This window comes from Streptomyces sp. SudanB5_2050, from assembly GCF_964272335.1.
Classification (GTDB): Bacteria; Actinomycetota; Actinomycetes; order Streptomycetales; family Streptomycetaceae; genus Streptomyces; species Streptomyces rochei.
This window is the reverse complement of the sequence record NZ_OZ186760.1, coordinates 7,551,748-7,776,394: the sequence shown is the minus strand read 5'-3', so window position 1 is coordinate 7,776,394 and position 224,647 is coordinate 7,551,748. Positions and strand designations below refer to the sequence as shown.

Below are 224,647 nucleotides of genomic sequence, written 5' to 3'. Positions count from 1 at the left end.
AACGCTGCCACAGAGGCGAACTGCGCGTCGATGTTGACGCCGTGGACCCAGCGCCACACCTGAAGCGGCGTGCGGTCGACCGTCGTGCCGCCGTTCACGCCGGCGACATTGCACAGGATCGAGATCGGTCCGAGCGCTTCCTCGGCGCGGTGGGCCATGCTCTCCCACCGGTCGGTCTCACTGATGTCGAAGGGCAGGGCCAAGACCGTGCCGCCGGCGTCCCGCAGGGACTGCTCGGCTCCTGCCAGCCGTGCTTCGTCGATGTCGACCAGCGCGACCTTCGCACCGGCGGCGACGAGCGCGTGGGCGACCCCGAAGCCGATTCCGGATGCCGCGCCGGTGACAAGTGCCGCTTCGCCTGTCGGCCAGTTCATGATCGTCTCCGCTTCGTCGAGGGACGGTTGAATGGGACGACGCCCCGGTTGCCCGAAGTCACGCGTGGGCAGGCCGAATCGTCAGTCGGGAAACGCGTGGTGAATTCCAGTGCCACGCTAGTGACCGCCGATCGCATGGTCGCCCGCCGACTGTGGCGCGTTCGAGCCCTGTCCCCCGCCGCCTGGCGGGGGACGCTGGCGCCGGTTCGCCCTCTGTCCCGTGCGGCCGGACCGACTACGTGTTCCAGGGGCTCCCGGGGCGTGTCGCGGTGACGGGGTCGGTGAGGCGCAGCAGCAGGGCGGCGGCGATGTAGCGCATCCTGCCGACGTTGCTGCGCGGGTCGTAGCCCAGGGTGTGGGTCAGCGCTTCATGGCGGGCCTGCACGGTCGAGTGGTGCATGCCCAGTTCTGCCGCCGCGGAGCGGACGCTGTCGGCCTCCACCAGCGTGCGGAGCACGTCCGCGGAGCGCCGGTCGAGGCGGGCGAGGGCGCGGACGTCCTCGTGCGGGTGCTCCGGGTCGTAGGTCTGGGCCAGCAGAAGCATCGCTCCCAGGTCCGCCGCGTCGACGGCCGGTGTGGAGGCGTCCGTCAGTCGCAGCGCCACGATCGCCGCCTCCCAGGATTCGGGGGCGCGGTCGGCTCGTACCCGGGTTCCGAACCCGGCCGGTTCCGGCGGGCGGCGGATGGTGCCCGAGAGATCGAGGGTGGCTCTCAGAAGTCCGTACCGGGTCGGCACGATCGCGGAGGGGGCTTCGCTGATCTCGGGGGCGTCCGCGGCGGTGGCCAGGACACGCACCGGTGTCGCCGGGTCGATCCGCCGCTTGGCGAGGAGCGCGGTGCGTTCGGCGACGGAGCGGGCCTGATCGACGATGGCGTCGAGGCCGCGCTCGGGACTGCGGCGCGCGTCAAGGAGTTCCACTCCCAGCGCGAGCCGCTCCACGATCATCTCGTCGGCGGGCTCCGGCTCCCCGTCCCGCTCGAGCCACACCGTCCAGTCGGCGTGGGACCTGCGGGAGCTGTGGCGCCGGCGGTCGGCGTCGTCGGTGACCGGGTGTCCGTCCGGGTCACGCCGGGTCACGCGCCCTCGGATCTTCGCGCCGGCGACGGTGCCGGAGAGGACCGCGGCACCGCGCAGGAGTCCGTCGAGTCCGGCGCCCCGCGTGATGAGGACATCGAAGTACGACACGATCCGAAGCGTTTCGCCCGCCTGCGGGTCGAGTGAGTTCAGTCGTCCGACCAGCTGGTGCATCTGTACTCCTTCGCACCTTTCCCTCAGCTTACCGAGGCCCGGGGACGTCGCCTCAGGACCCGAGGATGCGGGCGACCCAGGCGTTACGGGCGGCGGTCATGGCGTGCGCCAGAGCGGTGTGGGGTGCGGTCAGGTCGAACCCGTGGAAGCCACCGGGCCAGATGTGGAGTTCGGCCTGCACGCCCGCGTGCCACAGGGCCGTCGCGTAAGCGACGTCCTCGTCCCGGAACACCTCGGCCGAGCCGCAGTCGATGAACGCGGGTGGCAGTCCCGTGAGATCGGTGGCGCGTGCGGGAGCGGCGTAGGCCGATACGTCGTCGGTTCCGCGCCTCTCTCCCAGCAGCGCGGTCCAGCCCATGACGTTGCTCCCGCGGTCCCATACGCCGACAGCGTCGAACTGGGCCGAGGAGACCGTCTGGTCCCGGTCGTCGAGCATCGGGTACATGAGGACCTGGCCGATCAAGGCCGGGCCTTGCCGGTCGCGGGCCATCAGTGCGACGCCGGCGGCGAGACCGCCCCCGGCGCTCTGTCCGGCGATGATCAGCCTGTCGGGGTCCATTCCGAGCTCCCGGGCGCGCTCGGCCGTCCACAGCAGACCCGCATAGCAGTCCTCGACCGGATAGGGATCGGGGTGCTCGGGTGCGAGCCGGTAGTCGACGGTGACCAGGACGGCGTCGTGCTCGATCACCCACGGGAGGGCCTGGACCAGGCCGGAGAACTGATCACCGGAGACCATGCCGCCGCCGTGCGTGTGGTAGATCCCCGGCCCGAGCCCCTGATGATCCTCCCGGGCGATCACCGAGACGGTGATTTCGTCGCCCAGGTACCCCGGGATCGTGACGTCGCGTCGGGTCAGACCGGAGGTCGCGAGCATCTCGTCGGTGACCTCTGCCGGTGCCGCCCGGCGCATGTCGGGGATCATGTCCGCGGTCAGGGTCGGCGGGATCTGGTCCGCGAGGGCCGCGAGTACGGCCTCGAGCTCCGGGTCGAACGGGGGGCGTGGAACGCTGCTGGACATGGGGACTCCTGGTTCTTCCGCACCGCATGGTTGCGGTGTACATCAATCGTGCTGGGTGGGCCGCCTCGTGCGGAACCGCCGAACTCCGCAGTCTCGGACCGTGTCCTCCGCCGCTCGCGCGTCTTGTCCGTACCGGGCGGGCGAAGCCCGGTACGGACAAGCCCTCGAGCCGTCCGTACCGGGGTGTTCGGGAGCCTCAGCCCAGGCGCAGAAGGGTCTTCCCGCCGATGCCGTGGCGCAGCGAGTGGAGGGCGTCGACAAGGCTCTCCAGCGGCAGTTCCCGCACCCAGCCGGTGGTGTCGTAGAACCCGTCGGCCATGGCCGCGATGACCTCGTCGAACTCCTCGGGCCGGTAGCCGACCGCGCCCACGATCTCGGTCTCGCCCATCATGAGCCGGGTGGGCTGGAAGTCCATGGTGTGTTCGTGCAGTGCGGCGACCACCAGGCGGCCGCCGGGGACCAGGCCCGCCATGGCGGAGGTGACCGCAGCGCCCGCGCCGGCGGCGTCCACCGCGGCGTCCACTCCGTCACCGTCGGTGAGCGAGGCGACGGCGTCCGCGAGATCCTCGTTCACGGGGTCGATGACACGGGCGCCCAGCGTGGCCATGATCGCGCGGCGGTCCTCGCTCGGCTCGGACACCAGCACCTTCTCCACCCCGCGGGCCTTGAAGGCGAACCAGGCACCGATTCCGATCGGTCCGGCCCCTGCCACGAGTGCGCTGCCGCCCGGTCGCACACCGCTGCGCGCGACAGCGTGCCAGCCCACCGCCATGGGCTCGACGAGCGCGCCCATCCTCAGGTCGACCCCGTCCGGCAGTACGTGCACCTTCGACGCGTCGCACACGGTGAACTCCGACAGACCGCCGCCCTCCACGTTCGACCCGAGCGAGCCCATCAGCGGACATGAGAAGGGCAGCCCCCGACGGCAGGCCGTGCACTTGCCGCAGGAGACCGCCAGAGGGAAGACGGCACAGCGGTCGCCGACCCGCACGTCCGTCACGCCCTCGCCGGTCTCGACGACAGTGCCGGAGAACTCGTGACCGAGGATCTGCGGCAGGGTGGCCCCGGTGAGGGGGTGCGGCTCGTCCAGGGAAAAGGGCAGCGACTCGGGGTAGAAGAAGAAGTGGAGGTCGGAGCCACAGATGCCGGCGAACGCGTTGCGCAGCTTCACCTGCCCCGGGCCGGGACTGGGCTCCGCCGCCTCTTCGATGCGGATGTCTTCCCTGCCGTAGAACCGTGCTGCCTTCATGTTTCTCCTTCGTTTTCTCTGTTCCGTGGCCACCGGTGACCGGTGGCCGTTCCTGTCGGCGCGGACCGTCTCGTCGTGTGCCGCCAGGTGTGCCGACCCCACGCTCAGCCCGGGCCCGGACTGCTGAGGCGACGACCCTGCTTACCGCCCGCTCGTGCCCGGAGACGGTGCGCCGAGAGTGCGGGCGACCCATCCGTTCCGGGCCGCGATCGCTGCCCGTGCGATGGCGGAGTCCGGCGCGAGCATGTCGAATCCGTGGTAGCCACCGGGCCATACATGCAGCTCGGCCTGCACGCCGGAGTTCCATAGAGCGTTCGCGTAGGCGACGTCCTCGTCCCGGAACACCTCGGCCGAGCCGCAGTCGATGAACGCGGGCGGCAGTCCCTCAAGGTCGCTCGCGCGAGCGGGCGCGGCGTAGACCGACACCTCGTCGGTGCCCCACCGGTCGCCCAGCAACGCCGCCCATCCCGTCCGGTTGCTCTCCCGGACCCAGGTGCCGGCGTCCTCGTACTGGGTGCTGGAGACGGTGCGGTCCCGGTCGTCGAGCATCGGGCAGATCAGGACCTGCCCGATGAGCGCGGGTCCCTTGCGGTCGCGGGCCAGGAGTGCCGTGCCCGCGGCGAGCCCGCCTCCGGCGCTGGCGCCGGCGATGATCAGGCGGCCGGGGTCGATGCCGAGTTCGGCGGCGTGTTCAGCGGTCCGCACAAGGCCCGCATAGCAGTCCTCGACCGGACAGGGGTCCGGGAACTCGGGCGCGAGCCGGTAATCCACGGTCACGGCCACGGCGTCGTGCTCGACGATCCGCGGGAGGATCTGGCTCACCCCGATCACGCGCTCGCCGGCGATCATCCCGCCCCCGTGGATGTGGTAGATGCCCGGACCCGTGCCGGTGTGACCGGAGCGGGCGATCACGCTGGCCACGAGCTCGGCACCGTGGTGGCCAGGAACGGTCACATCCCGGCGCGTGACCTTGGCGGCGAGCAGGATCTCGTCGGAGACGACGGGCAGAGCAGCTTGCCGTAGGACCGGGATCGACCCGGGTGTGACGGCCGGCATCGGTTCGGCCAGGGAGGTCAGAGCTGCCTCGGCTTCGGGGTCGAACGGCGGCCGCGGGTGCGTGGGCATCGGGCTCCCTCGGTATCTGTCAGGTGCCCATCCGGGTGGGCTCCTGCCATGGTCCGGCGGGAGAACAGGCCGGCGGCACCGCCGCACAGGGCAGATGTCGGGCAGTTGCCCCGCCATCCGCGCGCCGTATGCCCGTGGAGAGCCGCGGGCAGGGGCAGCGGCCTCCGCGCGAAGCGCGTGAACGGCGGGACAAGCGGTGGGCATCCGCCGCGAACGGGGGTGTCGTCAGGCGACGCCCCGGTCCACCGTGGGCGTAGTCCGCCGCGAACCCGAGCGGCGGTACACAAGCGAGCGGAGAAGCAGAAACGGGCCGGCGGGGGCAGCGGCGTTCGTCACCGGCGCGGCATCGGGAATCGGCCTGGGCGTCAGCCGGGCACTCATCACCACGCGGGCGGAGGTGGCGCTCGCCGACATCGATGAGGAGCGGCTCGACGACGACACGAAGAAACCGGCCGGTGCCGGCGGCACCGTGACGGCCATACCGCTCGACGTGAGCGACGCCGACAGCTCGGCAGCCGCAGCCGACCGCGCCGAGGAGGCACTCGGACCGATCTCGATCCCGTGCAACAACACAGCCGCTCCCACAAGCAGGTCAGAGCCCGCATCGAGCACCTTCGCCCGTATGAAGGGGATCCTCCGCGACTTCCGTCTCAAGGGCAACAGCGCGCACTACGCCATGCTCAGCATCGCCCGCCTGCACAACCTCGCCCTCACAGGTGAACGAAGACTCCGCACCGCAGGCCACCTCACCCGCGTCCATTGGGAGATCATTTCCGGGACAGCCCTTTAGTCGCGGCTGGCGACCACCAGGTACCCATCGCTCTCGGGGTCGAAAGTGGTCGACTCCACCCTGAGCCCGACGCTCCGCAACTGCACCACGAGGTCCTCGTACCGGTAGGGCCAGATGGACAACCGCTCCGAGCAGGCTCGCACTGCCCCATCCGGCTCGATCTGGGCAACGACGATCTCGAGGAAGTGTTCTTGTTCCCAGCGCTGCTCGATCTGCCAGTAGTAGCTGACGACCGCATCGCGGTCGTTGCGGCGGACGAGTCGGTCGCGGACGTCTACCCGTGAGCCGGCGGAGCGCACGAGCTCCCAGTTGCGTGAGTGGAGCACAAGGCGTCCGCCCGGTTTCAGCAGCCGCGACATCGCTTCCAGCGCGGCCAGGCGCCCGGCTGCCCCCTCGGCGTGCCCGAGTGAATTGCCGACACAGAACACCAGATCGAACGTGGACTCCTCCAGGTGGTCGGGCAGCTCGGCCCAGCTCGCGTGGAGGGCTCGAAGCGAGACACCCTGCTCGTCGGCGGCCTTCTCGGTCCGGCGAACCATCCCATCACTGGCGTCTGCGGCGACCACGTCAAGGCCAAGACTCGCGAGACCGACGGCGAGCTGGCCGGTTCCACACGCGCAGTCGAGGACGCGTGCGCTGGGCGGCACAGAGCCCACGACATCGCTGTAGTAGACCGCGGCTGCCTTGGCGGGGGTCAACCTGTCGTCCCCGATCAGCCACTCGTATACGTCGGAAAGCGCCCCATACCCAGCCACCGCGACAACCTCCACCACTCGACGACGCGCGGGCTGGACCACCCGGCGATTCGGACCTTGCGCCTCGCACTGTCCCGGGCCGTGTCAGCGAAGCATCGAACAGGACCCAACCACGTTTAGCCGCTGAGACTCCACCGGATTTCGTGGGAAACCGCGACACGACGCACCGATGCGATTGCCCTCTCACCGGCACCCATCAGTCACCGCGGGGACCACGGTCGGCAACGATGTTGGGGAAGCCGAACAATGCACGGATCGCAGCCCTCGCATCAACCTGGGGCAAGTCCGCCTCCGTGACGGTGACGTCAGGCGCGAATCTCAGCGCTCCAGTCTTTTCGGAGCAGGACCAGCCCGGGAGAACCACCCTAGCTGCCCTGACCTGCGCCCAGTCCGGTGGCAGACTGCACCGCACTCGCCGAAGCGGTGTGCGGCGCGGCGTGATCGGCTGACTTCGTCACCGAGAGTCGACACCGTTTGTCACGCAGTGCGGGCAGCGCTTGTCGATCGCAGAGCCGGAAAACGTTGGTGAGAACTGACACCGGCGCGAGATGAGTGAACCCTGTGTCGCGGCGCTGCGCGGCTCTTGCTAAAGGGGCCCGTCACATAGGGAGGGAGAACAGCCGTACTGGCCCTGAGGGCCACTGGGCATCGTCGAGCAGGGGCGTCACCATGGTCCGCAGCGGCATGGTCACGAGGCGGCCTTCGGGTTGTTCGACGAGTACGTCCTTGTCGAGCGGGTGCCATCCGAGGCGCTGGTAGAGCGACACGAGAGGAGGCCGGCAGAAGAGGAGTGCGTGTTGAGGACCCATCGTTCGGGCGTGCTCCAGGGCAGCCGTGACGACGAGGCGAGCGAAGCCCTGCCCTTGCATGGCGGGTGAGACGGCCACCCCGCCGACGCCCACCACCTCTGTCTCGGCGTCGCTGATCGCAACAGGCAGTCGCCGCAGGCCGGCGTGTGCCACGAGGCGGCCGTGGTGCCGGATGCCGAAGTGCTCTTCTTTCGGCAGCCAGGTCAGACCGGTCCAGGCGACGCCGAAGGGATCATCGCTGTTGCCAAGGATCTCCTCCTGGTCCGCCTTCGTGTACTGGGCGAGCCGCACCACAGTCGGTGCCACAGTGGACTGGTTCTCAGACATACCCACATGATGATCTCTCCGCCGACCACTGGCCAGAGTGCCGTGCCCGCGATGGCTCACCGGGTTCGCTGGCCGCTGCGACCGCTGGACTGGTTGGATTACGGCTGATCCAGGCGCACGCGGTGCGGCTGTTCACCGACCACGGCTACGACACGGTGACGGTGGCCGACGTGGCCAAGGCTGCCGGCGTCTCCTCAATGACCGTCTACCGACACTTCCCCACCAAAGAGGACCTCGTCCTCATTGACCAGCCCGCCCAGCTCATCGCCAAGCACGTTGCCGCGTCGTCCGCAAGGCAACCCCTGGTGCGTCGCATCGGCAGCGCCCTCATCGACGCGGCCACCGCCTCGACCAGCGGCAACGGGGACGAACAGGCGGCGGACGAACGGTTCCTGCTGGACTGCCTCCGGCTCATGGTCGCAACGCCTGCGCTGCGGGCACGGCATCTCGACAGCCAGTACGCGCTCCAACAGGCCATCGTCGAAGCGCTCGGGAAGGACGCGGCCGACCCCGACGCCGCGTTCCGTGCCCAAGCCGCTACCAGCGCCTGCCTGGCCGCGATGCACACTGCGCTGACGCGCTGGGTCGAAGACGACGGACGCACCAGACTGCCCGACCTGATCGCACGGGCACTCACCGCATCCTTCGGTGACGACGCCGTCGCCACCCACCGGAAGGACTGAAGCACCCGGATCGGGCGCTGTCACCTCCCTTGACCATCGACCACACCGCGGTGTCAATGCTTTTAGAAGGGCGGAACAATCGCTGTCGACACTCGGAACAAAGCCAGCCGTCAGGTGCTGCCGGGGCCGGCTGCTGCCAGGGCCTCCGCCGTCACCTGCCGCAATGCACGGCTGGTGATCCAGCGGTTCTTCCCGCCAGCCAGGTACGCCGCGGCACGCCCCACCCATTCCGGGTCGCCGAGGAGATGCAGCTTTCCCTCGGTGGTGAGCTGCCGCAGCAGGGACTCCAGCCGGAGGGCGTCCACTGCCCGGTACGGGCGCGTGTGCTGGTCGAAGCGCAGCGGGTGGTCCTCGTACGGGTGGCGCAGTGTCGTGTGCATCCAGCCGCCGTCACGCGTGGCGACCGTTCCCTTCAGCGTGTACTGGCCTCTGCTGTTTGTGTTCCAGGAGTGCTCGCCCCAGGTGATCCAGATGCCGTTCATGATCCTGTACCACGGGATCAACTGGCCTTCGGAGTCCGGCTCGTGCTGGTGGAGCCCGTCCGGGCGGAACTCCACCCAGTGGGTGTCAGGTCGGGTGGCGTCCCCGACTCCCCAACGGCCGTTGGTCAGTTCCAGCGGCCCCAGAAAGGTACGGTCCTCCACCATGTAGTCATTGAATCACGTGGTCTGTGAACTCTTCTTCCACCTCCGCCAGTACCTTCCTCCCGCCAGTGTCCCGGCAAAACGCCAGGCCGGCGGCGACCGGAGTGAGGGCTCGTGTCACGGTGCCGTCCAGGGTCTCGCACATTGGGGCGCCGTGACGGCGGGCCACGTAGGCCAGGTACCTGTTCCGCTCGGGGTTGGGGCAGTTGGCCGGTAGGCCGAGGACGGCCCGGCCGGTTCTCACGTCGAGGCCGAATTCCACGTTCGTCGTCATGCCCGGCATCGTGCGCATGTCGCGGGGAATGCAGAAGAGAATCGCCGTGGCGCCGGCGCGGGCGTCGGTAGAACGGTCAGCGGCTGCACGCCAGCCCACCGGGCGGTGATGAGGTCAAGGGTCTTCGGCCGCCAGGACGGGACCGGCGTGCTCCTGTCGGGGGTCGGTCCGGCCAGGAAGATCTTGGGGCCGGCGGGGATGGGTTCGCGTGCCATGACGAGGCGGACCGTGCTCATCGGCTCTCCGGTCTACGCGGCGCCGGGGCGGGCGGTGTGCTGCGGCGTCCAGGGCAAGGGCAGACCGTCGCCCTCCTGACGGGGCACGACGTGGACATGGAGGTGGAACACGCTCTGTGTCGCCGCCTCCCCCTTGCTGGTGATCAGGTTCACGGCGGGGTGTCCGGCCATCAACCCGGCGGCCCGGCGCATCACCACGACGGTCACCTCCGGGGCGGTGCCGGCGTCCTCGACGCGGACGCGCGGCAGGACGAAGACGTGCCCGGCGCGCACACCGCCGCTTCGCGGACGGACCACCAGGACGTCGGGCCACTCGCTGGACGATGACGGCAGGGGCCTCCCCGCCGCGAACGCACAGAAGACGCAGTTCCTCATGCCCTCCACGACTCCGGCCCGGCAGACGCACCGGAAGGAGATGCCCGTTGCGTCTTGACGGCCCATCGTGGACGGGCCGCTGAGGACCGACTTCCCGATGTGCTGAGTGCGAGTTCTCCTTGGTGAGGGTGTTTGGTTGGCCGGTGCCTGTCCCACCTGCTTCGGCGGACTGAGGGCACCTGCCGCCCTACGCCTTCAAACCGCAGGAGAGGCGTGCCGACGGAAAGCGCAGACGGCAGGGGCTGTACGCGCCCGACATTCCACCGGGAGAGGGGTGTCAGCGTTCGTCGACCTGCGGTGGCGTCAGCAACCGCCGTCGTGTCGGGCAGCCGACCAGGCCCGCTTCACCGGGACGTGCGTCCGGGGCAATGCCGGCCGTCAGGTCGTCGTCGTCATGGTCCACGTCGTCACCGCGCTGCGCAGCAGCTGGCGCATCATGCGAGCCCCGGCCACCGAGACCCGAGCGCCGACGCCCGTACAAGACCCGGACTGGTCCCCCCCCCAGACAGACATGGGAGCGACCAGGTGAGCACCGAGCACCACGTCGCCGACGCGTACGGCCAGGAGCTGGCCCGCATCAGCCACCGCGCGTACTCGCGCCCGTGTTCCCGCCGTCGAATTCCCGGTACTTGCGTTTGTCCTGATACGTACCTCGTACGACTTTCGAAGTGCTTTGGCGTGTCGGTGAGTGAGCGCAATGGGACTGGCAGAAGATCACTTCAAGATCCAGAACCTGGTTGAGGGAGTGGCCGATGGCGGAGACGAAGAAGACCAGCCCCACGAGGAAGAAGACGGCGGCGGCGAAGGCGCCGGCCAGGAAGCCGGCTCCCAGCGGGCCCGGCCGCGCGGACTCCAGGCCGTCCGTACCGGATGTCCCGCTCATGCAGGACGTCCCGCTCGCGCCGGGCCCGGGGGACACGTCCAAGCAGGTCGATCTGGGGGCGGAACTGTCGCTGCCGTTCGAGCAGATCATCGGCGGTCCGCTGCAGGGGGTCATCCGGTCCAGCGCGCTGGCCGCGAACGAGACCGCGCAGTTCATCAACAACATCGGCTTCGACGAGAACAAGCGCGCCAGAACGGTGGCGTTCTCCTACACCTCGTTGGAGCCCGAGGCAGCCGACGCCACTTCCAAGCAGAAGAAGATGGTGACGGAGGTCGAGGTGCCCCTCCTCGCCGTCGTGCCGATCCCCTATCTGCAGCTCTCCAAGGTGACGCTCGACTTCAATGTGAAGATCGATTCGGTCTCGACCAAGAAGAACGAGCAGAAAATCGGAGGCGAGGCGTCGGCGAGTGGCGGCTTCTGGGGTATCTCGGCCTCGGTCAAGGCCAGCTACGACTCGAGCAGTTCGAGTTCCGACACGGTCAGCCGGAGTGCGTCGATGTCGGTCCACGTGGAGGCTGAGCAAGGACCGATGCCGGGCGGCATGGAGAAGATCCTGTCGATGCTGACCGACAATGCCGTCACCGTCCAGCAGAAAAACGCATAGACGGTCTGACGGACTCAGACGCCGGATCCTCACGGATTCGTCTGCGGACATCCGGGTGCGGCACTGCATCGCCCCCGTTCCAGTGCCGTCCCCGACCGCAGACAGCATCCGGACGCCGCGTCGCGCATGAGGGTTTTTGTCTACCATGCCCGGCCGCTCCTCACCTACCCCCCATTCGCATGGCTCGCGATTGCCGGGGCGCTGTTCATCACCGAAGAGGGCACGGTCCGGGAATTTACCAAAGGGAGTGCTATGAGTGAGTTGACGATGCGTGACCTTCTGCAGGGCCTGCAGCAGGCCGTGGCCGAAGCCGACCAGGCGGTGCGCGCGGCCCAGGAGCCGGACAGCGACTGTGTGGGAATCCAGCCGCAGATGGCCATTGACGATGTTTCCTTCACCCTCTCCTTTGTGACTGAGCAGGTCGCTCCGTCCGCTCCCGCTTCCGGCCAGGTCAAGGAAGACATCCGTATCGCCGTCGACCAGCAGGCCCTCGCCGACGCCAAGCACGTACACGAGGTCAGGTTCACCGTGAGCAACCGGCCGGTGGAGCGGCTCGAGGTCAACGGCCGGTATCACGTCGTCCCCGCAGGAGCAGCGGGGGACCAGCGATGAGCGACGACGACGTCCCGGTCAGCGCGCTGCTCGGCGCTGCGTACGAGGCGGTGGTCCACGGGCAGGGCCTGGCCGCGCGCGAGGCAGTCGAACTGGTCAAGGACCTGGGATTCGAGAGGAACGGCACCGCGAAGCCGTTCCGCTTCGCCTACCAGCACACCGAGGCCACGGAACACGGCCCCCAGGTGCGTACCGTGCACGCCACCGTGCCACTGCTGTCGCTGATCAACCCACCATCCATCAGCATCGACAGCGCCAAGATCAACATGAGTCTGCACCTGATCAGCCAGGACATCGAAACCGAGCCTGCCAAAGCCCCCACCGCGAGCGGTGAAACGCCGACGACGGCCAAGATGCCCAAGTTGAAGGGGCGCATTGTCCACCAGTCGGACAAGAACGCTGTCATGACCATCGAGTCCACCCTCAAGCAGCGCGACCTGCTGGCAAGCAGCCGCCTGTCCCAGTTGCTGGACGCGGCGGTCAGCGACCGCGACAGTGTCTGGTACCTGGTACTGGAGCGGGCAGAGCCCTTCCGCAAGGCCGCCACCGAGTTGATCGACACCGTCGCCCAGGACGGCTCCAAGGGCAAAGGCGTGGGGGTACGGGAGTGGTTGCAGCAGTTGTGGGAGTTGAAGGAGGCTGTCACGGACGCCGTGAGCGCCTTCCGTGACGGGCTGCCGGAGAAGATTCCCCCGCTCCACCAGAGCTGGAACGCCCGGTGCCAGAGCCTGTCCTGGATCGACCGGCACACCGAGCAGGAGGAGATGGCTGCTCTGCGGCGGGCCTTCATCGCCGCCGCCAGCAACGTGTGGCAGGCCCTCCTGCCCGGCGCACAGGTCGCCGAATTCGGACCGCCCACCGTCGAGCAGCTGCGCGACAGGTTCAACGCCGCCGTCACTGCCCTGATTGCCGCTCCGACCCGCCTGGCACAGCTGCCCGAGCGGCTTCACCATCTCGAAGGGACCGTCGCACTGGGGTGCACTGCCCACGCCTACAAACAGTCGAAGACCGCCGCCGACGCCCTGGCCCGCTACAACGAGACCGCTGCGGAGATCCGGAAGATGTGGCGCCCGTTCGCCCAGAACGCCGCCTCCCGGGCCGCGCAGGACGGCTTGGCCGCGGCTGCCGAATCGATGTGGGATGCGCTGACGCCCGGCAAGACGGTGGTCGACTTCCGCGTCACCCACCGGCTCAACGCCGAGGAGCTGGAAGCAGAGTTCTCGCAAACGCTGAACATCCTCACCACCCAAGCGGGCCGGGTCCTCTCCAGGAAGCTCTCAGCGCCACCACCACTTCAAGGGGTCGCTCGCTTGTGCGTAGAGGTAGCACCAAAAGCCCTGGAGGCTTTTCAACGCCCTGAGCAGGATGGGCTCGCGGAGTATGTCATCGAGGAGCTCAAGAAGTTCAACGACCTGATCGACACAGTCAATGCACGGGATGCCCCTGCCGAGATGAACCAGCGCCCGGAGTGGTGGCGGTCCGTGGCGCAGCCGTGGAACGAGGCGGCTCGTCAGTTCTGGGGAAACCTCATCGACATCACGAGCCACCCAGTAGCCGCTCTCGTCTGCCCGGAGGTTACGTGACCGGCGCAGACGACGCCGACACCGGTCAGGAGCCTGCGCGGCGCTCAGAACATGGGAAGGGCCCGGGACAGGCCGCGCCCCTGGCCGCGTTGCTCGCCCAGGGCTGCCACACGGTGCTGGACGGACAAGTCAGCGCGGTCAGCGCAGCACTGGCGAGCGCGGCCCGTACCCTGCTCACAGCCGGCGACGACGGACAGCCGCAGCCCGTCGTACAGATCGCGGCCGCCGCGGTCCCGGCGCGCAGCGCCCGGCACATCGCCCTGGCCGACCTCCACGGATGGCCCCTCTACAGCGTCGAGTCCGCTCGCATCACCCTGCGCCTGGCCATCCCGGCACCGGCCGGACCGGACGAAGTCCTGTGCTCCACCGTTCCGGCACCGGACGCCACCCGGATCATGACCGCCACCATCCGGCTGAGTACCCGTCCTGGCCCCCGGCCCCTCGTCGACGACCTCGTCGCGGCCGCACTCGCCCCCACCCCACCCAGCGTCGACAGTGACCGACTGCCTTCGCCGGCCCAGCGGGCCATCGCAGCCTGGAGACACCTCCCCGCCCTCTACCGCTGGGCCAGTCAGCTCTCCGACGAGGCCCCCGACCACCCGGCCGCCACGGCGGCCGTCCAAGCCGCGGAAGACCTGGCCGCAGCCGTATGCACATGGTGCGCAGGCGGACCACCGGTCGACACCCGCCTCATCACACGCGCACCCCACCCCGAAACCCTCGACCCCAACGCCCCACCCGCCCTGACTCCACTCGCCCTCACGGTCTCGAAAATTCGCCACGTCCTCACCACACGAGAACCGGCCTGACCCGGTCGGCCGGGTCATACGAGGAACCAGCAAGGGCCTCGCCACAGCTTCCGCGACCATCCCGGGAGGCGCTCGAGCACAGCCGGCGGTACCCGGCCACCTACGACGGCAGACAAAGGTGACAGACCTCGCAATGGACCGGTGCGTCGACCTCCAGTGATCTAAGTCGGAAATGCGCCGACAGTAGGCGGCGACACTCCCACTTGGATCACTCAATTCCCTCGACGGTCACGCGCACGATCACGACATTCGTGACAGGGCGGTCGGCTGGACTGCTCCCGTCCCGCATTCCAAATACCGTTCGCAAATTCTTGGGCCCGCGCCCACGACCTGGCTGACGACAAGCACATCATTCTTCAGCAAAGGGGCCGATGACGGGTCCGCTGACGTGGTGGACGCCATCTCGCACACACCGACCAGGAGCCGGATGTCCCGTTCCGCGGGGTGCAGGACGTGGAGAGAGTCGTCAGCCATGGACAATGCCCCCTGCTACAGCGGCAACCGACCCGATGGCGTGCCGCCCTCGGACGGCTGACGTGGCAGGCTCCGTAAGCGATCACCCTACAGGGTGCGGTCACGCTCCCAACGACGGTACAGCGTCCGGAGACAGTTCAAGGCACGGACGGTCAAGGTGTAGGGGGTGGTCACCGGCCGACAGCATTCCGCGTGGTGCCCACGGCAGCCTCCGCCTCCAGATGGGCGTCGATGAGCACGTCGTCCAGGCCGTGACGGCTGCACCGCTCAGTGAGAATGCGCATCTCACCCGTGCGACCGCCGCAGTGCGAGCCCGTCCACCTTTGTCCGGCCCACCCAGCGCGCTCCTCACGCTTTTGCTGCACCCTTCCGAGGCCACGGGTGTGCGCTGCTTCGTCGGCCGCATCGGTTTCGCTGAGTCAAGCTTCACCTACGGGCGGGATCGATCAAGGAGCGCCACAGGTCGCTTTGGGTGTACTGATTCACCTTTGTCTGGTAGTCGACGAAGGTGAAAGATCCAGGGTGCCCGGCTTTCTGGGGGAGATAGGCGATCTCTCCAGTTGTCCGGTGGCCCTCGAATTTGTAGCCGCACGCTGTGAGGCCGATCAGCTCTCGGGAGAGCACGGTGAAACCGGGCCTGAACTGCCTGGTCTTCTTGAACCAGTCGGGGCGGACCGTCCGGCAGAGGTTTTCAGAGGTCCGGGGGGAGGCGAGGAAGAACTGTGCGATGTAGTGCGCGCCACCGAGCAGCCAGGCGTCGTTCACGAGGATCGTCCACTTGCTGGAGTCCAGGACCTGCCCTACCCCACGCTCGGTGGCCTCGCTCATGGTTCTGAAGTTCTTGATCACTTCGGCGTCGATGCCGGGGATCTTCTCCGTGGCGATCACTTCGTCCTGGTCCAGCCGGTTCCCGGCGATCAGTCCCTTGTCCTTGTGGCTTTCCATGGCCCACTGGGCGGCCTTGTAGACGTTGAAAGCCACGCGTACGCGCTCTTCGGAGAAGGCGGTTTCCAGGCCCTTTTTATCCTCTTCTCTGGCCGAGTTGATGTACAGAGGGCGGGCTTCGGCCGCCGCCCGCTTGAATTCATCCCAGTTCTGGAACATTTCCGGTTTCCTCTCCTGAGCGCATTACTGGGTTCCGTTGCCTTCCCGGCGGACAACCGTCGGGTATGCCGACATCGCCCGCACGTACGTGGCGAGCGTCCGTCCCCGGCCGGGCGGGAACGAGCATGCCCAGACCGCAGAGATGCAGCGGGCATCGTTTGGCTCCCGTCACCCCATAGAGGTCAGAGAAAGCGTTCCTGCGTGCGGCACCTACCGCAGCGCACAACGGAACCACCCAGGGGGCGCACAAGTGATGCTGTCCGGCACCGTTCGCTCTCTCTGCGCCGCCCGTCCGGGGCAGAGGGTGGACCGGCATCCGCATTCATGGTGGAAGAAGACCACGACGAAGCGGCAGGCCACGGCGCGTTCCTCGCCGCCAGGCGAGAGTGACGCTGGCTGCAGCCCCGTGAAGACGCGTTCCCACCGTCCCTCGAGGCCGACCGTCTTCCTCTTCTGGAACGGGACCTTGAGGGTTTCTCAACCTGCTTCGTTGTCCCGTGCCATCGAATTCTGATCGACATCGCCCCCGGTCAGCGCGCTGCAGTGGCGCGCAGCCCTCGGAGCCTCGCACTGGCCTGGTGGCGGGCGGCTGACCGCCCACCGCTCCTACGTCCTTACGGTCGACCGGCGCGCATTGCTATCGACATGCGGCGTTCTCGGCGCCAACCAGGCATACCGAAGGGCCGGGACGAGCGGCGTGGCACCTCGCAACGTTGTATCAACTATGGGTGAATACGACAAAACGGTACCGCTGAGGAAGGAGCAACATGCCCGATTCTGAGGAGAACCGCCCCGACGAGGACGGGATCATTGGAGGGTTCGGTGGCCTCGACAACATCGCGTCCTCGTCCTCCCATGACCACGACGTGTTCGTCACGGTGCACGACGTCTCACTGGTCGACGAGGGTGCCTTGAAGGCCGCCGGCGCCACCAACATCGATAGGCTTGACGGCAATTTCAAGATCACTGTCGGCCCCCACGCGGACGACGTCGTCCGGGTCATCCAAACTTAACCCGCACGCCCGGCGCGTTTCAGGGGCCCTTTCCGACCAAGACCTGCGGTGATCAGACTTCGACGACACGAACTCGCGTCCGTCAAAGTTCGATGGCAGACGGTCAAGGTTCGATGGCAGAGGACATTCGTGAACTTGCCGGTTGAAGTGACAGCATGACGAAGCCCCTGGTAGATGGGTTTTCGACCAAGAGAACCGTCTCCACCAGGGGCTGACCTTGTACAGGTCGGCGCTGGCATGCTCACCCAAGGCCACCGTCCGTGCCCGAGCTGCGGCTCGGCAGCGCTGCCGAGCACAAGTGGGACGGATTCCGGGCGCTGGTCTCCGTCGACGCGGGCCGGGTGGCCTTACGCTCGAGGCGCGGCACCGAGATGGGGCCGTCGTTTTCGGAGACTGTGGGCGCGACCGTGCAGCTGCCGGACGCGACCGCGCTGGACGGCGAGTTGGTCGTAAGGGAACCTGCCCGGTGATCTTTCCGCGGACCAATCACAGTCGCAGCGCGCCAACTACTCGCTGGCCGCCATGATCGCGTTGATGAGGTCGCCGCCGCTCTCTTTCAAGGCTCTGACCGCCTTCGCCCTTGAACAATTGACCTGGGCCATGACCAATTCGATGTCCTTGGGGTCAACTCCGGTCTCGTCGATGGTGTCATCGGTGGAGTGGTCGTCAGGCTCAGGGATGTCTTCGAATTCTTCTGGCATGGAGTCCTCCAAGGAGCGAAGAAGTACCGATCAGCCCTTCCACTGCTCAGGCACCTTGAAACAGGTGCCCGCACCGTCATCGGCGGCGTTCCCCAGCCACTGTGCGTGAGTGCTGCCAGCCAGCCGCCGGGCGGTGCTGGGCTCGGTCGATTGATGAGGCCCGCAGCATCGGCGACCACCACCCCGGCGAGCTGAGGAGCTGAGCCACCCGAGGCTCGCGTACGAATACCGCGGACTTGGAATACGTACCTGGCATCAGCTGCCTGTCCCGGACTCTCCCCCACCGACGTCCCCTGCCTGACGCCGCCGCCGCGCTGACGGCGGCCAGCGCGGCGGCCTCGGCCGACGCGCAAACGGCTGAGCGCACCCCCGATCCCCGGCTGCGGCCGCGACGCCCATCCCGCCCGTTCCTTCCTCCTTCACTCCAGCCAAGGGACATGGGCAGAGCAGCCGCAACGGGGATGTCAGCGACCCGACCACGGCAAAACGATGCGGTGACCTGCGCGGACAGAGGGACGGTCCTGTGGGCCGGGCACCACAGCCTCTTGTCCGAGCTGCGGCACCCGCCGTCTGGCGGGGCCTGCTGAAGGCTCACACCGCCGGACATGACGTGAGTACCCGCCACTCGCGCGGGCGCGCCGGGCGCTGGGGAGCAGCAAACCGAGACGGATGAGCGGCCCAGTTCGAGAAGCATGTCGCCTCACCGATAGCCTGCAGCACCATGATGCGCGCTTGGGTTCTGCCGATACTGCTTGTACTCAGCGGTTCCGTCGTCGCGACTGGGCAGATCTTCAGGGGGAACCCCGGCATCGCCGCAGCACTACTGCTGACGTTCCTGGCGCTCGCCGGCGTGAACTCACCCCTGATCTTCCCGAGGTCGACCGGTGCGCAGGAGGCACAACGCCGCAGCGCGGTCGACGGCCGACCGGTCGTGTTCTGGCGTCCGGGCTGCAAGTACTGCATACGACTGCGCATCCGGCTGGGCGGCAGCGCCCGCCAACTGCATTGGGTCAACATCTGGCGCGACCCGGAAGGAGCCGCAGCGGTCAGAGCAGCCAACGACGGAAACGAAACCGTGCCGACCGTCCTCGTGGCGGGTCAGCCATACACCAACCCAGACCCCGCATGGGTCCGCAAACAACTCTCCCCTTCCGCGTGAACAGCAACCGCGCCCGAGGAAGGGGAACCCGGCAGACACAAGCACACAGCAGTTGAAAAACAAGCTGAGCCCATTCCCGTGACGGTGGCGTCCGACGCGATCTTCAGCGCTGGCACGGTTCTCCTCCTCGTTCGCGGGTCAGTCACGTCATCGGTGTCGGGCGCCTGCATGGTGACGGGCGAGGGCCGCCGGCGTCGCTAGAATGCGCCGGCGTGTTCGGTGAGATGGAGACGGAACGCTTCCAGGCGTTCCCTTCGGGCCTGGCCCGCAGAGACCGTTGCCGCTGCGGCTTGAGAGGGTCAGCGGCCGGTGAGGCAGGCTTCCAGGGCGGCTCGCTGTTGTAGTGGCAGATGGTCGCCGAGGGGCACTTTGCGGAGGCTGTGATCGACCTCGTAGAGCCAGCTCTGTTCGTCATCGTCGAACCACCTGTCCTCGGCGCCCCACATGGGGTGCCCTCAAAACAGGTGTCTGGCCAACGCCTCCCTCGCCTCGGGCGCCCCCTCTGCGCGACCAGGGCCTCGACGACCGCGGTCACAGCCTGCTCCGGAACTGCCGCGTCACCGAGAACCGGCAGGAGAAGAAGGAGCCGGGCGTGGGAGTCGGTGGCGCCTGCCGCACCCAGTGGTGCCACCAGCAGGACGGCGAGCTCGGCCCAGCACAGCTCCAAAACCGATGCGGTCCTCATCGTCGCTGGCCAGGACGAGATCCTGGCGCCAGTTCAGGATGCGGAAGGAAGTAGTCCGTCGTCGTGCACTCCTCGCCGCTGTCGGCGTGCACGACGATTGCGAAACCGCCGGCCAGCGGCACCACGAACCCCGGCCACGCCGACCGGTCCTGGAGCGTGCCCAGCATGGTCTCCGCTCGCCCGCGTCCGACCCGAAAGCTCCGGCCCGAACCCGTCAGTCAGATCCGCCAAGCACCCAGGCCAAGCACCCGGCTCCTCCAGGAGCGGGAGCTCGTCCACGACAGGCGACGAGGAACACCAGCGCCGTGCCATCACCATGCCCCATTCTCTCCAACCCCGGACAGCACACTTTGACCTCCCCGGCCTCACATCCGACCGGCACGACCGCGTGACAACGTGCCGTGACCGCCTCAACGCGACCGAACTCACCCCAAGGCGGTCTTGGCCACCTCCCCTGACTTGACTGCACTCGCCGAGCACGTACGCTCTGCCGCCTGCATGATCACCGAGCTGCAGGACGAGCGACCGCCGAGGTGGATCGAATGCGCACAAGCCGCCGCCGTCCCGACCAGCCTCAGCCGGTTCGCCCACATCCTCGGACGCGACCTCGATCCGAGCATCACTTGTCTTGCGCAGCCGCGGAACTCCGTGTCCTTGAAGGTCAGGACAACCGGATCAAGGCGCTCACACTCCAAACGTTCGAACGCACAAGACTCGAACTCCTCCGCAGGCAGGCCCTGCTCCATGGATGAAGCAGCTCAGGAGTCTGCCTCAACCAGGCCGACCCCGAACCCCTCAGGGAGACCTTCCCAAAACACGCGACACGAGGGATCGGTCTCCTCGGGCACAGCCCGTCCAGACGGGGGCGGAGGCGCCGTCGGGCCGTGGATCCAGCCGGTCGAGCGTCGTTGTCGAGCGCCGTTGCGGGACGGCTGGTGCACGGCCCGGCCGGGACTACGGTCGAGTCCAGCCGTCGGCGAAGTCGCATTGGAGGCCCGTCCAGCGGCGCTGTTCGGCGGGGCTGTGGCTGGGGTAGCCGAGGCGTCCCACGCCCTTGACCCACTCGTCCCAGAGGCCGTCGGGCTCTGTGAAGCGGTCGGTGTGGTGGGTGCCGAGGTGGGCGTCGAGGCGGAGGAGGGCACCGAGGGCTGCGGGCTGGTCGTAGTGGAGGTCGGTGGGGGGGGGCGTGAGGTAACGATCAGGGGCACAGTCGTCGTTGGTGGCTGCCTCGGACCACTGAAAACGGTCGAAGACCGGTCAGGGCGCGGCCCCGTGGTTGTCGCTGGCCTGCGAGGTGCACCGCTGATACGTCGCCGTGGATGGGGTAGAAAGCTGGGCTGGGGGCTGACGGCCGGCAAGGCGGACACGGCAGTATCCCCGTGTTGCTCTCACGCGCCTGCGGCTGCGGCTGCGGGCCGCGTGAGGCGACGAGGTGTCTGTCCAGGCAGCATCCGACGCGGTGCGGGCCTGGCGGCCTCTCCTGACCGGCGCTCCCTGGTCTTGTCGGAGATCATCAGATGGGTCGAGTCCACCGACACCGACATCCGCATGGCCGGGGCTCACACCTTCCTGGCCCTGGCCGAAGCCGGCGACGTCCTCCTCCCGGCGCCCGATGAGCAGGAGAGCCCAAGCAGCCTCCCCACCACACTGCCCGGACAGTTGTTGTGCGCGGCTGGCGGGCAGCGCTGCAGGAGACGGCCCTGGCCGAGAGTGCCCACACGCGCCTGGCTTCCTGGCTGGACTCCTCCCAACTGTCCGACGAGGCGGTACTGCCGCTCGCAGCCGAAGGGCTGCGCGGGTATCTCGGCCAGGTCGGAGCAGCCGCACTACTGGTGGGATCGTCCACCAGCTCCGGCGTACCACGAAGCCGCCGCAGGCAACGAGCCGCCCTCCCTGGCCGGGGTGAGCATCCTGCCGTGGCGCAGCCGGGCCACCCAGGACAGCCCGCACGCCGGAGACATCGGCATGGCACATCCGTTCGTCCTGCACGGCGAGCGGTTGGCCAGCCGCATCTCCAGTGTCTTCTTCACGGACAACGTCAGCGGCTCGTGGCACCACATCGGCGCTGCTCTCACGCCTCATCGAGACACCTCGGCCCTGGCCCGTGATCATCTGCGCCGCCAAGCAGCCCAGGCCGTTCGTGAGTACTCCGTGCTCGACGCCGCCGCAGCTAACGCCGCACTGGCACAGCCATCGCGCGAATGCCCGCTGGAAGTCACCGGCAGCATCCACGAAGGTCGGCACGACGTCGGTCGCAGTGGCCTCGTCGAGCAGCAATACAGTCGCCCGGCCGTCGGGATCGACTCAATGCACCCGCTGGAGGCGCCGGATTGCCAGGCGGCTGGCCACGGCCGCAATACGCGGTCCGCACGGCGGCTGTCCGGCAGGTCCGCTCACAGCGTCGGCGTCACCATACGTGGCCGGGTTCGAGTCGCTTACTCCCTGCGAAGGAAGTCGTGCATGCCCCTTCCTTCAGGGCCGACGAACGGGATCAGTCCACGTACTCGCGAGGCGCTGAGGACAAAGGGTCGATCGCAAACGCCAGTAGATCGACGAAGGTCGGGAAGAAGAAGCTGCTGCCCTCACCGATCCACCACCATCGCTCCGGAAGGGCATCCGGCCGGTGCAGCATGAACACTCCCGCTGGCACGTCTTTGTTCACCGACACCGGGAAGAGTGCCACGTCCTCGGGAAGGCCCACGTCCACCGGAGTGCCGGCTTCCCAGAGACCGTCCAGGTAATGCAGTGCGGCCGTACCCGGGCCGTCCTCCTCCGCCCAGTCCTTACAACCGAAGAGGGGCATGGTGAGGCCAAAGCCGTCCAGGCCGTCAGTGAGGGAGAGGAACTCACGGTACCCGGCTTCCAGTGGTTGCCGCGCCCTCTCCTCCAGTGCACGTACCGCGACCGGGCCCGCTGGCGGATACAGGCGGGGAGTCGGGAAGAGGCCGACGGGGTCCCCCGCCAAGTATTCGGCTATGCGCACACTCATCAGCTGGCCGGTCAACTGACGCATGTCCAAGACGTACTACCTCCTGAGGTCGGCTGATTCGGTACATAGATGCCGTGTGGCCCTTCACGACCGTGCCGGTCACGGCCGAGTCTCCCGGATGGCTCGATGCCGTTGCGGGCGATGCGGTGGCGGATAGGACGCTCACGAAGCCATTTCTGCAGGTGGCCGTAGTCATAGGCTTGTCCGCATGGAGCTTGGCCGAACGCCGGCAGCGCGGACCGCGACGGGGGCGAATGGGCGGGGCCCCACGCGTGAGCCGTCATTTGCGAAGTCGTGAACGGTACTCGCCCGGGGCCGTGCCTCGGGCGCGTTTGAAGGCGCGGCTGAAAGCGTGCGGAGAGCCGTATCCGACTGCGCCGGAGATCGACTCGACCGGCTCATCGGTGTCGCGGAGCCTGACGGACGCCAGGTCGATGCGCCACTGCGTCAGGTAGGCACCCGGCGTCTGTCCGAGGGCGGACCGGAAACGCCTGGACAGCGTCGCCCGGGAGACGCTCGTCGCGGCGGCCAGGGTCTCCGTGGTCCAGGGGTGTCCCGGTCGGGCGTGGACACATGCCAGAGCGTCGCGCACGACCTGATCACGCATCGCTCCCAGCCATGAGCCGGACTGCTCCTGCGGGTGGCGGGCCAGCCAGGCACGAACGAACTGGACGAGCAGAAGGTCGACGATGCTGTTGATGGCGGCGGTGGTGCCGATCTGCGGCTGTGCGAGTTCAGCAGCGAGGAGTTCGACGCTCCTCTTGAGCTGTGCGTTCTCCTGAGCTGTGACGTGCATCGGCCGGGCAAGGGAGGTAAGCACCGGTGTGCGCACCTCCGGGTCCTGCTCGTAGTGCAGGACGATCACTTCCGTCTGCACCGGAGCCGAGCCCAGCCGCAGAACCCGGCCATCACCAAAAGCCCGGGCCGCCGCCTCACGGTCGCAGGAGCCCATCTTCACGCCGGCGCCGCCGGCTATCCCGTGTGCGGTGCCCGGCGACACCAGGACGGCGTCTCCGGCCTGCACCTGAAGAGGCTCCTCGCCCGTGACATGGAGCCACACACTGCCGCGGGACACCACGTGCAGGGCCGCTCCTGGATAGGAGTCCAGCCACAGGCCCCAGGTGCCTCCGGCCTTCAGCACGACTCCGAGCGCCCCACGCGCACCCGAAACACGCAAGACCTCCGCCAGCACATCCATAGGTCCATTCTCGTCCACCACCGCGAACCGCCCACCGGAGAGCGAAGCGCATGTGTCCTCGTCCACAGCTTCAGGCCACGTCAAGTACGACTTTTCCGCGCACCTTCCGCGCGAACAGTGCCTGGACGGCGTTGCCCACGTCCTGCCAGTCGCCTCGCAGTCCGACCGGTGCCGAGAGCCTCCCGGCAGCCATGAAGCCCAGCAGATCCGTCAGCTCCTCGCTGGTCGGCGTCATGTCCCCGTAGGTGGCGATGCTGCGAGGCTCACCGAAGCCGAACAAGGCCCCTGACGGGAACGTGGTTTCCTGTCCCGAGGAGTAACCGACCAGGTGGATGGTGCCGCCCTCGGCGAGGGAACTCCACGCCTGGGCCACCAGCGGCCCGCCGACCGTGTCCAGGACCAGGTCGAACCGGTCCCCGGTTTCGGCCAGATCGGTCAGGACCCTGTCGGCGCCCAGTTCACGGAGTCCGGCGGCCCGCTCCGGCGAACCGACGAGTGCCGTCACCCGGGCGCCCGCCAGCGCCGCCAGCTGGACGGCGAAGTGCCCCACGCCCCCGCTGGCGCCGGTGACGAGAACGTTGCGCGCCAGCAGGGAATGCTTGCGAAGCACCCGGAATGCGGTGACTCCGGCGATCCCGAGCGCAGCGGCGTCGGCCAGGTCCACGCCCTCGGGGACGGTGCCGAGCGAGGCGGGGCTGACTGCCACCCGTTCCGCCCACGCGTGGGGCGCCATTCCCACTGCGACGCGCGTACCTACGGGCGGCCCCGAGCCGTCGGACGCGGCACGCACCACGACGCCGGCCGCGTCGTGACCGTGCACAGCGCCGGCCGGCCACTGGCGCACGTAATTCAGCTCTCCGAAGTTGAGACCGATGTGTCGTATCTCCACCAGCGCCTCGCCGGTGGACGGTACGGGCTCATCGACATCGGCGAACCGGACGGGTCCGGCGTCACTGTGATCGACCACAAGGGCGCGCATAGGCGGTGTACATCCTTCTGTCGTGGACGCGGGTGAACACTCGGGGCGGCAACAGATCGAGTGCGCAGATGCGCACCGCCGCCTTCTTGGAAGCCTACGCAGGACCGGGACAGCGGCCAGACCCGTGAGAATCAATCAGTTGACGATCTGTGTCAGTGCAACTCCCAGCGCGTCGAGCCCCGCACCCGCCCGGTGATCGACGCTGTGCCCGGCAAAGGCGTGCCCGGCAATGTGTTGATCTTGGGCATCAGCACTTCCGTCGGGCGGCGGGTCGCGCTGGTTGGCGTTCCGGGTGACCGCGCCGACGCCGGGCTGGGCGTACCGCTTCGGAGAGGGGGCCCTTGGCCAACCTCGTCGCGTGGGATCGGTTCGACGGCTGACATCGCGAGACACACCCGCTTCGCCGACAGACTCGACAGAGGTCTGTGTACGCGGCTTGACGCCGGGTGGTCAGCGTCGAGCGGCATCCTCGTTGTTCCCCGCAGGGCGGCGGGTCCAGAGGGACAGGTCACTGCTCGTGGCGACGGCGATGGTCTGTCCGGAAGGAGAGAAGCCGAACGCTCGAAGTTCTGAGTATGTGGCGTGGAAGATGTGCCACCACTGCTCTCCATACGGACCGCAGTGGGGAAGTCCACCGTCGACCGAGAGGAGGACGCGATCGTTGGGCCAAGCCGGTGTGACGGCCTCCAGGATCCAGCCGTCTTCGGCCTTGGTGTGCAGCCCTCCGCCGAAGAGCCCGGCGATGTGTACGCGGCTGCCGGCGATCGGTCCCAGTCCCGGACAGGTCAGGTCAGGTCGGGGACACCATCGGGGGTGCTGTCCTCGGGGTCGGGGTCGCGGTCCCTGGCGATCTTCTCGCCGGTGACGGCGTCGAAGAGACCGTGACCGTCGTGCGAGACGACCATGACCAGGTCTCGACCGCTTGCGGGGTGCGATGCGAAGCCGATGCCGAGCAGTCCGCCGACAGGGACGCCGTACGCGTAGTCAAAGACAGGGCGCCAGGGCGCGGGCGGGGCAATGACTGGGGCGGCGAGCAATCGGTCGCGCAGCGCCCGCTGATAGGCGGAGAGCACCGGCTCACCGACGGCTTGCCCCGCTGGAGGCGCCTCATTGTTCTCGTTCCTCATGTCTCATGATCTCGTGCCATGCAGCTACCTCGCCAAGCAGGTCGGTTGAGAAGATCACGGCATGACAGCCTCTGGCGAGCACCCCCTGAGAGCTGGGCCTTCCTCGGTGTCGGAGACCTGTTCCAGGTCGTCCACGACGAGCAGCGCGGCCTCCTGGCCGTTGCAGGCACGCCGGCACACGGCAGACCAACGCCGGTCGCGGTTTACGACAGCCGCTCCTTCACCCGGCGCGCGCTCGTTCGCTCACGCTTCCCCGTGCACGCCCTGGCCTTCCACCCTCGGCGCCCGCTGCTCGCAGTAGGTACCGGTAAGTGCGACGGTGACTACCTCTTCGAGGGAGAGTTGCTACTCCTGCACCTGAAATCGGACGCAGTGGCTTCTCTCAGCGAGAACGAGTTCGGCCGTCAAGTTCTGGGACTGGAATGGCTCGACGAGCGGACGCTGCGCGTCCTCATGGCACCGCCGGACGACTGGCAGGACGAAGCTGCCCACGAGTACGGGCACGTAGCCGCCGTGGACCGCGCTGACTGGGCCGCGGTCCCCGCCCGTTCACTCAGTGGTCGGGACCTGGCGGGCCCAAGGGTCCACGCACCCCGTCCACGCCTCACGAGGCAGCGCAGCGAGCGGAGGCCACACTGCGATCACTCTGGCAAGCCCAACGAGGTGCTGGGCTGATTCCCACATGGCGCCCCGCGAGATGAGACGGTGGGCGTCCACCCACCGCCGCCACAACGACGTTGTGGTGCATGACCGGACTCGGTGCGAGAGGGTGGCGAACGCATCCAGGAGTGGATCGCTGACTGCAGGGGATGAGGTGTCGCACCGTGAGACGACCTCCACCCAGCCGGCAAGCCGGACGATCACGTCATCTGCCAGTCCCGCGGCGGACTCCTGGCCGAGCTGGCCGCCTACGGATTCGAGAGGTACCTGACCGAGAAAGGGGAGGCACTGGCACTGACCCCGGACGGCCCGGCCGCCGGCCTCTAACGCGGCTGGGACCGGCACGTCAGCTTCGCACTGCGACACCCCGCGTTCCGCATGCTCATGTACGGCACCGTGCAGCCCTGGCGACGGCCCCCGGCCGCGGACGAGACGCACGCCCTACTGGTAAGACTGCTGCGCCGTGCGGCCGAGGCCGGGCGTCCTCGCATTCCGGTGGATCAGGCGACACGCGTCATTCACGTGGCGACGACGGGCGCCACGCCGGCGCTGATCGGCGATAGGCCGTCGCAGCGGGACCTGACGACTTCGGCACGGCGGCGAGACACCGCCATCGCCTCGGACACCACGGGCAGGCCCGCCTCATCCGGGTTGGACCTGGCCCCACACGCACTCGCGCTCGATGCCGCGCTGGAAATCGCGCTCACCACCAACCCTCACGTGCAGACACCGGGGTCCCCCTGCGGGACACCGAGACAGCGCTGCTCCACGCATGGCTCCTGCAGCTGGCAGGCTGAGCCGGGCCACCTGCTTCGCAGGCGGTGGACGCGCAGTCACGAAGGTCGACTGCGACCCGAGACCGCTATGGGCCGTTGTTCCAGGCGGTCATAGCGCTAACTGCCGATGGGTCGTCGGCCGAGGACGTCGCCCGGGTGATCGCCAAGTCCGTGACTGCCAGGGAGCCATGCACGCGCAGGACTGGCAGTAGCTGCCCGCTCAGAGCCTCACGTGGCTGAGAAAAGTGGTGCGGCTGGGGCAGGTGGCGTGGGGGAGGTAGAGCGCGTGGAGTGGCGCGTGAATGGGGGGTTCGAGGGTGAGGACGTGCGCTTGGCCGCCCGCCGCGGGACCCGGTGGTGTGGTGACGAAGGCGATATTGCGGGTGCCGATGACTGCTGTGATAGGGGGCGTGCCTTGGCGGGCGGTGCGTTCGGTGTCTGGTTCGAAACCGGCGTTGCGGCAGTGGTCGATGAGGAGGTCGGCGTAGCCGGAGCGGCCGGGGGTGCCCCAGACCAGGAAGGTCTCATGGGCGAGTTCAGGCAGGGTCACGGATGTGCGGGCGGCCAGGGGATGGTCGCTGGCGACGGCGATGTGCAGGCGATGCTGGCCGAGGGTGGTGCGGGTCAGACCGTGGGCGGGCGTCATTGCGCGGCACAGTCCGATGTCGAGGTCGCCGGCAAGGAGGGCGGCGATCAGCTCGGAGGGGTAGCGCTGGTGGATCTCGGGGGTGATGTCGGGGTGGGCTTCGGTCACCGGTGCGAGCAGGGTGACGAGTTCGTCGCCGGTGACGGCGGGGGTGTAGCCGATGCGGAGCGCCTGGGTCTCGCCGCGCCCGATGTGCCGGGCGCGCCGCAGGGCTGCGCGGGCCACGCCGTTGAGGACCCGGGCGTCCTCGATCAGGGCCGCTCCGGCGGGCAGTACGGTGACGCCCGCGCTGCCACGCTCCAGCAGCGGAACCCCGACTTCCCGCTCGAGGACCCGGATGGAGGTGGACAGGGCCTGCTGGGACAGGTGAAGCCGGGCGGCTGCGCGGGTGAGGCTGCCCTCCTCGGCGACGGCGATCAGGTGATCGAGTTTGTTCAGGTCCAGGCGCACCTCAACCCCTTCGGATCGATGGCGGACAGTCTTGTCGCCGGCGTTGACGGCGACAACGAAGGCGGCCACCGCGGGGTCATTCGGATGTGTCGGAAGTGCGGTCATCACGACCTCCTGGTGTTTCGCGCCAGGCGCCGACGCGGGCGAACCCGGCCGTGCCCCGGGGGGGTCGGCCGGGAAGCCCCGCCGGATGACATGTGGGGGATCAGCGGGTGGTGTAGCCGCCGTTGGGGAACATCGTCTGACCGGTGAACCACCAACCCTCGGTGGCCAGGAACCTGATGATCGGCACGATGTCCTCGATCTGGGTGAGCTGGTTGCCCATCGCCTGCGACTTGTGGAACTCCACCCGCTCCGGGGTCTCCTGACCGTAGAAGAACGGTGTGTCCATCGGTCCCGGGGCCACCATGTTCACAGAGATACCGCGGTCCGCGAACTCCTTGGCCGCCGCCCGGGTGAAGTGCTCCAGCGGCGCCTTGCCGCCGGCGTAGGTGGAGTAGCCGTCGGTGAAGGCAGCCAGCAGAGACGTGCCGAGACTGATGATCTTGCCGTGGTCGTTCAGCCGGCGACCGGCTTCCTGGATGAAGAAGTACGCCGCCTTGGCATTGATGCCGAACATGCGGTCGTACTCTTCCTCAGTGGTCTCCAGGATCGGCTTGCGCAGCACCATCCCGGTGGTGTTGACCGCGATGTCGGCGCCGCCGTAGGTGTCCACCGCCGTGTCGAAGAGCCGCCGCACGTCGGCCACCTTCGTCAGGTCACCCTGGACGGAGACGGCCTCTCCCCCGGCCTCCTGGATCGCCTTTACCGTCTGCTCAGCGTCATTCTCGGAGCTGTGGTAGTGCACGACCACCTTCGCCCCGGCCTCCGCGAACGTCCTGCTGATCAGCCCGCCCAGGTTCTTCTCGCCACCGCCGACGACAGCGACCTTGTCCCGCAGCGTGTTCTCAGTCATGCTCCGCACTCCTCACGTCCTTGTCGGCGATCATCTTGATCACGTTCCACAGACGAGCCTATGCAGACATTCCGGACACCGGGTAACAGAAGTTTTGGGTCGCTCCACAAGCATCATCGGTACCCCCAGTCAGCGGACCGTTTCGGAGAGCGGCTGACGCCTCCCTTCTTCCCGACGTCGCCCAGGTGCCGTCAGAGGCCATATCCGCAGCCGGCTGTAGACGCCCCGCAAGTTGCCGCACTGCTGCGGCAGGTGAACCTACTGCGTGCCTGTCTGGAACTTGTAGGCGATCGCGGCAATCACCTCGCGAAGCCACGCCGGCGGCACCCCGCCTCGGCGTCCGAACCGGGAGCACGGCTCGGTCCACGCCCACTGTGCATCAGGGAAGGCACACCCGGACCAACGGCCCTACACCCAGCGGTTCCGGCCGGTCGGCGCCAGGCCGGAGGCGGGCTCGGCGACCTTGGGACCGAGCGGACCCACCGGCCGAGGTCTTCGCCCTGGTGCACGACGCCGCCCGGCGACGTGGGTAGCGGACAAGGGAGCCGTGCGCGTCCGGCCGCACCCGGTCAAGGGATCGGCCGACGGCGGCGCACCGGTGCAGTGCGGAGCGTCGAGTGCGGCGCACCGGGCTCGCGAGAGAGAGCCGGGCATCGTCGGAATGGTGCGGTGCCGCACCGACTCCCGCACGATGTCATCCGCTCCTGAGAGCGGCACATCGCCGGTGTCAGCCGGTCCGTAGACCGTCGAGAAGAACGGTCAGCACCACGTGGTGACCGTTTGCAGGGTCGGGCTCGAGTCCCAGGACGCATCCCTGCACCGCTGGGGCGCCGGTCAGCCGCAGCACGTCCTGCCAGGTCAGGTCCCGGCGGAGGCGTCCCTGGACTTGAGCGCGTTCGACGACCCTCCGGGTGAGGTCGAGGAGCTCGTGGCGCTGCTGGGCGACAGCGGGCCCGCCGTGCTGATCCAGGGAGCCGGACAGTCCCGCGTTCTGAGCGGTGCGCAGGGCAAGGCCGCTGAACAGCGTCGAGAAGCCATCCCAGGCGTCATCACAGTCCAGAGCCTGGTGTGCGGTGTCGATCAGTTCGGTGAGGATGTCGCTCAGTACCACCGCCATGAGCTGGTCGCGTTCGGGGTAGCGCCGGTAGACGGTGCCCACACCGACGCCGGCCTCCCGGGCGATCTCGTGGTAGCTGACGTCCAACCCGTTAGCGGCGACGGCACGACGCGCGGCCGCGAGAACCCGCGCGGCATTGCGCTGGGCGTCGGACCGCACGGGCATCGCCGTTCCCTGGGGCGTCGCAGGCCGCTCCGCGTTCATCACCCCATCGTATCTAAGTGGACAGCTTCTGTCCGCATCCCCTACTCTCAAGAAACGGACAAAGTTGGTCCGTTTATTGCTGGACCGCCTATTGGGCTCGTGCGAGAGGTGTGAAGCATGGGGTCTCGCGTCTGGCTGGTCACCGGCGCGCCCGGAGGGTTGGGCCAGCCTCTGGTCAGTGAGGTTCTGAACGCAGGTGAGCGAGTGATCGCGGTCTCGCGTGACGACAAACCGCTGCAACCGCCGGCCTCCCTCGACGTCATCGTCAACAACGCCGGATACACGCTGGCGGGCCCCTTCGAGGAACTGGACGACGCCGGAGCAGCCCGCACCGACTTCCGCGCCAGCTGGGCGAGTCGGCTGCCCGGCAGCGCCGCCCTCCCCGATTGCCTCCCGGTGCACGACGCGCTGGCGCGCTCCGCCGACACCGCGGCACGGCAGGTCGGCGACCCCGCCCGTACGGTCCAGCCCCTCGTCGCCCTCGCCGATAGCCGAGCCCCCGCTGCGTCTTCCTCTCGGCAGTGACGCCCTCGCCGGCATCGGGAACGCCCACAACGACCAATTCGAAGACCTAGGCCGATTCGCGACGCTGAGTGCTTCCACCGACCACACAAAGGCAATCTGACATGTCCGAGCACCGCACCACCAGCCGTTTCGCCGTCGTCACAGGCGGCAGCGAGGGCCTGGGCCTGGCCATCGCCGACGCCCTCGCCCGCGACGGAGCGAACCTTATTCTTGTCGCCCGCAACCGCGGCAAGCTCGAGACCGCCGCGAAGGAACTTGGCCGGCGGGGCACCGTCGTCCACACCGTGCCTGCGGATCTCTCCGCGCCCGATGCCCCCGCCCTGATCGCCAGGCACGTCGGAAACCTGACCACCCGGGTCGACACCCTCGTCAACAACGTCGGCACCGCACACTTCGCCTCCCTCGCCGACACCACGGTCGAGGAGATGAACACCATGTGGCACCTCAACGTCCAGGTGCCACTGCTGCTGAGCCAGCAACTCCTGCCCGCCCTCGTGAACGCTCGGGGAAGCATCATCAACATCAGCAGCTACTGGGCCCGAAAAATGGTCGCCGGCCGTCATTCAGCCGCCTACTCCGCCACCCGCGGAGCGCTCAACTCCATGACCCGGGCGCTGGCCAGTGAACTCGGCCCCCAAGGAGTCCGCGTCAATGCCATCGCTCCCGGCGCCGTCCGCACTCCCCAGTACGAACGCTCCTACATCGCCCCCATGACCGCGGAGGAACGCGCCGCACACGGCCAGCAGATCGAGCGCTCCTACCCCCTGGGACGTCTGGGCACCGCCGATGACGTCGCCGCCGCAGCCGCCTATCTGGCCTCGGCCCAGTGGACCACCGGCACCATCCTCGCCGTTGACGGCGGGCTCACCACCCGCTGACTTCCGCTAGGTTCCTCAGGCTGCGTCAACCTGACGGCTGGTCTTACTTGTTGAGTGTTCAGTTGCCGCTCGCGGCAGGCGCTCCCGGAGGCGACCTGGAACGCGCTCAGTGGAGCCTTCGAACGCATGGCCCGCCAAGGTGCGCCGGGGATACGTGCCTCAGCCGTGGTGCCGCACCGCCGCGAGGCACTGGTCATAGAGGTCTGCCAGGTCGACCCGTCCGTCATGTCCGGCCCAGAGTTCGGTTGCCGTGTCGATACAGGCGAAGACCGTCGCGACGATCGCCTTGGCCTGCGTGTCGGGAGCCGGCTGGCCGGGGCCGTTGCCCAGCCGCGCCCGGACGACGGGGACGAGTTCGGCCTGCCAGCGCAGTCGCTTCTCGATGTAGCGGGAGCGCAGCGAGGGCGTGTCGAAGATGAGGCGGGACAGTTCCAGCGCACGCTCGGGGGGGTGGTTGGCGGTCAGAATGACCTCGAATCCGGCGCGCAGGGCATCCCAGGCGGACATCTCGGCCGGTTGCTGCTCGACGGTCCGTTTCAGCAGCTCGCCCAGCGCCTCCTGGTCGCCGCAGACCAGGTCCTCCTTGGTTCCGAAGTAGCGGAAGAGGGAGCGCTGCGAAATCCCTGCTTCGCGCGCGATCTGCGCGATCGTCGTCTGCTCGTAGCCCTGCTCGGCGAACAGGCGTACCGCCGTATCCAGGACCGTCTGGGCGGCGACCTGCCGCGAACGCTCCCACAAGGTCGTCATGAACGTCAGGATACGCCACTGGACAGCGACCGCCTACTTGGCATTAACTGCCAGAAAGGCAGCGACTGATAGAAGGATGACCATGCGAGCCGTCGACTACCACGGACACACCACCCTCGTCACCGGGGCCAGCGCGGGCCTCGGCGCCGAGTTCGCCCGCCAGCTCGCCGCACGCGGCTCCGACCTGGTGCTGGTCGCCCGCCGCAGGGACCGCCTGGAGAAGCTGGCCACCGAACTGCGCGAACAGCATCGGATCCAGGTCCACGTGGTGGAGATGGACCTGGCCACGGAACGCCCCGGGCAGGCGCTGGCCGCGCAGGTGGCCGAGCTCGGCCTGCACGTCACGAGCCTGATCAACAACGCCGGGTTCGCCACCTTCGGTCCCTTCCACCAGGCGGACCCGGACCGGCTGCGCCGGGAGATCGCGGTCGACGTGACCGCGGTCGCCGACATCAGCAGAGCCTTCATCGGCCAACTGCGCAGCGCGGGCCGCGGGGTACTGGTCAACGTGGCGAGCATGGCCGCCTACCAGCCCAACCCGCGCATGGCGCTCTACGGGGCGACCAAGGCATTCGTGCTCAGCCTCACCGAGGCTCTGTGGGAGGAGTCGCGCGGCACCGGTCTGCGGGTGCTGGCCCTGTCCCCCGGCGCGACCCGGACCGAGTTCTTCGACGTCGTGGGGACCCCGCAGGCCGCCGGAGGGACCAGGCTCGCCTCACCAGCCGACGTCGTCCGCACCGCGCTGGCCGCCCTCGACCGCAGGAACCCGCCGCCCAGCGTCATCGCAGGCCGCATGAACCGGGTGATGGCCTTCCTTGCCCGACGCCTGGCCAGCCGGCGCCAGGTCATCCGGGCCATCGGCCGGCTCACCGCCAAAGATGTATGACGATGGGAGGAAAGGCCGTCATGGCTCCCGAACTTATGCCGACCATGTCCGTCCCTGTGGGGTTGCCGCTCCGAGGGCGACGCGCCGGTCGGGCGGGTGGACAAGACAGTGACGGGGCTTCCGGACCAGGCGCCTGAGACACGCTCGTCCGGCCGCGCGCACGGCGGCTCTGCCGACGAGCCGACAAATCTCAGACAGGACAGCCGATGAAGTCAGGCCGGAAGACCTCTCCCTAACGTTGCTGTGGCAGCTCGGTGCCCTGGCAAGGCAGGACGAGAGCGTGTCGGAGTGGCCTGCACGTGATCGACACCGGCGGCATCGACGTCTTCCTCGGCCTGGACGTCGGCAAAGGCGAACACCACGCCACCGCCGTCACACCGACCGGGAAGAAGGCCTTCGGCAAGCGCTGCGGCCGCCGTGTCCGCACTGTCCGGTGACGTCACCAGGTGCGTGCGGTGCGGTGCAGATCGTCAAAGCTTGCGTGGATGTGCTGCCCGAACGTGCCGTGCTGCGGATCGGCCAGCCACCGGGCCGCGGCACTGTGGTACGCGGTAACAGAGACGGCTGCGGTCAGCGTGGCAGCAGGGTCGGGAACACCCCGTGCGCGCAGCGCGCTGGTGATCGCAGCAGCGAGGGCCGCCAGTTTCGCCCATTCACGTTCCCGCAGGTCAGGGTGTGCGTCGAGGATGTTCCTGCGGCACTGTGCCGCGTTCCGGCGCTGGTCGAACCAGTCACTGTCGGCAGTGAGGACCGCGCGGATCGCGTCGAGGGGAGACTGCTCGGCGGGTGCGCTTCCGAGCGCGTCCCGTACCCCAGCGATGAACAAGTCCTGTCCGGAGAAGAGCACTTCGCGCTTGTCGGCGAAGTGGTTGTAGAAGGTGCGCTCGGTCAGACCGGCGTGCTTCGCGATCTCGGCGACGGTTGTGCGTTCATAGCCACGCTCCGTGAACAAGTCGATCGCGGCTTCCTGCAGTCGTTCCGGCGTGCCGCCCGGCCATCGTGCCATGACACGCAGAGTAGGGACTGCAGGTTCTGCAATCAAGTTGTACAGTGATTGCAGAACCTGTAATCACCGAGATGCTGCGCGGGACGATGCACGCCGCGGCGGTGAAGCCGACGGGCCCTGCGGCCCCGACCAGGCGAAGGAGCTCGACATGAATACTGTCGGGAAGAAGATGGGAGTGTTTCTGGGAGGCACGTTCGCGCAGGACCCCGGCCTGACCAACCTCGTGGACCGGGCTGTGGAACTCGCGCACGAGGTGGCCGACGCCGGGATACGCACAGTGTGGTTCGGGCAGGCGGCGGACTACGACGCGCCCCAACTCGCCGCGCTGGTGGGCCGGGCGGAACCCAGAATCGGCGTAGGCACCTCGGTCGTGCCGACGTACCCTCGCCACCCACTGCTGCTCGCGGCGGCGGCGAAGACGGCACAGGCGGCTACCACGGGGCGCTTTCGGCTCGGCGTCGGGCTCGGCGCGCGCACGGTACTCGAGCCGCAGTTCGGCCTGCCGTATCCGCCGCAGATCAAGCACCTGCGCGAGTACCTCATCGCGCTGCGCCCGCTGCTGGACGGCGACGACGCTCCCTTCGTAGGACAGACACTCACGTCGCGCCCGGCCGGCCCGACGACCGTGGCCGGGGCCGTGCCGCAAGTCCCGGTCCTGGTGGCCGCGATGGGGCCGCGGGCCCTCGCAGCGGCGGGAGAGCTGGCCGAGGGAACGATTCCCTTCCTCGCCGGGCCTCGCACCCTGGCCGAACAGATCGTGCCGGCTATCACCGAAGCCGCCGCCGCGGCCGGGCGGCCGGCCCCGCAGATCGTGGCCGGGGTTCCCGCAGTGGTCACCGACAACGCTGCGGCCGCCCGCAGCCGCGTCTCGACCGCCCTCGGCTTCTACGACAGCATCCCTTCCTACCGGAGGGTCATCGCAAGCGAAGGACTGTCCAGCGCGGCGGACTTGCTGATCGCCGGCGACGAGGACACCGTCACCGCCGGTTTGCGCCGCTACTTCAACGCCGGGGCCACTGAAATCATGGTCACCCATACGGACCTCTTCGACGCCCGGGACCGCGCTCGCACCTGGGCAATCGCCCGGAACCTGTGACCCGGGACCACATCCGTCCCTACCGGTTCGTCCCGCTGCGATCGCCGTACGGTCCTTAGCCACCAGCACACCACCGTGGGAAGGCAAAAGCCCACCGAACAGGCCCCGGGCGGGGCCCGGATGGGCAACGGTGCACTCAACATCCCCGACACGGTGCCTGCTTGATCGGGAACGACCCCAAAGATAAGGGTCCCCGGCATCACCCCGCGCAACCAGCCGGGAAGCACTTTGTGCACCGGCGCACCAGCCAGATCATCAAGGCGCTGAGCCGCCCACCTTGTCCAAGGAGGCACGATGCCCAATGAGCTGAACCACATCATCGTCCACTGCCGTGACCGGCGGAAGTCCGCCGCGTTCCTGGCGGAGCTGTTGGGAGGACCGGCCCCGTGCGACTGGGGTCTGTTCACCCAAGTGGATACAGCGAACAACGTAGCCATCGACTTCGCCGACGCCTTGGTCCCGCCGGACCGCATCAACGAGAGCCACCTCGCCTTTCTCGTGACCGACGACGAGTTCGACGGCATCCTGGCGCGCCTGAAAGATCAGGCAATCACGTACTGGGCAGACCCACAGAAGTCCGAAGAGGGAAAGATAAACCATCTGTTCGGCGGACGCGGGGTCTATGCACTCGATCCCGGCGGCACGGTTCTGACCGAATTCATCACCGCCCCCTACCCCTATTGCTGACTGAGGGCTTCTGCCATCAAGGGCGCGGCCAGCTCAAGCCGGAAAGTGGCGCCGAGGCAGAGCGTTACAGTAAATGGCCGACCGGGCGCGTGAACGTGCTGGTGAGTCTGACCTGGGCTTCCTCCCGAGTTGGACCCTCCACGGCAAGTATCCACCAACCCGGCAACGGTGTTACCTGGGTTCCCAGCTGGCTCTGACTGCGATTTGTCGTTTCACGTTCTCGCGACCCCATTCCTGGGGCGCGAGCTGATCGACCGAGCCAGAGGATGTCGATGACATACAGGCGCACGGCGGGGCAGTTGGCCCAGTGCACAGCGGTGAGTCCCCATCAGGCTCCCTTCCCTCCGCCTTGCGAGCCGGTGCCCGACGGTCCGAGGCGCGTCGGCCCCGCCGAGGTGGGCGACCGCGCTGGTGCGGGCCCTGCTGGTGCTGACGAGGCGGGAAGTCGCCCGCTGACACATCACCTTGTCGGTGGGCCGGCCGCGGCGTCGGTCACGCACCGCCCGGTACGGCCTAACGCAAGGTGTCCCACAGCCTGCGCCGGTCCGCGGCGGGATCCTCAAGCACGATAGATGCAGCACCGTCGTCCAGCCGCATGACGGACCGCCGTCCGGCGTAAGCCGGCCAGTGCGGCAGCCCGCCGCCCGGAGGACGGGCAGCAGTGGGACGTCCAGTGCGGGCGAAGGAGCTCCAGGCTTCCCGTACGCGATCGGAAAGTTCTTGGGGAGCGTCGGGTCCGGCAAGCGGATGGGCAGGATTGCCGAAGACAAAGCCGATCTCCGCCATGTGGCAGGCGCCGAGAGCACCATCAAGAGCGGGCGATGGCCACGCGAACTCGTAGACGAACGTCTCCGCTCCGTGCGCGGCACGAGCCTCGGCCACCCGTAGAGCAGGGATCCGGTAGGCGTAGTCGGTCATGACCTCCGACAGCAGGTCGCCCGGGGCCGCCCCCGGATACGCGTATGCCTTGCAGGCCTCGACGGGGTCGAGGCCGAAGCCGGTGAGGAAGCCGTGAAGCACCTGGTCCGTGATCCGCGGGCCGATCCCCAGCGGGACGAGGAAGAGGCGGAACTCGTCACTCGTCGTGCCGGTGAGCAGATCGATGTCCCGGCCCGCTCCGTCGGCAAGCGCATCGATCGGACGCTGTGGCAGGGTGACTCCGTCCACGACGGGCAGCACGGTGGTGCCGCCACCTACCGACTCACCCCACTGTGTGAGGTCGGTCGCCTGCGCGATCTCCTGGCCCAGGGCAGCGTCGGCGGCGATGAGCCGCTCGCAGGGCACCGCGGCCAGACTCTCTCGTGTCGGCTCCGCGCCGGCGAGGGCGGCCATCCGCTCGGTGACGCGTCGGGCGATGTGCTCGGGGTGGCTGTGGTGGCCGGCGCCGCTCTGCGTGATAGCCCGGCGGAACAGGCCCTGAGCCTGCGGCATGGTCATGAGCGCGGTGATGCTGATGGCTCCTGCGGACTGACCGAAGACGGTGACATTGTCCGGGTCGCCGCCGAATCCGACGATGTTGTCACGGACCCATTCCAACGCGGCGATCTGGTCAAGAAGACCGAGGTTCGAGGGGCTGTCCGGCAACAGGAGGAAACCCTCCGCGCCGAGGCGGTAGTTCAGCGTGACGCAGACGACGCCGTCGGCGGCGAGCCGCGCGCCGTCGTAGGAAGGCAAGGCGCCAGATCCGTTGCGGAACGCGCCGCCGTGGATCCACACCATGACCGGAAGCCGTCCTCCGGTGCGGCCCGGAGCGGGCGTCCACACGTTGAGGTTCAGGCAGTCCTCATCTGGCGCCACCGCTTCTTCCAGCAGGCCGGTCATCGCAGGGAGGTAGCCGGGCTGGGGCGCGCTGGGGCCGGGAACGAACGCGTCGCGCACTCCAGTCCATGGCTGCGGCGGCTCGGGAGGCAACAAGCGTCGCGGACCGAACGGCGGTGCCGCGTAGGGGACGCCCATGAACGCTGCCACTTCACCCTTCCACTGTCCGCGAATGCGGCCTGCAGAGGTGGGGACGGTGATGTGCATGGGGCCTCTCCACATGGTGCTCGTACCCGACCATGCTCACCTGCCGCCGAACGGCAGAACAACTCAATATTCGAGCGGCGCTTCACAGCCTGCAGCAAATCAGCGGGACCGCCCGCCCTCAGTGCACCGGACCGGCCAGCCCAGCGGGGGCTGAGGTCGTCAGCCCTGCACAAAGTACCTCCGTGCGACCCTTCTCCCTGGGCGGGTCACTGCCGCCTGCGAGGTGCGCCGTACCAGCGCCAGCTCGTGCGCCGGGGGCGCTCAGGGCTGCCGATGCGTCCGGTGGCCCACAGCAGGGTTGACGAGGCGTCGCCGATAATGGGCACATCGGGAAACAGCCGGACGAGGGCCCGGCGGCTCAGGTCCTCCGGCGGCTTCCCGTCACGTTGGGCCCCCTGGGCGATGTCGTAGGTGTGGACGAGTGTTTCGACGACTCCCATCGCCGCGAAGCCCTCCGGGTCGGAAGCGCCGAAGACGTGCGGGGCCAGCACCGTCGGGGCAGTGCTGTCCACCATCGCAGCGAGCACGCCGCCGCACGCCTCGACGACGGTCAGGAGCCCCTCGGCCCCCGCCGCCGCGTCCCCGAATATCACGTTCACGGGTCCGTCGGCGCGGTCGCTGGACAGGCGCAGGGGCACGCGCCGGACGTCCATGGGATGTCCGAGCCCGAAGCGCAGCGCGTAGGTGAGCAGATCGTCCGCGAGATGCTCCAGGGTTTCCCAACACGTCCAGTCCAGGTCACCGGCTGGAGCACTCCATCGGGAGGGGGGAACGTCGGACAGGACCTTGACGCAGTGAGCGACGGCCTCGCGCACATGCTTCCCGCTCACCAGCGCATCAGTTGCTTCGGAATGTGACATTCAGGCAGGCTACCGGGAACGGTGCCAAGCAGCAGGCTGCAGGACCCGCTGATCCGGCTCGATCGCTCACCGGCCGCTCTGCCCGGTCGTCTTGGACAATGAACACATGGACATTCGATCCCCGCGTGTGAACGAGTTGCCCGTTCTGCAGGACATCGAGAGGGCGGCCGGCCAACGCTTCCACGACATCGGTATGCGGGAGATCGCCGATGACGATCCGCTCCCCCTCGACGAACTCGTCCGGTACCAGCGGAGCGGGCTCGCCTGGGTCTCGGTCGATGCGGCCGACGTCCCGATTGCCTACCTGATCGCCGATCGTGTCGACGGCGGCATCCATGTTGAGCAGGTTTCGGTGCTCCCCGACAGCGCGGGCCACGGGATCGGCAAATCGCTTCTGGACCACCTGGCCGGTCACGCTCAGAGTGAGCACGCTCCCGCGCTGACGCTCACCACCTTCAGCGAGGTGCCGTGGAACGCCCCCTACTACTCGCGTTGCGGCTTCCACGTTCTGCCCGACAGCACGCTGACACCTGGCCTGCGGAAGATCCGCGAGCGTGAAGCGGCAGACGGTCTGGACCGCTGGCCGCGCGTGTGCATGCGGCGGCTCCTGTGACGCAGCTCGCTGCCGTGGCGAGCAGCGTCTCAGGTCCTCAGCGCGCCATTGTCCACCGGAAGCGGCGGCCATGCGTAGACGAGGGTGTCGTCCACGGAAGCCAGAACCGACAGGCATCATCACGGAGATGGGCGGTGAGCGGGCAGCACGGTGGGAGAGCAGTACTCACGGTCGGTGCGCACGTCCGCTTCCGCGACGGCACCTGGCAGGTGCTGGCCATGACCCTGCTGACCAACCCGATGGCCTTCGCAAAGGCGTCGGCTGGCTCACGATTTCGGGTCCGCGAATGCGGGTCGCGTGCCGTACTTCTCGACCGCTTCCGGGTCGAGGGACACTCCGAGTCCGGGGTCGGAGGGGATGTCGAGGTATCCGTCGGCGTCGAGTCGCCACTCTCCCGCGACCAGGTCGTCGACATAGGCCGACCCGGTTTTGTACTCGACGAGGTCGGTGGATGCGAGTGCGGCCGAGAGCTGCAGATCGGCGGCGAGACCGATGGCCGTGTTCCATCCGTGCGGAATCAGGCGGATGCCGAGGTCCTGGGCCTCCCAGCCGATTCGGCGCGACTCGCTCAGCCCGCCGCCCTTCGTCGTATCGGGCTGAACGATGTCGAAGGCGCGGCGTCGCAGGTACGGGGCGAAGCTCTGCCTGCGCGTGAGGACCTCGCCCCCGCTGATGGGGACGGGTGATCCAGCGCGCAGCTCTGCGAAACCCTCGAGGTCGTCCGGCGCGAGGGCCTCCTCGAACCAGGCGATGTCGTAGTCGGCGAGCATCCGCGCGGTTCGCTTCGCCCATGCCAGACCGCCGGGGAAGAAGCCTTCGGAGCCGCCGGCGTCGACAGCGAGCAACCGGTCGCCGATGGCGGCGCGGGCGGTGGCGACGGTGTGCTCGTCGGTGGCGGCGTCCACCCGTCCGAATTTCCACCAGCCGATCTTGAACGCGTTGAATCCCTGCTCCACGAGTCGGGTGAGGTTGTCCGTCATGGGGCCGGCGTCGTCCATGAGTACCGACGCGTAGGGGCGCACCCGGGTGCGGTGGCGCCCGCCGAGCAGTCGGCCGACCGGCTGGCCGAGCGCCTGGCCGGCGATGTCCCACAGGGCGATGTCGATGGCGCTCGTCGCGTGGGTGAGCGCGCCGCCCCGGCCCATCCAGAACGCGGTCTGGTGCAGCGTTTCCGTGATCCGCTCGACTTCCACCGGATCCTGTCCGACGAGGTGCGGGAGCAGGAGGTCGATCGCTCCCCGGACGAGGTTCTCGGTGGTGAACGCGCTTCCGATACCTGTGATGCCTTCGTCGGTGTGGACGGCTACGAGCGTGTGCACGACATCGTTCGGGCGCAGTTCGTTTGACCAACCGCCTTCAGGGGTCGCCCCACGAAGACCGCATGTCTCAACCCTGGTGATTTTCATGAGTGAGTGCCTCTCGTCACGGGTGCCCTGGCCGCGTACGCCGACGAGGCGGCGGCTATGTGGGGAACCGTAACCTACTGAAGGTCGATTGTCGACAATCGACTATCCGGCTACAGTCTACCGAGCACCCCGCCCTCAGAGCGCCGGACCAGCACAGGAGCACCCATGGACGACGAAACCACCTCCAGGGCTGCGCTCACCGAGCACAGGAGCCACGACCGAGATTGTCGACAAAGTACAATCCTGTTACGCTCCGGCCATGTCCGGTCTTTCCGCGCTTCCCGCACTCCCCTCCGCCTCTCTCGCCTCGCGCCGCGAAACCGTGGCGGAGGTCCTGCGCGAGGCCATCACCTCGGGCCGCCTCCAAGCGGGTCAGAAGCTCACCGAGTCAGGAGTCGCCGAACAGTTGGGAACCAGCCGGGCGCCGGTCCGCGAGGCACTGCGCCAGCTGGAGCAGGAGGGCCTCGTAATCTCCTATCCGTACCGCGGTACGGAGGTGCTCGGCGTCTCCCAGGAGGAGATCGAGAATGTCCTGGTGCCGGTCCGTATCTCCCTGGAGAAATTCGCCTTCCGCAAGGCGATGCCCCTCCTTACCGACGCGGACTACGCCCACCTCCAGTCGCTCGTCCGCACCATGGAAGCAGCGGCCGATGCGTCCGACGCCGCGCTGCTCGCCGACGAAGACATCCGCTTCCACGAAGCGGTCGTGACTTGGTCGGGGCAGCAGCACTGCCTGCAGATCTGGAGGTCGATCCAGCCCCGCGTGCGCGCCTACTTCCGGCGCGACGCAAGCCACTACTCAGACGCGACCGTGGTCGCCAGGCAGCACCGCGAGCTCATCGACGCACTCCGCGCAGGTGACGAGCGCGCGCTGGACCGGGCCGTCACCGCCCATATCAACACTCATTCCAGAGCCACCGAGGACCCTTCCGAATGACCAAGACGATCTTGATCACCGGCGGCGGAAGCGGCATCGGCCACGCCACCGCGTCCGAAGCCGCACGCCGTGGCTGGGCCGTCGGCATCCTTGACCGTGACAGCAAGAGCGCTGAGCGGGCGGCCGCCGAAGCCCGGCGCGCCGGAGCCCACAGGGTCTGGTCGGCCGCGCCGGACGTCACCGACGAACGGGAGCTCATCGACGCGTTCGGCGCAGCGAGCACCGCACTGGGCCCGGTGGACGGGGTGACCGCGAGCGCCGGCATCGAGATCAATACGCCGCTACCACGGATGTCCCTCGACACCTGGCGCCGCGTTCTCGACGTGAATCTCACCGGCACCTTCCTGACCGTACGCACGGCCGCCCGAGCCCTGCGGGACGCCGGGAGGCCGGGTTCCATCGTGTGCTTGTCGTCCCCTTCCGCCTTCGTCGGCTTCGCTGGCGGCTCGAACAGCGCGTACGGAGCGTCCAAGGGTGGAGTCTCTGCGTTCGTGAGGGCTGCCGCCATCGATCTGGCCCCTCACGGCATCCGCGTCAACGCGGTCGTCCCCGGCGCCACCGATACGCCCATGCTCTACTTCGGCCTTGACGGTGACGAGCTCAAAACGGAGCGCGCGCGCCTTCGAGACGCCGCAGCACGGCAGATCCCGCTCGGACGGATGGCCGATCCCGTCGAAATCGCGCGTGCCGCTGTCTGGCTGCTCTCCGACGACGCCTCGTACGTCACGGGCAGTCACTTGGTGTGCGACGGCGGCCTCATGGCCAAGAGCGCGAATGACTTCTGACCAAGCCCCCGTTGTCTTCTTCGCGGCTCCGCAACGGAACCGCGGCAAATCGCGGGCGCGGGATTGCTCGTATGTCCGCGATACGCCGCCGACGCGGGCCGAAGCGGTCAGCGCGCCTCGTGTGCCCCGCGGGTGCTGCCCCTGACCAGTAGCTGGTACGGAGCCTTGGCGTCCGCGGGCGGCGGTGCGGTGCCCTCGATGCTGGCGACGAGTGTGCTGACCGCCGTGCGGGCGATCTGCGTCTTGTCGGGCGCGATGGTGGTGAGGGTCGGTGAGCTGTACTCACCCTCCTGGATGCCGTCGACACCGATGACCGCGACGTCCTCGGGCACCCGCACGCCGGCATCGGCCAGGGCGTGCATGGCACCGATGGCGAGAAGGTCGTTGTAACAGAAGACCGCGTCGGGCGGCTCGGGCAAGGCGAGCAGGTGCCGCATGGCCTCGGCGCCGAGCCGGCGGTGGAAGTGCGGGGTGGACACGATCAAGCTCTCGTCCACGGACAACCCGGCACGCTCCAGTGCCTGGCGGTAGCCGATGGTACGCAACTGCGCCGTCTCGCCGGTGCTGTAGGGCTGGTCACCGATGGCGGCGATGCGCCGGCGGCCCAGGGAGACGAGGTGTTCGGTGGCCTCACGGGCGGCTGCGACGTTGTCGATGGCGACGTGGTGAAAGTCGCCGTTGAAGATGTGCTCGCCGAGCAGGACGACCGGCACCCGGTTGGTGCGGTCGCGCAATTCGTCCTCGGAGATGCTCAGCGGGCTCAGCAGCAGTCCGTCGAACATGGTGGCGCGCGACTCGCGGCCGAGCAGTTCGCGCTCACGCTCGGCGTCTCCGTCGGTCTGGTCGAGCATGACGACGTATCCGTGCTCGCGGGCGGCGGTGATGACCTCGCGTGCCAGTTCGGCGAAGTACGGCACGTCGAGCTCCGGCACGACGAAGGCCAGCATGCCGGTGCGTCCCCGACGCAGGTTACGGGCGACCAGGTTGGGCCGGTATTCGAGTTCCTTCAGCGCCGCTTCCACCCTGGTCCGCAGCTCGTCGGAGACGGGGACCGACTCGTTGACCACGTTGGAAACCGTGCGAATGGAGACTCCGGCGCGTCGGGCGACGTCGCGGAGGGTGGCACCGGCCATCCAGGGGCCCCTCTCTCTGGTGCTGTCGGCTGTACGCCGCCCCGGTGAGGCTGTCTCCGAATCGCGGCAACTTGATGGTACCCAGGTATTGCATCGTTGCAAAAGGCGACGCATCATCTCTGCATCGTTGCAATCGAGGCGGCGCACGCGCTGCCGGAACCCCGCTGCGCGCTGAGCCTGCGCCCTTTTGCGGATCCGGTGACCGCAGCGCCGCAGAGGAGCCGCGCACATGTCCAGACCCTCTGTTCCCCGCCGCAGTGTTCTGCGCGGTGCCGTGGGATTCGGCGCCGCCGCCGGCCTCGGCCCGCTCACCGCCTGCGCTCCGGGCGCGACCGGGAGCGAGCCGCGCAAGCTCACCGGGACGCCGAGCGCCTCAGTCAAGGGTGAAATCACCATCTGGAACCGCTCGGGTGATCTGTTCAAGGTCTTCGACGCGGCCATCGACGAGTTCCGCAAGGCCCATCCGAACGTAAAGGTCAACCATCAGGCCGTCGACATCGACGCCAAGCTGGCCAACACGTTGATCACCGGCGCAGATCTGCCCGACGGCAGCTTCTGGGACGACGCGAAGATCGGCGGACAGGCCGAGCACCTGTACGACCTCACGGACCTGATCGAGCCGTACCGCAAGGACACCTCCCCCTACAAGCTCTCGGTCAACACCGTCGACGGCCGAATCTACGGCGTCCCCTGGGACCTGGATCCCGGGCTGCTGTGGTACCGGGAGGACCTGCTGGAGGACGCAGGCGTCGACCCGGAAGGCATCGCCACCTACGACGATCTGCTGGACGCAGCACGGGCGTTGAAGGAGAAGAACCACAAGGCCGGCCCCATCCACCTGGAGAAGGACCCCTTCCTCGGCCAGCTGTGGCTGGAGATGCTCGCCAACCAGCAGGGCACCAGCCTCGCCGACGCCGACGGGAAGCTGCGCCTGGACTCCAAGGAGTACCGGACGATCCTCAACTGGGTGCGCACGGCCGTTCACGACGGCCTGGCGACGCACGCCGAGTACCTCAAGCAGGGCGACCTCGCCGCTCTGGAGGACGGCCGGCAGGCGCTCGTGCCCTGGGCGGTGTGGTGGTCCTTCGCCCCCCAGCAGCTGCTGAAGAAGACCAGGGGCAAGTGGCGTGCCACCCAGCTGCCCGCCTGGACGCCCGGAGGCGCGCGCAGCGGCGCCATGGGCGGCAGCAGCTTCATCATCCCGGCCAAGGCGAAGAACCCGGAACTGGCCTGGCTGCTCTATGAGTTCCTCTGCTTCAAGCAGCCCGGCTACAGCGCGGTGTACGGACCGAGCAGCGTCTACCCGGGCGGTCTGAACACCTCCGTGCCCAGCTACACACCCGCCCGCAAGGCCGACGCACCGCTGTTCGATCCGGTGGCGGCCCTCGGCGGCCAGGACCTGTGGAAGGTCACGGTGGACGCGGCCGCCGCCATCCCCGCCGCCGCGCCGATCCCGTCCTGGTGGGCCAAGTCGGTCGACTACCTGGGCAACAACGTGCAGCGGCTGATGGAAGGGGACATGACCCCCGACGACGTCATCGACGATTCCGCCCGCAAGATCCAGCGGAACCTGGTGGACCGCGCGTGACCTCGGCAACCCTCTCCCCCGTGCGCGACGGTCACCGGGCGTCGCCACCACCGCCCCGTGCCCGTCGCCGGCTGTTCCTCACGCCCTATCTCTTCGTCGCCCCGTTCTACGTGGTCTTCGCCGCGTTCGGGCTGTACCCCCTGGTGTTCGCCTTCCAGCTGAGCTTCACGGACTGGAAGGGCGCGGGAGAGGCACACTTCATCGGCCTCGGCAACTACACCTACCTGCTGACCAGTCCGGAGTTCTGGTCCTCACTGGGCAACAGCGCCGTCATGTGGCTCCTCATCGTGCCGGTGCAGATCGTCGGCGGTCTCGCCGTCGCGGTACTGCTGGCCAACGCCCGTCTCAGAGCGCGCGGGTTGTTCCGGGTGGTGTTCATCGCCCCCTTCGTCACCCCCCTGGTGGCCATGGCCCAAGTGTGGATCGTGGTCTTCGACACGGACTACGGGCTGGTCAATTCCCTGCTGAACCTCGTGGGCCTGCCCGACGTCGCTTGGCTGACCTCGACGGCGTGGGCGAAACCCACCCTGGCGCTGCTGTTCCTGTGGAAGACCACCGGCTTCGCGATCATCATCCTCCTCGCGGGACTGCAGGCGGTACCGGCCGACGTGTACGAAGCGGCGGCACTCGACGGCGCCTCGCGCCGACGCCAGTTCTGGTCGCTGACGCTGCCACTGGTACGGCGCAGCATCGCCTTCCTGATCGTGGTGCAGACCCTGGCCGTGTTCCAGATGTTCGCCGAACCCTTCGTGGTCACCCAAGGCGGGCCCTACGGCTCGACCACCACCAGCGGCCTCTTCCTGTACAACCACATCACGTCGTCCGACCTCGGGACCGGAGCGGCCAACTCCTTCCTGCTCGTCCTGCTCGTGTTCGCCCTGTCCCTGCTGTCCGTGCGCCTGCTGCGCTCCCGAGACGAGTGACCCGATGAGACACAAGAGCTACTCCCAGACCAGACCGAGCCCTTGGCAGTACGTCGTCCTCGCGGGCCTGGCCGTGCTGTTCGTCTACCCCATCTGGTGGGCGATCAGCTCCTCCCTGAAGCCGGCGAACGACATCGTCCGTAGCCCGCTGTCGTTCTCCCCCGGCTCGCTCACCCTCGACAACTACCGGGCGATGCTCGACGACGTGCCCCTGGGCACCGGGTTCCTCAACACGCTGCTGGTGGTCGCGGTCAAGGGCACGCTGACCATGTGCCTGTGCCCGCTGGCCGGGTATGCCTTCGCCAAGTACCGCTTCCCCGGCCGGAACCTGCTGTTCGGCATCCTCATGCTCACCCTGATGCTGCCGACGCTCGTGCTGATCATCCCGTTGCTGCTGCAGATGAGCCAGCTCGGCTGGGTCAACACCTACCAGGCCCTCATCTTGCCCGGCAGCATCGACGCCTTCAGCATCTTCTGGATGCGGCAGACCATCGCCGCCGTGCCGGACGAGCTCCTCGACGCGGGACGAGTGGACGGGGCGGGCGAGCTGAGGATCTTCGCCCGCATCGTGGTGCCGGTCATCCGGCCGGGCATCGCCGCACTCGGTGTACTGACCGTCATGAACATCTACAACGACTTCGTCTGGCCCGTCGTCGCCGTCAACGACGAAAGCCACCAGACTCTCCAGGTCGTCCTGTCCACCCTGGCCCAGAACGTCACGGGGAACCGCATCGGCGCCGACTTCAGCACCGTCTGGGGCGAACTGCTCGCCGCGGGCAGCCTGGCGTTGCTGCCCGTCCTGCTGCTGTTCGTCCTGCTGCAACGCCACTTCATCAACGGAATCCTCGCAGGCAGCGTCAAGGGCTGACCCCGCACCAGGCCGGCTCCCGCAGCCGGCAGCATCCCCCGCGATCCGATACCGCCGCCCCCTCCCGTAGTGCGGGTCGAGGACCGAACCACCCCGCAAGCTGAAGATCGGAGCACCCACACCCATGCCCACCCCCCGCCCGGAGTACCCCCAGCCGCACTTCGACCGCTCGCACGCCTGGCTCAGCCTCAACGGCACCTGGGACTTCCGTGCCGACGCCGCCGCCCGGCACACCGCGGCCGGCCCCGACGGCTACGACCAGCAGATCACGGTGCCGTTCGCCTGGGAGACCCCCGCCTCCGGCATCGCCGCGCACTGGCTGCAAACCGCCTGGTACCGCCGCGCGTTCACCGTGCCGCCCGCCTGGCAGGGGCAGCGTGTCGTCCTGCACTTCGGCGCCGTCCACCACGAGGCCACCGTCTGGGTGAACGGCACGCAGGTCGCCCACCACGAAGGCGGCTACACCCCCTTCGAAGCCGACGTCACGGACGCCCTCAGCGACGGCGAGCAGCGGATCGTCGTCCGGGTCCACGCCCCGGCCGACAAGCTCGACCTCGTCCACGGCAAGCAGCGCAGCATGCCCCGCGACGACTACGACGGCGTCTGCTTCACCCCCTCCTCCGGAATCTGGCAGAGCGTGTGGCTCACCGCACGCCCGGCCACCCATCTCGCCGCACTGCGGCTGCGCCCGGCAGCGGATCTGGACGGCATCGCCGTCGACGCCACCGTGCGGGGCCCGGGCGCCGACGGCGCGAGGCTGACCCTGCGAGTGCGCGGCGAGGACACCCCCGTCACCGTGGACGTCGGCGCGGACGGCCGGGCCAGTGCCCGACTGCCGCTGTCGGAGCCCCGGTCGTGGACCCCCGATGATCCGCACCTGTACTACGTCGACGCCGAACTGACCACCGCCGACGGCATCGACCGCGTCACCGGCTACACCGGACTGCGCTCGATCACTGTGGACGGCGAGGACCTGTACCTGAACGGTCGCCGGTTGTTCGTCCGCGGCGTTCTGGACCAGGGCTACTGGCCCGAGACCGGGATCACCGCACCCGACGACGCCGCGCTGCGCCGCGACCTGGAACTCGCCGCACAGGCCGGCTACAACCTCGTCCGCAAGCACCTGAAGCTGGAGGACCCCCGCTACATCCACCACGCCGACACCCTCGGCATCCTGCTGTGGGCCGAACCCGCCTCACCGGGCCGTTTCTCGGCCGAGTCCACCGCCCGCTTCGCCGAGCAGATCGAACCGATGGTGGGACGCGACGGCAACTCCCCCGCCATCGTCATCTGGGGCCTGTACAACGAGGAATGGGGCCTGGACTGGGACGTCCCCGGCGACCCGGCCAAGCAGCAGGCGGTGCGCGACGCGTACGACCGGCTCAAGGCCCTCGACCCCACCCGGCCCGCTGTCGACAACTCCGGCTGGACACACGTCAAGACGGACCTGCTGGACTGGCATCACTACGACGAGAGCGCCGCACAATGGGCCGACACCGTCGCCGACCTGCTGTCCGGCGCACGCGACGACTTCCCCGTCAAGCTGGGCCCCGACTGGGTCGTGCACAAGCGACTCGCCGTCCCGGGACAGCCGTTGCGGGGCCTGCCGAACCTCAACAGCGAGTACGGCGGCGGTTTCACCGGCCTGGAGCGCGCCTGGCTCCTGCGCTGGCAGACCCAGGAGCTGCGCCGCCACGACCGGCTCGCCGGTTACGTCTACACGGAGCTGTACGACATCGAGCACGAGAGTGCCGGGCTGCTGGACTTCCACCGCGGGACGAAGGATCTCGCGGGTGTCGACCCGGCCCACGTCAACGCGCCCACCACGCTCGTGCTGGACGTCATCCCGGTCGCACCGGGCCGTGACCTGCTCGCCTCCGCGCGGGAGTTCACCGTGCCGGTGCGGGTTTCCCATCACGGCACGGAACCCGTCGCGGGCACCCTGCACACCACGTGGACACCCGTGTACGGACCCACGCCCGCGTCCCCGGGCGACCCCGTGCCCTCGGGCCGCGCCGAGGCCAAGCCCTATGTGCTCGGTGAGCCGGTCACCGTGTCCGCCGCGCTGCCCGACGGCTGGACCAGCGGACGGTTGCACCTGGCATTGGTGACGACCGCCGGAACGGTCGTGGCACGGACCGCGCTCGACGTGGACACCCGCACCGCACGGCACATCGGGGACGACGACCGGGCCCGCGCCGCGGACTGACCCGGAACAACGCGGCGGCCGACGGAGCGGCCCGCGCCGGGAGGCGTCCGCCGCGTCTCTCGCTCCCGGCGGGTCGCGGAACCCATGGGTGCCGCGACCCGCCCCGGCCCATGCACCACCGACCCACCGCCCGCCCACAACCGACCAGTGCACCACCCGGTCTCCACCCGGTCTCCACCCGCAAAGGAGTCGTACCGTGCGCACCACCCAGGTCATACGCAGATCACCGAGATCAACGGCCGTGCTCGGCGTCCTGACGCTACTCGCGGCTCTGATGGCCCTGTGGGCCCCGTCATCTTCGGCGGCGCCCGCCGGTCAGGTCCTCGCCTCCCCGGACCTGACCACCTACCCGCAGGGCGACAACAGCTACCCCCGAGCGGTCCGCCTCGACCACGACGGGTCCTCGGGCCAGACCATGCTGGCCACCTTCGCCCGGCGCAACCAGGGCGCACCCAGCTCGCTGCCCGTCTACCGCAGCACCAACGGCGGTCAGAGCTGGTCCTCCACCCCCATCTCGACCATCACCTCACACACCTCCGGCTGGGACCTGGAGGCTCCCGTCCTCTACGAAGTCCCGCGCACCGCGGGCGGGCTGAACGCCGGAGACCTGCTCGCCGCCGGCACCGCCTGGAAGGCGGGCGACTACACCGCCCAGAAGATCGAGGTCTTCAAGAGCACCGACCACGGTCAGAGCTGGCAGTACCTGTCCAACTGCACCCAGACCAGCGGACTGCCCAACACCATCGGCCACGGCATCTGGGAGCCGTGGTTCCTGCTCGCCCCGAACAACACCCTGGCCTGCTTCATCTCTGACGAGCGCCCCGCCAACACGGCGACCAACAACCAGGTCATCGGCCACTACACCTCTGCCGACGGTGGCCGCACCTGGAGTTCGACACTCACCCAGGACGTCGCCTTCCCCGCCGACAACCTCGCCCGGCCGGGCATGTCGATCATCGTGCCCCTGCCCAACGGCCGGTTCATGATGTCCTACGAGCTGTGCCGGGACGCCACGGACGCGGACCACGCCTGCGAGGTGTACGTCAAGACCAGCAACGACGGCCTCAACTGGGCTCCCAGCGACTCACGCGGCACCCTCGTGCAGACCAGCGACGGACGGCAACTGCTGCACACCCCGTACCTGGCCTGGCAGCCGGGCGGCGGCCCCAACGGCACACTGCTGATCTCCGGTCAGCGCGTCGTCACCGGCCCCACCGGCAACAAGGCGATCATGTCCGAGTCCGGCACGGTGGTGTTCGCCAACACCGACCTCGGCACCGGCGAGTGGACCGAGATCGAGGCCCCGGTCAAGACGGACCCGACCGGCGGCTACAACCCCGGCGAGCCCTCCTGCCCCGGCTACAGCTCACCGATCGTGCCGCGGGCCGGCGGCACCGACTTCCTGTACCTGACCGCCATTTGGGTCGGCATCGGCAATCAGTGCCAGGTCCGCTTCAACACCGGCAGCCTCGGCGGCCCGGTGGGACAGGTGACCACCCCGTGGGTGGCGGGCAAGTGCCTCGACGTCGACACCAACACCAGCGGCAACGGCCGCGCCGCACAGCTGTGGGACTGCAGCACGGCCACGGGCCAGCGCTGGTCGGTCGCCCCTGACGGCACCCTGCGGGCCTTCGGCCGATGCCTGGACATCGACGGCAACGGCACGGGCAACTTCACCAAGGTGCAGCTGTGGGACTGCAACGGTTCCGGTGGCCAGCAATGGCGGCATCAGTCCGACGGCTCGTTGCGCAACCCGCAGTCCGGTCGCTGCCTGGACATCACCTCCGGCGGCACCGCCAACGGCACCAAGCTGCAGATCTATGACTGCAATGGCCTGAACACCCAGAAGTGGAACATCCCCTCGTAGCAACCTGCTGCGTCCCCTCACGCGAGACGACCAGAACCGGCGACCCCGCTCCCGACCACAGTTCCACGGAAGCGGGGCCGCGGTGCGGCAGGACGCGACGCCCAGCGCGTGCCGCTGTACCTCAACGCGCCTGACCCTCGACGTAAGGGCGTTCACCGAGTCCGCCCGCGTCGCGGTGGCACCATCCCTGCCGCAGAGGGGCAGCGCCGTGTCGACGGCCAGGGGCCGCGCGTCGTGCGATCGACCGGAACGAGCCCCGCGGGGCCGTCTGCGCAAATGTGGAATCACAGCGACCGGCCCCGTCCCCGCGGATCGCGTGCGTGACTGCCACAAGCTCGGTACCGTGGCGACCGAGCTGCTCTCGGTCCTCAACGAGTTGCTGGGAACGCCGCCTTGGAGTAGTCCAGCATGCGCATGGCGTCCGCAGCTGGCGGTGACAGCACTGCGGTGCCCCGTACGTCGCTCAGGGGCCCGCAGGTCTGCGCGTCGCGGAGCCCGATGAGGTTGCTGGGCGGTCCATACGGAGTGACGGCTCGGTGCCGTGAGGGTTGAGCCTCGGCGGGTGGCATCGGGCTGTCTTGCTCAGGCGCCGGCGCCGCCGTCGACCGGCAGGATCGCGCCGGTCACGTACGAGGCGCGGTCGCTGAGCAGCCATGCGGCCGCCTCGGCGATCTGCCGGGGCTCGCCCATCCGACCGAGCGGGATCGACTTGGTCATCTGCTCGACGATGCCGGGGGTCGCCGCCTCCCAGGTGTCGATCATCTCCGTGGCGGTGCCCCCGGGGGTGATGCCGTTGCCCCGGATACGGGTCACCGGCCCAGTTCACCGCGGCGGTCTCGGTGAGGCTGTTGAGCGCGCGCTTCATGGCACCGTAGGCGGGCAGGGCCGGGTTCGCGCGGCGGCTGCCGATGCTGGAGGTGTTGACGATCGCCCCGCCGCCGTTCTTCCGCATGAGAGCGGCCTCGGCGTTCATGGCGGTCCAGTGCGCGCGGAAGTTCACGGCGAACTGCTCGTCGATGTCCTCGTCGCTGGTGGTGTGGACCGGGCCGAACTGCTGCTGGGGGACGGCGCCGTTGTTGAAGGCGCCATCCAGCCGTCCGTGCAGCTTTTCGACCTGGTCGACGGCGGCGCGGATGCTCGCGCTGTCGGCGAGGTCCAGGGGGACGGCGTCGGCGCTACCGCCGACGGCGCGGATCTCCTTCACGATGGTCTCCAGGGCGTCGGTGCTGCGGGCGGCGAGCACGACGGCGGCGCCCTCGGAGGCGAAGAGCCGGGCCGCGGCCGCCCCGATGCCGCGGCTGGCGCCAGTGATGAAGACGACCTTGCCAGTGAGCAGGCCGACGGGTGCGATCTCAGTGGTGTTCGTGTTGTTCGTGGTGTTCATGTTGTTCGTCATGGCAACAGCGTCCAGTCGGCCGCCGCCCGGATACAGGCACAACCAGTACTACGGTCCGCCGCCAGGTGGCGCGCACACTGGCCGTATGGACAAACAGGAGCTCGGGGTATTCCTGAGGAGCCGCCGTGAGCGGCTCCGCCCCCAGGACGTAGGTCTCCCCGTCGGCCCGCGGCGCCGCACCCCAGGGCTGCGCCGCGAGGAAGTGGCCGTCCTCGCGCACATCTCCACCGAGTACTACATCCGCCTCGAACAAGGCAGGGCGCCACGCCCCTCAGGCGACGTCCTGGCCGCGATTACCGGCGCCCTGCGGCTCACCGACGCCGAGTCCGACCACCTCCACGTCCTCGCCGGCACCGCGCCGAACCGCACCGGACTGCACCGGCGCGACGTCCGCCCCAGCATCCTCGCGCTTCTCGAACGAATGCCGCAAACAGCCGGCTTCGTCATGTCCGCCGCGTGCGAGGTCCTCGCCTGGAACGACCTCGCGGCCGCCCTCATGGAAGACTTCGCCCCGCTCACCTCCCATGAGCGCAACCTCGCCCGCCGGGCCTTCCCCGGACCGCAGTACGCCGAGGAGACGCTGTACGGGATCTCCGACGCCGCCGACTTCCGGGCGAGCGTCGTGATGCAACTCCACACCGCCCTCGCCCGCTACCCCACCGATCCCGCGGTAACCGGCCTCGTCGACGAGCTCCGCGACACCAGCCCCGAGTTCGCCCGGCTCTGGGACCGCCACGACGTACAGCCCGTACCGACGCTCACCAAGACCTTCCGCCACCCGGTCGTCGGCGACGTCACCGTCGACTGCGACATCCTCACCCTCACCGACCGCGACCAGCACCTCGTGCTCTACAGCGCACCGCAGGGATCCCCTGGCGCAGAGACCCTGGCTCTTCTGAACGTCCTCGGCAACCGGGCGAGCGACTATCTGCCCTGAAGGGTGTTGCAGAAGGCCCTGACCTGGGCATCTCCCATGAACGCCTGAGCTGTTGAGGGCCGGACGAGTGTGGGTGGACAGTTCGGTCGGCTGCTGAAGGCAGTGCGGGAGCGCGGTGGCGGGGGTGTGGGTGGGCTCGTCCGCGGCGGCTTCCGCTGGCCAAGCGGGTGCTGCTGGTGGGCGTGCCCTACCGCACGAACCTCACCATGCGGCAGTTCGCGATTCGACCGGCCGTGAGGGGGCAGCGGCGGTCCTACAGCGGCGCCACGGCCCAGGCGCTCCGTCCTGTGCGGAGTGAGGATGGCCCGTCAGCGCGGACAGCCTTCCTGACGGTGCGGACGGGGTCCGTCGCTTTGGCGGACCCCGCCCGCACCCTGACGAGGGGCTGAAGGGTGATTCTCCGCACCATATGTACTTCGCCGGTGGTCGAGGTCGGCCGGACACCGGGTCCGGCAGGGGTTGCTCGTGGTCTGGGCATACGAGCACTTAGGCGACCCCGTCGAGGTCGGCGTGCTCGTCGTACTTGTCGACGGACACGGCCGTGACCCGGGAGGCCCGGTCCGCGCCGACGGCCTCCCGCAGGAAGGGGTCGTTCGCCAGAGCGAGCAAAACGAAGCTCCAGCAGCCCGGGCGGGGCCCAGCCGTGCACCGCGGCGGCCGGTTTCCACCCCAGGTTCACCAGGTCGGCCACCGACTACGGAAAGGCCGACTGGCCAGGGCCGGGTCCGGGGTCCGCCCGGCCCGGGTCGGGGCACGCGGAGGCGGGACATCACCGTCTCGACGGTCGCCGTCCACCCGGCCTCGACAGCGAGGCCTGCAAGCAGCGGAACACCGTCGAGCGGTGCATCAACCGCCTCAAGCAGTGGCGCGGCCCGACCACCCGGACCGACAAGCTGACGACCGTCTACCAGGCCGCACTCCACCTCGCGGGCATCCCCATCTGGACCCGACGCTGACCAAAGAGACGGAACCTAGCGCGCCCGCGTCCGGTACCTTTCCGCATCGTGAATGCAGCGGAACTCGTCGAGTGTCAGGGTGACGCCCAGTGGCGTGCCGGGGTCGATGTAGAGCAGCAGGCCGCCGCGATTGTGGCGGCGGATGCCGTCGATGTCCGTGGTTTGATGGCGCCATTCGTCGCCCAGCATGATCCGCATGGTCGCCGTCGAGGTGAACACCACCTGGCACTCTGCCGTGTCAGGCAACGGCCTGCGGTACGGCCAAGCCGGGGGGCGGTTGGTGAACGCTCCGCGGAGCAGTGAGCGCAGCGACAGCGTCGGCAGCAGGAGCTGAGTGCTGGAGATGAGTTTGGCCCACAGCAGGTCGTTGTGGGCGCGCAGGGCCTCGAGCAATCGAATTTCCCCGTCGTCCCCCGGTGCCCAGTCGGCCGACGGTGTGCCTGGTTCCAGTTCGGCCCCGTCGGGTGGGATGCCGTCGTACCAGGTAGCGATGGCCTCGTAGCGAGGCGGCGGGACCAGTCCGTTACGGCGCAACAGGGCGGCGCTCTCTGTCTGTCTGCCGGTGTCCTCCAGGAGTCGTGCTTGGACCAGGAGGGCTGTGTCCAGTGCGTTGTACAGATGCGGATGCCGGGCAGTGAGACGGGCGTACGCCGCCGTCGTCTCTGTTGCCACGGCGCACGCCTCCCGGGCACGTCTGGCGCGCATGAGCTGGTTGCGGAGGTTGGCCAGACAATCGGCACGTGGCACGGCGTGGGCGGCAGGGTCCGTCTCCCACAGCGCCGTCCACAGCCGCAGTGCCTCCCGGGTCGTCTCCACGGCCTCGTCGTCCCGGAGACGAACGGATAGCCGCGCGCCCAGGTTCATTAGCGCGGACGCCAGCGCTTCCTGGTCGGCCAAAATGTTCGAGCCGGCGAGGCGGCGAGCCAGGGAGACGGCCTCCTCGCTCGCACGCAGGCCCTCCTCGCTGCGCCCCGCCCTGTCCAACAGCAATCCCGCATCCGACAGACATGCGCTCAGCCTGCGCCCGTAAACGGCGGGGTTAAAGCTGGCGAGTCGCCGGAAGACCCCGGTCGCTTCCTCGCTGGCCAGTACGGCTTCCTCATATCGTCCCACGTCCGCAAGGAGCAGCGCTTGGTGGTAGAGGATGTCGGCGAGGAAGGAGCTGCCCTGAGCGGGGTTGGCGAGGGCGAACCCGCGGGCGAGCGGGACAGCGCGCGCAGCGTCTTCCCGTGCTTCGGCGCCCCGGGCCAGCAGCCGCCGCGCCTCCGCCCGATACCCGAGTGCCTGGGCCAGGGCGATGGCATGTTCCGCCTCCGCGGGGGCGCCGGGAGCGGGCGGGCCCAACAGGTCGATGAGGCGCGTCAGCAGCTCGTCGGCATACAAGGCATCCCCGGTGGCCTTCAGCGCGTGCACTGCCGCGTTGAGCAGTGCGGTTTCGGCGATCCTCAGTGCGTTGTCGTCGATGTTCTCGAGTTCCGCGAGCAGTGCCAGCGCCTCGCGGGTGTGTCCGTATGCCTCCTGTCTGCGGCCCTCGCCCTGCGCCAGCGCGTTGGCCTGGAGCAGCAGGGCCGACACCAGCAGTTGCCGGTGCTCGGGGTGCTGGCGCGCCAGGGACTGGAGTTCGGCCAGCAGAGCGAGCGTCCTCTCGTAGTCACCGGCGTTCCCCAGCCGTCGTGCCGCCTCGATCAAGAGAGCCGCCCGGCGCGGACCCTCGGCCGGCTGGTGGTGAACCCACCGGAAGGTGGTCGCGGCCATGCCAACGTCGAGTTCCGGATGCGCTCCCTCCGGGAGGCACGTTCTGAGGGCGTCCAGCACCCCGGAAGCGGCGGCGTCGTCGGTGGCCAGGGAGACCAGCGCCGGTGATCCGGCGGCGACAGCGAGTCCGGGGTCGCGCAGCAGTGGTGGGAAGAGGTGCCGACGGCCTACGTGGGGCCAGCGCTCCCCGGCCGCCGCGAGGAGCGTCACGGTGCTGGCCGCCGAAACTGGGACCGTGCCGTCCGGATTGCGGGCCAGCAGCCGGACCACGGCCTGCTCAGCCCAGTCCGGTTTGGGATAAGCCTCCTTGTGGCCGGGCAGGGTGAGGGCCACGAAGTCCTCGGCCAGCCGGTCGGGGTAGAGCGGTTGCAGCGCCAGCCCGTGTAGCGGCGGCGGGTAGCACCGGGCGTGGTCGTCGAGCACAGTCCGGGCCTCGAGGCCGGGGTAAATTCGCGTAAGCAGCGGCTGCGCGTCCCATATCGGTCGGACACCGACGAGGCAAGCCAGGAAGACCGCCTGTTTCATCCGCTCTGGCGGGATTGCCGTCGGTCCGCGCGCCGAGACCCGGCCGTCGGTGCCCTGTCCGTACCGCAGTGCCCAGTAGCTGTGCTCCCGGTCCAAGAGGTAGACGGTGAGGCCCACCATCGTCTCGGGCGGCGTGACGCCCCGCAGGGCGGCGTCTACACCGACCAAGGCGGCCATGTGCACAGCGAGGGTGAGTCCGAAGTCAGGGCCGTCCAACGACGCCGGCAGGCCGATCAGGTCGGGGCAGTGGTGGCCGCGCAGCCGGGCATATGCGTCGCGCGCGGCCTGGAACATGCGGATGCGGTGCTGCCCTTCAGGCGGCAACGGTTCCAGTTCCATGTCGAAGACCGGGCCGCGTTTCCGTGCCTCGGCGCGGATGGCCGGCCAGGAATCGAGGCTCCGACCGATCAGTAGCACACGTGTCCGCTTGTCCGGGCGCGCGAGCATCGCGTTGCTCAATAGCCAGTGCAGATGGGTGACGGGCCAGCGGTCCGCGTAGTCGACGATCAACAGTACGCCGGGGGCGTCGCCGGGGCGGAGGTCCTGGCTGCCGGGTTCGGGCAGCAGAGTGCCGCCGTGCAGTGCGGTGGACACCTTCCAGCCGGCGGCGGCGCACTCGTCGGCAAAAGCAGCGGCCAGCCGGGACTTGCCCTGCCCTCCCGGTCCGTGCAGCCAGCACACCGCCGCCGCGGTGCCGCCACCGTCCCGCCACTGCCGCAACCGCGCCAGTTCGGCCTCGCGGCCAGTGAACGGAACGACCCCGCTCTCAGCGCGGAGAGCGTAACTGGGCGAGCCCTCCTCCGGCAGCGGTCCTGTCCCAAGGCGAGACCGCCACTCGTAGAGGACATAGACCGGCTGGCCATCGACGTAGACGTGGATATCCGCGCCGTTAGCACCGTAGGCGAAGCCGTTCTCGGCACGCACAATCTGCGTTACGTGCCGGGAAGCCGAGGGCTCCTGCGTCACCGTTCGCCAACCGCTCCCTCACCGGGATCGTCGACTCTCGTGACGTGGACAGAGCCGCCCTGCGCCGCGAACACCTGTCCCTGGTCACGGGCGATGTTCGTCTGGTGCCATGTGTTGCCACGTTCGGTGAGTGCCTGCCGGACCTCCTCCAGAAGCGTTCGCAGCGCCGCCGCAGCCCGCTCCCGGTCCTGCTCGTCGAGGCGCTCCAAGTGAGCTTCGAACCGGGTCTGCCAGGTGCCCTCCTGCCTGGCCAGTGCCCCTGTCGGGTCATCCGAGGCGCCCAGGACCCGCGCGGTGCGGTCCAGTTGGGCCAGGGCGTCGCCCTCCTCGTCGCCCCGTCCGAACCACGCCGCCACGCGGCGGCGAACTACGTCCCAGGCATCCGTGCCGGCAGCCTGCACCACCGCAGTGCCGGCCGACGCGGCCAGCACGATCAACGCCTCGGGAAGCATGCCCCTCCTCCCCGGCGACGGCCGACTCGCCGTGCTCGTCACCGGTACGGGTGTGTACTCCAGCGATCGATTACCGAAGGTCGCCGGTAGATTACACCTACCGTGCTGGTACGAGGGAGAGAACGGTCCCCGAACAGCCATCGGCCTGGGGCAAGTCCGCCTCCGTGACGGTGGCGTCTGGCGCGATCTTCAGCGCTCCTACGGTTGCCCTCCCTATTCTTCGCCTGCATGATCACCGATCCGCGGGGCGAGCGACCGCCGGAGTGAATCGAATCCGCCACGAGCCCCCGCCGACCCGCCCAACCTCAGCCGGGCCACCCCAGAGCCCCACAGCCACGGACGCCACCTCGATCCGGTCATCACCTGTCCTACGTCACTGTGAAACTCGGCGGCATCGAAGGTCACGCCAACAGGATCAAGGCGCTCACACGGCGAGAGACGCGCTGTCGTACGCCATCTACCGGCGAGAGCGCCAGGTCACGATGGAGGAGGTCACTTCAGCAACGATGACCGGCCTGCCTCTCCGCACCGTATTTCGCGTCGGCGCCACTGCCGTCGACTCCGAACGGTCAGGACGCGTTGACATGCCTTCGAATCCAGGGTCAGCCCTACGGGTTCGCCTCACCGACGCGCACCGTGGCCCCAAGGCCACTCCTCCCCGCCGACGGGCTTGCAGCCATAGTGCGGTACCGGTCGGCCACCTACACGGTTCTGCGCCGGACAACGCTGTGACACCTCCGGCTTCACGAAACATCCACGGTTGCGCTCGGTGCGTACTACAGTTTTCCCGCGCGACTCGTCACCTGTTTCGCGCAAGAGACAGATGGGCTGGAATTTTTCGCATGCCCAAGGTGCGCCGGGTTCTGGGGGCTTTGTGCAAGAAATGATCATGGGTTCGAACGTGGCCCTGGCGGACCTGAGTGACGACGTCAGTTCAGTGATCGTCAGTCTGGGCTGGGCCAGCCCTACCGGTGAGGGCGACGCGGATGTGTCGGTCCTGCTGCTGGACGCGAACGGCAAGGTACGCAGCGACGGCGACTTCTACTTCTACAACCATCCGGTCGCCGACGACGGGAGCGTGCAGCTTCTGGGCAAGACGCCGACGGCGGACGGAAGTGAGGACCGCATCAGTTTCGACCTCACCGCCGTGCCGTCCGGGATCGACCGGATCGTCGTCGCCGCGAGCAGATACGGCGAGGCCCGATTCGGTGAGCTGGACGACGTGAGGATCACGCTGGCAGACGCGGCCGGCGAGGGCCTCCTGCGGTTCGCCGTCGACAACGTCGACTCCGTGACGGCAGTCATCTTCGGTGAGCTGTACCGGCGGGGTGAGGGATGGAAGTTCCGTGCCGTCGGGCAAGGCTACGAAACAGGGCTTGCGGGGCTGGCCACGGACTTCGGGGTCGACATTGAGGACGACGCGGCTGGGCAATCCGAAGCGACGCTCGACGGTACAGAGGCCGACGAGCAGGCGGATGCGACGGCTCTGGCGCCGACCGAGACCCTTGCCGAGAAGCCCGACAGGCAGGCGCCGCTGGAGGCCGTCCCCGCCCCTCGCCGACCCGAGGACGGAACCCGCGAGCCGAGGAAGCCGGCCGCCCGTCCTCGCACCGCCAAGAAGAAGGTCACCCTTCCCAAGACGGTCAAGAAGACCCTGGCGGAGAACGACTCCTGGAAGTCGGCCAGGCTCTTCCCGGTCTCGGTGCTCAAGAGCGACCGGGACCGTGAGATGCGCGCCACCTCGGTACTGCTGTCGGTGATGGCGCAGGTGCCGGAGTTCAGCAGAAGGCTCACGGCGGGGTTCGGGGCCCCGGCGGGTCGCATGGAGACGTTCACAGAGGTCTCTCTGCCTCATGGGGACACTCCACGGCGCCCGGACGGGGTGATCCGGGTGGAGCGGGCCGGCAAGCTGTGGACCGCGCTGGTCGAGACGAAGACCAATGGCAACGCGCTCAAGGTCGACCAGGTGCAGGCGTACATGGACATCGCCGCGCGCCGCGGTTACGAGGCCGTGATTACGCTGACGAACGACGTCGCGCTGGAAGGCAGCCCGCTCGTAGACGTCAAGATCGACAAGCGGCGCAAGCACAAGGTCGCCCTCTGGCACCTGTCGTGGGCCGAAGTCGCTCACCAGGCGCAGATGCTGATCAGGCATGAGGGCGTGAGCAACGCCGCGCACGCCTGGCTTCTACAGGAACTGCTCCACTACCTGCAGCACGAGAATTCAGGCTGCCACGGCTTCCAGAACATGGGGCCCGCGTGGGTCCCCGTGCGCAACGGGATCGACGACGAAACCCTGTGCCAGGGAGACGCCCGGGCACTGGAAGTGGTCGAGAACTGGGAGCGGCTCATCCGCCAGGTCTGTCTGAGGCTCGGCGGCGAACTCGGGCAGAAGGTCTTGCCCGTCCAGCGCGCCAAGCGCGGAACGGACCCCAAAGAGCGCCGAAACCGCCTCGCCGACCAGCTCTGCCTTCATGGGCGGCTCCAAGCGGACCTGCGCATCGACGGCACCCCCGGCGTCCTGACCGTCAGCGCCGATCTCCGCACCGGCAAGCTGCGCACAGGCATCGACATCCCGGCCCCCGAACAGGGCTACCCCCTGAGCTGGGCCAAGCGACTCATCCGCCGCCTGGCCGAGGCACCGGCGGACCTGCACGTCGAAACCCTCGTCGACAGCGAAGCCGCAGGCCCTCGCGGAACCCTGGAGCGGCTGCGCCCCGAGCCGGCGGATCTGCTCCCCAAGGACAACAACGCCAAGATCACCGGGTTCCGTCTGTCTCTGCTCAAGAGCATGGGGAGCGGCCGCGGCAACGCCGAGACCGGTTTCATCCGCAGCGTCGACGACGCCGTGCACCGCTTCTACACCACCGTCGTCCTCCACCTGGACGCCCCTACAACGCGCCGGACGCCGACCAAGGAGCGTACGACGGCCGGATGACACCCGGGTACAGACGGCAGCAGCGCCGCCTGTGCCCGCCGCGAGCGTCCTCTTGCGCAGACCCGCCACCCTGACCTGCGCAAGAGGCCGCTCACGGGACGTGGCGTGGTGCGCCCAATCCGCAGCCAGATCAAGCCCTTTGTCGAGGTACTGATCGCCGAGACCGCCCGGCACGCACAGCTTGAGCGTGACGCTGTCGTCCCGGGCTCCGGGAGAAGCGGTCCGTGCGGGGTGGCTTGCCGACCCCGTCCGCGCCTCAGGTTTCGCTTCCGGCGCGGACGATGCGGGCGACGATCTCCTCGGCCGCGGCCGGCAGGTCGGCGTGGGTGACGAGACGGACTGGTTCTCGACCGTGACACGTCCGCGTTCGAAGGCGTAATAACCGGACGGAGCTTCGAAAGAGCGGTGATCGGGTCGTGCGGAGTGGTACAGCTACGGCCCCCTCCAGGGCGAGCGCAGCGCCGTAGAGACCGGCGAGGCGGATGGCTTCGATGCAAGGCTCTCTACCTGGAAGCGGGTCGTGGTCTCCAGGCCACTGGCGACCACGAGGAGCCCTCGGCCTCGATGCGGGCGGCAGTGACCTCGCTGAGGATGTTGGGCTCGGGCTTGGCCTCCGGGCCGAAGGAGCCGCCCATCAGGTAGACGCTGCCCACGGCTTCGGCGAAGACCCCGGGGCGCTGGATGGTCCGGGCCAGGTTGGCCAGCGATCCCAAGCAAGCCGTCACCGCCCCCGCTCGCCGACGCGTCAACGTCCTGAGGGCCACGATCCGCGCCCCCTTCCAAACCGCCCCAGCCGCTGGTTCCTACGACGGCATCTAGGCATCCGCCCCCAGTCCCTGTCCGAGCGCCTTGATAGAACCTCTTCATGACGTTCCGATTTACCGCCCGCGTCGCCGGAGTTGAGGTCGATCCCGACGGCTACTTCACCGAAGCCGGCCTCTCGGAGACCGAGGACGGCACCGGCTTCATCCTGTCGTTCATGTCAGGCGAGGAAGATCCCGATGACCAAGAGGTCGCCCTGGGGATGGACACCCATTGCCTGGTCACAGCCGGGCAGGGGACGGCCTATGGCTGCGTGCGCGAAGCCGTCATGGAGGGCAATGTCCTCCGTGTCGTGCTGGACCCCGAGGCAATGGAGAGCCTTCGGCTGGAGGACAGCGAAATCGAAGCTGTCATTGAGGCACCGGCGCAGGATGTGGCACGGTTCCGGGAAATACTCGCTCAGGTGCTCGCCTATGGGAGGACGGATGCCTTGCCTACCCGGGTAGCGGTCTGATCCGAGAGGTAGGGCCCTACCCGGCTTGACAGTCTGGCCCCTGGCGCGTCGAAGTCAGCAACCGCACCACGGGTACAGCCGCCACCCCGGCCGAACGACCATCCGTGTGCCGTCGTCCACGTTACCCGCTGTGCGTAGGCAGGCGACGGCTCAGAGATCGCCGGACAAGTCCTCCAGGCGTTCGCGGGCTCGGATCCGCCCGCCACTCCGGTTGAGGTGAGGCGGGCGCATCCGCAGGGAGGACTGCACCAGCCGGTTCAGGCCATACCCGCCAGTTGCTGCTGCTCGGGCTCGTCGGAGCTGTTTCCACCGGGGTCGTCGGCCGTCGGCTTGGAGAGCCAACGCAGGGCGGCGGCCCCGAGCGCGGCATGCAGCAGAGCGGCCACCACGACGGCGGCGTGCAGGCCGGTGACAAAGGCGCTCTTCGCATCCTCAAGCGCCGCAGGCAGGAGGAGGGGCAGGTGGCGCGTCTCGTCCAGGGTGGGAGCGAGGTCCGGCCCCTGGAGGCGGAAGATCAGGGCGGCGAGCGACCCGAGGATCGCGATGCCGAGGGCGTTGCCGATCTCGTTGCTGGTCTCCGCGATCGCGCCGGCCGAACCCGCACGCTCCGCGGGGACTGCGCCGACGGCGGTGTCGGCGACCACGCTGAAGGAGATGCCGTAGCCGACTCCAGCGATCATGGTCGAGGCGACGTACCAGCCGATGCCACCGGTGATGGTGGTGGGCAGGAGCAGAAGCAGGCCGCCGGCGATGGTGAAGTGGCAGATGATGAGCGCGCTTCTCTTGCCGATACGGTCGACGAAGGCGGGGGTGAAGATGCAGGTGAGGGTGAGGACCGCCGCTCCGGGGAGCGCGAGCAGTGCCGCGTGCAGGACGCTCAGGTCCAGGACGGATTGAAGGTAGATGCCGGACAGGTAGGCCGCCGCCGACCATGCCGCCAGCGGCAGCAGCCCGGTGATGATCGCGATCGTGAAGGTGCGGTCACGGAACAGGGAGAAGTCGATCAGCGGGTGCTCGAGATGCCGCTGGCGGAGCGCGAAGAACGTCAGGATCGCAAGGCCGAGCAGCCCGGTCACGGCCGGCAGGACCATAAAGCCGTCTGCGGCCAGGTGCTTGATGCCGTAGATCGTGAGCAGCAGGCCCCCGGCGGAGGCCACGACGCTGAGCAGATCGACGCGGCCGGTCCGAGTCGCCCGGACCTCGCGCAGCAGGGCCGGCGCGAGCACCAGGAAGACGGCGATGACGGGCAGGTTGACCAGGAAGACCGAGCCCCACCAGAACTGTCCGAGCAGCGCGCCTCCGACGACCGGACCGATGGCGAACCCGGCCGCGAACGCGGCGGCGAAGACTCCGATCGCCCGGGCACGCTGCTTCGGGTCGGGGAACAGTTCGCTGAGCACCGCGAGCGCCGAGGGCAACAGGGTCGCGCCTGCCACGCCCATGAGGGCCCGGCAGGCGATGAGAAGCTCCGGGGTCGGCGCGAACGCCGCCCCGGTGGATCCGACACCGAACACGGCCGCACCGATCATCAGCAGCTTCAGGCGACCGTAGCGGTCACCGATGCTACCGAAGGCGACCAGCAGGGAACCGACGGCGAAGCCATAGATGTCCAGCATCCACAACGCCTGGTCGGCGGTGGGAGAGATGGCCTCGGTGATGCTCGGCATCGCCAGGAACAGGATCGAACCGTCCATCGAGACCAGCAGGACCGGCCAGAGGATCACCACGAGTCCGAGCCAGGCCCGCAGGCCGGGTGAGGTGTGTGCATGCTGTCGAGTCATGCCCTCGACAGTCCGGCACCGTGAGTGGCGCAACCATCCCCGTGCTGTGGGTACACCCGACAGGTACACCCACGGGATTGGTGCGCGACTTAAGCTCGAACGCATGGAGAGCCTCGGAACGTTCCTGAAGAGCCGCCGCGACCGGGTCACCCCGGCCGAGATCGGCCTGCGCACCTACGGCACCTCCCGCCGCGTTCCCGGCCTCAGGCGTGAGGAACTCGCCCAGCTCGCCGGAGTGAGCGCGGGATATTACACGCGCCTGGAGCAGGGCCAGGCCGACACGGCATCCGAGCAGGTGCTGGACGCGCTGGCCCGCGTGCTCAGGCTCGACCAGGTGGAGACCGCCCACCTGCACAACCTCGCCCGACACTCCGCGAAGCCCGGCCTGAGCCAACCGCCTTCCGAGGAACCGCACGCGCGTGTCCTCACGCTCCTGAAGTCCCTCGGCGAGACCCTCCCCGCGCTCGTCCTCGGCAGGCGCGGGGACGTGCTCGCCTGGAACCGCACCGGGCACGCACTCTTCGCCGAGCACATCTCCTACGAGGCGCCACGCGACCCGGAGCAGCGTCCGTCGATTCCCCGCCTGTTCTTCCTCGACCCCCACACCCGGGCCATGTACCGCAACTGGCACGAGCTGGCCCGCGTCCACGTCGCCTATCTGCGGCTCACCGCGGGCCGGTACCCGACCGACGCACGGCTCGCAGGCCTGATCGGAGAACTCACCATGCACAGCGACGACTTCGCGACGATGTGGGCCACCGGCGACGTCGCCGACTGCACCGTCGGCTCCATGCACCTGCAGCACCCCACCGTCGGCGCCGTGAACGTGGACTACCAGGTGTGGCTCCAGCCCGACAGTCCCGACCACCGGGTCGAGGTCTACACCGCGAACGACCCGGCCTCGTCCGACGCGCTGCGGGTCCTGAACCAGCAAGTCGGCCGGGCCGACGAACCGGAGCCGCTCCGACAGAGTTGACCCGACCGTACTGAGCGTTCGCCGTGCGCCGAACGGCCACTCCCGTAAGACGCCCGGAAGGGGTGGGCTTCGTACAGGAGTTGGCATGACGGGGTGTGTGCCGTGCGCCGGGGGTCAGGAAACGGCCTGTTCCTGTCTGCGCGGGAGCTCCTCGGCGGCCGCGTCCGGCTCCTCGCGGCAGTCAGCGCAGCGTGAGGAGGCCGAGCGCGAAGGTGGCGACTCCCGGCACGGCCACGGGGCCGAAGCGGCACCGCTCCTCCGCCTCGCCCTCGGTGAGCCCTTCCGCGTCCGCCGGGTCGAGCGTGGCGCCCTCCGCCTTCGCGGGCACACCGGCGCCCTTCGCCTCCGCGAGCACACCGGCGGCCACCGCCTCCTCCGCCCCGGTGGCCGCGCCGAGCCCGAAGAAGTGCGCCACCGGCGCCTCCGACACGGAGGCCGTGCAGAGCGGTTCGACCTGGACCGCCCGTCGCGGTGACACCGTCGCCTACACCGGTGAGGACATGGCCGCGGCCATCACCTCGGCCACGGCGAGCCTGGATGCGGACCGGATCAGCAAGCAGCGCGTGGTGGTGCGGGGATCGGGCAGCATCCCCGGCTCCAACCAGTCCATCGCGGCCCAGGACAGCGCGTCGATCTGCACGGCGACGGGCGGGTCGTCGGAGCTACACCGCGTTCGGCGTCCCCTGCGTGCAAGGGCTACCGCTTGGCGGGGCGCTGCTGGTTCAGCGCGTTGATGCCGGAAGGTGCAGGCGTCCGTCGTGGACTTCGGCGATCTGGTCGGCGGCGGTGAGGTGAGCGCGGTCGTGGGTGACCAGGATCGTGGCGGTGGCCTGCTGGTGGGTGAGGCGGGTGATGAGGTCGAGGACGGCTCCGCCGCGTTCGTGGTCGAGGGCGCTGGTGGGTTCGTCGACCAGAAGGACCTTGGGGTCGTTCATCAGGGCGCGGGCGATGTTGACGCGCTGGCGCTGGCCGCCGGAGAGCTGGTGAGGGCGGCGGCCGGCCTGGTCGGCGAGTCCGACGGCGTGGAGGAGTTCTCTCGAGCGGTCGCGTGCGGTGCGGGGTTTGCGGCCGCCGATCTGGGCCACGACCTGGAGTTGTTCGGCGGCGGTGAGCGAGGGCAGCAGGTTGGGCTGCTGAAAGACGATGCCGATCTTGTGGCGGCGCAGTTCGGTCAGTTCGCCGCGATCGAGGCCGGTGGTGCTCTGGCCGTCGATGGTGACGGTGCCGGCGTCGGGGGTGATCAGGGTGGCGGCGACCGCGAGGAGGCTGGACTTGCCGGAGCCGGAGGGGCCCACCACAGCGGTCAGGCTGCCCTGGGGGACCTCCAGGCTGACCTGGTCGAGCGCGGTCAGTCGGGTGTCGCCGTCGGGGTAGGTGAGGGTGATGTCGGTCAGGGCCAGGGTCATCGGACACTCCCCAGGGCGGTCAGCGGGTCGACGGAGGTGATGCGGCGGATGGCCAGGGCGGCCCCGAGCGCACCGAGGAGGATGATCACGGCGGCCGGAAGCAGGACGGTACCCGGGGTAAGGAGGAACGGCACGGCGGAGTCGGCCATGAGTGCGCCCAGGGCGGCGGCGGTGCCGGTTCCGATCAGGGTGCCGCCGACGAGCAGGACGACGGCCTGGCCGAGGGCGTCCTTGAGCAGGCCGGTGGTGGAGGCGCCCAGCGCCTTGAGGACGGCGACGTCACCGCTGCGCTGGACGGTCCAGACGGTGAAGAAGGCGCCGATGACGAGCGCGGAGATCGCGAAGAGGAAGCCGCGCATCAGTTGCAGGGAGCCGTTCTCCGAGGTGTAGGAGCCGATCGCCGCCAGCGAGTCGTCGGTGGAGACCGTCTTGGTGCCGACCCGACGGTCGGTGGCGGCCGTATCGGCCTCGGAGGTGGTACTCAGGGCGATGACGGTCGCGCTCGGACCGTCGTCGGTGCCGGTGGGCGGCGCGGTCTTCTGCCAGGTGTCCAGACTGGTCCACAGCACCGGGGTGTGACTGAAGTGGGCATCGCCCGCGACGGCGGCCACCTTCAGGTGTCGGCCTGCCAGAACCAGGGCGTCCCCGGCTTCGACGCCGAGGTCGTCGGCGGCTGCGGTGGACAGCACCACCGCTCCGCGCGTGATCCCTTCGCTGTCCGGGGCGAGGCGGGAGCCGGGCTCGACACCGAAGACCGAGACCCCGGTGCTCCTGTCTCCCGCGGTGGCTCTGGTCGTGGTGATCCCCAGCGGCTCGGCGCTTTCGACCCCCGGCGCCTTCGACCACTTCTTCCACTGCTGTTCGGTGACGGTGGAGTCGGAGTACGACAGGTCCTGCCCGCCGCCGGGAGCCTGGAAAGCGATTTTGTCGACGGGCAGCGACGTGATCGCCGAGATGTTCTGCCGGCCGAGTCCGGCCGTCAGCCCGGACAGCAGCCCGACCAGCAGGGTGATCAGTACGATGACGGTCCCCATCAGGGCGAAGCGCCCCTTGGCGAACTTCAGGTCTCTCCAGGCGACGAACACGGCCCTGACCTGTCCTTTCCAGCGGTGGATGCATGGTATGGCTCCACCCTCTCCCCGGGCCCCCCGCGTGCGCGTCTGGCGCAGGACGGCACCTCACGGGCCGGAAGACGGCACGCGGGTTCTAACTTTCGATGGAGGCATTCCGGCGTTCGCCTTCGTAACCTGGACACACTGTGAACTCTGCCGCCCCCGCCCTGACCCCGACCACCCGGGCCCTGGCCTGGTGCCTGCACCTCTTGGTCATCGGCCTGCTCTCCCTGGCCGCCGTCCGGGCCGTGACCGGCGAGCGGCCCCATGCCGGATGGATCATCGCCGCGTCGGTGCTGTGCGGTCTGACGTACGCGGCCGGCCCCGTACTGCCTGGCGTACGTCGCTCGCGGCGGGCCGCCGCGCTGTGGCTGACCGCCGTGGGTGCCTGCTGGACAGTGCTCCTTGCCCTGTCCGCCGACGGGGTGTGGGTGGCGTTCCCGCTGTACTTTCTCCAGCTGCACCTGCTGCCCCGCCGTGCCGGCGTGGTCGCCGTCGTCGCCACGGCGGTGGTGGCCATCGCCGGATTCGCCGTGCACCAGGACTCCTTCAGCGCCGCGATGGCGATAGGACCGGCCCTCGGCGCCGCCGTCGCCGTCGCCGTGGTGTGGGGATATCAGGCCCTGTACCGGGAGAGCGAACACCGCCGTCGTCTGATCGAGGAACTGACAGCCACTCGCGCTGATCTGGCCGCCGCCCAGCACACCGCCGGCGTGCTCGCCGAACGCGACCGCCTGGCCCGGGAGATCCACGACACCCTCGCCCAGGGCCTCTCCAGCATCCAGCTGCTGCTGCGCGCCGCCGAGCGAGCACTCCCCCAGGCCCCACAGAACGCAGCCCGCTACGTCGACCAGGCCCGGCAGGCCGCCGCCGACAACCTCGCCGAGGCCCGCCGCTTCGTCGCCGCCCTCACCCCGCCCACCCTGGAAGGCACCACCCTGGCCGACGCCCTGGAACGTCTGTGCACCACCACCTCCGCCCGGCACCGGATCACCGCACGCTTCCACCTCACCGGCGACCCCGCCCCCCTCACCACGGCACACGAGGTCGCCCTGCTGCGCATCGCCCAGTCCGCCCTGGCCAACACCGTCCGCCACGCCGGAGCCACCACCGCCGAAGTCACCCTCAGCTACCTCGGCGACCATGTCGCCCTCGACATCGTCGACGACGGCCACGGCTTCGACCCCACCCTCCTGCCCGCCTCCGACCCGGAGACCGGCGGGTTCGGCCTGGCCGTCATGCGCGCTCGCACCCAGGCCCTCGGCGGCGCCCTCACCATCGAATCCGCCCCCGGCCGCGGCACCGTCCTGGCCGCCCGACTGCCTCTCTCCCCGCCGTCCGCCACCGAGCCCGAGGCCCACCCGTGACCGACGACACCCCGATCCGCCTGCTCCTGGCCGACGACCACCCCGTCGTACGGGCCGGACTGCGTGCCGTGCTGGAAACCGAACCCGGCCTCGTCATCCTGGCCGAAGCCGCCACCGCCGAGGACGCCGTCGCCCGCGCCGCCGAGGGCGACATCGACGTCGTCCTGATGGACCTGCAGTTCGGCAAGGGCATGGGCGGCGCCGAGGCCACCGCGCAGATCACCGCCCGCCCGGGAGCCCCTCGCGTGCTGATCGTCACCACCTACGACTCCGACGCCGACACGCTGCCCGCCATCGAAGCCGGCGCCACCGGCTACCTCCTCAAAGACGCCCCGCCCGAAGACCTGGCCGCAGCCGTGCGCACCGCGGCCGCCGGCCGCACCACCCTCGCACCCACCGTCGCCGACCGGCTGATGAACCGGCTGCGCACCCCGGGCACCGCCCTGACCCGGCGGGAAACCGAAGTCCTCGCCCTGGTCGCCGACGGACTGTCCAACCAGGCCATCGGCGTACGCCTCCACCTGACCGAAGGCACCGTCAAGTCCCACCTGGCCCGCATCTACGCCAAGCTCGACGTCGACTCCCGCACCGCCGCCGTCGCCACCGCAACCGACCTCGGCCTCATCCGTCGCTGACCCGAGCGCACCCGAATGCCGGGAGCCGCCACCAAGCGACCCGTAGCACCGAGCGTGAGCTTGTCGTTCAACCCCCGCCCCCTCCTGGTAATTGTCGAACGTGACAGGCGTCGACAGGATGACAGGCATGGCCGTGTCACCAGCAACACGTCAGCTTTGCGACGCCACATTCCCGGAGATCGACGCCGCGAGCGCCCTGTCACTTCTCGATCTCTATGCAGGCGCGGAGCGTGAACGGGTGCATCAGGCTGTCGTCCGGCTGAGCGGAGGACGACTCGGCAGGCTTCGCAGGTGGCTCGATGAGGCCAAACGCAACCCGGAGACGGTCCTGTGGTTCGGCGAGTCGCCCTCCGACACCTCTCAGGACACACACGCCTTCGGAGTAGAGTTCATCAACGCCTTTCTGGACAAGCACCTCGACACTCCTGCGGAACCTACGGGCGAGTGACAGACGTCTGCCGGCACACCGCGCCGCGACATCGACCGCGGCAAGTCCAGCCTCCAGCGCACCGTCTACCGTGTCCTGCCCCCCTCACTGGCCAGCTCCGGGTCGGCGGAGACGACGCCTGGGCGCTGCCGGTACGGCAACTGGCACGCACCGTGGCGGCGGTGGTCCGGGACTCGGCCGCCGACTTCCACCTCGTCGCCGATCTCGACGGGTAGGCCACCCTAGGCAGGCGCAGAAACCAGGCGCGCCCCCGTGCATTCTCGTGGCGGGCTCTGGCCGGATAACGCCTCTAAGGATCACTTCCTCATCAGCCAGACTTGTTCCCTCACGCCACATGCGAACCGCTGCTGCGGTGGCCCGTGCCCGGGAGGCCCTGGTGACGTCAGAGACGAGCCTGGACGAAGACGGGGCAGGAGCCGGAGCCTCGCCCGGACGGCAACGGCCTCCCGGTGACCGCGTCGCGCTGCGCGGCGACCTGCGGTCCGCCCTGCCCGACGCCACCGCGGCGGTGATGGTCACGTCACTCGTGTTCGCCCTCCTGTGGGCGCGCATGGAGTCGGGTACTTCGGACACCGTCGCGATCATGCCGTTCATGGACGATGCCGGCACCTACTGGATGTACTTGCTCAGCCAGGCGTTCGGCTGGTCGGGGCTGCTGTGGGCCTGGGGCACGGTCATGCTCGGCCTGCTGCTGTCGGGGCCGCGCCCCGCCCGGCTGCCTGTCTCCCGGCAGGTACTGGAGCGCTGGCACCGCACCACGAGCCTGACGACCATGGCGCTGATGTTCGCTCACGCACTGATGTTCGCGGCGGAACTCGTTCGCTACGAGACGAAGGTGGATTGGGCGGAGCGGCTGTGGGTGGGCTTCGCCGACAGCTTCGTGCCTGGCTGGTACGACTCCGGAACCGGCAGGATCGCCATCCCCATCGGGCAGGGCGCCCTCTATCTGGCGATTCCGCTGGGGCTGCTGTTCTACGTCCGGCACCGCATCGGAGCGAATACCTGGCGACGGCTCCACCGGTTCGTGATCGTCGTCTACGTGCTTAGCGTGTGGCACACGCTGCTGTACGGGACCAACGTCTGGTACGGAGAGTGGCCGCGCACCGTTCTGTGGCTGCTGCAACTCCCGGTCGCGGCGCTCCTGTTGCTTCGCCTGCTGAGACCTGCGCGGCGAGCCGAACGGCTGCGCTCTCCGAGCGAGGGCGCGGCCCGGCCGGGATGGTGGGTGCGGGCGGCAGGACGGGTCGTCGCCGGAGCCGTCGCCATCGGGCTGGTCATCGTGGTGGCGTCCGGCCGCGACGGCGGACGGGACCGCCCGACCCATCCGCCCGCGACGGCCCCTCACACCCAGCAAACGGACTGATGGCCGGCACCGGGCGGGCGGCACGCCGTCCCGAGTTGGATGACGGTTGGTGACAGGGGCGGCGGAACGAGGAGGCCGGTGTGAACCCGGCGCGGTCCCGCTACTGTGCTCGGCGAGCGAGTCCTAACGGGCACTGCACGGCAACGGATGGGAATACGGGGACGAATGGGTCGCCCAACTGATCAGAGAGGTTGGCGAGGTGCCGCGAGTACGTCTCTGAGTACCTTCTCGAGCGTGACGCGGGCCAGTTCGTGTCTCAGGGTCTCCTCAATGCCCTCGTAGATGCCCTGCATTGCCGGCTGGATGCCGTGGCCCACCACGCATCCCTGGTCCGGGGTGGCGCGGTGCATGGCGAACAGCGGGCCGGGTTCCACTGCCTCGTACACGTCGAGCAGGGTGATCGACCCCAGCTCGCGCGCCAGCGACCAGCCTGCGCCCACGCCCCGCCGGGACTCCACGAGGCCGGCCCTGCGCAGCTCGCCGAGCAGCCGCCTGATCACTACGGGGTTGGTGTTCGCACTGGCGGCGATCTGCTCGGAGGTCGCGACCTCATGTCCCTGGCGCTGGTAGAGACCGATCCAGGCAAGCGCATGGGCTGCAATGGTCAGCCTGCTGTTGGCGCTCATGATCCCCCTTTCGGTCGCAACACTCCATGTTACAACAGCACGGTCGTAACAGTGAAGGTTGCGACAGCTTGCTGTAACAATTACAGTTACGTCAGCCAGGTGCGCGGACCGTGAGCGTGTTGCGAACTCAAGGGAGAACAGGAATGGAAAGTAACGAGAAGACCATTCGCGAGGCTTACCGACTCGCGGAAGGGAACGTTCTCGACGGTGACGGTTTCCTGGCCTTGTTCACCGAGGACGGGTCGTTCAACGACATGTCGACCTCGCAGAGTTTCCGCGGAGAGCAGATTCCTCAGGTGATCGCGGGCCTCGCCCGCTCGTTCCCCGATGTACACCGTGAACTGCTCGAGGTACACGCATTCGGTGATGTCGTCGCCGTCGAGTTGCGAATCCAGGGCACGCATCTCGGAGCGTTTCCGACTCCAGTCGGCGAGATCCCACCGACCGGGAACCGGATCGACGTGCCGGCGGCGGACCTCTGGTACCTCCGTGACGGAAAGATCGAAAGGTTCAATTGCTACAACTCGATGAACGTGTGGCTTGATCAAATCGGCGTCCACCCTGATTTCAAGTCCGCAGTCGAAGCCACCGAGACAGCGGCCACGACTGCATAACTCTGCCGCTCAGCGCCGAGTATGCGACAAGCCACTCCCCTCTTCGGGCCGCATACCCGGCGCTGCTGCTTGGCCGGCAGGTAGGGCAACGACACATCTCGACGCCTTGCGAGCCACGGCATCCCGAGGGACAAGGCCTTCAGCGAGGAGATCAGCACCCGCATCCGCGGAGGGCCCAGCTCGAGGAGGTGCTCGTACGGAGCGCGAGGGCAAGGCCCGCGCCCCGCGCTGCCGTGTCATCAATGCCCTGTACGAGATGAAGCGGCTCGGCCGCGACGCCGCCGAACTCGCCGCGCTCGCCGACCACGGCCTGGCCCTGGAGGTGAACGCAAGCCGGCCGCTTTCTCGCCTCCACGAGCATCGCCCGCACTCTCATCTGTTACCGGCGTTTGGCCCGGTGATGTGGGCTCGCAGCAGCTGTACCGCCAGGTCGTGGCCGTAGTGTTCGGCCATGTCCATGGGCGTGCGACCGTCAGGATCTGCATGCTCCGGGTCAGCGCCGAAAGCCAGCAGCACCGCAGTGGTATGCACGGTCAACGGCTGGCCGCTCTGGAGTGAGCCATCACCCTCGACATCGATCGCATGCGTCAACAGCGTCAAGTTGCTGAAGACCTCATTGGGGTCGGCGCCACTGGCCAGCAACCGCGCCAAAGTCTCCGCATCCTCGTGTTCCACCGCGTGATGGGCAGGCGTCCAGCAGTCGCTCATCAGGGCATTCAACCGCCACCGCAGTGCGTCTGCCAGCGACTATCCACACCGGTAACCACCCTGAGTTGCGGGGACACCGGTCGGGCCCATGGTCGGACCGACCACGTGCCGCGTGCGCCTGTATGCCTGAAGTTCGTGGCCGTCGGCCGCCGCGCCCCGGCCGTGCCGGTGCCGGTCTCAGGTGCTGGGAGGTGTGGTCTCTCGCAGTCGGTCCAGGCGCTTCACGACCGGGCCGGCCGTGACACCGTGCAGGACGACGGAGGCGAGGACGGTGAACGTCACCACCGCCCACAGCTCTCGCGCCGGCACAGGGAAACGGTGCTGTCCCAGGGCGTAGGCAAGGTAGTAGAGCGAGCCGATACCCCGGATGCCGTAGACGGCTGTCACCCATCGCTCGCTGGACCGCATCCGGCTACCGAGCAGACCAACCCACCCGGACAGCGGCCGGATCACGAACAGCAGAAGCAGCCCGGCGACCATGCCCTGCCAGGTCAGCGAGTCCAGGCCGCCCAGAGCGATGAATCCCCCCACCAGGAACAGCAGCACGGCCGTGAACAGACGCTCAACCTGTTCGACGAAGTCGTGCAGGACGTTGTGGAAGCCGTGGGCGCGTTCCTCCGCCCGGATCGAGCAAGCGGTGACGAACACGGCGAGGAAGCCGTAGCCGTGGAGCAGTTCGGTCACGCCGTACGCCAGGAAGGTGGCGGCCAAAGCCACGAATCCCTCTCGGTGCTCGGACAACCGCAGCGCCTTCGAGCGACTCTGGAAGAACAGCCACCCCAGCAACCTGCCGATCAGCCAACCGCTGAGCAAGCCGATCCCGCTCTTGAACACGAGGTCCTTCAGCGCCCACCCGCCCACCCAGTCCGCGGACCAGCCTCCTCCGGCCGCGGCCACCAGGGCGACCGCCGCGTAGGTGAGGGGGAACGCCAGGCCGTCGTTCAGACCCGCCTCACTGGTCAAGGAGAACCGCACGTCGTCCTCGTCATGCTCGTCCTCGCTCGGCTCCCCCACCCGGACCTCGGAAGCGAGCACCGGATCGGTCGGCGCCAGAACCGCGGCCAGCAACAGCGCTGCCGCGGGCGGCCAGTCCAGCAGCCACCAGGCCGTCAGCGCGGTGAAGACGACGGTCAACGGCATGGTGACGCCCAGCAGCCGCCATGTCGCAGCCCATCGGCGCCACCCCACGGGCCGGTTGAGCGCCAGTCCGGCACCCATGAGGGCGATGATGACGCAGATCTCGGTAATGTGCTCCGCCATCAGCCGGTCGTCCACCGGGTCGATGACCGGCAGGGGCAACGGCAGCAGGTACACGCCGATACCGCCCCCCAGGAAGACGAGAGGGAGCGACAACGGCCGGCCGGCGACCACCCGTGGCAGGACCGCGGCGAGCAGCGCACCCGCGCCGAGCCACGCGAACACGGCGTCTCCGATCGTCACCGCGCTGTGAACTCCTTTCCGGTCCCCCGTCGATGGTCACGGCTGTGCCGCCCAGAACTCCGGCCCACGGCCGCTACCCCCGCCTTCACGCCGATGGCTCCGGCGACGCCGCGCGCACCCGGCGACCGCCGCGTCGCCTGCCGCAGCCACCGGTCCAGCAGTGCCCTGAGAAGCCGGCAGCGCGCAGACCGGCAGGGTGCGCACTACGGCGCTGACATTCCACGAGGCGCCCCTCTCCTTCACCGGCCGCGATGCCCCGGTCGTGTATCCACAGCCCACCGCACACAAACCGCCAGGTCGTTCGGCTGGTCAAGTTCACAACGCCAGATCCGACGGCGAGCCGAAGCCAAGGGCGGGCAAGAGCGCACGACAGTGACCTCACACCTATCAGGGCGTCTGGCAGCGGGTGTTACGGCGGGGCGGGGCGGCGGTGTGGGTCCCGGGGCCGTTCGGCTTCCCGGCGGATTACCGTCCCCGCGCTGGCTGTGCCCACGCATGCCAGGGCCGCCCACTGGGCCGTCCTCAGGTGTTCGTCGAGGACCAGCACCCCTGCGAGGCCCGCGCTCGCCGGCTCGAGACTGGCCAGCACGCCTGCCGTCCGTGCCGGCAGGCGTCGTAGGGCCGCCAGCTCCAGTGAGTACGGCAGCACGGCCGACAGCACCGCCACCACAAGGCCCGTCAGCAGTATTCGGGGGCTGAGCAGGTGCGTTCCTTGCTGCATCATGCCCAGGGGCACTGTCAACGCCGCCGCCCAGGCCAACGCCAGGGCAAGCGCGCCTCCTCCCGTGCTCTTGGTCCCCGCTTGCTTGCTCAGCAGCAGGTAGGCGGCCATGCAGGCTCCGGAGGCCAGAGCGAGAAGCACGCCACCGAGCGGGAAGCGGGCGCCGCTGGGAGTGTAGAAGAGCCACACGCCGCCCGCGGCCAGGACGGCGCAGCCCGCGTCGAGGACACGGCGGGAGGTGAGCAGGGCGAGGGTGATCGGGCCGAGGAGTTGCAGAGCGCTGGCCAGGCCCAGAGGCAAGAGGGTCAACGCGGGGTAGATCAGGTTCATGCCCGCGATCGCCGTGCCGAAGCCGAGTATCACGCCTATGTCCGTGCGGCTGCGCGGCAGGGCAGGGCGGTGGAGGAGAAGCAGGAGCGCTGCGGCCAGTCCGAGGCGCAGTGCCACCACCCCGGCCGCTCCCACGGAGCCGGCAAGCTGCTTGCCGATGGCCTGTCCGAACTGGATGCTCAGCACGCTGCCCAGCATCAGCGCGGGAGCGGGAAACCTGTTCATGGCTCCAGGCTCGACGCCCGTAAGCATCCACGTCCAGCGAAGGTTTTTGGCGGTAAACGTTTAGGCTCGACTTTATGATCGACCACCGGCTGCACGTCCTGCGGACACTCGCCGAGCACGGGACAGTGACCGCCACCGCTGCCGTGCTGCACCTGACCCCCTCGGCCGTCTCCCAGCAGCTGCGCCTGCTGGCCCGTGATCTCGAGGTGGAACTGCTGCGTCCGGAGGGCCGGCGCGTGCGGCTGACACCCGCCGCCCACATCGTGCTCCGGCACGCCGACGCGCTCCGGCTCCAGTGGGAGGCGGCCCAGGCCGAACTGGCCCAGCACAGCGCGGCCGTCCAGGGCACACTGCGGTTGTGCGGAGTCTCCTCCGCACTGGCCACGCTCGCCGCACCGGCCGTCACCGCCCTGCGCACAGCCCATCCGCTGGTGGAGCCACTGATCATCGAGGAAGAGAGCACCGACAGCTACCGGCTGCTGCTCGCCGACGAAGCAGACATCGCCCTGGTCCTGCCCGGACCGGACGCACCGCCCGTCACCGACGCCCGATTCGAGCAGACCCCGTTACTGACCGACCGCCAGGACCTGCTGGTCGCCGCCGGCCACCGGCTCGCCCGACCCGAGGGGGTCCACCTCCTCGAAGCGGCCGATCAAGCGTGGATCGTGAAGAAGCACAACAATGACTCCTACCCCCTGCTCCTGGCAGCGTGCGCAGCCGCCGGCTTCACTCCGCGCATCGCTCACGAAGTGAAAGAGTGGTACGCGGTTTCCTCGCTCGTCGCCGAAGGACTCGGCGTCTGCCTCCTGCCGAGAATCGTGCCCCTCCCCCAGCACCCGGTAGTACGCGTCCCCTTGCTGGGCGAAACGATCCCCGTACGACAACTCCTCACCGCCGTACGACGCGGCAGCACCAGCCACCCCGTCATCAACGCAGGCCTTCAGGCCCTGCACCACACCGCGGCCAGCATCGGCACCTGACAGGTGTGCTTTGCCTGACACACGGTACGGTCGCGCTGCGGATGGTCCCCGATGCCCCCTCGTGGTCGCTTGCCCCGATCCGCCACGCCGCGACGATCCCCGTGAACGGGGAAGAGCCCGCAGGGCAGGCCAGGCCGCACTCAGTGCGCCAGCTGCCTGGCCGCCGACTTCGAATCAGTCGGCGGCGTCGTGGCGGTGGACTCACGCCCCGGAAGGGATCCGCTGGGGCGGACGCACCGCACCACCGCAGCCTGACCAACCGCGAACCGCAGCCTCTGAACGCCGGAGGGGCAGGTACAGGAGAGGTACAGCGAAAGCAGGAGGGCTCAGGACGCGGACGATTCGATCTCCCCCGCAAAGACGATGATCTGGTCGATGAGGCTCCGCCGCAGATGGACGACGTCCGTTCCCGCCAGGCGGGGGCCTCCATCCGGCGTGGTGAAGACCCACCGGTATCGGGCCCACTCGTCAGGCATGTCCACCGCTGAGCAGCGCACCATCGTGCCGGTCCCCGCCGGGTGGCGCCGGATGTCCCGCACGAACTGTTCAACCGCCGCGATTCCCTCGCTGCGACCCAACGGCCCCCAGAAGACCACGTCCGAGGTCAGAGCCTGCGAGAGCAGGTCAGTCACATAGTTGTCGTCCGAGGCGTTGAACGCGGACATGAACGTGTCGATCGCGGAGCGTGCCGTCTCTTCCTGCATGCCCCAGTAATACCAGCCGGCGCGCCTGCGCCAGCCCCGCGAGCCGCCTTCCGATCCCGGCGCACCACCCCGGTCACAGCACCGGAGATCAGGATCCGATCGTCGAGGCGCTGCGAAACGGAGCCGGCAACCGGCCGGTCTCAGTCGGACTCAATCGGTCTTCTTGATCACCCGGGCGGGCACACCCGCGACCATGGTGCCGGCAGGGACGTCGTGGGTGACCACCGCGCCGGCAGCGACCACGGCGCCTGCACCGATGGTCACCCCCTGCGTGATGACGGCAGCCGTACCGATCCAGACGTCGTCCTCGATGACGATCGGGGCGAAGGAGAGATACTCGCGGCGTTCGGCCAGGGGCAGTGGATGCCCTCCGGTGATGAGACTGACCCTCGGCGCGATCATGACTCCGTTCCTGATACGGATACCTCCCTTGTCCATGAACGTGCAGTTCTGGTTGACAAAGACGTTCTCCCCGAACGTCGTGTTCAGCCCGTACTCGGTGAAGAACGGCGGATAGATCGTCACCGATTCCGGCAGCGGGCCGCCGAACACAACGGAAAGTAGTTTCTTCCGGCCTTGAGTGTCGCTGAACGGAAGCACGTTCAGTCGCGACGTCGCATCGGTCACCTCCACGATCCGCTCCGCGTGACGCGTGAACTCCGGCGTATGAACATGCATGATCTGCTTTGTGCGGGTGGACATGCGTTGATCTCACCACCGCGCAGAACAGATGATCAAACAACTCTGAGACGGACAGACACAACCATTGGTTGTGGCGATATGGTGAGATCGTGGATGTTGAGGCGCTGCGGACGTTCGTGGCCGTCGCGGAGGCCGGCCAGTTCCAGGGTGCGGCCGACGAACTGGGGGTCAGCCAGCAGGCGGTCTCGAAGCGGATCGCGGCCTTGGAGCGGCACATCGAGGCCACGCTGCTGGTGCGCACCCCCCGGGGCTCCCGGTTGAGCCTGGATGGGCAGGTCTTCCTGCCGCACGCCAAGAAGGTGCTGGCGGCCATCGCGCTGGCCGAGCAGGCCGTGCGCCCAGGAAGCCGTCCCTTGCGCGTCGATGTCCTCAATCGGCGTATCGCACCCGCTCAGGCCGTATACCGGTTCTACCGCTCCCACTCCGAGGTGGAACTCGACGCGGTCACGTTGAGCACGGAGAACGCCGCCCAGGCCGCCCAAGCAGTGCTCGAAGGGACCATCGACGCGTCCTTCCGTGCCGTGCCGGCCCATCAGGTTCCCGCCGGAATCAGCACCGCACGACTCCTGGACGCACCCCTGGAGCTCCTGGTCGGTCCCGGCCACCCGCTGGCCGACGCGTCCTGGGTCAGACCCACGGACCTGACAGGCCACCGCATCTGGATTCCCGGGATCACACCGGGCACGGAGTGGGCGGCGTTCTACCAAGCGCTGTCCGAGAGCTTCGGCCTGAGCATCGACGCCCTCGGCCCCAACTTCGGTGACGAGGTCCTGATGGACGCTCTGGCCGACTCAGCCGCGCTGGCCACCCTCGTCGGCAGTGGAGACCGGTACGTGTGGCCCCAGACCCACGACCTGCGGCGCATCCCGTTGCACGACCCGACCCCGGTCTACCCGCACGTACTGCTGTTCCGCAACGAAGACCAGCACCCCGTCCTTTTCGCGCTACGCGAGTATCTGCGCGCCACGCGCCCGCCCTCTCTCCACGACATGTGGACACCGGACTGGGTCGACCGCCGACTGGACGACCACGAGAACAGAGACGCCCCAGGAGCACGTGCGCCGCAATGAAGAGGCACAGGCAGCTGACCAAGCTCAGCGCAGTTGGCGCTTCGGCGCGTCGGAGACGTACGTCTGCCACTCCCTCCGGGTGACGGCTCGGCGCGGCCTGCGCGCCGCTCAGGCTATTGAAGTTGACTGGGCGGGGCGGTAAGGGCCCGGTGGTATCGGGTGTAGGTCTCGAAGACCTCGGCGACTTCGAAGCCGAGGCGGGTCAGCACGGTGCCGCTCTTGCCGTTTCCGTGGGTGACGCCCGCGAACACGTCGGTGGCGCCCAGCTCGGTGGCTCCGTACTCGATCAGCACACGGCAGGCCGCCGTGGCGTACCCGTGTCCCGTGGCGTCGTGGTCGAGCCAGTATCCCAGGCCGTACTTGGGCGGGTTGACAGCCACAAGGTCAACGCGGCCGACGAGGGCGCCATGGAGGACGATCCCGCAGCGGAGGGACGGGTGGGGATCGTTGAGCAGCTCGGCCCGTGCCGTTTCGTAGTCTGATGCGGCCAGCGCCTGGTAGTCGCCGTGCTGGGTGAGATGTTCCCGGTTGCGGTCGATGAGCGCGTAGTACTCATCAGCTTGCTCAGCAGCGAGCACCCGCAACGTCAATCCGGCGACGTCGGTTGCGAGCTCGGGGAAGACCCGTTTTTCGTGATGCCTACCGGCCATGCCGACCAACCCTACGGTGCCTGGGCCTCTCAGTCCGTCCGTGCGGCTGCGGCGGGGAGCAAGAAGTGGCACTAGAGCCTGTCTGACAAATGATCACCTGGCCGCTTCACGGAGCCAGAGGATCAGGGAGGCCAGGACAACCCCCGCGCGGTACCGGTCTGCGAGCTTGTCGAACCTGGTTGCGATCGCACGGAACTGCTTGAGGCGGGCGAAGCATCGTTCGACCACGTTGCGGTCGCGGTAGATCTCCTTGTCGAAGGCGGGTGGCCGGCCACCGAGGCGCCCCCGGCGTCGGCGGTTGGCCACCTGGTCGCGGCGCTCGGGGATCGTTGCGGCGATACCCCGACGCCGCAGCAGATGGCGGATGGCCCTGCTGGAGTAGGCCTTGTCACCCAGCACGCGGTCCGGTGTCGTGCGCGGGCGGCCCGTGCCAGCGCGCGGGGTGCGGATCTTGTCGAGGACCTCGGCGAACGCAGTGGCGTCGTTGACGTTTCCGGGTGTGAGCACGATCGACAGCGGCAGACCCCGGCCGTCGACGGCGAGGTGGACCTTGGTGGTCAGCCCGCCCCGGGACCGGCCGAGGGCCTGGCGCGTCTGCGAGCGGCCCGGATCTTCCAGTTCGTCCCCGTCCGTGTCCCCCTTTTACGGGCGCCCGCGGCGTGCTGGTGGGCCCGGTTTCCCGTGGAGTCGACAGCGACGGTCCACTCCACCCGGCCCACGGCGTCGTCACGGACCTGGACGTGCTCCAGCAGCTTCGCCCAGGTGCCATCAGCCTCCCAGCGGGCGAACCGCTCGTAGACGGTCTGCCACGGCCCGTACCGCTCGGGCAGGTCGCGCCAAGGAGCCCCGGTCCGCAGCCTCCACAGCACCCCGTTGACCACCTGCCGGTGATCACGCCACGGACGGCCGCGTCCGTCCACCTGCGGCAACAGGGGCTCCATTCGCCCCCATGCCGCATCCGTCAACACCTCGACCTGCCACAAGATCAATTATCAGACCGGCTATAGAGTCCTGCCCGTGGCGAATCATCAGGACGAGACCAGGGCGGCCTACGACGGAGTCGTCGAGCTGTACGCATCGCTGTTCGCAGGCCGGCTGGAGACTCAGCCGTTCGCCCGGGCCATGATCGGCACCTTCGCCGAACTGGTGCGCGCGACGGGCAACCTGCGGGCAGCGGACGTCGGGTGCGGGCCCGGACATCTGACGGCCATGCTGCACGAACTGGGCTTGGACGCCTTTGGACTCGACCTCTCCCCCGGCATGGTCGACCACGCCCGGCGGGCCCATCCGGCGCTGCGCTTCCAGGAGGCGCGGATGGAATCCCTGCCGATCGAGGACGGCGCGCTCGGTGGCGTACTGGCCCACTACTCGACGATCCATACCCCTCCGGGGGAACTGCCGGAGCTGCTCGCCGAGCAGGTACGCGTCCTGGCGCCGGGTGGTCTGCTCCTGGTCTCCTTCTTCGGGACCGACGGACCGGAGCCGATCCGGTTCGACCACAAGGTGGCACCTGCCTACAGCTGGCCGACGGATCGCCTCGCCGAACTGCTGGCCGATGCCGGGCTCGTTCCCTTCGCCCGGCTGCTTCACGATCCGGCCTCCGAACGGGGCTTCCTCGACGCCCACCTGCTGGCCCGCCGTTCGTAGGTCCTGCCCGGCGCTACCCGCCAGACGGTCGGCGCACCTCCGGACTGCCAGCTCGGCGGACACTCGCTGACACGACGGGAATTGTCAGACAGGCCTTAGGGTGCTCGCTGCGCCGAGCCCTGGGAGGATCATGAAGATCGTCGACGAGCCGCCGAAGCCGATCCGTGCGCTGTTGAGGGTCGCGACGTTCCGGCGGTTCGCGGCCGCCAACCTCATCTCGGCCACGGGGTCTGCGATGGCCCCTCTTGCCCTGGCTTACGCGGTCATTGAGCAGGGCGGTGGAGCAGGGTCTCTCGGTGTGGTGCTTGCCACGAACACCGTCCCTACGATCGTGTTCCTGCTCGCGGGCGGCTTGTTCGCGGACCGCCTGTCCCGCAGCCTGCTTCTCTTCGTGGGAAACCTGCTGGCAGCCGGCGCACACGGTGCGTTGGCCGTCACCGTGGCGACCGGACATGCGACGACCGTGTCCATCGCGGCCTGCGGTTTCGTCTCGGGGACGGCAGCGTCGTTCGTGGTGCCGGCTGCGCAAGGAGCTGTGGCGCAGATCGTTCCGGCGCAGCATCTGCAACAGGCCAATGCGTTGCTCAGGCTGCCGGGCAATGCGGTCAAGGTGCTGGGTCCGGTCGTCGGTGGTGTCCTCGTCGCTGCCGGCGGCGCGGCCTGGGCGCTGGCCTGGGATGCGGTCACGTTCGCCGTCGCGGCTGTCCTGCTTCTCGGCCTGCGGCTGGACGCCCCGCTCATTGCACCGGGCGGTGTGCTGAGCGACCTGCGGGCGGGGTGGGCAGGGTTTTGGTCGCGTACCTGGTTGTGGACCTACACGGCCGTCGGCACGGTTCTGGTCGCCGCGTGGCTGGCGGGTTTCCAGCTTCTGGGCCCGCTCGTGGCGGCCGAGCAGTACGCCGGAGCCCGCGACTGGGGTCTGATCCAGGCAGCCTTCACCTGTGGTCTGCTTGTGGGAACCCTCGTCTGCCTGCGCTGGAAGCCGTACCGACTGCTCACGGTCGCGGTCGTCGCGGCCGGTGCTCTCGCACTTCCCCTGGCTGCCATGGCCTGTACGGTGCCGCTGCCCCTCGTCCTGCCGGCCACCGCACTTGCCGGGGTCGGGCCCGACGTGGCCGTCGTCGCCTGGGCCACTGCGTTCCAACAGTGTGTTCCCCAGGCGGAACAGGGCCGCATGAGCGCCTTCAACGGCGTCGGGGAGCGTCTCGCCATCCCGATGGGCTACCTCATCGCCGCTCTTGCGGCGCACTCCTGGAGCAGCCAGGCAGTGCTGTTGGCCTGCGCGGGGATGATTGCAGCTGCGACCGTCCTGAACCTCTGCGTGCCGGATGTGTACCGCATCAATTGCCTGACGGAGCAGGCGTAGCGGCTGTCCCCAGTTGCTGGCAGTCCAGTCTCGATTCGCCGAGCGGCGCCGGACGTATGGTGTGCGGGTCAGTGGTCGGCTGTGCGGCGCAGGGGCCGCCTGTCCAGTGCCCTCTCCTGCCCTCTGTCGTCTCCACGCTTACGCCAGGCGTCCCCGACCCGGCCCCCTCCCACGCAGCCTCACTGCTCCCTGCCCAGCGTGCTGGCGACCAGGGCCAGGGCCAGGGCCCATATTCGACCGGTTGACCTCTACGGCAGGCAGACCCGGGCGCAGGGGCAAGGGTGTTACCTCATTCTCTCAGGCCGGCATGGATGGCTTCGCTGATGGTCCGCACCGCACGGTCAACGTGTCGCGCCGTGGTGTCGGCGGTGAGCTGGTCGGATTCGTAGATGAACGCTGTGGATCCGCGCCGGCTGCCGCAGTAGTCGATGATGCCGTGCTCGATCTGCGTGCGCAGTGCGCTCTCGTATCCGTGGCGCTCGTACGCACCGGAGTCGGCACCGGCGATGGGGAGGAGATGTGTGGTGAGACCCTGCAGCTTCGGCTGGAGGCCCGAAGCGGGAGAGTGCTCGAAGGCCCAGCCGTTGACGAAGACACGGTCGATCCACCCCTTCAACAGTGCAGGCATCGACCACCAGTACACGGGGAAGACCAACACGAGATCGGTGGCGCGCTCGAGACGACGGTGCTCAGCCATGACGTCAGCGGGGTAGTTGCCGCCGTCGTGGTAGGCCCGACGGTCCGCCGGAGTGAACCGGGGGTCGAAACGCTCCTCGGCCAGGTCGGCGATCTCGACCGAGACGGGCTGCAGCGCTGCCTCCAGTCTTCCCAGGACATGATGCGTCAGTGACCGGGAGTCGGGGTTGGCGGTGACCAGCAGGGCATGCATGGATGGCTCCAGTGACGTGCAGAACGGGCGTCGAACAAGTAGGTGGGATGTGTGCGGGAGGCGTGCGGTGCTACGCCTCCTGGAGCCCAGTGCGCCATGACTGGGCCCGCGGGACTCGACGTCGACCGGCGTACGGCGTCCTCGGCCGAGTGCATGTCCGGATCGAGCCTGGAACGGGAGGCGGTGCGTACGGGCGTGTCGCGCAGTCGTAGCCGGGCGGCCACACTTCGGCGGTGTTGCCCGTCATGCAGAGGACGAGGGTGACGTCGTTGCTCACGACATCGAGTTAACGGCACGCACCCCGGACGGTTCCATAGGTGATACGCCAGATCACCTGGGTGATCGTCTGAGTCGTTTACTCTTTGCGGGTGGATGCTTTCGGTGACCTGCTGCGCGGAGTGCGGGCTCAGGGCTCGTTGTTCGGCAGCTCGACCCTGACCGCGCCCTGGTCGCTGCACTTCGTGGACGGCGCACCGCTGACCTTGTGCACCGTCCTCTGCGGAGGCGGCTGGATCGTGCCCGAGCGTCGCCCTCCCGAGCGTCTGGGCGTCGGCGACACGGTGATCGTGCGGGGCCCCGCCCCGTTCCTCTTCGTCGACGAGGTGGGTACGCGGGCCGAACCCGTCGAGTGTGGCGCGTTCTGCTCGACGCCCGAGCAGGGCGGGACCCGGTACCGGCTCGGCTGGCACGACGCGGGCACTGGCGGTGAGAACACGACGACCCTGGTCGTCGGTGCCTATCCAGTGCGCGGCGAGATCAGTCGCAGGCTGCTGGACGCGCTGCCCGCCGTACTGCGCGTGGCGTCCGGCGGCGGGCCCGGCTCCGTGTGGGACCATCTCGCCGCCGAGGTCGCCGCCGACACGCCGGGCCAGCAAGTCGTCCTCGACCGGCTGCTGGACTGGATGCTGGTGTGCACGCTGCGCGAGTACTTCGACCGGCCCGGCGGTACTCCGCCGGGCTGGTACTCCGCCGGACGTGACCCGGTGGTGGGTGGCGCCCTGCGCCTGCTGCACGAGGACCCGGCCGCACCGTGGACGGTTGCCTCCCTGGCCAGCCGGACCGGGGTGTCGCGGGCCACGCTGGCGAAGCGGTTCACCGAATTGGTCGGCGAACCGCCGCTCACCTACCTCACCCACTGGCGCATGACGCTCGCGGCGGACCTGCTGACGGAGCGCGAGACGGAGACTGTCGCGGAGATCGCCCGTGCCGTGGGCTACTCCGACGCGTTCGCGTTCAGCGCGGCGTTCAAACGGACCCGTGGCATCAGCCCCAGCGCGTATCGGCGCGCGGCGGCGGCCCCGTCCCCGCAGCCGGCCGGCACACCCCTATGACGCGTACTCCGGCATCTGCCCCGCCCAGATGAATTGCAGGTGCTTCGACTGGCCGGAAGTCAGCAGCGATGGGAACGTCGTCTCCGGGTGTCAGCGCCGTCGTGCCTGCGCTTCGGTCTTGGCCCGTTCGAGTTCTCGGGTGACGGCCTGTTCGCCCTGGCCGTGTACCGCCTTCTCGAGGCTGTGGTCGTCCTTGCGGGAGAAGCGTTCGCCGCGAGCGACGTCTTCCTTGCTGAGGGTGCGTCCGCACCATTCCCCTTCTCCGACGGTCTGGTGGTCGAAGGGGACAGCGGCGCCTTCTCCGAGTACGGTCCACTGACCGGTGACCCAGCGCAGGGCGAGGAGGTAGGTGTGGCCGGGTTCGAGGCGAGGAGCCGCAGCGGTCGTTCGCTTGGTGCGCTCGCCGCTGTCGCGGGAGACGTTCCAGCCGGCGCTCACCATGTCGAAGTCCTGCCCCATCTGCTGCCGGGGACGTGCGGAAGACCAGAGGATCTTGTCCGTGCGGAACGCCACCGCTCGGTCGGTCTGGTACTGGATGGGGCCCTCGGTGAAGTTGCGCCGATTGGTGTCCTGTTCGGCCGTGGGTGTGGCCACGACGACGTGATCGGCGTTGGTGATCCAGTCCTCCGCTGTCCGGGAGGGGTGACTGTCGCTGGGTATTCCGCAGCCGACCACCGTGTCGAGGCCGCCGTGGCCGACCAGGACGCCGGCGGCGACTCCCGTCAGGGCGACGAACGCGGCGACGGGGCCACTCGTCAGGCGGTCAGTAAGCGTTGTTCGCACGTGAATCAGGACTCCTGAGCGAGGACGACGGTGGCGACTGCGGTGTAAGCGGCTCCGACGCGGCAAGCCGCAGGGGTGTCACGGGGGGCCTGGGCGGCCTCCGTGACGATGCGGACGCGAGGCGCGGAACCTGCGCACCCGATGGGAGCGTGGCCGTCACTCACCGGGCCGTTCCGACGCCGACCCGACGCCATACGGTGCGCGAAGCAGGCAGCGACCAAGGGGGCGGAACCGAGCACCGCCCACGCCGGAGTGCGCGCGGCGACCGGCACCGGCAGCGCCTCGGAGCCAGGCTCCCCGCCGCCCGTCGGCAGGTGACGGCGAACGTAGAAGGAGAAGAGGCGACTGCTCGACCTGCCGGGACGCCCACGGGCCGAAGATGACCTCGTCGTACAGGTCTTCCAGGTGGAGCGCTTGACAGAAACAACTGAGGACACGGTTCTCACAACAGGGACAGGGCGGGGATGCGCCACACGGTGCACCCCCGCCTCAAACGATGTGGCACTGATGTAGACGATCAGTCGCCCCTGTTGGTGTCAGACATTCCTCACTCATCACGGCGCGGTGAAACGCGACCCGTTGAGGTGGGCAATCGGGCGCTGAACCACCCTCAGCACCCCTTCGAGGGGCGGCTGGCAACCCGACCTGGCCGTCGACCCCCTCGCGACTCCGCACAGAAGCCTCGTGCGGGTCCGTGGCGGCAGCGGCAGCGGCAGCGGCAGCGGCAGCGGCAGCGGCAGCGGCAGCGGCAGCGGCAGCGGCAGCGGCAGCGGCACATCCAACGAACGTGGCGGTCGCCGGGCTTCCCTCGCCAACCCATCGCCCCGGTCATCCGCCGTTGACCCGCTAGCCGCAGCCCGAGAGCGCGCCCTCGTCACCGCCGTGGCCGAGCACCGCCGGCACGGAGTGAGCGTTCAGGTCGTCACCGACCCCGCGGACGAGGGCCGCGATAGCTCGAGTTGGCCAGGACGATACGCCTCAGTGTGTCGAAGTGGACCTCGATCGGGCCCAGGAGGCGTAGGCCGGGGTGAGGCACATGTCGACTTTGCTCTTCTTCACCCAGCGGAGGACGTTCGCGGCAGTGCGGGCGGACAGCTGTCCCGGACGATGTAGATCGGGGCGCCAGCGTTACAGAGGCGGCGGATCGTCTTCAACGCGGCCGGGCTGCGGCGGTGCCTCGTGACGGCGGTTGGCACCCCACCAGCCAGCGTTCCCGACTGACTAGCAGCCGGGGAAGAAGTCGCCCGAAGGCCGTCGGGCTTGCCGTGCTTGAGCGTCCCTTCTTACGCACAACGAGGTGGGCTTTCAGCGCTGTTGTGGCCCCCGCGGGCTGCCGAGCGCGTGTGCCCAGGCCAGCACTTCGGGAGCGTCCAGTGACGGTAACCACCAGTCGGCCCGGGTGGGACCGTCGCCCTGCGGCCGGGGCCCGACGCCCAGGACCCGCAGGCTTGCCCGGCGTGCTGCTTCCACACCGGTCAAGGAGTCCTCCACAGCCAGCGCCCGGTGCGGAAGGACACCGCAGAGCCGGGCCGCCACGGCGTACACGTCGGGATGCGGCTTGGGGCGTACGCGGTCCCCGACATCGGGGACGACGAGGTGCTGGAAGTGCCCGAGCAGCCCGGCCCGTTCCAGGCTGCCTTCGACCACGACCCTCGGGCAGTTGCTGGCCACCGCCAGCGGCAGGCGCTCGGAGAGCAGCCGTACGAGCCGGACCGCACCCGGCATCGTCACCGGTTCGCCGGTGACCAGTGCCAGGAAGTGGTCGAGAAGAGCGGCTGTCAGGTCCTCGGCCAGTTCGGGTTTGTGCACGGACTGCGCCATGAGCCGGCCGCAGTCCTCATAGTGCAGGCCAAGAGCCTGCTTCGCGAACCCGGGCGGTGGCTGAAGGCCGTGCTCCCGGAAGGCCCGGATGCGAGCCTCCTGCCAGTGGCGTTCGCTGTCCATGAGGGTGCCGTCGCAGTCGAAGACGACGGCTTCGGGCGACCAGTCGAGCGGAACGTGGGCCGTGGTGGTCACTGGGGCCTCCCATGCTTTCGCATGTATGTGGCATTCCTGCCTCCGCAGGAAAACGGAAAGATAGTTTCCGCTACGTTATTTCCGTCCGGGCAAATCCGGCAATAACCCTTTTCAGTGAGTTGACGGGCGCCGTAAACAGGCGTGCGGCTGTGCGGCATCGGGCATGGCGCAACCCTGAGGGCCCTAACACCCCAGGTGGGGCCGCAGGTTGACACGCGCACTTGACCGGCCGAGGCCCGATGCTTCGGGTTCCATTACCACTCTCACGCGTTCGCGTCCGAAAGAACGATGCAATTTCCGTCCGGAAGTGCCTGTTTGAGCTCCGGGCGTACGCTGGCGCATTAAATTCGTGGCCCGACATCAGACAGACGGGCGGACGGAACGTTGCAGGAACGGGCGAAGGCAACCCGTAGATCATTGCTGGAAGCGGCAGCTCAACTGTTCGCCGAACAGGGGTACGCGGCGACCAGCGTGAACGACATAAGCGCGAGGTCGGGCCGGACGAGCGGCGCGGTCTACTTCCACTACACCAGCAAGGAAGGCATCGCCGTCGCCGTCGTCGAGGACCGGTTCGCCACCTGGCCCCAGCTCGCAGCACGCTATGGAGACGAGACCGTAACGCCGCTCGAACGACTCGTCGCCCTCAGCTACGACATCGCCCACGCTCTCACCCAGGACCCCATGGCGCGTGCCGGTGCCCGTCTTTGGACCGAGCGCACCGTGATCAAAGCTCCCGTTCCCGACCCCTTCGCGCTCTGGACCGCCGCCACCACGCGGCTGCTCGCGGAAGCCAGGGTGGCAGGGCACGTCGACGAGGGCGTCCGCCCCGCCCGAGCGGCCCGCGCACTCGTGCCCGCGTTCTTCGGCCTATGCATTCTCACCGAGGCACTCGAGGGCGCGACCGCCCTCGACGACCGCCTGACCGACTGGTGGCACCTGACCCTCCCCTCCCTCCGGCCGCAACCGTCCCCCGGGAACACCCAGACGGGCCGGCGGGGCACCTCCTCCAGACCGGCCCGCTGACCCGGTGCGGTGGTCGTGGACGCTGGTTGATCGCCTGGATGCTCCTTGACGCAGAGTCCTCGGCAGTCTGCGCCTACGGGCGTCGTGCACCGGGCCGTAGCCGGACTCGGCCGGGCGCTGCACTGCCCGACAGGCCCTTGGCGTGGCTTCCCGCCTTCGGCTTTCTCTACAGGGAGGAGGTGACGACGCCCGCGAAAGCGTCGCCTTGCCGACTCACTGCTCGTTCTTCCTGCGCAACGCCAGAACAAGCATCAGGACTGCAACGGCACTGATGACCACGGCAACGAGCCAGGTCGGCAGAAAATCACCGCCCTTGTAAGCAACGACGCGCAGGCTATCGGCCGAATACACGCTGCCCCCTGAAGCTGCTCACCACAGATCGCGGCGTCGGTCAGAACGGCAGACGACCACGGGCTCGCCGCCCGGCGGACCCGCTGCGGCCGACGGCCTTTGAACTGCTGCGAAACGGCTTGCTCAGCGCTCGGCCGAGGAAGCCGGGGGCCTTCCCGCCGGCCCGTGACCCGAGACCGAGTGTGCGCTGAGTACCGCGTTGCGGATGGTGGGACAGGCGTGGCAGGAGGAAGGCCAGAAGGGCAAGGACTACACACACTGCGACAATCCCGACGATCATCATGATGGGCTCCTGAACGTGAGAGGTGCCTGTCGGATGCCCCGAGGGCAAGGCACCATGCGCGCATGACCGTCCTGGCGCGTCGCCGCAAGGTGGATGTTGATGCGGCGGTCGAGGGGCAGCGGGTCTGAGGGGAGCCGGCCTCCCATGCTCGGCCACGACACTGCTCCAGGCGCAGCGCGGGTCGTACGGGCACCACGAGGGACGCCCAGGCGGACGGGGATCTTCCAGGCCGGGCCGAGCCGGGCGTACCCCCGCTCCCCGAGCTGTCTTCAAGGCGTTCACCGTATATCGTATTGCGGAAACTTCATTTCATTGTGCAGAATATCGGGGGTGGGGCGTGCGATGGTCGGCACGAGCCCGGTGGTGGGAGCGTTCAGCACACGAGTCGGGCTTCTGCACTCAACTACTGCGCGGCTTGGGCCAAGTGGCCTTCCAGGCGAGCGCACGGACGGGGGCCGCCTTCGCCGCGGCCCTGTGTGTGGCCGACTGGCGGCTCGCCGCGTACGCGGTGGGGGGCGCGGCCCTGGGCACCTGGACCGCCCGCGCGCTCGGCGGGCCACGCGACCGGCGCGAGGCCGGTCTCGAGGGTTTCAACTCCGCGTTGCTCGCCCTCTGCTTCGCCGTCTTCCTCGGACGGGACCGGCCCACGACGGCACTGCTCGCCGCCGCCGGTTGCATCGTGGTCTCCATCGGCACGGCGGCTGCGGTGCGTCTGCTCAGCGTCTGGGAACTGCCGCCGCTGACCCTCCCGTACTGCCTTCTGGCGGTCGCGGTGACCGTGGCCGCGCCCGCGTTCCGGCGGATCTGGTCCTTCGGGAACAGCCTTGCCGCACTGCCCGGCTCGGCCTCCGGACGGACCACCCTGCATCTGGACGAGCTGGCGCTGGCGTTCCTCCACAACGTCTCCCAGCTCTTCTTCCTGGAACGGTGGCACGTGGGGGCACTGCTGCTGGTGGGCGTCTTCCTCGCCAGCCGGACGGCCGGACTGATCGCCTGCGCGGGCAGCCTGACGGGGATCGTGACCGCCTGGGCTCTCGGTGCGCCGGCCGAGCGGATCGTCAACGGCACCATGGGCTACAACGCGGTTCTGGTCGCGCTCGCCCTGTGCGGGGTGTTCCTGCCGGCGGCGCCGGTCACGCTGTTCTACGCCCTGCTCGGCGCCGCGACCGCGACGGTCCTGACCCCCGCCGTCGCCGCGCTGCTCTCGCCGTCCGGCGGGCACGCCTTCACCTGGCCGTTCGTGCTGACGACGCTCGGCTTCCTCGCCGCCGCCCGCTCCTTTCCGCGGCTGTCCGCAACAGATCGCGAGCGGGCCGCCGGTCCGCCCCTGGGTGCCCGTGGTCGTGACGGTAGTCGTCCGTGTCTCAGGTCCGTGCCGGCCGGTCGTCGGCCGGTCGGACACGTGAGCGGCGCGCGGAGGATGCGGAGTCGTTCACGTGCACGGTGATGTCGGTTCGGCTTGGATGACGGAGGAGCGACGGCGCGGTCCTGAACTCCCCAGCCCGTCTCAGGCCGCAGCGACGATGCACCCCCTCCCCGGAGCAGGGTCCGTCTGACCCCACTCTCGGTCTCTGGTCCCGGACGTTGAGGGCACGGGGTCGTCCTCCGCTCCCCTGCGGCGGAGGTCGCCCCCGTGCCCTTCCGAGGGCGTCCGCCCGGTCAGTACAGCTTCTCGACGGCCGTCCTCGTGGTCTTCTTGAACGCTGCCACGGGCGCGCCCTCGAAGCCGCCCATCTGGCCCCACTTCACGACGGTGACGGTCCTGCCGTCCCGCCCGACCGACAACAGGGCGATGTCCGTGGCGCCCCAGGACGTCTCGGTGTGCAGGCCGCGGACGTGCGCGCCTTCCTCCACCCGCACCTTGCCGTAGTCCCGGCCTTCGGCCTCTACGTCGGGCGATGCTTCCTCGATGCGGTCGGCGCAGGTGCGGACCAGGTCGTCGTAGTGCTTCGCCAGGGCCTTGGCCTGGGCGGCCGTTCCCGTCACGACGGTCAACTGCACGGCGCCGGTGTCCAGGTCGGTCCGGAACTCACGGTGCCGGTAGCTGTAGGCGGGTACGCCCTCCGTGCTCACGCAGAGGCCGAGCGTTTCGGGGAAGCCGTCGGTGACCGGTCCGGCGGTCCAGGACGACGTCGGGTGCGGCGGCAGCTCGGACGCCGACAGGAACTTCGGCGCGGGCGCCTTCGGTGTGGCGCCGGCTGCCGGTGCCGTGAGAACCGCGCCCGTCGCGAAGGCTGCGGCGGTGAGTGCGGCGAGGACGCCTGTGGGGACGCGCTGGGACATGGGATTCCCCCTGGATGAGTGTGTGGAAGGTGACGCACCCGGCGGGGCCGGCGGGTCGGTCCGGGCCTGGACGGTGCGGCACCAAGAGCATCAACGGGAGCGGCCGCCCGGCGCAACGGCAGACGGCCGATCGGCAACGGTGGAACCATCCCAGCCCCTCTGACGTGCAGGTACATGGGGTGCCTGGGATACCGTCCCGGGGCCGGGCGGGTCGTGCGAGGACGGACGGGGGCACTTGTGCCTGCACAGAACGACGGCGACGGCACCGACGAGGTGGCCGAGTTCGCGGAGCAGTTGCGGTCGCTGAAGGAGCGCACGGACCGGAGCTACGGCTCCCTGGCGCGCCGGCTGGGCATGAATACCTCGACGCTGCACCGCTACTGCGCGGGTGACACGGTGCCGCTCGATTTCGCAGCCGTGGAACGCTTCGCGGCTCTCTGCGGCGCGACGTCGGAGCAACGCCTGCAGCTCCACCGCCGGTGGCTCCTGGCGGTGGCAGCCCGACAACGCCCTCGCACGCGAGGGTCGACGCAGGCCACGCCCGGCATCGACACGGCGGGACCGGCCGACGACACGGCGGCCACACCGGACAAGGCGGTAAGGGACGTCCCTCGACCGGCCACCACCCCGAAGGCTCACTGCGGCACGGTCCCCTCACATACGGATCCCAAGGCCACCGGCGCCCCTGTCTCCGGAACGGCCCCTGCGGACGAAACTCCCGACACGCCAGTACCCCCCTCTCCGCCCTGCCCCCGGTACCGCCGGAGACGTCTCGCGGCCGGACTCGCCTCTGTCTGTGCCGTGGCCGCGACGCTCGGGGCCCTGGCCGCACAGCCGGACGAACGGCGTGTGACCGCCGACCGTCCCGCCCGGGACACCAGTTCGGCGGCGACCGGTACGGCGGAGGCCGGGGCACCGGAGCGACGTGCCGCCTCCCCCAGCCCGCACACCCCTCCCACATCCGAACGACCGTCGGCCTCCGCCACCCCGAGGACGACTTCGGACGTCTCTCACCCGCCCGGCGGGACATCCGCCCCGACCCGCGACGAACGGCCCGCCGTGCCACCGCTCACCTGGACCGTCGACTCCCATGCCTGGGAACTCGGTTGTGGTCACGACTACGTCATCGTCAAGCCGCCGAGCCAGGTCCCCCCTCCCCCTGCCCCGCAGGACGCGGCGCCTTGGGCGGCGACGCAGAGCGCGGTGCACGGTGGCAAGACGCTCGTGAGGCTGTCGACGCAGGGGCTCTCCGACACGGCCGTCGTACTGGAGGCGCTGCGCGTGCGCGTGGTCGGCCGCACAGCACCGGCCGAGGGCAACGCCTACGCCATGGACCAGGGCTGCGGCGGCTCGATCACTCCCCGCCACTTCGCCGTGGACCTGGACAAGGACCGCCCCATCGCCCGCGCGGTCGCCGGAAACGACGCCGGGTCACCGATCCCCGCCGTACGCATGCCGTACCGCGTCTCGGCGAAGGACCCCGAGGTTCTGCTGGTCGCGGCGGAGACCGGTTCGTGCGACTGCCGCTGGTACCTGGAGCTCGACTGGTCCTCCCAGGGGCGCCAGGGCACCGTGCGCATCGACGACGACGGCCGTCCGTTCCGCACCAGCGCCATCGAGGGCCTGCCCCGGTACACGTACAACACCCTGGGGCGCCGGTGGGAGCCCTATGGCTGAGGACCGGACGCAGGCCAGGAGGAGGGCAGGCCGACTCGGACAGGGGTACGCCTGGTTACCACGGCATGCGCGCATTCGAGGGCGTCGACCCGGCGGGCGCGCCTCTCACTCGTCGGTCGAGCCGTCGCCCCCGTGCCGATTCCCGTCCTTGGCCGCCGTACGCCGACCGTGTGTCACCGCGAGCACACTTCCCACGACGGCGATCAACGCGATGGCCAGCGCGATACTGATCCAGCCCTCGGTGTCCCAGTACACGTCCTCCAGGCTGATCAGCAGCGCCGCCTCGTCGACGACCAGGGCTGTGCCCACACCGTAGGCGAGCCCCATCCAGGCACGCGCGCGTGCCGAACGGTTCACGAGGCCCGCCGCCCCGACCACCGCGAGCAGGACGATGCCCCACACGTAGTGGTGGATGTGTACGCCGCCGGCCTGGACGTCTCCCACGCCCGCCACGTCGATGTGGATCAGCCAGGTGAGCAGGCGCATGCCGCCGAAGGTGAGGGCGAATCCCCACCAAGCCAGGACGAACCCTCGGCGCTGGGAGGAGATGCCGGGCAGCAGACGCAGCCACGGCGACCTGTGGGTGGTGCGGGCGGACGGCGGACGACGTCGGGTGCGCGGGGACGGGGAACGGTCGGACGGAGCCGGTGGTGTCATGGCGTTTCCCCTGCCGCGAATCGCTCGATCAACTCGGCCACGGCGTCCGGCGTGCTGTAGTGGGCCGCGTGCGCGGCGCCCGCCATGTCGGCCGCGCGCCCGTCAGCGACCAGACGTGCCACACGCCGGACCCATGCCTCGGAGGCGATGGTGTCACCAGTCCCGCGTACGACGAGGGTCGGCACGGTGACCCTGGCCAGATGGCCCTCGAACGCCACGGTGGCGTCCCGCAGCGCGTGGCGCAGGGACGCGACGAAGCGCAGGGGGCCGGTGAGCAGGTAGTCCGCCGCGGCCACCCGGATCAGGGCGAGCGGTTCTCGCGAAGCGTCCTTGAGCAGTCGGCCGCCCTGACGCCAGGCGGATACTCTCGGCGTGAGTGCCGGGCCGAGCAGTACCAACCGGTCGACCAGACTCGGGTGGTGGCTCGCGAGGGCCGCGGCGACCTGGCAGCCCACCGAGTTGGCCACCAGCAGACTCGGCCCCGGGACGAGCCGCCGGTGCCAGCGGGCGAGCGCGTCGGCGGTCTGCTCCACGTCCGGCATCCGGCGTACGGTGTGCCGTGACCGCGCGTTGCCCGGGAGGTCCGGCACCAGCACGGTGACACCCGTGCGAGCCAGCCGCCGCGCCAGCGGCACGAAGTAGCGGCCCGAGAGTCCGAGGCCGTGCACCAGCACGACCGTCGGCGTACCCGCGTCCGGCTCAGGGCCGAAGGTACGGGTGAAGCAACCGGCGTGAACGCGCTCTTCCATCCGTCCACTATCGCCTCTGCGAGGACTCGTACGCGGCAGCCGCGGCCCGAGTGCCGGACCATCACGTCCTGGTTCCGCTGGACAGCGTCGCGGACATCAGCAAGCAGCCCACGCCCAAGGGCATCGTCGTCCGTCTCGAACCCGACCGTCCTTCCGATCGACGACCACCGCGTGAGCGCCCTGCTCGGTGAACCGCTCGGACCGACCGCGCGCCTCTTCGGTGAGGACCTGATCATCCGTGCCCAGATCGAGAGACATATGGCCGGGCGTCCGGGCAGCTCCGACGGGCCACTGGGCGTCGCGCCTGCCTGCCACCGCACCGGACGCCGACTGGTGCGGTGGGCGATGCTCGACAGGCACCTGCGGCCGGCCTCTGCCCAACGGGCGACGCTGTGAGGACTGCCCTGGCCCGTGCGCGAGGTGAGCGATCGACCTCGCGATCAACGGGCGGGAGTCGGGAAGGACTTGTCGCCGAAGAGGACCCGGCTCGCCGCGGCCCGGCCGACCGGCGTACGGAGCAGTGTGAAGGCCGCTTGGGCCATGGTCGGTGTGCGCACCTGGGCCAGTCCCCTGCGCAGGGTCAGCCGGCCTCGGAATGCGGCGCGCAGTGCGGCTCCGTCGTAGGAGGACAGCGCGTTCGGCCGCCCGGTGCGGAGCGCGTGGTCCAGGATTTCGGCCGCGAACTCGGACAGCCGCAGGCACGGATCCAGGCCGCCGGCGGTGAGGGGGGAGACCGCGCCGGCCGCGTCCCCCACCAGAAGGCCGTCAGGGCAGCCGATCCGACGCAGGACGCCTCCGACGGGAATCGGGCCGCCGCGCCGTTCCACCGCTTCCGGACGGTTCACGGCGGTCATACCGGGCGCTGACGCGCTGAACCGCTGCAGTGTTCGGCGGAGTCCGCCCGGGAAGCGGTCCGCATAGCCGGCGACACCCACATGCGCGTGCTGCCCGTCGTTGACCACCCAAGCCAGGTAGCCGGGAGCGAGCGAGGGGTCGAGCACGCAGTGGAAGGTCGGCGGCTCGTCGTGTCCGGCAAGCTCGAAGACCTCCTCGGCTCCGACCAGCAGGTGCCGGTTGCGGTCAAGGGCGAGGTCGCGGGCGACGCTGGAGCGAGCGCCGTCGGCACCGACGACGAACCGCGCCCGGACTGCCGTCGGCCCGTCGCGACCGAGCAGATGGAACGTGTCGCCCTGGCGCCCGGCATAGCGCGCGCCCAGGACGATCCGCACGCCGGCGGCCGTCGCAGTGGCCGCCGTTGCCGTGTAGAGAGGCCCCATGTCTCCTACGCGGTACTCGTCGCGGCCGCTGACCAGGGTGACCGGGCGGCGCAGGTCGGGCGGGTAGAGCACGACCCGTCGGATCGGTGGGCCGAGGTGCTCGGGAGGCAGGGGGAAGTCGTCGAGCGTCTTCCGCACGAAGATGCCCGTGGTGCGGACCGCGGCGGCGAGGCTGTTTCGACGGTCGATCAGGAGGACGTCGTGGCCCCGTCGTGCGAGGAACGTGGCGGTGTGGAGGCCGGCCAGCCCGGCGCCGACGACGAGGACGTCGGTACGGGCCGTGGACCCGAGGCGGTCGGTATCGGTCGGTTTCGTCACCGGTGCCGCCCTACGGTCGTGGCCTCGCCCGGCAGGCTTTCGGCCTCCCCCCGCAGCAGGTCTCCGGGCCGGCAGTCCAGTACCTCGCAGAGCGTGGCCACCAGCCGCCATACGCAGACCAGGACGGCCTGGGCCGCGCCGATGCCCAGGACCACGATCAGCAGGAGCGGCAGGCGCCCGTCCGCGAGCACACCGCCCTCCATGTCGTCGGCCGGCAGCGCGACCATCACGGTCTGTACGAACAGCGAACCGGCGAGCACTACCACGAGCACGGTACGCAGTGCCGGCACGGTGGTCTTTCCCATCAGCGCCCCTTCAATCGAAATACGATGGGAATCTATCGATATTCGATACGTGAGGCAAGACGGGGGCCTCGTCCGGGCCGGAACCGGTGGTGGGTCAGACCGACGGAGTGAGGGCGAGGATGTGGTTCAGGGCGCTGTCGGGGCGGCTCGTGAGTTCCTCCCAGGTTCCCTCTTCCGTGATGCGGCCCCTCTCGAGTACGGCGATGCGGTCGGCCCGGCGGATGGTGGCCGGCCGGTGTGCGATGACGATCGTGGTACGGCCCTCCTCGCGCAGTGCGGCGGCGAGTTGGGCGTCGCCGGTGTTGTCGAGGTGGGCGGTGGACTCGTCGAGGATGAGGACTCTCGGGCGGACCAGCAGTGCTCGGGCGAGGGCGACGCGGGCCCGTTGGCCGCCCGAGAGCGTCGTACCGCGCTCGCCGACGAGGGTGTCCATCGGGGCGATCCGGTCGATGCCGCACAGGCGGGCGGCGTCGGCGAGCAGGTCGTCGTCCGCCTCGGGCGCGGCGAGCCGCAGGTTCTCGGCGAGCGTGCCGTGGAAGAGGGGTGTCTCCTGTCCCACGAGTACGACCGCGGACCGCAGTTCCGCGTCGGTCACGTCCCGCACGTCCACGGGGTCGGCGTCGGCGTCGGCGGGCACCAGCTGGACCGCTCCCTCGGACGGGTCCCAGAACCTGGCCAGCAGGTGGGCGCAGGTCGACTTGCCGGCGCCCGAGGCGCCCACGAGCGCGAGCGTCTGTCCCGGGGGGACGGCCAGCTCGACGCCGTCCAGGACGGGCCCGCCGCCGTAGTCGAACCTCACCCGGTGCAGCCGGACACCCAGCGGGCCGGGCGGCAGGGCGCGGGGCGCAGGGGGCGGCGGGGCGAGAGCGGGAGCCTGGACGGCCGCGTGGACGCGGGCGGCGGCGGCGCGCAGTGCCACGGCCTGGCTCAGGGACCGGGCCGACTCCGCGACCGGACCGAGGACGGACAGGGCCAGGGCCATCGCCGCCGGAGCCCATGCGCCGTCCAGGCGTCCCGTGGTCACGGAGTGCGCGGCCGCGGCGACCACGCCGAGGACCGCGGCCACGATGAGGAGGTCCCGGACCGCGCCGGCGACGGCCTCCCGGGTGGCCTCGGCCCGCTGGGCCTCCCCCACCTGTCGCCCCCGTTCGGCGAGCCGGCGGCGGCGCTCCGTCAGAGCGCCGAAGGCGATCAGCTCGCGCAGTCCGTCGACGGTCTCCACCGTGTCGGCCGACAGTCCCGCGATCGCGCTCCGGGTGCGGCTGCCGCGCACCGCGCGTCCGCGTGCGTCGGCGAAGGGCGCGGCGGCGAGCAGGGCCGCGACCGGCAGCACGACTGCCAGTAGCCATGGTTCCACGAGGGCGAGGACCACGGAGCCGCCCGTGAAGACAGTGCTAGCCGCCAGCAGTTGGGCGAGGGTGTGGGCGTAGAAGAACTCCAGGGCCTCCACGTCGGCCATGGCCGTGGCGGCGAGGTCTCCGCTGCGCCGGCCCGCGACGCGGGCCGGCGCGCTGCGGGCGAGTCCGTCGAAGACGCGGACGCGCAGGGCGGCCAGTACCCGGTAGGCGAGGTCGTGGGAGAGGTCCATCTCGCGCCAGGTCATCAGGACGCGTACGACGACCAGGGTGACGAGCGCGGTGGTGGCGGCGGAGGAGGGGGCGTGGCCTTCGATGACGGCCGTTCCCACGGTGTGCGCGGCCAGGGTCAGCAGCGCGACGAGGGAGCCCTGTTCGAGGAGGGCGGCGGCACAGGTGCGGACCGCCATGGCGCGGTGGCCGGCGAGAGCCGGGAGCAGGGCGCGCAGTGAGCCCCGCGCGGGCACGTCCGTGTCAGTCGTGGCGCCGTCGGTCGGGGCGGTGCCACTCGCGGCGGCGTCGGTCGCGGCGGTGTCGGTCGCGGCGGTGTCGGTGGGGGTGGCGGTGCTCATGCGGCGTGTTCTCCTCGGTGGGCGTGGCCCGCCTCGACGAGCCGTGTGTAGACGCCCCCGGCCCCGATCAGGTCGGCGTGCTCGCCGACGGCGTCCACCCGCCCCGCGTCGAGGACGACGATGCGGTCGGCGTGCCGGACGGCCGCGAGCCGGTGGGCGACCACCAGGACGGTGCGGCCCGTCACGGCGTTCAGGAGGTCCCGGACGATGTCCGCCTCGCGGCGTTCGTCGACCGCGCTGGTGGCCTCGTCGAGGACGAGGACCGGGGCGTCGGCGAGCAGGGCGCGGGCGAGGGCGAGGCGCTGGCGCTGTCCGCCGGAGAGAGTGGCGCCGCGTTCGCCGAGGACCGTGGCGTAACCGTCCGGGAGAGCGGTGATCTCGTCGTGGATCCCGGCGACCCGCGCCGCCCGGATCAGGTCGTCGTCGGTGGCGTCCGGCCGGGCCAGACGCAGGTTGTCGGCGATGGTGACGTGGAAGAGGTACGTCTCCTGCGAGACGACGGCGATGCCCCGGCGCAGCGCGTCGAGCGCGATGTGGGTCGTGGGACGCCCGTCGAGGGTGATCCGGCCCTCTTGCGGGTCGTGGTGGCGCAGGAGCAGGGCCAGCAGCGTGGATTTGCCCGCGCCGGACGGGCCGACGATCGCGGTGGTCCGGCCCGCCTGCGCGGTGAAGGTGACGCCGTGCAGGGCGGGTGCCGGCGCGCCGTCGTAGCTGAAGTGGACGTTGTGGAAGCTCAGTTCGGGCGGCGCCTGCCAACTCGCCGCGTCCGTACCGGTGTCGGGGACGGTCGGCTCGGCGGTGCGCAGGGCCGCGAGTCCGTCGGCGGCCGACGCTCCCAGGTATCCGGCGTGCCACTCGCGGGCCAGGTCACGCACCGGCCGGAAGCATTCGGAGGCCAGCAGCAGCACCAGGTAGGTGCCGGTGGCCGTGGTGGAGCCGGTGACGGCCGACCAGCAGGCGAGGAGCGCGGCGGCGGCGGTGCCGCCCTGGATGGCGAGGTCGGTGATGCCGGTGTCGACCAGGGACACGCGCAGTTTGGCGACGGTCGCCCGGTGCAGCGCCGCCGAGCGCTTCTCCAGGCGGACGCGGGTACGGCCGACCGCGCCGGCGGCGCGCAGGGCGGGCATGCCCTGCAGGGCCTCCAGGTAGTCGGCGCCCAGTGCTTCGTACGTGTCCCAGTGTTCCTTTCCGCGGTGGGCGAGGAGCCGGTCCCAGGCGCGCGGGCCGAACAGGGCGAGCAGCAGGGCGGGGGCGAGGGCGAGGAGGGCCACCGGTTCCACCGCGAGCAGGCCGGCGAGCAGCAGGGGAGGCACCGTGAGGGTGATCAGCAGTTGGGGCAGGTAGCGGGAGACGTACGCGTCGACGCCCTCGACGCCCTCGACGAGGGTGGTGCGGACGGCGCCGGCGCGCGCGGTGGTCAGGTGTGCGGGTCCCAGGCGGCCGAGGTGGCTGAGGAGTTCGTCCCGCAGCGCCACTCTGACCTCGGCCCCGGCGCGGGTGGCGGTGCGCCGCTGCCAGATGCCGAGCCCGGCGCGAGCGGCGACGACGGCGAGCACCGCGCCCAGCAGCCACGGCAGCCCGCCGGTGTCGCCGCGGGCCAGGCGGGCGAGTGCGAGGGCCAGGAGTACGGCCTGTGCCAAGTGGGTGAGGGTGACGGCGCCCTGCAGCAAGGTGGCGGTGAGCAGGGGGCGGCGTGCCCGACGGGCCGCGCGGCGCAGCTCGGGATGGACGATCATGTGGTGTTCTCCTCGTCGGCGCGACTGGCGGATGCCGAGGGCCAGTTCACGCATGCCTCAGTCCGGCACCGGTCCGTCCAGGTGCTCCACGCCCGCGCGGGGCACGTCGGGCAGGCCCTCCGCGCCCACCGGTGATCCGTTCTCGTCCTCAGGGGGTGGTGCGGGACACGGCGGTGATTCTCCGACGACGACGGGAGTGGGCCCGCCCGGAAGACGATGGCGGGCCGGGCCCACGGTCGTGGGAGCCGAGACCTCGCTTGCGCGCCGCGTCACCACCCTAATGACTCTGATTTTCATATTCCAGAGCGGGGAGAGGGTGATCCGGGTAACACACCGGCCAGCCCCCCTCCGGGTCTCTGCCGACCCGGCCGGACACCCTCAGCACGTCCGCCAGCAACCCCGGCGTGACCACCTCCTTCGGCGGCCCGTCGGCGAGCACGCGGCCGTCGCGCAGGGCGACGACGCGTTCCGCGAACCGGGCGGCGTGGGCCAGGTCGTGCAGCACCATCACCACGGTCAGACCTCGCTCCTCGCGCAGGCGGACCACCGTCTGCAGCACGTCGAGCTGGTGGTGCAGGTCCAGATAGGTGGTCGGCTCGTCGAGCAGCAGGACGCGGGTGTCCTGGGCGAGGGCCATCGCCAGCCGTACCCGCTGCCGCTCCCCTCCCGACAGCGCGTCGACGTCCCGGTCGGCCCACTGTTCCACGCCGACGTCACGCAACGCCCGGCGCACGACCGGATCGTCGGCCTCGCGCAGCATGCCCAGGGGGCCGCGTGCGGCGTACCGCCCCTGACGGACGAGGTGACGCACCGTCATGCCCGGTACGGCAGGTGCGGCCTGGTGCAGCAGCGCCACTCGCCGTGCCGTGTCCCGCCGCGAGAGCCGCGCGACGTCGTCCCCGCCGAGCAGCACACGCCCCTTGTCGGGGGTGAGCAGCCCGGCCGCCAGCCGCAGCAGGGTCGACTTTCCGCAGCCGTTCAGGCCGATGAGAGCGGTCAGTTCGCCCGGCCGGACCGTCATGTCGACGCCTCGCAGCACGGGACGTGCGGGGTAGCCGAAGTGGACCCCCTCGACGTGGATCCCCACGGACTCGGTCATGCTCTGTCCTCGATTCGACTTCAGAAGGTACGGCTCGGCGTGCGGCGCACGACGACGAGCAGCAGCGCCGCACCGAGGCAGGCGGTGAGCGCCCCGACCGGCAGAGTGAGGCGCCCGGCGTCCAACGTCACCGCCAGCAGCCGTGAGGACAGCTGCGCGGCCGCGTCCGCCCCGCACACCACGACCGCACCCAGCAGGGCGGCGCCCGGAAGGCTCACCCGCAGGTCCGCGCCGAAGACGGCCACGGCCAGGTGCGGGACGAGCAGCCCCACGAAGCCCAGCGCCCCGACGGCGGCCACCGCGCCCGCCGTCAACGCCACCGCGCACAGCAGGGCGAGGGTCCGGGCCCGCCGGGCGGCGAGGCCGGCTGCGAGGGCGATGTCGTCCCCGCAGCGCAGCAGGGTCAGTGGGCCGGCCAGCAGCCAGGCCACGGCTCCCCAGGCCAGTGCCCACGGCCACAGCAGGTGCCAGTGCTGCCACACCCGGCCCTCCGTGGTGCCCACCAGCCACTGGACGACGCTGCCGAGCCCGCCGGGCTCCACGAGGAGCACCATGGCGGTGAGCCCGCCGAGCACCGCCGACACGAGTACGCCGTGGACGGCGGTCTGCGCGGGGTCACCGCGGCCGCGACCGGCGAGCAGCCACAGCAGCGCCGCTCCACCGCATCCTCCCGCGCACGCGGCGAGGACCACGGCCAGGGGCGAGTCCCACCCGGCTAGTCCCAGGGCCGTCGCGGCGACGGCCCCGAGTACGGCTCCCGGCGTCACGCCCGTCACCTCGGGGCCGGCGAGGGGATTGCGCAGGGCGGACTGCAGGACCAGCCCGGCCACGGCCAGGCACGCCCCGGCACCGAGGGACACCAGCATTCTGGGCAGGCGCAAGTGGAAGAGGATGTGGCGCTCCGTCGCGTCCCCACCCCCGTTCAACACGTCCCAGGCGACGCCCGGGGACATGCCGCGCCCGGCCACCATCTCCACAGCGGCGCATACGAGGGCCAGTGCCGCGAGCGCCGTGAATCGCCGGGTCACCGTGCGTCCTCCGTTCCGGCTGTCCCCGAAGCGGGCGGGACGGCGCCGCTGGGACCGCCGCGCCCGGGTTCGCCTCCGCGCACCTCGGTGCAAGCCCCGGCGCGGGGGAATCCGTCCGCCGTACCTGAAGCCGTTCTTCTCGATCCGTACAGCGGCTCGCGCGCGTCGGTCGGCGCGGCCGGCCGACGCCGGGCCGCCCCGCCACGGTCACGGCCACGGCTACCCGACCGCATCAGCGCGACGCCGGCCAGCACACCCAGCAGGGCCGTCCAGGCACCGGCCGGCGTCTCCACGGGCGCCAGCGCCAGCCTGGCCGGGACATCGGCGACCACCACGACGACGGCACCCCAAGCGGCGGACCAGGGAAGCCAACGCACGGCCCCCGCGGTGGGGTTGAACCACCGAGCCAGGTGCGGGGCGAGGAACCCCACCCATGCGACGGGCCCGCACACGGCCGTCACCGGGGCGATCAGGACCACGGCAATGGCCAGCGCCGCCAGCCGTGCCCGCTGGGCGCGCACACCCAACGCCTCGGCGTCCTCGTCGCCCAGCCGCATCACCGACAGCACCGGGGCGCAGAGCACCAGGGCGGGCACGGCGACGAGCAGCCACGGCCACAGGCCCGTCACGTCGTCCCAGGTCCGGGCGGAGAGCGAGCCCAGCAGGTAGCGGTAGATCAGCTGGAGATCCAGCTGATCGGCCATGACCATCAGGACGAGCAGCGCGGCCTGCAACGCGGCGGCCACCGCGGCGCCGGTCAGCAGCACGGCGGAAGGACTGCGGCCCAGTCCGGCGGCGAGCAGCGTGAGCCCGCCGCCGAGCGCGGCCCCGCCGATGGCCAGCAGGGGCTGAACGGCGGCGGGCAGCGACAGGGTCAGCACCAGCGGCGCGGCCACCCCCAGCGCGGCCCCGGACGACACGCCCAGCATCTCCGGCACCGCCAAGGGATTGCGCAGAGCCTCCTGGAGCACCAGCCCGGCCGCGCCCAGACAGGCCCCGGCGATCAGCGCCAGCACCAGGCGGGGCACGCGGAGTTCGGTGACGACGATTCCGGCGAGGGTGGTGTCCCCGTCCAGCACGGAGGCGAGCAGCCGGTGCGGGGGGACGTAGGGGGTGCCGAGACTGAGTGCGCACACCGAGCAGGAGGCCAGGAGTACGACGACCAGGAGTGGTTGCCATCTGCGTGCGCCGCCCGAGGGCCGTGGTCCGTGCGCCGCGACGGGTTCCGCCGCGGCGGGCGCCGAGAGGGACGTCCTCACCGCAGCGCGGCCGTGGCCTCGTCGAGGACGATGCCCAGCGAGCGGGTGCCACGCCCCTTCGCCCACACCTCTGAGTTCACCTCGTGGACGTCGCCGTTCTTCACGGCCGGGATCTTGCTCCAGAGGGGGTTCTCGGCCAGCTTCTCCGACAGCTTGCCGTCCGCCTCGCCGAAGCTCATGGTCTCGACGAACAGCACGTCGACGCCCCGGGCGAGGATCTCCTCGAGGCTGTAACTGCCCTCCACACCGCGCGACTTCCACGGATAGTCCGCGATTTTGGGGAACAGGCTGGCGGCCACGTCGCCCTCCGGGGTGGCGACGCCGAAGTTCTCGTCGCTGCCGTAGATGACGAGAGCGGTCTTCTCGCTCGGGGTCTTCTCGGCCGCGGCGAGCTTGGTCCGGAAGGTCTTCTCGGCCTTCTCCCCCTCGGCGGTCCGGCCGGTGAGCGCGGCGACGTTGCGCAGATACCCCACGCTGTCTTCCCACGTCTCGGGCTGCATGGCCCAGAACGTGGTGGCGCCCTTGAGCGCCGGGGCGAGCTTGCCGTGGGTGTCGCCCAGTCCGATCACGAGATCGGGCTTGTGGGAGAGGATCGCTTCCACCTCCGGGGCGATGAAGCCGCCGGGGATGACGTCTACCTCCTTGGCCTTCTCCTCCCCCAGGAAGTCCGGGTGCGCCAGCAGCGCGTTGTTGGTGGCCGTCGGGACGATGCCGAGTTCGGTCAGGATGTCGTCGCAGAGTCCGAACAGGCAGACGATGCGCTCGGGTTCCTTCTTCAGCGAGATCTTGGTGCCGTTCGTGTCGGTCAACTCCGTCGCCGCCTTGATGGGTTCGACGGTGACCTCGGTCTTCGCCGCGGGCTTGGCCTTGTCACTCGCGGGTTCTTCGGAGGACGAGCCGCAGCCGACCAGGACGGAACCCACCACCGCTGCGGTGATCCATCTGCGGACGAATCTCGACCGTGAGCGCAGCATCGATGCCCTCGCTTCTCTCAAGTACCGGGAACGCGTAGAACATACATGATAATCGTTTTCACCAACTGCTTCTTGGGCGTCGTGGTCCGCTGCCCCGGGCTCTCGCCACTCCCCCACGGCGGGGATTTCCCCTTGCCCGACGCCACGGAAGTGACGGAACCGGAACGGGCTGTGTGGCCGCCGGAAGACGCCACCTGCCGCGAGCGCCGTCGAATCTCAGCCAGCGTGGCCCCGAGGCCCCGAACGCGGTCGAACGGGGCTCGGACGCCTGCCCCAGGGAGGGTGACACGTGACATCCGCCGCCGGTCGCCGGCCAGACAAGTGGTCATCGTGCAACAGTTTTCAAAGGCGAAAACCGCAATTTACTTGCGTGTTGGCGGTCGCTGCGCGCTGTCGTCTGAAATTGCTTGCAGGAAGTTGCGCAACCTTAGTCACCGCCCCAAAGATGCGGCGCATGACCAACCTCATGAAGCGCATGTCGCGTCCCGTCACCCTCGCCGCCTCGACGGCGGCGGGCCTCCTGATGCCCCTGGCCGTCACCGCTCCGTCCGCTGCCGCGGCCACCGGGGCCCCGGTTGCGGAGTGCGTGGAGTACTTCCAGAGCTGGCGTTACACAGACGTTCACAACGGGTGCGCCGATGCCGTCTCCGTCACGGTCGAGTACACGCACGGCCAGTGGGCCCCCTGCCGCGTGATCGAGCCCGGCGGCTGGGCGACCTTCGCCGGCTACGGAACGGACGGCAACTACGTCACCGGGCTGCGGACCTGCGACCCTGCCACGCCCAGCGGCGTCTGAGTCCGCGGGACTGGGCACTGTAGGGGCCGGAAGCTCACGCGAGGAGCGTGGGGCCCCGGCCGCGCCTGACCGACGGCTGCGGTCACATGGGAGTTTCATGGGAAGTCCGGGGCGTTCGACCGCTGCACTCGGCGTTTGGCCAGGTCAGAGGGTCGGGGCTCCGACGAGGCTTTCATGTTCGTCCAGATCCGGCACAGGTTGTGCGGCCACGTTGGTGGCGTGCGGGTGGCCTTCGCTTGCACACCACCACCGGGTCTGGAGTTCCGATGATCGAAGTACGAGGTCTGACCAAACGCTACGGCGAGGTCCTCGCCGTGGACGATCTGACCTTCGCCGTGCGCCCCGGGGAAGTGACCGGCTTCCTGGGACCCAACGGTGCCGGCAAGTCGACGACGTTGCGCATGATCCTGGGGCTGGACGCCGCCACGTCCGGTACGGCGACCGTGTCCGGGCTGCCGTACCCGGATCAGCCCTCGCCCTTGAAGGCGGTCGGTGCGCTGCTGGATCCGAGCGCCGTGCTGCCCAGCCGTACGGCCTTCCACCACCTGCTGGCGCTCGCCGCCGGCAACGGCATCCCGCGCGGCCGGGTGGACGAGGTCCTCGCGGAAGTCGGGCTGGAGAAGGTGGGACGACGCCGTGCGGGGGCGTACTCCCTGGGCATGCGTCAGCGGCTGGGTATCGCCGCCGCGCTGCTGGGAGACCCTCCCGTGCTGGTCTTCGACGAACCGCTCAACGGGCTGGACCCGGAGGGCATCGTGTGGATCCGCTCGCTGATGCGGAGGATGGCGGCCGAGGGTCGCGCCGTGCTGATGTCCAGCCATCTGATGAGCGAGATGGAGCTCACCGCCGACCACCTCATCGTCATCGGCCGCGGAAAGCTGATCGCCGACATGCCCATGAAGGACTTCATCGCCGCACACTCCGAGCGCGAGGTCCTGGTCCGCACCCCGCAGTCCGAAGCGCTGCGCGAGCTGCTGGTCACGGCCGTCGAGGTAGGGGACGAAGACGACGACGCGCTGGTCGTGACCGGGCTGGAGGCAGCGGAGATCGGCGCGCTGGCGTCGATGAGTGGCGTGGAGCTGCACGAACTCACCCCGCGGCGGGTGTCCCTGGAAAGGGCGTTCATGGATTTGACCAGCGAGGCCGTGGAGTATCGGACGGAGTCGGAGAAGGTGACGGACCGATGAGACAGCCGATGAAGCAGCCCATCGTGCGGCCGGCCTCCGAGCCGACGAGGTTCCCGCCCGTACGGCGGCTCCGGTCGGTTCCGCGTCGCGGGCGTGAGCGGGGCGAGGCGGCGACCTTCGCGCACTGCCTGCACGCCGAGTGGATCAAGATCCGGACGATGCGGTCGACGCTGTACGTGCTGCTCGGCACCCTGGCCTTCTGCGCCGGGCTCGCCGCGTTGAACGGCTGGTCGGCGGGCGAGGAGTTCGCGGGCATGAGCCCGGCGGACCAGGCCGTCTTCGATCCGCTCGCCACCAGCCTGCGGGGCTACCTGATCGCGCAGATCACCCTGGGCCTGCTCGGCGGTCTGGTCATCACCTCGGAGTACGGCGCGCGTACGATCGTCTCCACCCTCGCCTCCGTTCCCCACCGCGGGAGGGTGTTGGCGTCCAAGGCCGTGGTGCTGGTGGCCGTGGCGTTCCCGACCGGACTGGTGGTCTCGCTGACCGGGTTCCTGGTCGGGCAGGCGGCGCTGTCGGGAGCCGGCGCTCCGCATCTGGCGCTGTCCGACGGCACAGCGCTGCGAGGCGTCTTCGGCGGTGGGCTCTACCTCTCACTCGCCGGGCTGTTCGGACTCGCCCTGGGGGCGGTGATCCGCTCCACCACGGCGACGGTGACCACGTTGTTCGGGGTGATGCTCATCGTCCAGGCGTTCGCCCCGGCGCTGCCCGGCGGACTCGGGGACTGGGTGTCGACGTACTGGCCGCCCATCGCCGGCGGCCAGATCATCACCGCCTACCGGGACCCGGCCCTGCTCACGCCCTGGGCGGGCCTTTGCGTCATGGCCGGGTGCGTGGCGGTCATGATGGGAGCGGCCCATGCCGTCTTCCGCAAGCGGGACGCCTAGCGGGGCGCGACAGTGAAGGCAGAGCCACCGACCGGGGACGGGTGCCATGACGGTGAGACAACGACTGCTGCTGGTGGAGGACGAGCCCACACTGCGTGAGCTGCTGTCCGCCAGCTTGCGCCTGGCGGGCTTCCAGGTGATCCCGGCCGAGACGGGCGCGCAGGCGCTCGCCTCGGTCCGCGAGGAGCGGCCCGACCTGATCGTCCTGGACGTGATGCTGCCCGACTTCGACGGCTTCGAGGTGGCCCGCCGCCTGCGGGAACAACCCGCGGGCCACCACGGCACACACCCGCCGATCCTCTTCCTGACCGCCCGGGACGCCGCCGAGGACCGCATCAGCGGCCTACGGGCAGGCGGGGACGACTACGTCACCAAGCCCTTCAACCTCGAAGAACTGGTCCTGCGCATCCAGGCCGTGCTGCGCCGCACCAGCGGCCGCCGCACGGACGGTCTCCTGGTCGTGGACGACTTGGAACTCGACCCGGACAGTCATCAGGTGACCCGGGGCGGCCGGCCGGTCGCTCTCTCCCCGACCGAGTTCAGCCTGCTCCGCGTGCTGATGGAGAACACCGGGCAGGTCATGTCCAGGGAACAACTCCTGGACCGGGTGTGGCACTTCGACTTCAACGGCGACGACTCCATCGTCGCCTCCTACATCAGTTACCTGCGCCGCAAGATCGACACCCGGGAGCCGAAGCTGATCCACACCGTGCGCGGCACCGGCTACGTCCTGCGCAGGCCACGCTCATGAGCGTCACGGCCTCGCGCTGGTCCCTCAGCCGGGTGTCGCTGCGCGGACGAGTCGTGACCATCAGTCTGCTGCTGGTCGTCGCCGCCCTGCTGACGAGCAACGCCCTGCTCGTCACCCTGCTGCAACGCCAACTGACGCAGCAGTTGGACGACCGTCTGCGCGCCATCACCACCACGGCCGCGCGCCTTCCGGTTCCCGCCGACACACCGGACGGGGCCCCCTCCGTGGCGCCTGACACGGCGGGGCGCGAGCTGGTCGGCGACGTCTACGTGGCGTACCTCGATGCCGAGGGCCGGGCCCGGCGTACGTTGCGCCCGGCCACGGAGAGCCTCCCGCAGATCCCCACGCTCGACTCCGAGGCCGTCGCGGCCCACGACGATCGCCCCTTCACGGTCTCGGCCGAGGACGGCGGCACCTGGCGTGTGATCGCCATGCCGCAGCAACCCGTACAGTCGCCGGTGGCCGACCCGTCCGCCGCCACCGGCAGCGTAGTCGTGGCCGGTTCGCTGACAGAGGTCAATTCGACGATACGGCACCTGGGCGTGTGGATGCTGGTCATCGATTCCCTCGTTCTCGTCCTGCTGGGTGTCGTCGCCTGGTTCGCGCTCCGGGCCGGTCTCGGACCGCTGCGACGCATCGAGACGACCGCGGCGGCCATCGCGGGCGGCGACCTCACCCGGCGCGTCCCCCAGCCCCTCACCACCCGCACCGAACTCGGCCGTCTGTCCGCGGCGCTCAACGGCATGCTGGACCGGATCGAGGCCGGCGACGCCGCCCGCGCCGCCACCAACGAACGCATGCGCACCTTCATCGCGGACGCCAGCCACGAACTGCGCACCCCCCTGTTCGGCATCAAGGGCTTCACCGAGCTGTACCGGATGGGCGGCATGCCTCGACGCGAGGACGTCGACTCCGCGATGAGCCGGATCGAGCGCGAGGCGGCCCGACTCGTGCGCATCGTGGAGGATCTGCTGCTCCTCGCCCGTCTCGCCGAGGCTCCCACCGCCGACGCGCACCTGCCGCTCCAGACCACCCCGATGGACCTGCGCTCACTGGCCGCCGACGCCCTGCACGACCTGCGGGCCCTGGCTCCCGAACGTCCCGTCACTCTGACCGGCCCGGACGGCGGCCCACCCGGTGGTGCCCCGGTACTCGGCGACGAGTCGCGTCTGCGTCAGGTGACCTCCAACCTCGTCGGCAACGCCATCGCCCACACACTGCCCGGTACACCGGTACGCATCGGAGTCGGGACACTGGGAGACCGGGCGGTCCTCGAGCTGAGCGACCAGGGACCGGGGATGACGGCCGAGCAGGCCACCCACGTCTTCGACCGCTTCTACCGCGCGGACACGGCCCGTACCCGCGCCCACACCGGAGGAGCCGGGCTCGGCCTGTCCATCGTCCATGCCCTGGTCACCGCACACCACGGCCGAGTCGACGTCCGCACCGCCCCCGGCAAGGGAGCCACCTTCCGCATCCTGCTGCCGCTGCACACCGACACCGGCGACTGAAGCCCAGCACCCACGCCCCCGTCTCCGAGGCACCTGAGGACTCGGCGTCCCTGCCGGGGATCGAATCGACCGTGAACGAGGCGGACGAACGGGAACTGATCCAGATCACGCCGTCGCCGAGGCTGGTCAGCAGGTCGAGGGTCGATTGCGGGCCCGCGGTGATATCGCCGGTGAGCACGATGTGGCCGGCGGTGCTGACATCTGGTTCGGCCGGAGCGCGACGTTCGCACGCTGGTCCGGTGTTCACGGCTCCACCATCACCCGCGCCATCGGCGAGGTATGCCACTGCTACCGCCGGCACGGAGACACGGATCCGCCGACCGGTCACCGGACGCAAGAATAGGGACACTCAACTCCGGAAAGCACAGACAGAACGAGCTGCGCGGTCACCGAAATGGCAACATGCCACGCACACTCTCCCAGGCTGAACCCGGTCAGACGGTGAGCTCCGTCTGCGCTGTTGGCGCGGCAGTCGAGGCTTGGCGGATGAACCATTCCGTGGCGAACAGCCGGTGCCGAGTGTCCGGCGGAAGGCCGGCGATCACGCCGGGCAGGGCTCCCCGCTCCACCTCGGAGCGGTGCGCCAGTACGGCGGCGATCTTCTGGTCCAGCCAGGGGCTGACGTCAACGGTAGCGTTGACCTGCCCGTCCGGGACGCTGTAGACCGCCTTGCGCGCGCCGATGACGTCTTTGAGGGCCGGTACGGCTGAGTGCGGGTGTGTGGCCAGGTAGAGAGCCCGCGGCCGCCAGGGGTCACCTGCGTCCGGGTAGAGCCGTTCAAGTCCCGCTGCCTGGGCAGCAAGCATGGTCACCCGGTGGGTGTGCACGTGGTCGGGATGCCCGGGCAGCCCGCCGTATGCGTCATGGGTCACGAGAATGTCCGGGCGGAACTGCCTGATGTGTGTCACCAGTCGACGCACCGCCTCATCGAGCGGCGCGTCGCACCACCGCACACTGCCCGGGGCCGAGTCCGGTACACGCGCATCGGCGTACCCCAGCATCCGCGGTTCGCCGGCGCCGAGGATGCGCAGCGCCTCGGCCAGCTCCCGAGCCCGCACCGTGCCTGTGGCCCAGGTTGCCGTGACGACCGCGGTGCGCGCGCCCGCAGCCGCATGACGGGCCAGCACACCGCCCGCGGACAACGACTCGTCGTCCGGGTGAGCGAACACCGCGAGCAGACTCGGTACCGTCACGAGTCAGACCACCTCCCAGCGCGCGGGCGAGGGCCCTGATCGTACGCTGACCAGGGCAGGGCGAGCGAACGAGTCGTGACCACCTTCGCCCCACACAGTGAACTGGGCGTACTCGACCAGTTCAACGACACGCTCCCCTTCGGTGAAACGCATGGCCACCGCCGACCTGGCCCGTCTCCCCTCCTGGCCTCCTCGGCCGCTGCGCTACTCGCGGCGCGACGATCTCCGTCAGCACGGTCCGCATCACGGGCGCGGCGGCCCGCGCGGCCGGCCAGGAGACGTGCTGCTGGTGTCCTTGCTGCACGAGCCCCGGAGGCATGCTGGTGCGCGCGGGCGATGGTGGAGCTACCGGATATCGTCCACTTCACCGTGCCGGCTGCGTCCTGGTGTACCTGGACGTGTTCGAGCAGCTTCGCCCAGGTGCCGTCCGTCTCCCAGCGGGGGAAGCGTTCGTAGATGGTCTGTCAGGGGCCGTAGCGGTCCGGCACGTCCCGCCAGGGTGTGCCGGTTCGCAGGCGCCACAGCACGCCGTTGATGACCTGCCGGTGGTCCCGCCATGGCCGTCCCCGTCCGTCAGTTCTCCCCGGCAGACGGCAGGATTCATGCTCGGACACGTCCTCGTCCGTCCGGGACATACGCGTGCTCACTGGCCGGCGTGGGGCTGCGCGTCTTGTCGTGCGGTTGCGGGCGCGAGCTTGACGGTCCTGGTGGCGGGGGCAGCGGGTTCGGGCAGGGTGCGGAAGAGGAGCCAGCTCAGGGCGGGCATGGCGATCAGGGGAGTGAGGGCGGTCTGGAGGGTGGTGGTGTCGGCGAGGTGTCCCAGCAGGGGGCTGATGAGGCCGCCGATGCTGACGGTGAGGCCGAGGGTGATGCCGCTGGCGGTGCCGATGCGGGAGGGTAGGTAGTCCTGGCCGAGGGTGACCTGGAGGGAGAAGGGGACGTACAGGCCGGCGGAGGTGAGGGCCACGAAGAGGAACATGGCCGGCCCGGGTGTGTAGATCACGCCGGTAACGGCGGCGACGGAGAGCAGGTAGGACCAGCGTGAGACGCGGACGCGGTCGTAGCGGCCGGCCAGAGACCCGCCCAGGACCGAGCCGACGGCGCCTCCCAGGAACAGCAGGAACAGGGCGACGGTCCCCGCGGTGGGGCTGCCTTGCATTCGCTGCTGGGCGTAGAGGGAGATGAAGGTGCTCAGGCCGGTGAAGACGACGGAGCGGAAGACGACCGCGAAGGACAGCTTCACGAACGAGGCCACGTCGTCCGCGCTGCGGGGCGTCTGGGTCTTGGCCGTTCCGGTCTGGGGGCGGGCGAGCATCCGCAGGACGGGCACGCACAGGGCGGCGCCGACGAGCGCGGGCAGGACGAGGACGGGTGTCCAGTGCAGGGAGCCGTGTCCGATCGCGGCCGCCACCATGAGCGGGGCGAGCGCGAAGCCGATGTTGCCGCCGAGGGAGAACCAGCCCATCGCGCTGTGACTGCCCTGGCTGGCCTGCCGTGCCGCGCGGGCGGATTCCGGGTGGTAGGCGGCCACGCCGATTCCGGAGACGGCGACGAAGAACAGGGTGAGTCCGTAGGAGCCGCTCAGACCGCTCAGCGCGATGCCCACTCCGCCCAGCAGGGTGCTGACCGGCAGCAGCCACGGCATCGCCCACCGGTCGGTGAGCAGCCCGAACAGCGGTTGGGCCACCGACGACAGCAAGGAGGCCGCGAGCACGATGCCGGAGGCGACCGCGTAGGTGTAGTCCCGTTCGGCCACGAAGAACGGGATCAGCGCCGCGACGGCGCCCTGGTAGATGTCGACGCAGGCGTGCCCCACGGCCAGCAGCACAATCGATGTATTCCTCTGCACCTCACCCATGCTGGAAGGACCACCCGGTGTCGCGCTTTCGATAGATTGACAAGTGATGCAGAAAATCCGCCACACTCCTGTCGCGCCGACCCGGACCCAGCGCCTGGCTCCCGGCGGCGAGATCGACGCGCACCGCCACGACGACCATCAGATCGCCTACGCCAGCCGCGGCACCATCGCGGTGACCACCGACGCCGGCTCCTGGATCGCCCCCGCCACCCGCGCGCTCTGGATCCCCGCCGGCACCGTCCACCAGCACCAGGCCCACGGCGAACTCGACCTCCACCTCGTCGGCCTGCCTATCACCGACAACCCCCTCGGCCTGGACAAACCCGCCGTCCTCGCCGTCAGCCCCCTCCTGCGCGAACTCATCGTCGCCTACACCTGCGACCCCAGCAACGACAGCCCGTCCCACCGTCGCCTGCGCGCCGTCATGCTCGACCAGCTCGCCCTCGCCCCCGAACGCCCCCTGCACCTGCCGGCACCCACTGACCCCCTGCTGCGTGAACTGCACGACATCCTGCGCACCGACCCGGCCGACAACCGCTCCCTCGACGACCTCGGGCGCCAGATCGGCGCCAGCGCCCGTACTCTCTCCCGCCGCCTCCGCGGCGACCTCGGCCTCACCTACCCCGAGTGGCGCACCCAGATCAGGCTCCACCACGCCCTGATCCTCCTGGCGGACGACACCCCCGTCACCACCGTCGCCCACCACTGCGGCTGGTCATCAGCCAGCACCTTCATCAGCGTCTTCCGCCGCACCTTCGGCCACACCCCCGGCGCCCGCCTCATCACCTGACTACGCCACTCGGCCAGCGCATGAACTGTCAAGGTCCTTTGTCAGACAGGGCCTAGTGGTCGGCCGGACAGGCTGCCGTATTGCGGCAGTCAGTTGAAGGCGTCGGTCATGCAGTCCGCCCAGCAGTCGGAGGCCTCATAGCGCCGGCGGAGGGCGGCAGCTGCTTCTTCGCGCTCCACGACGAGGTACCCGTAGTGCCGACGCGCCACCCTGGTCACGTCTCCGACCGTGACGATGGCCGGTTCGTCATGTGCGGCCCGGCGGCGCGCTTCGGCGATTGCCATGTCCGCGGAACGCAGCAGGTTTCTGGAACGGTCCCGGACCCCGGCTGCCTGGGCCCGTTTCACTGAGAGGGGGCGCAGGACACGCCCCCTCCAGATGTAGCCGGCGGCGACAAGGATGAGACCGAGCGCTACGAACAGGAGTCCGCCGGGGGCGTGAGGTCGCATCTGCCCAGTGTTCACCACTCGCGTGGTGATCGTCATGCCCACGTCGCTGCACCCTAGTTGAGGGTGCGAGTGGAGAGTGACAGACGGTACTGGTAGACGAGCGGGCGGCCTGCTCTTGGGCTCCCCTCACGCAGTACCCAACGGCTTCCGGAGGCACCGTTGTTACGTTCGCGCTGCACGCATTCCAGGTTGCTCTTGTCGGGCTTGCCCCGAGCGCCTGTACCAGTCAGCAGGTCTGCGGGGTGTCGCCGTCCTGGTCGGCAGAGTGAAGCAGTTCGATGACACGTTCCTCGTACCGGACGCGGGCCGGGGAGAAGTCGTACGGCATCTTGCCGATGGCCTCCATCGGGCTCATCCTCGCCGCGCCTTCCTCCGCGCCGGCGTGCTCGTCCTCCTGGTCCAGGAGACCTTCGAGAGCCTCGTCCAGGCCGGACCTGTCGATGGCGGCTCCCAAGGCGGCCTCATGGGCACACCGCTGGGCAGCCAGGTCTTCGATGCGGGGGTCGTCGGGGGACATGGTGTCGTCCAGGGCCGCCTCGGCCTCGGCCAGGCGGTCTTCCTCGGCCCGCAACTCGGGGTGGGTGGCCAGGACGATGAACCGGTCGGCCTGGACGGCGGCGCCCAGGGAGCCGAAGGTGCGCTCCGTGACCAGCAGGGTATCGAGATCAGCCGGGCGCAGGGACCCGGGCGGCAGAGCATGCAGGCGGCCACTGACCAGCGGTGAGAGCAGGCCCAGGGGGCTGCCCACCTCGCGGAGCCGGTGTACGGCGGCCCGCTGGGCTTCGATGGCGGCCGCCTTGGAGACGAGGGACTCCTCCAGCCGGGCCAGGGACTGCTCGATGCCGGTGGCGCCCTCGAAGCCGGACCGGATGTCGTCCAGGGAGATTCCCGCGTCAGCCATCCTGCGGATCCACAGCAAGCGGATCATGTCGTCGTGTCCGTAGCGGCGGCGGTCGTCGCTGCCGCGTTCTGGTTCGGGGAGGAGCCCGATGGCGTGGTAGTGGCGGATGGCGCGGGGTGTGGTCCCGGCGAACGCGGCGGCATCGCCGATCTTGACCCGTCGGGGGAACGCAGGAAGGGGCATGCGCGGGAACCTCTCAGTGTCGTGCTCGCCGCCTACTGGACCACATGCCGCTACGGCAGGTGCAAGCCCCGCGCCCGTAGGCGCGCCCCGCGCTCGGCCGGCCCGACCAGCACGAGCACCCCGGTACACGGTCACAGCCCTGCGGACTGGCGATGCTCAAGTAGGCGGAGGCTGACTGGCTGCATGGGGATCCCAGCCCGGAGCGGATGGACGAGAACACTGAAGTGGCTGCGAGCACGGCTGCGATGACTTTTTCCGGCCCCGGGGGTCTACCCTTCCGACAGCGATGATCAGAGATCACCGAACGGGAGCAGGTAGCACCATGACGCAGTTGCTGCGGGTCCAGAACTTCACCGTCTCGAGCGATGGATTCGGCGCGGGCGAGGGACAGAGTCTGGAGCGCCCCTTCGGCCACGCCGATCCGATGAGCTTGCTGAGCTGGGCCGGCACCACGGCCAGCTGGAACATGCGGACGGAGCCGGGCGGCACCCGCGGATTGGACGACTACTTCATCCGCGACTATGACCACAACATCGGCGCCGAGATCATGGGCCGCAACAAGTTCGGCCCGCTGCGCGGCCCCTGGGAGAACGAGGAGTGGCAGGGATGGTGGGGCGACGAGCCTCCCTTCCACACGCCGGTCTTCGTCATGACCCACCACACCCGCCCGTCCTTCACCTTGTCGGACACGACCTTCCACTTCACCGACGAGGACCCCGCCAAGGTCTTGGAGCGGGCGAAGGAAGCGGCCCAGGGTAAGGACGTCCGCGTCGGCGGCGGCGCCACGACCATCCGCGCCTTCCTGGAGGCGGACCTGATGGACACCCTGCACGTGGTGGTGAACCCGTCGATCACGCTCGGCACCGGTGCCCGCCTGTGGGAGTCCCCGGATGAGCTGACCGACCGCTTCCACCTCGACGTGGTCCCCAGCCCCAGCGGGGTCGTCCACCACCTGTTCTGGCGGAAATGACGCACTGAGAACTGTTCAGGCGCCGACGAGCACGGGCGCCTTTGACGGAAGGGGCCGGGCCGGCTGTGACCTCGTCTGGAGGGCAGGGCCGGCAGGCGCCACCTGCCCTCGGCAAAAGCAGTGACAGGCACGCACACCGGCAGATCTACAGGGCGTGTGGGGGCGTCCTCGGCTCGAACGCGCTCCTCGGTGCGCTCGGCGGGTTGGCGGCTGTCCGGTGCAGGACGTGTGCGAGTTCCCGACGTATGCGGTCGGCTTCGCCGCGGACCTGGACGGGGACATCGCCGCGTTCGGCGACGAGGCGGTCGTAGACGGGGGTCTCCTGGAACACAGTAGGACGGTTTCCTTTCAACGGACGGCTCGCCGGACCGGAGCAGCCTACGGTCCCACGGACGCGAACCGAACGACCGGCCCGCCCTTCGCCTCTGGCACGACGCAGGCAACCTTCCCCAAACGGCGCGCCGGCAGGGGCAGATGGTGGAGTGGCGGACCCGCCGGTGTGCTGCTCCCCCTCTACCGAGCCGCCCCTGTGCCCGTAACCAATGACGCATGACTGGGCGCGACACGGCCCCCTCGTCGATGCGACCGCCCTACGAGCCAGATCTACGTAAACTTTGGTTCCCATCTGTCGATGGGTAAACTATAGTTGTCGCATGACGGATTATGAGATCACTCCCCAAGAACAGGACGAACTCAGCAAAGCGCTGTACGACGCCCTGAATCCGCTGGCCTCGGCGATCCGCTCCCGGCAGAGCGGGCTGCCCGCTGACCGCATGTGGGAAGCGGAACCCGTCGAAGTGGCCCTGTCCGTCCTGGCCGCCTGGAAGGTGATGGATGCCGAGGTCAAGCGCCTGACCGCGCACGCCGCGGCGACCGCCGGCTCCTACGGCGCCAGCTACGAGCAGATGGGAGCCGTCTGGGGCATCACCCGGCAGGGAGCCCGCAAGAAATGGCCCGACGCCGTCAGCCGCACAGCGACCGCAACAGCAGGCAGGAGCACGCTCGCGCTGTTCGGAGGGACTGCCGAACTGCTGCAGGCGCCGTCCGGCGACTGGGGTTGGACGGGCGTGGGCGCTGACGGAGCGTCCGCCACGGCCGCCGAGGGGGCGTGTCACGCGACCGCGGAAGAAGCGGCAGCCCATGCGGGCGCCTTCCTCAAAGAACACGCCCTCGACCGTTCCCCACAAGCCCGTACGCGGTGAGCGATGGGACGACCGCACCGCACTGCTCATCCGGCCGTCTGATCCGAGACGAGGAGCGTCGCTCCTGAGGTGCTTGCGCTCAGCCAGTCCGCGCGCGACGCGACACTTGCCAGAGCTACCTCACCAGCGGAATGACCATTTGTACGGTATGCCTTAAAGATCCCCTGATGAGAGGTTCCGGCATGACCTACGACGAACTGGCCACCACAGGCTCCGGCCTTTCGCTGTTCGGCATCGCGCTGGGGCAGACCTGGCTGGTGGCGGTCGCCTTCGCTCTCACGCTCGCCGGCGCGCTCCTGGTCCGGGTCACGTTCCGGCGGGGCAAGGGCGCAGATGAGGTATAGAACTGAGGGCTCCCGTGCCCGAGCGGGCCGGGCCCGCCTTTCCCTGCCCGGGGCACGGTACGTCCGCGTGGGCGGGAAGGGCGCGCTCGTCGCCTTGCCCTTCGTCATCGTCACCGGCTGGGCCACCTGGCATCTGCTGGAGCTGACCGTGTGGCGTGACGGCACCGATCCGGGTCTGGGTGTCGTCTGGCTGGTCTCCTTCCTCCTGCTGTGGTGGCTGCCCATGTGCTGGCTGGAGCGTCCGGCCACCGTCACGGAGTCCGAACGGCCCGGCATCGACGGGCTGCGGGTGACCGTCCAGATCCCCGTCTACAACGAGGACCCTCAGGCGCTCCGCGCTTGTCTGGAGTCCGTGCTCGGCCAGTCCCGTCGTGTGCAGCGGGTGCGCGTCGTCGACGACGGCTCCGTCGACGGCGCGACGGGTGCTCCGCTGCTCTACGAGGCCGAGCGTGCCCTCCTCCTCCGCGAGGCCGGGAGGCTCGGCATCGAGGCAACGTGGGACCGCACCCCGAACCGGGGCAAGCGGTGGGCCCAGATGCATGTGCTGCACGAGGATGACGCCGATGTGTTCGTCACCCTCGACAGCGACTCGGTTCTCGACGAGCACGCGGTGGCGGAAGGGCTGAAGCCGTTCGCCGATCCGCGGGTGAAGTCCGTGGCGGGGCTCGTGGTCCCGCTCAACGTGAAGACGAACCTCCTGACCCGGCTCACCGCGGTGCTGTACCTCCCCTTCACCCGGGGCCTGCGCAGCGCGCAGTCCGTGCTCGGCTCCGTCCTGATCAATTCCGGCACGCTCGCCTTCTACCGTGCCGAGGTCGTGCGCAAGCACGCCGGGGTCTACGAGCGGGAGAGCTTCCGCGGCGTTCCGATGCAGATGAACGACGACTCGATGCTGACCATGTACGCGCGCCTGGAGGGCCGGACGGTGCACCAGCCGTCCGCCGTGTGCTTCACCCTCGTACCGGACAGGCCGCGGCACTACTTCCGTCAGCAGCTGCGCTGGATGCGCGGTACGACCGTGCGGCACCTGTGGTGGCTGCGTCACATGCCGGTACGCTCGCTGGCCTTCTGGATGCCCGTGGTCGAGTACGCCCACCTCGTCCTGGCCCTGCTCGTGCCCGTCACCGTTCTGTTCACCCCGCACCTGCGTGAACAGACGGGATCGCTGGCCTGGTACACGCTGATTCTGGGCTGCGCCCTGAACTACCTCGTCAGCCTGCGCCTGTTCGCCGTCCGCAGGACCGACGAGACACTGGGACATCAAGTCCTCATGTTCGTCCTCTCCCCCGCTGCCGGGCTGTGGCGGCTGATCGTGCTTCGCCCCCTCTACCTGTACGCCATGGCGACCTGCTGGCGGATCGGCGACTGGGGCACCCGCACCGCTGTCGAGGTGCGGGTGGCTCCCGCGTAGACGGTCGGGTGGTCCCGCCCGGTTCCCCGTGTGCGCGGGCGCCGGGCGGGGCCGGCCGGTTGCCTCATTCCGCGCCGACCGAGCGCTGGTGTCACAGTGCGGCGAGCTGACCGCCGTCCACCGGGACGCAGAAACCCGTCTGGAAGTCGTCGCCGACGGCGGCGGCATGAACGTCACCAACCGCGTCCAAGCGGCCATGGCCGGCGGCCGGGCAAGCGTTCTCGCTCGCGAGCTATGCGGGAAGAGGAGCCCCTAGTAGGCGAGTTGTCCGATGCCCCCGTCGACGCGCAGCACGGTTCCCGCGGTGTAGGCGGATTCGTCGGAGGCGAGATAGACCGCCGCCTTCGCCAACTCGGTGGCGGTGCCCAGGCGGTGGAGGGGGACGGTCTGCCGGAGTTCCTCGTAGAGGGCGGCCTGGCGCTCGGGGCCGAGGGACGCGAACGCGTTGGTGATCGTCGGCCCCGGGCTCAGCCCGTTGACGCGGATGCCCCGTCCCTTCAGCTCATGGGTCAGCCCGCGCGTGTAGGAGAGCAGTCCCGCCTTCGCGGCGCCGTAGACCGTCGCGTTCTCGTGTCCGATGTACGCGGAGACGGAGCCTACGAGAATGACCGAGGAGGGGTGCGCGAAGAGCGGCAGCAGGTTCCTGATCAGGAAGAACGGCGCCTTGAAATTGGTCGCGACGAGTCGGTCGAACGCCTCCTCGGTCCACTCCTCGATGGGGAGGTGGGTGACGTCGGCGGCGTTGCTCATCAGGATGTCGAGTTTCGGCCATTGCTCCTGGAGCCGCGCCGCGAGCGCGGCCTGGCCGGGTACGTCGCCGGCGTCACTGACGATGGTCAGCAGCGGCCCGTCCAGTTGCCGGGCCGCGGCGTCCAGCCTTTCCTGAGAGCGGCCGGTGATGGCGACCGTGGCTCCCTCGGCGAGGAACTCGCGGGCCGTTTCCAGGCCGATGCCACTCGTCCCTCCTGTGATCAGGGCGTGCTTTCCCGCAAGACGGTTCATGGGTGTCTCCTCCTCAGATCGCGGTGCGGCCACCGTCGGCGGCCACGATCGCTCCGGTCATGTAGCTGGCCCGGTCACTGGCGAGGAAGGCGATCACCTGGGCCACCTCGGCCGGGTCGGAAGTGCGCTTGAGCGCGGTGGTGAGCCCCATGCCGCCCAGGTCCGGGCCCATCGCCGCCACCACCTTCGACGTGCGCATCGGACCCGGAGCGACGGCGTTGACCCGCACGTTCGACTCGGCGAACTCCGCCGCCCAGGTGCGGGTCAGCGATTCGAGCGCCGCCTTGGTGGCGCCGTAGACGGCCATGCCCGGCATGCCCAGGCCGGCGGCGGTGGAGCTGACGTTGACGACGCTGCCGCCGCCGCGCGCCGCCATCTTCTCCGCGAGCAGCGCCGTGAGCAGGAACGGGGCCCGTACATTGACCGCGAAGGCGGCCTCGTAGGCGGCGGGATCCTGCGCGGTGGTCGGGGAGAACGTCAGCACGCTCGCGTTGTTGACCAGGATGTCGACGGCTCCGGCCTCGGCGGCCAGCTGCCGCACATCGGCCACGTCGGCCATGTCGGCAGCGACGAAACGCACCGTGCCGGTGGACTGGCCGGCGACTGCGGCGAGGTCTTCCGCGACCCGCGCGCCGCGCTGTGGGTCGATGCCGGTCAGGATCAGATCCGCGCCGCCCTCGGCCAGCACCTTGGCCGTCGCGTGCCCGAGTCCGCCGACCGCTCCGGATCCGGTGACGAGTGCCGTCTTGCCTGCGAATTCCATTGTCGCGCCCTTCGCGTCGGCCAGGACGACCGACTTCTGTGCGTCCGTTCAAGAAGTGATGCGACGGAAGCTACGACTTCTTGAACGCCAAGTCAAGAAGTCGTAGTATCGAGGACGTGGCACGAACCGGACGCCCCCGCGAGTTCGACAAGGAACAGACGCTGGAGCGCGCACTCAAACTGTTCTGGTCCCGGGGATACGGGGCCACGTCGATCCAGGACCTGGTCGACGCGCTGTCCGTCGAGCGCGGCAGCCTTTACGGCACGTTCGGCGACAAGCGTCGCTTCTACCTGGAAGCCGTCAGGCTCTACTGGGAGGTGTACGAGCGGCGTCTGATCGCCACGCTCGACACCAGCCCGCTCCTGCCCGCGCTGCGCGAGATCCTGACCCATCCCGCGCGGCTGGACGAATTCATCTCCGACGTGGGTGTGCCGCAGGGCTGCCTGGTCGGCAACACGACCGCCGAACTGGTCCCCCAGGACACCGAAGCCACGGAGATCGTCGCCCGCTCGTACTCCCGGTTCACCGAGATCGTCACCGCCGCGCTGGAGCGCGCCCAGGCCGCAGGAGAGGTCACGGACAAGGCCCGGCCCGAGGCCCAGGCAAGCATGCTCCTCTATCTGGTCCAGGGTCTCTCGCTCGTCTCGCGGGCGGGGCTCGACCGGACCGCGGCCCTGGCGGCGATCGACACCGCGGTGGACGGGTTGCGGGCCTGACCGAGACTCGCGGCACCGCGGACCGGCCCTGTTCGCACGTCGATCGCGCGGGCGGCTCGCGGGCGACGTGCGGGCGGCCCCCGGCCGTACTTCCGCTGATCGCCGCGAACCGGTCGGCGTCAGTAGACGATGGACACGACCTGGCACGCTGCCTCGGCCAGTTCACGGTCTCCCTCGATACGGGCGCGAGCCACGGCGGCGTCCGGTTGGATGCCGCGGGTGCACAGGCGCCAGGCTGTTTCGGCGTCCAGGCGGACGCGCGCGGCAGGGCCATCGGCGTCCGGCTCGTCGAGCGACCAGCGGTCCTCGGTGGCCGTGACCGTCCAGGTGCCGCCGGCCGGTCCGTCGACCCGCACCTGGACCCGCGTACCGACCGACGCCGTGACCTCGCGCAGCGTGTGGGGCAGGGCCCGCATGAAGGTGTCCAGGACGACGGACAGATAGCGCGGATCGTGATCGGTACCCTGGCCGACGGCGTGGCGGATCTGCTGGCGGTGAGTCCAGAACTCGGTGAAGTCGCGGGCGCTGTCCAGCCACATCGGCGCCGGATCGATCCCGGCCCAGGACACCCCCAGCGACGGCGAGTCGAGGTCAACGGCTTCGAAGAACGAGGCCACCTGCCCGCCGATCAGGTCAAGGGTGTCGATGAGCGCCGTCGGGCTCACCCGGCGGCAGGCGTCGACCCATTCCTGGTTGATGCGGTGGATGAACGCCTCCAGGCTCTCGCCCCGCGCGAAACCAGGGCCGCCCCGGTAGCCGTCGCGATCCCGAGCGAGACGCCCGTAAAAGTCGCCCAGAAGGTGCGCGGCAAGATCCCGGACCGTCCATCCCGGGACCGCCTCCTTGTCCCAGTCGGCCGGCGCCAGGCGACGCAGCGTTGCCATCAGCGCGTCCTGCTCCGGGGCGAACAGAGAGCGGGCGTCGATCGGAGCGCCGAGCCAGGAATGGCCCGGCACCTCTGCGGACTGGGCGTTCATGGATCGAGCCTGCCAACCGGACGACCGTTTCGCCAACCGATTTCGGGCTACCGCGGCTCGGTGAGCGTGAAGCCTTGGACGCGATCATCTACGTGGCGGCTTCGAGTTGTACCCGGCGGCGACCGCCGCCGGCTCACCCGGCGGGACGAGGACCGGGTGTGGGCCGGGGTCTGCCGTCCGGCAAGAGCTGCGACAACGACCGCCCGTGCCGCCGTCTCCGACCGGGTGAGCGGCCTACGGTCGGGCCGGCCAGAGGAGCGCCTGGGCGACGATGACGCTTTCACCGTTGAAGGTGACGGCGGGACCTCCGTGCAGTTCGTAGCCCAGATCCAACATCTCGCTCACGCGTCGGCAGAACGTGGCGTCGTCCGGACCGGTCAGGACTCGGTAGACGGGCAACCCGTCTGGTGGTGTGCTCATGAGACCAAGGATCGCAGGCACGGCCGCCGCTCAGAACATCGCGGGGAGGGGAGGTACGAACTCCGGTTCCCTCAGAGTTTGCCTGCCATGAGGACCGTGCGATGCCCCCCGAGCGCGCGGGAGAGCCCTTCGAGGAATCCGGGGCTGAAGTCGGGCCAGTCCCAGAACTCGAAACCGAGATACCCGAGGGCGAAGTAGTCATCCGACCAGGTCCACGCAGTCAGGTCGCCAGTGCGCCGACAATGCGGGCAGGTGACTGCCGCGCTGCCCGTGTCGCTCCAGGCGTTGATGGCCTCACCGAAGGGTTCCCACGCACCCTCGATCTCCTCCAGCCGGTCGGTGTAGAAATCCGCCCGCCCGGCACAATGGGGGCACACCGCGAACCTTGGGTCGCCCTGACCGCAGTGGAAGACGGTGCGGCCGGTCTCGATCGTGAGTCCGCCGCTGGGCTCCCAGTCCTCCTGATCGACCGCCTTGGCCCAGGACGGACCGGGCGGATGCCCCGACGGTGCCCCGAGAACACAGTCGGTGAGCTCGGCCCGGACTATCCCCTCTCTGACCAGCCAGTCGAGTCCGCTGTCTGCAAGGGTGCGGGCGTCCGCAGGTGTGGCGTCGAGGTCGACGACGGTCTGGAAGTAGTTCCCCATGAGGCAACAGTAGAGCCGGCCACCGACAGCGCCTCCCCCACCAGTTCATCCCTCGCGGCCCGGCAGCATGGCCAGAGCCCGGGAGCGCTGGGCGACAAGGTCGTCGTAGGTGCCGTCGCGCTCGGCCCAGCGGTGCATGAGGACCCCCTTCACCAGGACTTCCCGAGGGGTGGGCTCCTGTGCGAGCAGGTCCATGACCTCGGTGGCGAAAGCGTCGAGCGGGAGCGCGCGCGGATTCACCTTCTCCTGGCCCGCCGTGGCGACCGCCGGAGGGACGAGTTCGACGACGTCGACGCCCGTGCCGTCGAGCTGGGCGCGAAGCGCCTCGGAATAGGCGTGTACGGCGGCCTTCGAAGCGGCGTACGTGGGCATGGGCGGGAACGGCAGGAACCCGATGCCGGAGCTGACGGTGATGAAGGCTCCTTCTCCTCTCCGGACCAGGTGCGGGGTGAAGGCGTCGATGACCCGGATGGTGCCCACCAGGTTGGTGTCGATCGTCGTCCTGGTCGCCTCGAAGTGCGCGGGGTCGCGCAAGTCCTCCATGAGCATGACGCCCTGCATCGTCACCACGGTGTCCAGTTGGGGATACCGAGTCAGCACCGCGTCGCGGGCGGCTTCGACGGAGGCGCCGTCCGTGACGTCGATGCCGAACGCGCCGAAGCCTTCACCGACGAGTTCCGCCAGGGCCTGCGGGCTGCGGCCGCCGACGGCCACGGTGCTGCCCGCTGCGGCGAAGCGGCCGGCCAGTTCCCGGCCGATGCCGGAGGTCCCGCCCACGACGAGAACGGTGCGGTCGGAGAGATCCACGAGGTCTTCCCTTCGGTCCAGGGCGCCGACGGCCTGCAGGCTCACGGCGCAGTGCTGTTCCGTGTCCTTCGAAGGGCACGGGTGACCCAGCCTGCCGGAACCCGCCCGGTGTGGGAGGGCTCCGGTCTTCCCTGGTCCTGTCAGGGCCCCCTCAGCGTCACGCACCCCGCGTTACGGTGTCGGCATGAAGGACGAGGACTCCGGCAACCGGCTCGGCAGCTACCTTCGGGCCCGGCGTGCGCTGGTCACCCCGGAGCGGGCGGGGCTCCCGGCCGGGGGTAACCGGCGGGTGCCCGGCCTGCGCCGTGAGGAAGTCGCCCTGCTCGCCGGAATCAGCCCCGACTACTACCTGCGTCTGGAACGCGGCCGCGACAGGAACCCCTCCCCCCAGGTCCTCACGTCACTCGCGCGCGTCCTGCAACTCGACGACGTCGAGCAGACGTATCTGCTCGGACTGGCTGCACCCCGTCCCAGGGCACGGCGCCGCAGGCGAGCGGAGCACGTGCCGGCACGGGTGCGTCAGCTCCTTGCCCACCTGCAGGTTCCCGCGTTCGTCGAAGGCCGCACCTTCGACGTTCTGGATTCCAATCCCATGGCCGTCGCACTCTCCCCTCGCCTGCGAGCCGGTCAGAACCGGCTTCTCTCCTTCTTCCTCGATCCGGAGGAGCAGGCCTTTCACCAGGACTGGGCCGAGGCCGCGGCCGGCTTCGTCGCCGCGCTGCGCACGACCATCGGGGACGACACCGACAACCCCCGGTTCGTCGAACTCGTCGGCGAGCTCGCACTGAACAGTCAGCGGTTCCGCACCCTGTGGGCCCGCCACGACGTGCGCGACCTCACGGGGGGAACGACCACCGTCCACCACCCCGTGGTCGGTGAACTACGGCTGCACCGCGACAAACTGCCCATCGACGACGTCCTGCTTGTCGTCTACTACCCCGACAAGGACAGCGACAGCGACGAGAAGCTGCACCTTCTCGCCGCGCTCTCGTCCACCGGCACCGCATCGGAGGGATCGTGCAACGTGGCGAAGTCTGGTGGGTCCGGTTCGACGAGCGGAGGCTCGTCGTCCTGCTGTCAGGGGACGAAGCGTCCGGGTTCCGAGTGATGCAGGTCGTCGCTCCGGCGGGCGTCGACATCAGCGGTCTGGGGATCGAAGTGGCGGTCGGCGCCGATGAAGGACTGCCGCTCGAAGGGGTGCTGCGGCTCGCGTTCCGGCGTCCGGGCTTTACACCGTGCACGTGGCTGACCACCGTGTCCCGGGACGACCTGATCGAGCGGGCGGCTGTCCTGTCCTCCAGGAAGCTCGACGAGATCGACGAGGCCCTCCGACTCGCCGAGCAGGCACCGGAGCCGACCCCGGCGACGACCGCGAAGCTCAGCGAGATGAGGGAGGCCCTCCGTCGCGGTGAACTCGGGTAGCCGGAGAGGGAGCCGACACCCGCGACGGCATGGGCGACGGAGGCCGTTCGGTGCGGTCTCGCGTACGGTGATCCGGCAGCCCGGCGTATCGGCGGGCGGGGTTCGCCGAGGGCATGCGGGCGGCCGCCCGTCCGGGCTGTGTTGCGCCGGCGGTGACCGCGGGGCCGGGGGCTCAGGTCTCCGCCGGGGGCAGGAGCACCTCGAAGCGGCAGCCGCCGGGGATGTTGCGGACCGTGGCGCGGCCGCGGTGAGCCTCGACGATGCCGCGCACGATGGCCAGGCCCAGACCCGCGCCGGCCGGGGGCGTACGGGCGTGGGAGCCGCGCCAGCCGGTGTCGAAGACCCGGGGCAGGTCCTCCTCGGGGATGCCGCCGCAGCCGTCGGTCACCGAGACCACCACCCCCTCCCGGGAGCGCTCGGCGGCGACCGCGACCGTGCCGTCGGCAGGGGTGCGGCGGATCGCGTTGACGAGGAGGTTGCCGAGGACCCGGCTCATTTCCTTGCCGTCCACCTCGACCGGTACGGCCGCCACCGCGTCGCCGACCAGCCGTACGCCGTGCTCGCGGGCCAGCGGGTCCGCGCCCGCGAGGGCGTCGCCGACCAGATCGTAGAGGGAGATCCGGGCCGGAGCGAGGGAAAGTGTGCCGGCGTGTATGCGGGAGAGTTCGAAGAGGTCGCCGACCATGTCATTGAGGCGTTCCACCTCGGTACGGATCTGACGCAGATAGCGGTCGGGGTCGGCGGCGACGCCGTCCTCCAGTGCCTCGGACATGGCGCGCAGGCCGGCCAGGGGGGTGCGCAGGTCGTGCGAGATCCAGGCGACCAGTTCCCGCCGGGAGGACTCCAGGGCGCGTTCCCGGGCGCGTGACTCGGCCAGGCGGGCGCTGGTCGCCGCCAGCTCCCGGCTGAGCGCGTCCAGTTCGGCGGTGGCCGGGGTGGTGGGTGCGGCGTAGTCGCCGCCGTCGCCGAACGAGCGGGCCGCCTCCGCCAGTTCGCGGCTTCGGGCGACCACCCAGCGGCCGAGCAACAGCGCGGTGGCGAGGGAGACGACGGCGGCCATCGCCACGACGGTCGTGACGACGGTCAGGTCGTGGGGGGACAGGAACATCGCCCAGGCGACGGCGAGGGTGCCCGCGAGCATCGCGAGGACGGCGACGGCCGCCACCACGGCGAGCGACGCTGTCAGTGAGCGACGCCGGATCAGCCGCAGCACGCCCGCGCCGACCAGGCCGGCGGCGGCGGCACCGGCGAAGGCGTAGAGGGCGATGAGGAGGGTGTCGCGCACGTCAGTCCGCCTCCCGTCCGGCGGGGTCGAAGCGGTAGCCCACGCCCCATACGGTCTGTATCAGCCGTGGCCGGGCCGGGTCGTCCTCGATCTTGCCGCGCAGCCGCCGTACATGGACGGTGACGGTGGACAGGTCGCCGAAGTCCCAGCCCCACACCTCGCGCATCAGCTCCTCCCTGGTGAAGGCCTGCCCCGGGTACCGGAGGAAGAAGGCGAGCAGGTCGAACTCGCGCAGGGTCAGTGTCAGTTCGGCTCCGTCCTTGGTGGCCCTGCGGGCGGTGGGGTCGACGGCCAGGCCGGCCGCGGAGGCCGGGCACGGGGCGGGGGCCGGCCGGGTGCGGCGCAGGACCGACTCCACTCGCAGCACCAGCTCCCGAGGGCTGAACGGCTTGGTCACGTAGTCATCGGCGCCGACTTCCAAGCCCACGATCCGGTCGTCCTCGTCCCCGCGGGCGGTCAGCATGACGATCGGCACCGGTCCCGTACCGCGCATCCGTCGGCACACCTCCAGACCGTCCATGCCGGGCAGCATCAGGTCCAGCACCACCAGGTCCGGCCAGTGGGCGGCGGCCCGGTCGAGCGCGGTCGGACCGTCGTCGGCCCGGTCGACGATGTGACCCGCGCGTTGCAGGTAACCGGAGACGATCTCCGCGACCGTCGGGTCGTCGTCGACGACCAGAATGCGGGCGGGGACCGCCGGGGGTGGAGCGTCCTGGGGCCGGCTGGGGGACGCGTCCGCGCGGGCGGACTCGTGGGGCTGCTGCATGCGCACAGCCTCGCATCGCATGCCCGCGGGCGTCGCCGCCGAGGGCCGACCCGACGGCGATGTCCGCGTTCCGTAAGGAACAGTGGTCCGATTCGCGCGTTATGCGCTCGTGGGAGGGGGGTGAATATCGTGACCACCTTGCTCGTCCCGAGCGTCGATGCGTATCCCGGCGCGGGGCGTAAGGGTTTCGTCATCTGCCGGACGGCCCGTGCGGACCTCTCCTCGCATTGAATGGTTCCCGGTCAACTACTGCCGGGAGGAATCATGATGAGACGTCTTCGAAGTGTGCTGGGCAGACCGTGGGTCATCGGTGCGCTCACCGTGGCCGTCGCGGCGGGCGGTTTCGGCGCCTACTGGTTTCAGCCGTGGAAGCTCTGGCAGGAGGAGACCGTCAACGAGGCGCTGCCCGGGGCCGTGTCCGCACCGGTGCCGTCCACCGGGGAGCCGGCCGACGGCACCCCTTCCCCGTCGGCCTCGGCCGCCGGACCGCTGACCCTGGCGAGCGGCGGGCTGATCAGCCACGAGCACACCACTTCGGGAACGGTGAGGCTGCTCCGGCTCACCGACGGCTCCCACATCGTGCGCGTCGAGAACCTCGCCACCAGCAACGGTCCGGACCTGCGGGTGTGGTTGAGCGACGCGCCGGTGAAGTCCGGCACGGCCGGCTGGCATGTGTTCGACGACGGGGAGTACGTCAGTCTGGGAAAGCTCAAGGGGAACAAGGGCAGCCAGAACTACGAGGTACCGGCCGACGTCGACCCGTCCCGGTACACCAGTGTGAGTATCTGGTGCGACCGCTTCGACGTCTCCTTCGGCGCCGCTGAACTCACCCGCGTTTGAGACGGACGGCCCGAGGGACAAACGGCACGGCCCCGGCTGGCGCCGTGCCGGCGCACGACAGACCGACCTCCTCATCATTTCGAGCTACCCCGGTAGGGGGCGGAGCGGGGTGGGGTGGGCCTACTCGCCCGGGGTCACCAGCCCCGACTCGTAGGCGAAGACCACCGCCTGGGCGCGGTCGCGCAGATCGAGCTTGGTGAGGACGCGGCTGACGTGCGTCTTCACCGTCTGCTCGGCCAGCACCAGCGTCTGCGCGATCTCCCCGTTCGACCGGCCGCGTGCCACCAGGGTGAGGACCTCGGTCTCGCGTTCCGTCAGACCCTTGAGACGCAGCGCGGGCTTGCCGCGATCGGCGGGGCGCTGCTTGGCGAAGTCCGCGATGAGGCGGCGCGTCACGGAAGGGGCGAGCAGCGCGTCGCCCGCGGCCACGACACGTACCGCCGCGATGAGGTCGGCCGGCGGCGCGTCCTTGAGCAGGAAGCCGCTCGCGCCCGCCCGGAGCGCCTCGTAGACGTAGTCGTCGACGTCGAAGGTGGTGAGCATCAGCACGCGCGGCCGGTGTGTCACCCCCGGCGGCGGTTCCAGGAGGCGGCGCGCGGCCTCCAGGCCGTCCATCTCGGGCATCCGGACATCCATCAGCACGACGTCGGGATGCGTGCGCCGGCTCAGTTCGACGCCCTGCGCGCCGTCGGGAGCCTCGCCCACCACGTCGATGTCGCTCTGGGCTGCCAGCAGCGCGGCGAAACCGGCCCGCACCATGGCCTGGTCGTCGACGATGATGACGCGCGTCGTCATGTGAAGTCCTTTTCGGTCAGGGGAAGCAGCGCGGCGACCCGGAAGCCGCCGTCCGGCAGCGGCCCCGCGTCGAGGGTGCCACCGATGATCCGTACCCGTTCGCGCATGCCGACGAGACCGTGCCCGGTGCCGCTGGCCTCGAGCGGCTCGGCGGACGGCTGTGGCGGCGGGCCGTTGACGATCAGGACGGTGAGCTGTGCACCGTCCCGCTGGTCGTCCTCCGACACCGACAGCGACACCCGCGTGTGCGCGCCCGGAGCGTGCCGCACGACGTTCGCGAGGGCCTCCTGGACGATCCGGTACGCGGACAACCCCACCGCCTCCGGCACGTCGACGTCACAAGGGGTGAACTCCACCGGCCCGCCTGCCCGTGCCGTCGCCTCCACCAGTTGCCCGATCTGCGCCAGGCCCGGCTGCGGCACCAGTTCGCCGCGCGTCTCCTCGTTGCGCAGCACGCCGAGGAGGCGCCGCATCTCGCCGAGCGACTCACGCGCGGTCGCCGCGATGGACGTGAACTCCTCCCGCACGTCCGGCGAAAGCTTGTCGAGGCGGTACTCGGCGGTGTCCGCCTGCACCGTGATGACGGACATGTGATGCGCCACCACGTCGTGCAGCTCGCGGGCGATCCGGGCGCGCTCCTCCAGCAGCGTGCGCCGGCTCCGCTCGGCCTCGCTGATCGTCTCTTGCTCGGCCAGCCTGCGCTGCACCTCGGTCCGCTCCCGGAGTACACCGCCCAGCAGCAGCGCGACGCCCCCGAGGATGGTGAACAGCAGACCCTTGGCGCCGAAGCCGTGGGGCGCGGCGAACCCCAGGGCCACGTTCGCGACCGCCGTGGCCGACCACACCAACGCCAGCGTTCGGCGCCGCTCGCGCAGGCCCAAGGCGAGACAGAGGCCGACGTACCCGACGATCTCCATGGGCGGGAACGGCCACAGCAGCCGCTCCTCGAAGTCGACCGTGAGCAGGGCGAGCGCGCCGGCGACGTCCGCGACGAAGACGACGCACCAGACCTGCAGGGGCCGAACGACGGCGAGCAGCAGCGGCGCGGCCTGTACGACGGCCAGCCCGGCGGCAACACCGCCGTTCAGGCCGTAGTCGGCGGTGAGGACCACGATGGTCGTGGGCAACAGGGCGACGCACAGCACGAACGCCACCGCCCACGGCAGCAGCCGCACCCACGGACGTGAGGCGTCGGCGAGCAGCGCGCGCGGGCGTTCCTCCTTCGCTGAGGTCATGCGCACCAGCCTATGTGTCCCGCGCCGACGGCCGGACAGGCGCGGGTCGCCGGCTCATGTGCCGCAGGGTCTGACGGTAGGAGTGGACGAGGTCGGTCCGCGACACGTGCCGTGAACGTCCCGAGGCGGAACATCCACCCGTCTCCCTCCGCCTCGCCCGTCGTGACGAGCCGAGAGTAGGGGCAGGACGGTCGTCGGCGCGTCACACCGGGGAGCCAAGCCGACGTGATACCGGGGTAGGGGGTGGGGTACGCACACCTACCGCGGTCACGATCAGGCGCCGGACCCTGCCGTCTGATCGTGACCGCTCACCTGCGCCCGAGCCCCGAGCAGCACACCTCGACATGTCTCGGCCCGGCGGGCCGCAGGTCACCCGATTGCTTCGCTGTTGGTGTCTGCGGGTCCCGGAGAGTGTTCACGTTGGCTCAACGCATCACTCACGACATGGCCGAGACATGAGGAAGTGACATGGTCCAGGGCTTCTCCAGCGAACCGGGCGTCCAAGGACCAGTCACCGAAGTCTCTCGCGAAGGGCAGCGGAAGATCACCTTCTGGGCGGCCGCGATCGCCTTGGGCGGCTTCCTCTTCGGATTCGACACGGGCGTGGTGTCGGGCGCCCTGCTCTATGTCAAACAGGACTTCGATCTGAACTCCTTCGAGCAGGGAAGCGTGGTCAGCGTACTGCTCATCGGCGCGGTGATCGGTGCCAGTTCCGTCGGCCGGCTGTCCGACAGATTCGGCCGGCGAAAGACCCTGGGCGTGATCGGCGTGGTGTTCGTCATCGGTACGGCGACGGCCTGCGCGGCGAACGGGTACGCGCTGCTCATGGCGGGCCGTGTCGTTCTCGGTCTCGCGGTCGGCGCGGCGTCGGCGACGGTGCCGGTCTATCTGTCCGAGATCTCGCCCTCGAAGGTTCGCGGGCGGCTCCTCACGATGAACCAACTGATGATCACGCTCGGCATCCTGGTCGCCTACCTGGTCAATCTCGCGTTCTCGGCCGACGGGACGTGGCGGGCGATGTTCGCCGTCGGCGCGGTCCCGGCGCTCTTGATGGTGGCGGCCACCCTGTGGTTTCTCCCTGAATCGCCGCAGTGGCTCATTTCCCATGGCCAGGACGACAGGGCGCGCCGGGCGATCGCCTCGGTCACCGACGAGGCCACGGCGGACCGGCTGATCGAGCGCGCCCGGCGCCGGATCGCCGAGGAGCGCGAGAAGCAGAAGACGGACCCCGGGGCAACCGGCCCAGGCACCAGAAAGCTCCTCATGCCCGACGTCCGGCCGGCTCTCGTGGTCGGGCTCGCCCTCGCCGCCGTCCAGCAGTTGGGCGGCATCAACACGATCATCTACTACGCGCCCACCATCATTCAGCAGACCGGCCTGGACGCGTCGAACTCCATCTTCTACTCCGTGTTCATCGGCGTGATCAACCTCGTCATGACGCTGGTCGCGCTGCGCCTGGTCGATCGGGCGGGCCGTCGTGTTCTGGTCCTCGTCTCGCTGGCCCTCATGGCCGTCTCGATCTTCTTGCTGGGACTCGCGTTCGTGGTCGGCATGAACTCGGTGCTGACGCTGCTGTTCATGGTCGTCTACATCGCCGCGTACGCGGGCGGCCTCGGACCGGTGTTCTGGACGCTGCTGGGCGAGATCTTCCCGCCGTCCGTGCGGGCCGCGGGATCGAGCGTGGCCACGGCGGTCAACTGGGTGTCCAATTTCGTCGTCAGTCTCGCCTTCCTCCCCCTGGCCTCCGCGATCGGTCAGGGCGAGACCTTCTGGATCTTCGCCGGCATCTGTGTGCTCGCGTTCCTCTTCGTCGGCCGCTACCTGCCCGAGACCCGTGACCGCGACGCCGAACAGATCCAGCGCGCCCTGCACGCCCGCTTCGGACACGAGCCCGACCCGTCGTCACCGGCCGCGGGCCCCCGCGGCCGGTGACGTTCGAGAAAGGACGCTCACGATGAGCGACAGCCCCCTCAGCCCTGCCGGCATGGAACGCTCCGACGCCCTGGTGCTCTTCGGCATCACCGGCGACCTCGCCAAGAAGATGCTGCTCCCCGCCCTGTACCGGCTCACCGAGTCCGGCAAGCTGACCGTGCCCGTCATCGGGGTGGCGGCCGGTGACTGGGACGACGACGCGCTGCGGAGGCACGCGCGCGAGGCGGTCGTCGCCGCGGGCACGGACATCGACGAGGCGGTCTTCGAACGGTTCGCGGCCGGTTTGTCCCTCATCACCGGCGACTTCGCCGACGACACCACCTTCGCCCGGTTGCGCGACGCCGTGGCCGGGTTCGGGTTCGTGACGCACTACCTGGCGATCCCGCCGTCGCTGTTCACCACGGTCGCCGCCGCGCTGGCCGCGGCGGGCCTCAACCGCGACGCCCGCCTGGTGGTGGAGAAGCCGTTCGGGAACGACCTCGACTCCGCGCGGAAGCTGCAGGACGAGCTGAGCGCTCACTTCGACGACGACCACCTGCTGCGCGTCGACCACTTCCTGGGCAACCGCGCGGTCGAGAGCCTGATGGTCTCCCGTTTCGCCAACACGCTGCTGGCGCCGATCTGGCACCGGGCCTACGTGGACAACGTCCAGATCACCCTCGCCGAGGATTTCGACGTCGCCGACCGGGGTTCGTTCTACGACCGGGTGGGCTGCCTGCGCGATGTGGTCCAGAACCACATGCTGCAGGTCCTGGCCTTCCTGACGATGGACCCGCCGAGCGCCGGCAACGCCCGCGCCCAGGGTCTGGAGAAGTGGCGGGTCCTGCACGCGACCCGCACCATGGACCCCGCCGACACCGTTCGCGGCCAGTACGACGGCTACCGGGACGTAGCGGGCGTCCAGCCGGACTCCGTCACCGAGACGTACTTCGCGACCCGCCTGTTCATCGACAACTGGCGCTGGTCGGGAGTGCCCTTCTACCTCCGCAGCGGCAAGGCGCTGGCCCTCACCGCCACCGAGGTCGTGGTCGAGCTGCGCGAACCACCCCTGGAACTCTTCGGCGGCGAGCACTCCCGGACGCCTGCGAACCTCATCCGTTTCCGCATCGACGGCGACACCGGGATCAGGGCGGACCTCATGGTGGGCAAGCCGGAGAAGGGCACCGGCCCGCTGACCGTCCCCGTCGGCGTCGACTACGCCCAGGTGCTGGGACGGCGGGAGCTGCCGTACGAGAACATCCTGTACGGGGCCGTCGAAGGCGATCCCGAGTGGTTCGCCTTCTTCCCCACCGTCCTGGAGTGCTGGCGCATCGTGGAACCGCTGCTCGACCCGGCTGACCCTCCCGTGGCGTACGCGCGCGGAAGCTGGGGCCCTCGATCGGCCGACCGGCTCCCCGGCCTGCGGGGCTGGCACGAGCTGGGAACCCGTCTGTTCGACGCCGGCCAGGTGCACTGACCACGGGCGCCGACCGCGATGCACCGGGCATGGCTGCGCGCCAGGGACAACCTGTGGCCTGTGCTCCAGCAGGCCGCAGCCGCCGTGCTCTCCTGGTGGTCGGCCCGGAGCGTCTTCGACCATCACGTCCCGCTCTTCGCCCCGATCGCCACCCTCGTCGCCCTCAACACGCCGGTCGGAGGGCGGGGCACCAACGCCGTACGGGTGCTGTCCGGGGTCGTGGCGGGGGTCGTCGTCGGGCAGCTGGCATTCCGTTTCCTCGGCCACGACGCCCTGTCCGTCGGTGTGGCCGTCCTGTGCGCCCTGCTCGTCGCGCTGCTCATCGACGGGGAGCGCATCACGATGGCCCAGGCCGCCGTGGGGGCGGTGATCTCCGTGGCGTCCGGACAGCAGGCCGGCGTCGACCGGGTCCTGGACGCCCTGCTGGGGGCCGGCGTGGCGCTCGTGTTCAGCCAGTTGCTCTTCCCTCCGCATCCGCTGGCCCTGCTGAGACGCGCCGAGAGCGCCACGCTGGAGGGGGGCTAGGCCGTGCGCTGGCACTGACGGCGCGGGCGCTGGGCGAGTCCGAGGAGGATCGCGAGGCACGGCAGTGGGAGGAGGTACGTCCCCTCTACACACTGCTGAACGATCTCGCCGGGACCCGGGAGGACGCCATCGCCGTCGCCCGGCGCACCCTGCTGTGGCGGGGACGGCGCGAGCCCGTCGTCCAGGAGATCGCGACCACGAAGTACCTCGACCTGCTCGGCAACAGCTGTCTCACGCTCATCCGGGAGGCCTGGGCCCTCGACGCCGGTGACCGGGAGACCTTCGCCCGCGCCGTACGGGGACTGTCCGGTGTCCTGACGGTGCTGGCGACCGCTCCCGCCCACCACGCCGTACGGCTGCGCGCGGTCCGGGGCGCCCTCGGCGTCGCCCGAAGCATCCCGGAGGCGGAGGGCGGCCCGGCTCTGCCGGTCGCCGTGCGGGAGAGCGTCCGGATGGTGGCCGCGGACATCCTGGTCTTCGCCGGCGCCGACGCGGAAGAGGCCGGACGCGCCCTGCGCGCGGGAGCCACCGATGTCCCCATCAGCGTTCGTCCGAGGCTGCGGTGGTCGCTCCGGGCGCGGCGTCGGCGGCGGCCGGAAGTCTGAGGCGGCCGCCACCGAAAAGGCGGCATTCGTGCTGCGCCGCGAGCCCTCCGGGTCGCCGACGGGCACATCTCGGCCGAGACTGCGGGGAGAGCGAGCCTTTCGAGAGCAGGACGAGCATGAGATTCCCCCGCACCCCGTGCGCCATCGGCGTTCCGCCCGCGTCGGCAGTGGCCGGCCGGCTCCCCGCCGTCGTGGCCGTCGGCCGGCTCGGCGTCGCCCCCGGCCACCGGTAGGCGCCGTGGCGGAGGACACCGGCCCGGCCGACCGGGGGAGCACCGGCGAGGGCGAGGAGGAGCCGCACCGGTCGGTCGACCGCAAGGGCGGGCCCGGGCACACGATCCTCCTGGCACTGGCCCTCGCGGTACCGGTGACGAAGGTCGCGTACACGGTGGGGGGCGGTGACGCGGCCCGCGACGTGTTCGTCGCCATGGAACCGGAGAACTGGCCGAACGTACTGATCGGCATGGTCCTCACCGATCCGCTTCTCGCCTCCGTACTGGCTGTCGTCACCTCACGTGTCGTGTTCGCCCTGTTCGCGGCGCGCGGCGCGGTCCCGGTGGCGGGTGGAGTCCTGCGGGCGCTCCAGAGGACCGCGCTGACCATCGTCAACCCGGTGGCGGTAGGGGTGGTGGACGCGTGCTTCTTCGGTCCCTGGTGGGGACTGGGCACCGGGCTGGCCGCCTACGCGCTGCGCCGGGGCATCGTGGTGGAGTACCGCACCGGCAGACGGCGGCATCACGGACGAGGTGCCGCGCACCGCACGGTTTCCGGACCGGCCCGCGACGGCCGTGGCTACCGGCCGGCGCCCTGGCTACGCCGTGCGGCGGCCCTCGAGCAGTGGGTGGCACTCGGTCTGACGGCCGTGGTGCTGCCCGTCCTGGGCTTCGTCTCGGCGCTGGACGGGCAGGCCTGGACGTCGGTCGTCCGCTGCCAGGTCACCGAGGGTACGCGGACCGAGGACAACCGCCTGATCGAGCTGAGCCGCAAGGGGGCCGGCGTCGTCGGCTGGAACCTGGACACGGAGGAGATCTCCAACGGCGCGGGGTGCGCGGGCGAGGAGAGCCTGTACGTGCGGGAACCGTGGTGGCACGGCTGACCGCCCGCCCGAGGGCCGCCGGCTCGCCGTGCCCGCCGCGGCCCTCTGGGCCCGCTCACCTCGCGGGATGGGGCCGTATTCACGACGAGGATGTGGGTTCCGGCAGGGTGAGTGCCGAGTGGGCCGGGCGCCCCTCCCCTGGCGGCATGGCGCTGAGACGGCGCAGCCTGTCGTTGCGTTCCTTCAGGGCCTGGGGCGTGGTCGGGAAGAGAGTGGCGCCCCCCTTGCCGACCAGCGCCTGGTTCATGGTGACGAAGTCGCGGGTGGCGTGTTCGTAGGCGGCGAAGCCCTCGGTGTGGTCCCGGCCGGCCAGGGAGTGCGCGAGCATGTAGGCGCCGACGAGGGAGAGGCTGGTGCCCTGGCCGGTGAGGAACGACGGCGCGTACGCGGCGTCGCCCACCAGCGCGACCCTGCCGCTCGACCAGCGGGGCATACGGATCTGGCCGACCGCGTCGAAGAACGCGTCGTCCGCGTCGCGCAGGACGGCCAGCATGCCCGGGACCTGCCATCCGGCATCGGCGAAGACCCTGACGACCAGGTCGCGTTGGGCCTGGGGGTCCGGGGACGCGTCGAACGGCGGCTCCGGGTGGACGAAGGTCAGGAAGCCGTGCACGTCGTCGTCGTTCCCCACGGCGTAGAGGGCCGCGGCCCTGCCCGGCGCGTTCCACATCACCGTCTCGTGGGAGAGACCCAGGGTGTTGGGCATGGTGAACACGGCGAAGCGGTATCCGAGGTAGTGGTGGAACTGCTCCTCGGGGCCGAAGAGCATCTCCCGGGTACGTGAGTGCATGCCGTCCGCGCCGAGAACCACGTCGAAGGTACGCCTGCTGCCCCCGCGGAGGGTGACGTCGACCCCGTGGCCCGACTGGTCGAGGGTGTCGATCGAGTCGTCGAACAGGAACTCCACGTCGTCACGGACCACCGTGTAGAGGGCGTCGGTGAGGTCCCCGCGCCGCACCTCGAGATCCTTTCCCGCGACACCGCCGGTGACGGTGTGCGGGTGGAGCGAGGCCACTTCGCTGCCGTCCCCCTCGAGGAAGGTGAGCCGGCGCAAGTCGATGTGGGCTTCCCGCAGACGGGGCAGGAGCCCCATCCTGCGGACGACTTCCAGGGCGGTGCCGCGCACGTCGACGGGGTAACCACCGCTGCGCGGCGCGCCCGCCTTCTCCACCACCGTGACCGCGTATCCGTAGCGGTTCAGCCAGTAGGCGAGGACGGGACCGGCGATGCCGGCTCCGGAGATCAGGGCCTTGCGCCTGGGCGTGGTGCGGGTATCCGTCAGCCGGTGGTTGGGGAGGGTCATGCCTTGACTCCTTTGTTCATGGTGCGGACGACGAGCAGGGACAGCACCGCGACGACTCCTGCGATGAGGAAGCCGCTGGTGAAGGCCGATTCGGCCGGTATCTCCGATCCGGAGGAGGTCTTGGCGGTGAGGAGAGCGCCGCCGAGCATGCCGCCCACGGCGGAGCCCAGCACGCGGGTCACCAGGACCAGGCTGGTGGCGATGCCGGTGTCGCCTTCGTCGACGGAAGAGGCGATGCTGGTCACCATGGCCGTGACGCACAGGCCGTTGGCCAGCGCTATCAGCGCCTTGCCGAGGGCGATCTGCCAGACCTCGGAGTGCGCGACCGACAGGGCGAGCAGGGCGGCGGCCATGAGGACGGCCGCGGTGGTGACCACGATGCGCGAGCCGAAGCGCCGCTCCCCGATTCCGCCGAGCGGCCCGGCCAGCGTCGCGGCCACGGCGCCGGGGAGGAGGACGAAGCCGATCTCCGTGGCGCTCAAGCCGAAGCCGTATCCGGCCCCGGACGCGTCGAGCAGCTGCGGAACGAGGTAGACCCCCATCGCGGTGCCGAGGCATATCACGAACGTCACCACGCACGCCTTCCAGATCTCGGGCCGTGCCAGCATGCGCAGATCGATCATCGGCGCGGCCGCCCGACGTTCCACGGTCGTCCATGCGGCCACGAAGGCGGCCAGCACCGCGATGAGGGTGACGAACACGAGTGGCTGCGAGCCCGCTTCGGGCGCCATCGCGAACACGAGCATGAGGGTGGCCAGGATCCCGCTCAGGAGAAGCAGGCCGGGCCAGTCGATACCGGCGCCGTCCGACCGTCCCGGCGGATCGGACGGCATCAGCCGGTTCACCAGCAGGGTGAACCCGATGACCGCGAAGGTCGGCACCGCGAACATCCAGTGGCGGGAGAGCGCCTCCGCCACGGGCCCGGCCGCCAGCAGTCCCACCATCGAGCCACCCACGAACATCCCGCTGACCAGCCCGATGGCCGCCTTGGACTCTCCCGCGGGGAGGTGCTTGCGCACCACGATGAACGACAGAGGCAGTGCGCCCACCATCGCCCCCTGCAAGATCTGGCCGAGCAGCAGCACCGGGAGGTTGGGCGCCAGCGCGGACACCAGGCCACCGGCCGAGACCACCGCCATCAGCCGGATCAGGACTCGCTTTCCTCCGTAGCGGTCCCCGAGCTTGCCCGCGAACGGTGTGACGAGCGTGCCGGTGATGGCGAGCACGATGTTGAGGAGCGCCCCTTCGGCCGGACTCATGCCCAGCTCGCGTTGGAGGAGCGGGAGCGTCGGCGCCACGACCGACTCCAGGGCGCCGGTCGAGATCGCCAGCATGCCGAGGGCCGCGACGGCGGCTCTCCCCATGCGGACTGGAGGAGGAGCCAGGGCTGTGGTCATGAGTGTCCCTTCCGTTGGTGCCGGGCGAGTGGGAGGCCGGCCGCACGCGAGGCCGTGCCGGGCGGCGCCGGCGCGCGACCGGCGCCGGTGGCGACCGGTGCGTAGGGCGTGGCCGGTCCCGGTCGTGGCCGGTCCCGGTCGTGGCCGGGCTGTGGAGTCGGCGTGGTCGGTGGAGTCGGCTGACATGCGGCCGATGAGGTTCACGGCCGGCGCGACGAGCACTGCCGGGAGTACCGCGAGACCTACGCGCACCCGGCCCCGGCGCGGCGCGCCGCCGGTTGTGCGGGCTCTACGTGCGGCGGCGCAGCGCCGCCGCGGCCGGCAGCGTCACCGCGAGCAGGGCCAGGCCCACGCCGGCGGCCGCGAAGGAGCCGTACAGCAGCGGCGGCGCGTAGGGCGCCTGGCCGGTGACACCGCGCATCATCGGGATCAGGGTGGCCGCGGCGATCGCGGAGCCGATGACCAGCCCCGCCGCGGAGACCAGCAGGCTCTCCCAGCCGAGCATCGTCAGGACCTGGCGTCGGGTGGTTCCCACCAGGCGCAGGACGCCCAGCTCGCGACGGCGGTCCAGGACCGTCATCACCAGCGTGTTGACGGCGGCGATGGCGGCGAAGCCACCGAGGACCGAGGCCATGGTGTTGTTCATCCAGGCGCCCAGTTCCGCGTCGAGGCTCTTCTCGGTGGCGTAGCCGGTGGCGTCGGTGACCTGGCCCAGGGCGGTGAGCGACTTCGCCGAACCACCGCTCACCAGCAGCGTGCTGTCGAAGCCCGAGGTGACATGGCCGGCGAGGGACGCCCGGTCCATGGTCACCGTGGCCAGGCCGAGTCCACGGCCGTAGACCGCGACGACCTCGGGGCGGGCCTTCGTGCCGTCGGGGAGGTGGAGCGGAAGCCGGTCGCCGACGCCGACGTCCGCCGAGTGCGCCAGGGTCTTGTCGATGGCGATACGGTCCTGGCCGAGCCGGTCGAGGCTGCCCTCGCGTACGTCCAGGTCCTGCACCTTCGCGAGTTCGGCGCCCGAGCCGCTGACTCCCTGGGTCGCCGCGCCCTGCAGCGACTTGAACTCGCCGGAGCCGATCGGCACCAGCACCTGCGTGTTCAGCAGGCCGACGGCCGTGTCCACACCCGGTGCCCGCGCCGCCTGCGCCACCGCGTCCACCGGAAGCCCGGCCGGGTCCGTGACCACGTGGTCCGCGGTGATGCCCGCGCGCAGTTGCCTGTCGGCGGCCCGGCTCTCGCTCGTGTGCATGAAGACGAGGGTGGAGGCGAAGGCCATGGCGAGCACGATCGGGGTGATCGCGGAGGCGAGGCGGCGTGCGTTGGTACGGGAGTTGGCGGCGGCGAGCTGGGCCGCCGGGCCCGCCCCGCGCAGCGGAAGCCCGAAGACGCCCGCGCTCAGCCGTGCCACCAGCGGGCCGAGCAGCGCGACGGCGAGCATGAAGAGCATGACGACGCCGAGGGCGGCGCCCGCCGCGTCGTCTCCCACGGAACTGGCGGAGACGCCGGTGAGGACTCCGCCGCCGACGAGGGCGGCGATGCCCAGCGTCGTGCGGATCAGGCCGGGCCGCAGCCGCTCCACCGACGCCTCGGCGAGCGCCTGTCCGGGCTTGATCCTGGCGGGCCGGCGGCCTGCCGCCCATCCGGCAGCGAGCGCGGTGAGCAGCCCGACGACGACGGCGGCGAGCAGGGGCAGCGCGGACACGTGCAGGTCCACGGCGTGCGGGACGGCCCCTCGGTCCTTCAGCTCTCCGAACCACCAGTGCGCGAGCCCCATGCCGGGCAGGCAGCCGAGGATCCCGGCGAGTGGCGCGATGAGCAGTGCCTCGGAGGCGACGGCCCGGCGGACCTGCCGCGGGGTGGCGCCGACGGCGCGCAGCAGCGCGAACTCACGGGCCCGTTGGGACACGGACAGGGCCACGGTCCCGGCCGCGGTGAGGACCGCGACGATGGCGGCGATGCCGCCGAAGGAGCCGCCGATGCCGAACAGGGTGACCTTGGCGTAGCCGAGGCCGGGGTCCTCGACAGCGCCGCGGTCGTCACCGGTGTGCACCTCGGCGCCGGAACCGGCCAGCGCCTTCCGCACCGCGTCGGCGAGCGCGTCGGCGTCCGTGCCGTCCTCCGCCAGCACGGCGATGGCGTCGGCCTTGCCGGGGTGCCCGGCCAGCTCGGGTGCCTGGGAGTCGGCGAACCAGACCAGGGCTCCGGCGGTGCGGGCGATGTCCGCGGCTCCGGCCCTGGCGACGCCGGCGACGCGGAAGTCGTGTTGTCCGGAGGCGGTCTGCAGGAGGACGGTGTCGCCCACGGCGGCCTTCGCGGCGCGGGCCGTACCCGCGTCGAGCACGACCTCGCCCGCGCCGGGCGCGGAGCCGTCGGTCAGCTCGGTCCCGGTGAAGACGTGCGCGCCCCATCCGTGCGCGGTGAGCGCACCTCCCTCGACAGGCAGTCCGCGGGTGCCGGGAGCCGCCCCGTCGGGCGCAGGGCGCACCGGGAAGGTGAAGTCCGCGACGGCGCCGGCCGCACCCGGCACCTCCGCGGCCCTGGCCGTCAGTCCGGTGTCCAGCCGGGCGGTGTCCGGCAGCGGGACGGCCTCCCTCTCCTCGTCCTCGCCGCTGCCCGTGACGACGTACTCGTACTGGTCCGCGGCCGCGACGACCGGCGCGTTCGCGTACCGCTGCGCCGGCACCGACGCGCGCAGGCTGGTCTCCAGCAGGATTCCGCAGGCCGCGACGATCAGTGCGGACATCAAGAGCGCGAGGAAGGTCCCCGCAAAGGACGCGGGCTTGAAGCGGACGGCCTCACGTGCGAGTCCATTGGGACGCCTCATGCCGCCGCACCTGCCATCGCACCCGTACGGGAGGTGAGCTCGGTCATCCGCGCCGCGATCTGTTCCGCCGAACCCCGTTCGAGGTGGTCGGCGAAGGCGCCGTCGGCGAGGAACAGCACGCGGTCCGCCCAGGCTGCCGCGACCGGGTCGTGGGTGACCATGACAACGGTGGCGCCGAGGGTGTCCACCGCGTGCCGGAGCAGACCGAGCACTTCGGCGGCGGTGCCGGTGTCGAGGGCGCCGGTCGGCTCGTCGGCGAAGATCACGTCGGGGTGGGTGACCAGCGCACGGGCGACGGCCACGCGCTGCTGCTGGCCGCCGGAGAGTTCGCCGGGCCGGCGCCGGGCCTTGTCGGCGAGCCCGACCCGCGCGAGCACCTCGGCCGCCCGGCGGCGGTCCTGGCGCTCCCCGGCCAGCCGCATCGGCAGCAGGACGTTCTGTTCCACGGTCAGTGAGGGCAGCAGGTTGAACGCCTGGAAGACGAAACCGAGGCGGCTGCGGCGAAGCTCGGTCAACTCGTCCTCGTCCATTCCGGTGATCTCCGTGCCGCCCAGGACCACCGACCCGGACGTGGGCCTGTCGAGCCCGGCGGCGCACTGCAGGAAGGTGGACTTCCCGGACCCGGACGGGCCCATGACCGCGGTGAAGGTTCCCCTGGGGAGAGCCAGGTCGACACCGGCGAGGGCGTGCACGGTCCCCGCTCCACGGCCGTACCGCCGCTGCACACCGCGCAGTTCGACGGCGAGGCCGGGGGTGGTGGCCGGAGCCGCCGGCCTCTCGTCCGGTGTCCGCCGCTTGCCCTTGCGTAGCCCCATGTTCTGCCCTTTCGCGATCTTCTCGTTCCGACGGGCTACACAGTGCGGGGGCGGCTGCGCGCTGGGCGTCATACCCGGGAGCCAAAGTGGAGGTACTACCCCGGTAGGGGGTGGAGGAGGCGGCAGGCCCGCGGCTTGCGGGGTGCCGTCCTGCTCCGAGGGGGTGACTATCCGTGTGCACCGCCCACCGAAGTCGCCGTGCGGACCAGCGCGGCAGTCGCCCTGGAGCGGGACTGTTGGGGCCAGGCGATCGACAGGGTGGCCGGGGGTGCGTCCGGGACCTCGCGGTACTCGACGCCCGGGCGCGGGTAACGGGCGCAGACGGATTCCGGGAGCAGGGTGACGATGTCCCCGAGTTCGACGAGTTTGAGCAGTTGGGCGAGGTCCTGGATCGCGTATCGGTCGACGATGGCGTCGAGTTGGCGGGCCAGGCAGCCCTGCGCGTCGTGCTCGGTGCGCGGGAGACCGAGATCGGCGAGAGCGACGCGGTCATGGGCGGTCAGGGGATGGCCGGCCGGGAGCGCGGCCAGGCGGCGTTCGACGGTGACCGGTTCCGCGTCGAGGCCCGTGCGGTCGAACGGTTCGTAGATCAGGGCCGCGTCGGCTTCGCCCCGGCGCAGCAGGCTGGGCTGGTCGCGCCAGCCGGAGAGGCGGATCGTGACCGGCTCCGCCTCGGGTTCGGCGGCGTAGCGGGCGAGGATGGACTCCAGCAGGCCCCCGTCGCCGTCGGCCTTCACGGCGAGCACCAACTTCGGCTCGGCGGCGCGTTGGGCGCGGCGCCCGGCTGCGTGCAAGGCGTCCAGCGCGGTCCGCGCCTCCGCCAGCAGCACGGTGCCGGCCGGGGTCAGCGCGACGCTGTGCGTGGTGCGTTCGAAGAGGGTGACGCCCAGCTCCGCTTCGAGGTTGCGGATGGCGCGGGACAGGGGCGGGGCGGAGATGCCGAGGCGTTCTGCCGCACGGGCGAAGTTCAGTTCCTCGGCTACGGCGACGAAATAGCGCAGGGGGCGTGACTCCACGGCCTGACACCTCCAACTGGTATGTCCCTGAGGGTAACAAGCCGGATCACTGCGATCCTTCCGTCGTGCCGGGCCGGGGCAGATGCTTCTTCCATGATTGTCATCACCACTCCCACCGGCCAGATCGGCCGACAGGTTCTCGACGCCCTGCTCGACGGCGAGCGGCAGGTCCGCGTGATAGCCCGTGACCCTTCCCGGCTCTCCGCCCGGGTGCGCGAGCGTGTCGACGTGGTTCCCGGCTCGCACGGCGACCGCGATGTCGTCATGGAGGCGTTCGCCGGCGCGGACAGCGTGTTCTGGCTGGTGCCGCCGGACCCCCGGACGGACAGCGTCGAACGCCACTACCTGGACTGGACCCGTCCCGCATGCGAGGCGATCACCCGTCACGGGGTCGAGCGCGTCGTCGCGGTATCGACCCTGGGCACCGGGATCGAGAAGAACGCCGGGCACCTGACGGCGTCCGTGGCGAAGGACGAGCTGATCAAGTCCACGGGGGTGGGTTTCCGGGCGCTGCGGGCGGCGGCCTTCATGGAGAACCTGCTCGGGCAGGCCGATTCGATCAGGGAACAGGGCGCGTTCCACCTCCCGTCGCGGGCGGACCGGGTCCTCGCGACGATCGCCACCCGCGACATCGCCGCGGCGGCCGTGCGGCTGCTGCTCGACGACTCCTGGAACGGTCAGGCCGGCGTCCCCCTGGTCAGCCCCGATCGCCTCTCCCCCGACGACATGGCTCGGATCATGTCCGAGGTCCTGGAGCGTCCGGTCCGTTGCCGGCCGGTCCCCCTGGACGCGTACAAGGAGGCGGCTGTGAGCCGCGGGGCCAGCGAGGGCTGGGCACAGGGCCTGGTCGACATGGCCGCGGCCCAGATCGACGGCGCGTACGACGCCGAGCACCACTCCGCTCAGCCCTCCCCGACCGGCTTCCGGCAGTGGTGCGAAGAGGTACTGAGGCCGGCTGTTCTGGCCTGAGACCACGTCCCGCAGGGGAGCCCGACGCCCCAGGGAACTTCTGTCGATGTATCGACTCACCTGCCGTGCGAGCGTGCCGGCCCCTGGCCTGCCGACCACCTGGCCGTCGCGGCGTTCCTCAGGGCCGGGGAGGGAGTGCCGTTCCCTCCTGAGGCGGTTTCCCGGCGATGTTGGTCAGGAGTTCCACGCACAGGTCGCGCATCTTGACGTTGCGATGCTGGGACGCCTTGCGCAGCAGGTCGAAGGCGTCCTCAGCCGAACAGCGCTGTTGCGCCATGATCACGCCGATGGCCTGGTCGATGGCGCTGCGGGACCGCATCGCCCGCTGGAGGTCGGTGGCGTACGCCTCGGCGTCCGCGAGGCGCTGGGCCAGAGCGATCGCCCCGGTGGCCTCGGCTGCCAGGGTGCGCAGGTCGTGGAGGCCGACGTCGGAGAAGCCCGCCGCCTCGGCGAAGTACAGGTTGAGGGCGCCTGCCGTGTGCGTGCCGGGGGCGACCGGCAAGGAGACCGAAGAGCGCGTACCGCAAGCCACGGCGTAGGCCGGGTAGGGCCCCCATCGCTCCTCGCCCAGCATGTCCTCCACGATGATCTCCTGGCCCGTACGCAGAGCCCGGAGACAGGGGCCGTCGTCCTGCCCGTACTGGGCCTCGTCCAGGTCGGGAGCGCCCGTTCCGGCGCTCACCACGGTCGTCGGCCGGTGCTGACGCTCCAGGGTGAGGCCCGCGCCGTGCGCGGCGGGCGCCGTGGCCAGGGCGTTCTCCACCAGGGCCTGGAGGAACCGCTCCAGCGAGTCGGTCTCCAGCAGCAGGGATGTCATGTCCGGTGGTCGGGACGTCTTGTCACTCATACTGCTCTGTACCCTTCCCGGCCCCGACAGCACGGTCCGTCACCGCCCCGGTCCCGGTGCCCGCGCGGGGACGGACGCTGACACCCCCACTCCATCACGCACGGGCGTGCCGCGCGAGACGCCCGCTGTCGCCGCTGGTCAGCGGCCTCCCCGTCGGCGGGGACCGCCGGGCCGCCGCTCGTTCACCGCGGAGCGTTGCCCGGCCGGGATTCCTTCGGGGTGCGCAGGGTGAGGAGGGCGACGTCGTCGAGTCCGGGGGGCTGGACCCGGCGCAGGAGCTGATCGGTGAAGGAGGGCAGCGGGCGGTGCGCGAGGGCGGCGGCGTGATGTCTCAGGCGGTCCAGACCGTCGTCGATGGTCCGGCCGGGTGCCTCGATGAGGCCGTCGGTGTACAGCAGCAGTGTGCAGCCGGGCGGCAGCTGAACCGTGGCGTCGGGGCGGCGCACGCTGACTCCCGTCCCCAGCAGCAGACTGTGCCCGTCGGTGAGGTACTCGGTCAGCCCGTCACGGGTGACGAGCAGCGGCGGGGGGTGCCCGGCGTTGGACCAGGTCACCTGCCAGGTCCCGTCGCTCGTCCGGGAGACCCGGGCGCAGACCAGGGTGGCCATCGAGACGTCGGTGATCGGCATGATCGCCTCGTCCAGACGCTCCACGATCCGGCTGGGCGGTGTCTGCTGGGACCACGCGTAGGCGCGCAGCATGTTGCGCAGCTGGGCCATACCGGCCGTGGCCTCCAGGTCGTGACCGACCACGTCGCCGATGGCCAGCGCGGTCGCGCCGTCGGACAGACTGAAGGCGTCGTACCAGTCACCGCCCACCTGGGAGGCGTCGGGGGCCGGCAGGTAGCGCACGGCCAGCTGCAGTCCGGGTACGCGGGGCATCTGCGGCAGCAGGTGGTTCTGCATGGTCTCGGCGACCGCGCGCTGGCGCTGGTAGAGACGCGCGTTGTCCAGCGCCAGACTGGCACGGCGGGCGATGTCCTCGATCAGGGGCAGGTCGGCGGTGGTGAAGTTCCCCGGCTTGTCCGCCCGGCCCAGCGTGAAGGCTCCCAGTACCTCCCGGGTACCCCGGAGGGGGACGACGACGGCCGAGCGGATGCCGGTGGCGTCGAACAGACGGCGCTGCTCGACGGCGATGCCGGAGTCCGGAGGGCTGTGGTAGACGTCCGGATCGACCAGCGCCGAGGCCACCCCGCGCAGGGCGCGCGACAACGGCATCGGTGAGTGTTCGGGCACGGGCGGCATCGGTCCTTGGAGTTCTTCGTGCGCCACGAGGCTTCCCTCCTCCGACTGGACGACGGCGGTTCGCCACACTTCGTCGTGCTCCGTGATGAGGTCCACGACGGCCCAGTCCGCGAGCCTGGGCAGAACCAGGTCGACGAGCCGGCGCAGGATCTCGTCGACGTTGAGGGTCGAGGTCAGCCGGGACGTGGTCTCGGCCAGGAGGGCCAGCCGTTCCAGTTCACTCAGCGGTTCCGCGGCTCCCTCCGGACGCGGCTCGGTGGAGCCCGTCCGCTCTCGCGGGTGGAAGATCACCAGTGTGGTGGGGCTTCGGTCCCCCGAGGAGTACGGGACGATGAGCCAGGAGACGGGCAGGACGGAGCCGTCCGCCCGGGAGAAGTAGTCGTCGTCGCCCTGCGCCGGCTGACCGGCGTGGAACGCCTGCCGCATGGCGCACTGGCTGACGTGGAGCGGCTGCCCCTGGGCCCCGCGGTGCAGCAGTTCATGGGCGTCCTCCCCGAGGAGGTCTTCGGCCCGGCGGCCCAGCAGCCGCTCGACGCCGCTGTTGGCGGCGAGGATGCGGCCCTGCTCGTCGACGAGGTACGCACCGGTTCCCAGGGCCTCCAGGGCCTCGGTGATACCCGGCCGTCGAGTAAGCCTCGCCGTCTCGTCGTGTGCCCCAGTCATCGCCCCGTCTCCTCCCGGCCGGTGCCCGGCCGCCGTTCCCCCTCAGCCGCGTTCCTGAGGGTTCCCCCAGACATATGCCCCTCCACGATCGGAAATCCGCCTGGTGACGGCGATGGGCCTCACCGCTTCCCACCGATGAGTTTGCCGCTCCCGGCCGGTCCTGTCTCATGGCACCTAGGAAAGGACATTGCCATGTCGGAGCTTCTCGTCGACTTCATCACCTCCCTCGACGGTTACGCGTCAGGAGAGGGGTGGCCCGGGTTCTGGGGCCTCGAGGGCCCGGAGTACCTCGCATGGCTGGGCGAGCAGCCCGAGGTCACCTACTTGATGGGAGCGAACACCTATCGTCTGATGTCGGGCTTCGCCGCGGGCGAGGTTCCGGAGGGCCAGGACGAGTTCAGGCCCGAGGAGGAGGCGTCCGTCGACGAGCTGTCGCGAGCGTCCAAGGTGGTGTTCTCGTCTTCCCTCGAGGAGCCGCTGAGCTGGGCCAACTCCACGCTCGTCCGCGGCGACGCCGTCGAGGCGGTCCGCTCCATGAAGTCGGACGGCCCGGGCCTCCTCAGCACGATCGGCAGCCTCAGCCTGTGCCGGTCCCTGCTGCGGGCCGGACTCGTCGACCGCTTCCGAGTCGTGATGTTCCCGGTGATCACCGGGGCCACGGGCGCGGAACGCATCTACGACGGCTATCCGGACGTCGCCCTGGAGATGATCGAGCACCGCACCTTCGACGGCCGCATCCAGCTGGTCGAGTACACGCCCCGTGTGCTCGAGCACCCGCCGCTCGGCGCCCCCGCCTGACGTCGCCCCGTCCGCCGGTCCGGACGGCAGCCGCCGCCCACGCCCGGCAGCCGATGACGGATCGGCGGGGCGTCACACGCCCCGCCGGAGTCATGTACCGCCGGAGTCACGCGCCGCCGGAGTGCCGCCCCGGCACCTGGGAGTGGTCCTTCGATCTTGCCGAGGTCACGGAAACCCGGTCGAGTTCATCCCGGCCGGGCCGTAATCTGGCCGGCGTGGCCCACGCGAAGACCTCCTATGTCTGCCTGCCTTGTCGTTCCTCCTACAAGCAGCCCTACCTCGGCGACCACGACCGGCTCTGCCCGCGCTGTGCCGAGCCGTTGATCCACGTGGGTTCCGCCTTCGCGCCGCCGCGGCGACGCGACACCGCCGCCTGGCGGACCCTGTCGGTGCTTCTGCATGCCGGTGTCCGCTTCCACAAGAGCTGCTGCGGCGGTCCTGGCTATCGTCCGCGCACACTCGGTGAGGTGCGCGAGCGCATGGCGTACGCGCGCAGGACCGGTGAACCGTTCGCACGTGCCTTGGTGCGCCGCGAGCTGCCGTAGCCCTCGCCAGGTCTCGTGCCGGGTCCGCGGATCCCGGCGCTCCCGCCAGGGTTTCTACCATGGCCCGCATGTCCGATACGCATGTCACTGACCGCTGGGAGCAGCGCACCCAGCTGCCGCTGCTGGCGCTGGCCGTCCTCTTCGCCGTGGCCTACGCGCTGCCGGTGGTCGATCCCGACGCGCCCGCGCGGGTCCTGTTCGCCTGCCATGTAGCGAACTGGGTGGTGTGGGCGGCCTTCGCGATCGACTATGCCGTACGGCTGTGGCTGAGCGAGGACCGGCTGCGGTTCGTGCGGCGCCATCCGCTGGCTCTGCTGGCGGTGTTGCTTCCGCTGCTGCAGCCGCTCAGGCTGCTCAAGCTGGTCTCGATGCTGCTGCTCGCGGGGCAGCGGGCGCGGATGGCCTCGCAGGTCAGGGTGACGACGTACGTCACGGGATCGTGTCTCGGACTGCTGGTGTTCGGAGCGCTGGCGGTGCTGGAGGTGGAACGCGGGCAGCCCGGGGCGTCGATCCAGACACTCGGGGACGCCCTCTGGTGGGCGTTCACGACGATGACGACCGTCGGATACGGCGACATGGCGCCGACGACCGGTCTCGGCCGGGTGCTGGCGATCGGGCTGATGCTGTCCGGGATCGCGCTCCTCGGTGTGGTCACCGCGAACATCGCGGCGTGGTTCATCTCCCGCTTCGAAAGGGACGATGCGGAGGAGCGGCGACAGACGGCGGCCATCGAGGCGCTGACCGAAGAGGTCCGGGCGCTGCGGGCCCAGGTGGATCTGCTGCGGGACCCGCAGGGAGCGCTGGGCGAGCGCAAGGTACTGGCGACTCCGAGGCCGGAACATGACTGAGCGGAGGGGAGCGTGGACGAGACCGGGAGGTGAGCCCACCGAATGGGCGACCGGTGGTGCGTGGTGCTCTGCGCGCTATTGGGCGCTCGCGGTGGGCCGGACCACGATCTCGTTGACGTCGACCTCCGAGGGCTGGGAGACGGCGTAGGCGATGGCCTCCGCGATGGCGGAGGCGGGCAGTGCCACGGCGCGGTACGCCTTCATGGCCTCCCTGGCCGTGGGATCGGAGATGTCGTCCGCGAGTTCCGACTCGGTCACACCCGGCGAGACGAGGGTGACCCGGATCTTTCCGGCGGACTCCTGGCGCAGTCCCTCGGAGATCGCGCGGACGGCGAACTTGGTGGCGCAGTAGACCGCGGCGGTCGGCGAGACCTCGTAGGCGCCGACGGAGGCGATGTTCACGAAGTGCCCGCCTCCCTGGGCGCGCATCATGGGCAGGGCGGCGGCGATGCCGTGCAGGACTCCCCGCACGTTGACGTCGATCATGCGGTCCCACTCGTCGGTCCGCAGCGCGTCCAACGGCGAGAGGGGCATCACTCCGGCGTTGTTGACCACCACGTCCACTCGGCCGTAGCAGTCGCGTCCGGCGGACACGAAGGCCCGTACGTCATCGGCGTCCGTGACGTCCAGCCGCTGGAACGCCGCACTGCCTCCGGCTGCGGTGATCTCCTCGGTCAGCGCTTCGAGACGATCGGTGCGCCGCGCACCGAGGAGCAGACGGTGGCCGTCGGCGGCGAGCCGGCGGGCGGTCGCCTCGCCGATCCCGCTGCTCGCTCCGGTGACCGCCACGACCTTGGCTGCGTCCGTCATACCCGCGTTTCCTCTCGGTAGAGCACCAGGTGCTCGTGGTGGAGCCCGCCCTCGCCGACGTCGCCCGTCGCACGCGTCCACGAGTGCGGATCTCTCCTGCTCGACCGAGTCTGGTCAGGTCGGCGACGGCCCACCAGGCTGTGTGGTGCCTGGGTGCAGCGCACCCAGGCAGCACGCCGGGCGGGTTGCGACCGCGGGGTGTCGGGATGCCGAGTCATGGCATGCGCCGGGTCATCGGACCGCGGCGTGAGAAAGTCCCCGGGTCGCCGTCCGGCCGGTGTCAGTCCTCGTCGGGCGGGGCGGCGGGTTGGAACGCGATGGCGACGAGGTCGTCGCCCAGGGTGGGCGCCCACCGGGCGACGTCCTCCTCCAGAAAGGTGACGAGACCCGTGGGGGAGATCGGCCAGGCTCGGCCGGCGCAGTGGCCCTGGAGGCGTTCGCGCAGCGGGTAGAAGGTGCCGGCGCCGTCGCGCGCCTCGGTGACCCCGTCGGAGTAGGCGATCAGGATGTCACCGGGAGCCAGAGTGTGCGTCACGGTACGCGGGGGCGCGGGCAGCAGGTCGCCCATGCCCAAGGGGAGGCTGTGGTCGGTCTCCACGACGGATGCCGTGCCGTGCTGGACGGCGAGCAGAGGCTGATGGCCTCGGTCCAGGATCCGTACGGCACACGCGTCCTCGGAGAACTCGAGCAGGACGGCCGTGGCGAAGACCTCGTCCGCCGGTCCGGGGGTGTCCCCGGGCATGTAGGCCGGCCGCCCGTTCCCCATCGGCTCCATCGGAGGGTTGTCGCGGTCCAGTTGCAGGGCCACGTCGATCCGCTCGGCCACCTGGCTCAGCGACGGATGGAGCAGCGCCGCCTCCTGGAACGAGGAGATCACCGTGGCCACGGTCTGCGTCGCGCTGATGCCCTTGCCCTTGACGTCTCCGACGATCGCCCGGATGCCGAACGGCGTCGGACGGACGCTGTAGAGGTCACCGCCGATGAGCGCTTCGTCGTCGGCCGCCCGGTAGAAGCCGGCCAAGCGCAAGGAGCCGATCCGTTCGGGCAGTGGGCGCAGCAGGGCCAGTTGCACGGCCTCGGCGACCGCCTGTACGCGGCGGAAACGGCTCTCGGTCCGGCGGCGCACCACACACAGCGACGCCGACAGCACCGTGACGGTGGCCAGAACGGTCAGGGCCACGATGGTCATCGGACCGATGTAGTCCTCGAGCCCTTCGGTGACCACCAGCAGCACACATCCGGCGGCGCCGATGGCGAGCACACCGACGGGCGGATAGGTGAAGAGGGACAGCACCACCGAGGCCGCCAGCAGGGAGCCGAAGAAGTAGCGCGACGGTGTCAGCTCGTCGAGCACCATGGTCGCGACGATGAGAGCGGGCGGGACCCAGCGGAGCCATGAGGGTGGCCAGGGATGCTGCTCGTCCCACTGTCTGTGCTCCGTCGCAGCCCGCCCCACACCCACTCTGTCACCCCGTCTCTCGCAGGTTCCCGGCCCATGACCTCCGTGAGCATCATGCATGAGTGAGCACGTCCTGAAGGGCACCAACCCACCGCGGACCGGTGGCCGACGGCAGGCGGTGCGATACCGGAAGGCGTCCGGTCAGGTGAGGTAGTCCGCGCGTCCCTCGTCATCCAGTTCGAAGGCGCCTTCGGGGATGATGCAGAACTCGTTGCCTTCGGGGTCCGCCATCACCAGGAACCCGCCGACGTCGTACTCCTCCAGCCGGCGTCCGCCGAGCGCCTCGACACGCTGTTGCTCCGCGGCCGGGTCGGGTGAGGTGACGTCGAAGTGCATACGGTTCTTACCGGACTTGGGCTCGCCGGATCGCTGGAACCCCAGGCCCAGGCCGTTCTGCCGCTGGAGCCACACATAGGGTCCCACGCGGCCCACGACCGGTCGGCCCAGCAACTCGGACCAGAAGACGGCCAGCCGCTCAGGGTCGGCGGCATCGACGATGAGGGCGTTGATCTGCATAGGTGAGTCCGCCATGCCCTGATCCTCTCAGAGCGCACAGGGCAACGCCGTGCCGGCCGCGGCCCGCGCGGTGCCGGGCTCGGTGAACCGGTTGCGCGGTCAGCCCTCGACGCGCTGTCCCGGCCGGTCCACGGCGAGTTCGACGGGGGCGCCGGTACCGGTTTCGCGGTGATGGGATGCGCGGGTCCCGGCGGCAGGGGCCGCGAGGACGGCCGTGGCGACGAACGCCAGGACCACGATCATCGCCGGACGCAGTCCGTAGTGATCGCCCAGGAAGCCGAGGGTGGGCGGACCCACCAGGAACGCGATGTAGCCGATCGTCGCCACGAGGCTGACCCGGGCGGTCTCGTCGGGCCCTGAGTCGCCCGCCGCCGAGAGGGCCACCGGAAAGCCCAGGGACGCGCCCAGTCCCCAGAACAGAACGGCGGCCGCGGCCACGACGGCGTTGTCGGAGAAGATGACCAGGCACAGACCGATGGCCCCGGAGACCGCGCTGGCGCGCACGACGGTCGCCCGACTGTAACGCCTGAGGAAGAAGGCACCGCCGAAGCGTCCCAGGGTCATCGCGGCGGCGAACCCCACGAAGACGAGCGAGCCGACGGCGGCGTCGAGACCGTGGCCGTCGACCATGAGCAGCGGCAGCCAGTCGTTGGCGGCACCCTCGGCGAGGGCCATGGCCAGGACGATGGCGCCGATCATCAGGAGTCGCCGGTCCTTCCACACCTTCGGGCCCGCGGGCCGCGCGGCATCCGAGGCGGGCGGCGTGGCACGGACCCCCGTCCCGGCGGGGACGGCGCCGATGGCGTACCCGAAGATCGCGGCCGTCACCGCGGCCACCGCCAGGAGGTGCCAGTGGGCGGGGAACGCCGTAGCGGTGGCCGCCATGCCGGCCAGGCCGCCGATGACGGTGCCCAGGCTGAAGCACCCGTGCAGCGTGGGCAGGACCGCCGTGCCGGTGATCCGTTCCACGTCGGCGCCGTCCACATTGATCGCCACCTCGCCCGAGCCGACCCCCACGCCGAACACGCACAGCCCCGCGGTGACCAGGGGCGCGGAGCCGAGGGCGCTGCCCGCGCCCACGATGACCACGCTCGCGATGACGAACAGCGTGGCGAGCGCCGTCACGGGTCTGGTCCCGAACCGCGACACGAATCGGCCGGAACAGAGGATGCCGACCATCGAGCCGACGGACAGACCGAACAGCACCAGCCCCATCTGCCCCGTGGACACGTCCAGACGGTCACGGACGTCCGGGGTGCGCGTGATCCATGAGGACATGGCGATGCCGTTGAGGAAGAAGAAGAGGTACAGCGCCCGGCGGCGTCGGCGTACGGCACGGTCTGTCAAGGTGGGGCTCCGCCGGGGTTGGAGACAATGAGGGACGGGCAGGCGACGGTCCCGCGCCACCGACCGAGTATGAACAAATGTACACATCGGGTCGGCGATCGAGAAGACAAGGCGGACAACGGCGATGACAGGCAGCACTCGTGGTCCCAACGACCCCCGGCGCCGCGAACGCATCCTCGATGCCGCGCTCGACGTCATCGCGGAGCACGGCGCCATCAAGGTGACCTACCGCAAGATCGCGGAAGCGGCGGGTGTACCGCTCGGGTCACTCACCTACTACTTCGACGACATGCAGCATCTGTTGACCGCTGCCTTCACCCGGCTCGCGGAGACCGTCTCCACACGCTACGGCGCCCTCCTGGAGGCCGCGCGGACCCGCCGGGAGGCCGAGGAGGCGGTCGTCGAGATCATCTGCGGCAAGGTCTGGGGTACCGACCGCAACCTCCTGCTCAGCTACGAGCTCTACGCCTTCGCCACCCGCAATCCCGAGGTGCGCGCCGTCATGCGCTCCTGGATGGAGGCCAGCCGGTCCTCCCTGACCAGGCATTTCGACCCCCTCACCGCTCGGGCCCTGGACGCGCTGGTCGAGGGATTCTCCATCCACAACTCCGTCGACCTGCGGCCCACCGACCGCGAGGAGGTCGCCGTCGTCGTCCGTGCCGTCGTCGACAGGCACGGTTGACGCGGTCCGGGCAGGTCGCGCGCCCGCCCCTCGGTTGCCCGGTGTGGATGCGACGCCGTCAGCCCACCGCGGGCTCGGTCGGTCGCTGGGGGCGGGCCTCGGCGAACGAGTACGGCGGCCAGGGGCCGAGGAAGCGGATGCGCAGCGCGGGCTCGCCGGCCTGTGCCTCGCTCAGGACGGCGCCGACGGCCTCGACGTCCTGGTTCCGGACGAGCAGCGCCGCGGACAGAACGTCCGTCTCTCCGGGGACACGGTGGGCCGGTCCCCGGTCGCGAAGGTCCTCGGCGACCGCGAGCAGACGGCGCCGGAGCCCGGCGTGGAGCGTGTCCGCGAGTCGTCCGGCCGTGTTCTTCTCCCGCTGTTCGCGCTGTTTGGCGAGCAGGCGCCGCATGCCGGGCGACCGGTCGCCCGCCTCCGTCCGCTCCGGGGCCGACGACGTTCCGTCGGCCGTGGCGGCGGCCGCCCGGTCCAGGGTGACCTCCACGCGAAGCTCGCAGCGCCCGGCGAGCGCCCTCAACTGGCCGGTGATATCGGCGTGCTGTTCCGCGACCCACTCCCCCAGGCGCTGCTCCGCGCTCCGCCCGGCGTCGGTGTCCTCGGCCACCAGAACGTTGAAGGTCATCGGCAGCAGAGTGCCGACGCGTTCCCAGACCGTGGTGACCGCCTCGTTCTGTTCGGCAACCCAGCGCCGTACCTCGGCGTCGCCGCCCTGGTAGGGGGCCGGCGTCGCGTCGTGCACCAGCGCGGCGACGCCCGTGCCCGGGACTTCGGCGAGCCGCAGGGGACGCCCGTCGAGCCCGGTGACGCCGTCGGCGGCGCCCTGCCGGTCGGGCAGCAGGGCGTACACGTACAGTGCGGTGTTCTCGGTCATCGCCCGGCCTCCTCCGCCCAGCGCTGCGGGTTGATCAGCTTGTCCACGACGTCGTCGACCACGTCGTCGAGCCCTCGGTGCAGGTCGGCGACCGAGGCGACGATGCCGTGGTCCTCCTTGATCTGTTCCATCGCCTCGTCCAGTTCCAGCAGGGCGTCGGCGAGGCGTTCGGCTTCCTCCGGGTCGAGGTCACCGCCGTCGATGCGGCGCATCGCCTGGCGGTCCAGGGCTTCCTGAATCACCTCGACCAGGGTCACGACGAGGGACAGCACACCGTGCTTGAGGCTCTTCTCGTCGACGGTCAACGGCATGGTGCCTTCTCCTCTTCCCGCAGTTCCGCAGTTCCGCAGTTCCGCTGTTTCCGCAGTTCCGCTGTTTCCGCACTTCTCGCCCGTGCCGTCCGGCCTGCTTCCGGGCCGCTCACGCGGGGGCCGCCGCGGGGCTCGTCGACGAGAGCCGCCGGGCCCAGCGGTCCGGGTCGTCGGCGGCGAGCCGGATCTCCTCGCCCGTGGTGGTGCGCAGTACCAGGACGCTCCCCTCACCGCCGGGGCCGTATCCGGACACGCGTCGCACCCCGGCCAGGTCGGTCAGGGGCAGCACCAGTGCGGGCCGCGCGTCCACGGGCGACTTCCAGGTCAGCCGCCCTGCCGTGAGCCGTGCCTGTCCGCCGCGCCACAACGGGCCGGACCTGCGCGGTTCCTCGTACCACAGGTGTCCCTCGGCGATCGCCGGCTCCTCTTCGGGGACGGCCCCGGACGGGAGGGCGGGTGCGAGCCGTCCGGCGCGGACACGGTCGAGCAGGTCGTACAGGGTCTCCGGCTCCCCGGCGGAGAGCAACTCCCGCCGTCCGTCGGCCAGCGACACCTCCAGGCGCAGGCGTTCCTCGCCGCCGACCGTCCGCTCCGGTGCGAGCCGCACGTCGCGTACGGTGTCGAGATCGGCCTCCCAGAGCACTTCCCGGGGTTCTTTGCGCAGGACGACGAGGCGCTGGTCGGTGAGGTACACGGTCCCGGGACGCCAGCCGTGGTACACGCCCTCGGTGAGCAAGTGGCCTCCGCTCATCCGGCGGACGACGCTCTCCCCCTCGCGCAGGTCGAGGGCGCGGTGCACGGTGGAGCGCTCGGCCCACGCGCGCGTGGCCTCGTCCCAGTTCCGCATCATGCCGTACTCCAGCATCGTCTCCATCCCGGCGACGGCCGCGCGGACCGAGACACCGATCAGCGGGATGTCGGCGACGGCGACGATGAGGTCCAGATGCAGCACCGCGCCCTTGTTGAGCAGGACCTCCACCAGGTCGTCCAAGGTGACCCGGGGTTCCCGCGTGGGCCGCATCGGAGTCCGGTCACTGTCCACGCCGCTCGGCCTCCCGATCGGCGCCGGCCTGGTCGGGGGCGTCGTCCGCCTCACCGTTCGCCGGGTCGTCGGCCGCGGAGTGGGCCGTCAGGGCGGCTTGCCCGGAGTCGTCCCGCAACCGGGACTGGGCGCTGCGCCAGCCGCACCACGGGCACCACTGGTCGAGCAGTTGCGCGACGGGGACGCGCTTGCCGCATGCCGGGCAGGTCTCCCTCTCCTCCCGGGTCTCCCGCCAGGCAGCGGTCTCCGTGTCCGTGCCGGAGGGGAACTCGAGTCCGTAGCGGGCGGCCGTCTCGAAGGAGGCGAGGGCAGCGCGCAGCCGGATGCCGAGCAGTTCGACCCCGGCGACCGAGACCATGATGTCGGCGTTCAGCACCAGGCCCTTGTCCAGCAGTGTCTCCACGACGTGCGCGAGGCTTCCCTCGCCGTCCCGCCGGGGCTGCATGGGGGCAGCGCCGACCGCCGGCACCGTGCGCGCCGCCGGGTCGTGTCCGGGGGCGGCCGCCGGGAACCGGCCCTCGCTCGGAGTGGTCCTTCCGGTAAAGCTGCTCATCCCAGCCGCCTTACCGGTCTTCCACCATTCACACACCGCGAAGTGACGTGCCGGGCGAGCGGTCGCGCCGCTCGACCGCCGCTGTACGGCGATGACCGCGCGCGGAGGCGTCATCGGCTCCCGCCGCGCGCACGGTCGGCGCGAGCAGTTCGTGGAAGGTGCCGAGGGTGAAGGCGGGGAGTGTCAGATCACTCATGCGCGGGTGCCGGGCCGGGACGGTCGCCCTCGATGGCGTCGGTGCCGGCCTCGATCATGCCGAGACTGCGCGGAAAGTCGTGGAGCTGGTCGGCGAGGATCCGCAGACCGGTGACGAGCGAATGGGCGGGCACGCCACGCGCTTCCAGGATGCCGGCCGTCCACGTCAGGAAATCGGTGAAGAGGCTCGCGTCGTCCAGGTAGAGCGCCGTGACGAGGAAGTCGACGAGGTGGGCGATGTCCTCGGCGGTCCGCTCACGCTGGGCGTCGCTGTAGGCGCGCATGGCCGGGAACCGGCTGTCCAGGTCGGTCAGGACCTGTTTGACCAGTCGCGGCCGCGACTGTGCGACCGTCGTGTACTCCTGGTCGACCAGGTGCGGCAGGTCGTCCACGGCCTGCCGGGTCACCGACGGGGCGGGCCGGCGCAGCCCGGCTTCCAGGACCGCGGCTGCTTCTCGGGCGTCGGCCGCCCACCGGTCGGCGCCGAGCGCCCGGGCGTACCGTCCGTCGGGCCCGAAGGCGCGCCCGCCGGTGACCACGGGGACGCCGATCGCCTGGCACGCCGTGATCGCCGTGTGGGCGGCGGGCAGGTGGGTGGGGATCGACCCGGAGAGCAGCATGGCGTCCGGGTTGGTGTGGTGCAGGTGGGCGATCAGGTGCGGCGTCGGGGTCTGGGCCCCGAGGAAGTCGACACGCCACCCGCGCAGCCGGAGGACTTCCGAGACCAGGCGGGCCGGGAAGGCGTGCCATTCGCCGTCGACGCAGCTGACCGTCACGCGCCCGAGCCGGCCGGTGCGGCGCTCGGCCGCAGGCCGGCGGTGGGCGAGGGCGGCGACGACACGTTCGTTGATGGCGGTCGCCGCGTGCTCCTGCGCGACGGTGATGCGGTTGGCCGCCCACTCCGAGCCGATCCGCTCCTGCACCGGGGCGATCACCTCCAGGAGCAGCGTCTCCTCGTCGACGCTCTCCGCCAGGGCCGCGTCGACGACGTCGACGGCGCCGTACTCGTCGCCGTCCACCACCGCCTCCCACAACCGCCGACGAAGCTCGCTCACGTCGGTGAGATCACTCACCCCTACCTCCTGGCGTTCTCTTCCGTCGGCGACGGACAGCGGACCGGTTCTGACGCGGAGCTTCGCAGCCCGTCACGGAAGCGGAGGCACGCGTCGTGCGCACCTCACCACCTCACTGCTCGGCCAAGACGTTTCCCCGGCAACCGTCCCGCAGCCATCGCGTCGGTGCAAGGCGCCCAGAAAAGGACCACGCAAACATCATGCTCGGTGGGGACCGTCAAAGCCTCCTGGTCAGAGCCGCAAGCAGGCGTCCGTCACCGCGTACGGAACGATACAGCGGAGCCTGTACTCGCGTGGTGAGAGGGACGGCGGCGGGTACAGGGAGACCGTCAGGACACGAACTTCGCCTGTGAGGAACCGGGATGACCGACGACGCCTACCTCGTCCTGCTGACCGAATCGGCCGCACCCCTCGGCACGCCGCTCGCGGCCGTGGGGGACGTGGCCTGCATGGACACCCCCGCGGTCCGCGGATGGCTCGACGCGCAGGGTGTGACCGCGTCGTCTCCGTGGCTCCGTCTGGTGCCGCCGGAGGAGACGTCGGCCGTCCCCGAGGACGCCGAGCGGCTGCCGGTGCCCCTCAGCGAGGAGGAGCTCAGTCGCCTGCGGCACACGGTCGCACCGGAGAGCGTCGCCCGACTGGAGGAGGAGCTGCTGGCCTACCGTTCCTGTGCGGAAGGCCGTGAAGCACTGCTGACCCGTGCGCTCGCGGCCGGTGTGCCGGCGCACCGCATCGCGGAACTGACGGGCGAGGAACTGAGCAGCGTCAAGGCCGCCGCCCGGTGAACCCCGGTTCGCGGTAGCTCTCGGCCTTCGGCGGGTGGAGCTTGCGGAAGTAGGTCCAGCTGGTCTCGTTCGGCTCGGTCCACGTCTCCGGGGCATGGGCGAATTCCGGATGGTGGCCGGCGACGTAGGCGCGGGTGCGTTCGGGTACTTCGGCGTACGAGCCGAGCTTGCGGCCCCGGCAGTGGAAGGTGAGACCGCCGGGCCGCTGCCCGCGCGCCATCCACGGCAGCCACGGGGACATCCGGGTCCACGACATGGTGGCCGGCACACTGGGCGCCCCTCCCGCCAGGTCCGCACGGCGGGCGAAGAACTGGAAGCACTCCAGCGCCTTGTACGTGTCGCCGGACGAGTGGACGGGATACTCGGCGACCGGCAGCGGCGAGGGGTAGGCGAGCGGGATCTCCAGGCTGAAGCAGACCTGGTCACCGAGGTCGGCGACCGGCACCGGGAAGGGGCGCCACTTCTGGTTGGCCGGGTCGTTCCACACGTGTACCACCGGCTGGTCCCGCCAGGTTTCCAGGATCTCGCGGCTGTCGGGGTCCAGGTAGAAGGCGGCCTCGCGGGTGAGCAGCCGGTAGGCCCCCTGGCCGTCCTCGGGGTCCTGGACAAGGCGGGCGACGTTGAGCCCTTCGAACCCGAGGACGCGCTCGTACGGCTCGTCGGGTGCCCAGGAGTACACGTCGCCGGTCCACCAGTACGTGACCTCCTCCCCGTCGAGCGAGGCCCGGATGCGGGCGAGGGAACGGAGCGTTTCCGCGGGTGTCGTCATGCACGCACCCTCTCAGTCCCCGGGCTGTGACGCGCCGTGAACCGGCCGGCCGGCACGGTCCGGCCCGGGGCGCGCCCGTGCCGCCACCACCTCCACGGTGACGGAAGCCGTAGTTCCGCCCTCGCGCGGTGGAGGTGAGCGCCCAAGTTACCTGTGCGTTCCGCACGTCGGAGAGGTGACAGCTGTGACTGTCGCCGGTGCGGCGGCCCGTGACAGCGTCTTACCCGTCACCGACCGGTGGAGGGAGAAGGCGTGAACAAGGGCTACGCCGTGTACTGCGACGCAGACCCGCACTTCTACGACGCGCCGCACCGTGCCGCTCCCGGTACGGCGACCGCCGGCACCCGGTACGCGGTCGCCGACCTGCCGGTGCCGCCGGGATGGCGGCGCACCGAGATCGGCGACTGGCTCGCACTGCGTCCCGTGGACGCCGTACTGCCGGCGCAGGGCTGGAAGATCCACCTGTCCGCCTGCCTGGACAACGCCGAGTCCGTCCTGGCGCGGGTGCGCGAGTACTGCCTCGACCGCGCCGTCGCCTTCAAGTTCGTCCCGAGCCGCTACCTGCTGCACCAGCGCAACGCCAAGTACGCGGACCGGTCGGGCAGCGGGAAGTTCGTCACGGTGTACCCGGCGGACGACACGCAGTTCGAGCAGGTCGTGGGCGAGCTGTCGGCCCTGCTGGAGGGCGAGCCCGGCCCGCAGATCCTGAGCGACCTGCGGATCGGCGGCGGTCCGGTGCACGTGCGCTACGGCAGCTTCACCCGCCGCAACTGCTACGACGACCAGGGGGAACTGCGGCCCGCCATCGCCGATCCCTCCGGCGAGTTGGTGCCCGACGTCCGCGGACCGGTGTTCCGCGTACCCGACTGGGTGAGTGTCCCGGGCTTCCTCAAGCCGCACCTCGACGCACGGGCGACGGTCACGATGACCGGCGTCCCCTACACCGTCGAGTCGGCCATCCACTTCTCGAACGGCGGGGGCGTCTACCGTGCCCGTGACACCCGCACCGGCGAGACGGTCGTCCTCAAGGAAGCCCGTCCGTACGCCGGACTGGCGGCCGACGGCGCGGACGCAGTGGCGCGGCTGGACCGTGAACACCGGGCGCTCGAACGGTTGTCGGGGCTGGCCTGCACGCCCGAGGTGCGGGACCGCTTCGCGGTGGGCGAGCACCACTTCCTGGTCCTCGAACACCTGGACGGCAAACCCCTCAACACCTTCTTCGCCCGGCGGCATCCGCTCATCGAGGCGGCACCGGACGACCGTCGGCTGGCGGAGTACACCGAGTGGGCGCTCGACATCCACGGCCAGGTGGAGCGAGCCGTGTCGGAGGTGCACGCCCGGGGCGTCGTCTTCAACGACCTGCACCTGTTCAACATCATGGTCCGCGAGGACGGACGGGTGGCCCTGCTGGACTTCGAGGCCGCGCACCACGTCGACGAGCCGGGGCGCCAGACGGTCGCCCACCCCGGGTTCGTGGCTCCTGCCGGCCGGCGGGGCACCGCCGTGGACCGGTACGCGCTGGCCTGTCTGCGCCTCGCTCTCTTCCTGCCGCTGACGAGCCTGCTGGTCCTGGACCGGCGCAAGGCGGAGCACCTCGCCGACCTGATCGCCCGGCAGTTCCCCGTGCCCCGCGCGTTCCTGGACGCGGCGGTGGACGAGATCACCGGCGCTCCCCCCGGTACGCCGGTCGTCCGCCGCACCGGCCGTCCCTTCGTCCCGGTCCCGCCCGGCGACTGGCCCCGCAGCCGGGACTCGATGACGGCGGCCATCCGCGCGTCGGCCACGCCCTCGCGCGAGGACCGTCTCTTCCCGGGAGACGTCGCCCAGTTCGCCACCGCGGGCGGCGGGCTCTCGTTCGGCCACGGAGCGGCCGGGGTGCTGTACGCCCTGGCCGAGAGCGGTGCGGAGCGCGACGAGACCGCGGAACAGTGGCTGCTCGACCGGACGGCTCAGCCGCCCTCGGGGATGCCGCTCGGCTTCCACGACGGGATCGCCGGCACCGCCTGGGTCCTCGACCGCCTCGGCCACCGGGACCGGTCGATGGACCTGGCACGCATCCTGGTCGGACAGCGGCTCGACCGGCTCACCACGGACCTCCACAGCGGGACGGCCGGGATCGGGCTCGCCCTGGACTGCCTGGCCGCCCGCACCGGCGACACCGCCCTGCGCGACGCGGCGACGCGGTGCGCCGACCTGAGCGCCCGCCCCCCGGCCGAGGACGCGCCGGGCCGCCGCGGCCGGGCCGGACTGCTGTACGGCGCGACGGGCAGTGCCCTGCTGTTCCTGCGCCTGTACGAGCGCACGGGCGACGCCGGCCTGCTCGATCTCGCGCGCGACGCGCTGCGCCGGGACCTCTCGCACTGCGTGCGCGGCGCGGGGGGAGCCCTCCAGGTGGACGAGGGCTGGCGCACCATGCCGTACCTGGGCGCCGGGAGCGTGGGCATCGGCATGGTGCTCGACGACTACCTCGCGCACCGCGCCGACGAGCAGTTCGAGCGGGCGCGGACCGAGATCGTACGCGCGGCGCAGGCCATGTTCTACGCCCAGCCGGGGCTGTACCGGGGGGTGGCCGGCATGGTGCTCTACCTGGGGCGCACGACCGCCACCGGCCCGGGCACCGGCTCCGCGGCGATCCGGCGGCAGATCGACGCCCTGACCTGGCACGCCATGTCGTACCGCGGTCATCTCGCCTTCCCCGGTGAGCAGATGATGCGTCTGTCCATGGACCTGTCCACCGGAACGGCCGGGTGCCTGCTGGCCGTCGCCTCCGTCCACGGCGACCGGCCCGCCGGTCTGCCGTTCCTCCCCGCGCCGCGAAGTCAGCGGCGCCCCTGAGCCGGCCCCGTCGGGGCCGTGAAGAGAACCCGTCGTACGGAAGGAAGATCACATGAACCTGTTCGAGCTGCAGTCGCTGGAGACCCCGAAGGAAGAGGCCATGGGCGACGTGGAGACCGGCAGCCGCGCGAGCCTGCTGCTCTGCGGCGACAGCAGCCTCAGCGTGACGACGTGTAACTGACGTCGTCCGGATCGGCCGGCACGGTGGACGCGACACACCGCGTCCACCGTGCCGGCGCCTACCACGAGAGGGGCAGACCGGTGGGAATCGCTCCGGTCCCGGGGCGGACGCCTCCGGTGGCCACGCCGCCCGGCACCGGCCCGGGGCGCGCGCCGGAACTGCTGGTACTGGGGTGTTCGGTCACCGGGGCCGCCGCTGCCGTAGCCCAGCCCTTCGTCCTGGGCCGCACCCTCGACCTGCTGCTGGGCGGGCACGACGCCGGTCCCTGGCTCGCGGCGAGCGTCGCCCTCCTCGTCGGCGAGATCCTGCTCGACGGCCTCACCGCGTTCCTGACCGGCCGGTGCACCGCCGACTGGACAGCCGCCATCCGCTCCCGCGCCCTGCGGGGGCTTCTGCACGCCGTGCCCGACACCGCCCGCGCGCACTCCCCCGGTGACGTCGCGACCCGGCTCACCCTGAACGCCTCGGACGCGGGCGCCGCACCGACCGCCAGGGCCGCCCTCACGGCCTCGCTCGTCACACCGGCCGGCGCCCTGATCGCCCTGGCCGTCGTCGATGTGTGGGTCGCCGCCTGCGTCCTCGTCGGCCTGCCGGCCCTGGCGTGGGTACTGCGGACCTTCGCACGGGACACGGGGACTTCGGTCGGGGCCTACCAGCGGGTGCAGTCGGACATCGCGTCCCGGCTGCTGGAGGCCGTCGAGGGCGCGGAAACCGTCGCCGCCGCCGGTACCGCCGCCCGTGAACGCGAGCGCGTCCTGCGACCGTTGCCGGAACTGGGCACGCTCGGTGAGCGCATGTGGAGGCTGCACGGGCGGGCGCTGGCCACCGGCGGTGTGCTGGTGCCGCTGCTGACCGTGGCCGCCACCGCCGTGGGCGGGCTCAGGCTCGGAGCGGGTGCCCTGACCGCCGGCGAGTTGCTCGCGGTCATCCGGTACGCGCAACTGGCCGCCGGGATCGGAGGCGCGGCCACGCTGGTCGGTGCGGTGGCCCGGGGACGCTCGGCCCGGGAGCGCACCCGCGGTCTCGAGGGACTGCCCGCCCTCTCGTACGGGCCCCGGACGCTGGCTCCGGGAGGGCCGGGCACGCTCGAACTGCGCGGGGTACGGGTCTCGCGTGACGGTACGGAGGTCCTGCGGGCGGACCTGCTGACGGTGCCCGGCGGCCGGACCGCCGCGGTCGTGGGGCGCAGCGGCTCGGGCAAGTCCGTCCTGGCCGCCGTCGCCGGCCGGCTGCTCGACCCCGACCGTGGGCAGGTCCTGCTGGATGGAACACCTCTCCCTTCGCTGACCCGGACGTGCCTGCGCGCCGAGGTGGGCTTCGCCTTCGCGCGTCCGGAACTGGGCGAGCGTACGGTCGCGGAGGCGGTGGCCGCCGGTCCTCGCGCCGTCTCCCCCCACCAGGTCAGGTCGGCCGTCCGCCTCGCCGGTGCCGACGCCTTCGTGCACCGGCTGCCGCGGGGGTACGACACACCGCTCGCCGACGCGCCCCTGTCCGGGGGTGAGTACCAGCGTCTGGGGCTGGCCCGGGCGTTCGCGCACACGGGACGGCTGCTGGTCATGGACGACGCGACCTCCAGCCTGGACACCGCCACGGAGCACGCGGTGGAGCGGGCACAGCGGCGCTCCCCCTCCGTCGTCACCCGGCTGGTCGTGACGCACCGGCCGTCGGTGGCCGCACGGGCCGATCTGGTCGTCTGGCTGGAGGACGGCCGGGTCCGGGCGGTGGGCCCCCATCGACTGCTGTGGCGGGAGGCCGCCTACCGGGCGGTGTTCGGTGCCCGCGAAGAAGGCGCCGAAGCGCCCTCCCGCGACCGCGACGGCGAAACCGCCGCGGGGCCGGCCGACACGCTGCAGAAGCAGGCACGGCCGTGACCCGCTCGGAGGAGGACCGGGGAGGCGCGGCCGTGACCCGCTCGGAAGAGGACCGGGGAGGCAGTGCCGTGACCCGCGCGGAGCACCGGCGAGGCGCGGCGGACGTCCGCCGCCGGTCGGGGGACGAGCACCGGCTCGGGCCGTCCGCCCGTCGTTTCCTCGCCGCACGCAAGGCCGTGCTCGCGCGGCTCGCGGCGTGGTCGGTGGCCGAGTCGGCCCAGACCTTCCTGGTCGGCTACGGCGTGGCCCAGGCCCTCGACCGGGGTTTCCTCGCCGGGGACACCGCGGCGGGGCTCGGCTGGCTGGCCGTGGCGGCCTGTGCGGTGCTGCTGGGAGCGCCGGTGATCAGAGGGGTCTTCGCCGAGTTGGCCGGGCTGACGGAACCGCTGCGTGACCGTCTCGTGCGCCGGGCGGTGGACCGCTCCCTGGCCCGCGCACTGGCCCGTCCCGGCGGCGGGGACAAGGCGGCCGTCTCACGGCTCACCAACCAGGTGGAGATGGTGCGGGACAGCTTCGCCGGTGTGGTGCTCACCCTGCGCTCGTTCGTCTTCACGGCGGCCGGCGCACTCGCCGGCCTGCTGTCGCTGCACCCGGCTCTCCTCCTGGTCGTCGTACCACCGCTGGCCGGGGGCGTGGCCCTGTTCCTGCTGACGCTGCGTCCGATGGCGGCGGCCCAGCGGCGGGCCCTCGCGGCGGACGAGGCGCTGGGCGACCACGCCGCGCGGGTGCGGAAGGCGCTGCGCGACATCACCGCGTGCGGTACTCAGCAGGACGTGTCGAGGGACGGAGAACGCCTCGTCGCATGTGCCGCGGCGACCTCCCGTGTCCTTGCCCGCTGGGCGGCGGTACGGGCCGTGGCCCTCGGGGTCTCCGCCCAACTGCCCGTGCTGCTCCTGCTGGTGTGCGTGCCCTGGCTGCGCGCGCGGGGTGTCACCACCGGCGCTCTGCTGGGGGCGTTCACCTACCTCGCGCAGGCGCTGCTGCCCGCGTTGCACACCCTCATGACCGCCATCGGCGCGGCGGGGAGCCGGCTGCTCGTCGTCCTGGAACGGTTCACGGGCCCGGAGGAGGGCCCCTCCGTCGCCGGCGCGTCCCCGCTCCCGTGGCGGGCGACCGTCCCCGGCCTGCCGGCTCCGTCCCGGTCGCGGGCGGCTCCCGCGGTGGAGCTGCGCGGGGTGACCCTCCGGTACGGCGCCCGGGCGGAGCCGGTGCTCGACGCGCTGGACCTGCGTGTCGAGGACGGCGAGCACGTGGCCGTCGTGGGCCCCAGCGGCATCGGCAAGTCGAGCCTCACCCGCATCGTCGCCGGTCTGTGCACACCGCAGACCGGTACCGTGCGGGTCGCCGGCCGGGAGGTCACCGGCCACCTCCCGGCGGAGCTCCGCGCGCTGCGGGTCCTGGCCCCCCAGCAGGCGTACGTGTTCACCGGGTCGGTCCGCGACAATCTGACGTACCTGCGCCCCGACGCCTCCCGGGCCGCCGTCGAGGCCGCCGTCCTGGAGCTGGGCGCGGCGCCCCTCGTCGAGCGGCTGGGCGGGCTCGACGCGGACCTGCGGCCCGACGCGCTGTCCCAGGGCGAGCGCCAGCTGATCGTGCTGGCGCGCGCGTACCTGTCCGAGGCCCGGCTGCTCCTGCTCGACGAGGCGACCTGCCACCTGGACGCCGCGTCGGAGGAGCGCGCCGAGGAGGCGCTGGCCCGGCGTCCGGGAACGCTGCTGGTCGTGGCCCACCGCATGTCCTCGGCGGTCCGGGCCGACCGGGTACTGCTGCTGGACGGCCGCCGGGCGGCGTACGGCACACATGAGGAACTGCTCGAACGCTCCTCCCTCTACCGCGACCTGGTGGGGCACTGGAGCCGTACCTGAGGGTACGGGGTCCGCCCGCCGGGTGTCCGTACGCCTCCGGCCCTCCTCACAACCAGCCGGCGTTCTGGACGATGCGGATCGCGTCCACGCGGTTGCGCGCCCCGACCTTGCGGATCGCGCTGGCCAGGTAGTTGCGGACCGTCCCCCGGGACAGGTGCAGGCCGACGGCGATCTCGGCGACGGACGATCCTCGTGAGGCTTCGGAGAGGACGCTCAGCTCGCGGGCCGTCAGTGGCATCTCCGAGGCCCGCAGCAGCGCGACCGTGAGCCGCTCGTCGAGGAAGCGCTCCCCCTTGGCCACCATGTGCACGGCGTCGATCAGCCGCCGCGCGGGCGCGTCCTTGTCCAGGAACCCGAGCACGCCGGCGTCGAAGGCCCTGCGCAACACCCCCGGCCGCTCGGGTGTCGCGAGGACGACGAGCCGCGTCCCGCACCGGCCCCAGAAGGACGCTCGGGCCACTTCGTCCCGCGGGCCCTCCAGACAGTGCCCGTCGACCACGCACACGTCCACGGGTAAGTCGTGGTCGTCGGGCTCGTCGCAGCGGGCCGGCATGGACGACACCTCGAGTCCGTCGGCGGACCGCAGCAGTTGTACCAGCGCCGACCGCAGCAGCGCGGCGTCGTGCACCACGAGAACACGGACCATGTGCAACCCCCTGCCTTCCCCGGCCGTCCCTGCGGACCACCGGGCTCGTCCCCCAGTCCCCAAGCCGTCTGCCCCTGGGCGCCCCCCGAGAAGCACACAGTCCGGTCGGACGGGGGCGAAGCGATGCCAACACGCCGTTCTGGACGCCCGGAACGCGGCCCCTGGCGGTGAGGGCTCAGGCCGGAACACGTCCCTCGCGCACCGGGTCACCGTGATGCCCCCGGGAGGCGGGATGTGCTGTGGCTGCTCCCGTGGGTGCTGTGAGGGCGGGTGTGTGAAGGCAGGGGCGGAACTTGCCGGTCCGGGCCGGTGTTACCGGAGCGTCACAGACTCAAAACCGGCGAAGTGAATGTGGCTCGATCGGTCCGTCCGCTCCGGCTCTCGAAGCACGTACCGGCAGCGAGACCCGCGGAGCGCACACCGGCGCACCGCCGGTCGCCGCCGGGACAGCGGTCGTAGGGCCGCTTCGACGGCCGTGCGCTCGCCCCGGACGCGTCGTAGGAATCGCCGTCGTGGGTGAGCGCGCCTGGACACGGCCTCGATGAGGGGGAGGAAGCGGGGTAACCGGGAGGCGACGACACTGTCCCGACTCCCCTTCGAGGAGGCCCGCGCTGTGCTCTCGCTCAAGCGCTTACTCGACCGCAGCACGACCGCGCAGGCGATCTTGGTCTTTCTGCTGGCACTGGGCATCACAGCCCTGTTCCGCAGGGGCGAGCATCCGGCTGTCTGGGTGTTCCAGAGCGCCTTCTACACCGGGATCGCCATCGCGGTCCTGGCCGTCCAGCGCCGCCGGGCCGCCCGGGCCGCGGGCACCGATGCGGGCGGACTCGCCGATCTGAGCCGGAAGATCCGTCATCACGAGGTGCCGCAGGATCCCGAGGAGCAGGTGGTCATGCGGCGGCTGGTCGCCCAGCAGCTCGGCCAGACGGAGCGGGCGGGCAAGTGGCTGCCGTACTGGCTCGGCGCCATGGGCCTCGTCGCCGTCGGCATGCTCGTCCTCGGGGCCGTCACCGGGTCCCTGACTTTCCCCCTTCTCTTCACGGTCGGCATGGTCGCGCTGTGCTCCTGGGTCCTGTGGATGCGCCGCCGCTCCCTGGACCGCCTCCGCCGGATGCGCCGAGCCCTGGGACAGGAGACCCTCAGCCGTTGACGTCCAGAGCCGTTCCGTAGAGCCGTTCCACCCTCAACCGAAGGACGATCCTGCGCTCGGCGACCAGCTGCCGGAGGAACGCGTCCTCGTCCTCCGGCTTCGCGGCCGTCGGGACCATCGCTAGCAGTTCCCGCCCGACCGCGTCACCGGGAACCGTCGTGATCCCGGAAGCCTCCGCCACACCCTCGGCGACGGCGAACGACCAGACGTCGCCACCCTGCACGTGCAGCGCCGCGTGCGGGTCGCGCTGGAGGTGCTTGACCTTGACGCGGTCGGCCGTGGTGGAGAAGCGCACGATGCGTGCCTCGGGGTCCCAGCTGTAGAGCATCGTGGTCAGATGCGGATGGCCACTCCGCTTGACCGTGGCGAGGATCCCGAACTGTTGCTCGGCGAGCAGGTCGGAGAGGGCTTCGTCGGACAGGGAGCGAGGCGCTGGTCCTTGAGTCATGCTGCGATCAACTTCCGTGTCCTTCGCGGCATTCCACACCCTCGTGTGCCCTACCATCCACTGAGCGTTTTCCAACGTTTTTCAACCTCAGTACCCGTGGCAGATCCCCAGGTGGCCTGCTCGACGACCGCACACATCGTCGCGTGCGAGCGGTCGACGGGCTGCCGACCAGCGGGCAGTGAAGGGACGTCATGACTGTACGGACGCAGCCTGATGCGGTGCCGCCGACTGCCCTGGTGCCGCCCTGCGCGCTGGCCGGACTGTGGGCCGTGCGACATGGGCAGAGCACGGCCAACGTCGCTTTCGCCGCGGCGGAGGAGTCCGGTGCCACCGGGCCGGTGCCCGGCCGGGACCGGGACGTGCCGCTGTCCGCCCTGGGCGTCGCGCAGGCGGTCGCGCTGGGCGACTGGTTGGCCGGGCAGGCCGCGGAGGTCGGGCCGGACCTGGTGGTCTGCTCGCCCTATACGCGCGCGTCGCAGACGTGGGAGGGGATGGCGGCCCGGGCCGTCGGTCTCGGCGGGCCGCGGCTGGACGTGCTGGTCGACGAGCGGCTGCGGGACCGGGAGATGGGGGTCTTCGAGCTGCATCCCCCGACCGCCCTACGGGCCCGGGCGCCGCAGGAGGCGGACCGCAGGGAGCTGATCGGCGAGTGGTGCTACCGGCCGCCGGGCGGGGAGGCCCTCACCGACGTCGCCGTACGCGTCGGCCAGTTCATCCACGACCTCGGGCGGGCCGCGCCCGGGCGGCGGGTCCTGGTCGTCGCACACGACGGGGTGATCATCGCCCTGCGCCACGTCCTCGCCGGAATCGGCGCCGTAGCGCCCGAGCAACTGCCACCGGTCCCGAACGCCTCGGTGTCGCGCTGGAACGGCGACGGCGACCGGCTGCGTCTGGCCGTCTGGGGCGACACCGCCCACCTGACCTCGCTGGGCGACGCGGAGGGAACGAGACACACCTGAACGACCACTCCCCCGCCGACTCGATCCCCGCCCGCGTGGGACCGGTACCCGACGGCCGGCACGCACACCAGGTCTACGAGGCGGTCCTCACCGACCGCCGTCGATCACCCGTTGAGGGTCTCCGAGAGACGCAGAGGACGGTCACGACCGCCTGTCCGGCAGATCTTCTGTCACCACCGCAGCGATGCCGTGTTCAGGGCTGAGTCCTTCGACAGCGAGGCGGAACAGGCGGTCGGCCTGGGTCTCGGGGTCCTTGTGGTGCTCGGTGGCCAGGGCGATGCCGACGGCCAGGGTCAGCAGGTCGTGAAAGGTGACGTGCGGTGCGACCGCCTTGTCGTGAACGGCCCGCTGGAGCAGGGGGGTTCCGGCCGCTGCGATTCTGTCGCCGCAGGAGTGCGGGGAGGGTTCCTCGGCAGGGGGCTCGTAGCTGAGGGTGTTGGCGAATCCGCGGGCTGAGACGGCGTAGCGGACGAGGGCGCGGAGCCACTCCAGGAGGGCGGTGCGGCCGTCCTCGGTCGCGCTCAGCCGGTGGGCGCGCTCGCACAGGCCCTCGACACGCTCCTGGAAGACGGCTTCGAGCAGGGCACGGCGGGTGGGAAAGTGACGGCGCACGGTCGCCGAACCGACGCCTGCGGTGCGGGCGATCTGCTCCAGGGATGCCTCGGCGCCGTGCGCGGCGACCTCGGCCTCGGCGACGGCGAGGATGCGCTGGTAGTTGCGTCGGGCGTCCGAGCGCTGACCGGTCATGATCTCCTCATTGCTAAACGGCGGGCCCCGCCATATCTTAGCGACAGGCTAAACGGCGGGCCCCGCCGTTTACGTTCTCCGGTCCGTGAGGAGCAGCAACCATGCCCATCAGCAGCGATACCGTTCTGGTCACCGGAGCCACCGGCCGGCAAGGCGGGGCCACGGCCCGCGCCCTCCTGGCCGCCGATGTGCCCGTACGCGCACTCGTACGCGATCCGCGGTCCGATTCGGCCCGAGCCATCGAGGCGCTGGGCGCCGAGCTGGTGCGGGCGGACCTCTCGGACCGGGACTCCCTCGGTCCAGCGGTCGAGGGAGTCCGCGCGGTGTTCTCGGTGCAGAGTCCGCCCATGACCGAGACCAGCGTGGACTTCGCGGGCGAGCTTGCCCAAGCCACCCACCTGATGGACGCGGCGAAGGCCGCGGGAGTACGGCAGTTCGTGCAGTCCTCGACCAGTGGAGTCGGTGCGCACACCCGGGCCGCCGGCTGGGCCGAGGGCCGCTGGGCGGCGATGGAGGACTACTTCCGCACCAAGCAGGCGATCATGGAGGCGGTGCGGGATGCGGGCTTCGCCCGCTGGACGGTGATCAAGCCCGCCTTCTTCATGGAGAACCTGCCCCTGCTGGCACCCAAGGGGCCGCGCGGCGGACTGCTGACGGTACTGAAGCCGGAGACCGAACTGGCCCTGGTGGCCGTACGGGACATCGGCACGGCTGCCGCGCACGCCCTCCGCGACCCTGACCGGTTCCACCAGGTGGAACTGGAACTGGCCGGCGACCTGCGCACGATGGAGCAGATCGCGCAGACCTTGTCCGCCGCCTGGGGCGTGCCCGTGACCGCGCCCTCCATGAGCCTGGAAGAAGCCCTCGACGCGGGCATGCCGACGTGGGGAGCCGGACACGAGTGGAACAACGCGGTCCTCCAGCCCGCCCGGCCCGAGTTCGCCCGGGAGTTGGGCATCCCGGTCACCACCTTCGCCGAGTGGGCGGATGAGCAGCCGGCACCCGTGTCCGGCTAGCGCCCGGCCAGTACGCCTTCCACCAGGGGGTCGGCGTCGACAGTGCGTGAGCGGACCCGAGCGGGCGATTCACCGGTACGCAGCACACGCAGAGGTGGTCGGTCGCAACGGTAAGTGAGGGCGCGGGGGTATGTTCGGAGACGTAGAGCCGGGCCGGATGCGCGTGGCGGTGATCCCGGCCGGCAACTGACGTTGCCGAGGAGCGACCCGCCGGTCGCGACGAAGCGATCCCTGGAGCCCCTGATGTCCGAGAACCCCGGCAAGGCGCAACCCTCCGTCGTCGACCGCGCGAACTTCGAGCGGCAGTTGGCAGAGCTGCGGGCGAGGGAGAAGGCCCACACCCGCGAAGGCGACGCGATCGCCGCCGCGCGCCGCAGGCTCCCGATGGTCGAGGTGGCCGCGGACAGCCCGCTGCTGGGGCCGGACGGTCCCACCACGCTCCTGGACGCGTTCGAAGGACGACGTCAATTGATCGCCTACTACTTCATGTGGTGGCCGGGCCGGCCTGCTGCCGAGCAGTGCGAAGGCTGCACCTGGGTGATGAGCCACGTGGGCGAACTGGCGTATCTGCACTCCCGCGACATCACCTTCGCCGTGTTCTGTCAGGGGCGGAACACCGCCTACGGCTTCGCGGACGCGCGGACGTCGTACGAGGAGAGTCTGCGCTACCGCGCCTTCATGGGCTGGACGATGCCGTGGTACTCCGCCCAGCCCTCGCTCGAGTCGCTTCTGACCGGTCGGCAGCCCGGCCTGTTCCACCTGGTGTGCTACCTGCGCGACGGTGACCGTGTCTTCGAGACCTACTGGACCGAACGTCGCGGGGCCGAGGCGGTGGACTACAGCTACGCGCTCATGGACCTCACGGTGTTCGGACGCCAGGAGACCTGGGAGGACTCGCCGGCAGGGTGGCCGCACCTCGGGCACGCCACCCGGACCCTGGGCGGGGCCCCCGACTGGCCGCCGCTGCGGGAGGAACGGCCGATCGGGCGTCCCACAGCCCAATGGCCGCGCATCGACGCCGGCCGCTCCGACGACTTGGGTACCCCCGGCACCGGCTCGACGACCGAGTCCGGTCACTGCCACTGAGAGCCACCACGCAGGAGAGGGGCGGCTTCCGCCTGCCCCCGCACCTCTGCCCGCACACTTAATGAAAGCCAAAAGAAAAGCCGTGCGCGGAACCTTGACCGTGACCGGCCCGGCGGGCAGGGTTCCGGAGAGCGCTCTCCCACCTTTCGTGTCAAGGAGACTTTCCATGCCCCCTGTCGGCATACCACCGACGGCCCCGGCGGCGCGCAGACCCGGCCGCCGCGGGCTCGTCGGCGTCCTGGTCACCGCCCTGGCAGCCGCCCTGCTCGCCGTCGTCCCCGCCACCCGGGCCCAGGCCGCCCCCGTGCTCCTCTCCCAGGGCAAGCCGGTCACCGCCTCCAGCCAGGAGCACTACGGCACTCCGGCCACCGCGGCCGTCGACGGCGACAACGGCACCCGCTGGTCCAGCGCCGCCGCCGATCCGCAGTGGATCCGCGTCGACCTCGGTGCCTCCGCCTCCCTCAGCCGGGTCGAGCTGCGCTGGGAGGCCGCCTACGCCAAGTCCTACCGCATCGAGACCTCCCTGAACGGCACGGACTGGTCGACCGCCTACTCCACCACCACCGGCGCCGGCGGCACGGAGACCGTGAACGTCTCCGGCACCGCCCGCTACGTCCGCATGCTCGGCACCGCCCGCGCCACCGGATACGGCTACTCCCTCTGGGAGTTCCAGGTGTACGGCACCACCGGCGACGACCCCGGCCCGGTCATCCCGGACGGTGGCGACCTCGGCCCGAACGTGCACGTCTTCGACCCGTCCACACCCGGCATCCAGGCCAAGCTGGACCAGGTCTTCCGTGAGCAGGAGTCGGCGCAGTTCGGCTCCGGACGGCACGCCTTCCTCTTCAAGCCGGGGACCTACAGCGGCCTCAACGCGCAGATCGGCTTCTACACCCAGGTCCTCGGTCTCGGCCTGCGCCCCGACGACACGACGATCAACGGTGACATCACCGTCGACGCCGGCTGGTTCAACGGCAACGCCACCCAGAACTTCTGGCGCGGCGCCGAGAACCTCGCGGTGAACCCGGTGAACGGGACCAACCGGTGGGCGGTCTCGCAGGCCGCCTCGTTCCGCCGGATGCACGTCAAGGGCGGCCTCAACCTCGCACCCAACGGCTACGGTTGGGCCAGCGGCGGCTACATCGCCGACAGCAAGATCGACGGCCAGATCGGCAACTACTCGCAGCAGCAGTGGTACACCCGTGACAGCTCCATCGGGGGCTGGTCCAACAGCGTGTGGAACCAAGTCTTCTCCGGTGTCGAGGGCGCTCCCGCCACCAGCTTCCCCGAGCCCCGGTACACCACGCTCGACACGACGCCGATATCCCGGGAGAAGCCCTTCCTCTACCTGGACGGTGACGCGTACAAGGTCTTCGCGCCCGCCAGGCGGACCAACGCCCGCGGCACCACCTGGGCGAACGGAACCCCGCAGGGCGAGTCGATCCCGCTGGACCGGTTCTACGTCGTCAAGCCCGGCGCCACCGCCGCCACCATCAACGCCGCCCTCGCCCAGGGACTGCACCTGCTCTTCACCCCGGGCGTCTACCACGTCGACCGGACGATCAACGTCGACCGTCCGAACACCATCGTGCTCGGCCTCGGTCTCGCCACGATCATCCCGGACAACGGGGTGACCGCCATGAAGGTCGCCGACGTCGACGGCGTGCGGCTGGCCGGCTTCCTCATCGACGCCGGACCGGTCAACTCCCCCACCCTGCTGGAGATCGGCCCGCAGGGCGCCTCCGCCGACCACGCCGCCAACCCCACCACCGTGCAGGACGTCTACATCCGCATCGGCGGGGCGGGCCCGGGCAAGGCCACCACCAGCATGGTGGTCAACAGCCACGACACGATCATCGACCACACCTGGGTGTGGCGCGCCGACCACGGGGACGGAGTCGGCTGGGAGACCAACCGCGCCGACTACGGCGTCCGCGTCAACGGCGACGACGTCCTGGCCACCGGACTGTTCGTCGAGCACTTCAACAAGTACGACGTCGAGTGGTACGGCGAACGCGGCCGGACGATCTTCTACCAGAACGAGAAGGCGTACGACGCGCCGAACCAGGCCGCCATCCAGAACGGTGCGACGCAGGGGTATGCCGCCTACCGGGTCGACGACTCGGTCGACACCCACGAGGCATGGGGCCTGGGCAGCTACTGCAACTACAACGTCGACCCGGGCATCCGTCAGGACCACGGATTCAAGACGCCCGTCAAGCCGGGGGTGAAGTTCCACAGCCTCCTCGTGGTCTCGCTCGGCGGCATGGGCCACTACAACCACGTCATCAACGACACCGGTGCCTCCACGGTCCCCGCCGGCACTTCCACGGTGCCGTCCACCGTCGTGTCCTTCCCCTGACCGGACCACCCGTCGGAACACGACTCCCCTCCGGGCCGGATGACCTCTCCGTGTCCCCGCCCGGAGGGGGCCGGCAGGCCGTACTTCCGCGGCCCACCCCATCGGCTCTCCCCCCACCCCGTCGGCTCTCCCCACCCCGTCGGCTCTCCCCGACCCCCAGGAGCAGATGTGTCCACACCCCCTTCGCACCGCAGACCGGCCGGCCGCCGCGCCGTCCCCCTGCTCGCCCTCGGCGCCCTGGTGGCGTCGTCGCTCGCCCTCACCGCCCCGCCCGCGCAGGCGGCGGAGACCCTTCTTTCCCAGGGGAAGCCCGCCACCGCCTCGTCCCAGGAAGGCGACGGGTACGCCCCCTCGGCGGCCGTCGACGGCGACCTCACCGGCACCCGCTGGGCAAGCCGGTGGAGCGACCCCGAGTGGTTCCAGGTCGACCTCGGCCGGCGGTCCGACCTCAGCCGGATCGTGCTGACCTGGGAAGCCGCGTACGGCAAGAGCTATCAGCTCCAGGCGTCCGACGACGGCACGGACTGGCGGACCCTGAAGTCCGTCACCGGCGGCGACGGCGGCACGGACGAGGTCGCCGTCACCGGCTCCGGCCGCTATGTGCGCATGCTGGGCACCGAGCGGTCCGGCGGCTACGGCTACTCCCTCTGGGAGTTCCAGGTGTACGGGACCACGGACGGCACACCTCCCGCCACCGGAGCGGTCGAGGTCACCGGCTCACAGGGGAACTGGCAGCTGACCGTCGGCGGCCAGCCGTACACCGTCAAGGGCCTGACCTGGGGCCCCGCCATCGCGGACGCCCCGAAGTACCTGCCCGACGTGAAGTCCATGGGCGTCAACACGATCCGCACCTGGGGCACCGACGGCGGCACGAAGCCGCTGCTGGACAGTGCCGCCGCCCACGGCATCAAGGTCGTCAACGGCTTCTGGCTGCAGCCCGGCGGCGGTCCCGGCTCCGGCGGCTGCGTCGACTACGTCACCGACACCACGTACAAGAACACCATGCTCACCGAGTTCGCCCGGTGGGTGGAGGCGTACAAGAGCCACCCGGCGACCCTCATGTGGAACGTCGGCAACGAGTCGGTCCTCGGTCTGCAGAACTGCTACGGCGGCACGGAGCTGGAGGCGCAGCGCAACGCGTACACCGGCTTCGTCAACGAGGTCGCCAAGAAGATCCACAGCATCGACCCCGACCACCCCGTCACCTCGACCGACGCCTGGACGGGAGCATGGCCGTACTACCAGCGCAACGCGCCCGACCTCGACCTGTACTCGATGAACTCCTACGGCGCCATCTGCGAGGTGCGGGAGGACTGGGAGGCGGGCGGCTACACCAAGCCGTACATCATCACCGAGGGCGGGCCCGCCGGCGAGTGGGAAGTGCCGGACGACGCCAACGGCGTCCCCGACGAGCCGACCGATGTGCGGAAAGCCGAGGGCTACACCGATGCCTGGGACTGCGTCACCGGCCACCGGGGAGTCGCCCTCGGCGCCACCCTCTTCCACTACGGCGTCGAGCACGACTTCGGCGGCGTCTGGTTCAACCTCCTGCCCAACGGGCTGAAGCGGCTGTCCTACTACGCCGTCAAGGAGGCGTACAGCGGCTCGACCGCCGGTGACAACACCCCGCCGGTCATCACGAACATGGCCGTCAGCCCCGCCTCCTCGGCCCCGGCGGGCGGCGAGTTCACCGTCCGCGCCGACGTCCGCGACCCCGACGGCGACCCGATCGCGTACAAGGTCTTCCTCAGCGGCAACTACGCCAACGGCGACAAGCGCTTGGTCGAGGCCCGGTGGCGGGCCACCGGCAACGGCACCTTCGCCGTGACCGCCCCGGAGAAGCTCGGCGTGTGGAAGGTGTACCTCCAGGCCGAGGACGGACGCGGCAACGCGGGCATCGAGACGAAGTCGGTCAAGGTCGTCGCGCCGCCGGTGACCGGCACCAACGTGGCACTGAACAAGCCCACCACCGCGTCCTCCTTCCAGCCGTCGTACGGCGACTGCCCGTGCGAGCCCGCCAAGGCGACGGACGGCAGGACCGACACGCGCTGGGCCAGCGACTGGAGCGACCCGCAGTGGATCCAGGTCGACCTCGGTGCCGCCACGACGATCCGCAAGCTCCAGCTCGTGTGGGACCCCGCCTACGCCAAGTCCTACGACGTCCAGGTCTCCGACAACGGCACCACTTGGCGCACGGTCCACACCACCGCCTCCGGCAACGGCGACGTCGACACCATCGACCTGGCGGAGACGGCGCGGCACGTGCGACTGCACCTGACGGCGCGCGGCACGGGCTGGGGCTACTCGCTGCACGAGTTCGGCATCTACGGCTGACGACGGCGAAGGACGCCCGGCGGCGCCCTTCGCACCACCCCCATCAGGCACCTCGGCGGGCAAGGAGGCCCCATGAGACCGCGTTCGAAACTCCCCGCGCTGCTGCTCGGCAGCGCACTGATCGCCAGTCTGCTCGGCGTCGGCACCGTCGCCACGGCGGCCGACCCCGGCGAAGCCCCGGCCGCCCCGGCCGGTGCTCACACCGGACACACCATGGCGGTGTCGACACAGGCGTCCGCCGACGACCCCGACGGCGACGGGTACATACCGGCCGATCCCCCGGTCACCGGCGTGACCCCGTCCGAGGCCACCCCGCCGCCGCGCTACCACAAGGAGTTCCAGGCCAACTGCGCGGTCACGCACACCGCGCCGGACGATCCGATCGTGTACCCGGGACAGCCGGGCAAGTCCCACGACCACACCTTCATGGGCAACACCACGACCCACGCCGGCAGCACCACGGCGAGCCTCTACGGAGGGGACACCACCTGCCTCGCACCGGCCGACGCCTCCGCGTACTGGATGCCGTCCCTGTACAAGGGGGACAGGAAGATCCTGCCCGTCGGTCCGCAGGTCATCTACTACAAGGCCGGCGTCACCGACTACACCAGTGTGCGGCCCTTCCCCAAGGGGCTGCGGTACGTCGTGGGCGACCCCATGCAGAGCGCCCAGGAGTTCCGCGGCCACAAGGGCTTCGTCGAGGGCTGGGAGTGCGGTGACAGCTTCTTCAACGTGGACATCCCGGCGAGCTGTCCGAGCCGGCCCGACGTCCAGCTCAACATCCGGATGCAGGCGCCCAGTTGCTGGGACGGCAAGTACCTCGACACCCCCGACCACAAGAGCCACATGGCCTATCCGGTGGTCAAGCCCGGCACCAACGACAACATGTGCCCGGCGTCCCACCCGGTCGCCCTGCCGATGATCGAGTTCAAGATGGCCTTCCCGGTCAACGGCGACATGAGTGACGTGCGCCTGGCCAGTGGGCGCGGCTACTCCTTCCACTACGACTTCTTCAACGCGTGGGAGGAGCGGACCCTCGAGGCGCTGGTCGACCACTGCATCGTGGGCGGCCTCCAGTGCGACACGCGCGGCTACGACCAGAACCACCCGGAGCGCGGCGCGGTGCTGAACGCGGACCACCGACTGCCCTGACCCGGGGGCAAGGAGGGGGCGGAATGGACGACGAGGGAATCGACCGGCTCATCGGCATGCTGAGCCTGGAGCGGAAGGTGCGGCTGCTCACCGGCGCGACGACGTGGCGCACCGCCGGTGAGCCCGGTATCGGACTGCGGGAGATGGTGACCTCGGACGGGCCGGCCGGGGTGCGCGGCGAGGCGTGGGACGAGCGGCGCACCTCACTCCTGCTGCCCTCCGCCTCCGCCCTGGGCGCGATGTGGGACGAGGAGCTGGTGGAGCGGCTCGGCCGCCTGCTCGCCACCGAGGCCGCCCGCAAGGGCGTCGACGTGGTGCTGGCCCCCACGCTCAACCTCCACCGCAGCCCGCTGGGCGGCCGGCACTTCGAGTGCTTCTCCGAGGACCCGGAACTGACCGGCCGGACCGGGGCCGCGCTGATCCGGGGTATCCAGGCTCTCGGAGTGGCGGCCACCGCCAAGCACTACGTCGGCAACGACTCCGAGACCGACCGGCTCACCGTCGACGTCCGAGCGTCCGAACGCACCCTGCGAGAGGTGTACCTGGCCCCGTTCGAGGCTGCGGTCGAGGCCGGGGTGTGGTTGGTCATGGCGGGCTACAACGCCGTCAGCGGCACGACCATGACGGCCAGCCCGCTCCTGGCCGAACCCCTCAAGGGCGAGTGGGGGTTCGACGGGGTCGCCGTGTCCGACTGGGCGGCCGTGCGCACCACCGAGGAGACCGGTCGCGCCGCCCTCGACCTGGCGATGCCGGGCCCGGACAGTCACTGGGGCCCCTCCCTGGTGCGGGTGGTGAAGGACGGTCTGGTCCCCGAAGAGGCGGTCGACGAGAAGGTGCGTCGGCTGCTCCGGCTCGCCGGTCGGGTGGGCGCGCTGGGATCGCGTCGCCCGCGCCGGGTGCCGGCGAGCGGGGCGTCCCGCGACGACCGGGCGCTGCTGCGCCGCGCCGTCAGTGCCGGTTGTGTCCTGCTGCGCAACGACGCTGTCCTGCCGCTCGACCGTGCCGGGCTGTCCAGCGTCGCGGTCGTCGGGGTGCACGCCGCGTCCCCGCGGGTCCAGGGCGGTGGCAGCGCCGGGGTCTTCTGCTCCGGCGCGGTCTCCCCGCTGGCGGGCATCCGGGCCCGGCTGCGGGGGCGGGCCCGGGTGGTGTACGAGCCCGGCCCGGCGCCCGGGGCCCCGCCCGCTCCCCTCGGCCCCGACCGGTGCACCGACCCGGTGTCGGGGGCGCCCGGCGTGCGCCTGCGGGTGCTGGACGCGGCGGGGCGCGAACTGTACGCGGAGCACCGCCTCTCGGGGCGCCAGCTGGAGCCGGACCTGCCCGCCGGCGCCCACACGGTGGAGATCTCCGCCGTGCTGCGTCCCCGCCGGGCGGGAGAGTGGACGTTCGGCGTCGGGGGCTTCGGACGCATGACGCTCACCGTCGACGATCGCACGCTCCTGGACGGGGAGTTCCCCGCTGACACGGACGACCCGGCCGTCGTCCACGTCACCCCGCCCGTCCACACGGCGCGAACGGTACTGACCGCCGCGCGGCCCGTGCGCGTGGTGGTTCGGCGTGAACTGGTGCCCGGCCGCGGGCGCGCCACCGTCGTCGCCGCGGCACCACCGGAACCGGACCCGGTGACCGCGCTGAAGGACGCGGAGCGGGCGGCCAGGGACGCCGACGTCGCGATCGTGGTGGTCGGCACCACCGAGCACGGCGAGACCGAGGGACACGACCGGGCCGGCCTGTCGCTCGGGGGGCACCAGGACGAGCTGGTCCGGGCCGTGGCCGCCGCGAACCCGCGCACGGTCGTGGTCGTCAACAGCGGGGGTCCCGTCGAGCTGCCCTGGCACCGAGAGGCCGGCGCCGTGCTGCTCACCTGGTTCCCGGGGCAGGAGGCCGGCGCGGGGCTGGCCGACGTCCTGTTCGGCCTCGCCGAGCCCGGCGGACGGCTCCCCACCACCTGGGCGGCGTCCCTGGCCGACGCGCCCGTCACCGCCACCCGGCCGGTCGACGGCCGCCTCGACTACACCGAGGGACTGCACATCGGCCACCGGGCGTGGCTGCGGGCCGGACGCGAGCCCGCCTACTGGTTCGGCCACGGGCTCGGCTACACGACGTGGGAGTACGCGGCCGTGGAGGTTCCCGCGCGCGTCACGGCGGGCGAGCCGTTCACCGTCCGGGTGACGGTGCGCAACACCGGCACCCGTGCCGGGCGCGAGGTGGTGCAGGTCTACCTTTCCCGCCCCGATTCGGCGGTGGAGCGTCCCGAGCGCTGGTTCGCCGGGTACGCGACGGTGCGAGTGGAGGCGGGCCGGACGGCGAGCGCCGAGGTGGTGGTGGGCCCGCGCGCCATGCGGCACTGGTCGGAGGCGGACCGTGGCTGGGCCACGGAGCCCGGCCCGTACCGGATCGCGGTGGGCAGGTCGGCTGGGGACACGCGGTGGGAGGGGACGGTGTCGATCACCTGACGGGCGGTGGGCCGTCCGGGCACTGCGGACGTCGGGGTCACAGCCCGGGCCGACGCCCCCTCGGCGTCGTGGGGAACCCCGCGCGCTCCGCGTCCTGGGCCAGCGTCCGGGCATCACCCTGCAGCCCACGGGGGGCGGCCGACCGTGCCGGTCCCGGGGCGAGGGGGCCGAGGTCGGCGCGGGCGCCTGGCCCCGTGCACAACGGCCGGGAGATCCATGGCCGGCTTCCCCGCCTCCGGTGCGTTCCGCCGGAGGCATCCTTCACTGCGCCGAGCGCTCCCTCAGGGCGGCCCGCCACGCCGGGTCCGGTTCCACCGGTTCGGTCTCCTCCGGCCGGCCCCCACGCGCGAAGAAGTCGGCGAGCGGCAGGATCGCGGCACCCACGGTGACGGCGTCCGGTCCCAGGGTGCCGAGGTCGATGCGCACCCGGGCGGCGGGATAGGCCAGAGCGTACGAGGTGGCGTGGGCCGTCACCGAGTCCAGGAAGCGCCGGCCGAGCTGCAGTCCCGCCCAGCCGCCGACCAGGATGCGTTCGGGCTGGAAGAGGTTGATCAGGTCGGAGAAACCGGCGCCCAGGTACTCCGCGGTCTCATCGAGGACGGCCAGGGCCGTGGCGTCGGGCTCCGGGCCGGCCCCCGCCGCGTCCCGCTCCGGGTACGCGGCCGCGAGCATCGCCGTGAGCGCGGTCTCCTCGTCCGCGCCCGCGGGCGGCCGGCCACCCGCCTCGGCCCAGCGCTGCAGCAGCGCCTCGGCGCCCGCGTACGCCTCCAGACAGCCCTGGGCGCCGCACCGGCACCGGCGCCCTCGCACCCGTACCGTCAGGTGTCCCCACTCCACGGCCCGGGCCGGACCCGTGTCGTCACCGACGACGCAGGCGCCGACGCCGGAGCCGAAGAGCACCACCGCCGCGCTCTGCGCGCCCCGGCCGGCGCCGAACCACATCTCCGCCTGGCCGAGCGTCTTGGCACCGTTGTCGATGTAGTAGGGCACGCTCTCGGGCAGGAGCCGGGACTCCCGCAGCAGCCGCTCCAGGGGGACCGCGTCCCAGCCGATGGTCTGGCCGTGCACAACCGCGCCGTCCTCGGCGGTCCTGGCGACGATGCCCGGCACCCCGATCCCGACACCGAGCAGCCGATCCGCCGCGATACCGGCCTCACCCAGCACCTCGGTGATCCCCTCGCGCAGATGGCCGACGACGACGCCGACGTCGTACCGGTCGACGCGGCGCGGGCCACCGGTGGCCAGCGGCCTCTCCACACGGGCCAGCTCGGTGAGGGCGAGGTCGAAGAGCTCGACCCGTACCCGGGTCTCGCCGATGTCGACACCGATCATGTAACCGCTCCGCGCGCTGACGCGCAGCAGCGTCCGGGGCCGGCCGCCCGCCGAGTCGACACTGCCCGCCTCCTCCACCAGCCCTTCGGCGACCAGCTCGGAGACCACGTTGCTCACCGAACCGGAACTGAGTCCGGTGGCGGGACCGAGCGAGAAGCGGCTCAAGGGCCCGTCGAAATACAACCGTTGCAATACCGCGGTGCGGTTCTCCCGCCGCAGGTCACGCACCGTACGGCCACTGCGCACTTTCACCCTCGCCCCTCGTTCCGAAGTCGTCCCTGCAACTTACCTGCGACCGAGCCCTTGACGCTCCCTTCCGCCGGAAGCTTAACTCACATCCTAAATTAAGCCGTGGTCGGTCGGGGTGCGAAGCGCCGCCCCAGCCCACCTCCACGAGCGACCTCGTCACCTCCCGGAAGGCCCCTGGAGCCATGCGCAGAATCAGAGCCGCAGCCGTCGGCGCCGTCACCCTCTCCCTCGTTCTCACCGCCGCCGCCTGCGGCGGGGGCTCCACCGGCACGGAGGGCTCCAACGAGCGGCCGAAGACCCTCACCTACTGGGCCTCCAACCAGGGAGCGAACCTGGAGGTGGACAAGAAGGTCCTCCAGCCGGAACTCGACAAGTTCGAGAAGGAGACGGGCATCGAGGTGAAGCTGGAGGTGGTGCCCTGGTCGGACCTCCTCAACCGCATCCTCACCGCCACCACGTCCGGCCAGGGCCCGGACGTCCTGAACATCGGCAACACCTGGAGCGCCTCCCTGCAGGCCGGCGGCGCCCTGCTGCCCTGGGACGAGAAGAACTTCGAGGCGATCGGCGGCCGGGACCGCTTCGTGGAGTCCGCCCTCGGATCCACCGGCGCCCAGGGCCAGGACCCGGCCGCCGTGCCGCTGTACTCCATGGCCTACGCGCTCTACTACAACAAGAAGATGTTCGCCGACGCCGGCATCGAGAAGCCGCCGGCGACCTGGGAGGAGCTGGCCGAGACCGGCAAGCGGCTCTCCCGGGACGGCACGTGGGGCCTCGGCGCCGAGGGCTCCAACCTGTCGAACAACATCCACCAGGTCTTCGTCCTCGCCAAGCAGCACGGCGCGGACTTCTTCACCGCCGACGGCCGGGCCGACTTCACCTCCGACGGCGCCGTGGCGGCGGTGAAGCAGTACGTCGACCTGATGGCGAAGGACAAGATCATCGCGCCGGGCAACGCCGAGTACGCCCAGAACCAGTCCCTGAGCGACTTCGCCAAGGACAAGACGGCCATGGTGCTGTGGCAGACCGCGTCGGCCACCTTCGAGGCGCAGGGCATGGACGAGGACGAGTGGGGCGTCGCACCCGCCCCCGTACAGTCCGGGAAGCCCGGCCCGGGCAAGGCCACCAACTCGATGGTCGCCGGCATCAACATGGCCGTCTTCAAGAACACCAAGAACATCGACGGCGCCAAGAAGTTCGTGAAGTTCATGACCAGCGACGAGGAGCAGGTCGTCCTGAACAAGGCGTACGGTTCCATCCCGCCGGTCAAGGCCGCCCAGCAGGACCCGGCCTTCAGCGCCCCGGCGCTCACCGTGCTCCGGGACACCCTCGCCGACAGTGCCACCGCACTGCCGCAGGTGCCCGAGGAGTCGCAGTTCGAGACCGTCGTCGGCACCGCCGTCAAGGAACTCTTCGCCGACGCCGCCGCCGGCCGTGCGGTGACCACCGAGTCGGTGCGGGCCAAGCTCGAGAAGGCCCAGCAGCAGATGCCCGAGAAGTGAGCGCGGACACCGACATGACCACCACCGCTGCCCCGAGCACAGGCGAGCGGACGGCACGGAAGCACGACCCCGGGACGACGCCGCGCCGACGCCGCCCCGGGCGGCTGCGCCGCATCGGACTGCCGTACCTGCTGCTGCTCCCCGCTCTGCTGCTCGAACTCCTGGTCCACCTCGTGCCGATGGTGATCGGCGTCGTCGTCAGCTTCAAGGAGCTGACCCAGTTCTACATCCGCGACTGGGGCACCGCCCCGTGGGCCGGCTTCGAGAACTACTCCCTGGCGGTCGACTTCGACGCACCCGTCGGTGAGGCACTGCTGAAGTCCTTCGTCACCACCTGCCTGTTCACCGTCCTCTCGGTCGGCCTGTGCTGGCTGCTCGGAGTGGCCGCCGCGATCTTCATGCAGGAGGGCTTCCGCGGCCGGGGCATCCTGCGCACGCTCTTCCTGGTGCCGTACGCGCTGCCCGTCTACGCCGCCGTCATCACCTGGGCGTTCATGTTCCAGCGGGACAACGGCCTGGTGAACCACGTGCTGCACGACCAGCTCGGCCTCACCGACAGCCCTCCGTTCTGGCTGATCGGCGACAACAGCTTCCTCGCCCTGCTCGTGGTCTCGGTGTGGAAGGGCTGGCCCTTCGCCTTCCTCATCGTCATGGCCGGGCTCCAGAACATCCCGAAGGACATCTACGAGGCCGCCGCCCTCGACGGCGCCGGCGTCTGGCAGCAGGTCCGCCGCATCACGCTGCCGGCCCTGCGTCCCGTCAACCAGGTCCTCGTCCTGGTGCTCTTCCTGTGGACCTTCAACGACTTCAACACCCCGTTCGTCCTGTTCGGCAAGGCGGCGCCGGAAGCCGCGGACCTGATCTCCATCCACATCTACCAGTCCTCGTTCCAGACCTGGAACTTCGGCACGGGCTCCGCGATGTCGGTCCTGCTGCTGCTCTTCCTGCTCGTGGTGACGGGCGTCTACCTCTGGCTCACCTCCCGGGGAAGGAAGGCCACCGATGCCTAGCCCAGCCGCCCGCCGGCCCCGCTCGCCGATGGCCGCCCCGCGCTCCTTCCTGTGGAGCCGCCGGATCTTCCTGACGCTCCTCACCGCCTTCGTGCTGCTGCCGGTGTACGTGATGGTCTCCAGCTCGCTGAAGCCGCTCCAGGACGTGTCGGGGGAGTTCACCTGGATCCCCTCGGGCCTCACCGTCCGCCCGTACTTCGACATCTGGGACACGGTGCCGCTGGCCGACTACTTCATGAACTCCCTGATCGTGGCCGGAGCGGCGACCGTCTGCTCCGTCACCATCGCCGTGTTCGCGGCCTACGCGGTCAGCCGCTACTCGTTCCGCGGCAAGCGTCTGTTCACGGTCACGGTGCTGTCGACCCAGATGTTCCCCGGCATCCTGTTCCTGCTGCCGCTGTTCCTCATCTACGTCAACATCGGCAACGCCACCGGCATCGCGCTCTTCGGCTCCCGCGGCGGCCTGATCCTCACCTACCTCACCTTCTCGCTGCCCTTCTCCATCTGGATGCTGATCGGGTACTTCGACTCGGTACCCCGAGACCTCGACGAGGCCGCCAAGGTGGACGGCTGCGGACCGCTCGGCGCGCTGTTCCGGGTCATCGTGCCCGCCGCGGTCCCCGGCATCGTCGCCGTCGCCGTCTACGCGTTCATGACCGCCTGGGGCGAGGTCCTCTTCGCCTCCGTCATGACCAACGACACCACCCGCACCCTCGCCGTCGGCCTGCAGGGCTACTCCACCCAGAACGACGTGTACTGGAACCAGATCATGGCCGCCTCCCTCGTCGTCAGCCTGCCCGTCGTCGCCGGCTTCCTCCTCCTCCAGCGCTACCTCGTCACCGGTCTCACCGCCGGCGCCGTCAAGTAGCCACCGGGGCACCCTCAGCGCCCCGCCCGACCCTTCCCGAGAGGTTCTCCGTGACCGATTCGCTCGACCTCGCCGCCTTCCCCGCCGACTTCACCTGGGGCACGGCCACCTCCGCCTACCAGATCGAGGGCGCCGCCACCGAGGACGGCCGGGCACCGTCGATCTGGGACACCTTCTCCCACACGCCCGGCAAGGTCGCGGGCGACGACCACGGCGACGTGGCCTGCGACCACTACCACCGGTGGCCCGAGGACATCGGCCTGATGAAGCGGCTCGGCACCGACGCCTACCGCATGTCCGTCGCCTGGCCCCGCGTGATGCCCACCGGTGACGGCCCCGTCAACGCCGCCGGACTCGACTTCTACGACCGTCTCGTCGACGCCCTCCTGGACGCCGGCATCACCCCCAACATCACCCTCTACCACTGGGACCTCCCCCAGGCCCTCCAGGACCGCGGCGGCTGGACCGTACGCGACACCGCCGAACGCCTCGCCGACTACGCCTCCGCCGTCTCAGCCCGGCTCGGCGACCGCGTCACCCGGTGGGCCACCCTCAACGAACCCCTCTGCTCCGCCTGGATCGGTCACCTGGAGGGCCGCATGGCACCCGGTCTGACCGACCTGACCGCCGCCGTGCACGCCTCGTACCACCTGCTGCTCGCCCACGGCCTCGCCGCCCGGGCGATCCGCGCGGCGGCCCCCGGCGCCCAGGTCGGCCTGGTCACCAACCACTCCACCGTCGAGGCCGCCTCCTCCCGCCCGGAGGACATCGCGGCGGCCACCCGCATGGACGGCCACACCAACCGCTGGTGGCTCGACCCCGTCTACGGCCGCGGCTTCCCCGCCGACATGCGCGAGCTGTACGGCGTGGACCTGCCCGAGCGCCCGGGCGACCTGGACACCATCGCCGCGCCCCTCGACTGGCACGGCCTCAACTACTACTTCCCGGCGACCGTCACCGATGACCCCCAGGGCCCCGTCCCCCACGCCCGCGAGGTCCGGCTGCCCGACGTGCCGCGCACCGGCATGGACTGGCAGATCGACGCCGGGGGCCTGGAGGCCCTGCTGCTGCGCCTCACCGACGACTACGGAGTGCGCCGGCTGTACGTCACCGAGAACGGCTCCGCCTTCCCGGACACCGTGGCGCCCGACGGCACCGTCCACGATCCCGACCGGGCCCGATACCTGGAACAGCATGTGAACGCCTGCGCCCGGGCGCTCCGCAAGGGGGTGCCGCTGGCCGGCTACTACGCCTGGTCCCTCCTCGACAACTTCGAGTGGGCCTACGGCTACGACAAGCGCTTCGGCCTGGTCCATGTCGACTACGAGACCCAGACCCGCACCCTCAAGACCAGCGGCCTGCGCTACGCGGACATCATCCGCGCCCACCGCGAGTCTCACGCCTGACCGTGCCGACACCCGACACCCGGCGCCCCGCCACCGGCTGCCGCCGGGCCACGCCCGGCGGCGGGGCAACCGGCCCCCGGCCGACGGCGGGCGCACCGGTTCAGGCGGACTCGCGTACGACCAGTTCCGGTGCGAACAGGAGGGTGCGGGGTTCGGAACGGGCGCCCCGGACCTGCTCGTCCAGCAACCCGGCCATGGCCGCCGCCATCTCCTCCACCGGCTGGCGCACGGTGGTCAGCGGCGGCCGGCAGGTCACGGCGACGCTCGAATCGTCGAACCCGACCACGGCGACGTCCTGCGGGATGCGCCTGCCCAGCTCCCGCAGGACCTGGCAGGCGCCCTGGGCCATCAGGTCGTTGGCGGCGAACACACCGTCCACCGCGGGGTGGTCCCGCAGCAGGGCGCCCATGGCCGTGGCCCCGCTGTCCAGGGTGAAGACACCCTCGGCCACGGGAGGACCGTCTCGTCCCGCGCGGGCCAGGGCATCGCGGAACCCGGCGAGGCGTTCCCGGCCGGCCCTGAGATCCGGCGGAGCGCCGATCACCGCGACACGGCGGCAGCCGCGGGCCAGAAGGCGCTCGGCGGCCAGGCGTCCTCCCGCGTAGTGGTCCAGATCGACACAACTGACCGGTGCCGTCCGGGCGGGACGGGCGAACAGCACCGTGGGGACGCGGGCGGACAGGAGCATGTCCGGCAGCGGGTCGTCCGGTTGCACGGAGACCACCAGTGCGCCGTCCGCGCTGCCCTGACCCACGTAGTCGACCACCTGCCTCCTGGCCGCCTCCGACTCGGCGAACAGCAGCACCGGCTGCATCGTGCGTGCCCGGAGATACCCCACGACACCGTTGACGACGCGACCGAAGAACGGATCGGCGAAGACACGGCCGGCGAAGGCGTCGCCCGCGCCGGAGACGATGAGGGCCACGGCTCCGGTGCGTCGGGTGACCAAGGCCCTCGCCGCCCGGTTCGGCGTGTAACCCGTCCGTTCGATCGCGCTGCGGACCAGGTCCTGGATACTGGGATCGACGTTGCGCACGCCGTTCACGACCCGCGACACGGTGGCGCGGGAGACACCCGCCTCCCTCGCGACATCCTCGAGCGTCGGGGCCTGCCTGTTCATGCGGCAACTCTAACCGCCGGGCGATCTCAGGGGCACGGGCGGCGGACCGTTCTCCGGCGTGCGTCCGACGCCGACGCAGCACCCGTCTCCACCGGCCGGACACGCCCCGGTGTTGCCGGGCGGCACGTCGACGAGGAGACTTCCGGCCCGGCACGGCGCAGCATCGCGGTGCGCTCGTCCCTCTCCTCTGCCTCCGTCATGACCAGGGAGTCCGCCCGACCGGCTCGACAGCACCTACGTCGGCCGAGGCGAGGTCGTAGGTGACCACGGCGCGGGCCGGGAAGCGGAAGGAGTCGTCGACGAGGGGAGAACGCTCGACCATGACATCGACGCTCGTCCCGGTGGGGCTGGTGGAGTGGTAGATCCAGACGGGGCCACGCAGGGAAGAGCCGCAGAGACCATCGGGTAGCTCGATCTCGTCGCCTGCGACCGCTTTGGTGCCGTACCTCTCATCGAACAGGGGCTCGCCCTCCGGGAGGATGCCGGCACGGTGAAGGTAGTCCGGTATCCGGCCGCTCACGAAGGTGACCTCGGCGGTTCCGTTCCGAGTGAAGTAGTGGACGTCCGAGGCACCGGCGGGGATCGTCGCGCCCCCGGCGCGAATCTCGCCCGGCAACTCCGCGTCGCTGCCCTCGCAGGCCCGGGCGTCGCCGAACGGGTGGAACAGCTCGTCCCGGAACAGCCAGACGATCTCTCGGCCAACACCGCCGAGACCAGCACGACGGTCACCAGCACGCGCCGCAGCCCGGACCCGCCGCCAGGCGCGCCACTCACGTCTCCTGAAGACGGCGACCCTTCCCCGTCGCCCGGCCGCTCTCCACCACTGGTCCGCGAACCGGCACTCCAGGAATCACTCACGAACGCCCCCTCGGTCTTCCTCGCGCGCAGGCATGCGGAGCATATAACTCAGCGGGTGGGCAACGGGGCGGACAACGGCTGGGCCTCGCGCCTGAGCAGCCCGTAGACCCACGTGTCGGAGACGTCGCCGTTGACGACGCAGTCCTCCCGCAAGGTCCCCTCACGCACGAAGCCGAGCTTCTCCAGCACACGGGCGGAACCGGCGTTGCGTGTGTCGACCTCGGCCTGGACCCGGTTCAGGTCCAGCGTGGCGAACGCCCAGCCCAGCAGAGCACGCGCGGCCTCGGTCGCGTAGCCCTGGCCCCACGTCGCCTCGTGGTAGCAGTAGCCGAGCGACGCGCTGCGGAAGACCGGGTTCCAATCGGCCAGGGTGCACCAGCCGATGAACGCCCCGTCCGAGGCGCGATCCACGGCCAACCGGATCCCGGCGCCCTCCTGTTCCATCCGCCGGCAGGTGGCGAGGAACCGCTCGGAGCGCGAGCGTTCCGTCCACGGTGGCGAGTCCCAGTAGCGCATGGCGTGGGCGCTGCTGTGCAGGGCGAAGAGGTCGTCGGCGTCCGTGTCCTCGAAGGCACGCAGCCGAAGACGGTCCGTGCGCAACGACGGGGTGGTCAGCGGCGCCGTCATAGGGCCTCCCTGGTCGGTGGCCGACCAGTCAGCCATCCGGTCGGGGCCCCCGCAACGGGTTTTCCGTCGATCCTGCGGCCGTGACCGTTCGTCGGTGCGACCGCGGAGTGCGTTTCGCACGCCGTGGGGAATCCGCGCTAGCCACACCGGGGAGGGCGGCGTAGCCGGACAGGGCCCGGAGGAATGCTCGGTCGCGTGAAATGATCGCGCCATGGTCCGAGCTTCCCGATGCCGACCCGAGTCCCAACACCCTGTGCTGCCCGTGGCCGTCGAGGCGCACGACGCCCCCACGGAGGGCGTGCCGGCCGGGACGCTCACCCCCCGGCAACGGCGGCTCGCCGGCCTCGGCCGTGCTCTGCTGCGGTCGGCGGCGGGCCCGGACGCACCGCTCGCCGTGACCGCGCTGCCCGAGGACGACGCCGTCATGGTCGCGCACAGCGTGCGCGGCGGAGGGCGGGTGTACGTCGCCGGGGACGAGACCGTGCTGTTCGCCGGCTCGGCCGCCCCACCGCACGAGGCCCTTGAAGTCTTCCGTTCCGGCCGCCGCACACCCCTGCACCATTTCCGGCCGGTCGGTGCCCCTGGCAATCGGCCCCTCGCGGCCGTGCCCGGAGCGCACTCGGCGACGGCCCTGTTGGACGACGAGGCGCGTGCCCCGGCCCTGGCGGCGCTCCTGGCCGAGGAGTCCGCCACGCACGTCTGGCCCGCGCGCGACGGTGTGGTGCTCCAGGTCGGCGACATGGAGATCGACTGGACGGTACGTCGCGCCGACCGCGGATTCACCCTCACCCGACGCGAACGCGGAAGAGAGGAGACGACCCGGGCCACGCACTACGGCGATCTGACCCGGCTGCTGCTCCTGGCGCTCTCCCCGCTGTACCACCGGATCCCGCGTCCGCGGCTGACCCGTTTCGATGTCGAGCCCGACGTCACGCTCGGGGGCTCGGCCGGCCCGCCCGAGGTGAGCTGGCGCTGCGACGGGCAGCGCCACCAGGTGCGGGGCCCGGCCCTGAGCAGACTGCTCCTGCCGTTCGCGAAGCTGTGCCGGGGCACATGGGAGGAGATCCACCGCTCCCTCCTGGACGCCACCGGTCTGCCGCTCCTCGGCAAGCGGACCACCGACAGCCTCACCGCACCGCTCGACCGCGAACATGTGCCGCGGATCGCGCGCTGGCTCGCCGACGTGAGTTGCGACTGGTACGACGCACCGGGCACGTACGACGTGTACGAGCCGCTGCATCTCCCCGGACAGAGCATCGCCCTGGGAGTCGCGGGGGAAGCCGAACTCACCCTCGTCGAGCACGACGGCGAAGTGACCCTCCATGACCGGATCGGCGAGATCTTCCGCACGACCGTCCTCGAGGAAGCCGTCCGCGCACTCGCTGTCGCATGGCTCACCACGCCGCATGCCCGGCCCAGACCTCCGAGGCCGACGCCGGCACAACGGACCGCTCGTTTCGAACGGTTCGCAGGTCACTCCCTGGACGACATCGAGCGCGCCCTCGCCCGGCAGCGCCCCACCGCGTAAGGAATCGCCGGCAACCACCCGATGAACGCGGCCCTCCCCCGTCATCCGCAACGCGCTCACCCGCTCCGACGCCTCGGCGCACAGCTCGCCCGGGCCGACTTCGCCCAGGTGCTTCGCCACATCGACAACGGACGGCGTATCACTCAGTGCGGCGGGCGGGTGGCCGTGGCGTGGAGGCGTTCCAGTGCGTCCAGGACGACGGTGTTCCAGTGCCAGGACAGCCACCGGCCCACGTCTGTTCCCGTCTGCTGCAGTGCCTGGAGCTGGGCGGTGCTGAAGCCGGTCAGGGGGCGTTCGTGGTGGGAGGAGACCATGCCCACCACCGTGCCCCGGCCGGAGGTGAGGGGGACGCTGTGGGCGGCCCGGCTGCCCGTCTGGAGGATCGCGTAACGGGACGCTTCGTCGAAGACGTCCGCGAGGGCCACGTCCCGCACGGTGACCTGCCGGCGTTCGGCCGCCGCCTGCGCGCAGAGGGTCGTCGGGCCCTCGACGAACGCGAAGAAGTCGGTGAAGTACCGGTTCAGGCCCGTGTGGCGGGCCAGGTGCAGTCGGCTGCCGTCCCTGAGCTGGACGTTGCCCATGGCCGTCTGCGTGATCGACAGCACCCGGTGCAGCGCCGCCTTCAGGACGGCCCCCTGACTGCCGCGCGATCCGGGCTCCAGCATCAGGCCGGGCAGCCGGGGCGGGCTGTACCGGCGCCGACCGGGGAACCACACCTCGGCCCCGTGGTCCGGCGCGGGCACGCGGAGCACGGCGTCCGCCAGCGTGTGGAGCTTGACGTTGCTCTGCTGCGACGCCGCCTTCAGCAGCTCGAACCCCTCCCCCGCGTCGCTCAGGCCGTACCGCTCGACCAGCAGCTTCTCGGCGGCCGACACCCCTTCGTGTGCCAGGCGCCGATTGCGCGCCCCCAACTCCTCGGGCGTCGGACACATCTCACGCGGGGCAAGACACGAGATGGACGGTGCGGACGGGGCGGACGTCCCGTCCGGGCGGCAGGAGGGCTGGCCCATCGAGGCTCCCATGCAGAACAGCGGACGTGCGGGCAGACCGCAGCCGCGCCCCTGAGGGCGCACCGCGGGCAGCACCTACGTCCTAAGCGCTCCGCACCCACCCTAACCACGGCCCGCCCGCATGCGTGCGCCCTTCAGCGCCTGCGCCGTGCCGCGACCGGAGGTGGGGGCCGCGCAGTGACCGGGTTCCGCACAAGGTAAGTCCGCCGGCGATCCGGAGTTCGACTGCCCCCGAGGGGTCGCCCGGCGGCCTCCGCTCACTTCGTCGGGCTGTCACCGCCCGGCACGAGAACATGCGGCAGAATCCCGCCGCCCGGTGCGTCGTGGTCGTCGACGGGAACGGACGGGTTGGCGGGGCTATGGTGGGGCGGCGAGGGCGTCGAGGTCCTTCGACGGTGATGAAGGAGCGGTCATGGCACAGTTGATCTACGCCTCGAACATGTCGCTCGACGGCTGCACCGAGGACGAACGCGGCGCCTTCGACTGGGCTCCGCCGGATGACGAGGTCTTCGCTTTCATCACCGACCTCATGCGATCCGCGGGCACGTACCTCTACGGGCGGCGCATGTACGAGACGCTGGCCGTCTGGGAGACGGACCCCTCCCTGGCCGCGCGGTCGGACCTCATGGCCGACTACGCGGGCGCATGGCAGGCGGCGGACAAGGTCGTCTACTCCTCGACCCTCGCCGAGCCGTCCACCGCCCGCACGCGCCTCGAACGTCGCTTCGACCCCGGTGCGGTACAGGACCTGAAGGCCACCGCCGGCGGGGATCTCCTGGTCGGTGGCCCGAACCTCGCCGCACAGGCTCTCGCCGCCGGACTGGTCGACGAGGTCGCCCTGTTCGTCTGGCCCATCGTCCTCGGCGGGCGCAACCCCGCTCTACCGACGGATGCACGCATCGACCTCGAGCTCGTCGACGAGCACCGCTTCGGCAACGGCGTCGTCCACCTCCGCTACCGCGTTCGGTGACCGACGCCTGAGCGGGGTCGGGCCGGGCTGAGTACGCGTACTCATGTCCGACCCTGCGTCGCCTGGCAGGCTCCGTGGGGTGAGAAACGGCAGAGGGACGCTCACGGCCCTGCATCTCCTTCTGGTCTGGGCCACCATGGCGACCGCCGTGCCGATGCTCGGCTTCGGGTTGGTGGCGGCGGCCTGGGGCGGTGGGACCGGAGCGACGGTTCCGGTCCTCTTCGTGGGGGTGCCATTGGCCTTGGGGCTGCTGACCGTGGCGGGTCTGCCCGCCAGGACCGTGGTGCCGTTGTGCGGCTCCATGAGCCGGCGGCTGGGTTGGGCCGTGCTGGTCTTCGTCCTCGGGACGCTCGGGGTCCTGGCGGGTCTGGCCGCCTACGGCGGGGACGTCGACCTGGGAAGCGCCGAAACCCGGTTGGCGCTCACGGGGGTTCCGTACGCCGTGGCGGCAGCGTTCTTCGTGCCCAGCCGGTGGGTGCGGTGGGGGGCACTGGCCGTGCTGGCGGCGGGGGTGGCCTACGGGGGCGTCGTCGGGCCGGCACAGGCCCGACAGCGTCAGCACGAGGCGGAGACGGCACGCTACCGGGAGAGGGCGGCACTGCTGCACCTGGGCGACGCGCCGCCGGGCATGCGGGTGGCGCACGCCGAGGTCGGCCCCGCCTCCTTCGTCGTCGACTACCGCCCCGTCCGGGAAGGATACGAAGAGGGATACGTGGGGCTCGTCGTACGCACGCCGCTCACGCCCGCCCTCCGTTGCCCCGAGTTCGCGCCGGAGAACGAGACCTGCACGGTGACACCGCAGGGGGAGATGATCAGAGTCGGCGACATCCCCGGGAGCACTGACGCCGTCACCCTCACACGTCGCCACCGGAGCGCGGAGGTCGAAGTCTCCAGCCAGACCCTGGACGAACGTGGGCTCCGCCGCCTCCTGGACACCTTGCACCCGCTCTCGGACGCGGAGTTGCGAGAGCTGATGAAGGAAAAGAGGATCGTCCACAGTCTCTGAGCACGGGCGCTCGCCTAGGCCAGCAACAGCGGCATGTCCCAGTCGGCCGGTGTGGCGTCCGTCGCGTACGAGTCCAGGGCGAGCGCGACGCCGGCGGCGCCGTCGAGGTAGCCGGAGACGTCCGAGCCGAAGGGCACCTTCGTCATCGTGAACCGCAGTCCGAACGGGAGTTCCGGGTCGAAGGCGGAGACGAGGTCGGCGGCGATGGCGTCCCGCAGTGCGGACAGCCGGGGGTCCCGCCACGTTTCGTCGAGCCTGCCGAGCAGGTGCAGGGCGCCGGCCCAACCGTGGCACAGCGCGTGGTCGTCGATGCCCCAGGCCGACCGGGGAAGGGTGAGCAGCCGGTCCACCGAGGCACGGGCGAGGTCCGAGAAGTCCGGCCGGCCGAGCGCCCGTCCGGCCAGTTGCAGGGCGCGGGAGACCCCGGGAGCCCCGTAGCACCAGGCCGGCCACTTCGCGGCCCCGTCGTAGGCGGCGGGACCCCGTCGCCACTGGGCGAAGGAGAGGTAGCCGGGCCAGAACAGGCCGTACCGGTCCGCGACCGCCCAGGTCCGCAGCAGTTCGGCCGTCGCCTCCATGGCCTCCTGCTGCCCGGGCACCCGCGCACCCTGCTCCCAGGCCAGCGCCAGCAGGGCGAGCGGTCCGGCGACGCCGTGCGAGAGGCCCAGGTTGAGATGGCCGCCGGGGAACGCCGCCTCGGAGCCGATCCGGGGCGCGTCCAGGGCCCACCAGCGCGGCACGTCGGCGCCTCGGTGTTCCACGGTGCCGAGCGACAGGCGTACGAGGTAGTCGAGCACCGCGGTCAGCGGCTCCTCGCAGCTCTCGGCCCGGGCCAGCAGATAGCGGCCGACGCCGGTCAGGCCGCGGACCACCTCGTAGTGCCCGATGGTGGGCAGCGGGCGGTCCTCGACGGGCGGCAGGACCGTCCGGACGAGATCGCGCTGGTAGGCGTCGAAGCGATGGAGTGCGGAGACGTAACCCCCGGTGGTGCGGTGAGCGAGCAGTACGGCGAACGCCAGGGCCCCCGGCCCCTTGAAGATCCCGCCCGGGGTGCCGGGCCGGCCGGAGACGGCGCGGGTTCCCGCGGTGAGGTACGCGTGGGCGCGCGGCACCTGCCGGGCCGTGTCGCGGGCGGCTCCCGCGAACGCGAGGGCGAGCCCGGGGCTGCCGCTGCCGAGGGTGAGCTCGGCCCAGATCGGCTCGGCCACCCCGTCGTCCGCGGCCCGGGCCGGGATGCGGGTGGCCGCCATCGTGGCGGCGGGATCGGCGAGCCGGTTCAGGATCTCGCCGGAGACTTCGGCGGCACGCTCCCTCAGTTCCTCGGTGGAACGGCCGACGGGGCGCTGGTGCGTCCCGCTCCCGGTGCTCCCGGTGCTCCCGGTGCTCCCGGTGCTCCCGGTGCTCCCGTTCATCGTGCGCTCCCGTGTCCCGCCCTCGGTCGTCCGGCTCATCGTCCGCTCCCGCTCCCGCTCTCGTGCCGCCGCCGGCCGACGTGGGTCCGCACCGCGCCGCGCAGAACCGCGTACCCACGGGCCTCGGCCACCCGGTCGATGCCGAACAGACGGTTGTGCCGCATGTGCAGCAGCGACAGCAGGGCCTCGTCGCGGTCGGCCTGTGGGGCGGAGAGGATCAGCCGCCCGTACGCGCGCGGCTCGGGCGACTCGGACCACAGCGTGCCCAGGGATGGCGCGCCGAGCGCTTCCGCGGCCGACGACACGGCTTGCCCCGGCCTGATCAGCCGGTCGGCGACGGCGCGGTGCCGCTGGTAGACCTCGTGTTCCGCGGTCTTGGTGAACATCCGGTCGACCCAGCCGCACCAGTCCCAGTCCCCGAGCGACTCCAGCAGCACCGCGTGCCCGAGCCCGGCGAGCACGGCGGCGGGGAGTTGCCGCGCGACGCCGCGCAGAGCGCGCAACTGGACGAGCGCCGACAGGCTGTCCGTGCGGAAGAAGCGCTCGGCCGCTTCCTGCAGGGCCTCACCGCCGTACCGGTCGCTCTCGGGACGGTAGGCGTCCAGGGTCATCGTCCGCAGGGCCCCGCTCTCGACGAGGGCTCTCGACGCACGGCTGAGCGCGGGCAGCACCCGGCTGTGCAACGCCCCGGGGTCGCCGTGGAATCGCAGTCTCAGGTGGGGTTCGGGGTCCTGGTAGCGCAGGAAGAACCAGCGGTCGATCTCGCCCTCGACCTCGGCGAGCACGGCCGGAAGGTGATCGGCGAGCAGGGCTTCGTGGGCGGACGGCTCGGCGTACCACTTGGCGAACAGCCAGTCCTCGCCCGGCAGATGGAACCGGGTGGGAGCGGGCCGCACCGGCGGGGCGGCCGGTGCCGGTTCGGCGGCGCTCCGTGCGGCGTTTCGTTCCGGCGTCGTGCGCCCGGCGGGCCGCCGCGTCCCCGCGAGGGGCACCACGATCTCCGTGCTGTGCCCGCCGTTCCAGCCGAGTCCCGCACCGTCGGCCGTCAGGTCCTCGTAGAGGACGAACTGCGGGTGGGCGGCGGTCAGTTCGGCGCGCAGCAGGTCCCGGTCCCAGCGGTCGCGCAGGTCGACGGGGTACATCTGGTCATGGCGCGCGATCTGCAGCCGGTCCGGTACGGCCAGTCGCCGGCGCCAGGCGTCGAGGCCCTGCTCCCACACCTCGGCGCCCTTCGCGCGGGCCGCGTCGCGCAGCCGGCGGCCCGGCAGCCAGCGCCGGGGCATCGCCACCACCCGCCCGAATCGGACGCGCGGCAGATAGGGCAGGGTGTCATGTCCTGCCCAGTCCCAGCCCGCCCAGACCCGGGGCCGTGCCGTCGCGAGATCCATGAGGAACCGGGCCACCGGCGGGGCCTGTGTGTCCAGGGCCAGCATGTGCGGCAGCACCGGGCGGATCTGACGGCCGCTGACCGGGTGCAGCAGCCGCAGCCCGTCGGAGCCGGCGGCGACGAGCAGCGAGCGCCAGTCCAGACAGCGGGGGTCGTCCCGGTCGTCGGGTACGCCGACGGGGATGCGGTACGGCAGCAGCCGCGGCACCTGGACGATGTTGAGGCCGCGCGGCTCGCGGGGCATCAACTCGACCTGGGCCGTGATCACCGCTTCGCCGGGGGCGGCGCCGCTGTCGGCGGTGTCGGCCGTGTCGGCGGCGAGCCGGGAGAGTTCGCCGGTGAGGCCCGCCGCCGCCGCGAACCGGCCCGCGGTGGCGCCCGCGGTCCAGGCGCCGGTGTGCGGGCTGCCGAGCAGCCGGAAATCACCGCGGTCCAGTGCGGCGGTGCTCTCGGAGAGCACCTGGAAGCAGAGTTCGAGGCCGCGCGGTGGCGCGGCGCCCGGATCGTGCCCGGCGACTTCGGCGAGACGCCGTACGACGTCGTCGGTGAGGACCAGGTCGCCGCCGGACAGGACGGCCTCCTGGAGCAGTTCGCCGATCATCGCGCGCCTGGGACCGTCCGCCTCGTCGCCGGGACCGCTGCGCGCGTACGCGGGTTGCGCGCCGTACTCGGGTGGCAGGCCGAGTCCGCGGTGCGGGTCGACCAGTTCGCCCAACGGCACGGCGCAGGCGGTGCCGTAGCGCTCGATGAAGCGCTCGCGGTAGTCCCGCATGTACGCCAGCGTCGTCCACTCCGGCGTGATCGCCCAGATCGCGGCCGCGTACCGGCACACCTCCCGACCGACCGAGTCCGGGACGACGAACTCGCCGGGGATGTGCAGGTCCACGTGCAGGGGCGGCCGGGCGTGCGCGTCGCCGTCCGTGCCGGGGACGTCGAGGCGGCGCACCTCGTCCAGGAGCCGCCGCCAGGAGTCGCCGCCCTGCCCCGGGGGGTCCTGCTGATGCCGTGCGCAGGCCGCCCGGATGTCCCGCAGCGCCTGCGCGTCGTCGGGAAGCGCCGCGTCCAGGGCCGCCTCGATGCCGTCGAGCAGGGCGGTGTCGATGCGGTGCGGGGTGATCGAGGTGAGCAGGAAGCCGTGCTGGAGGAGTCCGGCCAGCTGACGGTCGACCCGTTCGGCGTCCAGTGCCGGGAAGCGCTCCGTCAGGAAGCCCAGCAGATCGGCGTACGGCACCAGGGTCCGCGCCCGCTCGCGCACGGCGCCGACCAGCGCGTTGTCGCGCACCGACTGCTCCTGACCGCCGCTGCGCAGATACAGCCGGCCGTCCCGCAGGAAGCACAGGTCGTTGAGGACGACGTCCACGCGCCGGCGGACGGAGGGCTCGGCGAGCCAGGCCAGTACCCGGCGGCGCAGCCAGGCCCCGTCGAGCCGGACGGCGACCTCGCCGGTGCCGGGCTCCGCCTTGGCCGCGGAACCGAACCGGGCGGTGCCGACGCCCGCGAACAGGCCGAACGGCGTCGGGCGCGCCGCGGCGCGGCGGGCGTACCGGGTCAGGGTGCGCGCGGCGCTCAGGGTCCGCTTGCGGCCCAGCGCGGTCGCGCCTTCGTCACTGGTCAGACCGGCCAGGCTGTGGGCCAGGGAGCCGCTCGCCACCCGGACCGCCTGGCCGAGCAGGGGATCCGCGGCGAGCCGCCGCGCCCCGGTCACCGGCTGGGCGGCGTCGACCGTGGGCAAGACGGCACCGCGCGGCCGGCTCGCCATGCGGACGAGCACGGGCTCCCGTACCTCGAATGCCGGGGATGCCTGGTGCGCTTCGGACTCCGGCGCCACGTGTGTCCTCCTCGCCGTCGTGCGGGAGAGCGGGGCGGGCCGGGCCCGCCCCGCTCGGAAGAGCCCCGAAGGGATCTCGGTCCGTCAGCAGCAGATGGGGCAGCGCGTGCCGATCGCGTAGCTGCTCGGCGAGGTGAAGGTGCCCTGGCCGAAGGACTCGGCCTGCTCCGGGAGGTCGGAGACGCGCAGGTCCAGCTCGAGGTCCAGCTCGGGGGCTTCGTGGGACAGAACGATCTCGGTACGCATGCTTCTCCCTTGGGTGATGGGGTGCACGGACTCGAACATCCAGGGCCCCGGTCGGGGCTTGGACAGGCGCAACCTTTGCTCACGCCACTGACGGCGGGTAGACGAAATCGAGCCAAGGATCAAGGGCCGGTGTCGCCGGCGTGGACGGGGCCGACGGCATGAGGGACCGGGTACCGCATCGTCAGGATCAGCTACGCGTCGGCTCCGTAGGTGCCGTACTCCGGACGTCCCGTCGGTTCGAGGATGTGCACGGAGAGACCGCCCGGGGTCGTCCGGTGGCTGACGAGCCGCAGGCCGGCCGGTGCTCCACCGTCCGGGAACAGGCGTCGGCCCTGCCCGACCACCACCGGGGCGATCACGAGCCGCAAGGTGTCGATCAGTCCGGCGGCCAGCAGGGACTGGGCCAGCCGGGCGCTGCCGTGGACCTGCAGTTCCCGCCCGGGTCGTCGCTTCAGCTCGGTGACCCGGGCGGCGATGTCGCCGGACAGGATCGTGGTCGGGTTCCAGTCGGCCTCGGTCAGGGTGTCGGAGGCGACGTACTTCGGCAGACCGTTGAGGATGCGGGCGGAGGGGTGGTCGGTCATCTTCGGCCAGTCCCGCGCGAAGTTCTGGTAAGTGCGGCGGCCGAAGAGGAACGCGTCCGCTTCACCGAGCCAGGTGCCGGCCAGCCGCTCGAACTCCTCGTCCAGGTAGGGAACGAACCAGCCGCCCCGGGTGAAGCCGCCGCTGGTGTCCTCGTCGGGGGCGCCGGGCCCCTGGGAGACACCGTCGAGCGTCAGGAACTCCTGCACCACCAGCTTCATCGCGCACCACTCTCTCCACGGCCTCGGGGGCCGGTTCGGTCGTCTCGGCGAAGGACGTGACCGTCCCCACTCCTTGGACGCCGTGGCGGGCGGAAACTCATCGGTCCGGTCGCTGGTCCCGGTCGGTGCCGGCGCGCGGTGGTCGCCCTCAGGGCGCGGCAGCCGTGCGAGGGCGACCGTCGCGATGTCGTCCCGGTGGTCGGGAATTCCCGGCGCGTCGGTGTCAGCGGCGGTGGCCGAAGACCTGCCGGCTCCTGCCGAGGTCCAGGAACACGGTCTCGCCGGTGGCGTCGTCCAGGCCGTCGTTGTCGGTGACGGCGTAGACATGGCCGTCACCGCCGACCGCCAGGCCCTCCAGCTTCTCCTGCGTCCAGCCGTTCGTGGCCCGCAGATCGGGCAGGACGTCGTGCGCGAGCCTCTTCGGCAGGAGGGGCAGCGCTCCCGTGGGAGCGGTCGACGTCGGCAGGTCGACGGTGTGGATCCGCTTGACCTCGGCCGCCGGACCGTTGAGCTTGTCGCGCTCGATGACCGCGAGCCGGTCGCCGACCACCGTGATCTCGGAGAGTCCGATCCAGTCGCCGGGTGTGCCGGTGGATGCGAGCCGGTAGCCGTACCAGCTCCAGGTGCCGGCGTGCACGTCGTACCGTCCCAGTCGCACGACGCCCGCCGGGTCGCCCTCGACCTCGCGCTGGAGGGCGGTCCAGACGATCTCGTGGCCGCGCCGGTCGGTGGTGGCGGTGACGCCCTCGAAGCCCTGCTTGCCGAGGCCCGCGGCGATGTCCGCGGGCAGCGGGACGACCTGCCGGGTCACGCCCCGCGCGTCGAGCCGGACAAGCTTGTTGTCCGCGCCCTTCTCCCCTTCGACCGCGAGCCAGAAGCCGCCCCGCGGCCGGGCGTGGATGCCCTCGGCGTCATATCCGACGGGCCGCCCGTGGGCGTCCTTGACGGTCAGCTCCCGGGTGAGGACGGCGGGGCGGCGGGTGGTGTCGACGGTGAGGACGCGGGTGGTGGAGTAGGCGGCGTCGGTGACCGTGTACAGCTGGTGCGGCCTGCCCGGCACCGCGGACAGCGCGCCGAGCGCGCCCCAGCCGATCGGGGCCCCCTGGGCGTCGTCGGCGGAGACGATGCCGGGGAACGAGGGACCGTGGCCGGCGCGGCCCAGCCGGAACAGGCTCACGGACGCGCGCACGCCCGCCTCGGCGTCGTCCTCCTCGCTGGAGACCGCGAGCAGTCCGCGCGACGGGATCGGCAGCAGGCCCTCGGGGCCGTTGGTGGTGGGCAGCAGCTGGCGGAAGACCGGCCGGGTGGGCCGGCTGACGTCGTAGACCGCGACGAAGTTGTCGCGCTCCGAGCCGACGAAGGCGTAGGGCACGCCGTCGTACTCGGCGATCGCGATGCCCTCCGGCTCGGCGCCCTTCTTCCCGGCCCGGGAGTCGTCGTGCAGGCCGTGGCGCACGGCGAGCCGCTCGAAACCGTTGCCCGCGTCCCAGGCGGGTCGGCCGGTGCGGCTGTCGAACACCGTCCAGCCGCGCGTGCCGCCGTGCCAGTCGCCCTCGTTGGCGGTGGCCAGGTAGCGGTCGTCGATCCAGCCGACGGCGTCGGGCTCGCGAGGGAGGTCCTCGATGGCGCCGCTCTGGTCGATCGTGCCGTCGTCGACGGTGTCGATCCCGCGCACGGTGGCCGTGCCGGCGCTGAACGCGTCGGTGATCCGGCCGGTCGGCAGGTCGATGAGGACGACGCCGTTGTTCTCCTGCAGCGTCACCGCGAGCTGGTTGCGGCCGTTGATCGAGACGTACTCCGGTTCCGGGTCCGTCGGCTCGGTGAGGGGCGCCTCGGCCAGCGCGGGCAGTGCCTGCCCGTCGGCCCGGGTCAGCGGGACCGCCCGGGTCCGCCAGTGTGCGGGTGCGGTGCCGCGGCCCAGGTCGAGGATCTGCACGAACCCGGCCGGCGCCTGCGGGAGGTCGCCTTCCTCGCCGCCGGGCGGGATCGCCTCCTCGTCCCGCTCGTTCTCGATGGCGACGGCGGCGTACCGCTTGTCCTTGCTGACGGCGATGGAGTCGGGCTGCCCGCCGAGGTCGAAGCTCGTCACCCGCTGCCGGTCGCGCAGCGAGACGACGTCGAGCCGTCCGGAGGGCCGCGTGTGGCTCGCGCTGGTGTTGACGACCACCAGGACGTACTCGCCGACGACGGTCACCGAGGTCGGTTCGTCCTCGGCGTCGCCGAGCCGTTCCAGCGACAGGGTGCCCAGGCCGCGCGGGCGGGCGGGGTCGGTGATGTCCAGGAAGCCGATCCGCCGGGCCACCGCGTCGGTGTGGACGAGGGTGCGGCCGTCCTCGCTGACCGCGGAGATCTCCGCGACGGTCGCGGCCGCCGCGTCATCACCGGCCGGGCGGTTGTGGAAGACCGGGTAGGTGGCGGTGCGCTCGAACAGGGCCGGTCGCCGCTCGTGGTGCTGCTGTCCGCCGTCCGGCCGCTCCGCCCGCGCGGCCCCCGCGGTTCCCAGGGTGCCGGCGGCCACGACCAGGGCTGCCAGCGCGGCGCGGGTTCTCTTGCTCTTGGGGGACATCTTTCCTCCGGTCCGGTCCACTCCGTCGCCGAACCCTTTCAGCGGGGGGTGGGTGCGAAGGGGACGACGGGTGAACGGGGGGCGAACGAAGGACCGGGGTACCACCGGTTCCGCGCCCCGGCGGTCGGCCGCCGTGCCCGAGCGGAAGGTCCGGTGGCCCCGACCGGCCGCGTACACGGCCTCCTCCCCTACTGCCCGGCCGGCGGCCTCGTCCCTCAGGGGCCTCGCGTGCCGACGGGAGGCCGGTACGCGCCCCTCGGCGGTGCCGCCCGCAGAGCCGGGCGGGCTAGGATCGCGGCATGCCGCGGACCTCGCACGACGTCGATCTGTTCATGGCCGCCAAGCCCCGGCTCGAGGCCATCGCCTACCGCCTGCTCGGGTCCGCGAGCGAGGCCGAGGACGCGGTGCAGGAGACGTTCCTGCGCTGGCAGGACGCCGACTCCGACCTCATCAGGGTCCCGGAGGCGTGGCTGGCCAAGGTGCTGACCAACCTGTGCCTCAACCAGCTGACCTCCGCCCGGGCGCGGCGCGAGACCTACGTCGGTGCCTGGCTGCCCGAGCCGCTGATCGCCGGGGACCCGATGCTCGGCCCCGCCGACAGCGCCGAACAGCGCGAGGCGGTCTCGTACGCGGTCCTCGTCCTGCTGGAGCGGCTCTCCCCCAACGAACGAGCCGTCTACGTCCTGAGGGAGGCCTTCGGCTACTCGCACCGGGAGATCGCCGAGATCCTCGACGTGTCCGAGGCCGCCAGCCAGCAGATCCTGCACCGCGCCAAGAAGCACGTCGCACAGGGCAGGGCCCGTGCCGAGGTCGACGAGGCCGCCGCCCGGCGCGTCGTCGAGGAGTTCCTGGTGGCCGCCACCAGCGGCCGGACCGAACCGCTGGTGCGGCTGCTCACCGCCGACGCCGTCGCGATCGGCGACGGCGGCGGGAAGGTCCCGGCCCGCGCCAAGGCGTTCGAGGGGGCGCTCGCGGTCGCGACGTTCCTGCGGGGCCTGTTCAAGCCCGGTCCGGCCAAGCGCGCCCTGCTCGGCGGCTCCGCCGGGATCTATGCCACCACCGCCAACGGCGACCCCGCCGTGGTGGCGGTGGTCGACGGCCAGGTCGTCGGCGTGATGTGCCTGGAGCTGACGGCCGAGGGCATCACCGCCGTCCGCAGCCAGGTCAACCCCGACAAGCTGGAGCGCGTGACCCGGCGCTGGGCCGCCGCCGACCACGGCGAACCCCTGTTCAGCGCCTTCTGAGCACCATGTGACGCAGGTCACACCACATGGTTGTCAGGGATCGGCGGGCCGCCCGGTTCAAGAGGCGAACCCGCTGACGACAGGAGCCAACCATGCAGCACCGCATCATCGTCCTCGGAGCCGGTTACACCGGAGCCGTCGCGGCCGGACGGCTCGCCAGGCGGCTGCACCGCGACGACGTCGCCCTCACCCTCGTCAACGCCGAACCCGACTTCGTCGAACGTGTCCGTATGCACCAGCTCGCGACGGGCCAGGATCTCGAACCGCGGCCCCTCGCCGACCTGCTCGCCGGCACCGGCGTCGAACTGCTGACGGCCACGGTCACCGGCATCGACGTCGACCGCGGGACCGTCGACGTCACGCACGCCGACGGCGACACCCGGGAACTCGCCTACGACACCCTGGTGTACGCCCTCGGCAGCGGCTGGAACGACCAGGGCGTCCCGGGCACCGCCGAGCACGCCCACGAGATCGCCGGCCGCCCGGGAGCACTCCGGCTGCGGGAGCGCCTGGCCCGGCTGGAGGCCGGGGAGACCGTGGTCGTGGTGGGCGGCGGCCTCACCGGGCTGGAGGCCGCGACCGAGATCGCCGAGTCCCGGCCGGACCTCGACGTCGCCCTCGCCGCCCGCGGCGGTCTCGGCGACTGGCTCTCGCCCAAGGGACGCCGTCATCTGCGGGAGGTCTTCGACCGGCTCGGCATCACCGCGTACGAGCACACCACCGTCACCCGCGTCCACGCCGACCGCGTCACCACGGGGGACGGAGCTTCCGTCCCGGCCGCGGTCACCGTCTGGACCGCCGGCTTCGCCGTCCACCCGATCGCCCGGGCGACCGCGCTGGAGGTCACCGACACGGGCCAGATCGTCGTCGACCAGACCATGCGCTCGGTCTCCCACCCCGATGTGTACGCCATCGGCGACGCGGCCCTGGCGACGGGAGCCGGCGGCAAGCCGCTGCGGATGTCATGCGCGTCGGGCAGCTTCACCGCGCTGCACGCCGCCGACGCCATCACCGCGCGTCTGACCGGCGGGAAGCCGCGCAAGGGAACGATCCGCTACTTCAACCAGTGCATCTCCCTGGGCCGCAGGGAAGGTCTCGTCCAGTACGTCACCGCGGACGACCGCGCCGTGCGCGCGGCCCTCACGGGACGACTCGCCGCCGTGTACAAGGAGTTGATCTGCAAGGGCGCGGTCTGGAGCGCCGGCAACCCGACGTTCGGTCTGCCCGTGCGTCGCCGGCGCGTTCTGCCCGAGCGGGCGGCGGAGCGCCGCCCCGGCGCGGCGGCGGCCGCCGAGGCACCGGTGTCCTGACCCGGTCCGGAGGGCTCCCCTGCCCGCCCCGCCTTCCCCACGCCGCCGCACTCGGTCAGCTCGTGCTCGCCGCCGCGGGCTCTCGCGTGCGGCGGGCACGGAGCCGCCCCCGGGCGAGGGTGACCAGTGAGGGCCCTCCGCCCAGACACCACAGGGCGATGACGGGATCACAGATGGCACAGCTCAGGGAGGAGTCGTGGGCGAAGGGCAGGATCGGGTTGCCCTTGAGGTGATGGACGAGGTCCCACGCGGTGTGGAGCAGCCAGCCGATCCCGATGAAGGTCCAGGAGTCCAGGCCGCGGTAGGCGACGTAGGTGATGAGCGCGACCATCGGCAGCTCCCACTGGTCGAAGCCGCCCCCGCTCAGGTAGGCGGCGCCCGCTCCCCCCACCATGACCGCGTTGAAGCGGCGCCGGTGGGGTTCCCGGATCAGGGACATCAGGAGGCAGTACAGGATGCCGACAAGGATCGGCGACACATACGTCATGAGGTTCGGTCAGCTTTCGACGACGTTCGAGCCGGACCCTCGCGGTGCGGCGCACGAGGGCGAGGGGACACGGCTGCGGGGTGACGCCATGAAGTCAACCGGCTGTCACGGTGATCGCCCAGTGGCACGAGTGCCAGGTGTCAACGGGAAAGAGTCACGGCCCCGCCGGCCTCACTCGGACGCCGTGGCGTCGACGTGCTCACCCCCCGGCCAGCACATAGCCGGCGTACGGCACCAGGACCGCCGGCAGGGTCAGCAGGCGTGGCGTGATGCGGCGGCCGGAACGCAGGGGCAGGACGTCGTAGAGGAGGAGCAGCAGGAAGAGGAGGGCCGCGGACAGGAGGAGAGCGATCAGGACGAAGCCGCTGCTCTCGATCTGGTCGTAGGTGCAGCCGTCCAGGTCCCGGCGGCGCAGGTCCTCGTCGTCGCAGTGGCCGTGGGCCATGTACCAGCGCGCGCAGAGAAGGGTGAAGAACGCGGGGACACCCATCAGGAGGTGCGCCGCCAGCGGCGGCAGAAAGCCGCGCAGGACGGGGAGGACGGTTCGCATCCCGCCACCTCACCAGGGCGTTGCCGATCATGCTGTGAGCGGCGTTACTCCTTCGGTCACGAAGCCGTCACGACGGGCCCCGGCCTCCCGGGACGCCGTCGGGTGCGTCGCCGGGGGCAGGGGGTCAGAAGCCGAGGTCGCCGAGGCCGGGGTGATCGTCGGGGCGGCGGCCCAGCGGCCAGAAGTACGCGCGGTCCGACGCGGCGATCGGCAGGGTGTTGATGGAGGCGTGGCGGGTGCGCATCAGCCCGTGCTCGTCGAACTCCCAGTTCTCGTTGCCGTAGCAGCGGTACCAGTTGCCGGCGTCGTCCCGGTGCTCGTAGGCGAAGCGCACCGCGATGCGGTTGTCGTCGTGGGCCCACAGCTCCTTGATCAGCCGGTAGTCGAGTTCGGTGTTCCACTTGCGGGTCAGCAGGGCGACGATCGCCTCCCGCCCGGTGACGAACTCCGCGCGGTTGCGCCAGCGCGAGTCGACCGTGTAGCCCAGCGACACCTTCCGGGGGTCACGGGAGTTCCACGCGTCCTCGGCGAGACGGACCTTCTCGACGGCGCTCTCGCGCGTGAACGGCGGCACCGGGGGGCGTATCGCGTCGGCCATGTCTGCTCCTTGTTCCGGGTCCCTCGGGAGGGGACGGCGGGCCCAGCAGGGGTGAGAACGCTCGTTCTCGCCCCCTGTACGATAGAGAACGGACGTTCTCGGAGCAAAGAGGAAACATGGCGGAGCACGAAGCCGCGCGGGAGCAGGCGCTCGACGCGGCCGAACGGCTCTTCTACGGCCGAGGCGTCCAGGCGGTGGGCATGGACGCGGTACGCGATGCCTCCGGCGTGTCGCTTAAGCGCCTCTACCGGCTGTTCCCCTCCAAGGAGGCGCTCGTGCTGCAGTTCCTGCGGCGGCGTGACGAACGGTGGCGGCAGGCCCTCGCCCGTCATGTGGACGCGTACACCGCTCCCGACGACCGGCTTCTCGCGGTGTTCGACCGGCTGCACACGTGGTTCTGCGAACCGGACTACCGCGGGTGCGCCTTCGCCAACTCCTTCGGCGAGCTGGGCGGCGTCTCCGCCGAGGTCGCCGACCAGGCCCGCCGCCACAAGCAGGCGTTCCGTGACTACCTGGCCGCACTGGTCGAGGAGTCCGGTCTGCCGGCGGAGCTGACGGACCAGCTCTTCCTTCTCGCCGAGGGAGCCATCACCACGGCCGCGATCACCGGCACCGCCGCTCCCGCCCTCCACGCGCGGACCGCCGCCCGCCTGCTCGTGCGGGCCCACAGGCAGCACGCACCGGCCGTCCCCGACAGCGTCCCGTAGCACCGGGCGCACGCCGGGGACGGCCTGGTGGCCGCAGCCACCACGGGTCCGGAGGCGGTTACATCGCCATCTCGTAGGCGCCGGACAGCGCCTCGACGCGCTCCCAGACCCGCGCCGAGCGGGCCTCGTCGACGACGGGCCGCCGGACGGCACCGAGGGCCCAGCTCTGCTGCGCCTCGGTGGCGGAGTCCTTGCCGTGGAGCTCGACGGCGTGGGCCGAGAAGTCACGGACCAGGACGGAGAACAGTTCGTCCAGCACGTCCGCGTCGAGACCGGTCAGCTCGGCCTGCTCCAGGATCAGCTGGCCGTGCACGACCAGGGCGAACAGCTGACCCACGGCGAGCAGCAGGTCCAGGTCGCGGCTCTGCCGCTCGTCGGGCGCCGCCTCGGTGACGAACGCGCACAGGGCGTCGGCCTGTTCACGGAAGCGCGCCACGTTCGGCACGGCGGCGTAGGTGTCGAACGCCGCGCGCCAGTCGTGGAAGCGGATGGAGCCGAGCCCGCGGGCCGGGCCCTGCCGGAAGAGGAAGGTGTCGTCGGCCGCGTCGAGACGGGTCGGCACCCGCGGGTGGTCGACCGGGGCCAGCAGGTGGTTCCGCATGAACTTCAGGATCAGGGCCAGGTTGACGTGGACCGTGCCCTCGAGCTTCGGCAGGCTCCGGATCTCGACCGCTGCCTGGGCGAAGTAGGTGTCCTTCTCGAAGCCCTTGGCGGCGATGACGTCCCACATCAGGTCGATGACCTTCTCGCCCTCGGTGGTGACCTTCATCTTGGTCATCGGGTTGAACAGCAGGTACCGGCGGTCGTCCGGGCCGGCGGAGCGGAAGTAGTCGACGGCGCGGTCGCTGAACAGCTTCATCCCGACCAGGCGTACGTAGGCGTCGATCAGCTCACGCCGGACGTGCGGGAAGGCGGTGACCGGCCGGCCGTACAGGATGCGGTTGTGGGCGTGGGTGACGGCCTCGTACATCGCGTGCTCGCAGATGCCGATGGACGCGGTGCACAGGTTGAACTTGCCGACGTTGACCGTGTTGAGGGCGGCGTCGAAGGCGGCACGCCCGGTGTGCAGGACGTCCTCGGGGCCGACCGGGTAGTCCTCCAGCCGGAACTCGCTGACGTACTTGGAGGAGTCGACGACGTTCTTCACCAGGTGGTAGGCGGGGTGGCGACTGTCGGCCGCGAAGAAGACGTAGCCCTCGGGTCCCTCGACGTCGGTGCGCCGGCCGAACACCGACACGAGCCCGGCGGCGTTGCCGTTGCCGATGTAGTACTTGGAACCGGTCGCCCGGAAGCCTCCCTGCCCGTCGGGCTCCAGCAGCATGTCGGTGGAGTAGATGTCGGCGCCGTGGCTCTTCTCGGAGAGGCCGAAGGCGAACACCTCGCCCTGGGCGAGGAGTTCGGCCGCCCGGGCACGGGCGGCCGCGTTGTCGCTCTGCCAGACGGGGCCGAGGCCGAGGATGGTGACCTGCCAGGCGTACCAGTAGTCGAGGCCGTAGAACCCGAAGATCTCGTTGAGGGCGGCGATGCGGGCGGTGTCCCAGCGCTGGTCCGGACGGTCGCCGTCCGCCGCCGGGGTCAGGAAGGTGGCGAACAGGCCCTCCTTCGCGGCGAAGGCGAGGAAGTCCTCCAGCCACACGCGTGAGCGGTAGTCCTCGATCAGCCTGCGCTTGCCGCGTGCCTCGAACCAGTCGACCGTGGCGCGCAGCAGCCTGCGGGTCTCCGGGTCGAAGTGCGCGGGATCGTACGTGCGCGGGTTGAACAGGAGCTGGTCGGACATGAGGGGGTGCCTTCCGGGATCGGGTCGGACGGTGCGGGTGGCGGTCGGGAGCGAGGTCAGTCCCGGCCGCCGGAGCGTGCGGCGCGGAGCCGGTGGAGGGTGGCGAGGACGTCGTCGAGCCAGGCGATCGTCATCCGCTCGAAGGCGATGCCTCCGCGCAGGACGACGTGCTGGAGCTCCTGGCCGGCGTCGAGCGGCCGGGGGGCGTCGGGGCCGGTGAAGTCCCGTCGCTCACCGGTGAGATAGCGCCGGAGGCGGTCGCCGTGCGCCTCGCGGTGGCGTTCGACCTCGGAGATCAGCGCGGAGGGGTCGTCGAAGGCCGCGCCGCGGATCTTGACGGCCAGCTCGTGTCTGAGGCTCTCCGGCTCGACCGGCTCGTGCAGCCACGCGGTGAGTACCGCGCGGCCCGGGGCCGCGACGGAGTACTCCTTCTTGTCCGGCCTTCCCCGCTGCGCCACCTCTCGGACGTCGAGCAGGCCGTCGCCCTCCATGCGGCGCAGTACGCGGTAGATCTGCTGGTGGGTCGCGGTCCAGAAGTATCCGATGGACCGTTCGAACCGGCGCGCGAGTTCGTAGCCCGAGCCCGGCTTCTCCAGCAGCGAGACGAGGATCGCGTGTTCGAGCGCCATGCTCCGGATCTTTCTATGCAACTTGTTGCATAGGCAAGGGTGCACGGCTCGATGAGACGCTGCTCACTCGCCCCGCGCCGGCCGGGACCGGCCCCGGACCCCGGGCCTCGGAACGGGCCGGATATCCGACTGCGGGATCGCGGGAAGCGTTGTTACGGTGCGCGGATGCCGACGATCAGGAAGTTCCAGGTCACCTTCGACTGCGCGGAACCGGAGCGTCTCGCTCGCTTCTGGTGCGAGGTACTGGGGTACGTCGTACCGCCGCCCCCGGAGGGGTTCGCCACCTGGGACGATTTCAAGCGTGCGCAGCCGCCCGAGGAACGCGACGCGTGGTTCGCCTGTACGGACCCCTCGGGCGTCGGACCGCGGCTGTACTTCCAGCGGGTCCCCGAGGGCAAGGCCGCCAAGAACCGGGTGCACCTCGATGTGCGGGTCGGCACCGGACTCGTGGGCGAGGAACGCCTCGCCGCGCTCGAGGCCGAATGCGCACGGCTGGTCCCGCTCGGAGCGGTGCACGTGACGACGCTCTACGACGGCAACGACTCGTGCATCCCGATGCTGGACATCGAGGGCAACGAGTTCTGCATCGACTGACGGCCGCGTGCCGGAGCACAGGGCGCCGGGGCGGTGCGCGGCGCCCCCGTGACCCGTGTCCGTCTCCGTCGCGGGCGGCTCAGCGCACCGGGAAACCGAAGGAGTAGCCGCGCTCCCGCAGCCAGGGGAGGATCCTGCGCAGGGCTTCGACGGTCTGGGCGCGGTCGCCGCCCGCGTCGTGGAAGAGGATCGTCGGCCCGTTGTGGAGTTCCCGCTCGACGGTGGCGACGATCGCGTCCGCGCCCGGCCGTTCGAAGTCCTTGGTGTCCACGTTCCAGCCCAGCGGACGCATGCCCCGGGAGGCGGCCACCTTGCGGCTGTGCGGGGTGAAGGCGCCGCCGGGAGCCCGGTAGTACATCGGGCGCACTCCCCCGGACGCCTCCGTGATCATGCGCTCGGCGTCCAGGATCTCCTTCGACTGGTACGCCTCGGACTTCCGGTCCATGGCGGTGTCGTGCGACACCGAGTGGTCGCACAGCCGGTGCCCCGCCGCGACCACCTCCTTCACGAGGTCCGGGTGGGCCTGGGCCTGTGTGCCCGTCATGCAGAAGGTCGCCTTCGCCCCGAACTCGCGCAGCAGGTCGAGCACTTGGGGGGTCCAGGCGGGGTCGGGACCGTCGTCGATAGTGATGTTGACGCCGTTCGCCCCCCGGTCGGACGCGTGGGCGATGGTCATGTCGACCGGCTCGACGCCGCCGTCCGGCCTCGCCGACACGGACGTCTCCGGTGTCGCGCCGCCCGTGGGGTCGGCCTGCGCGGTCCACACCGAGGCACCGACGGCGAGCACCGTCACCCCGAGCGCCGCCCCGACCACCTTGCCGTACCACGCCCGTCCGCCGCTGTGCCGCGCCATGTCCGCCCCGCCTTCCGCCTGGTTCCTCGCCGTGGTCCCGGTCGCGCCGGAACCACCAGGCAGGACGGGGAACGGCGGCAGCGGGATGCGTCCGTTACCGATCACGGACAAACCCGAGAGCGTTCGCGGACAACCGCACCCCGGCTCCGGCTCCGGCTGAGGATGTGGTCGGGGATGCGGCTGATGAGGCGCTGAGGATGCGGCCGATACCCGGTCCGGCGAAGTACCTTCCCGTTACGCTGGGGTCATGGGGGAGGAAGTGACGTCCGACGTCACGCCGGATCCGGTCTCGGCCGTCCGGCGGAGGGTGGCACTGTTCCACCGGGACAGGGACCCCCGGCAGCTCAACGGCCGCCTGGCGGAGGCGGAGTACGCCGCGGCCGTGCGGGCGGCGACGCGTCTGAACGGGGCGGGTGAGCCGGAGTACAACCTCGCCGCGCTGGCGGAGTTGGCCCGGTTCCGTTTCTGGCGCGGCGTGGTGTCCGGCACTCTGCCGGGTCAGGTCGAGGCGGACAGCGCCGTCGGCTTCCTCCTCGGACTGCGGGAGTCCTCACCGGGCCTGATCCCCGGTGAGATGGCGGACGTCGTGGGGGAACTCGCGACCGACGCCCGCCGCCGACTGAGCTGGGCGGTCGACTCCGCGGGGAGGCTGCTGACGCTCTTCGACGGCACCGACCTCGGCCTCCTCGATCAGGCCGTCGAGCGTGTGACGTGGGCCCTGGAGACCGCGCCACCGGATCCCGCGGCCAGAGTCGTCGCCCTCGGCCGTCTCGCTCACGCCCACCACGAACGCCACAAGGCCACCGGGGAGGTGACGGACGAACGGAAGGCGGTGTCGGCCCGCCGGGAAGCGGTCCGTCTCACACCGCCGGGCAGGGAGCGGGCGCGCAGACAGTCCCTGCTGGCCGACGCCCTGCTGACCGTGTACGAGCGGACGGACGAACGGGCCCGCCTCGAAGAGGCGTTGCGGTGCTTGGAGGAGTCGGTCGCCGGCACACCTCCGGGGGACGAGTTCCGCTGGCTGCGGTACAGCCGTCTGGGGCGGGCCTACCGGCACCGCGCCGGGATCACGAAGTCACCGGCCGACTTCGACGCCGCCGTGCGGTGGGGCCGGCTCGCCCGCGACACGATCGACGCCTCCGACCCGGACCGGGCCTCCGCCCTCAGGACCCTCGACAGGAACCTGCGGGCCCGGCACGCGGCCACCGGTGACCTGGCCGACCTCGACGAGGCCGTCGAGGTGTGGCGGTCGGCGCTCGACCGCATGCCGAGCGACGACACCCGGAGGGCGGACTTCCTGGTCGACCTCAGTGACGCCCTGTGTCACCGGTTCGACCACGGGGGCGACCCCGCCGACCTCGAGGGGAGCGTCCAGGCGTGCGAGGCCGCGGTCGCCGGAGCGGCCGTGGGCAGCCGCACGCGGGTCCGTGCCCTGTCCGACCTCTGCTACCGGTTGTACCGCAGGTACCAGCACGGGGACGAGCCGGCGGACCTGCGGCGCGCGGTCCACACGGGGCGCCAGGCGGTCGGCCTGACCTCGATCGAGGACGGTGAGGACGGCGTGGTCACCCTCGCCAACCTCCTCCACGCCACCGTCGCCTGGTACGACAGGTCGGGCGACCTGGCCCGGCTGGACGAGGCGATCGCCCTCTGGGCGGACATCCTGGCGGCGACTCCGGCCGACCACGCGGACCGAGGCGAGCGCCTGGCCGGCCGACTCCACGCCCTCGTACGGCGTTTCGAGCACACCGGTGACCGGGCCGACCTGGACCGCGTGTTCGAGGCGGCCCGGGAATGCCTCGCCGGCGCTCCTGATCGTGGGCACGTGGCCGAGTCCCTGCTGCGGGTCGCCCACCACCTCGACGCCCGGACCGCCCCGGCCTCCCGTGCGGCCTTCGTCGGACTGGAACTCGACAACTCCCGGTTGTCGGTGCGCTCACGCGGCACGGACGACCTGGACGCCCTGGACACCCTCGTCGAACTGGCCAGGTCGACGGCGCCGGGCGCCGACGACGACACGGAGGACCGCGAGGTGCGCCAGGACTTCCTCGCGGTCGCGCTCGCCACGCGGTACGGGAACGCCGGACGGGCCGCGGACGGTGCCGAGGCCATCGCGTTGCTGCGCGACACCATCGCCGCGGCGGACCCGGACGACCCACGGCTCAGTGTCCATCTGTCCCAACTCGGGGACGTCCTGGTCGGCAGATTCCTCAGGGACGGTGACTCGACCGACCTCGAGGCCGCCGTGGAGACCTTGGCGCAGGCGTTCCGCGTCGTCCCTCCCGACGACCGGCACCGCGCGGAGTACCTGCCGAAGCTGACGCACGCCCTTCGGCTCCGCTACGAGGACCGCCGGGAGCCCGCCGATCTCGAACGCGCCGTCGCGGTCGTCCGGGACGCCGTGGCGTCAGGACACCCGTCCCCGGACTGCCGTCCGGCCTGCCTGGCCGAACTCGCCCGGACCCTCCTCTGGCGCTTCCACCACACGAGGGACGCGGCCGACCTCGACGCGGCGGTGGCCGCCGGGCGCGAGGCGGTACGTCTCCCCACCCCGCACGAGGCACCGTCCGACCACGTACCCTCCCTCGCCGCCTCGGCGCTGTTCACCCGGTACCAGCACACCGCGAACCTCGAGGACATCGACGAGGCCGTCGCGATCCTGGAGACGGCCCTCGCGGACATCACCGACGAGAGGAAACGCCTGTCGAACCTGCACGACCACGCCGTCTACGTGCAGGCCCGGGCCCTGCTGACCGGCTCCTCCGCCGACTTCGACCGGTCCGTGGCCGAGTTGCGCGAGGTGACGAACGCGCGCCCGGCCGGCGACCCGGCGCACTGGCTGGACTACTACAGTCTGGGCATGGCGCTGCGGGTCCGGCACGCGCGGCTCCACGACGACCTGGACATGCACGCCGCGGTCGAGGCCCACCGCACGGCGGTACGGAAGGTGTCCGGGGACCTCGAACGAGCGATCGCGGCGGTGGGGCTGGCGCACGCGCTCGGACAGGTCCACCAGCGCACCGGTGACCCCGCGCCCCTGGACGAGGCGATCACGTTGGCGGCCGAGGCGGAGCCGGAGTTCTCCGAGCACGGCGACATCGTCAGCCAGCCGCTCTCGGTCCTCTCCTGGCTCTACAGCATGCGCGTCGACCTGCCCGGTGAGCCCGACCCCGGAGACATCGCCGAGATGCTGCGGATCAGCGCACGCATGATCGACACGGCCCGCCCGGGCTCCGCCGACCACAGCCTCTTCCTGCGGAACCGGGCCGTGGCACAGACCACGGCGGCCCGGTTCCGAGGGGACACGTCCCTGCTGGACCAGGCACTGGCCACGGCCCGGCAGGCCGTCGCGTCCACCCGGGCGGGAGACACCCGCCGCTCCGAGTGGCTGTGGTCCCTGGGGCTGATCCACTTGCAGCGGTACCGGACCAACGGGGACGACGCGGATCGGACGGCCGCGCTGACCAGTTGGCGCGAGGGCGCCCGGGACCCCTACGGCCACCCGGACATGGTGACGCGCTGCGCGGTCCACGCGGGCCGGCTCGCCGCGCGGCTGGGCGACGTCGACGGCGCGGTCGCGGACTACGCGGTCGCGGTCGGCCGGCTGCCGACGATCGCCTGGCACGGGATGCGGACCGACGTGCGCAGCGACTCCCTGCGCGGATGGTCGGGCCTCGCCTCCGAAGCGGCCGGGGCCGCCATAGCCGCCGGTCGACCGGCGACCGCGGTCGAGATGCTCGAGCAGAGCAGGTCCGTCATCTGGTCGCAGACACTGCGCCTGCGCAGTGACCCGGGGGACCTGGCCCGCTCCCACCCCGCTCTCGCCGAACGGCTCACGCGACTGCGGACCCGCCTCGACGCCTTCTCCTCCGCCGGCGGGCTCGGCGACGCCCCGCCCCTGGGCGAACCGCACCACCTGCCGGCCCGGGCCGTGGGGATCCAGGAGCCGGCGTCCCCCGCCGAAGCCGACGAGCGCCGCCGGGAGCTGGCGCGGGAGTGGGACGACACGGTCGCGCGGATCCGCCGACTGGAGGGGTTCGAGCACTTCCTGGGCCCCACGCCGTACGCCGAGTTGAAGCAGGCCGCCGCGGACGGCCCGGTGGTCGTCGTCAACGTCAGCGGATACGGAGGTCACGCGCTGATCGTCCGCGCCGACGAGCCCGAGCCCGAGGTCGTGGAGTTGCGCGGAATCTCCCCGGACGACGTGGCCGCCAGGGTCTCGGAGCTGCTGTCCGCCCTCCGGGCCCAGACCGATCCCCGCGCGTCGTTCCTGACCCGTGAGCGGGCCCGGCACCTCACCCACGACGTGCTCGGCTGGGCGTGGGACGGCATCGTGGGACCGATCCTGGCCCGGCTGCGCGACGCGGCCCCCACGCCCTCGGACCACCCGGCGAGCGCGCCGCCGCGGTTGTGGTGGTGCCCGGTCGGTCTCGTCGGTCTGCTGCCGCTGCACGCGGCGGGGCACCACCCCCGGCACGGTCCGGTCACCCGGTCCGACCACGTGTGGACCGGGGACCTGGTGGTCTCCTCGTACACGCCTACGCTGGCCGCGCTGACCCGCAGCCGGACCCGGCGCGCGCCAGGGGCGGTGGCGCGGCACCTCGCGGTCGCCCTCCAGGAGACCCCGGGGCTGGCCGGGCTCCCCGCGGTCGCCGACGAGGTGGCGGGCCTGCTCCGGCACTCCGCGCACACGTCCGAGGTGGTGGCCCTGACGGGACCGGAGGCGACCCGGCAGGCGGTCCTCGCCGAACTCCCGCGCTGCGACCGCGTCCACTTCGCCTGTCACGCGGCCCAGGACTTCGCCGATCCGGCGGCGAGCGCCTTCAGCCTCCACGACGGTCCGCTGTCCGTCGCGGACATCGCGGCGGTCGAACTCGACGGCGCCGACCTGGCGTTCCTGTCGGCGTGCCAGACCGCCACCCACGTCCCCGACCTCGCGGACGAGGCGATCCACCTGGCAGCGGCGGTCCAGCTGACCGGCTTCCGGCACATCGTCGCCACCAGCTGGTCCGTCGACGACACGTCGGCCGCGGCCCTGTCGGACCGTTTCTACCGGGAGTGGGCGTCGCCCGGCGGCCGTTCGGATCCGGCCATGGCGCTCCACCGGGCGGTGCGCACGCTGCGCGACGGCGACCCCACCGCACCGGTGAAGTGGGCGTCGTACGTCCACTTCGGTTCCTGACCCTTCCGCCCATGATTCCGCGTCCCGGCCAGAGGTGACCATGACCCAGCAGCCCCAGCCACCCGTCCCCTATCTTCAGACCTCGGACTACCGGTGGACCGAGGCCGCCTTCCGGTTGCTGGAGGCCGGAGCCCTCACCGCGACGGTCACGGCGAGGGACAACATCGCCTCGGCCGTCGTCGACGGCGTGTGCCCGCGCTGTGCGCACCCCTTCACCGACCGGCGTTCCCTGACCGCCGTCACCAACGAGCTCGGCGGGACGCGCGCGGCACCGGGCGGCGGCACGGGCCTGGCGGAGCCCGTCGATGCCGCCGAGGCCGTCGTACTGGACGTCACCTGCTCGTGCGGTGTCCCGCACCCGACCGGAGAGACCGGGGCCGCCGCCGACGCCACCGCGGTCACCGGCTGCGGCGTCAGCTTCCGCATCGAACTCGCCCCCGAGCACGGTCCGGTCGGTGGGCGGCCGTGACCGGCGGGCCGCTGCGACCGCGGCTGCCCGAACGCCCGCCGACACCCGGTGACCTGTCCGAGCGCGACCGGTTCGCCGCCCTGGCCGAAGCCTCCCTGCCCACGGTGCGGGCCAACGCGGAGGCCTGGCGCAACGGTCTGGCCGCCTTCGTCACCCTGGTCACGACGGGTGTGGTGCTCAAGGGGCGCGACACGACGGCCGATCTTCCGCTCGGCTGGCGAACGGCCGTCACCCTGCTCATCGGCGGCGGCATCGCGCTCTGCCTCGCGGGGCTCTGGCAAGCCCTCGCGGCCCAGGCGGGCACCCGTGAAGTCACCGTGTCACTGGCCGACATCCACCGTCGCCACGCGTCGGTCGCGGCGTACCAGATCGCCCTGGCCGACTCCGCGGCGGCCCGGCTCAGACGCGGTCGCACGATCGTCGCCGTGGCGCTGCTCTGTCTCTTCCTGGGCATCGTCGCCACCTGGTGGGCCCCCGCGGCCGAGCCGGACCCGGCCGCCTACGTGACGGTCACCCACGACGGGACGTCGACGTGCGGGACACTGGCGGGGGCCGACGGCGGGAGCGTACGGATCAAGGTGGCGGGCACGGCGGAGACGATCGTCGTGCCGACCGGCAACGTCACCGCTCTGCGGGTCGTCGAGCGCTGCTGACCGGACGCGACGGGCCCGAGCCTGCGGGTCAGGTCCGGGCGGGCAGGGCGTGGGCGAGGAGGGTCTCGGCCGCCGCCCGTGCGTGCCGGCCGTAGTCGGCGTCGCCCAGGACCATGGCACGGCCGGCCGCACCGTCCGCGAGGGTGACCAGTTGCTCGGCGAGAGCGGCGGGGTGGTCGCATCCCAGCTCCGTCACGAGTGCCGTGACCAGCTCGACCATCCGCAGTTTCTGCTCGCGGGCGTAGGAGTGGACCGCGCTGTCGGGATCGGGGAACTCGGCGGCGGCGTCGATGAACGGGCACCCGCGCACCGGTGTCCCGGCGGGCGGCGCGGACAGGTCGAACAGTCCGAGGATCCGCTCCCGCGCCGGCAGGTCGTCGCGGGTCAGCACGCCTTCGAGCGTGGCGCCCGACGAGGCGAGGCCCCGGAGGTGGGCCATCACCAGATCGTCCTTGGTGCGGAAGTGCGCGTAGAGCGTGCGCTTGGAGACCGGCGCCTCCTCCGCCACCTGTTCCATCCCGGTCGCGTTGATCCCCCGGGTCGCGAACAGGCGGGCGGCCGCCGCCAGGATGCGTTCCCGGGCGCCGCGCCCGCGTCCTCCGGTCACCGTCGTCTCACTCACACGTCGAGTATACGTCAGCGTTTACTTCCGCGAGGAGAAGCCGGTATGGTCGCCGATGTAAACGATCCCGTTTACATCGACCCGATCACCGAGGAGGGCTCGATGAGCCTGCCGACCCCCACCGAACTCAGCACCGTCGCGGAGAAGCTGATCCGCGACCGTCGCGCGATCCGCGCGTTCCGCCCGGACCCCGTACCCGAGGAGACGCTGCGCGCGATCTTCACCCTCGCCGGCGCCGCGCCGTCCAACTCCAACGCGCAGCCGTGGCGGGTGGAGGTGGTCAGCGGCGCCGCGCGCGAGCGCCTGGCGGACGCGCTGCGGGCCGCTCACGCGGTGAACCGCACCTCGGTCGACTTCCCGTACTCCGAGGACATGTACGCGCCGGTCCACCGGGAACGCCGCGCGGCGTTCGGCGCCGGACTGTACGGAGCGCTCGGCATCGCCCCCGACGACCACGCGGCACGTGCGGCCTACGACGAGGAGAGCCTGGGCTTCTACGGCGCCCCGCACGCCGCCTTCCTGTTCGTCACCGGAGACGGCGGCCCGCGGCTGGCCGCGGACGTCGGCGCCTATCTGCAGACCCTCCTCCTGGCGATGACCGCGTACGGCGTGGCGAGCTGCCCGCAGGGACTGCTGAGCTTCTACGCCGACACGGTCCGCGACCAGCTCGGCGTCACCGAGGGGCGGCTGCTCGTCGGCGTGTCCTTCGGCTACGCCGACCCGGCCGCCCCGGTGAACCGGGCCACGGCCGGTCGGGCCGCGCTCGAGGAGGTCACGGCCTTCCATCACTGACCCCCCGGAGAGACACATCATAATGACATCCATTTTCATGTAGTCTCTGCCTCGCACCCGCTACACACCGGAGGTCCCCATGGCCGTGCCCAAACGCAAGATGTCGCGCAGCAACACCCGACACCGCCGCGCCCAATGGAAGTCGGACACCCCGCAGTTGGTGACGGTCACGGTGGCCGGGGTCCGCTACCGCGTCCCCCAGCGGCTGGCCAAGGCGTACGAGCGCGGCCTGCTCCGCCCCGAGGGCTGACACCGCATGACACACCTCCCCTCGACGCGTCTGCCCGTCACCGTCCTGTCGGGCTTCCTCGGGGCCGGCAAGACCACCCTGCTCAACCATGTCCTCGGCAACCGCGAGGGCCTGCGCGTCGCCGTCATCGTCAACGACATGAGCGAGGTCAACATCGACGCCGCCCTCGTCCGCGGCGGCGAGGCGGCCCTGTCCCGCACCGAGGAACGCCTGGTCGAGATGACCAACGGATGCATCTGCTGCACCCTCCGGGACGACCTGCTGGAAGAGGTGGACCGGCTGGCGCGCGAGGGGCGTTTCGACTACCTCCTCATCGAGTCCTCCGGCATCTCCGAACCGATGCCGGTGGCCGCCACCTTCGCCTTCGCCCGCGACGACGGCGCCACCCTGGGCGAGCTGGCCCGGCTGGACACGATGGTGACGGTGGTGGACGCCGCCAACTTCCTGCCCGAGCTGGCCGGCGGCGACGAGTTGGCCGAACGCGGCCTGGACCAGTACGAGAACGACGAGCGCACGGTCAGCGACCTGCTGATGGACCAGATCGAGTTCGCCGACGTCATCGTGCTCAACAAGCTCGACCTCGTCGACGCCGCGTCCGCCGACCGGCTGCGGGCGGCCCTGGCACGGCTCAACCCCGCCGCCCGCGTGATCCCGGCCGTACGGGGCCGCGTACCGGTCGGGGAAGTGCTCGGCACCGGCCGCTTCGACCTGGAGCGGGCACAACAGGCCCCGGGATGGGTCAGGGAGCTCAACGGCGACCACGTTCCCGAGACGGAGGAGTACGGCATCTCCTCGACCGTCTTCCGCTCAGGGACGCCCTTCCACCCCGGGCGGCTGTGGACGTTCGTGACCGAGACGCTCGACAGCGGCGCGTACGGCGAGGTCCTCAGGTCCAAGGGCTTCTTCACGCTGGCCAGCCGCCCCCGGGTGACCGGGCTCTGGTCCCAGGCCGGCTCGGTGGCACGCTTCGAGCCCTCCTCCGCGCGTGACACCGGCAGTCCCTTCGCCCAGGAACTCGTCTTCATCGGCACCCACCTCGACGCCGAGTCCCTGCGGGCGGCCCTCGCCGGCTGCCTCATGAGGGAAGGCGAACGGCCTCCCGGCTCCGATCCCTTCCCCGCCTGGGACACCTACGGCCTCGACGAGGTCTGCGCGCACGAGCACGAGCCCCTCACCTCGCTGACGGGTCCCTGAGTCTCCGGGCCGGACGGTGGTCGCAGCCACGGCACCGTCCGGCCCGGTATCCGTCACGCCGTGTCAGAGAGGCCATCGATGGACAGGGAGACGCCACGGCTGGGGACGGTCCAGGAGACCCTCCTCATTCCGCTCTACGCACGCGCGGTCGAGAACCGCAAGGAACTTCCGATGCTGCGCGACGCCCGGGCCGCGGAGATCGTCGCCGCGCTCGACTACGACTTCGCACGCTTCGACGGTCTTCCCAGCCTCACCGGCGCGTTGCTGCGCACCGTGCTCTTCGACCGGTGGGTGACCGACTTCCTCACCGCACACCCCGACGGGACCGTGGTCGAGATCGGCACGGGCCTGAACACCCGTCACGAACGCCTCGACAACGGCCGCGTCAGGTGGTTCGACCTCGATCTGCCCGATGTGATCGAGCTGCGCGGGCACTTCTTCGCGGACACCGCGCGGCGAACGATGCTCGCGGCCTCGGTCACGGACGACGCCTGGGCCGCCGACGTCGCCTCCCGGACCGAGGGACCGTACCTGTTCGTGGCCGAGGCCGTACTGCCCTATCTGCACGAGTCCGACGTCCGCCGCGTCGTCGATCTGCTCTGTGACCGCTTCCCCGGTTCGCTGCTGGCACTGGACACCGCCGGTCCCGGCTTCTTCGACACCCAGGAAGAACACGACGCCCTCAGCAAGGTCGCGGCCCGCATGCAGTGGTACTGCCCCGACCCGGCCGGACTGGCCGAATGGCGGCCGGGGGTCCGCGTGGTGGCCTCGCACACACTCACCAGCCTCCCCGGCCCCCTGGTCGACGAACTGCCGGTCTCCTACCGGGAGATGCTGTCCGTGCTCGCCGCCCAGCGACTCCCCCAGGCCGAGGGCTACCGGCTCAGCCTGCTGCGCATGCCCTGACACCGTGGGCCGGCCCCGTCGCGGCATCGCCCGCGTCCGGGCGACGGAGCGGAAGGAGAACGCACCCCCGCCGCGGGGGTGCGTTCTCCTGTGCTTCAGTCCGTCGAGAACCGCAGGTACGGTGCGACGCTGCGCAGCTTCTCGCAGGTCTCCTCGATCTCCCGCTCGGGACTGGACTGGCCGGTGACCCCGGCCCCCGCCCTCAGCCACGCCTCCTCCCCCGCGCCGATGAGGGTGCGCAGGACGAGGGCGGCGTCCAGGTCGCCCGCGGTGCTCCCCCGGAACACCGCGCCGCCGTACAGGCCGCGCGGCCCCTCCTCGTGCCGGGCCAGGGCCTGGAGCGCGGCGCGTTTGGAGACGCCGGTGGCGGTGATCGCCGGGAAGAGGGAGGCGAAGGCGTCCCACGGACCGGCGTCCGCCCGGAGCCGGCCCGTCACCCTCGAGGCCAGATGCTGCACCGATCCTCGCGGACGGACCGCCATGAACTCCTCGACCACGACGGAGCCGGGGCGGCACACGGCCGCCATCTCGTCCCAGGCCAGACGCACGGACACGGCGTGCTCGTGTATCTCCTTGGGATCGCTGAGCAGTTCCACGCGCCGGCGCTCGTTCTCCTCCGGGTCCTCCCCCAGAGCGCGGGTGCCGGCGAGCGGCTGGGTGCTGACCCGCCCGTCCTCCCGGACCTCCAGGACGGTCTCGGGGCTGAACCCGGCGGCCCGGTAGCCGCCGAGATCCAGCAGGTAGGAACGTGCCGGCGTGTTGGCCCGGCGGCCCGCGAGGTAGGTCGCGGGGAAGTCCGGCCAGGGCCGGGCGGGCAGCGGGACCCTGCGGGAGACGACGGCCTTCTCCAGGAGTCCCGCGCGGATGTCCCCGACCGTGCGGGAGACGGCCCGGCCGTAGGCGGCGGTGCCGACGGCGATGACAGCCTCGGCGGCCTCCCGCGTCGGCTCGTCGCGGGAGGCGACGGCCGGGGGCTCGGCGAGCAGGTCCGCGACCTTGCGTGCCCACGCCTCGTCCACCGCCCTCACCACCGTCCGGTCTCCGGTCAGCGTCACCTCGACCGACGGGACCAGCGCGCACAGCAGGGGGTGGTCTCCGGCCGCCGCGGGGTCCCCGTGCAGGAGGTGGGCGAGTTCGAAGGCGGCCCATCCGTAGAAGCGGCGTCCTCCGTCTCCTTCGTCGTGCAGGGCGGACAGGGCGGCGGCGAAGGTCTCCAGCGGCCTCCCGTCGGTGCGCGAGGTCCAGGTCCGGCCGGCGGCCCGCGCGGTGATGCCGTCGGCGTCGGCGGTGACGCCGGTGCCGGAGCCGGCCGCGAAGTGCCAGACGCCGCCCTCCGCCTCGTACACCACGTACTGCTCGGCGAGTCCCGCCCGGGCGAGGCGGGTGGCGGTGGCCGCCGGGTCGGGGCAGGGCCCCCGGGTGCTCGCGCACGCGAGCGGCGGGACGGACCTCGCCCATCCCTCCCAGGCGGTACGTGATCCGGTGCTCATCGTGCGGTGCCTTCTCTCTGCGGTCGGTTCAAAGGGTTCGCCGGTGGTGGGTGCGGGATCATGACGGGGCCGCCTCCAGTCGCCAGCCGTGGGCACGCGTCCGCCGTTCCCAGAAGGAGGCGTACGTGCCGCCCGCCGCCACCAGGGTTTCGTGGGTGCCGCGTTCGGTGATCTCGCCGTCCTCCAGGACGAGGATCTGGTCCGCGTGCACGACGGTGCTCAGACGGTGCGCGATGACCAGGAGGGTCTTGCGGTCGGCCAGGGTCCGCACGGCCTCGGCGAACAGGGCCTCGTTCTCCTGGTCGAGGGCGGCGGTGGCCTCGTCGAGGACGAGGATCGGCGCGTCCTTGAGGAGCGCGCGGGCGATGGACACGCGCTGCCGCTGTCCGCCGGA

The 224,647-nt window shown here is 70.7% G+C and carries 206 protein-coding genes and 10 pseudogenes (2 of these 216 running past the window's edge); 99 read left to right on the top strand and 117 right to left on the bottom strand.

The genetic code is table 11. The features are described from left to right. The 5 genes from ACFZP7_RS34095 to ACFZP7_RS34075 all read right to left on the bottom strand — a co-directional run. Positions 1-374 carry the beginning of an SDR family NAD(P)-dependent oxidoreductase gene (locus ACFZP7_RS34095; RefSeq protein WP_385638114.1) on the bottom strand. It extends 502 nt beyond the left edge of the window, so 374 of the gene's 876 nt are visible here — the first part of the coding sequence; the start codon lies at positions 372-374; its stop codon lies off the left edge, out of view. Between the two features lie 235 nt (positions 375-609). Further along, the gene (locus ACFZP7_RS34090) at positions 610-1,623 is read right to left on the bottom strand and encodes a hypothetical protein (RefSeq protein ID WP_385638112.1); all 1,014 of its coding nucleotides are present in this window, start codon (positions 1,621-1,623) and stop codon (positions 610-612) included. A gap of 52 nt (positions 1,624-1,675) precedes the next feature. Continuing rightward, positions 1,676-2,641, bottom strand: coding sequence for an alpha/beta hydrolase (locus ACFZP7_RS34085; protein WP_385638109.1), 966 nt, complete (start codon positions 2,639-2,641; stop codon positions 1,676-1,678). Positions 2,642-2,837: 196 nt separating this feature from the next. Next, the gene (locus ACFZP7_RS34080) at positions 2,838-3,890 is read right to left on the bottom strand and encodes an alcohol dehydrogenase catalytic domain-containing protein (protein WP_385638106.1); all 1,053 of its coding nucleotides are present in this window, start codon (positions 3,888-3,890) and stop codon (positions 2,838-2,840) included. Between the two features lie 141 nt (positions 3,891-4,031). Beyond that, positions 4,032-5,015: an alpha/beta hydrolase gene (locus tag ACFZP7_RS34075; protein WP_385638104.1), complete on the bottom strand. Its 984-nt coding sequence runs from the start codon at positions 5,013-5,015 to the stop codon at positions 4,032-4,034. A gap of 196 nt (positions 5,016-5,211) precedes the next feature. On the opposite strand from ACFZP7_RS34075, the pseudogene ACFZP7_RS34070 reads away from it, so the two are divergent. Both ACFZP7_RS34070 and ACFZP7_RS34065 read left to right on the top strand, forming a co-directional pair. Further along, positions 5,212-5,547 (top strand): annotated as a pseudogene (locus tag ACFZP7_RS34070) (SDR family NAD(P)-dependent oxidoreductase); the annotation flags it as partial. 38 nt (positions 5,548-5,585) lie between these two features. Continuing rightward, a pseudogene (locus ACFZP7_RS34065) lies at positions 5,586-5,733 on the top strand (IS5/IS1182 family transposase); the annotation flags it as partial. Positions 5,734-5,801: 68 nt separating this feature from the next. On the opposite strand, the gene ACFZP7_RS34060 reads toward ACFZP7_RS34065, so the two are convergent. Together ACFZP7_RS34060 and ACFZP7_RS34055 are read right to left on the bottom strand one after the other, a co-directional pair. After that, positions 5,802-6,560: a class I SAM-dependent methyltransferase gene (locus tag ACFZP7_RS34060; protein ID WP_223781338.1), complete on the bottom strand. Its 759-nt coding sequence runs from the start codon at positions 6,558-6,560 to the stop codon at positions 5,802-5,804. Positions 6,561-7,159: 599 nt separating this feature from the next. Then, on the bottom strand, positions 7,160-7,696 hold the full coding sequence (locus tag ACFZP7_RS34055) for a GNAT family N-acetyltransferase (RefSeq protein WP_355102709.1): 537 nt from the start codon (positions 7,694-7,696) through the stop codon (positions 7,160-7,162). 122 nt (positions 7,697-7,818) lie between these two features. On the opposite strand from ACFZP7_RS34055, the gene ACFZP7_RS34050 reads away from it, so the two are divergent. Beyond that, complete coding sequence (locus ACFZP7_RS34050; RefSeq protein WP_385638101.1) at positions 7,819-8,379, top strand: TetR family transcriptional regulator; 561 nt, start codon at positions 7,819-7,821, stop codon at positions 8,377-8,379. Positions 8,380-8,489: 110 nt separating this feature from the next. Here ACFZP7_RS34050 and ACFZP7_RS34045 read toward each other — a convergent pair whose 3' ends face one another. The 4 genes from ACFZP7_RS34045 to ACFZP7_RS34030 form a co-directional block, all read right to left on the bottom strand. Then, positions 8,490-9,026 carry a hypothetical protein gene (locus ACFZP7_RS34045; RefSeq protein ID WP_385638098.1) on the bottom strand — a complete coding sequence of 179 codons (537 nt, stop codon included), beginning with the start codon at positions 9,024-9,026 and terminating at the stop codon, positions 8,490-8,492. Positions 9,027-9,030: 4 nt separating this feature from the next. Beyond that, on the bottom strand, positions 9,031-9,297 hold the full coding sequence (locus ACFZP7_RS34040) for a hypothetical protein (protein ID WP_385638096.1): 267 nt from the start codon (positions 9,295-9,297) through the stop codon (positions 9,031-9,033). A 248-nt stretch (positions 9,298-9,545) separates the two neighbouring features. After that, positions 9,546-9,908: an HIT family protein gene (locus ACFZP7_RS34035; protein WP_385638093.1), complete on the bottom strand. Its 363-nt coding sequence runs from the start codon at positions 9,906-9,908 to the stop codon at positions 9,546-9,548. Positions 9,909-10,185: 277 nt separating this feature from the next. Beyond that, positions 10,186-10,311, bottom strand: a complete 126-nt coding sequence (locus ACFZP7_RS34030; protein ID WP_385638090.1) for a hypothetical protein — start codon at positions 10,309-10,311, stop codon at positions 10,186-10,188. Between the two features lie 349 nt (positions 10,312-10,660). On the opposite strand from ACFZP7_RS34030, the gene ACFZP7_RS34025 reads away from it, so the two are divergent. The 4 genes from ACFZP7_RS34025 to ACFZP7_RS34010 all read left to right on the top strand — a co-directional run bounded on the left by ACFZP7_RS34025 (position 10,661) and on the right by ACFZP7_RS34010 (position 14,399). Next, on the top strand, positions 10,661-11,395 hold the full coding sequence (locus ACFZP7_RS34025; RefSeq protein ID WP_385638087.1) for a DUF2589 domain-containing protein: 735 nt from the start codon (positions 10,661-10,663) through the stop codon (positions 11,393-11,395). A gap of 126 nt (positions 11,396-11,521) precedes the next feature. Then, on the top strand, positions 11,522-12,007 hold the full coding sequence (locus tag ACFZP7_RS34020) for a hypothetical protein (RefSeq protein ID WP_385638084.1): 486 nt from the start codon (positions 11,522-11,524) through the stop codon (positions 12,005-12,007). Next, positions 12,004-13,590: a DUF2589 domain-containing protein gene (locus tag ACFZP7_RS34015; protein ID WP_385638083.1), complete on the top strand. Its 1,587-nt coding sequence runs from the start codon at positions 12,004-12,006 to the stop codon at positions 13,588-13,590. The genes ACFZP7_RS34020 and ACFZP7_RS34015 overlap by 4 nt, the downstream gene beginning before the upstream one ends. Next, complete coding sequence (locus tag ACFZP7_RS34010; RefSeq protein WP_136236910.1) at positions 13,587-14,399, top strand: hypothetical protein; 813 nt, start codon at positions 13,587-13,589, stop codon at positions 14,397-14,399. Before ACFZP7_RS34015 ends, ACFZP7_RS34010 begins: the two co-directional genes overlap by 4 nt. 900 nt (positions 14,400-15,299) lie before the next feature. On the opposite strand, the gene ACFZP7_RS34005 is transcribed toward ACFZP7_RS34010, so the two are convergent. Next, a complete protein-coding gene (locus tag ACFZP7_RS34005) occupies positions 15,300-15,977 on the bottom strand; it encodes a hypothetical protein (protein ID WP_385638081.1) in 678 nt (225 codons plus the stop codon). Between the two features lie 767 nt (positions 15,978-16,744). Here ACFZP7_RS34005 and ACFZP7_RS34000 point away from each other — a divergent pair. Beyond that, a complete protein-coding gene (locus tag ACFZP7_RS34000) occupies positions 16,745-16,990 on the top strand; it encodes a hypothetical protein (RefSeq protein ID WP_385638078.1) in 246 nt (81 codons plus the stop codon). 260 nt (positions 16,991-17,250) lie between these two features. Next, on the top strand, positions 17,251-17,460 hold the full coding sequence (locus tag ACFZP7_RS33995; protein ID WP_374203347.1) for a hypothetical protein: 210 nt from the start codon (positions 17,251-17,253) through the stop codon (positions 17,458-17,460). A gap of 36 nt (positions 17,461-17,496) precedes the next feature. Here the strand turns inward: ACFZP7_RS33995 and ACFZP7_RS33990 are convergent, their stop codons facing one another. Then, a complete protein-coding gene (locus ACFZP7_RS33990; RefSeq protein WP_136236908.1) occupies positions 17,497-17,691 on the bottom strand; it encodes a ubiquitin-like domain-containing protein in 195 nt (64 codons plus the stop codon). A 721-nt stretch (positions 17,692-18,412) separates the two neighbouring features. Between ACFZP7_RS33990 and ACFZP7_RS33985 the strand changes: the two genes are divergently transcribed. Further along, positions 18,413-18,850: a glutaredoxin domain-containing protein gene (locus tag ACFZP7_RS33985; protein ID WP_136236907.1), complete on the top strand. Its 438-nt coding sequence runs from the start codon at positions 18,413-18,415 to the stop codon at positions 18,848-18,850. Positions 18,851-20,489: 1,639 nt separating this feature from the next. On the opposite strand, the pseudogene ACFZP7_RS33980 reads toward ACFZP7_RS33985, so the two are convergent. From ACFZP7_RS33980 to ACFZP7_RS33945, 8 genes and pseudogenes are all read right to left on the bottom strand, one after another. Further along, a pseudogene (locus ACFZP7_RS33980) lies at positions 20,490-20,723 on the bottom strand (DUF6000 family protein); the annotation flags it as partial. Positions 20,724-22,026: 1,303 nt separating this feature from the next. Then, positions 22,027-22,554 carry an SMI1/KNR4 family protein gene (locus ACFZP7_RS33975; RefSeq protein ID WP_385638074.1) on the bottom strand — a complete coding sequence of 176 codons (528 nt, stop codon included), beginning with the start codon at positions 22,552-22,554 and terminating at the stop codon, positions 22,027-22,029. A gap of 250 nt (positions 22,555-22,804) precedes the next feature. Then, positions 22,805-23,722 (bottom strand): cupin domain-containing protein, encoded by a 918-nt coding sequence (locus ACFZP7_RS33970; RefSeq protein ID WP_385638072.1) that lies wholly within the window; start codon positions 23,720-23,722, stop codon positions 22,805-22,807. A gap of 70 nt (positions 23,723-23,792) precedes the next feature. Next, positions 23,793-24,701 carry a zinc-binding dehydrogenase gene (locus ACFZP7_RS33965; RefSeq protein WP_385638069.1) on the bottom strand — a complete coding sequence of 303 codons (909 nt, stop codon included), beginning with the start codon at positions 24,699-24,701 and terminating at the stop codon, positions 23,793-23,795. Positions 24,702-25,151: 450 nt separating this feature from the next. Beyond that, positions 25,152-25,828: pseudogene (locus ACFZP7_RS33960) on the bottom strand (hypothetical protein). Between the two features lie 1,656 nt (positions 25,829-27,484). Continuing rightward, positions 27,485-28,360 carry a LysR substrate-binding domain-containing protein gene (locus ACFZP7_RS33955; RefSeq protein ID WP_125772542.1) on the bottom strand — a complete coding sequence of 292 codons (876 nt, stop codon included), beginning with the start codon at positions 28,358-28,360 and terminating at the stop codon, positions 27,485-27,487. 205 nt (positions 28,361-28,565) lie between these two features. Further along, entirely contained in the window at positions 28,566-29,315 is a 750-nt protein-coding gene (locus tag ACFZP7_RS33950) for an SDR family oxidoreductase (RefSeq protein ID WP_125772540.1), read from the bottom strand. A 727-nt stretch (positions 29,316-30,042) separates the two neighbouring features. Next, entirely contained in the window at positions 30,043-30,636 is a 594-nt protein-coding gene (locus ACFZP7_RS33945; RefSeq protein WP_125772538.1) for a TetR/AcrR family transcriptional regulator, read from the bottom strand. Positions 30,637-30,840: 204 nt separating this feature from the next. On the opposite strand from ACFZP7_RS33945, the gene ACFZP7_RS33940 reads away from it, so the two are divergent. Further along, positions 30,841-31,161 (top strand): hypothetical protein, encoded by a 321-nt coding sequence (locus tag ACFZP7_RS33940; protein WP_385638065.1) that lies wholly within the window; start codon positions 30,841-30,843, stop codon positions 31,159-31,161. A 101-nt stretch (positions 31,162-31,262) separates the two neighbouring features. Further along, entirely contained in the window at positions 31,263-32,039 is a 777-nt protein-coding gene (locus ACFZP7_RS33935) for an SDR family NAD(P)-dependent oxidoreductase (protein ID WP_210952349.1), read from the top strand. Between the two features lie 159 nt (positions 32,040-32,198). Here ACFZP7_RS33935 and ACFZP7_RS33930 read toward each other — a convergent pair whose 3' ends face one another. Then, positions 32,199-32,786, bottom strand: coding sequence for a TetR/AcrR family transcriptional regulator (locus tag ACFZP7_RS33930; RefSeq protein ID WP_228901598.1), 588 nt, complete (start codon positions 32,784-32,786; stop codon positions 32,199-32,201). 82 nt (positions 32,787-32,868) lie between these two features. Between ACFZP7_RS33930 and ACFZP7_RS33925 the strand changes: the two genes are divergently transcribed. Next, positions 32,869-33,672 carry an SDR family NAD(P)-dependent oxidoreductase gene (locus ACFZP7_RS33925; protein WP_385638575.1) on the top strand — a complete coding sequence of 268 codons (804 nt, stop codon included), beginning with the start codon at positions 32,869-32,871 and terminating at the stop codon, positions 33,670-33,672. 299 nt (positions 33,673-33,971) lie between these two features. After that, positions 33,972-34,109, top strand: a complete 138-nt coding sequence (locus tag ACFZP7_RS33920; protein ID WP_385638589.1) for a hypothetical protein — start codon at positions 33,972-33,974, stop codon at positions 34,107-34,109. A gap of 2 nt (positions 34,110-34,111) precedes the next feature. Here the strand turns inward: ACFZP7_RS33920 and ACFZP7_RS33915 are convergent, their stop codons facing one another. Beyond that, positions 34,112-34,678 (bottom strand): TetR/AcrR family transcriptional regulator, encoded by a 567-nt coding sequence (locus tag ACFZP7_RS33915; protein WP_385638061.1) that lies wholly within the window; start codon positions 34,676-34,678, stop codon positions 34,112-34,114. Between the two features lie 148 nt (positions 34,679-34,826). Here ACFZP7_RS33915 and ACFZP7_RS33910 point away from each other — a divergent pair, with 148 nt between their 5' ends. Beyond that, positions 34,827-35,774 (top strand): TIGR03564 family F420-dependent LLM class oxidoreductase, encoded by a 948-nt coding sequence (locus tag ACFZP7_RS33910; RefSeq protein ID WP_385638060.1) that lies wholly within the window; start codon positions 34,827-34,829, stop codon positions 35,772-35,774. Positions 35,775-36,068: 294 nt separating this feature from the next. Further along, a complete protein-coding gene (locus tag ACFZP7_RS33905) occupies positions 36,069-36,461 on the top strand; it encodes a VOC family protein (protein WP_220670016.1) in 393 nt (130 codons plus the stop codon). 513 nt (positions 36,462-36,974) lie between these two features. Here ACFZP7_RS33905 and ACFZP7_RS33900 read toward each other — a convergent pair. Together ACFZP7_RS33900 and ACFZP7_RS33895 are read right to left on the bottom strand one after the other, a co-directional pair. Continuing rightward, a complete protein-coding gene (locus ACFZP7_RS33900; protein WP_385638057.1) occupies positions 36,975-38,486 on the bottom strand; it encodes a carboxylesterase/lipase family protein in 1,512 nt (503 codons plus the stop codon). 206 nt (positions 38,487-38,692) lie between these two features. Further along, positions 38,693-39,346, bottom strand: a complete 654-nt coding sequence (locus ACFZP7_RS33895; protein WP_385638055.1) for a maleylpyruvate isomerase N-terminal domain-containing protein — start codon at positions 39,344-39,346, stop codon at positions 38,693-38,695. A gap of 106 nt (positions 39,347-39,452) precedes the next feature. Here ACFZP7_RS33895 and ACFZP7_RS33890 point away from each other — a divergent pair, with 106 nt between their 5' ends. Next, positions 39,453-39,959, top strand: coding sequence for a GNAT family N-acetyltransferase (locus tag ACFZP7_RS33890; protein WP_385638052.1), 507 nt, complete (start codon positions 39,453-39,455; stop codon positions 39,957-39,959). Positions 39,960-40,225: 266 nt separating this feature from the next. Here ACFZP7_RS33890 and ACFZP7_RS33885 read toward each other — a convergent pair whose 3' ends face one another. Then, complete coding sequence (locus tag ACFZP7_RS33885) at positions 40,226-41,365, bottom strand: mandelate racemase/muconate lactonizing enzyme family protein (protein ID WP_031019781.1); 1,140 nt, start codon at positions 41,363-41,365, stop codon at positions 40,226-40,228. A gap of 259 nt (positions 41,366-41,624) precedes the next feature. Between ACFZP7_RS33885 and ACFZP7_RS33880 the strand changes: the two genes are divergently transcribed. Together ACFZP7_RS33880 and ACFZP7_RS33875 are read left to right on the top strand one after the other, a co-directional pair. Then, positions 41,625-42,302, top strand: a complete 678-nt coding sequence (locus ACFZP7_RS33880; RefSeq protein WP_037821439.1) for a GntR family transcriptional regulator — start codon at positions 41,625-41,627, stop codon at positions 42,300-42,302. Then, the gene (locus ACFZP7_RS33875) at positions 42,299-43,087 is read left to right on the top strand and encodes an SDR family NAD(P)-dependent oxidoreductase (protein WP_030968147.1); all 789 of its coding nucleotides are present in this window, start codon (positions 42,299-42,301) and stop codon (positions 43,085-43,087) included. The genes ACFZP7_RS33880 and ACFZP7_RS33875 overlap by 4 nt, the downstream gene beginning before the upstream one ends. Positions 43,088-43,194: 107 nt before the next feature. Here the strand turns inward: ACFZP7_RS33875 and ACFZP7_RS33870 are convergent, their stop codons facing one another. Beyond that, positions 43,195-44,220: a LacI family DNA-binding transcriptional regulator gene (locus ACFZP7_RS33870; protein ID WP_029394629.1), complete on the bottom strand. Its 1,026-nt coding sequence runs from the start codon at positions 44,218-44,220 to the stop codon at positions 43,195-43,197. Positions 44,221-44,449: 229 nt separating this feature from the next. On the opposite strand from ACFZP7_RS33870, the gene ACFZP7_RS33865 reads away from it, so the two are divergent. From ACFZP7_RS33865 to ACFZP7_RS33845, 5 genes are all read left to right on the top strand, one after another. Beyond that, positions 44,450-45,808: an ABC transporter substrate-binding protein gene (locus ACFZP7_RS33865; protein WP_385638049.1), complete on the top strand. Its 1,359-nt coding sequence runs from the start codon at positions 44,450-44,452 to the stop codon at positions 45,806-45,808. Further along, positions 45,805-46,731: a carbohydrate ABC transporter permease gene (locus ACFZP7_RS33860; RefSeq protein WP_019330902.1), complete on the top strand. Its 927-nt coding sequence runs from the start codon at positions 45,805-45,807 to the stop codon at positions 46,729-46,731. Before ACFZP7_RS33865 ends, ACFZP7_RS33860 begins: the two co-directional genes overlap by 4 nt. Before the next feature lie 4 nt (positions 46,732-46,735). Next, complete coding sequence (locus tag ACFZP7_RS33855) at positions 46,736-47,599, top strand: carbohydrate ABC transporter permease (protein WP_019330901.1); 864 nt, start codon at positions 46,736-46,738, stop codon at positions 47,597-47,599. 124 nt (positions 47,600-47,723) lie between these two features. Next, positions 47,724-49,808: a glycoside hydrolase family 2 protein gene (locus ACFZP7_RS33850; RefSeq protein WP_385638047.1), complete on the top strand. Its 2,085-nt coding sequence runs from the start codon at positions 47,724-47,726 to the stop codon at positions 49,806-49,808. A gap of 274 nt (positions 49,809-50,082) precedes the next feature. Then, a complete protein-coding gene (locus tag ACFZP7_RS33845; protein ID WP_385638573.1) occupies positions 50,083-51,675 on the top strand; it encodes a ricin-type beta-trefoil lectin domain protein in 1,593 nt (530 codons plus the stop codon). Positions 51,676-52,257: 582 nt separating this feature from the next. Here the strand turns inward: ACFZP7_RS33845 and ACFZP7_RS33840 are convergent. Then, a pseudogene (locus ACFZP7_RS33840) lies at positions 52,258-53,059 on the bottom strand (SDR family NAD(P)-dependent oxidoreductase). A gap of 97 nt (positions 53,060-53,156) precedes the next feature. On the opposite strand from ACFZP7_RS33840, the gene ACFZP7_RS33835 reads away from it, so the two are divergent. After that, positions 53,157-54,008 carry a helix-turn-helix transcriptional regulator gene (locus tag ACFZP7_RS33835; protein WP_385638044.1) on the top strand — a complete coding sequence of 284 codons (852 nt, stop codon included), beginning with the start codon at positions 53,157-53,159 and terminating at the stop codon, positions 54,006-54,008. A gap of 69 nt (positions 54,009-54,077) precedes the next feature. Beyond that, a pseudogene (locus ACFZP7_RS33830) lies at positions 54,078-54,241 on the top strand (IS5/IS1182 family transposase); the annotation flags it as partial. Between the two features lie 253 nt (positions 54,242-54,494). Here the strand turns inward: ACFZP7_RS33830 and ACFZP7_RS33825 are convergent. Then, positions 54,495-54,617: a hypothetical protein gene (locus ACFZP7_RS33825; RefSeq protein WP_385638042.1), complete on the bottom strand. Its 123-nt coding sequence runs from the start codon at positions 54,615-54,617 to the stop codon at positions 54,495-54,497. Between the two features lie 173 nt (positions 54,618-54,790). Between ACFZP7_RS33825 and ACFZP7_RS33820 the strand changes: the two are divergent. Next, positions 54,791-54,964, top strand: a pseudogene (locus ACFZP7_RS33820) (IS5/IS1182 family transposase); the annotation flags it as partial. A 15-nt stretch (positions 54,965-54,979) separates the two neighbouring features. Here ACFZP7_RS33820 and ACFZP7_RS33815 read toward each other — a convergent pair. Then, on the bottom strand, positions 54,980-58,210 hold the full coding sequence (locus ACFZP7_RS33815) for a hypothetical protein (RefSeq protein WP_385638039.1): 3,231 nt from the start codon (positions 58,208-58,210) through the stop codon (positions 54,980-54,982). Beyond that, complete coding sequence (locus tag ACFZP7_RS33810; RefSeq protein WP_019330825.1) at positions 58,207-58,662, bottom strand: hypothetical protein; 456 nt, start codon at positions 58,660-58,662, stop codon at positions 58,207-58,209. The genes ACFZP7_RS33815 and ACFZP7_RS33810 overlap by 4 nt, the downstream gene beginning before the upstream one ends. An 883-nt stretch (positions 58,663-59,545) precedes the next feature. Here ACFZP7_RS33810 and ACFZP7_RS33805 point away from each other — a divergent pair. Then, on the top strand, positions 59,546-61,600 hold the full coding sequence (locus ACFZP7_RS33805) for a TerD family protein (RefSeq protein WP_385638036.1): 2,055 nt from the start codon (positions 59,546-59,548) through the stop codon (positions 61,598-61,600). A 503-nt stretch (positions 61,601-62,103) separates the two neighbouring features. Here ACFZP7_RS33805 and ACFZP7_RS33800 read toward each other — a convergent pair. Further along, a complete protein-coding gene (locus ACFZP7_RS33800; RefSeq protein WP_385638034.1) occupies positions 62,104-62,313 on the bottom strand; it encodes a hypothetical protein in 210 nt (69 codons plus the stop codon). 152 nt (positions 62,314-62,465) lie between these two features. On the opposite strand from ACFZP7_RS33800, the gene ACFZP7_RS33795 reads away from it, so the two are divergent. Next, positions 62,466-62,876 carry an Imm10 family immunity protein gene (locus ACFZP7_RS33795; RefSeq protein WP_192339510.1) on the top strand — a complete coding sequence of 137 codons (411 nt, stop codon included), beginning with the start codon at positions 62,466-62,468 and terminating at the stop codon, positions 62,874-62,876. A gap of 257 nt (positions 62,877-63,133) precedes the next feature. Here the strand turns inward: ACFZP7_RS33795 and ACFZP7_RS33790 are convergent, their stop codons facing one another. Then, positions 63,134-64,657, bottom strand: a complete 1,524-nt coding sequence (locus tag ACFZP7_RS33790) for an MFS transporter (RefSeq protein WP_385638031.1) — start codon at positions 64,655-64,657, stop codon at positions 63,134-63,136. A gap of 103 nt (positions 64,658-64,760) precedes the next feature. On the opposite strand from ACFZP7_RS33790, the gene ACFZP7_RS33785 reads away from it, so the two are divergent. After that, positions 64,761-65,633, top strand: coding sequence for a helix-turn-helix transcriptional regulator (locus ACFZP7_RS33785; RefSeq protein WP_385638028.1), 873 nt, complete (start codon positions 64,761-64,763; stop codon positions 65,631-65,633). Between the two features lie 181 nt (positions 65,634-65,814). On the opposite strand, the gene ACFZP7_RS33780 is transcribed toward ACFZP7_RS33785, so the two are convergent. The 4 genes from ACFZP7_RS33780 to ACFZP7_RS33765 form a co-directional block, all read right to left on the bottom strand. Continuing rightward, positions 65,815-66,111, bottom strand: a complete 297-nt coding sequence (locus ACFZP7_RS33780) for a hypothetical protein (protein WP_385638025.1) — start codon at positions 66,109-66,111, stop codon at positions 65,815-65,817. A gap of 6 nt (positions 66,112-66,117) precedes the next feature. Next, positions 66,118-66,273, bottom strand: a complete 156-nt coding sequence (locus tag ACFZP7_RS33775; RefSeq protein ID WP_385638022.1) for a hypothetical protein — start codon at positions 66,271-66,273, stop codon at positions 66,118-66,120. Between the two features lie 82 nt (positions 66,274-66,355). After that, entirely contained in the window at positions 66,356-67,039 is a 684-nt protein-coding gene (locus ACFZP7_RS33770) for an ABC transporter ATP-binding protein (protein ID WP_127438621.1), read from the bottom strand. Then, positions 67,036-68,124 carry an ABC transporter permease gene (locus ACFZP7_RS33765; RefSeq protein ID WP_385638020.1) on the bottom strand — a complete coding sequence of 363 codons (1,089 nt, stop codon included), beginning with the start codon at positions 68,122-68,124 and terminating at the stop codon, positions 67,036-67,038. The genes ACFZP7_RS33770 and ACFZP7_RS33765 overlap by 4 nt, the downstream gene beginning before the upstream one ends. A 173-nt stretch (positions 68,125-68,297) precedes the next feature. On the opposite strand from ACFZP7_RS33765, the gene ACFZP7_RS33760 reads away from it, so the two are divergent. From ACFZP7_RS33760 to ACFZP7_RS33745, 4 genes are all read left to right on the top strand, one after another. Continuing rightward, entirely contained in the window at positions 68,298-69,518 is a 1,221-nt protein-coding gene (locus tag ACFZP7_RS33760) for a sensor histidine kinase (protein WP_385638017.1), read from the top strand. Beyond that, a complete protein-coding gene (locus ACFZP7_RS33755; RefSeq protein WP_019330835.1) occupies positions 69,515-70,153 on the top strand; it encodes a response regulator transcription factor in 639 nt (212 codons plus the stop codon). Before ACFZP7_RS33760 ends, ACFZP7_RS33755 begins: the two co-directional genes overlap by 4 nt. A 127-nt stretch (positions 70,154-70,280) precedes the next feature. Beyond that, complete coding sequence (locus ACFZP7_RS33750; protein ID WP_385638015.1) at positions 70,281-70,601, top strand: hypothetical protein; 321 nt, start codon at positions 70,281-70,283, stop codon at positions 70,599-70,601. Between the two features lie 376 nt (positions 70,602-70,977). Then, positions 70,978-71,964 carry a ferric reductase-like transmembrane domain-containing protein gene (locus ACFZP7_RS33745; protein ID WP_385638012.1) on the top strand — a complete coding sequence of 329 codons (987 nt, stop codon included), beginning with the start codon at positions 70,978-70,980 and terminating at the stop codon, positions 71,962-71,964. A 182-nt stretch (positions 71,965-72,146) separates the two neighbouring features. On the opposite strand, the gene ACFZP7_RS33740 is transcribed toward ACFZP7_RS33745, so the two are convergent. Further along, positions 72,147-72,590 carry an Rrf2 family transcriptional regulator gene (locus tag ACFZP7_RS33740; protein ID WP_125774055.1) on the bottom strand — a complete coding sequence of 148 codons (444 nt, stop codon included), beginning with the start codon at positions 72,588-72,590 and terminating at the stop codon, positions 72,147-72,149. A gap of 143 nt (positions 72,591-72,733) precedes the next feature. On the opposite strand from ACFZP7_RS33740, the gene ACFZP7_RS33735 reads away from it, so the two are divergent. Continuing rightward, on the top strand, positions 72,734-73,204 hold the full coding sequence (locus tag ACFZP7_RS33735) for a nuclear transport factor 2 family protein (protein ID WP_030968174.1): 471 nt from the start codon (positions 72,734-72,736) through the stop codon (positions 73,202-73,204). 372 nt (positions 73,205-73,576) lie between these two features. On the opposite strand, the gene ACFZP7_RS33730 is transcribed toward ACFZP7_RS33735, so the two are convergent. From ACFZP7_RS33730 to ACFZP7_RS33720, 3 genes are all read right to left on the bottom strand, one after another. Then, positions 73,577-73,912, bottom strand: coding sequence for an ankyrin repeat domain-containing protein (locus ACFZP7_RS33730; RefSeq protein WP_385638008.1), 336 nt, complete (start codon positions 73,910-73,912; stop codon positions 73,577-73,579). A gap of 177 nt (positions 73,913-74,089) precedes the next feature. Further along, complete coding sequence (locus ACFZP7_RS33725; RefSeq protein WP_385638005.1) at positions 74,090-75,352, bottom strand: cation:proton antiporter; 1,263 nt, start codon at positions 75,350-75,352, stop codon at positions 74,090-74,092. A 409-nt stretch (positions 75,353-75,761) separates the two neighbouring features. Further along, positions 75,762-76,628: a DMT family transporter gene (locus ACFZP7_RS33720; protein ID WP_385638003.1), complete on the bottom strand. Its 867-nt coding sequence runs from the start codon at positions 76,626-76,628 to the stop codon at positions 75,762-75,764. Between the two features lie 74 nt (positions 76,629-76,702). On the opposite strand from ACFZP7_RS33720, the gene ACFZP7_RS33715 reads away from it, so the two are divergent. Next, positions 76,703-77,608, top strand: a complete 906-nt coding sequence (locus tag ACFZP7_RS33715) for a LysR family transcriptional regulator (RefSeq protein ID WP_192339525.1) — start codon at positions 76,703-76,705, stop codon at positions 77,606-77,608. 326 nt (positions 77,609-77,934) lie between these two features. On the opposite strand, the gene ACFZP7_RS33710 is transcribed toward ACFZP7_RS33715, so the two are convergent. Continuing rightward, the gene (locus ACFZP7_RS33710) at positions 77,935-78,312 is read right to left on the bottom strand and encodes a nuclear transport factor 2 family protein (protein ID WP_127438627.1); all 378 of its coding nucleotides are present in this window, start codon (positions 78,310-78,312) and stop codon (positions 77,935-77,937) included. Between the two features lie 150 nt (positions 78,313-78,462). After that, on the bottom strand, positions 78,463-78,990 hold the full coding sequence (locus ACFZP7_RS33705; protein ID WP_385638571.1) for a DapH/DapD/GlmU-related protein: 528 nt from the start codon (positions 78,988-78,990) through the stop codon (positions 78,463-78,465). Between the two features lie 113 nt (positions 78,991-79,103). Between ACFZP7_RS33705 and ACFZP7_RS33700 the strand changes: the two genes are divergently transcribed. Beyond that, positions 79,104-80,084 (top strand): LysR family transcriptional regulator, encoded by a 981-nt coding sequence (locus ACFZP7_RS33700; RefSeq protein WP_385637998.1) that lies wholly within the window; start codon positions 79,104-79,106, stop codon positions 80,082-80,084. 113 nt (positions 80,085-80,197) lie between these two features. Here ACFZP7_RS33700 and ACFZP7_RS33695 read toward each other — a convergent pair whose 3' ends face one another. Next, positions 80,198-80,734: a GNAT family N-acetyltransferase gene (locus tag ACFZP7_RS33695; protein WP_030968181.1), complete on the bottom strand. Its 537-nt coding sequence runs from the start codon at positions 80,732-80,734 to the stop codon at positions 80,198-80,200. Between the two features lie 71 nt (positions 80,735-80,805). After that, positions 80,806-81,675: pseudogene (locus ACFZP7_RS33690) on the bottom strand (IS5 family transposase). A 76-nt stretch (positions 81,676-81,751) separates the two neighbouring features. Here ACFZP7_RS33690 and ACFZP7_RS33685 point away from each other — a divergent pair. Together ACFZP7_RS33685 and ACFZP7_RS33680 are read left to right on the top strand one after the other, a co-directional pair. Next, a complete protein-coding gene (locus ACFZP7_RS33685) occupies positions 81,752-82,381 on the top strand; it encodes a class I SAM-dependent methyltransferase (protein WP_030968184.1) in 630 nt (209 codons plus the stop codon). A gap of 130 nt (positions 82,382-82,511) precedes the next feature. Beyond that, complete coding sequence (locus ACFZP7_RS33680) at positions 82,512-83,747, top strand: MFS transporter (RefSeq protein ID WP_385637995.1); 1,236 nt, start codon at positions 82,512-82,514, stop codon at positions 83,745-83,747. A gap of 289 nt (positions 83,748-84,036) precedes the next feature. On the opposite strand, the gene ACFZP7_RS33675 is transcribed toward ACFZP7_RS33680, so the two are convergent. After that, positions 84,037-84,636 carry an NAD(P)H-dependent oxidoreductase gene (locus ACFZP7_RS33675; protein WP_385637992.1) on the bottom strand — a complete coding sequence of 200 codons (600 nt, stop codon included), beginning with the start codon at positions 84,634-84,636 and terminating at the stop codon, positions 84,037-84,039. A gap of 368 nt (positions 84,637-85,004) precedes the next feature. On the opposite strand from ACFZP7_RS33675, the gene ACFZP7_RS33670 reads away from it, so the two are divergent. Continuing rightward, positions 85,005-85,967, top strand: coding sequence for an AraC family transcriptional regulator (locus ACFZP7_RS33670; RefSeq protein ID WP_385637989.1), 963 nt, complete (start codon positions 85,005-85,007; stop codon positions 85,965-85,967). Between the two features lie 90 nt (positions 85,968-86,057). Here ACFZP7_RS33670 and ACFZP7_RS33665 read toward each other — a convergent pair whose 3' ends face one another. Further along, positions 86,058-86,750: a hypothetical protein gene (locus ACFZP7_RS33665; protein WP_385637986.1), complete on the bottom strand. Its 693-nt coding sequence runs from the start codon at positions 86,748-86,750 to the stop codon at positions 86,058-86,060. 1,305 nt (positions 86,751-88,055) lie between these two features. Continuing rightward, positions 88,056-88,766, bottom strand: a complete 711-nt coding sequence (locus tag ACFZP7_RS33660; RefSeq protein WP_385637983.1) for an HAD family hydrolase — start codon at positions 88,764-88,766, stop codon at positions 88,056-88,058. 384 nt (positions 88,767-89,150) lie between these two features. On the opposite strand from ACFZP7_RS33660, the gene ACFZP7_RS33655 reads away from it, so the two are divergent. Further along, positions 89,151-89,789, top strand: a complete 639-nt coding sequence (locus tag ACFZP7_RS33655; protein ID WP_385637980.1) for a ScbR family autoregulator-binding transcription factor — start codon at positions 89,151-89,153, stop codon at positions 89,787-89,789. A gap of 213 nt (positions 89,790-90,002) precedes the next feature. Here ACFZP7_RS33655 and ACFZP7_RS33650 read toward each other — a convergent pair whose 3' ends face one another. Both ACFZP7_RS33650 and ACFZP7_RS33645 read right to left on the bottom strand, forming a co-directional pair. Next, positions 90,003-90,140 carry a hypothetical protein gene (locus tag ACFZP7_RS33650; RefSeq protein WP_158101634.1) on the bottom strand — a complete coding sequence of 46 codons (138 nt, stop codon included), beginning with the start codon at positions 90,138-90,140 and terminating at the stop codon, positions 90,003-90,005. A gap of 40 nt (positions 90,141-90,180) precedes the next feature. Then, entirely contained in the window at positions 90,181-90,423 is a 243-nt protein-coding gene (locus ACFZP7_RS33645) for a DUF6411 family protein (RefSeq protein ID WP_078495252.1), read from the bottom strand. 337 nt (positions 90,424-90,760) lie between these two features. On the opposite strand from ACFZP7_RS33645, the gene ACFZP7_RS33640 reads away from it, so the two are divergent. Continuing rightward, a complete protein-coding gene (locus ACFZP7_RS33640) occupies positions 90,761-91,870 on the top strand; it encodes an urea transporter (protein ID WP_385637977.1) in 1,110 nt (369 codons plus the stop codon). Positions 91,871-92,082: 212 nt separating this feature from the next. Here ACFZP7_RS33640 and ACFZP7_RS33635 read toward each other — a convergent pair whose 3' ends face one another. Next, the gene (locus ACFZP7_RS33635) at positions 92,083-92,706 is read right to left on the bottom strand and encodes a hypothetical protein (protein WP_385637975.1); all 624 of its coding nucleotides are present in this window, start codon (positions 92,704-92,706) and stop codon (positions 92,083-92,085) included. A 174-nt stretch (positions 92,707-92,880) separates the two neighbouring features. Here ACFZP7_RS33635 and ACFZP7_RS33630 point away from each other — a divergent pair, with 174 nt between their 5' ends. Continuing rightward, entirely contained in the window at positions 92,881-94,383 is a 1,503-nt protein-coding gene (locus ACFZP7_RS33630; protein ID WP_385637972.1) for a helix-turn-helix domain-containing protein, read from the top strand. Between the two features lie 105 nt (positions 94,384-94,488). On the opposite strand, the gene ACFZP7_RS33625 is transcribed toward ACFZP7_RS33630, so the two are convergent. Continuing rightward, positions 94,489-95,040, bottom strand: a complete 552-nt coding sequence (locus ACFZP7_RS33625; protein ID WP_385637969.1) for a hypothetical protein — start codon at positions 95,038-95,040, stop codon at positions 94,489-94,491. Further along, on the bottom strand, positions 95,037-95,789 hold the full coding sequence (locus ACFZP7_RS33620) for an alpha/beta fold hydrolase (protein WP_385637967.1): 753 nt from the start codon (positions 95,787-95,789) through the stop codon (positions 95,037-95,039). The genes ACFZP7_RS33625 and ACFZP7_RS33620 overlap by 4 nt, the downstream gene beginning before the upstream one ends. 171 nt (positions 95,790-95,960) lie before the next feature. Here ACFZP7_RS33620 and ACFZP7_RS33615 point away from each other — a divergent pair, with 171 nt between their 5' ends. Beyond that, positions 95,961-96,185, top strand: a complete 225-nt coding sequence (locus ACFZP7_RS33615; protein ID WP_385637964.1) for a hypothetical protein — start codon at positions 95,961-95,963, stop codon at positions 96,183-96,185. Between the two features lie 44 nt (positions 96,186-96,229). Here ACFZP7_RS33615 and ACFZP7_RS33610 read toward each other — a convergent pair whose 3' ends face one another. The 8 genes and pseudogenes from ACFZP7_RS33610 to ACFZP7_RS33575 form a co-directional block, all read right to left on the bottom strand. Then, the gene (locus ACFZP7_RS33610; protein ID WP_385637961.1) at positions 96,230-97,384 is read right to left on the bottom strand and encodes an NAD(P)/FAD-dependent oxidoreductase; all 1,155 of its coding nucleotides are present in this window, start codon (positions 97,382-97,384) and stop codon (positions 96,230-96,232) included. A gap of 95 nt (positions 97,385-97,479) precedes the next feature. Further along, positions 97,480-97,689: pseudogene (locus ACFZP7_RS33605) on the bottom strand (DUF2975 domain-containing protein); the annotation flags it as partial. Positions 97,690-97,783: 94 nt separating this feature from the next. Next, entirely contained in the window at positions 97,784-99,616 is a 1,833-nt protein-coding gene (locus ACFZP7_RS33600; protein WP_385637959.1) for an ABC transporter ATP-binding protein, read from the bottom strand. Beyond that, a complete protein-coding gene (locus ACFZP7_RS33595; RefSeq protein ID WP_385637956.1) occupies positions 99,613-101,352 on the bottom strand; it encodes an ABC transporter ATP-binding protein/permease in 1,740 nt (579 codons plus the stop codon). The genes ACFZP7_RS33600 and ACFZP7_RS33595 overlap by 4 nt, the downstream gene beginning before the upstream one ends. 277 nt (positions 101,353-101,629) lie before the next feature. After that, positions 101,630-102,451 (bottom strand): ABC transporter ATP-binding protein, encoded by an 822-nt coding sequence (locus ACFZP7_RS33590; RefSeq protein ID WP_355516698.1) that lies wholly within the window; start codon positions 102,449-102,451, stop codon positions 101,630-101,632. A 20-nt stretch (positions 102,452-102,471) separates the two neighbouring features. Continuing rightward, the gene (locus tag ACFZP7_RS33585; protein ID WP_385637953.1) at positions 102,472-103,479 is read right to left on the bottom strand and encodes a FecCD family ABC transporter permease; all 1,008 of its coding nucleotides are present in this window, start codon (positions 103,477-103,479) and stop codon (positions 102,472-102,474) included. Beyond that, positions 103,476-104,615 (bottom strand): FecCD family ABC transporter permease, encoded by a 1,140-nt coding sequence (locus ACFZP7_RS33580; RefSeq protein ID WP_385637950.1) that lies wholly within the window; start codon positions 104,613-104,615, stop codon positions 103,476-103,478. Before ACFZP7_RS33580 ends, ACFZP7_RS33585 begins: the two co-directional genes overlap by 4 nt. Before the next feature lie 119 nt (positions 104,616-104,734). Then, positions 104,735-105,712 carry an ABC transporter substrate-binding protein gene (locus tag ACFZP7_RS33575; protein ID WP_220670033.1) on the bottom strand — a complete coding sequence of 326 codons (978 nt, stop codon included), beginning with the start codon at positions 105,710-105,712 and terminating at the stop codon, positions 104,735-104,737. Positions 105,713-106,166: 454 nt separating this feature from the next. Here ACFZP7_RS33575 and ACFZP7_RS33570 point away from each other — a divergent pair, with 454 nt between their 5' ends. From ACFZP7_RS33570 to ACFZP7_RS33550, 5 genes are all read left to right on the top strand, one after another. Continuing rightward, positions 106,167-106,508 carry an alpha-amylase gene (locus ACFZP7_RS33570; protein ID WP_385637947.1) on the top strand — a complete coding sequence of 114 codons (342 nt, stop codon included), beginning with the start codon at positions 106,167-106,169 and terminating at the stop codon, positions 106,506-106,508. A gap of 266 nt (positions 106,509-106,774) precedes the next feature. Next, entirely contained in the window at positions 106,775-107,695 is a 921-nt protein-coding gene (locus tag ACFZP7_RS33565) for an ABC transporter ATP-binding protein (protein ID WP_385637944.1), read from the top strand. After that, positions 107,692-108,582, top strand: coding sequence for an ABC transporter permease (locus ACFZP7_RS33560; RefSeq protein ID WP_385637942.1), 891 nt, complete (start codon positions 107,692-107,694; stop codon positions 108,580-108,582). Before ACFZP7_RS33565 ends, ACFZP7_RS33560 begins: the two co-directional genes overlap by 4 nt. 46 nt (positions 108,583-108,628) lie before the next feature. Further along, positions 108,629-109,333 (top strand): response regulator transcription factor, encoded by a 705-nt coding sequence (locus ACFZP7_RS33555; RefSeq protein WP_355516681.1) that lies wholly within the window; start codon positions 108,629-108,631, stop codon positions 109,331-109,333. Beyond that, the gene (locus ACFZP7_RS33550; protein ID WP_385637940.1) at positions 109,330-110,844 is read left to right on the top strand and encodes an ATP-binding protein; all 1,515 of its coding nucleotides are present in this window, start codon (positions 109,330-109,332) and stop codon (positions 110,842-110,844) included. The genes ACFZP7_RS33555 and ACFZP7_RS33550 overlap by 4 nt, the downstream gene beginning before the upstream one ends. 434 nt (positions 110,845-111,278) lie before the next feature. Here the strand turns inward: ACFZP7_RS33550 and ACFZP7_RS33545 are convergent, their stop codons facing one another. From ACFZP7_RS33545 to ACFZP7_RS33535, 3 genes and pseudogenes are all read right to left on the bottom strand, one after another. Continuing rightward, entirely contained in the window at positions 111,279-112,037 is a 759-nt protein-coding gene (locus ACFZP7_RS33545; protein WP_031014722.1) for a PIG-L deacetylase family protein, read from the bottom strand. A 245-nt stretch (positions 112,038-112,282) separates the two neighbouring features. Next, positions 112,283-112,672 (bottom strand): annotated as a pseudogene (locus tag ACFZP7_RS33540) (transposase); the annotation flags it as partial. An 8-nt stretch (positions 112,673-112,680) separates the two neighbouring features. Further along, a complete protein-coding gene (locus tag ACFZP7_RS33535; protein WP_307852373.1) occupies positions 112,681-113,886 on the bottom strand; it encodes an MFS transporter in 1,206 nt (401 codons plus the stop codon). 55 nt (positions 113,887-113,941) lie between these two features. On the opposite strand from ACFZP7_RS33535, the gene ACFZP7_RS33530 reads away from it, so the two are divergent. Continuing rightward, positions 113,942-114,685 carry a helix-turn-helix transcriptional regulator gene (locus tag ACFZP7_RS33530; RefSeq protein WP_031014726.1) on the top strand — a complete coding sequence of 248 codons (744 nt, stop codon included), beginning with the start codon at positions 113,942-113,944 and terminating at the stop codon, positions 114,683-114,685. An 89-nt stretch (positions 114,686-114,774) separates the two neighbouring features. Here the strand turns inward: ACFZP7_RS33530 and ACFZP7_RS33525 are convergent, their stop codons facing one another. Together ACFZP7_RS33525 and ACFZP7_RS33520 are read right to left on the bottom strand one after the other, a co-directional pair. Continuing rightward, a complete protein-coding gene (locus tag ACFZP7_RS33525) occupies positions 114,775-115,170 on the bottom strand; it encodes a hypothetical protein (protein WP_078911814.1) in 396 nt (131 codons plus the stop codon). A 190-nt stretch (positions 115,171-115,360) separates the two neighbouring features. Continuing rightward, positions 115,361-116,218: a MerR family transcriptional regulator gene (locus tag ACFZP7_RS33520; protein WP_031014732.1), complete on the bottom strand. Its 858-nt coding sequence runs from the start codon at positions 116,216-116,218 to the stop codon at positions 115,361-115,363. Between the two features lie 322 nt (positions 116,219-116,540). Here ACFZP7_RS33520 and ACFZP7_RS33515 point away from each other — a divergent pair, with 322 nt between their 5' ends. Further along, positions 116,541-117,188 (top strand): dihydrofolate reductase family protein, encoded by a 648-nt coding sequence (locus ACFZP7_RS33515; RefSeq protein ID WP_031014734.1) that lies wholly within the window; start codon positions 116,541-116,543, stop codon positions 117,186-117,188. 145 nt (positions 117,189-117,333) lie between these two features. Here ACFZP7_RS33515 and ACFZP7_RS33510 read toward each other — a convergent pair whose 3' ends face one another. Beyond that, positions 117,334-117,519 carry a hypothetical protein gene (locus ACFZP7_RS33510; RefSeq protein ID WP_019328317.1) on the bottom strand — a complete coding sequence of 62 codons (186 nt, stop codon included), beginning with the start codon at positions 117,517-117,519 and terminating at the stop codon, positions 117,334-117,336. 322 nt (positions 117,520-117,841) lie between these two features. On the opposite strand from ACFZP7_RS33510, the gene ACFZP7_RS33505 reads away from it, so the two are divergent. From ACFZP7_RS33505 to ACFZP7_RS33495, 3 genes are all read left to right on the top strand, one after another. Further along, positions 117,842-118,390 carry a hypothetical protein gene (locus ACFZP7_RS33505; RefSeq protein WP_385637934.1) on the top strand — a complete coding sequence of 183 codons (549 nt, stop codon included), beginning with the start codon at positions 117,842-117,844 and terminating at the stop codon, positions 118,388-118,390. Positions 118,391-118,557: 167 nt separating this feature from the next. Beyond that, positions 118,558-118,734, top strand: coding sequence for a hypothetical protein (locus ACFZP7_RS33500; protein ID WP_158718791.1), 177 nt, complete (start codon positions 118,558-118,560; stop codon positions 118,732-118,734). Between the two features lie 67 nt (positions 118,735-118,801). Next, on the top strand, positions 118,802-120,145 hold the full coding sequence (locus tag ACFZP7_RS33495; RefSeq protein ID WP_385637932.1) for a glycosyltransferase: 1,344 nt from the start codon (positions 118,802-118,804) through the stop codon (positions 120,143-120,145). A gap of 252 nt (positions 120,146-120,397) precedes the next feature. Here ACFZP7_RS33495 and ACFZP7_RS33490 read toward each other — a convergent pair whose 3' ends face one another. Together ACFZP7_RS33490 and ACFZP7_RS33485 are read right to left on the bottom strand one after the other, a co-directional pair. Continuing rightward, complete coding sequence (locus ACFZP7_RS33490; protein WP_385637929.1) at positions 120,398-121,147, bottom strand: SDR family oxidoreductase; 750 nt, start codon at positions 121,145-121,147, stop codon at positions 120,398-120,400. A 13-nt stretch (positions 121,148-121,160) separates the two neighbouring features. Next, complete coding sequence (locus ACFZP7_RS33485; protein WP_385637927.1) at positions 121,161-121,910, bottom strand: SDR family NAD(P)-dependent oxidoreductase; 750 nt, start codon at positions 121,908-121,910, stop codon at positions 121,161-121,163. A 116-nt stretch (positions 121,911-122,026) separates the two neighbouring features. Here ACFZP7_RS33485 and ACFZP7_RS33480 point away from each other — a divergent pair, with 116 nt between their 5' ends. Next, positions 122,027-122,626 carry a TetR/AcrR family transcriptional regulator gene (locus ACFZP7_RS33480; RefSeq protein WP_019328312.1) on the top strand — a complete coding sequence of 200 codons (600 nt, stop codon included), beginning with the start codon at positions 122,027-122,029 and terminating at the stop codon, positions 122,624-122,626. 119 nt (positions 122,627-122,745) lie between these two features. Here the strand turns inward: ACFZP7_RS33480 and ACFZP7_RS33475 are convergent, their stop codons facing one another. The 4 genes from ACFZP7_RS33475 to ACFZP7_RS33460 form a co-directional block, all read right to left on the bottom strand. Next, positions 122,746-123,603, bottom strand: a complete 858-nt coding sequence (locus ACFZP7_RS33475; protein ID WP_385637924.1) for a maleylpyruvate isomerase family mycothiol-dependent enzyme — start codon at positions 123,601-123,603, stop codon at positions 122,746-122,748. A 234-nt stretch (positions 123,604-123,837) separates the two neighbouring features. Further along, positions 123,838-124,023, bottom strand: coding sequence for a DUF1737 domain-containing protein (locus ACFZP7_RS33470; protein ID WP_029393943.1), 186 nt, complete (start codon positions 124,021-124,023; stop codon positions 123,838-123,840). Between the two features lie 71 nt (positions 124,024-124,094). Further along, the gene (locus tag ACFZP7_RS33465) at positions 124,095-124,670 is read right to left on the bottom strand and encodes a hypothetical protein (protein ID WP_220670046.1); all 576 of its coding nucleotides are present in this window, start codon (positions 124,668-124,670) and stop codon (positions 124,095-124,097) included. 45 nt (positions 124,671-124,715) lie between these two features. Then, positions 124,716-125,477, bottom strand: a complete 762-nt coding sequence (locus tag ACFZP7_RS33460) for an SDR family oxidoreductase (protein ID WP_385638568.1) — start codon at positions 125,475-125,477, stop codon at positions 124,716-124,718. Between the two features lie 184 nt (positions 125,478-125,661). Here ACFZP7_RS33460 and ACFZP7_RS33455 point away from each other — a divergent pair, with 184 nt between their 5' ends. Continuing rightward, on the top strand, positions 125,662-126,585 hold the full coding sequence (locus tag ACFZP7_RS33455) for a helix-turn-helix domain-containing protein (protein WP_385637922.1): 924 nt from the start codon (positions 125,662-125,664) through the stop codon (positions 126,583-126,585). Then, the gene (locus tag ACFZP7_RS33450; protein ID WP_385637920.1) at positions 126,495-126,899 is read left to right on the top strand and encodes a type II toxin-antitoxin system PemK/MazF family toxin; all 405 of its coding nucleotides are present in this window, start codon (positions 126,495-126,497) and stop codon (positions 126,897-126,899) included. Before ACFZP7_RS33455 ends, ACFZP7_RS33450 begins: the two co-directional genes overlap by 91 nt. A gap of 172 nt (positions 126,900-127,071) precedes the next feature. Here the strand turns inward: ACFZP7_RS33450 and ACFZP7_RS33445 are convergent, their stop codons facing one another. Together ACFZP7_RS33445 and ACFZP7_RS33440 are read right to left on the bottom strand one after the other, a co-directional pair. Further along, a complete protein-coding gene (locus ACFZP7_RS33445) occupies positions 127,072-128,184 on the bottom strand; it encodes a sensor histidine kinase (protein ID WP_385637919.1) in 1,113 nt (370 codons plus the stop codon). A gap of 1 nt (position 128,185) precedes the next feature. Further along, positions 128,186-128,950, bottom strand: a complete 765-nt coding sequence (locus tag ACFZP7_RS33440) for a response regulator transcription factor (protein ID WP_385637916.1) — start codon at positions 128,948-128,950, stop codon at positions 128,186-128,188. Positions 128,951-129,217: 267 nt separating this feature from the next. Between ACFZP7_RS33440 and ACFZP7_RS33435 the strand changes: the two genes are divergently transcribed. Continuing rightward, positions 129,218-129,790 carry a DM13 domain-containing protein gene (locus ACFZP7_RS33435; RefSeq protein ID WP_385637914.1) on the top strand — a complete coding sequence of 191 codons (573 nt, stop codon included), beginning with the start codon at positions 129,218-129,220 and terminating at the stop codon, positions 129,788-129,790. A 120-nt stretch (positions 129,791-129,910) separates the two neighbouring features. On the opposite strand, the gene ACFZP7_RS33430 is transcribed toward ACFZP7_RS33435, so the two are convergent. Both ACFZP7_RS33430 and ACFZP7_RS33425 read right to left on the bottom strand, forming a co-directional pair. Next, positions 129,911-130,585 (bottom strand): response regulator transcription factor, encoded by a 675-nt coding sequence (locus ACFZP7_RS33430; RefSeq protein WP_030968266.1) that lies wholly within the window; start codon positions 130,583-130,585, stop codon positions 129,911-129,913. Then, entirely contained in the window at positions 130,582-131,820 is a 1,239-nt protein-coding gene (locus ACFZP7_RS33425; RefSeq protein WP_385637911.1) for a sensor histidine kinase, read from the bottom strand. Before ACFZP7_RS33425 ends, ACFZP7_RS33430 begins: the two co-directional genes overlap by 4 nt. A gap of 468 nt (positions 131,821-132,288) precedes the next feature. Between ACFZP7_RS33425 and ACFZP7_RS33420 the strand changes: the two genes are divergently transcribed. The 5 genes from ACFZP7_RS33420 (at position 132,289) to ACFZP7_RS33400 (ending at position 137,434) form a co-directional block, all read left to right on the top strand. Next, entirely contained in the window at positions 132,289-133,752 is a 1,464-nt protein-coding gene (locus ACFZP7_RS33420) for a sugar porter family MFS transporter (RefSeq protein ID WP_385637909.1), read from the top strand. A gap of 22 nt (positions 133,753-133,774) precedes the next feature. Then, positions 133,775-135,208: a glucose-6-phosphate dehydrogenase gene (gene zwf / locus ACFZP7_RS33415; protein ID WP_385637906.1), complete on the top strand. Its 1,434-nt coding sequence runs from the start codon at positions 133,775-133,777 to the stop codon at positions 135,206-135,208. 60 nt (positions 135,209-135,268) lie between these two features. Beyond that, positions 135,269-135,733: an FUSC family protein gene (locus tag ACFZP7_RS33410; protein WP_385637904.1), complete on the top strand. Its 465-nt coding sequence runs from the start codon at positions 135,269-135,271 to the stop codon at positions 135,731-135,733. A gap of 320 nt (positions 135,734-136,053) precedes the next feature. Continuing rightward, positions 136,054-136,338, top strand: a complete 285-nt coding sequence (locus tag ACFZP7_RS33405; protein ID WP_246605248.1) for a hypothetical protein — start codon at positions 136,054-136,056, stop codon at positions 136,336-136,338. A 238-nt stretch (positions 136,339-136,576) separates the two neighbouring features. Continuing rightward, complete coding sequence (locus ACFZP7_RS33400) at positions 136,577-137,434, top strand: hypothetical protein (protein ID WP_385637902.1); 858 nt, start codon at positions 136,577-136,579, stop codon at positions 137,432-137,434. Positions 137,435-137,513: 79 nt separating this feature from the next. On the opposite strand, the gene ACFZP7_RS33395 is transcribed toward ACFZP7_RS33400, so the two are convergent. The 5 genes from ACFZP7_RS33395 to ACFZP7_RS33375 all read right to left on the bottom strand — a co-directional run bounded on the left by ACFZP7_RS33395 (position 137,514) and on the right by ACFZP7_RS33375 (position 144,789). Further along, positions 137,514-138,737: an FAD-dependent monooxygenase gene (locus ACFZP7_RS33395; RefSeq protein ID WP_385637899.1), complete on the bottom strand. Its 1,224-nt coding sequence runs from the start codon at positions 138,735-138,737 to the stop codon at positions 137,514-137,516. Further along, positions 138,734-140,134, bottom strand: a complete 1,401-nt coding sequence (locus ACFZP7_RS33390; protein ID WP_385637896.1) for an MFS transporter — start codon at positions 140,132-140,134, stop codon at positions 138,734-138,736. Before ACFZP7_RS33390 ends, ACFZP7_RS33395 begins: the two co-directional genes overlap by 4 nt. Positions 140,135-140,423: 289 nt before the next feature. Further along, positions 140,424-142,958: an FtsX-like permease family protein gene (locus ACFZP7_RS33385; RefSeq protein WP_385637894.1), complete on the bottom strand. Its 2,535-nt coding sequence runs from the start codon at positions 142,956-142,958 to the stop codon at positions 140,424-140,426. Beyond that, a complete protein-coding gene (locus ACFZP7_RS33380; protein WP_031014782.1) occupies positions 142,955-143,773 on the bottom strand; it encodes an ABC transporter ATP-binding protein in 819 nt (272 codons plus the stop codon). Before ACFZP7_RS33380 ends, ACFZP7_RS33385 begins: the two co-directional genes overlap by 4 nt. Before the next feature lie 167 nt (positions 143,774-143,940). Next, positions 143,941-144,789, bottom strand: a complete 849-nt coding sequence (locus ACFZP7_RS33375; protein ID WP_030968290.1) for a LysR family transcriptional regulator — start codon at positions 144,787-144,789, stop codon at positions 143,941-143,943. Between the two features lie 93 nt (positions 144,790-144,882). Between ACFZP7_RS33375 and ACFZP7_RS33370 the strand changes: the two genes are divergently transcribed. Continuing rightward, the gene (locus tag ACFZP7_RS33370) at positions 144,883-145,758 is read left to right on the top strand and encodes an NAD(P)H-binding protein (RefSeq protein ID WP_127436750.1); all 876 of its coding nucleotides are present in this window, start codon (positions 144,883-144,885) and stop codon (positions 145,756-145,758) included. A 118-nt stretch (positions 145,759-145,876) separates the two neighbouring features. On the opposite strand, the gene ACFZP7_RS33365 is transcribed toward ACFZP7_RS33370, so the two are convergent. Continuing rightward, entirely contained in the window at positions 145,877-146,605 is a 729-nt protein-coding gene (locus tag ACFZP7_RS33365) for a GAF and ANTAR domain-containing protein (RefSeq protein WP_385637890.1), read from the bottom strand. Positions 146,606-146,787: 182 nt separating this feature from the next. Then, entirely contained in the window at positions 146,788-148,512 is a 1,725-nt protein-coding gene (locus ACFZP7_RS33360; protein WP_385637888.1) for a SpoIIE family protein phosphatase, read from the bottom strand. 192 nt (positions 148,513-148,704) lie between these two features. Here ACFZP7_RS33360 and ACFZP7_RS33355 point away from each other — a divergent pair, with 192 nt between their 5' ends. From ACFZP7_RS33355 to ACFZP7_RS33345, 3 genes are all read left to right on the top strand, one after another. Beyond that, entirely contained in the window at positions 148,705-149,310 is a 606-nt protein-coding gene (locus tag ACFZP7_RS33355) for a dihydrofolate reductase family protein (RefSeq protein ID WP_385637885.1), read from the top strand. Positions 149,311-149,525: 215 nt separating this feature from the next. After that, a complete protein-coding gene (locus tag ACFZP7_RS33350) occupies positions 149,526-149,855 on the top strand; it encodes a hypothetical protein (protein ID WP_030968297.1) in 330 nt (109 codons plus the stop codon). 59 nt (positions 149,856-149,914) lie between these two features. Continuing rightward, a complete protein-coding gene (locus ACFZP7_RS33345; RefSeq protein WP_063769567.1) occupies positions 149,915-150,703 on the top strand; it encodes an ion channel in 789 nt (262 codons plus the stop codon). A 75-nt stretch (positions 150,704-150,778) separates the two neighbouring features. Here the strand turns inward: ACFZP7_RS33345 and ACFZP7_RS33340 are convergent, their stop codons facing one another. The 4 genes from ACFZP7_RS33340 to ACFZP7_RS33325 all read right to left on the bottom strand — a co-directional run bounded on the left by ACFZP7_RS33340 (position 150,779) and on the right by ACFZP7_RS33325 (position 154,835). Further along, positions 150,779-151,513 (bottom strand): SDR family oxidoreductase, encoded by a 735-nt coding sequence (locus ACFZP7_RS33340; protein ID WP_385637882.1) that lies wholly within the window; start codon positions 151,511-151,513, stop codon positions 150,779-150,781. Positions 151,514-151,793: 280 nt separating this feature from the next. Further along, positions 151,794-152,870, bottom strand: coding sequence for a PP2C family protein-serine/threonine phosphatase (locus tag ACFZP7_RS33335; protein ID WP_385637880.1), 1,077 nt, complete (start codon positions 152,868-152,870; stop codon positions 151,794-151,796). Between the two features lie 243 nt (positions 152,871-153,113). Next, on the bottom strand, positions 153,114-153,503 hold the full coding sequence (locus ACFZP7_RS33330; RefSeq protein WP_385637878.1) for a VOC family protein: 390 nt from the start codon (positions 153,501-153,503) through the stop codon (positions 153,114-153,116). A gap of 84 nt (positions 153,504-153,587) precedes the next feature. Further along, the gene (locus ACFZP7_RS33325; RefSeq protein WP_385637877.1) at positions 153,588-154,835 is read right to left on the bottom strand and encodes an MFS transporter; all 1,248 of its coding nucleotides are present in this window, start codon (positions 154,833-154,835) and stop codon (positions 153,588-153,590) included. Positions 154,836-154,959: 124 nt separating this feature from the next. On the opposite strand from ACFZP7_RS33325, the gene ACFZP7_RS33320 reads away from it, so the two are divergent. Continuing rightward, positions 154,960-155,517: a TetR/AcrR family transcriptional regulator gene (locus ACFZP7_RS33320; protein WP_019328279.1), complete on the top strand. Its 558-nt coding sequence runs from the start codon at positions 154,960-154,962 to the stop codon at positions 155,515-155,517. Between the two features lie 58 nt (positions 155,518-155,575). Here the strand turns inward: ACFZP7_RS33320 and ACFZP7_RS33315 are convergent, their stop codons facing one another. The 6 genes from ACFZP7_RS33315 to ACFZP7_RS33290 all read right to left on the bottom strand — a co-directional run bounded on the left by ACFZP7_RS33315 (position 155,576) and on the right by ACFZP7_RS33290 (position 159,562). Beyond that, on the bottom strand, positions 155,576-156,388 hold the full coding sequence (locus tag ACFZP7_RS33315; RefSeq protein WP_210903072.1) for a GvpL/GvpF family gas vesicle protein: 813 nt from the start codon (positions 156,386-156,388) through the stop codon (positions 155,576-155,578). Then, positions 156,385-156,699 carry a gas vesicle protein K gene (locus ACFZP7_RS33310; protein WP_019328277.1) on the bottom strand — a complete coding sequence of 105 codons (315 nt, stop codon included), beginning with the start codon at positions 156,697-156,699 and terminating at the stop codon, positions 156,385-156,387. The genes ACFZP7_RS33315 and ACFZP7_RS33310 overlap by 4 nt, the downstream gene beginning before the upstream one ends. A gap of 109 nt (positions 156,700-156,808) precedes the next feature. Further along, the gene (locus tag ACFZP7_RS33305) at positions 156,809-157,741 is read right to left on the bottom strand and encodes a gas vesicle protein GvpJ (RefSeq protein ID WP_234310844.1); all 933 of its coding nucleotides are present in this window, start codon (positions 157,739-157,741) and stop codon (positions 156,809-156,811) included. After that, positions 157,731-158,294: a gas vesicle protein gene (locus ACFZP7_RS33300; RefSeq protein WP_385637875.1), complete on the bottom strand. Its 564-nt coding sequence runs from the start codon at positions 158,292-158,294 to the stop codon at positions 157,731-157,733. The genes ACFZP7_RS33305 and ACFZP7_RS33300 overlap by 11 nt, the downstream gene beginning before the upstream one ends. Before the next feature lie 28 nt (positions 158,295-158,322). Continuing rightward, the gene (locus tag ACFZP7_RS33295) at positions 158,323-158,490 is read right to left on the bottom strand and encodes a hypothetical protein (RefSeq protein ID WP_385637873.1); all 168 of its coding nucleotides are present in this window, start codon (positions 158,488-158,490) and stop codon (positions 158,323-158,325) included. Then, positions 158,483-159,562: a B12-binding domain-containing protein gene (locus ACFZP7_RS33290; protein WP_019328274.1), complete on the bottom strand. Its 1,080-nt coding sequence runs from the start codon at positions 159,560-159,562 to the stop codon at positions 158,483-158,485. Before ACFZP7_RS33290 ends, ACFZP7_RS33295 begins: the two co-directional genes overlap by 8 nt. 362 nt (positions 159,563-159,924) lie before the next feature. Here ACFZP7_RS33290 and ACFZP7_RS33285 point away from each other — a divergent pair, with 362 nt between their 5' ends. Then, a complete protein-coding gene (locus ACFZP7_RS33285) occupies positions 159,925-160,347 on the top strand; it encodes a DUF6003 family protein (protein ID WP_019328273.1) in 423 nt (140 codons plus the stop codon). Here ACFZP7_RS33285 and ACFZP7_RS33280 read toward each other — a convergent pair. Next, entirely contained in the window at positions 160,328-161,116 is a 789-nt protein-coding gene (locus tag ACFZP7_RS33280; protein ID WP_385637871.1) for a DUF1838 family protein, read from the bottom strand. The genes ACFZP7_RS33285 and ACFZP7_RS33280 overlap by 20 nt on opposite strands. Positions 161,117-161,368: 252 nt before the next feature. On the opposite strand from ACFZP7_RS33280, the gene lanKC reads away from it, so the two are divergent. The 4 genes from lanKC (at position 161,369) to ACFZP7_RS33260 (ending at position 167,868) form a co-directional block, all read left to right on the top strand. Continuing rightward, positions 161,369-163,951, top strand: coding sequence for a class III lanthionine synthetase LanKC (lanKC, locus tag ACFZP7_RS33275; protein ID WP_385637868.1), 2,583 nt, complete (start codon positions 161,369-161,371; stop codon positions 163,949-163,951). Between the two features lie 52 nt (positions 163,952-164,003). After that, entirely contained in the window at positions 164,004-164,132 is a 129-nt protein-coding gene (locus ACFZP7_RS33270; protein ID WP_018849360.1) for a SapB/AmfS family lanthipeptide, read from the top strand. Positions 164,133-164,248: 116 nt separating this feature from the next. Then, the gene (locus ACFZP7_RS33265; RefSeq protein ID WP_127432429.1) at positions 164,249-166,003 is read left to right on the top strand and encodes an ABC transporter ATP-binding protein; all 1,755 of its coding nucleotides are present in this window, start codon (positions 164,249-164,251) and stop codon (positions 166,001-166,003) included. Between the two features lie 32 nt (positions 166,004-166,035). Beyond that, positions 166,036-167,868: an ATP-binding cassette domain-containing protein gene (locus tag ACFZP7_RS33260; RefSeq protein ID WP_385637865.1), complete on the top strand. Its 1,833-nt coding sequence runs from the start codon at positions 166,036-166,038 to the stop codon at positions 167,866-167,868. Between the two features lie 46 nt (positions 167,869-167,914). Here ACFZP7_RS33260 and ACFZP7_RS33255 read toward each other — a convergent pair whose 3' ends face one another. Next, complete coding sequence (locus ACFZP7_RS33255) at positions 167,915-168,514, bottom strand: response regulator transcription factor (RefSeq protein WP_019328268.1); 600 nt, start codon at positions 168,512-168,514, stop codon at positions 167,915-167,917. Positions 168,515-169,127: 613 nt separating this feature from the next. Here ACFZP7_RS33255 and ACFZP7_RS33250 point away from each other — a divergent pair. After that, the gene (locus ACFZP7_RS33250) at positions 169,128-169,664 is read left to right on the top strand and encodes a hypothetical protein (protein WP_031014822.1); all 537 of its coding nucleotides are present in this window, start codon (positions 169,128-169,130) and stop codon (positions 169,662-169,664) included. Here ACFZP7_RS33250 and ACFZP7_RS33245 read toward each other — a convergent pair. Further along, a complete protein-coding gene (locus ACFZP7_RS33245; RefSeq protein ID WP_385637863.1) occupies positions 169,654-170,112 on the bottom strand; it encodes a PPOX class F420-dependent oxidoreductase in 459 nt (152 codons plus the stop codon). The two genes, ACFZP7_RS33250 and ACFZP7_RS33245, sit on opposite strands and share 11 nt — an antisense overlap. A gap of 191 nt (positions 170,113-170,303) precedes the next feature. Here ACFZP7_RS33245 and ACFZP7_RS33240 point away from each other — a divergent pair, with 191 nt between their 5' ends. Further along, a complete protein-coding gene (locus ACFZP7_RS33240) occupies positions 170,304-171,071 on the top strand; it encodes a histidine phosphatase family protein (protein WP_359416147.1) in 768 nt (255 codons plus the stop codon). Between the two features lie 141 nt (positions 171,072-171,212). Here the strand turns inward: ACFZP7_RS33240 and ACFZP7_RS33235 are convergent, their stop codons facing one another. Continuing rightward, positions 171,213-171,818 carry a TetR/AcrR family transcriptional regulator gene (locus tag ACFZP7_RS33235; protein ID WP_127438662.1) on the bottom strand — a complete coding sequence of 202 codons (606 nt, stop codon included), beginning with the start codon at positions 171,816-171,818 and terminating at the stop codon, positions 171,213-171,215. Between the two features lie 101 nt (positions 171,819-171,919). Between ACFZP7_RS33235 and ACFZP7_RS33230 the strand changes: the two genes are divergently transcribed. The 6 genes from ACFZP7_RS33230 (at position 171,920) to ACFZP7_RS33205 (ending at position 182,221) form a co-directional block, all read left to right on the top strand. Further along, a complete protein-coding gene (locus tag ACFZP7_RS33230) occupies positions 171,920-172,834 on the top strand; it encodes an NmrA/HSCARG family protein (protein WP_385637858.1) in 915 nt (304 codons plus the stop codon). Positions 172,835-173,077: 243 nt separating this feature from the next. Further along, positions 173,078-173,920, top strand: coding sequence for a DUF899 family protein (locus ACFZP7_RS33225; RefSeq protein ID WP_385637855.1), 843 nt, complete (start codon positions 173,078-173,080; stop codon positions 173,918-173,920). A gap of 166 nt (positions 173,921-174,086) precedes the next feature. Then, positions 174,087-176,282, top strand: coding sequence for a discoidin domain-containing protein (locus ACFZP7_RS33220; RefSeq protein ID WP_385637853.1), 2,196 nt, complete (start codon positions 174,087-174,089; stop codon positions 176,280-176,282). 168 nt (positions 176,283-176,450) lie between these two features. Beyond that, positions 176,451-178,616 (top strand): discoidin domain-containing protein, encoded by a 2,166-nt coding sequence (locus ACFZP7_RS33215; protein WP_385637850.1) that lies wholly within the window; start codon positions 176,451-176,453, stop codon positions 178,614-178,616. A gap of 72 nt (positions 178,617-178,688) precedes the next feature. After that, complete coding sequence (locus ACFZP7_RS33210) at positions 178,689-179,768, top strand: DUF1996 domain-containing protein (protein WP_385637847.1); 1,080 nt, start codon at positions 178,689-178,691, stop codon at positions 179,766-179,768. A 23-nt stretch (positions 179,769-179,791) separates the two neighbouring features. Continuing rightward, complete coding sequence (locus tag ACFZP7_RS33205; protein WP_385637845.1) at positions 179,792-182,221, top strand: beta-glucosidase; 2,430 nt, start codon at positions 179,792-179,794, stop codon at positions 182,219-182,221. 261 nt (positions 182,222-182,482) lie between these two features. Here the strand turns inward: ACFZP7_RS33205 and ACFZP7_RS33200 are convergent, their stop codons facing one another. After that, entirely contained in the window at positions 182,483-183,805 is a 1,323-nt protein-coding gene (locus ACFZP7_RS33200; RefSeq protein ID WP_385637843.1) for an ROK family protein, read from the bottom strand. Positions 183,806-183,984: 179 nt separating this feature from the next. Between ACFZP7_RS33200 and ACFZP7_RS33195 the strand changes: the two genes are divergently transcribed. Genes ACFZP7_RS33195 through ACFZP7_RS33180 form a run of 4 tightly spaced genes read left to right on the top strand, consistent with a single transcriptional unit; the run spans position 183,985 to position 188,585 of the window. Continuing rightward, positions 183,985-185,301 (top strand): ABC transporter substrate-binding protein, encoded by a 1,317-nt coding sequence (locus ACFZP7_RS33195; protein ID WP_164286419.1) that lies wholly within the window; start codon positions 183,985-183,987, stop codon positions 185,299-185,301. Positions 185,302-185,315: 14 nt separating this feature from the next. Further along, positions 185,316-186,311, top strand: coding sequence for a carbohydrate ABC transporter permease (locus ACFZP7_RS33190; protein WP_031014840.1), 996 nt, complete (start codon positions 185,316-185,318; stop codon positions 186,309-186,311). A gap of 28 nt (positions 186,312-186,339) precedes the next feature. Beyond that, the gene (locus ACFZP7_RS33185) at positions 186,340-187,179 is read left to right on the top strand and encodes a carbohydrate ABC transporter permease (protein ID WP_030968357.1); all 840 of its coding nucleotides are present in this window, start codon (positions 186,340-186,342) and stop codon (positions 187,177-187,179) included. Between the two features lie 50 nt (positions 187,180-187,229). Continuing rightward, a complete protein-coding gene (locus ACFZP7_RS33180) occupies positions 187,230-188,585 on the top strand; it encodes a GH1 family beta-glucosidase (protein ID WP_385637841.1) in 1,356 nt (451 codons plus the stop codon). 100 nt (positions 188,586-188,685) lie between these two features. Here the strand turns inward: ACFZP7_RS33180 and ACFZP7_RS33175 are convergent, their stop codons facing one another. The 3 genes from ACFZP7_RS33175 to ACFZP7_RS33165 form a co-directional block, all read right to left on the bottom strand. After that, entirely contained in the window at positions 188,686-189,705 is a 1,020-nt protein-coding gene (locus ACFZP7_RS33175; protein WP_086878518.1) for a LacI family DNA-binding transcriptional regulator, read from the bottom strand. Positions 189,706-189,901: 196 nt separating this feature from the next. After that, the gene (locus tag ACFZP7_RS33170) at positions 189,902-190,027 is read right to left on the bottom strand and encodes a hypothetical protein (protein ID WP_385637838.1); all 126 of its coding nucleotides are present in this window, start codon (positions 190,025-190,027) and stop codon (positions 189,902-189,904) included. A gap of 584 nt (positions 190,028-190,611) precedes the next feature. After that, positions 190,612-191,190 (bottom strand): GNAT family protein, encoded by a 579-nt coding sequence (locus ACFZP7_RS33165; RefSeq protein ID WP_322501944.1) that lies wholly within the window; start codon positions 191,188-191,190, stop codon positions 190,612-190,614. Between the two features lie 262 nt (positions 191,191-191,452). Between ACFZP7_RS33165 and ACFZP7_RS33160 the strand changes: the two genes are divergently transcribed. Next, complete coding sequence (locus ACFZP7_RS33160) at positions 191,453-192,718, top strand: hypothetical protein (protein ID WP_385637835.1); 1,266 nt, start codon at positions 191,453-191,455, stop codon at positions 192,716-192,718. Positions 192,719-192,861: 143 nt separating this feature from the next. On the opposite strand, the gene ACFZP7_RS33155 is transcribed toward ACFZP7_RS33160, so the two are convergent. Then, the gene (locus ACFZP7_RS33155; protein WP_385637834.1) at positions 192,862-193,593 is read right to left on the bottom strand and encodes a GAF and ANTAR domain-containing protein; all 732 of its coding nucleotides are present in this window, start codon (positions 193,591-193,593) and stop codon (positions 192,862-192,864) included. 547 nt (positions 193,594-194,140) lie between these two features. On the opposite strand from ACFZP7_RS33155, the gene ACFZP7_RS33150 reads away from it, so the two are divergent. Beyond that, positions 194,141-194,698 (top strand): dihydrofolate reductase family protein, encoded by a 558-nt coding sequence (locus ACFZP7_RS33150; protein ID WP_385637831.1) that lies wholly within the window; start codon positions 194,141-194,143, stop codon positions 194,696-194,698. A gap of 79 nt (positions 194,699-194,777) precedes the next feature. Next, entirely contained in the window at positions 194,778-195,704 is a 927-nt protein-coding gene (locus ACFZP7_RS33145) for a hypothetical protein (protein WP_385637829.1), read from the top strand. A 14-nt stretch (positions 195,705-195,718) separates the two neighbouring features. On the opposite strand, the gene ACFZP7_RS33140 is transcribed toward ACFZP7_RS33145, so the two are convergent. From ACFZP7_RS33140 to ACFZP7_RS33120, 5 genes are all read right to left on the bottom strand, one after another. Continuing rightward, a complete protein-coding gene (locus ACFZP7_RS33140; protein WP_385637827.1) occupies positions 195,719-197,155 on the bottom strand; it encodes a lanthionine synthetase C family protein in 1,437 nt (478 codons plus the stop codon). Beyond that, on the bottom strand, positions 197,152-200,331 hold the full coding sequence (locus tag ACFZP7_RS33135; RefSeq protein WP_385637826.1) for a lantibiotic dehydratase: 3,180 nt from the start codon (positions 200,329-200,331) through the stop codon (positions 197,152-197,154). Before ACFZP7_RS33135 ends, ACFZP7_RS33140 begins: the two co-directional genes overlap by 4 nt. An 84-nt stretch (positions 200,332-200,415) precedes the next feature. Further along, positions 200,416-200,577, bottom strand: coding sequence for an SCO0268 family class II lanthipeptide (gene lanA / locus ACFZP7_RS33130; RefSeq protein WP_019328243.1), 162 nt, complete (start codon positions 200,575-200,577; stop codon positions 200,416-200,418). Positions 200,578-200,768: 191 nt separating this feature from the next. Further along, the gene (locus ACFZP7_RS33125; RefSeq protein ID WP_127432420.1) at positions 200,769-201,380 is read right to left on the bottom strand and encodes a dihydrofolate reductase family protein; all 612 of its coding nucleotides are present in this window, start codon (positions 201,378-201,380) and stop codon (positions 200,769-200,771) included. A 223-nt stretch (positions 201,381-201,603) separates the two neighbouring features. After that, positions 201,604-203,946, bottom strand: a complete 2,343-nt coding sequence (locus tag ACFZP7_RS33120; RefSeq protein ID WP_385637823.1) for an esterase-like activity of phytase family protein — start codon at positions 203,944-203,946, stop codon at positions 201,604-201,606. Positions 203,947-204,245: 299 nt separating this feature from the next. Here ACFZP7_RS33120 and ACFZP7_RS33115 point away from each other — a divergent pair, with 299 nt between their 5' ends. Together ACFZP7_RS33115 and ACFZP7_RS33110 are read left to right on the top strand one after the other, a co-directional pair. After that, a complete protein-coding gene (locus tag ACFZP7_RS33115) occupies positions 204,246-205,190 on the top strand; it encodes an RNA polymerase sigma-70 factor (RefSeq protein WP_385637820.1) in 945 nt (314 codons plus the stop codon). Positions 205,191-205,282: 92 nt separating this feature from the next. After that, positions 205,283-206,500, top strand: a complete 1,218-nt coding sequence (locus ACFZP7_RS33110) for an NAD(P)/FAD-dependent oxidoreductase (RefSeq protein ID WP_385637818.1) — start codon at positions 205,283-205,285, stop codon at positions 206,498-206,500. A 55-nt stretch (positions 206,501-206,555) separates the two neighbouring features. On the opposite strand, the gene ACFZP7_RS33105 is transcribed toward ACFZP7_RS33110, so the two are convergent. The 3 genes from ACFZP7_RS33105 to ACFZP7_RS33095 form a co-directional block, all read right to left on the bottom strand. Next, positions 206,556-206,987 carry a DUF6010 family protein gene (locus tag ACFZP7_RS33105; RefSeq protein WP_086878595.1) on the bottom strand — a complete coding sequence of 144 codons (432 nt, stop codon included), beginning with the start codon at positions 206,985-206,987 and terminating at the stop codon, positions 206,556-206,558. A gap of 199 nt (positions 206,988-207,186) precedes the next feature. After that, positions 207,187-207,537, bottom strand: coding sequence for a hypothetical protein (locus ACFZP7_RS33100; protein WP_019328236.1), 351 nt, complete (start codon positions 207,535-207,537; stop codon positions 207,187-207,189). 124 nt (positions 207,538-207,661) lie between these two features. Next, positions 207,662-208,135 (bottom strand): nuclear transport factor 2 family protein, encoded by a 474-nt coding sequence (locus ACFZP7_RS33095; protein ID WP_355099557.1) that lies wholly within the window; start codon positions 208,133-208,135, stop codon positions 207,662-207,664. A 116-nt stretch (positions 208,136-208,251) separates the two neighbouring features. Between ACFZP7_RS33095 and ACFZP7_RS33090 the strand changes: the two genes are divergently transcribed. Continuing rightward, positions 208,252-208,842: a TetR/AcrR family transcriptional regulator gene (locus tag ACFZP7_RS33090; protein ID WP_385637814.1), complete on the top strand. Its 591-nt coding sequence runs from the start codon at positions 208,252-208,254 to the stop codon at positions 208,840-208,842. Between the two features lie 58 nt (positions 208,843-208,900). On the opposite strand, the gene ACFZP7_RS33085 is transcribed toward ACFZP7_RS33090, so the two are convergent. Together ACFZP7_RS33085 and ACFZP7_RS33080 are read right to left on the bottom strand one after the other, a co-directional pair. Next, the gene (locus ACFZP7_RS33085) at positions 208,901-210,619 is read right to left on the bottom strand and encodes an acyl-CoA dehydrogenase family protein (RefSeq protein ID WP_019328233.1); all 1,719 of its coding nucleotides are present in this window, start codon (positions 210,617-210,619) and stop codon (positions 208,901-208,903) included. A 56-nt stretch (positions 210,620-210,675) separates the two neighbouring features. Further along, positions 210,676-211,248, bottom strand: coding sequence for a PadR family transcriptional regulator (locus ACFZP7_RS33080; protein ID WP_019328232.1), 573 nt, complete (start codon positions 211,246-211,248; stop codon positions 210,676-210,678). Positions 211,249-211,413: 165 nt separating this feature from the next. Here ACFZP7_RS33080 and ACFZP7_RS33075 point away from each other — a divergent pair, with 165 nt between their 5' ends. Further along, complete coding sequence (locus tag ACFZP7_RS33075; RefSeq protein ID WP_031014883.1) at positions 211,414-211,842, top strand: VOC family protein; 429 nt, start codon at positions 211,414-211,416, stop codon at positions 211,840-211,842. 79 nt (positions 211,843-211,921) lie between these two features. On the opposite strand, the gene ACFZP7_RS33070 is transcribed toward ACFZP7_RS33075, so the two are convergent. Further along, on the bottom strand, positions 211,922-212,695 hold the full coding sequence (locus ACFZP7_RS33070) for a polysaccharide deacetylase family protein (RefSeq protein ID WP_019328230.1): 774 nt from the start codon (positions 212,693-212,695) through the stop codon (positions 211,922-211,924). 247 nt (positions 212,696-212,942) lie between these two features. Between ACFZP7_RS33070 and ACFZP7_RS33065 the strand changes: the two genes are divergently transcribed. From ACFZP7_RS33065 to ACFZP7_RS33055, 3 genes are read left to right on the top strand one after another with little or no spacing between them, the layout of a single operon-like run. Next, positions 212,943-217,877, top strand: a complete 4,935-nt coding sequence (locus ACFZP7_RS33065) for a CHAT domain-containing protein (RefSeq protein ID WP_385637810.1) — start codon at positions 212,943-212,945, stop codon at positions 217,875-217,877. A 40-nt stretch (positions 217,878-217,917) separates the two neighbouring features. After that, on the top strand, positions 217,918-218,346 hold the full coding sequence (locus ACFZP7_RS33060; RefSeq protein WP_385637807.1) for a hypothetical protein: 429 nt from the start codon (positions 217,918-217,920) through the stop codon (positions 218,344-218,346). Further along, on the top strand, positions 218,343-218,999 hold the full coding sequence (locus tag ACFZP7_RS33055) for a hypothetical protein (protein WP_220670206.1): 657 nt from the start codon (positions 218,343-218,345) through the stop codon (positions 218,997-218,999). The genes ACFZP7_RS33060 and ACFZP7_RS33055 overlap by 4 nt, the downstream gene beginning before the upstream one ends. 28 nt (positions 219,000-219,027) lie before the next feature. Here ACFZP7_RS33055 and ACFZP7_RS33050 read toward each other — a convergent pair whose 3' ends face one another. Further along, positions 219,028-219,621, bottom strand: coding sequence for a TetR/AcrR family transcriptional regulator (locus ACFZP7_RS33050; protein WP_210903048.1), 594 nt, complete (start codon positions 219,619-219,621; stop codon positions 219,028-219,030). A gap of 102 nt (positions 219,622-219,723) precedes the next feature. Here ACFZP7_RS33050 and ACFZP7_RS33045 point away from each other — a divergent pair, with 102 nt between their 5' ends. The 4 genes from ACFZP7_RS33045 (at position 219,724) to ACFZP7_RS33030 (ending at position 222,763) form a co-directional block, all read left to right on the top strand. Further along, the gene (locus tag ACFZP7_RS33045) at positions 219,724-220,413 is read left to right on the top strand and encodes a nitroreductase (protein WP_385638566.1); all 690 of its coding nucleotides are present in this window, start codon (positions 219,724-219,726) and stop codon (positions 220,411-220,413) included. Positions 220,414-220,492: 79 nt separating this feature from the next. Next, a complete protein-coding gene (gene rpmF / locus ACFZP7_RS33040; RefSeq protein ID WP_385637804.1) occupies positions 220,493-220,663 on the top strand; it encodes a 50S ribosomal protein L32 in 171 nt (56 codons plus the stop codon). Between the two features lie 6 nt (positions 220,664-220,669). Further along, entirely contained in the window at positions 220,670-221,857 is a 1,188-nt protein-coding gene (locus ACFZP7_RS33035) for a GTP-binding protein (protein ID WP_385637802.1), read from the top strand. A 78-nt stretch (positions 221,858-221,935) separates the two neighbouring features. Continuing rightward, positions 221,936-222,763 (top strand): class I SAM-dependent methyltransferase, encoded by an 828-nt coding sequence (locus ACFZP7_RS33030; protein ID WP_385637799.1) that lies wholly within the window; start codon positions 221,936-221,938, stop codon positions 222,761-222,763. A 95-nt stretch (positions 222,764-222,858) separates the two neighbouring features. Here ACFZP7_RS33030 and ACFZP7_RS33025 read toward each other — a convergent pair whose 3' ends face one another. Continuing rightward, positions 222,859-224,253, bottom strand: coding sequence for a salicylate synthase (locus ACFZP7_RS33025; RefSeq protein ID WP_385637796.1), 1,395 nt, complete (start codon positions 224,251-224,253; stop codon positions 222,859-222,861). 58 nt (positions 224,254-224,311) lie between these two features. Then, positions 224,312-224,647, bottom strand: partial view of an ABC transporter ATP-binding protein gene (locus ACFZP7_RS33020; RefSeq protein ID WP_164288094.1) — the 3' end only. The gene runs 1,428 nt beyond the window's last position; the window shows 336 of its 1,764 coding nt (coding positions 1,429-1,764); the start codon falls outside the window, past its right edge; the stop codon is at positions 224,312-224,314.

What these genes read in the sequence shown, in the direction of transcription:
- ACFZP7_RS34090 (WP_385638112.1), bottom strand. Translation starts at nt 1,623, where the DNA reads ATGCACCAGCTGGTCGGACGACTGAACTCACTCGACCCGCAGGCGGGC.
- ACFZP7_RS34085 (WP_385638109.1), bottom strand. Translation starts at nt 2,641, where the DNA reads ATGTCCAGCAGCGTTCCACGCCCCCCGTTCGACCCGGAGCTCGAGGCC.
- ACFZP7_RS34080 (WP_385638106.1), bottom strand. Translation starts at nt 3,890, where the DNA reads ATGAAGGCAGCACGGTTCTACGGCAGGGAAGACATCCGCATCGAAGAG.
- ACFZP7_RS34075 (WP_385638104.1), bottom strand. Translation starts at nt 5,015, where the DNA reads ATGCCCACGCACCCGCGGCCGCCGTTCGACCCCGAAGCCGAGGCAGCT.
- ACFZP7_RS34055 (WP_355102709.1), bottom strand. Translation starts at nt 7,696, where the DNA reads ATGTCTGAGAACCAGTCCACTGTGGCACCGACTGTGGTGCGGCTCGCC.
- ACFZP7_RS34045 (WP_385638098.1), bottom strand. Translation starts at nt 9,026, where the DNA reads ATGGTGGAGGACCGTACCTTTCTGGGGCCGCTGGAACTGACCAACGGC.
- ACFZP7_RS34040 (WP_385638096.1), bottom strand. Translation starts at nt 9,297, where the DNA reads ATGACGACGAACGTGGAATTCGGCCTCGACGTGAGAACCGGCCGGGCC.
- ACFZP7_RS34035 (WP_385638093.1), bottom strand. Translation starts at nt 9,908, where the DNA reads ATGAGGAACTGCGTCTTCTGTGCGTTCGCGGCGGGGAGGCCCCTGCCG.
- ACFZP7_RS34025 (WP_385638087.1), top strand. Translation starts at nt 10,661, where the DNA reads ATGGCGGAGACGAAGAAGACCAGCCCCACGAGGAAGAAGACGGCGGCG.
- ACFZP7_RS34020 (WP_385638084.1), top strand. Translation starts at nt 11,522, where the DNA reads ATGAGGGTTTTTGTCTACCATGCCCGGCCGCTCCTCACCTACCCCCCA.
- ACFZP7_RS34015 (WP_385638083.1), top strand. Translation starts at nt 12,004, where the DNA reads ATGAGCGACGACGACGTCCCGGTCAGCGCGCTGCTCGGCGCTGCGTAC.
- ACFZP7_RS34005 (WP_385638081.1), bottom strand. Translation starts at nt 15,977, where the DNA reads ATGTTCCAGAACTGGGATGAATTCAAGCGGGCGGCGGCCGAAGCCCGC.
- ACFZP7_RS34000 (WP_385638078.1), top strand. Translation starts at nt 16,745, where the DNA reads ATGCCCGATTCTGAGGAGAACCGCCCCGACGAGGACGGGATCATTGGA.
- ACFZP7_RS33990 (WP_136236908.1), bottom strand. Translation starts at nt 17,691, where the DNA reads ATGCCAGAAGAATTCGAAGACATCCCTGAGCCTGACGACCACTCCACC.
- ACFZP7_RS33985 (WP_136236907.1), top strand. Translation starts at nt 18,413, where the DNA reads ATGATGCGCGCTTGGGTTCTGCCGATACTGCTTGTACTCAGCGGTTCC.
- ACFZP7_RS33970 (WP_385638072.1), bottom strand. Translation starts at nt 23,722, where the DNA reads ATGGATGTGCTGGCGGAGGTCTTGCGTGTTTCGGGTGCGCGTGGGGCG.
- ACFZP7_RS33965 (WP_385638069.1), bottom strand. Translation starts at nt 24,701, where the DNA reads ATGCGCGCCCTTGTGGTCGATCACAGTGACGCCGGACCCGTCCGGTTC.
- ACFZP7_RS33950 (WP_125772540.1), bottom strand. Translation starts at nt 29,315, where the DNA reads ATGACTGAGAACACGCTGCGGGACAAGGTCGCTGTCGTCGGCGGTGGC.
- ACFZP7_RS33945 (WP_125772538.1), bottom strand. Translation starts at nt 30,636, where the DNA reads ATGAACGCGGAGCGGCCTGCGACGCCCCAGGGAACGGCGATGCCCGTG.
- ACFZP7_RS33935 (WP_210952349.1), top strand. Translation starts at nt 31,263, where the DNA reads ATGTCCGAGCACCGCACCACCAGCCGTTTCGCCGTCGTCACAGGCGGC.
- ACFZP7_RS33930 (WP_228901598.1), bottom strand. Translation starts at nt 32,786, where the DNA reads ATGACGACCTTGTGGGAGCGTTCGCGGCAGGTCGCCGCCCAGACGGTC.
- ACFZP7_RS33925 (WP_385638575.1), top strand. Translation starts at nt 32,869, where the DNA reads ATGCGAGCCGTCGACTACCACGGACACACCACCCTCGTCACCGGGGCC.
- ACFZP7_RS33915 (WP_385638061.1), bottom strand. Translation starts at nt 34,678, where the DNA reads ATGGCACGATGGCCGGGCGGCACGCCGGAACGACTGCAGGAAGCCGCG.
- ACFZP7_RS33910 (WP_385638060.1), top strand. Translation starts at nt 34,827, where the DNA reads ATGAATACTGTCGGGAAGAAGATGGGAGTGTTTCTGGGAGGCACGTTC.
- ACFZP7_RS33905 (WP_220670016.1), top strand. Translation starts at nt 36,069, where the DNA reads ATGCCCAATGAGCTGAACCACATCATCGTCCACTGCCGTGACCGGCGG.
- ACFZP7_RS33900 (WP_385638057.1), bottom strand. Translation starts at nt 38,486, where the DNA reads ATGCACATCACCGTCCCCACCTCTGCAGGCCGCATTCGCGGACAGTGG.
- ACFZP7_RS33895 (WP_385638055.1), bottom strand. Translation starts at nt 39,346, where the DNA reads ATGTCACATTCCGAAGCAACTGATGCGCTGGTGAGCGGGAAGCATGTG.
- ACFZP7_RS33890 (WP_385638052.1), top strand. Translation starts at nt 39,453, where the DNA reads ATGGACATTCGATCCCCGCGTGTGAACGAGTTGCCCGTTCTGCAGGAC.
- ACFZP7_RS33885 (WP_031019781.1), bottom strand. Translation starts at nt 41,365, where the DNA reads ATGAAAATCACCAGGGTTGAGACATGCGGTCTTCGTGGGGCGACCCCT.
- ACFZP7_RS33880 (WP_037821439.1), top strand. Translation starts at nt 41,625, where the DNA reads ATGTCCGGTCTTTCCGCGCTTCCCGCACTCCCCTCCGCCTCTCTCGCC.
- ACFZP7_RS33875 (WP_030968147.1), top strand. Translation starts at nt 42,299, where the DNA reads ATGACCAAGACGATCTTGATCACCGGCGGCGGAAGCGGCATCGGCCAC.
- ACFZP7_RS33870 (WP_029394629.1), bottom strand. Translation starts at nt 44,220, where the DNA reads ATGGCCGGTGCCACCCTCCGCGACGTCGCCCGACGCGCCGGAGTCTCC.
- ACFZP7_RS33865 (WP_385638049.1), top strand. Translation starts at nt 44,450, where the DNA reads ATGTCCAGACCCTCTGTTCCCCGCCGCAGTGTTCTGCGCGGTGCCGTG.
- ACFZP7_RS33855 (WP_019330901.1), top strand. Translation starts at nt 46,736, where the DNA reads ATGAGACACAAGAGCTACTCCCAGACCAGACCGAGCCCTTGGCAGTAC.
- ACFZP7_RS33850 (WP_385638047.1), top strand. Translation starts at nt 47,724, where the DNA reads ATGCCCACCCCCCGCCCGGAGTACCCCCAGCCGCACTTCGACCGCTCG.
- ACFZP7_RS33845 (WP_385638573.1), top strand. Translation starts at nt 50,083, where the DNA reads ATGGCCCTGTGGGCCCCGTCATCTTCGGCGGCGCCCGCCGGTCAGGTC.
- ACFZP7_RS33835 (WP_385638044.1), top strand. Translation starts at nt 53,157, where the DNA reads ATGGACAAACAGGAGCTCGGGGTATTCCTGAGGAGCCGCCGTGAGCGG.
- ACFZP7_RS33810 (WP_019330825.1), bottom strand. Translation starts at nt 58,662, where the DNA reads ATGCTTCCCGAGGCGTTGATCGTGCTGGCCGCGTCGGCCGGCACTGCG.
- ACFZP7_RS33805 (WP_385638036.1), top strand. Translation starts at nt 59,546, where the DNA reads ATGATCATGGGTTCGAACGTGGCCCTGGCGGACCTGAGTGACGACGTC.
- ACFZP7_RS33795 (WP_192339510.1), top strand. Translation starts at nt 62,466, where the DNA reads ATGACGTTCCGATTTACCGCCCGCGTCGCCGGAGTTGAGGTCGATCCC.
- ACFZP7_RS33790 (WP_385638031.1), bottom strand. Translation starts at nt 64,657, where the DNA reads ATGACTCGACAGCATGCACACACCTCACCCGGCCTGCGGGCCTGGCTC.
- ACFZP7_RS33785 (WP_385638028.1), top strand. Translation starts at nt 64,761, where the DNA reads ATGGAGAGCCTCGGAACGTTCCTGAAGAGCCGCCGCGACCGGGTCACC.
- ACFZP7_RS33770 (WP_127438621.1), bottom strand. Translation starts at nt 67,039, where the DNA reads ATGACCCTGGCCCTGACCGACATCACCCTCACCTACCCCGACGGCGAC.
- ACFZP7_RS33750 (WP_385638015.1), top strand. Translation starts at nt 70,281, where the DNA reads ATGGCCGTGTCACCAGCAACACGTCAGCTTTGCGACGCCACATTCCCG.
- ACFZP7_RS33740 (WP_125774055.1), bottom strand. Translation starts at nt 72,590, where the DNA reads ATGAGCGCCAACAGCAGGCTGACCATTGCAGCCCATGCGCTTGCCTGG.
- ACFZP7_RS33735 (WP_030968174.1), top strand. Translation starts at nt 72,734, where the DNA reads ATGGAAAGTAACGAGAAGACCATTCGCGAGGCTTACCGACTCGCGGAA.
- ACFZP7_RS33730 (WP_385638008.1), bottom strand. Translation starts at nt 73,912, where the DNA reads ATGAGCGACTGCTGGACGCCTGCCCATCACGCGGTGGAACACGAGGAT.
- ACFZP7_RS33720 (WP_385638003.1), bottom strand. Translation starts at nt 76,628, where the DNA reads ATGAACAGGTTTCCCGCTCCCGCGCTGATGCTGGGCAGCGTGCTGAGC.
- ACFZP7_RS33715 (WP_192339525.1), top strand. Translation starts at nt 76,703, where the DNA reads ATGATCGACCACCGGCTGCACGTCCTGCGGACACTCGCCGAGCACGGG.
- ACFZP7_RS33710 (WP_127438627.1), bottom strand. Translation starts at nt 78,312, where the DNA reads ATGCAGGAAGAGACGGCACGCTCCGCGATCGACACGTTCATGTCCGCG.
- ACFZP7_RS33705 (WP_385638571.1), bottom strand. Translation starts at nt 78,990, where the DNA reads ATGCATGTTCATACGCCGGAGTTCACGCGTCACGCGGAGCGGATCGTG.
- ACFZP7_RS33695 (WP_030968181.1), bottom strand. Translation starts at nt 80,734, where the DNA reads ATGGCCGGTAGGCATCACGAAAAACGGGTCTTCCCCGAGCTCGCAACC.
- ACFZP7_RS33680 (WP_385637995.1), top strand. Translation starts at nt 82,512, where the DNA reads ATGAAGATCGTCGACGAGCCGCCGAAGCCGATCCGTGCGCTGTTGAGG.
- ACFZP7_RS33675 (WP_385637992.1), bottom strand. Translation starts at nt 84,636, where the DNA reads ATGCATGCCCTGCTGGTCACCGCCAACCCCGACTCCCGGTCACTGACG.
- ACFZP7_RS33645 (WP_078495252.1), bottom strand. Translation starts at nt 90,423, where the DNA reads ATGATGATCGTCGGGATTGTCGCAGTGTGTGTAGTCCTTGCCCTTCTG.
- ACFZP7_RS33635 (WP_385637975.1), bottom strand. Translation starts at nt 92,706, where the DNA reads ATGTCCCAGCGCGTCCCCACAGGCGTCCTCGCCGCACTCACCGCCGCA.
- ACFZP7_RS33630 (WP_385637972.1), top strand. Translation starts at nt 92,881, where the DNA reads ATGGGGTGCCTGGGATACCGTCCCGGGGCCGGGCGGGTCGTGCGAGGA.
- ACFZP7_RS33625 (WP_385637969.1), bottom strand. Translation starts at nt 95,040, where the DNA reads ATGACACCACCGGCTCCGTCCGACCGTTCCCCGTCCCCGCGCACCCGA.
- ACFZP7_RS33620 (WP_385637967.1), bottom strand. Translation starts at nt 95,789, where the DNA reads ATGGAAGAGCGCGTTCACGCCGGTTGCTTCACCCGTACCTTCGGCCCT.
- ACFZP7_RS33600 (WP_385637959.1), bottom strand. Translation starts at nt 99,616, where the DNA reads ATGAGCACCGCCACCCCCACCGACACCGCCGCGACCGACACCGCCGCG.
- ACFZP7_RS33595 (WP_385637956.1), bottom strand. Translation starts at nt 101,352, where the DNA reads ATGATCGTCCATCCCGAGCTGCGCCGCGCGGCCCGTCGGGCACGCCGC.
- ACFZP7_RS33590 (WP_355516698.1), bottom strand. Translation starts at nt 102,451, where the DNA reads ATGACCGAGTCCGTGGGGATCCACGTCGAGGGGGTCCACTTCGGCTAC.
- ACFZP7_RS33575 (WP_220670033.1), bottom strand. Translation starts at nt 105,712, where the DNA reads ATGCTGCGCTCACGGTCGAGATTCGTCCGCAGATGGATCACCGCAGCG.
- ACFZP7_RS33570 (WP_385637947.1), top strand. Translation starts at nt 106,167, where the DNA reads ATGACCAACCTCATGAAGCGCATGTCGCGTCCCGTCACCCTCGCCGCC.
- ACFZP7_RS33565 (WP_385637944.1), top strand. Translation starts at nt 106,775, where the DNA reads ATGATCGAAGTACGAGGTCTGACCAAACGCTACGGCGAGGTCCTCGCC.
- ACFZP7_RS33560 (WP_385637942.1), top strand. Translation starts at nt 107,692, where the DNA reads ATGAGACAGCCGATGAAGCAGCCCATCGTGCGGCCGGCCTCCGAGCCG.
- ACFZP7_RS33555 (WP_355516681.1), top strand. Translation starts at nt 108,629, where the DNA reads ATGACGGTGAGACAACGACTGCTGCTGGTGGAGGACGAGCCCACACTG.
- ACFZP7_RS33550 (WP_385637940.1), top strand. Translation starts at nt 109,330, where the DNA reads ATGAGCGTCACGGCCTCGCGCTGGTCCCTCAGCCGGGTGTCGCTGCGC.
- ACFZP7_RS33530 (WP_031014726.1), top strand. Translation starts at nt 113,942, where the DNA reads ATGCAGAAAATCCGCCACACTCCTGTCGCGCCGACCCGGACCCAGCGC.
- ACFZP7_RS33525 (WP_078911814.1), bottom strand. Translation starts at nt 115,170, where the DNA reads ATGACGATCACCACGCGAGTGGTGAACACTGGGCAGATGCGACCTCAC.
- ACFZP7_RS33520 (WP_031014732.1), bottom strand. Translation starts at nt 116,218, where the DNA reads ATGCCCCTTCCTGCGTTCCCCCGACGGGTCAAGATCGGCGATGCCGCC.
- ACFZP7_RS33515 (WP_031014734.1), top strand. Translation starts at nt 116,541, where the DNA reads ATGACGCAGTTGCTGCGGGTCCAGAACTTCACCGTCTCGAGCGATGGA.
- ACFZP7_RS33505 (WP_385637934.1), top strand. Translation starts at nt 117,842, where the DNA reads ATGACGGATTATGAGATCACTCCCCAAGAACAGGACGAACTCAGCAAA.
- ACFZP7_RS33500 (WP_158718791.1), top strand. Translation starts at nt 118,558, where the DNA reads ATGAGAGGTTCCGGCATGACCTACGACGAACTGGCCACCACAGGCTCC.
- ACFZP7_RS33490 (WP_385637929.1), bottom strand. Translation starts at nt 121,147, where the DNA reads ATGAACCGTCTTGCGGGAAAGCACGCCCTGATCACAGGAGGGACGAGT.
- ACFZP7_RS33485 (WP_385637927.1), bottom strand. Translation starts at nt 121,910, where the DNA reads ATGGAATTCGCAGGCAAGACGGCACTCGTCACCGGATCCGGAGCGGTC.
- ACFZP7_RS33475 (WP_385637924.1), bottom strand. Translation starts at nt 123,603, where the DNA reads ATGAACGCCCAGTCCGCAGAGGTGCCGGGCCATTCCTGGCTCGGCGCT.
- ACFZP7_RS33470 (WP_029393943.1), bottom strand. Translation starts at nt 124,023, where the DNA reads ATGAGCACACCACCAGACGGGTTGCCCGTCTACCGAGTCCTGACCGGT.
- ACFZP7_RS33465 (WP_220670046.1), bottom strand. Translation starts at nt 124,670, where the DNA reads ATGGGGAACTACTTCCAGACCGTCGTCGACCTCGACGCCACACCTGCG.
- ACFZP7_RS33455 (WP_385637922.1), top strand. Translation starts at nt 125,662, where the DNA reads ATGAAGGACGAGGACTCCGGCAACCGGCTCGGCAGCTACCTTCGGGCC.
- ACFZP7_RS33440 (WP_385637916.1), bottom strand. Translation starts at nt 128,950, where the DNA reads ATGCAGCAGCCCCACGAGTCCGCCCGCGCGGACGCGTCCCCCAGCCGG.
- ACFZP7_RS33435 (WP_385637914.1), top strand. Translation starts at nt 129,218, where the DNA reads ATGAGACGTCTTCGAAGTGTGCTGGGCAGACCGTGGGTCATCGGTGCG.
- ACFZP7_RS33430 (WP_030968266.1), bottom strand. Translation starts at nt 130,585, where the DNA reads ATGACGACGCGCGTCATCATCGTCGACGACCAGGCCATGGTGCGGGCC.
- ACFZP7_RS33425 (WP_385637911.1), bottom strand. Translation starts at nt 131,820, where the DNA reads ATGACCTCAGCGAAGGAGGAACGCCCGCGCGCGCTGCTCGCCGACGCC.
- ACFZP7_RS33420 (WP_385637909.1), top strand. Translation starts at nt 132,289, where the DNA reads ATGGTCCAGGGCTTCTCCAGCGAACCGGGCGTCCAAGGACCAGTCACC.
- zwf (WP_385637906.1), top strand. Translation starts at nt 133,775, where the DNA reads ATGAGCGACAGCCCCCTCAGCCCTGCCGGCATGGAACGCTCCGACGCC.
- ACFZP7_RS33395 (WP_385637899.1), bottom strand. Translation starts at nt 138,737, where the DNA reads ATGACCCTCCCCAACCACCGGCTGACGGATACCCGCACCACGCCCAGG.
- ACFZP7_RS33390 (WP_385637896.1), bottom strand. Translation starts at nt 140,134, where the DNA reads ATGACCACAGCCCTGGCTCCTCCTCCAGTCCGCATGGGGAGAGCCGCC.
- ACFZP7_RS33385 (WP_385637894.1), bottom strand. Translation starts at nt 142,958, where the DNA reads ATGAGGCGTCCCAATGGACTCGCACGTGAGGCCGTCCGCTTCAAGCCC.
- ACFZP7_RS33380 (WP_031014782.1), bottom strand. Translation starts at nt 143,773, where the DNA reads ATGGGGCTACGCAAGGGCAAGCGGCGGACACCGGACGAGAGGCCGGCG.
- ACFZP7_RS33370 (WP_127436750.1), top strand. Translation starts at nt 144,883, where the DNA reads ATGATTGTCATCACCACTCCCACCGGCCAGATCGGCCGACAGGTTCTC.
- ACFZP7_RS33365 (WP_385637890.1), bottom strand. Translation starts at nt 146,605, where the DNA reads ATGAGTGACAAGACGTCCCGACCACCGGACATGACATCCCTGCTGCTG.
- ACFZP7_RS33360 (WP_385637888.1), bottom strand. Translation starts at nt 148,512, where the DNA reads ATGACTGGGGCACACGACGAGACGGCGAGGCTTACTCGACGGCCGGGT.
- ACFZP7_RS33355 (WP_385637885.1), top strand. Translation starts at nt 148,705, where the DNA reads ATGTCGGAGCTTCTCGTCGACTTCATCACCTCCCTCGACGGTTACGCG.
- ACFZP7_RS33345 (WP_063769567.1), top strand. Translation starts at nt 149,915, where the DNA reads ATGGCCCGCATGTCCGATACGCATGTCACTGACCGCTGGGAGCAGCGC.
- ACFZP7_RS33340 (WP_385637882.1), bottom strand. Translation starts at nt 151,513, where the DNA reads ATGACGGACGCAGCCAAGGTCGTGGCGGTCACCGGAGCGAGCAGCGGG.
- ACFZP7_RS33335 (WP_385637880.1), bottom strand. Translation starts at nt 152,870, where the DNA reads ATGGTGCTCGACGAGCTGACACCGTCGCGCTACTTCTTCGGCTCCCTG.
- ACFZP7_RS33330 (WP_385637878.1), bottom strand. Translation starts at nt 153,503, where the DNA reads ATGGCGGACTCACCTATGCAGATCAACGCCCTCATCGTCGATGCCGCC.
- ACFZP7_RS33320 (WP_019328279.1), top strand. Translation starts at nt 154,960, where the DNA reads ATGACAGGCAGCACTCGTGGTCCCAACGACCCCCGGCGCCGCGAACGC.
- ACFZP7_RS33315 (WP_210903072.1), bottom strand. Translation starts at nt 156,388, where the DNA reads ATGACCGAGAACACCGCACTGTACGTGTACGCCCTGCTGCCCGACCGG.
- ACFZP7_RS33310 (WP_019328277.1), bottom strand. Translation starts at nt 156,699, where the DNA reads ATGCCGTTGACCGTCGACGAGAAGAGCCTCAAGCACGGTGTGCTGTCC.
- ACFZP7_RS33300 (WP_385637875.1), bottom strand. Translation starts at nt 158,294, where the DNA reads ATGAGCAGCTTTACCGGAAGGACCACTCCGAGCGAGGGCCGGTTCCCG.
- ACFZP7_RS33295 (WP_385637873.1), bottom strand. Translation starts at nt 158,490, where the DNA reads ATGAGTGATCTGACACTCCCCGCCTTCACCCTCGGCACCTTCCACGAA.
- ACFZP7_RS33285 (WP_019328273.1), top strand. Translation starts at nt 159,925, where the DNA reads ATGACCGACGACGCCTACCTCGTCCTGCTGACCGAATCGGCCGCACCC.
- ACFZP7_RS33280 (WP_385637871.1), bottom strand. Translation starts at nt 161,116, where the DNA reads ATGACGACACCCGCGGAAACGCTCCGTTCCCTCGCCCGCATCCGGGCC.
- ACFZP7_RS33270 (WP_018849360.1), top strand. Translation starts at nt 164,004, where the DNA reads ATGAACCTGTTCGAGCTGCAGTCGCTGGAGACCCCGAAGGAAGAGGCC.
- ACFZP7_RS33255 (WP_019328268.1), bottom strand. Translation starts at nt 168,514, where the DNA reads ATGGTCCGTGTTCTCGTGGTGCACGACGCCGCGCTGCTGCGGTCGGCG.
- ACFZP7_RS33245 (WP_385637863.1), bottom strand. Translation starts at nt 170,112, where the DNA reads ATGACTCAAGGACCAGCGCCTCGCTCCCTGTCCGACGAAGCCCTCTCC.
- ACFZP7_RS33240 (WP_359416147.1), top strand. Translation starts at nt 170,304, where the DNA reads ATGACTGTACGGACGCAGCCTGATGCGGTGCCGCCGACTGCCCTGGTG.
- ACFZP7_RS33235 (WP_127438662.1), bottom strand. Translation starts at nt 171,818, where the DNA reads ATGACCGGTCAGCGCTCGGACGCCCGACGCAACTACCAGCGCATCCTC.
- ACFZP7_RS33230 (WP_385637858.1), top strand. Translation starts at nt 171,920, where the DNA reads ATGCCCATCAGCAGCGATACCGTTCTGGTCACCGGAGCCACCGGCCGG.
- ACFZP7_RS33225 (WP_385637855.1), top strand. Translation starts at nt 173,078, where the DNA reads ATGTCCGAGAACCCCGGCAAGGCGCAACCCTCCGTCGTCGACCGCGCG.
- ACFZP7_RS33220 (WP_385637853.1), top strand. Translation starts at nt 174,087, where the DNA reads ATGCCCCCTGTCGGCATACCACCGACGGCCCCGGCGGCGCGCAGACCC.
- ACFZP7_RS33210 (WP_385637847.1), top strand. Translation starts at nt 178,689, where the DNA reads ATGAGACCGCGTTCGAAACTCCCCGCGCTGCTGCTCGGCAGCGCACTG.
- ACFZP7_RS33205 (WP_385637845.1), top strand. Translation starts at nt 179,792, where the DNA reads ATGGACGACGAGGGAATCGACCGGCTCATCGGCATGCTGAGCCTGGAG.
- ACFZP7_RS33195 (WP_164286419.1), top strand. Translation starts at nt 183,985, where the DNA reads ATGCGCAGAATCAGAGCCGCAGCCGTCGGCGCCGTCACCCTCTCCCTC.
- ACFZP7_RS33190 (WP_031014840.1), top strand. Translation starts at nt 185,316, where the DNA reads ATGACCACCACCGCTGCCCCGAGCACAGGCGAGCGGACGGCACGGAAG.
- ACFZP7_RS33185 (WP_030968357.1), top strand. Translation starts at nt 186,340, where the DNA reads ATGGCCGCCCCGCGCTCCTTCCTGTGGAGCCGCCGGATCTTCCTGACG.
- ACFZP7_RS33175 (WP_086878518.1), bottom strand. Translation starts at nt 189,705, where the DNA reads ATGAACAGGCAGGCCCCGACGCTCGAGGATGTCGCGAGGGAGGCGGGT.
- ACFZP7_RS33170 (WP_385637838.1), bottom strand. Translation starts at nt 190,027, where the DNA reads ATGGTCGAGCGTTCTCCCCTCGTCGACGACTCCTTCCGCTTCCCGGCC.
- ACFZP7_RS33165 (WP_322501944.1), bottom strand. Translation starts at nt 191,190, where the DNA reads ATGACGGCGCCGCTGACCACCCCGTCGTTGCGCACGGACCGTCTTCGG.
- ACFZP7_RS33150 (WP_385637831.1), top strand. Translation starts at nt 194,141, where the DNA reads ATGGCACAGTTGATCTACGCCTCGAACATGTCGCTCGACGGCTGCACC.
- ACFZP7_RS33140 (WP_385637827.1), bottom strand. Translation starts at nt 197,155, where the DNA reads ATGAGCCGGACGACCGAGGGCGGGACACGGGAGCGCACGATGAACGGG.
- lanA (WP_019328243.1), bottom strand. Translation starts at nt 200,577, where the DNA reads ATGCGTACCGAGATCGTTCTGTCCCACGAAGCCCCCGAGCTGGACCTC.
- ACFZP7_RS33125 (WP_127432420.1), bottom strand. Translation starts at nt 201,380, where the DNA reads ATGAAGCTGGTGGTGCAGGAGTTCCTGACGCTCGACGGTGTCTCCCAG.
- ACFZP7_RS33120 (WP_385637823.1), bottom strand. Translation starts at nt 203,946, where the DNA reads ATGTCCCCCAAGAGCAAGAGAACCCGCGCCGCGCTGGCAGCCCTGGTC.
- ACFZP7_RS33115 (WP_385637820.1), top strand. Translation starts at nt 204,246, where the DNA reads ATGCCGCGGACCTCGCACGACGTCGATCTGTTCATGGCCGCCAAGCCC.
- ACFZP7_RS33110 (WP_385637818.1), top strand. Translation starts at nt 205,283, where the DNA reads ATGCAGCACCGCATCATCGTCCTCGGAGCCGGTTACACCGGAGCCGTC.
- ACFZP7_RS33105 (WP_086878595.1), bottom strand. Translation starts at nt 206,987, where the DNA reads ATGACGTATGTGTCGCCGATCCTTGTCGGCATCCTGTACTGCCTCCTG.
- ACFZP7_RS33100 (WP_019328236.1), bottom strand. Translation starts at nt 207,537, where the DNA reads ATGCGAACCGTCCTCCCCGTCCTGCGCGGCTTTCTGCCGCCGCTGGCG.
- ACFZP7_RS33095 (WP_355099557.1), bottom strand. Translation starts at nt 208,135, where the DNA reads ATGGCCGACGCGATACGCCCCCCGGTGCCGCCGTTCACGCGCGAGAGC.
- ACFZP7_RS33090 (WP_385637814.1), top strand. Translation starts at nt 208,252, where the DNA reads ATGGCGGAGCACGAAGCCGCGCGGGAGCAGGCGCTCGACGCGGCCGAA.
- ACFZP7_RS33085 (WP_019328233.1), bottom strand. Translation starts at nt 210,619, where the DNA reads ATGTCCGACCAGCTCCTGTTCAACCCGCGCACGTACGATCCCGCGCAC.
- ACFZP7_RS33080 (WP_019328232.1), bottom strand. Translation starts at nt 211,248, where the DNA reads ATGGCGCTCGAACACGCGATCCTCGTCTCGCTGCTGGAGAAGCCGGGC.
- ACFZP7_RS33075 (WP_031014883.1), top strand. Translation starts at nt 211,414, where the DNA reads ATGCCGACGATCAGGAAGTTCCAGGTCACCTTCGACTGCGCGGAACCG.
- ACFZP7_RS33070 (WP_019328230.1), bottom strand. Translation starts at nt 212,695, where the DNA reads ATGGCGCGGCACAGCGGCGGACGGGCGTGGTACGGCAAGGTGGTCGGG.
- ACFZP7_RS33065 (WP_385637810.1), top strand. Translation starts at nt 212,943, where the DNA reads ATGGGGGAGGAAGTGACGTCCGACGTCACGCCGGATCCGGTCTCGGCC.
- ACFZP7_RS33060 (WP_385637807.1), top strand. Translation starts at nt 217,918, where the DNA reads ATGACCCAGCAGCCCCAGCCACCCGTCCCCTATCTTCAGACCTCGGAC.
- ACFZP7_RS33045 (WP_385638566.1), top strand. Translation starts at nt 219,724, where the DNA reads ATGAGCCTGCCGACCCCCACCGAACTCAGCACCGTCGCGGAGAAGCTG.
- rpmF (WP_385637804.1), top strand. Translation starts at nt 220,493, where the DNA reads ATGGCCGTGCCCAAACGCAAGATGTCGCGCAGCAACACCCGACACCGC.
- ACFZP7_RS33035 (WP_385637802.1), top strand. Translation starts at nt 220,670, where the DNA reads ATGACACACCTCCCCTCGACGCGTCTGCCCGTCACCGTCCTGTCGGGC.
- ACFZP7_RS33030 (WP_385637799.1), top strand. Translation starts at nt 221,936, where the DNA reads ATGGACAGGGAGACGCCACGGCTGGGGACGGTCCAGGAGACCCTCCTC.
- ACFZP7_RS33025 (WP_385637796.1), bottom strand. Translation starts at nt 224,253, where the DNA reads ATGAGCACCGGATCACGTACCGCCTGGGAGGGATGGGCGAGGTCCGTC.